The 230686-nt window shown below is 61.1% G+C and carries 209 protein-coding genes and 5 pseudogenes (2 of these 214 only partly in view); 114 read left to right on the top strand and 100 right to left on the bottom strand.

Features of this window, described 5'->3' with window-relative positions; genetic code table 11:
• From RWJ89_RS01805 to RWJ89_RS01855, 11 genes are all read right to left on the bottom strand, one after another.
• A protein-coding gene (locus RWJ89_RS01805) for an ABC transporter ATP-binding protein (protein WP_316030471.1) crosses the window boundary here: on the bottom strand, positions 1 to 562 show its start. It extends 1094 nt beyond the left edge of the window; the window shows 562 of its 1656 coding nt (coding positions 1–562); it begins with the start codon at positions 560 to 562; the stop codon falls past the left edge of the window.
• Positions 559 to 1425 (bottom strand): ABC transporter permease, encoded by an 867-nt coding sequence (locus tag RWJ89_RS01810; RefSeq protein ID WP_131662649.1) that lies wholly within the window; start codon positions 1423 to 1425, stop codon positions 559 to 561. Before RWJ89_RS01810 ends, RWJ89_RS01805 begins: the two co-directional genes overlap by 4 nt.
• Positions 1422 to 2372, bottom strand: a complete 951-nt coding sequence (locus RWJ89_RS01815; protein WP_131662650.1) for an ABC transporter permease — start codon at positions 2370 to 2372, stop codon at positions 1422 to 1424. The genes RWJ89_RS01810 and RWJ89_RS01815 overlap by 4 nt, the downstream gene beginning before the upstream one ends.
• A 90-nt stretch (positions 2373 to 2462) precedes the next feature.
• Complete coding sequence (locus RWJ89_RS01820; protein ID WP_131662651.1) at positions 2463 to 4073, bottom strand: ABC transporter substrate-binding protein; 1611 nt, start codon at positions 4071 to 4073, stop codon at positions 2463 to 2465.
• Positions 4074 to 4136: 63 nt separating this feature from the next.
• Positions 4137 to 4850, bottom strand: a complete 714-nt coding sequence (locus tag RWJ89_RS01825; RefSeq protein ID WP_131662652.1) for an HAD-IA family hydrolase — start codon at positions 4848 to 4850, stop codon at positions 4137 to 4139.
• Positions 4851 to 5072: 222 nt separating this feature from the next.
• Positions 5073 to 6449 carry an aspartate aminotransferase family protein gene (locus RWJ89_RS01830; RefSeq protein ID WP_131662653.1) on the bottom strand — a complete coding sequence of 459 codons (1377 nt, stop codon included), beginning with the start codon at positions 6447 to 6449 and terminating at the stop codon, positions 5073 to 5075.
• Between the two features lie 13 nt (positions 6450 to 6462).
• A complete protein-coding gene (locus tag RWJ89_RS01835; protein WP_316030472.1) occupies positions 6463 to 7299 on the bottom strand; it encodes a GNAT family N-acetyltransferase in 837 nt (278 codons plus the stop codon).
• A 155-nt stretch (positions 7300 to 7454) separates the two neighbouring features.
• Positions 7455 to 8735: a 3-oxo-tetronate kinase gene (gene otnK, locus RWJ89_RS01840; protein WP_316030473.1), complete on the bottom strand. Its 1281-nt coding sequence runs from the start codon at positions 8733 to 8735 to the stop codon at positions 7455 to 7457.
• 3 nt (positions 8736 to 8738) lie between these two features.
• On the bottom strand, positions 8739 to 9515 hold the full coding sequence (gene otnI / locus RWJ89_RS01845; protein WP_316030474.1) for a 2-oxo-tetronate isomerase: 777 nt from the start codon (positions 9513 to 9515) through the stop codon (positions 8739 to 8741).
• 14 nt (positions 9516 to 9529) lie between these two features.
• Positions 9530 to 10474 (bottom strand): L-threonate dehydrogenase, encoded by a 945-nt coding sequence (ltnD, locus tag RWJ89_RS01850; RefSeq protein ID WP_316030475.1) that lies wholly within the window; start codon positions 10472 to 10474, stop codon positions 9530 to 9532.
• Between the two features lie 69 nt (positions 10475 to 10543).
• Positions 10544 to 11860 (bottom strand): MFS transporter, encoded by a 1317-nt coding sequence (locus RWJ89_RS01855; RefSeq protein WP_316030476.1) that lies wholly within the window; start codon positions 11858 to 11860, stop codon positions 10544 to 10546.
• 240 nt (positions 11861 to 12100) lie between these two features.
• Between RWJ89_RS01855 and RWJ89_RS01860 the strand changes: the two genes are divergently transcribed.
• The 4 genes from RWJ89_RS01860 to RWJ89_RS01875 all read left to right on the top strand — a co-directional run bounded on the left by RWJ89_RS01860 (position 12101) and on the right by RWJ89_RS01875 (position 15917).
• Positions 12101 to 13099: a LacI family DNA-binding transcriptional regulator gene (locus tag RWJ89_RS01860; protein ID WP_316028253.1), complete on the top strand. Its 999-nt coding sequence runs from the start codon at positions 12101 to 12103 to the stop codon at positions 13097 to 13099.
• A 16-nt stretch (positions 13100 to 13115) separates the two neighbouring features.
• Positions 13116 to 13790: a 3-oxo-tetronate 4-phosphate decarboxylase gene (gene otnC, locus RWJ89_RS01865; protein ID WP_168281026.1), complete on the top strand. Its 675-nt coding sequence runs from the start codon at positions 13116 to 13118 to the stop codon at positions 13788 to 13790.
• A gap of 170 nt (positions 13791 to 13960) precedes the next feature.
• Positions 13961 to 14629 carry a haloacid dehalogenase type II gene (locus RWJ89_RS01870; RefSeq protein ID WP_316030477.1) on the top strand — a complete coding sequence of 223 codons (669 nt, stop codon included), beginning with the start codon at positions 13961 to 13963 and terminating at the stop codon, positions 14627 to 14629.
• A gap of 13 nt (positions 14630 to 14642) precedes the next feature.
• Complete coding sequence (locus RWJ89_RS01875; RefSeq protein WP_316030478.1) at positions 14643 to 15917, top strand: NAD(P)/FAD-dependent oxidoreductase; 1275 nt, start codon at positions 14643 to 14645, stop codon at positions 15915 to 15917.
• 76 nt (positions 15918 to 15993) lie between these two features.
• On the opposite strand, the gene RWJ89_RS01880 is transcribed toward RWJ89_RS01875, so the two are convergent.
• From RWJ89_RS01880 to argE, 13 genes and pseudogenes are all read right to left on the bottom strand, one after another.
• Positions 15994 to 16299: a DUF982 domain-containing protein gene (locus tag RWJ89_RS01880; protein ID WP_064655387.1), complete on the bottom strand. Its 306-nt coding sequence runs from the start codon at positions 16297 to 16299 to the stop codon at positions 15994 to 15996.
• A 69-nt stretch (positions 16300 to 16368) separates the two neighbouring features.
• Entirely contained in the window at positions 16369 to 16617 is a 249-nt protein-coding gene (locus tag RWJ89_RS01885) for a hypothetical protein (RefSeq protein ID WP_316030479.1), read from the bottom strand.
• Positions 16618 to 16626: 9 nt separating this feature from the next.
• Positions 16627 to 17574, bottom strand: a complete 948-nt coding sequence (locus RWJ89_RS01890) for a ThiF family adenylyltransferase (protein WP_316030480.1) — start codon at positions 17572 to 17574, stop codon at positions 16627 to 16629.
• Complete coding sequence (locus RWJ89_RS01895; RefSeq protein WP_131662665.1) at positions 17571 to 19016, bottom strand: aKG-HExxH-type peptide beta-hydroxylase; 1446 nt, start codon at positions 19014 to 19016, stop codon at positions 17571 to 17573. Before RWJ89_RS01895 ends, RWJ89_RS01890 begins: the two co-directional genes overlap by 4 nt.
• A 243-nt stretch (positions 19017 to 19259) precedes the next feature.
• Positions 19260 to 20978, bottom strand: a complete 1719-nt coding sequence (locus RWJ89_RS01900) for a S8 family serine peptidase (RefSeq protein ID WP_316030481.1) — start codon at positions 20976 to 20978, stop codon at positions 19260 to 19262.
• Between the two features lie 33 nt (positions 20979 to 21011).
• Entirely contained in the window at positions 21012 to 22046 is a 1035-nt protein-coding gene (locus tag RWJ89_RS01905; protein ID WP_316028257.1) for a phosphatase PAP2 family protein, read from the bottom strand.
• Positions 22047 to 22086: 40 nt separating this feature from the next.
• A complete protein-coding gene (locus RWJ89_RS01910; RefSeq protein WP_316028258.1) occupies positions 22087 to 24042 on the bottom strand; it encodes an SARP family transcriptional regulator in 1956 nt (651 codons plus the stop codon).
• A 228-nt stretch (positions 24043 to 24270) separates the two neighbouring features.
• Positions 24271 to 25728, bottom strand: coding sequence for an NAD-dependent succinate-semialdehyde dehydrogenase (locus RWJ89_RS01915; RefSeq protein ID WP_316030482.1), 1458 nt, complete (start codon positions 25726 to 25728; stop codon positions 24271 to 24273).
• 15 nt (positions 25729 to 25743) lie between these two features.
• Complete coding sequence (locus RWJ89_RS01920) at positions 25744 to 26787, bottom strand: tartrate dehydrogenase (RefSeq protein ID WP_316030483.1); 1044 nt, start codon at positions 26785 to 26787, stop codon at positions 25744 to 25746.
• A gap of 9 nt (positions 26788 to 26796) precedes the next feature.
• Positions 26797 to 28260, bottom strand: a complete 1464-nt coding sequence (locus RWJ89_RS01925) for an aldehyde dehydrogenase family protein (RefSeq protein ID WP_131662671.1) — start codon at positions 28258 to 28260, stop codon at positions 26797 to 26799.
• Between the two features lie 129 nt (positions 28261 to 28389).
• Positions 28390 to 28742: pseudogene (locus RWJ89_RS01930) on the bottom strand (cupin domain-containing protein).
• Between the two features lie 26 nt (positions 28743 to 28768).
• Positions 28769 to 29692: a 2-hydroxyacid dehydrogenase gene (locus RWJ89_RS01935; protein WP_077977046.1), complete on the bottom strand. Its 924-nt coding sequence runs from the start codon at positions 29690 to 29692 to the stop codon at positions 28769 to 28771.
• Positions 29693 to 29718: 26 nt separating this feature from the next.
• The gene (gene argE / locus RWJ89_RS01940; RefSeq protein ID WP_221946464.1) at positions 29719 to 30840 is read right to left on the bottom strand and encodes an acetylornithine deacetylase; all 1122 of its coding nucleotides are present in this window, start codon (positions 30838 to 30840) and stop codon (positions 29719 to 29721) included.
• A 346-nt stretch (positions 30841 to 31186) separates the two neighbouring features.
• Between argE and RWJ89_RS01945 the strand changes: the two genes are divergently transcribed.
• Positions 31187 to 32077 carry a GNAT family N-acetyltransferase gene (locus RWJ89_RS01945; RefSeq protein ID WP_206111759.1) on the top strand — a complete coding sequence of 297 codons (891 nt, stop codon included), beginning with the start codon at positions 31187 to 31189 and terminating at the stop codon, positions 32075 to 32077.
• A 31-nt stretch (positions 32078 to 32108) separates the two neighbouring features.
• Here RWJ89_RS01945 and RWJ89_RS01950 read toward each other — a convergent pair whose 3' ends face one another.
• Both RWJ89_RS01950 and RWJ89_RS01955 read right to left on the bottom strand, forming a co-directional pair.
• Positions 32109 to 32333 carry a hypothetical protein gene (locus tag RWJ89_RS01950; protein WP_316030484.1) on the bottom strand — a complete coding sequence of 75 codons (225 nt, stop codon included), beginning with the start codon at positions 32331 to 32333 and terminating at the stop codon, positions 32109 to 32111.
• A 290-nt stretch (positions 32334 to 32623) separates the two neighbouring features.
• On the bottom strand, positions 32624 to 32935 hold the full coding sequence (locus RWJ89_RS01955) for a hypothetical protein (RefSeq protein WP_131662673.1): 312 nt from the start codon (positions 32933 to 32935) through the stop codon (positions 32624 to 32626).
• 266 nt (positions 32936 to 33201) lie between these two features.
• On the opposite strand from RWJ89_RS01955, the gene RWJ89_RS01960 reads away from it, so the two are divergent.
• From RWJ89_RS01960 to RWJ89_RS01970, 3 genes are read left to right on the top strand one after another with little or no spacing between them, the layout of a single operon-like run.
• Positions 33202 to 34107 (top strand): LysR family transcriptional regulator, encoded by a 906-nt coding sequence (locus RWJ89_RS01960; protein WP_316030485.1) that lies wholly within the window; start codon positions 33202 to 33204, stop codon positions 34105 to 34107.
• Between the two features lie 53 nt (positions 34108 to 34160).
• Complete coding sequence (locus RWJ89_RS01965) at positions 34161 to 35291, top strand: HPP family protein (RefSeq protein ID WP_077976854.1); 1131 nt, start codon at positions 34161 to 34163, stop codon at positions 35289 to 35291.
• Between the two features lie 35 nt (positions 35292 to 35326).
• Positions 35327 to 35605 (top strand): DUF6522 family protein, encoded by a 279-nt coding sequence (locus RWJ89_RS01970; RefSeq protein ID WP_316030486.1) that lies wholly within the window; start codon positions 35327 to 35329, stop codon positions 35603 to 35605.
• A gap of 56 nt (positions 35606 to 35661) precedes the next feature.
• Here RWJ89_RS01970 and RWJ89_RS01975 read toward each other — a convergent pair whose 3' ends face one another.
• From RWJ89_RS01975 to groES, 3 genes are all read right to left on the bottom strand, one after another.
• A complete protein-coding gene (locus RWJ89_RS01975; RefSeq protein ID WP_131662676.1) occupies positions 35662 to 35898 on the bottom strand; it encodes a hypothetical protein in 237 nt (78 codons plus the stop codon).
• 53 nt (positions 35899 to 35951) lie between these two features.
• Positions 35952 to 37580, bottom strand: a complete 1629-nt coding sequence (groL, locus tag RWJ89_RS01980) for a chaperonin GroEL (protein ID WP_316030487.1) — start codon at positions 37578 to 37580, stop codon at positions 35952 to 35954.
• A gap of 153 nt (positions 37581 to 37733) precedes the next feature.
• Entirely contained in the window at positions 37734 to 38048 is a 315-nt protein-coding gene (gene groES / locus RWJ89_RS01985) for a co-chaperone GroES (protein WP_168264306.1), read from the bottom strand.
• A gap of 322 nt (positions 38049 to 38370) precedes the next feature.
• Between groES and RWJ89_RS01990 the strand changes: the two genes are divergently transcribed.
• From RWJ89_RS01990 to RWJ89_RS02005, 4 genes are all read left to right on the top strand, one after another.
• The gene (locus tag RWJ89_RS01990) at positions 38371 to 38661 is read left to right on the top strand and encodes a hypothetical protein (RefSeq protein WP_020047251.1); all 291 of its coding nucleotides are present in this window, start codon (positions 38371 to 38373) and stop codon (positions 38659 to 38661) included.
• Positions 38662 to 38770: 109 nt separating this feature from the next.
• Positions 38771 to 39127, top strand: coding sequence for a hypothetical protein (locus tag RWJ89_RS01995; protein WP_168339453.1), 357 nt, complete (start codon positions 38771 to 38773; stop codon positions 39125 to 39127).
• Between the two features lie 56 nt (positions 39128 to 39183).
• The gene (locus RWJ89_RS02000) at positions 39184 to 39510 is read left to right on the top strand and encodes a DUF2934 domain-containing protein (protein ID WP_025397142.1); all 327 of its coding nucleotides are present in this window, start codon (positions 39184 to 39186) and stop codon (positions 39508 to 39510) included.
• Between the two features lie 5 nt (positions 39511 to 39515).
• On the top strand, positions 39516 to 39935 hold the full coding sequence (locus RWJ89_RS02005; protein ID WP_077977048.1) for an HD domain-containing protein: 420 nt from the start codon (positions 39516 to 39518) through the stop codon (positions 39933 to 39935).
• Between the two features lie 150 nt (positions 39936 to 40085).
• Here the strand turns inward: RWJ89_RS02005 and RWJ89_RS02010 are convergent, their stop codons facing one another.
• The 11 genes from RWJ89_RS02010 to RWJ89_RS02060 form a co-directional block, all read right to left on the bottom strand.
• On the bottom strand, positions 40086 to 40355 hold the full coding sequence (locus RWJ89_RS02010) for a cyclase (RefSeq protein WP_077976859.1): 270 nt from the start codon (positions 40353 to 40355) through the stop codon (positions 40086 to 40088).
• Positions 40356 to 40399: 44 nt separating this feature from the next.
• On the bottom strand, positions 40400 to 40663 hold the full coding sequence (locus RWJ89_RS02015; RefSeq protein WP_168280997.1) for a hypothetical protein: 264 nt from the start codon (positions 40661 to 40663) through the stop codon (positions 40400 to 40402).
• Positions 40664 to 40894: 231 nt separating this feature from the next.
• The gene (locus RWJ89_RS02020; protein ID WP_316030488.1) at positions 40895 to 41539 is read right to left on the bottom strand and encodes an RES family NAD+ phosphorylase; all 645 of its coding nucleotides are present in this window, start codon (positions 41537 to 41539) and stop codon (positions 40895 to 40897) included.
• Positions 41536 to 42363: a hypothetical protein gene (locus RWJ89_RS02025; protein ID WP_316030489.1), complete on the bottom strand. Its 828-nt coding sequence runs from the start codon at positions 42361 to 42363 to the stop codon at positions 41536 to 41538. The genes RWJ89_RS02020 and RWJ89_RS02025 overlap by 4 nt, the downstream gene beginning before the upstream one ends.
• Before the next feature lie 91 nt (positions 42364 to 42454).
• Positions 42455 to 44305: a DUF2264 domain-containing protein gene (locus RWJ89_RS02030; RefSeq protein ID WP_316030490.1), complete on the bottom strand. Its 1851-nt coding sequence runs from the start codon at positions 44303 to 44305 to the stop codon at positions 42455 to 42457.
• Positions 44306 to 44383: 78 nt separating this feature from the next.
• Positions 44384 to 45658 (bottom strand): ABC transporter substrate-binding protein, encoded by a 1275-nt coding sequence (locus RWJ89_RS02035; RefSeq protein ID WP_316030491.1) that lies wholly within the window; start codon positions 45656 to 45658, stop codon positions 44384 to 44386.
• Positions 45659 to 45698: 40 nt separating this feature from the next.
• Entirely contained in the window at positions 45699 to 46424 is a 726-nt protein-coding gene (locus RWJ89_RS02040) for a YesL family protein (RefSeq protein ID WP_131641309.1), read from the bottom strand.
• Between the two features lie 20 nt (positions 46425 to 46444).
• Positions 46445 to 47554 (bottom strand): ABC transporter ATP-binding protein, encoded by a 1110-nt coding sequence (locus tag RWJ89_RS02045; protein WP_077976866.1) that lies wholly within the window; start codon positions 47552 to 47554, stop codon positions 46445 to 46447.
• A gap of 15 nt (positions 47555 to 47569) precedes the next feature.
• Entirely contained in the window at positions 47570 to 48742 is a 1173-nt protein-coding gene (locus RWJ89_RS02050; protein ID WP_131641308.1) for a glycoside hydrolase family 88 protein, read from the bottom strand.
• A 4-nt stretch (positions 48743 to 48746) separates the two neighbouring features.
• Complete coding sequence (locus RWJ89_RS02055) at positions 48747 to 49583, bottom strand: carbohydrate ABC transporter permease (RefSeq protein WP_077976868.1); 837 nt, start codon at positions 49581 to 49583, stop codon at positions 48747 to 48749.
• Positions 49580 to 50566: a carbohydrate ABC transporter permease gene (locus tag RWJ89_RS02060; RefSeq protein ID WP_221997937.1), complete on the bottom strand. Its 987-nt coding sequence runs from the start codon at positions 50564 to 50566 to the stop codon at positions 49580 to 49582. Before RWJ89_RS02060 ends, RWJ89_RS02055 begins: the two co-directional genes overlap by 4 nt.
• 131 nt (positions 50567 to 50697) lie before the next feature.
• On the opposite strand from RWJ89_RS02060, the gene RWJ89_RS02065 reads away from it, so the two are divergent.
• Together RWJ89_RS02065 and RWJ89_RS02070 are read left to right on the top strand one after the other, a co-directional pair.
• Positions 50698 to 52491 (top strand): heparinase II/III domain-containing protein, encoded by a 1794-nt coding sequence (locus RWJ89_RS02065; RefSeq protein WP_131641306.1) that lies wholly within the window; start codon positions 50698 to 50700, stop codon positions 52489 to 52491.
• Positions 52492 to 52615: 124 nt separating this feature from the next.
• The gene (locus tag RWJ89_RS02070; protein WP_027664707.1) at positions 52616 to 53443 is read left to right on the top strand and encodes a carbohydrate-binding protein; all 828 of its coding nucleotides are present in this window, start codon (positions 52616 to 52618) and stop codon (positions 53441 to 53443) included.
• Here RWJ89_RS02070 and RWJ89_RS02075 read toward each other — a convergent pair.
• The 4 genes from RWJ89_RS02075 to RWJ89_RS02090 all read right to left on the bottom strand — a co-directional run bounded on the left by RWJ89_RS02075 (position 53438) and on the right by RWJ89_RS02090 (position 57141).
• A complete protein-coding gene (locus RWJ89_RS02075; RefSeq protein ID WP_077976871.1) occupies positions 53438 to 54448 on the bottom strand; it encodes a GlxA family transcriptional regulator in 1011 nt (336 codons plus the stop codon). The two genes, RWJ89_RS02070 and RWJ89_RS02075, sit on opposite strands and share 6 nt — an antisense overlap.
• Positions 54445 to 55023 (bottom strand): isochorismatase family protein, encoded by a 579-nt coding sequence (locus RWJ89_RS02080; protein WP_316030492.1) that lies wholly within the window; start codon positions 55021 to 55023, stop codon positions 54445 to 54447. The genes RWJ89_RS02075 and RWJ89_RS02080 overlap by 4 nt, the downstream gene beginning before the upstream one ends.
• A 185-nt stretch (positions 55024 to 55208) precedes the next feature.
• A complete protein-coding gene (locus RWJ89_RS02085; protein WP_077976873.1) occupies positions 55209 to 55937 on the bottom strand; it encodes a FadR/GntR family transcriptional regulator in 729 nt (242 codons plus the stop codon).
• A 196-nt stretch (positions 55938 to 56133) separates the two neighbouring features.
• Positions 56134 to 57141, bottom strand: coding sequence for a LacI family DNA-binding transcriptional regulator (locus tag RWJ89_RS02090; RefSeq protein ID WP_316030493.1), 1008 nt, complete (start codon positions 57139 to 57141; stop codon positions 56134 to 56136).
• 205 nt (positions 57142 to 57346) lie between these two features.
• Here RWJ89_RS02090 and RWJ89_RS02095 point away from each other — a divergent pair, with 205 nt between their 5' ends.
• The 6 genes from RWJ89_RS02095 to RWJ89_RS02120 all read left to right on the top strand — a co-directional run bounded on the left by RWJ89_RS02095 (position 57347) and on the right by RWJ89_RS02120 (position 65165).
• Entirely contained in the window at positions 57347 to 58669 is a 1323-nt protein-coding gene (locus RWJ89_RS02095; RefSeq protein ID WP_316030494.1) for an alpha-L-fucosidase, read from the top strand.
• Between the two features lie 50 nt (positions 58670 to 58719).
• Positions 58720 to 59943, top strand: coding sequence for an ABC transporter substrate-binding protein (locus tag RWJ89_RS02100; RefSeq protein WP_131662692.1), 1224 nt, complete (start codon positions 58720 to 58722; stop codon positions 59941 to 59943).
• A gap of 82 nt (positions 59944 to 60025) precedes the next feature.
• A complete protein-coding gene (locus RWJ89_RS02105) occupies positions 60026 to 61000 on the top strand; it encodes a carbohydrate ABC transporter permease (protein ID WP_206105845.1) in 975 nt (324 codons plus the stop codon).
• A complete protein-coding gene (locus RWJ89_RS02110; RefSeq protein WP_221946451.1) occupies positions 60990 to 61874 on the top strand; it encodes a carbohydrate ABC transporter permease in 885 nt (294 codons plus the stop codon). Before RWJ89_RS02105 ends, RWJ89_RS02110 begins: the two co-directional genes overlap by 11 nt.
• Before the next feature lie 200 nt (positions 61875 to 62074).
• A complete protein-coding gene (locus RWJ89_RS02115; protein ID WP_131641299.1) occupies positions 62075 to 63004 on the top strand; it encodes a substrate-binding domain-containing protein in 930 nt (309 codons plus the stop codon).
• Positions 63005 to 63020: 16 nt separating this feature from the next.
• Positions 63021 to 65165, top strand: a complete 2145-nt coding sequence (locus tag RWJ89_RS02120; RefSeq protein ID WP_316030495.1) for a methyl-accepting chemotaxis protein — start codon at positions 63021 to 63023, stop codon at positions 65163 to 65165.
• A 75-nt stretch (positions 65166 to 65240) separates the two neighbouring features.
• On the opposite strand, the gene RWJ89_RS02125 is transcribed toward RWJ89_RS02120, so the two are convergent.
• Positions 65241 to 66503 (bottom strand): DUF3422 domain-containing protein, encoded by a 1263-nt coding sequence (locus tag RWJ89_RS02125; RefSeq protein ID WP_131662695.1) that lies wholly within the window; start codon positions 66501 to 66503, stop codon positions 65241 to 65243.
• Positions 66504 to 66862: 359 nt separating this feature from the next.
• Positions 66863 to 68149 carry an ABC transporter substrate-binding protein gene (locus RWJ89_RS02130; RefSeq protein WP_316028270.1) on the bottom strand — a complete coding sequence of 429 codons (1287 nt, stop codon included), beginning with the start codon at positions 68147 to 68149 and terminating at the stop codon, positions 66863 to 66865.
• 191 nt (positions 68150 to 68340) lie between these two features.
• On the opposite strand from RWJ89_RS02130, the gene RWJ89_RS02135 reads away from it, so the two are divergent.
• Genes RWJ89_RS02135 through RWJ89_RS02160 form a run of 6 tightly spaced genes read left to right on the top strand, consistent with a single transcriptional unit; the run spans position 68341 to position 76476 of the window.
• Positions 68341 to 70863 (top strand): hypothetical protein, encoded by a 2523-nt coding sequence (locus tag RWJ89_RS02135; protein WP_316030496.1) that lies wholly within the window; start codon positions 68341 to 68343, stop codon positions 70861 to 70863.
• A 17-nt stretch (positions 70864 to 70880) separates the two neighbouring features.
• Positions 70881 to 71975, top strand: a complete 1095-nt coding sequence (gene bglB / locus RWJ89_RS02140; RefSeq protein WP_168280961.1) for a beta-galactosidase BglB — start codon at positions 70881 to 70883, stop codon at positions 71973 to 71975.
• On the top strand, positions 71972 to 73336 hold the full coding sequence (gene pglB / locus RWJ89_RS02145) for a polygalacturonase PglB (RefSeq protein WP_168280959.1): 1365 nt from the start codon (positions 71972 to 71974) through the stop codon (positions 73334 to 73336). The genes bglB and pglB overlap by 4 nt, the downstream gene beginning before the upstream one ends.
• Positions 73324 to 74430, top strand: coding sequence for an ABC transporter ATP-binding protein (locus RWJ89_RS02150; protein ID WP_168280957.1), 1107 nt, complete (start codon positions 73324 to 73326; stop codon positions 74428 to 74430). The genes pglB and RWJ89_RS02150 overlap by 13 nt, the downstream gene beginning before the upstream one ends.
• A gap of 2 nt (positions 74431 to 74432) precedes the next feature.
• Positions 74433 to 75428: a carbohydrate ABC transporter permease gene (locus RWJ89_RS02155; protein ID WP_168280955.1), complete on the top strand. Its 996-nt coding sequence runs from the start codon at positions 74433 to 74435 to the stop codon at positions 75426 to 75428.
• 1 nt (position 75429) lies between these two features.
• Positions 75430 to 76476 carry a carbohydrate ABC transporter permease gene (locus tag RWJ89_RS02160; protein WP_316030497.1) on the top strand — a complete coding sequence of 349 codons (1047 nt, stop codon included), beginning with the start codon at positions 75430 to 75432 and terminating at the stop codon, positions 76474 to 76476.
• Between the two features lie 131 nt (positions 76477 to 76607).
• Here RWJ89_RS02160 and RWJ89_RS02165 read toward each other — a convergent pair whose 3' ends face one another.
• Positions 76608 to 77759: an ROK family transcriptional regulator gene (locus RWJ89_RS02165; RefSeq protein WP_131662846.1), complete on the bottom strand. Its 1152-nt coding sequence runs from the start codon at positions 77757 to 77759 to the stop codon at positions 76608 to 76610.
• Positions 77760 to 77922: 163 nt separating this feature from the next.
• Between RWJ89_RS02165 and RWJ89_RS02170 the strand changes: the two genes are divergently transcribed.
• Positions 77923 to 78945 (top strand): helix-turn-helix transcriptional regulator, encoded by a 1023-nt coding sequence (locus tag RWJ89_RS02170; protein ID WP_168280950.1) that lies wholly within the window; start codon positions 77923 to 77925, stop codon positions 78943 to 78945.
• Here RWJ89_RS02170 and RWJ89_RS02175 read toward each other — a convergent pair whose 3' ends face one another.
• The 3 genes from RWJ89_RS02175 to RWJ89_RS02185 all read right to left on the bottom strand — a co-directional run bounded on the left by RWJ89_RS02175 (position 78946) and on the right by RWJ89_RS02185 (position 81389).
• The gene (locus tag RWJ89_RS02175; protein WP_316030498.1) at positions 78946 to 79557 is read right to left on the bottom strand and encodes a hypothetical protein; all 612 of its coding nucleotides are present in this window, start codon (positions 79555 to 79557) and stop codon (positions 78946 to 78948) included.
• A gap of 26 nt (positions 79558 to 79583) precedes the next feature.
• A complete protein-coding gene (locus RWJ89_RS02180) occupies positions 79584 to 80681 on the bottom strand; it encodes a LacI family DNA-binding transcriptional regulator (RefSeq protein ID WP_206105846.1) in 1098 nt (365 codons plus the stop codon).
• Positions 80682 to 80756: 75 nt separating this feature from the next.
• Positions 80757 to 81389: a TetR/AcrR family transcriptional regulator gene (locus tag RWJ89_RS02185; protein ID WP_020047212.1), complete on the bottom strand. Its 633-nt coding sequence runs from the start codon at positions 81387 to 81389 to the stop codon at positions 80757 to 80759.
• 110 nt (positions 81390 to 81499) lie between these two features.
• Here RWJ89_RS02185 and RWJ89_RS02190 point away from each other — a divergent pair, with 110 nt between their 5' ends.
• The 6 genes and pseudogenes from RWJ89_RS02190 (at position 81500) to RWJ89_RS02215 (ending at position 89466) form a co-directional block, all read left to right on the top strand.
• A complete protein-coding gene (locus tag RWJ89_RS02190; protein WP_221946440.1) occupies positions 81500 to 82573 on the top strand; it encodes an efflux RND transporter periplasmic adaptor subunit in 1074 nt (357 codons plus the stop codon).
• Positions 82570 to 83655 (top strand): efflux RND transporter periplasmic adaptor subunit, encoded by a 1086-nt coding sequence (locus tag RWJ89_RS02195; protein WP_131662707.1) that lies wholly within the window; start codon positions 82570 to 82572, stop codon positions 83653 to 83655. The genes RWJ89_RS02190 and RWJ89_RS02195 overlap by 4 nt, the downstream gene beginning before the upstream one ends.
• Positions 83652 to 86726, top strand: a complete 3075-nt coding sequence (locus tag RWJ89_RS02200) for an efflux RND transporter permease subunit (RefSeq protein ID WP_131662708.1) — start codon at positions 83652 to 83654, stop codon at positions 86724 to 86726. Before RWJ89_RS02195 ends, RWJ89_RS02200 begins: the two co-directional genes overlap by 4 nt.
• Positions 86727 to 86987: 261 nt before the next feature.
• Positions 86988 to 88067, top strand: a complete 1080-nt coding sequence (locus RWJ89_RS02205) for an alpha/beta hydrolase (RefSeq protein ID WP_245503807.1) — start codon at positions 86988 to 86990, stop codon at positions 88065 to 88067.
• A gap of 7 nt (positions 88068 to 88074) precedes the next feature.
• Positions 88075 to 88215, top strand: a pseudogene (locus tag RWJ89_RS02210) (allantoin permease); the annotation flags it as partial.
• A 207-nt stretch (positions 88216 to 88422) separates the two neighbouring features.
• Positions 88423 to 89466, top strand: coding sequence for a magnesium and cobalt transport protein CorA (locus tag RWJ89_RS02215; RefSeq protein ID WP_131662709.1), 1044 nt, complete (start codon positions 88423 to 88425; stop codon positions 89464 to 89466).
• 99 nt (positions 89467 to 89565) lie between these two features.
• Here the strand turns inward: RWJ89_RS02215 and RWJ89_RS02220 are convergent, their stop codons facing one another.
• Together RWJ89_RS02220 and RWJ89_RS02225 are read right to left on the bottom strand one after the other, a co-directional pair.
• Positions 89566 to 90336, bottom strand: a complete 771-nt coding sequence (locus tag RWJ89_RS02220) for a phosphotransferase enzyme family protein (protein ID WP_131662710.1) — start codon at positions 90334 to 90336, stop codon at positions 89566 to 89568.
• Positions 90333 to 91238, bottom strand: a complete 906-nt coding sequence (locus RWJ89_RS02225) for an MBL fold metallo-hydrolase (protein WP_221999665.1) — start codon at positions 91236 to 91238, stop codon at positions 90333 to 90335. The genes RWJ89_RS02220 and RWJ89_RS02225 overlap by 4 nt, the downstream gene beginning before the upstream one ends.
• 326 nt (positions 91239 to 91564) lie before the next feature.
• Between RWJ89_RS02225 and RWJ89_RS02230 the strand changes: the two genes are divergently transcribed.
• Genes RWJ89_RS02230 through glgB form a run of 3 tightly spaced genes read left to right on the top strand, consistent with a single transcriptional unit; the run spans position 91565 to position 100278 of the window.
• Positions 91565 to 94789 carry an alpha-1,4-glucan--maltose-1-phosphate maltosyltransferase gene (locus tag RWJ89_RS02230; RefSeq protein ID WP_316030499.1) on the top strand — a complete coding sequence of 1075 codons (3225 nt, stop codon included), beginning with the start codon at positions 91565 to 91567 and terminating at the stop codon, positions 94787 to 94789.
• Positions 94790 to 98071, top strand: a complete 3282-nt coding sequence (treS, locus tag RWJ89_RS02235; RefSeq protein WP_316030500.1) for a maltose alpha-D-glucosyltransferase — start codon at positions 94790 to 94792, stop codon at positions 98069 to 98071.
• Entirely contained in the window at positions 98068 to 100278 is a 2211-nt protein-coding gene (gene glgB / locus RWJ89_RS02240) for a 1,4-alpha-glucan branching protein GlgB (protein ID WP_316030501.1), read from the top strand. Before treS ends, glgB begins: the two co-directional genes overlap by 4 nt.
• A gap of 19 nt (positions 100279 to 100297) precedes the next feature.
• On the opposite strand, the gene RWJ89_RS02245 is transcribed toward glgB, so the two are convergent.
• Entirely contained in the window at positions 100298 to 101926 is a 1629-nt protein-coding gene (locus tag RWJ89_RS02245; protein ID WP_316030502.1) for a thiamine pyrophosphate-dependent enzyme, read from the bottom strand.
• The gene (locus tag RWJ89_RS02250) at positions 101923 to 103098 is read right to left on the bottom strand and encodes an amino acid aminotransferase (protein WP_316030503.1); all 1176 of its coding nucleotides are present in this window, start codon (positions 103096 to 103098) and stop codon (positions 101923 to 101925) included. Before RWJ89_RS02250 ends, RWJ89_RS02245 begins: the two co-directional genes overlap by 4 nt.
• A 153-nt stretch (positions 103099 to 103251) precedes the next feature.
• Between RWJ89_RS02250 and RWJ89_RS02255 the strand changes: the two genes are divergently transcribed.
• On the top strand, positions 103252 to 103719 hold the full coding sequence (locus RWJ89_RS02255) for an Lrp/AsnC family transcriptional regulator (protein ID WP_168267218.1): 468 nt from the start codon (positions 103252 to 103254) through the stop codon (positions 103717 to 103719).
• A gap of 9 nt (positions 103720 to 103728) precedes the next feature.
• Here RWJ89_RS02255 and RWJ89_RS02260 read toward each other — a convergent pair whose 3' ends face one another.
• The 7 genes and pseudogenes from RWJ89_RS02260 to RWJ89_RS02290 all read right to left on the bottom strand — a co-directional run bounded on the left by RWJ89_RS02260 (position 103729) and on the right by RWJ89_RS02290 (position 108906).
• Positions 103729 to 104490 carry an ABC transporter ATP-binding protein gene (locus tag RWJ89_RS02260; RefSeq protein WP_221946431.1) on the bottom strand — a complete coding sequence of 254 codons (762 nt, stop codon included), beginning with the start codon at positions 104488 to 104490 and terminating at the stop codon, positions 103729 to 103731.
• A complete protein-coding gene (locus RWJ89_RS02265; protein WP_316030504.1) occupies positions 104487 to 105527 on the bottom strand; it encodes a FecCD family ABC transporter permease in 1041 nt (346 codons plus the stop codon). The genes RWJ89_RS02260 and RWJ89_RS02265 overlap by 4 nt, the downstream gene beginning before the upstream one ends.
• A complete protein-coding gene (locus RWJ89_RS02270; RefSeq protein WP_316030505.1) occupies positions 105524 to 106549 on the bottom strand; it encodes an ABC transporter substrate-binding protein in 1026 nt (341 codons plus the stop codon). Before RWJ89_RS02270 ends, RWJ89_RS02265 begins: the two co-directional genes overlap by 4 nt.
• Before the next feature lie 155 nt (positions 106550 to 106704).
• Positions 106705 to 107343, bottom strand: a complete 639-nt coding sequence (locus RWJ89_RS02275; protein WP_316030506.1) for an RES family NAD+ phosphorylase — start codon at positions 107341 to 107343, stop codon at positions 106705 to 106707.
• Positions 107343 to 107954 (bottom strand): annotated as a pseudogene (locus RWJ89_RS02280) (helix-turn-helix domain-containing protein). The gene RWJ89_RS02275 and the pseudogene RWJ89_RS02280 overlap by 1 nt, the downstream one beginning before the upstream one ends.
• Before the next feature lie 123 nt (positions 107955 to 108077).
• Positions 108078 to 108359 (bottom strand): hypothetical protein, encoded by a 282-nt coding sequence (locus RWJ89_RS02285; protein WP_221946427.1) that lies wholly within the window; start codon positions 108357 to 108359, stop codon positions 108078 to 108080.
• An 82-nt stretch (positions 108360 to 108441) separates the two neighbouring features.
• On the bottom strand, positions 108442 to 108906 hold the full coding sequence (locus RWJ89_RS02290; RefSeq protein ID WP_221946505.1) for a hypothetical protein: 465 nt from the start codon (positions 108904 to 108906) through the stop codon (positions 108442 to 108444).
• Positions 108907 to 109117: 211 nt separating this feature from the next.
• On the opposite strand from RWJ89_RS02290, the gene RWJ89_RS02295 reads away from it, so the two are divergent.
• Entirely contained in the window at positions 109118 to 115417 is a 6300-nt protein-coding gene (locus RWJ89_RS02295; RefSeq protein WP_316030507.1) for a HAMP domain-containing protein, read from the top strand.
• Positions 115418 to 115427: 10 nt separating this feature from the next.
• Positions 115428 to 117104, top strand: a complete 1677-nt coding sequence (locus tag RWJ89_RS02300; RefSeq protein ID WP_131662721.1) for a response regulator — start codon at positions 115428 to 115430, stop codon at positions 117102 to 117104.
• 43 nt (positions 117105 to 117147) lie between these two features.
• Here the strand turns inward: RWJ89_RS02300 and RWJ89_RS02305 are convergent, their stop codons facing one another.
• Positions 117148 to 117453 (bottom strand): type II toxin-antitoxin system RelE/ParE family toxin, encoded by a 306-nt coding sequence (locus RWJ89_RS02305; protein ID WP_168280922.1) that lies wholly within the window; start codon positions 117451 to 117453, stop codon positions 117148 to 117150.
• A complete protein-coding gene (locus RWJ89_RS02310; protein ID WP_131641277.1) occupies positions 117453 to 117734 on the bottom strand; it encodes a type II toxin-antitoxin system ParD family antitoxin in 282 nt (93 codons plus the stop codon). Before RWJ89_RS02310 ends, RWJ89_RS02305 begins: the two co-directional genes overlap by 1 nt.
• A 202-nt stretch (positions 117735 to 117936) precedes the next feature.
• On the opposite strand from RWJ89_RS02310, the gene treZ reads away from it, so the two are divergent.
• The 9 genes from treZ to RWJ89_RS02355 all read left to right on the top strand — a co-directional run bounded on the left by treZ (position 117937) and on the right by RWJ89_RS02355 (position 124085).
• Positions 117937 to 119706, top strand: coding sequence for a malto-oligosyltrehalose trehalohydrolase (gene treZ, locus RWJ89_RS02315; RefSeq protein WP_316030508.1), 1770 nt, complete (start codon positions 117937 to 117939; stop codon positions 119704 to 119706).
• Between the two features lie 29 nt (positions 119707 to 119735).
• On the top strand, positions 119736 to 121649 hold the full coding sequence (gene malQ / locus RWJ89_RS02320; RefSeq protein ID WP_131662724.1) for a 4-alpha-glucanotransferase: 1914 nt from the start codon (positions 119736 to 119738) through the stop codon (positions 121647 to 121649).
• Positions 121650 to 121801: 152 nt separating this feature from the next.
• Positions 121802 to 122017: a hypothetical protein gene (locus tag RWJ89_RS02325; protein ID WP_131662725.1), complete on the top strand. Its 216-nt coding sequence runs from the start codon at positions 121802 to 121804 to the stop codon at positions 122015 to 122017.
• A 10-nt stretch (positions 122018 to 122027) separates the two neighbouring features.
• Entirely contained in the window at positions 122028 to 122210 is a 183-nt protein-coding gene (locus RWJ89_RS02330; RefSeq protein ID WP_131662726.1) for a hypothetical protein, read from the top strand.
• Between the two features lie 9 nt (positions 122211 to 122219).
• The gene (locus RWJ89_RS02335; protein ID WP_077976910.1) at positions 122220 to 122408 is read left to right on the top strand and encodes a hypothetical protein; all 189 of its coding nucleotides are present in this window, start codon (positions 122220 to 122222) and stop codon (positions 122406 to 122408) included.
• An 82-nt stretch (positions 122409 to 122490) separates the two neighbouring features.
• Positions 122491 to 122652 (top strand): hypothetical protein, encoded by a 162-nt coding sequence (locus RWJ89_RS02340; RefSeq protein ID WP_165504396.1) that lies wholly within the window; start codon positions 122491 to 122493, stop codon positions 122650 to 122652.
• Positions 122653 to 123026: 374 nt separating this feature from the next.
• Positions 123027 to 123317 (top strand): hypothetical protein, encoded by a 291-nt coding sequence (locus RWJ89_RS02345; RefSeq protein ID WP_168280919.1) that lies wholly within the window; start codon positions 123027 to 123029, stop codon positions 123315 to 123317.
• A gap of 42 nt (positions 123318 to 123359) precedes the next feature.
• Positions 123360 to 123773: a hypothetical protein gene (locus RWJ89_RS02350; RefSeq protein ID WP_168281557.1), complete on the top strand. Its 414-nt coding sequence runs from the start codon at positions 123360 to 123362 to the stop codon at positions 123771 to 123773.
• Between the two features lie 63 nt (positions 123774 to 123836).
• The gene (locus RWJ89_RS02355) at positions 123837 to 124085 is read left to right on the top strand and encodes a hypothetical protein (protein ID WP_131662728.1); all 249 of its coding nucleotides are present in this window, start codon (positions 123837 to 123839) and stop codon (positions 124083 to 124085) included.
• An 84-nt stretch (positions 124086 to 124169) separates the two neighbouring features.
• Here RWJ89_RS02355 and RWJ89_RS02360 read toward each other — a convergent pair whose 3' ends face one another.
• Entirely contained in the window at positions 124170 to 124385 is a 216-nt protein-coding gene (locus RWJ89_RS02360) for a hypothetical protein (protein ID WP_206105847.1), read from the bottom strand.
• On the opposite strand from RWJ89_RS02360, the gene RWJ89_RS02365 reads away from it, so the two are divergent.
• Both RWJ89_RS02365 and RWJ89_RS02370 read left to right on the top strand, forming a co-directional pair.
• On the top strand, positions 124308 to 124493 hold the full coding sequence (locus tag RWJ89_RS02365) for a hypothetical protein (RefSeq protein WP_245503808.1): 186 nt from the start codon (positions 124308 to 124310) through the stop codon (positions 124491 to 124493). The two genes, RWJ89_RS02360 and RWJ89_RS02365, sit on opposite strands and share 78 nt — an antisense overlap.
• Before the next feature lie 134 nt (positions 124494 to 124627).
• Positions 124628 to 124888, top strand: coding sequence for a hypothetical protein (locus RWJ89_RS02370; protein ID WP_131662730.1), 261 nt, complete (start codon positions 124628 to 124630; stop codon positions 124886 to 124888).
• 149 nt (positions 124889 to 125037) lie between these two features.
• Here the strand turns inward: RWJ89_RS02370 and RWJ89_RS02375 are convergent, their stop codons facing one another.
• Together RWJ89_RS02375 and RWJ89_RS02380 are read right to left on the bottom strand one after the other, a co-directional pair.
• Positions 125038 to 126141: a helix-turn-helix transcriptional regulator gene (locus RWJ89_RS02375; RefSeq protein WP_316030509.1), complete on the bottom strand. Its 1104-nt coding sequence runs from the start codon at positions 126139 to 126141 to the stop codon at positions 125038 to 125040.
• A gap of 164 nt (positions 126142 to 126305) precedes the next feature.
• Positions 126306 to 127385 (bottom strand): LacI family DNA-binding transcriptional regulator, encoded by a 1080-nt coding sequence (locus tag RWJ89_RS02380; RefSeq protein WP_131662732.1) that lies wholly within the window; start codon positions 127383 to 127385, stop codon positions 126306 to 126308.
• 183 nt (positions 127386 to 127568) lie between these two features.
• On the opposite strand from RWJ89_RS02380, the gene RWJ89_RS02385 reads away from it, so the two are divergent.
• From RWJ89_RS02385 to RWJ89_RS02400, 4 genes are all read left to right on the top strand, one after another.
• Positions 127569 to 128396, top strand: a complete 828-nt coding sequence (locus RWJ89_RS02385; RefSeq protein WP_168280917.1) for an ABC transporter substrate-binding protein — start codon at positions 127569 to 127571, stop codon at positions 128394 to 128396.
• A gap of 101 nt (positions 128397 to 128497) precedes the next feature.
• On the top strand, positions 128498 to 130033 hold the full coding sequence (locus RWJ89_RS02390; RefSeq protein ID WP_222045792.1) for an amino acid ABC transporter permease/ATP-binding protein: 1536 nt from the start codon (positions 128498 to 128500) through the stop codon (positions 130031 to 130033).
• A 96-nt stretch (positions 130034 to 130129) separates the two neighbouring features.
• Positions 130130 to 131266: an NAD(P)/FAD-dependent oxidoreductase gene (locus RWJ89_RS02395; RefSeq protein ID WP_316030510.1), complete on the top strand. Its 1137-nt coding sequence runs from the start codon at positions 130130 to 130132 to the stop codon at positions 131264 to 131266.
• Positions 131267 to 131340: 74 nt separating this feature from the next.
• Positions 131341 to 131847 (top strand): hypothetical protein, encoded by a 507-nt coding sequence (locus RWJ89_RS02400; protein WP_316030511.1) that lies wholly within the window; start codon positions 131341 to 131343, stop codon positions 131845 to 131847.
• A 23-nt stretch (positions 131848 to 131870) separates the two neighbouring features.
• On the opposite strand, the gene RWJ89_RS02405 is transcribed toward RWJ89_RS02400, so the two are convergent.
• Positions 131871 to 132599 carry an endonuclease/exonuclease/phosphatase family protein gene (locus RWJ89_RS02405; RefSeq protein WP_077976918.1) on the bottom strand — a complete coding sequence of 243 codons (729 nt, stop codon included), beginning with the start codon at positions 132597 to 132599 and terminating at the stop codon, positions 131871 to 131873.
• Between the two features lie 170 nt (positions 132600 to 132769).
• Between RWJ89_RS02405 and RWJ89_RS02410 the strand changes: the two genes are divergently transcribed.
• Complete coding sequence (locus RWJ89_RS02410; protein WP_077976919.1) at positions 132770 to 133732, top strand: lysylphosphatidylglycerol synthase domain-containing protein; 963 nt, start codon at positions 132770 to 132772, stop codon at positions 133730 to 133732.
• Here RWJ89_RS02410 and RWJ89_RS02415 read toward each other — a convergent pair.
• Positions 133679 to 135184 (bottom strand): phospholipase D-like domain-containing protein, encoded by a 1506-nt coding sequence (locus RWJ89_RS02415; RefSeq protein ID WP_316030512.1) that lies wholly within the window; start codon positions 135182 to 135184, stop codon positions 133679 to 133681. The genes RWJ89_RS02410 and RWJ89_RS02415 overlap by 54 nt on opposite strands.
• Positions 135185 to 135295: 111 nt before the next feature.
• Here RWJ89_RS02415 and RWJ89_RS02420 point away from each other — a divergent pair, with 111 nt between their 5' ends.
• Entirely contained in the window at positions 135296 to 136546 is a 1251-nt protein-coding gene (locus RWJ89_RS02420) for a DUF763 domain-containing protein (protein ID WP_316030513.1), read from the top strand.
• 3 nt (positions 136547 to 136549) lie between these two features.
• On the opposite strand, the gene RWJ89_RS02425 is transcribed toward RWJ89_RS02420, so the two are convergent.
• Together RWJ89_RS02425 and RWJ89_RS02430 are read right to left on the bottom strand one after the other, a co-directional pair.
• Positions 136550 to 137464 (bottom strand): DMT family transporter, encoded by a 915-nt coding sequence (locus RWJ89_RS02425; protein ID WP_077977058.1) that lies wholly within the window; start codon positions 137462 to 137464, stop codon positions 136550 to 136552.
• A 262-nt stretch (positions 137465 to 137726) separates the two neighbouring features.
• Positions 137727 to 138443, bottom strand: a complete 717-nt coding sequence (locus tag RWJ89_RS02430) for an SDR family oxidoreductase (RefSeq protein ID WP_168280908.1) — start codon at positions 138441 to 138443, stop codon at positions 137727 to 137729.
• Positions 138444 to 138701: 258 nt separating this feature from the next.
• On the opposite strand from RWJ89_RS02430, the gene RWJ89_RS02435 reads away from it, so the two are divergent.
• Positions 138702 to 139514: an AraC family transcriptional regulator gene (locus tag RWJ89_RS02435; protein WP_410056100.1), complete on the top strand. Its 813-nt coding sequence runs from the start codon at positions 138702 to 138704 to the stop codon at positions 139512 to 139514.
• A 45-nt stretch (positions 139515 to 139559) separates the two neighbouring features.
• Here the strand turns inward: RWJ89_RS02435 and RWJ89_RS33215 are convergent.
• Positions 139560 to 139645: pseudogene (locus RWJ89_RS33215) on the bottom strand (type II toxin-antitoxin system VapC family toxin); the annotation flags it as partial.
• 120 nt (positions 139646 to 139765) lie between these two features.
• Positions 139766 to 140689 carry a LysR family transcriptional regulator gene (locus RWJ89_RS02440; protein ID WP_316030515.1) on the bottom strand — a complete coding sequence of 308 codons (924 nt, stop codon included), beginning with the start codon at positions 140687 to 140689 and terminating at the stop codon, positions 139766 to 139768.
• Positions 140690 to 140790: 101 nt separating this feature from the next.
• On the opposite strand from RWJ89_RS02440, the gene RWJ89_RS02445 reads away from it, so the two are divergent.
• From RWJ89_RS02445 to RWJ89_RS02500, 12 genes are all read left to right on the top strand, one after another.
• The gene (locus tag RWJ89_RS02445) at positions 140791 to 141816 is read left to right on the top strand and encodes a YeiH family protein (RefSeq protein ID WP_316030516.1); all 1026 of its coding nucleotides are present in this window, start codon (positions 140791 to 140793) and stop codon (positions 141814 to 141816) included.
• Between the two features lie 100 nt (positions 141817 to 141916).
• Positions 141917 to 143467: an acyl CoA:acetate/3-ketoacid CoA transferase gene (locus tag RWJ89_RS02450; RefSeq protein ID WP_316030517.1), complete on the top strand. Its 1551-nt coding sequence runs from the start codon at positions 141917 to 141919 to the stop codon at positions 143465 to 143467.
• On the top strand, positions 143464 to 144270 hold the full coding sequence (locus tag RWJ89_RS02455) for an SDR family NAD(P)-dependent oxidoreductase (protein WP_316030518.1): 807 nt from the start codon (positions 143464 to 143466) through the stop codon (positions 144268 to 144270). Before RWJ89_RS02450 ends, RWJ89_RS02455 begins: the two co-directional genes overlap by 4 nt.
• On the top strand, positions 144267 to 145115 hold the full coding sequence (locus RWJ89_RS02460; protein WP_316030519.1) for a MaoC family dehydratase: 849 nt from the start codon (positions 144267 to 144269) through the stop codon (positions 145113 to 145115). The genes RWJ89_RS02455 and RWJ89_RS02460 overlap by 4 nt, the downstream gene beginning before the upstream one ends.
• Complete coding sequence (gene hutC / locus RWJ89_RS02465; protein WP_170269059.1) at positions 145112 to 145879, top strand: histidine utilization repressor; 768 nt, start codon at positions 145112 to 145114, stop codon at positions 145877 to 145879. Before RWJ89_RS02460 ends, hutC begins: the two co-directional genes overlap by 4 nt.
• Positions 145876 to 147381, top strand: coding sequence for an HAL/PAL/TAL family ammonia-lyase (locus RWJ89_RS02470; protein WP_316030520.1), 1506 nt, complete (start codon positions 145876 to 145878; stop codon positions 147379 to 147381). The genes hutC and RWJ89_RS02470 overlap by 4 nt, the downstream gene beginning before the upstream one ends.
• Before the next feature lie 114 nt (positions 147382 to 147495).
• Positions 147496 to 148383, top strand: a complete 888-nt coding sequence (locus RWJ89_RS02475; protein WP_032990827.1) for a glycine betaine ABC transporter substrate-binding protein — start codon at positions 147496 to 147498, stop codon at positions 148381 to 148383.
• Between the two features lie 117 nt (positions 148384 to 148500).
• Complete coding sequence (locus RWJ89_RS02480; protein ID WP_316030521.1) at positions 148501 to 149505, top strand: ornithine cyclodeaminase family protein; 1005 nt, start codon at positions 148501 to 148503, stop codon at positions 149503 to 149505.
• A 6-nt stretch (positions 149506 to 149511) separates the two neighbouring features.
• A complete protein-coding gene (locus RWJ89_RS02485) occupies positions 149512 to 150330 on the top strand; it encodes a phosphate/phosphite/phosphonate ABC transporter substrate-binding protein (RefSeq protein ID WP_316030522.1) in 819 nt (272 codons plus the stop codon).
• Positions 150331 to 150367: 37 nt separating this feature from the next.
• Positions 150368 to 151000: an ABC transporter permease gene (locus RWJ89_RS02490; RefSeq protein WP_003550062.1), complete on the top strand. Its 633-nt coding sequence runs from the start codon at positions 150368 to 150370 to the stop codon at positions 150998 to 151000.
• Positions 150997 to 151632, top strand: a complete 636-nt coding sequence (locus RWJ89_RS02495) for an ABC transporter permease (protein ID WP_316030523.1) — start codon at positions 150997 to 150999, stop codon at positions 151630 to 151632. The genes RWJ89_RS02490 and RWJ89_RS02495 overlap by 4 nt, the downstream gene beginning before the upstream one ends.
• Positions 151633 to 151654: 22 nt before the next feature.
• A complete protein-coding gene (locus RWJ89_RS02500; RefSeq protein WP_316030524.1) occupies positions 151655 to 152596 on the top strand; it encodes an ABC transporter ATP-binding protein in 942 nt (313 codons plus the stop codon).
• Positions 152597 to 152693: 97 nt separating this feature from the next.
• Here the strand turns inward: RWJ89_RS02500 and RWJ89_RS02505 are convergent, their stop codons facing one another.
• Together RWJ89_RS02505 and RWJ89_RS02510 are read right to left on the bottom strand one after the other, a co-directional pair.
• A complete protein-coding gene (locus RWJ89_RS02505; RefSeq protein ID WP_316030525.1) occupies positions 152694 to 154268 on the bottom strand; it encodes a PQQ-dependent sugar dehydrogenase in 1575 nt (524 codons plus the stop codon).
• Positions 154268 to 154702 (bottom strand): DUF2231 domain-containing protein, encoded by a 435-nt coding sequence (locus RWJ89_RS02510; protein WP_316030526.1) that lies wholly within the window; start codon positions 154700 to 154702, stop codon positions 154268 to 154270. The genes RWJ89_RS02505 and RWJ89_RS02510 overlap by 1 nt, the downstream gene beginning before the upstream one ends.
• Before the next feature lie 381 nt (positions 154703 to 155083).
• Between RWJ89_RS02510 and RWJ89_RS02515 the strand changes: the two genes are divergently transcribed.
• The 9 genes from RWJ89_RS02515 to RWJ89_RS02555 all read left to right on the top strand — a co-directional run bounded on the left by RWJ89_RS02515 (position 155084) and on the right by RWJ89_RS02555 (position 166499).
• The gene (locus RWJ89_RS02515) at positions 155084 to 156112 is read left to right on the top strand and encodes a substrate-binding domain-containing protein (protein ID WP_316030527.1); all 1029 of its coding nucleotides are present in this window, start codon (positions 155084 to 155086) and stop codon (positions 156110 to 156112) included.
• 69 nt (positions 156113 to 156181) lie between these two features.
• On the top strand, positions 156182 to 157720 hold the full coding sequence (locus tag RWJ89_RS02520) for a sugar ABC transporter ATP-binding protein (protein WP_316030547.1): 1539 nt from the start codon (positions 156182 to 156184) through the stop codon (positions 157718 to 157720).
• Between the two features lie 28 nt (positions 157721 to 157748).
• Positions 157749 to 158741, top strand: coding sequence for an ABC transporter permease (locus RWJ89_RS02525; protein ID WP_222357728.1), 993 nt, complete (start codon positions 157749 to 157751; stop codon positions 158739 to 158741).
• A gap of 1 nt (position 158742) precedes the next feature.
• The gene (locus tag RWJ89_RS02530; RefSeq protein ID WP_020047143.1) at positions 158743 to 159747 is read left to right on the top strand and encodes a sugar-binding transcriptional regulator; all 1005 of its coding nucleotides are present in this window, start codon (positions 158743 to 158745) and stop codon (positions 159745 to 159747) included.
• Complete coding sequence (locus RWJ89_RS02535; protein ID WP_316030528.1) at positions 159744 to 160739, top strand: aldo/keto reductase; 996 nt, start codon at positions 159744 to 159746, stop codon at positions 160737 to 160739. The genes RWJ89_RS02530 and RWJ89_RS02535 overlap by 4 nt, the downstream gene beginning before the upstream one ends.
• A gap of 12 nt (positions 160740 to 160751) precedes the next feature.
• Positions 160752 to 162500 carry a glycerol-3-phosphate dehydrogenase/oxidase gene (locus RWJ89_RS02540; protein WP_316030529.1) on the top strand — a complete coding sequence of 583 codons (1749 nt, stop codon included), beginning with the start codon at positions 160752 to 160754 and terminating at the stop codon, positions 162498 to 162500.
• A complete protein-coding gene (locus RWJ89_RS02545) occupies positions 162473 to 163315 on the top strand; it encodes a class I fructose-bisphosphate aldolase (protein WP_032998965.1) in 843 nt (280 codons plus the stop codon). The genes RWJ89_RS02540 and RWJ89_RS02545 overlap by 28 nt, the downstream gene beginning before the upstream one ends.
• A gap of 32 nt (positions 163316 to 163347) precedes the next feature.
• Positions 163348 to 164877, top strand: a complete 1530-nt coding sequence (locus RWJ89_RS02550) for an FGGY-family carbohydrate kinase (RefSeq protein WP_316030530.1) — start codon at positions 163348 to 163350, stop codon at positions 164875 to 164877.
• A 2-nt stretch (positions 164878 to 164879) separates the two neighbouring features.
• On the top strand, positions 164880 to 166499 hold the full coding sequence (locus tag RWJ89_RS02555) for a GMC family oxidoreductase (RefSeq protein WP_410056102.1): 1620 nt from the start codon (positions 164880 to 164882) through the stop codon (positions 166497 to 166499).
• Between the two features lie 340 nt (positions 166500 to 166839).
• Here the strand turns inward: RWJ89_RS02555 and RWJ89_RS02560 are convergent, their stop codons facing one another.
• Both RWJ89_RS02560 and RWJ89_RS02565 read right to left on the bottom strand, forming a co-directional pair.
• Entirely contained in the window at positions 166840 to 167043 is a 204-nt protein-coding gene (locus RWJ89_RS02560) for a cold-shock protein (RefSeq protein ID WP_017956647.1), read from the bottom strand.
• Between the two features lie 112 nt (positions 167044 to 167155).
• On the bottom strand, positions 167156 to 167668 hold the full coding sequence (locus tag RWJ89_RS02565) for a hypothetical protein (protein ID WP_026264501.1): 513 nt from the start codon (positions 167666 to 167668) through the stop codon (positions 167156 to 167158).
• Positions 167669 to 168182: 514 nt separating this feature from the next.
• Here RWJ89_RS02565 and RWJ89_RS02570 point away from each other — a divergent pair.
• Positions 168183 to 168629 carry a GNAT family N-acetyltransferase gene (locus RWJ89_RS02570; RefSeq protein WP_168267303.1) on the top strand — a complete coding sequence of 149 codons (447 nt, stop codon included), beginning with the start codon at positions 168183 to 168185 and terminating at the stop codon, positions 168627 to 168629.
• A gap of 99 nt (positions 168630 to 168728) precedes the next feature.
• Here RWJ89_RS02570 and RWJ89_RS02575 read toward each other — a convergent pair whose 3' ends face one another.
• The 9 genes from RWJ89_RS02575 to RWJ89_RS02615 are packed head-to-tail and all read right to left on the bottom strand — an operon-like array spanning position 168729 to position 177429.
• Entirely contained in the window at positions 168729 to 169472 is a 744-nt protein-coding gene (locus tag RWJ89_RS02575; protein WP_316030532.1) for an ABC transporter ATP-binding protein, read from the bottom strand.
• Positions 169469 to 170323, bottom strand: a complete 855-nt coding sequence (locus RWJ89_RS02580; protein ID WP_316030533.1) for an ABC transporter ATP-binding protein — start codon at positions 170321 to 170323, stop codon at positions 169469 to 169471. Before RWJ89_RS02580 ends, RWJ89_RS02575 begins: the two co-directional genes overlap by 4 nt.
• Positions 170320 to 171255, bottom strand: a complete 936-nt coding sequence (locus RWJ89_RS02585; RefSeq protein ID WP_316030534.1) for an ABC transporter permease — start codon at positions 171253 to 171255, stop codon at positions 170320 to 170322. Before RWJ89_RS02585 ends, RWJ89_RS02580 begins: the two co-directional genes overlap by 4 nt.
• 4 nt (positions 171256 to 171259) lie before the next feature.
• Positions 171260 to 172357, bottom strand: coding sequence for an ABC transporter permease (locus RWJ89_RS02590; RefSeq protein WP_131662763.1), 1098 nt, complete (start codon positions 172355 to 172357; stop codon positions 171260 to 171262).
• 5 nt (positions 172358 to 172362) lie between these two features.
• A complete protein-coding gene (locus RWJ89_RS02595) occupies positions 172363 to 173949 on the bottom strand; it encodes an ABC transporter substrate-binding protein (protein WP_168267308.1) in 1587 nt (528 codons plus the stop codon).
• A gap of 42 nt (positions 173950 to 173991) precedes the next feature.
• Positions 173992 to 174942 (bottom strand): dihydrodipicolinate synthase family protein, encoded by a 951-nt coding sequence (locus RWJ89_RS02600; protein WP_222060711.1) that lies wholly within the window; start codon positions 174940 to 174942, stop codon positions 173992 to 173994.
• Positions 174939 to 175868: an SMP-30/gluconolactonase/LRE family protein gene (locus RWJ89_RS02605; RefSeq protein ID WP_316028301.1), complete on the bottom strand. Its 930-nt coding sequence runs from the start codon at positions 175866 to 175868 to the stop codon at positions 174939 to 174941. The genes RWJ89_RS02600 and RWJ89_RS02605 overlap by 4 nt, the downstream gene beginning before the upstream one ends.
• Positions 175865 to 176695, bottom strand: a complete 831-nt coding sequence (locus RWJ89_RS02610) for an NAD-dependent epimerase/dehydratase family protein (protein WP_131641243.1) — start codon at positions 176693 to 176695, stop codon at positions 175865 to 175867. Before RWJ89_RS02610 ends, RWJ89_RS02605 begins: the two co-directional genes overlap by 4 nt.
• A gap of 20 nt (positions 176696 to 176715) precedes the next feature.
• Positions 176716 to 177429 carry a FadR/GntR family transcriptional regulator gene (locus RWJ89_RS02615; protein ID WP_026160238.1) on the bottom strand — a complete coding sequence of 238 codons (714 nt, stop codon included), beginning with the start codon at positions 177427 to 177429 and terminating at the stop codon, positions 176716 to 176718.
• A 317-nt stretch (positions 177430 to 177746) separates the two neighbouring features.
• On the opposite strand from RWJ89_RS02615, the gene RWJ89_RS02620 reads away from it, so the two are divergent.
• The 6 genes from RWJ89_RS02620 (at position 177747) to RWJ89_RS02645 (ending at position 186077) form a co-directional block, all read left to right on the top strand.
• Positions 177747 to 179684, top strand: coding sequence for an ABC transporter substrate-binding protein (locus RWJ89_RS02620; RefSeq protein ID WP_316030535.1), 1938 nt, complete (start codon positions 177747 to 177749; stop codon positions 179682 to 179684).
• Between the two features lie 123 nt (positions 179685 to 179807).
• Positions 179808 to 180794 carry an ABC transporter permease gene (locus RWJ89_RS02625; RefSeq protein WP_003562632.1) on the top strand — a complete coding sequence of 329 codons (987 nt, stop codon included), beginning with the start codon at positions 179808 to 179810 and terminating at the stop codon, positions 180792 to 180794.
• 9 nt (positions 180795 to 180803) lie between these two features.
• Positions 180804 to 181925 carry an ABC transporter permease gene (locus RWJ89_RS02630; protein WP_168320429.1) on the top strand — a complete coding sequence of 374 codons (1122 nt, stop codon included), beginning with the start codon at positions 180804 to 180806 and terminating at the stop codon, positions 181923 to 181925.
• Between the two features lie 7 nt (positions 181926 to 181932).
• Positions 181933 to 183669 carry an ABC transporter ATP-binding protein gene (locus tag RWJ89_RS02635; RefSeq protein WP_222060703.1) on the top strand — a complete coding sequence of 579 codons (1737 nt, stop codon included), beginning with the start codon at positions 181933 to 181935 and terminating at the stop codon, positions 183667 to 183669.
• A complete protein-coding gene (locus RWJ89_RS02640) occupies positions 183666 to 184877 on the top strand; it encodes a mandelate racemase/muconate lactonizing enzyme family protein (protein WP_222060701.1) in 1212 nt (403 codons plus the stop codon). The genes RWJ89_RS02635 and RWJ89_RS02640 overlap by 4 nt, the downstream gene beginning before the upstream one ends.
• Positions 184878 to 184889: 12 nt before the next feature.
• Positions 184890 to 186077, top strand: a complete 1188-nt coding sequence (locus RWJ89_RS02645) for a galactarate dehydratase (RefSeq protein WP_168280856.1) — start codon at positions 184890 to 184892, stop codon at positions 186075 to 186077.
• Between the two features lie 180 nt (positions 186078 to 186257).
• Here the strand turns inward: RWJ89_RS02645 and RWJ89_RS02650 are convergent, their stop codons facing one another.
• From RWJ89_RS02650 to RWJ89_RS02680, 7 genes are all read right to left on the bottom strand, one after another.
• Positions 186258 to 186830, bottom strand: coding sequence for an NADPH-dependent FMN reductase (locus tag RWJ89_RS02650; RefSeq protein WP_131708119.1), 573 nt, complete (start codon positions 186828 to 186830; stop codon positions 186258 to 186260).
• An 84-nt stretch (positions 186831 to 186914) separates the two neighbouring features.
• A complete protein-coding gene (locus tag RWJ89_RS02655; RefSeq protein WP_168280854.1) occupies positions 186915 to 187580 on the bottom strand; it encodes a nitroreductase in 666 nt (221 codons plus the stop codon).
• 380 nt (positions 187581 to 187960) lie between these two features.
• Positions 187961 to 188314: an ArsR/SmtB family transcription factor gene (locus RWJ89_RS02660; protein ID WP_168280852.1), complete on the bottom strand. Its 354-nt coding sequence runs from the start codon at positions 188312 to 188314 to the stop codon at positions 187961 to 187963.
• A 194-nt stretch (positions 188315 to 188508) separates the two neighbouring features.
• Positions 188509 to 189201, bottom strand: a complete 693-nt coding sequence (locus RWJ89_RS02665) for a response regulator transcription factor (RefSeq protein WP_168280851.1) — start codon at positions 189199 to 189201, stop codon at positions 188509 to 188511.
• A 1-nt stretch (position 189202) separates the two neighbouring features.
• Positions 189203 to 189580 (bottom strand): response regulator, encoded by a 378-nt coding sequence (locus RWJ89_RS02670; protein ID WP_017991339.1) that lies wholly within the window; start codon positions 189578 to 189580, stop codon positions 189203 to 189205.
• A gap of 2 nt (positions 189581 to 189582) precedes the next feature.
• A complete protein-coding gene (locus tag RWJ89_RS02675; RefSeq protein WP_168280849.1) occupies positions 189583 to 190224 on the bottom strand; it encodes a response regulator transcription factor in 642 nt (213 codons plus the stop codon).
• A complete protein-coding gene (locus tag RWJ89_RS02680) occupies positions 190221 to 193856 on the bottom strand; it encodes a PAS domain-containing protein (protein WP_316030536.1) in 3636 nt (1211 codons plus the stop codon). The genes RWJ89_RS02675 and RWJ89_RS02680 overlap by 4 nt, the downstream gene beginning before the upstream one ends.
• Positions 193857 to 194208: 352 nt before the next feature.
• Here RWJ89_RS02680 and RWJ89_RS02685 point away from each other — a divergent pair, with 352 nt between their 5' ends.
• From RWJ89_RS02685 to RWJ89_RS02740, 12 genes are all read left to right on the top strand, one after another.
• Positions 194209 to 194961 (top strand): SDR family oxidoreductase, encoded by a 753-nt coding sequence (locus RWJ89_RS02685; protein ID WP_222060700.1) that lies wholly within the window; start codon positions 194209 to 194211, stop codon positions 194959 to 194961.
• Between the two features lie 88 nt (positions 194962 to 195049).
• The gene (locus RWJ89_RS02690) at positions 195050 to 195283 is read left to right on the top strand and encodes an AbrB/MazE/SpoVT family DNA-binding domain-containing protein (protein WP_020047114.1); all 234 of its coding nucleotides are present in this window, start codon (positions 195050 to 195052) and stop codon (positions 195281 to 195283) included.
• The gene (locus RWJ89_RS02695; RefSeq protein ID WP_168280837.1) at positions 195280 to 195684 is read left to right on the top strand and encodes a type II toxin-antitoxin system VapC family toxin; all 405 of its coding nucleotides are present in this window, start codon (positions 195280 to 195282) and stop codon (positions 195682 to 195684) included. The genes RWJ89_RS02690 and RWJ89_RS02695 overlap by 4 nt, the downstream gene beginning before the upstream one ends.
• Before the next feature lie 579 nt (positions 195685 to 196263).
• The gene (gene repA / locus RWJ89_RS02700) at positions 196264 to 197457 is read left to right on the top strand and encodes a plasmid partitioning protein RepA (RefSeq protein WP_017991335.1); all 1194 of its coding nucleotides are present in this window, start codon (positions 196264 to 196266) and stop codon (positions 197455 to 197457) included.
• A 4-nt stretch (positions 197458 to 197461) separates the two neighbouring features.
• Complete coding sequence (repB, locus tag RWJ89_RS02705) at positions 197462 to 198463, top strand: plasmid partitioning protein RepB (RefSeq protein WP_168337411.1); 1002 nt, start codon at positions 197462 to 197464, stop codon at positions 198461 to 198463.
• A 154-nt stretch (positions 198464 to 198617) separates the two neighbouring features.
• Positions 198618 to 199922 (top strand): plasmid replication protein RepC, encoded by a 1305-nt coding sequence (gene repC / locus RWJ89_RS02710; protein WP_316030537.1) that lies wholly within the window; start codon positions 198618 to 198620, stop codon positions 199920 to 199922.
• 113 nt (positions 199923 to 200035) lie between these two features.
• On the top strand, positions 200036 to 200920 hold the full coding sequence (locus RWJ89_RS02715; protein WP_316030538.1) for a dihydrodipicolinate synthase family protein: 885 nt from the start codon (positions 200036 to 200038) through the stop codon (positions 200918 to 200920).
• A 7-nt stretch (positions 200921 to 200927) separates the two neighbouring features.
• Complete coding sequence (locus RWJ89_RS02720) at positions 200928 to 201605, top strand: GntR family transcriptional regulator (protein WP_316030539.1); 678 nt, start codon at positions 200928 to 200930, stop codon at positions 201603 to 201605.
• Positions 201606 to 201660: 55 nt separating this feature from the next.
• A complete protein-coding gene (locus RWJ89_RS02725) occupies positions 201661 to 202989 on the top strand; it encodes an ABC transporter substrate-binding protein (RefSeq protein ID WP_316030540.1) in 1329 nt (442 codons plus the stop codon).
• Positions 202989 to 203927 carry a carbohydrate ABC transporter permease gene (locus RWJ89_RS02730; protein ID WP_131641232.1) on the top strand — a complete coding sequence of 313 codons (939 nt, stop codon included), beginning with the start codon at positions 202989 to 202991 and terminating at the stop codon, positions 203925 to 203927. The genes RWJ89_RS02725 and RWJ89_RS02730 overlap by 1 nt, the downstream gene beginning before the upstream one ends.
• Positions 203927 to 204742 (top strand): carbohydrate ABC transporter permease, encoded by an 816-nt coding sequence (locus RWJ89_RS02735; protein WP_131641231.1) that lies wholly within the window; start codon positions 203927 to 203929, stop codon positions 204740 to 204742. Before RWJ89_RS02730 ends, RWJ89_RS02735 begins: the two co-directional genes overlap by 1 nt.
• Positions 204743 to 204760: 18 nt before the next feature.
• Positions 204761 to 205735, top strand: coding sequence for a sugar kinase (locus tag RWJ89_RS02740; RefSeq protein WP_077976973.1), 975 nt, complete (start codon positions 204761 to 204763; stop codon positions 205733 to 205735).
• Between the two features lie 68 nt (positions 205736 to 205803).
• On the opposite strand, the pseudogene RWJ89_RS02745 reads toward RWJ89_RS02740, so the two are convergent.
• Positions 205804 to 206183 (bottom strand): annotated as a pseudogene (locus RWJ89_RS02745) (anion permease); the annotation flags it as partial.
• Between the two features lie 309 nt (positions 206184 to 206492).
• Between RWJ89_RS02745 and ugpB the strand changes: the two are divergent.
• From ugpB to RWJ89_RS02780, 7 genes are all read left to right on the top strand, one after another.
• Positions 206493 to 207815, top strand: a complete 1323-nt coding sequence (gene ugpB / locus RWJ89_RS02750) for a sn-glycerol-3-phosphate ABC transporter substrate-binding protein UgpB (protein WP_077976975.1) — start codon at positions 206493 to 206495, stop codon at positions 207813 to 207815.
• Between the two features lie 64 nt (positions 207816 to 207879).
• A complete protein-coding gene (gene ugpA, locus RWJ89_RS02755) occupies positions 207880 to 208764 on the top strand; it encodes a sn-glycerol-3-phosphate ABC transporter permease UgpA (protein ID WP_077976976.1) in 885 nt (294 codons plus the stop codon).
• A gap of 12 nt (positions 208765 to 208776) precedes the next feature.
• Positions 208777 to 209625: a sn-glycerol-3-phosphate ABC transporter permease UgpE gene (ugpE, locus tag RWJ89_RS02760; protein WP_025397277.1), complete on the top strand. Its 849-nt coding sequence runs from the start codon at positions 208777 to 208779 to the stop codon at positions 209623 to 209625.
• A gap of 1 nt (position 209626) precedes the next feature.
• Positions 209627 to 210673, top strand: coding sequence for a sn-glycerol-3-phosphate import ATP-binding protein UgpC (locus RWJ89_RS02765; RefSeq protein ID WP_077976977.1), 1047 nt, complete (start codon positions 209627 to 209629; stop codon positions 210671 to 210673).
• Positions 210674 to 210727: 54 nt separating this feature from the next.
• Entirely contained in the window at positions 210728 to 211477 is a 750-nt protein-coding gene (locus RWJ89_RS02770) for a glycerophosphoryl diester phosphodiesterase (protein ID WP_077976978.1), read from the top strand.
• Positions 211478 to 211486: 9 nt separating this feature from the next.
• Positions 211487 to 212272 carry a DeoR/GlpR family DNA-binding transcription regulator gene (locus tag RWJ89_RS02775; RefSeq protein ID WP_077976979.1) on the top strand — a complete coding sequence of 262 codons (786 nt, stop codon included), beginning with the start codon at positions 211487 to 211489 and terminating at the stop codon, positions 212270 to 212272.
• Complete coding sequence (locus tag RWJ89_RS02780) at positions 212269 to 213114, top strand: HAD-IIB family hydrolase (RefSeq protein WP_077976980.1); 846 nt, start codon at positions 212269 to 212271, stop codon at positions 213112 to 213114. Before RWJ89_RS02775 ends, RWJ89_RS02780 begins: the two co-directional genes overlap by 4 nt.
• Here the strand turns inward: RWJ89_RS02780 and RWJ89_RS02785 are convergent.
• The 3 genes from RWJ89_RS02785 to RWJ89_RS02795 all read right to left on the bottom strand — a co-directional run bounded on the left by RWJ89_RS02785 (position 213072) and on the right by RWJ89_RS02795 (position 216195).
• A complete protein-coding gene (locus RWJ89_RS02785; protein ID WP_003550150.1) occupies positions 213072 to 213917 on the bottom strand; it encodes a carbohydrate ABC transporter permease in 846 nt (281 codons plus the stop codon). The genes RWJ89_RS02780 and RWJ89_RS02785 overlap by 43 nt on opposite strands.
• Positions 213918 to 213920: 3 nt before the next feature.
• Positions 213921 to 214859, bottom strand: coding sequence for a carbohydrate ABC transporter permease (locus RWJ89_RS02790; RefSeq protein ID WP_077976982.1), 939 nt, complete (start codon positions 214857 to 214859; stop codon positions 213921 to 213923).
• An 88-nt stretch (positions 214860 to 214947) separates the two neighbouring features.
• Positions 214948 to 216195, bottom strand: a complete 1248-nt coding sequence (locus RWJ89_RS02795; RefSeq protein ID WP_077976983.1) for an ABC transporter substrate-binding protein — start codon at positions 216193 to 216195, stop codon at positions 214948 to 214950.
• 578 nt (positions 216196 to 216773) lie between these two features.
• Here RWJ89_RS02795 and RWJ89_RS02800 point away from each other — a divergent pair.
• On the top strand, positions 216774 to 217808 hold the full coding sequence (locus RWJ89_RS02800; RefSeq protein WP_025397284.1) for a LacI family DNA-binding transcriptional regulator: 1035 nt from the start codon (positions 216774 to 216776) through the stop codon (positions 217806 to 217808).
• Between the two features lie 15 nt (positions 217809 to 217823).
• Here RWJ89_RS02800 and RWJ89_RS02805 read toward each other — a convergent pair whose 3' ends face one another.
• On the bottom strand, positions 217824 to 218759 hold the full coding sequence (locus RWJ89_RS02805) for an alpha/beta hydrolase (protein WP_077976984.1): 936 nt from the start codon (positions 218757 to 218759) through the stop codon (positions 217824 to 217826).
• A complete protein-coding gene (locus RWJ89_RS02810; protein ID WP_168258573.1) occupies positions 218756 to 219904 on the bottom strand; it encodes a Gfo/Idh/MocA family protein in 1149 nt (382 codons plus the stop codon). The genes RWJ89_RS02805 and RWJ89_RS02810 overlap by 4 nt, the downstream gene beginning before the upstream one ends.
• A 278-nt stretch (positions 219905 to 220182) precedes the next feature.
• Here RWJ89_RS02810 and RWJ89_RS02815 point away from each other — a divergent pair, with 278 nt between their 5' ends.
• Positions 220183 to 221001 carry a sugar phosphate isomerase/epimerase family protein gene (locus tag RWJ89_RS02815; RefSeq protein WP_316030541.1) on the top strand — a complete coding sequence of 273 codons (819 nt, stop codon included), beginning with the start codon at positions 220183 to 220185 and terminating at the stop codon, positions 220999 to 221001.
• Between the two features lie 92 nt (positions 221002 to 221093).
• Here RWJ89_RS02815 and RWJ89_RS02820 read toward each other — a convergent pair whose 3' ends face one another.
• Positions 221094 to 221855, bottom strand: coding sequence for a DeoR/GlpR family DNA-binding transcription regulator (locus tag RWJ89_RS02820; RefSeq protein WP_132611972.1), 762 nt, complete (start codon positions 221853 to 221855; stop codon positions 221094 to 221096).
• A gap of 243 nt (positions 221856 to 222098) precedes the next feature.
• Here RWJ89_RS02820 and RWJ89_RS02825 point away from each other — a divergent pair, with 243 nt between their 5' ends.
• The 8 genes from RWJ89_RS02825 (at position 222099) to RWJ89_RS02860 (ending at position 229876) form a co-directional block, all read left to right on the top strand.
• Positions 222099 to 222899, top strand: coding sequence for a class I fructose-bisphosphate aldolase (locus tag RWJ89_RS02825; protein WP_003562561.1), 801 nt, complete (start codon positions 222099 to 222101; stop codon positions 222897 to 222899).
• Between the two features lie 3 nt (positions 222900 to 222902).
• Positions 222903 to 223844 carry a PfkB family carbohydrate kinase gene (locus RWJ89_RS02830; RefSeq protein WP_316030542.1) on the top strand — a complete coding sequence of 314 codons (942 nt, stop codon included), beginning with the start codon at positions 222903 to 222905 and terminating at the stop codon, positions 223842 to 223844.
• Positions 223845 to 224183: 339 nt separating this feature from the next.
• A complete protein-coding gene (locus tag RWJ89_RS02835; protein ID WP_131641218.1) occupies positions 224184 to 225329 on the top strand; it encodes an ABC transporter ATP-binding protein in 1146 nt (381 codons plus the stop codon).
• 133 nt (positions 225330 to 225462) lie between these two features.
• The gene (locus RWJ89_RS02840) at positions 225463 to 226539 is read left to right on the top strand and encodes a Gfo/Idh/MocA family protein (protein ID WP_131661103.1); all 1077 of its coding nucleotides are present in this window, start codon (positions 225463 to 225465) and stop codon (positions 226537 to 226539) included.
• Positions 226539 to 227384: a sugar phosphate isomerase/epimerase family protein gene (locus RWJ89_RS02845; RefSeq protein ID WP_131641216.1), complete on the top strand. Its 846-nt coding sequence runs from the start codon at positions 226539 to 226541 to the stop codon at positions 227382 to 227384. The genes RWJ89_RS02840 and RWJ89_RS02845 overlap by 1 nt, the downstream gene beginning before the upstream one ends.
• Positions 227381 to 228190 carry an alpha/beta fold hydrolase gene (locus RWJ89_RS02850; protein WP_025397293.1) on the top strand — a complete coding sequence of 270 codons (810 nt, stop codon included), beginning with the start codon at positions 227381 to 227383 and terminating at the stop codon, positions 228188 to 228190. Before RWJ89_RS02845 ends, RWJ89_RS02850 begins: the two co-directional genes overlap by 4 nt.
• Before the next feature lie 4 nt (positions 228191 to 228194).
• On the top strand, positions 228195 to 228896 hold the full coding sequence (locus tag RWJ89_RS02855; protein WP_025397294.1) for a ribulose-phosphate 3-epimerase: 702 nt from the start codon (positions 228195 to 228197) through the stop codon (positions 228894 to 228896).
• A 14-nt stretch (positions 228897 to 228910) separates the two neighbouring features.
• A complete protein-coding gene (locus RWJ89_RS02860) occupies positions 228911 to 229876 on the top strand; it encodes an ROK family protein (protein WP_316030548.1) in 966 nt (321 codons plus the stop codon).
• Positions 229877 to 229933: 57 nt separating this feature from the next.
• Here RWJ89_RS02860 and RWJ89_RS02865 read toward each other — a convergent pair whose 3' ends face one another.
• On the bottom strand, positions 229934 to 230686 hold the 3' portion of the coding sequence (locus RWJ89_RS02865) for a substrate-binding domain-containing protein (protein ID WP_077976995.1). Its footprint extends 261 nt past the window's final position; 753 of the gene's 1014 nt are visible here — the last part of the coding sequence; its start codon lies beyond the right edge, outside the window; its stop codon occupies positions 229934 to 229936.

Below are 230686 nucleotides of genomic sequence, written 5' to 3' on the forward strand. Positions count from 1 at the left end.
CGTCGAGCGCCGTCGTCGGCTCGTCGAAGATGACGAGGGTCGGGTCGCCGATCAGCGCCATGGCGGCCGCCAGACGCTGCAGCTGGCCGCCGGAAACCTGGTGCGGGTAGCGGCTGCCGATCGTCTCTGGTTCCGGCAAGGACAGCGCCCGGAAGAGCTCGACGGCCCGAGCGCGCGCATCGTCCGGCGACATCAGCTGATGAATACGCGTGACTTCGATCACCTGATCCATGATCGATGTGGCCGGGTTGAAGGCGGCAGCCGCCGATTGCGGCACATAGGCGACTTCGGTGCCGCGCACCTTGGCGCGCTGCTTCTCGCTGAGCGTGACCATGTCCTTGCCGCCGACCGAAACGCTGCCGCCCGAGATACGACAGCCCGCACGGGTATGGCCCATCAGGGTCAGGGCGATGGTTGTCTTGCCCGAGCCGCTCTCGCCGATCAGCGCGACGATCTCGCCCTCGGCAACATCGAGGCTGACACCTTTGATGATTTCGACACGACGGCCGGAATCGGTGGTGGCCTCGACCTTCAGGTCACGGATTTCGATGAAATTGCTCATGACACACTCCGGTCGCGGATTTTCTGCGGCAGGTTGTCGATCAGCAGGTTGACGCTGATCGTCAGGCTGGCGATGGCAAACGAGGGAAACATCACCGCCGGCGCACCGAATGGCAGGCCGCCGATGTTCTCACGCACGAGCGCACCCCAATCGGCATAGGGCGGCTGGACGCCAAGGCCGAGGAAGGAAAGCCCGGAAAGAAGGAGAACGATGAAGACGAAGCGGATGCCGAGATCGGCAAGCACCGGCCCGACAATGTTGGGCAGGATTTCCGAGCGGATAAGATAGAGGGTACTTTCCCCGCGGATGCGCGCGACCGTGATGAAATCCATCGCATTGATGTTGACGGCGAGCGCCCGGGCGAAACGGTAAGCGCCCGGGATGTAGATCACCGACAGCGTCATGATCAGCACCGGGACCGAGGAGCCGACGGCAGCGACGACCACCAGTCCGAACAGCTTGCTCGGGATGGAGTTGAGGGCGTCGAGGAAGCGGCTGAGGATCGTGTCCGGCCAGCCGCCGACGACCGCTGCGATCATGCCGAGCACCACGCCGCTGAAACAGGCGATCGTGACCGCCGCCAGCGAGATGCCGACCGTATAGCGCGCGCCCATCAGAATCCGCGAGAGCATGTCACGGCCGAGATAATCGGAGCCGAACCAGAGTTCACGGCTCATCGGACCGAAATAGTCGAGATCGATAATTTCGCCGACGGGGTAGGGAATAATCCATGGCGCAAAGATCGCGACGAGCGCCCATAAAAAGATGACGGTGAAGCCGATCGCGCCGACGATGTTGAAGCGATAGCCAAACCGGGTTCCGGACAGCCGGCCGGAGGTGGTTTCGGAACTGGTCATGGTCATCGGAGCCTCGGATTGGAAAGGATGGCGATGATATCCGCGATGGTGATCAGCAGCAGGTAGCCCAGGCAGAAGATCATCGCGCAGCTCTGGATTAGCGGCAGATCGCGGGTGGCGACGGCATCCAGCATCAGCTTGGCGATACCGGGATAGTTGAAAATGGTCTCGACGATGATGACGCCTCCGAGCAGATAGGACAGCGAAAGCGCAACGGCATTGACGATCGGACCCAGCGCATTGGGCAGCGCATGGCGAAAGACGATGCGCGGCCGGGAGGCGCCCTTGAGCAATGCCATTTCGACATAGGGTGTGTTGAGCGTCTCGATGACAGCCGCGCGCGTCATGCGGATCATCTGGGCCGAGACGACGAAGGTGAGGGTGATCACCGGCATGGCATAGACACGCAACAGGTCGGCCAGACTGTGGACTTCATTGGCGAAGGACAGCGCCGGCAGCCATTTCAGATAGACGGCGAAGATGAGCGCCGCGGAGGTCGCGACCATGAACTCCGGCACGGAGATGACGCCGATGGTGATCACGGTGACGGTCCGGTCGTAAAGGGTGCCACGCAGCATCGCCGCAGTGATCCCGAGCGTCAGCGCAATCGGTACGGAAAAAAGCGCGGTGACGCCGGCAAGTTTCAGCGTGTTGACGAAGCGGCCGGCGATGAGAGCGGCGATCGGCATGTCGTTGGCATAGGACGTGCCGAGGTCGCCCTGCAGCAGTCCGACTAACCAGCGCAGGAAACGAAAGAGGGCCGGCTCGTCGAGATGCATGGCCTTGCGCAGGCCTTCGACGGCTTCCGGCGTGGCGGCTTGGCCGAGCAGGATCGTCGCCGTATCTCCAGGCAACAGCGTTGTCGCGAAGAAGACGGCGAAGGAGACGATCACCAGGGTGATGACGGCGACGAACAATCTGCTCAGTACAAGGGATAAGACCTGGCGGTTCACGGGCGTCTTCCCTTTGCGTTCGAGTTAAGTTCCATCAATGCAGATGGAGGAACTGGGGCGCGGGCTGCAGCCCCAGTCTCCTTTGCTTAATCAGGCTTCAAGCCAGACATATTCCGCGAAAGCGTATCCCATCTGGCCGCCGAGCGGGTTGGCTTCCAGGCCCTTGAGCTTGGCCGTCGTGGCATCGACGTTCGAGATATAGGCCGGAATGATTGTACCAGCTTCCTGGGCGACCATGCCCTGCATCTCGTTATAGATCGTCTTGCGCTTGTCTTGATCGAGAGAGCCGCGCGCCTCGATCAGCATCTTGTCGAACTTCTCCGACTTGTAGTGGCTTTCGTTCCACGGAGCGTCCGAGGTGTAGAGCAGGGAGAAGAGGATATCGGGGGTCGGCCGCGGGTTGATGTTGCCGAAGTGGATCGGCGCCTTGAGCCAGTAATTGTCCCAATAACCATCAGATGGCACTCGCTGCACATCGAGCTTCATGCCGATTTCGGCGCCGGCCGCCTGGATGATCATGGCCATGTCGATCGACGAGCTCGCCGCATCGGAAGCGATGATCGGGATGGATTGGCCAAGCACGCCGGCCTTTTCGAAGTGGAACTTCGCCTTCTCGGGATCAAAGGCTCGCGCTTTCAGCTCTGCGTCACGATAGAAGTTCGCCGGTGAAACGGGTTGATCGTTGCCGACTTCACCGAGACCGCGCAGCGCCGATTTGACGATCTGTTCGCGGTTGACGAGATACTTCATGCCCTCGATGAAGTCCCGCTTGTTGCCGGGCTCCATATCCAGTCGCATGTTGAGATTTGTATAGTTGCCGGACGTCGTCTTCGACAAGGTGAAGCCGTCGCCCTGGGCCTCGACGAGGCGCATAGAGCGCGGATTGATCGTGGCTGCGAGGTGGATATCGCCCGCAAGCAGGGCGTTGACGCGGGCATTGTCGTCGCTGATCGCGAAATATTCGAAGGAATCGACGTTCGGGCCGGATTTCCAGTAGTTCTTGTTCTTGATCCCGACCGACCGAACACCCGGCTCGAAGACTTCCTTGACGAAAGCACCGGTGCCGTTGGCTTTGGTGAAATCGGTCGTGCCGTCGGCGACGATCATGAAATGATGCATCGACAGGATCGTCGGCAGGTCGGCATTCGGGCTGGCCAGCGTGATCTCGACGGTTTGTTTGTCGACCGCCTTGAAGCCGGTCATCTGGGCGGCGATCTTGGCGACCTTAGAGCCGACGGACGGATCGAGATGGCGCTTCAGCGAGAAAACCACGTCATCGGCGGTCAGCGGCTTGCCGTCATGGAAGGTAACGCCGTTCTTCAGCTTGACCGTCCAGGTTTTCGCATCCTTGGACTCAATCGCTTCGGCGAGCTCCATCTGCGGCGTGCCGCTCTTGTCCAGGAAGGTGAGGCGGTTATAGAACGAGCAGCACCGGACATAGTCGGTGGAGAGCGACGCCTTGGCGGGGTCGAGCGTATCGGCCGTCGAGGACGACCAGCCGGCCGCTTTGAGCGCGCCGCCGGAAACGGGCGTGGCGGCGAGCGCCTTGCCGGCGCGGCCAAGGACGAGTCCGCCGGCAGACAGGGCCACGCCGCCTGCAAGCATCATATGCAGCAACTCGCGACGGGTGGCGCCACGGCGGATGGCGCTTTCGATCCTGGCATCGTCGGAGCTGGTCCAATTGGTGATCTTGTCGTTCATCTCATTCCCCTTTTCTTGTGTGGCGGGCTGCCCGTTGCGGGCAGGCCCGATCTGCTTTCAAAGTCAGGCGCGCGCGGCGGCCACGGCATCGGCAAGGCCGGCCATGGAGGTGAAATGGTAATCGGGTTTGGTAAACTCGGCCGGTTCGATTGTGCCGCCGTAACCCTTCACGGCATGGCGCCTCTCGATCCAGCAATTGGTCAGCCCGAGTTTCCTGGAAATCCCGATATCGTGGTACTGGCTCTGGGCGACATGCAGGATGTCGTCCTTCGAATGTCCTTGCGAGGCGACGTGGTCGAATACCTTCTCGAAGAATGCGGGATCGGGTTTCTCGGTCCCCGTATCATCGGCGGTGAAGGCGGCATAAAAGGGGTTGCCGAGTTCCCTCTCGAAGAAATCGAACGCCCAGCGGCGGGCGTTGGTCATCGCCACGAGGCGGTAATCTTTCGTAAGACTTGCCAGTGCCGCGGCGCTATCTGCAAAAGCCTTCCAGCTCTTGGCCGAGTCCCGCAGCAGTTCGCCATATTTTTGCTCAGTCGGCAGGCCGAGCTTCGGCGCGATCGCCAGATAGACGCGCACGAGGTCGTCGGGAAAAAGATCGGCATCCTCGGAGTAGCGGGCTGCGCGGTAGAAGCCAAGCGCCTGCTCGCCGTCGATTTCGGTCCCGACCTCGGTTGCGATTTCGGCGAGGCAGGTCTTGAGGCCGCCTTCGAAGTCGATGAGCGTGCCGACGACGTCGAAGGTCATGTATTTGAATTCCGAAAGGCTCTTGCTCACGTGAATTCCCCAGTGTTCGGCTCCTGTGGGAGCGCGGCTTCTCGAAGAAGAAAATTCTGTTCCGCCGGCGGGGTCATTGTCCCGCTCTTGTATGGAAGGCCCGCATCTGCCGGGATCCAGGCCTTTCGTTGACTTCAGTTTGTCACCTGCACTGCGCCGGATTCGCCGAATAGGCGGCATGAGGCGGCACAAAATACCGAATCTGACGGTTTCGCGATATTCTCAGGCCAGCAGCGCCCGACGCACGTCCGGGTCCTCCAGCGTCTCGTCCAGCGTGATGCGGGTGCGCTCGACGATCGCGTCGATCTCAGTTTCGGTGCAGCAAAGCGGCGGAGCATAGCCAATTGCCCCATTGCCGAAGGCGCGGATGACGAGGCCGTTTTCCCATGCGCGATCGAAGATACGGCGGGCCGGTTCGGCGGATGCCGGCAACGGCGTTTTGTTCACCTTGTCGACCACCAGCTCGACGGCGGCGAGCATGCCGCGGCCCCGGACATCGCCGACGAGCGGATGATCCCTCAGCGACTCCAGGCCCTGCATCAGCCGCGCACCGGCCCTGACGCCGTTTTCGAGAAGGCCGTTTTCATAAAGCTTCAGGACTTCGAGTCCGACCGCGGCGCTGACCGGGTGGGCCGAATACGTATAGCCATGGCCGACGGCGGCAGCACCCGCGCCCTCGGCGATCGTTTGATAGACGTGATCGGCCATCAAGACGGCGCCCATGGGGACGTAGCCGGAGGTCAGGCCCTTGGCGGTCGTCATGAAATCGGGCACGACTTCATCCTCGGTGCATGCAAAAAGCGGGCCGGTGCGGCCAAAACCGGTGATCACTTCGTCCGCGACGAAAAGGATGTCGTGCGCGCGGCAGAATTCGCGCATGGCTTTCATCCAACCTTTCGGCGGCACCAGAACGCCGCCCGAGCCCTGGATCGGTTCGACGTAGAAAGCGGCGACACGTTCGGGCCCGATCGCCTCGACCTTGCTTTTCAGCGCCGCAAGCGAGGCTTCGATGATCGCCTGCGGATTGTCGCCCACCGGGTTGCGATAGGCATAGTGAGACGGAATCTTATGCTGCCAATCGAAGGGAACGCCGAAGCCGGCATGGAAGGCAGGTAGCGCCGTCAGGCCCGCGCCGACCGTCGAGGAACCGTGATAGCCTTGTTCAACCGAGATGAACTGATCGCGCTGAGGTTGCCCACGGGCATGCCAGTAGTAGCGGATGAAGCGGATCGTGCTGTCTATAGCATCGGAGCCGCCGAGCGTAAAATAGACGTGGTTGAGATCGCCCGGTGCGCGGTCGGCGAGTTCGCTGGCAAGTCGGATCGCGGGCTCGGAGCCGAGGCCGAAATAGGCCGTCGCATAGGGAAGCTCGCGCATCTGCCGGGCGGCCGCCTCGACGATGCTTTCGTGGCCGTAACCGGCATTGACGCACCAGAGGCCGGCGAAGCCGTCGATCAGCTGCTTGCCTGAGGCGTCGGTGACCGTCGCGCCCTTGGCCGAGGCCAGCACGCGCACGCCGAGCTTCTCATGGCCGCGATAGGAGGCGACCGGATGTATCAGGTGGGCGCGATCGAGTTCAATGAGGGAATTGCTATACATGGAGATCTCCGGATCAGCCGAGTGCCTGGCTGGCGAGGGCAAAGGTGGTGGCGGTCGGATCAGCGATGTCGTGGACCAACGGCTTTTTCATCGTGATTCCGCCGCCGACATGGGCGAGCCCATGGTCGGCGAGCCATGGGGAAAGCCCGGTCTCGGCGGTGGTGTCGACCCTGAGGAATCGCCCGGGCCGTCTGGCGATGAAATGTTCGATGAGTTTCCTGGCCTCGCCGACGTCGGCGGCCACCACCGGTCCGATCACTTCGCCGCGGCCGAAAGGACGCAGGCAAGCGAACCCGGATATGCGGCCGTCGCGGCGAATGACGGCGAATTCGCCGATCCCGGCGAGATAGGAGAGCAGCCCTTCGCGGTCGGCGCCGAAGGCAAGTCGGTCAAGCTCCGCGATGCCAGCGCGATCGGCATCGGTGGCGGCTTCCGTTTCCGCCGGCGCGGCAATTTCTCCCGCGAGGCCCTGGTGCTGCAGCACGGTTCCCGTCTCGTGGAAGCCAAGCTTCTGATAGAGCGGCAGACCTTCCGTCGTCGCCACCAGCCTCAACGGCCGGTCTCCCGCTGTCAGCAAAGCGGCGTCCATGAGTTTTCGGCCGAGACCCCTGCCACGCATCGTCTCGTCGACGATGACCATATTGATCGTCGCACAATCCCACTTGTACGGCGTGACGAGGACTGTGCCGACGACCCTGCCATCCTCGACCGCGACCATCCCGTCGCTCAAGGCGAGCGGCAGCTGCCAGTCTTCCGTCCGATGCGGCCAGCCCGCCTGTCTTGAGAGCGCGACGGCGGCTTCCAGATGATCCGGGCCGAACGGGACGATTTCGATCTGACTTGTTTGCATGGGGGCGTCCTTCATATCGTACCCGCCAGTCTGCCGGAGCACTGGCGGGCAGATCGTCTGAAGGCCATGGTTGAAGCAGTATCTTATGGCGCTGCTGTTATGGGCCGCCGCATCTTATGCTGGAGCCCACCGATATTCATCGAAACGAGGCCCTGTCAGCGCATCACCGCCAGCGCGGCCGTAAAGAAATCCTCACCTCCGAAGTTTCCGGATTTCAACGCCAGAAGCATATCGCCCTGGGCATTGCCGATGGTGCGCAGCACCGGCACACCGGGCGCAATCTCCGGGCCGATCAGAAATGCCGGAATGGCGAGCCTGTCGACTGCCGCGCCCGAGGTTTCGCCGCCGGCGATCACCAGGCGCCGCACGCCTCTTTCCACCAGTTCGGCGGCTATGATCGACGTTGCGGTCTCGATCGCGTGGCCGGAGGCCTCTCGTCCATAAAGCGATTGCAGCCGGGACACGGTTTCAGGCGCAGCGCTCGCGGCGATGATGACCGGGCCGGCGGAGATGCGGTCTCCGGCCCAGGAAATCGCCGCGGCGATTTCATCGGGATCGGCAAGCAGCCGCTCCGGGTCGAGCCGCAGGACGGGCATCGACCGTTCGGCGATGTCGAGTTGGTGTAGCGTCGCCTTGGAGCAACTGCCGGCAACGATCGCCGAAAGCCCGCCTACGGGGCGAATGGCGTCAGTCGTCGTCGCACCGCCGGAGGATATCCGACCGGAGCGGACGAGCGCGCGGGCAAGGCCGAGTCCGAGGCCGGACGCACCGGTGGACACCGGCGTTTCCAACGCGACCTCGCCGAGCGTTTCAAGGTCGCGTTCGAAAATTGCATCGGCAATAACTGCAGTGACGCCTGCCGTGCTGAGCGCGTCAAGTCTCGCCTTGACGGCGCCGGGTCCGGCCGTGATGGTGGTGAGATCGACCAATCCGACGGCATTGCTCGATTGGCGGGTGAGAACCCGCACGAGATTGGCGTCATGCATCGGATTGAGGGGGTGGTCCTTGAGCGGGCTTTCATTCAACGGCTGCCCGCCGACGAAGAGATGGCCAAGATAGACGGTGCGTCCCGTTTCCGGAAAGGCGGGCGTCACCAGCACGACACCGCCGCCCGCCGCCTCGATCAATGCGTCGGTGACCGGACCGATATTGCCGGCATCGGTGGAATCGAAGGTCGAGCAGATCTTGTAAAGCACATGGCCGGCGCCCCGCTGGCGCAGCCATCGCTCGGCGCTCGCCGCCGCCACCACGGCGTCCGAGGCCGGGACGGAGCGGATCTTCAGCGAAACGACCACGGCGTCGACATCCGGTAGTGCCAGCGACGGGTCGGGGATGCCGACGGTCTGCACCGTGCGCAGACCGTTCTTCGTCAGGGTGTTGGCGAGGTCGGAGGCACCCGTATAGTCGTCAGCGATTGATCCGAGCAAAATAGCCATCGTCTAGCTCCGCGCAAAAGGTTTGAACCAGCCAAGACCGTCCAGAGTGTGGCCGCGCGGGATGTATTCGCAGCCGACGAAACCGTCATAACCCAGGCGGTCGATTTCACCGAACAGATAGGGATAGTTCAACTCCTCCCCATCAGGCTCATTGCGTGACGGCACGCTGGCGATCTGGATATGGCCGGCGATCGGCAGCAGTCGTCGCAACGCCATAGTGACGTCGCCATGGATAATCTGCCGGTGATAGATGTCGAACTGCAGCTTCAGGTTCGGCAGGCCGCATTCGGCAATCAGCCGCTCGGCGACGGCGAAGTCGTTGAGGAAATATCCGGGCATGTTGCGCCCGTTGATCGGCTCGAGCAGCAGGTCGATGCCCTTTTCCGCAATCCGCCCGGCGGCGTAGGTGACGGAGCGCCGGTAACAGGAGGAGGCGTCTTCGTCATGAAGGTCGGCGATGCCTGCCATCAGGTGCAACCGTCTGACGCCCGTTGCCGCCGCATAGTCCAAGGCCCGCTCGACATCGGCCTTCAGCGCATCGAACCGCCCGGGAAGGGCAGCGATGCCGCGCTCGCCTGCTGCCCAGTCGCCCGGCGGCAGGTTGAACAAGGCCTGCTGCAGATTGTTGCGGGCAAGCCGTTCGGCGATTGCCTCGGGCGTGGCTTCGTAGGGAAAGAGGTATTCGACGGCCGCAAAGCCGGCCTCGGCTGCGGCGTCGAAGCGGTCGAGGAACGCCCATTCGTTGAACATCATCGTCAGGTTGGCGGCGAAAACCGGCATGTGTAGCGTTCCTTTTAAAGGCTATGCGGCTCTTTGGTGGAACCGGGCAATTCAGCGCCGGAAAGCTTGGCGTAGAGCCGCGCCAGCGAGGAATCGTCGTCACGGCCCATACCGGCTCCGGAGGCGGCCAGATACATCTGCAAGGCTGCTGCCGCGAGCGGCACCGGGTAACGCTCGGAGCGGGCCATGTCTTGGACGATACCGAGATCCTTGACGAAAATCTCGATGCTGCTGAGCGGAGTATAATCTCCGGCCAATACATGCGGCACACGGTTTTCGAACATCCACGAATTGCCGGCCGAAGCCGTGATCACCTCATAGACCTTGTCGAGGTCGAGGCACTGCTTGGCGGCAAAGGTTATCGCCTCGCAGGCGGCTGCGATGTGCACGCCGGCGAGAAGCTGGTTGATCATCTTGAAGGCAGCACCTTTTCCCGCCTCGTCGCCAAGCTCGTAGACCTTGGCGGCCATGGCGTCGAGACCCGGGCGCGCCGCGCCGAAGGCCTGTCTGGAGCCGGATGCCATGACCGTCAATTCGCCACGCGCCGCCTTGGCCGCGCCGCCTGAAATCGGCGCGTCGAGATAATGCAGGCCGAGAGCTTCCACCCGCTGTGCCAGATCGCGTGCGACGGCGGGATCCATGGTGGCCGACGAGACGAAGACGGCGCCGGGCTTCATCGCATGCGCAACGCCTTCAGGCCCGAACAATACGGCCTCGGTCTGCGCGCCGTTGACGACCACGGAGACGACAATGTCGGCGTCCTTTGCCGCAGCGGCAGGGGTCGCCGCGCCACGTCCGCCATCGGCGATGAAGCGGTCCACCGCCGCCGGCGTGATATCATTTCCAACGACATCGAAACCTGCGCGCTTCATCGACTGGGCCATTCCAAGCCCCATGGAACCAAGACCGATGACGGCTGCGACAACGGCCGAGCCCGAGTTTTCAGCAAGCGGTGGCATGAGGGAGTTCTCCAGTCTTGTGAGGAAAAGTCTGCGCCCCTCCGGGTGCCATCCCGGAGAGGCTGTTGTTCAGCGATTGACGCTTTTCGCCGGAACCGTCAACACCGCCAGCGAACCAATGACCAAGGCAGCCGCCAGCAGGTACATGCCGGCGCTGTTGGTGCCGGTGAAGTCTTTGAGATAGCCTACCAGAAACGGTCCGAGAAAGCCGGCGAGGTTACCGACCGAATTGATCCAGGCGATGCCGGCCGCAGCGCCCGTGCCGGCGAGAAAAGCCGTCGGAAGCGACCAGAACAGCGGCGCGCAACTGATGGCGCCGGCCGCGGCCAGCGAGAGGCAGACGATCGAGACCGTCGTGCTCGTCGCCATCGTCGCCGCGACGAAACCACCGGCGGCGATGAGGGCCGGGACGACGAGGTGCCAGCGGCGTTCGCGCAGCCTGTCGGCGGAACGTCCGAGCGCCAGCATCACGACGAATGTGCAGATATAGGGGATCGCGGAAATCAGGCCGATATTGAGGTTTCCGTTGACGCCTGAGGCCTTGACGATGGTCGGCATCCAGAAATTCAGTCCATATTGCCCGAGCACGAAGCAGAAATAGATCAGGCACATCAGCCAGACGCGGCGGTCGGTCAGCGTTGCGCCGATGCTGTGCGGGCTTGCTGTCTTGGCCCGGTTCTCCGCCTCGATATTGGCCGTCAGCACGCTTTTTTCCTCATCGTTCAGCCATTTCGCGCCCTGGATCGTATCATCAAGGTAGAAGAACGTCGCAACGCCGAAAAGAATAGCCGGAATGGCTTCGATCAGGAACATCCACTGCCAGCCGGAAAGTCCGTGCGTGCGGTGGAAACTGTCCATCAAGAGACCCGAAAGCGGATTGCCGAAAATGGCGGATATCGGGATCGCCGACATGAAGGTGGTGATGATCCTCGCGCGGCGATGGGCCGGATACCAGGCGGTCAGATAGAGAATGATGCCGGGAAAAAATCCGGCTTCGGCCACGCCCAGCAGGAAACGCAGCACATAGAAGACGGTTTCCGATGAGGTGAACATGAAGGCGGCGGAAATGATGCCCCAGGTGACCATGATGCGGGCGATCCACATCCGCGCGCCAACCTTGTTCATGATGATATTGCTCGGCACTTCAAACAGAAAATAACCGATGAAGAAAATGCCTGCGCCGATGCCATAGGCGGCTTCCGAAAGGCCGAGCTCGCTCGACATCTGCAGCTTGGCGAAACCGACATTGACGCGGTCGAGATAGGCGACCACGTAGCACAGCATCAAAAAGGGTACGATGCGCCAGAATACCTTGCCATAGGCGCGGTCTTCGAGCGTCTGGGCGGGATGTATGCCAACAACTGGCGCTTGCGTCTGCAGCGTCATGATTTTCTCCTCCGATTGTTGCCGCGGTCTCCTTGAGGCCCTCCCGCGACGCGCCAATCCGTTTTGGCAGCGCTGCCATTCTCATTAATCCATTTTGGCAGCGCTGCCAACAGCAAATTGGTAGCGCTGCCAAAAAAGCCTTGCTTCTTGGCGGTAGCGGTGAAAAATGGGGGGGCCGGACGGTGGTCATCGGGCGGGCAGGCCGGGCAACCGCCTCAACAGTCGGGTTCAAACGTAACGATGGAATTCAAACATCAACCGACGGTGACGCTTGCCGAGGTTGCGCAAGCGGCCGGTGTTGGCGAGAGCACGGTGTCGCGCGTGCTGCGCAACCACGGTTCGTTTTCCGGCAAGACGCGCGAGCGGGTAATGGCTGCCGTCGAACGGCTGGGCTATGTGCCGAACCGGATTGCGGGAACGCTAGCCTCCACCGGTTCGCGTCTTGTCGCCTTCGTCATTCCCTCTTTGTCCAACATCGTCTTTCCCGATGTGCTGCGCGGCGCCAGCGCCGTTCTGGAGGAAAACCGGTACCAGGCGGTCTTTTCCGTGACCGATTATGATCCGGGCAAGGAGGAAGCGCTCGCCGCCGCGATGCTCGCCTGGCGGCCGGCGGCGGTCATGCTGGCGGGATGCGAGCATACCGAGGGTACGGTGAAGATGCTGCGCGCCAGCGGGTGCCGGGTCGTCGAGCTGCTCGATCTCGACGGCGATGCTCTCGATATCGCGGTCGGCTTCTCGAACCGCGCGGCCGGGCGGGAGAGCGCTGCCTTCCTGCTCAAGCGGGGCTATCGCCGGATCGGCTATGTCGGTCACGACCTGAACCGCGATACCCGTGCCGGCAAGCGGTTTTCCAGCTTTTGCGAAACGCTCGATGCGCATGACACCCCGCTCGTCGCCCACGAAATTCTCGCCGGCGCCTCGTCCGTGGAAAACGGCAGATTGGGGCTGGAGCGGCTGCTTGCCCGGACGAGCGATCTCAATGCGGTTTATTTCTCCAACGACGATATGGCGCTGGGCGGCTATTTTCATTGTCTGGCCGAGGGAATCGCGATCCCCTCGAAGCTCGCCATTTTCGGCTATAACGGCCTCGATATCGGCCGGGCAACACCGCAGCCGTTGTCGACCATCCGAACGCCGCGAGTCGCGACCGGGGAGATCGCCGCGCAGCTGGTCGTCACTAATGCGCCGCCGCAGGCCGTCGATCTCGGCTTTGAACTGATCGAAGGGGAAACCGCCTAATATTGGAGGAACTGTCATGTCCGACGCGCGCCTGCGTGAGGAAATCTGCCGATACGGCCGCTCGCTGTTCGAGCGCGGGCTGACGCCCGGTTCGTCGGGCAACATATCGTTGCGGCTGGAGGATGGCGGTTGGCTGGTCACTCCGACCAACGCTTCGCTCGGCTTTCTCGACCCGGCACGGATCTCCAGGCTCGATGCCGAAGGCCGGCTCCTGTCCGGCGACAAGCCGACCAAGGAAATTCCGCTGCACACCGCCCTTTACGATACGCGCGGCAGCGCCCGCGCCATCGTCCATCTTCACTCCACCCACGCAGTGGCATTGACCATGCTGCCGGAGATCGATCCGCGCGCCGCCCTGCCGCCGATGACGCCATATTATCTGATGCGCGCCGGCGAAACCGCGCTGGTGCCCTATTATCGTCCCGGCGATCCGGCGGTGGCCGACGCCATCCGCGGGCTGGCGGGCAAGTATTCGTCGGTGCTTCTGGCCAATCACGGACCTGTTGTCGCCGGCGACAGCCTGGAGGCGGCGGTCTTTGCGACCGAGGAGTTGGAGGAAACGGCGAAGCTCTATCTACTGTTGCGCAACCTCAATCCCCGTTTCCTCAGCCCGGCGCAGGTGGCCGATCTCGTCGACACCTTCGGCCTCGACCTTCCGTCGCATCACGATCACGATCACGACGGCGATTGAAGGCGTCACTCCGCCGGCCGTTGACGGCGGGCAACCGCACAACCTTCTGCCAAACCCTGCTTTCGATACGATAGATTCTGCTTCCGATGGCGGCAATTCAGGCGAGCGACCGATGAAGTGGTGCCTATGATTGTGAAACGTCCCGGTTCCAATCGTTCAAGGATACGCAGATGACGACCTTCCGTCCGAAATACATCACCTTCGACTGCTACGGCACGCTGACCAACTTTCAGATGGCGGAGGCGGCGCGCGATCTCTACGGCGAAGAGCTCGACGAGCCACGCATGGCGGAGTTCATCAAGAATTTCGCCGCCTATCGGCTCGACGAGATCCTGGGCGACTGGAAACCCTATGCCGAGGTGGTGCACAATTCGCTCGAGCGGTCATGCAAGCGCAACGGCGTGACATTTCGCGATGAAGCCGCCCGGATGATCTATGAGCGGGTTCCGACCTGGGGGCCGCATTCGGATGTCCCGGCCGGTCTCGCCAAGGTCGCCAAGGAAATCCCTTTGGTCATCCTCTCCAACGCGATGAATTCGCAGATCATGTCGAACGTCGAAAAACTGGGCGCGCCCTTCCATGCGGTCTATACCGCCGAGCAGGCGCAGTCCTATAAGCCACGCTTCAAGGGCTTTGAATGTATGCTCGATATGCTGGGCTGCGGGCCGGAAGACGTGCTGCATTGCTCGTCCTCCTTCCGCTACGACTTGATGTCGGCCCACGATCTCGGCATCAAGAACAAGGTTTGGGTCAATCGCGGCCATGAGCCGGCCAACCCCTATTACGGCTATGTCGAAATTCCTGATATCTCGGGCCTGCCTGGCGTCGTCGGGCTCTGACGAGGACACGCGGATGCAGTTCGAATCCTACTGGCACGACACGGCCCAAGCCTTTGCCGGCGGCGCCCAAGGCTCCGTCGGAGGACATTACGACGTCGCCGTCATCGGCGCCGGCTTCACCGGGCTTGCCGCGGCGCGACAGCTTGCGAAAACGGGCGTCAAGGTCGTCGTGCTGGAGGCCGAACGGGTCGGCTGGGGAGCGTCAGGCCGCAATGGCGGCCACCTCAACAACGGGCTCGCCCACAGTTTCCTCTCCGCCAAATCAGCACTCGGCGTGGAGCGGGCCGTCGCCCTCTACAAGGCGTTTGACGATTCCATCGACACGATCGAGGCGATCATCGCCGAAGAGGGGATCGACTGCAATTTCCGCCGCGCCGGCAAGCTGAAGCTGGCCTCCAAGCCGCAGCATTTCGATGCCATTGCCCGCAATTTCGAGGCTGTTCACAAAGAGGTCGATCCGGACACCGCACTTCTGACCGCGAGTGATCTGAAAAGCGAGGTCGGCTCGCCTTTCCATGGCGCCATGCTCTCGAAGAAGAGTGCAATGATGCATATGGGCCGTTATGTCGCCGGGCTCGCCACAGCGGCCGCCCGTCATGGCGCCGTCATCTTTGAAAGCGCAGCGGTGACCGCCCACCGGCAGGGCAACGGCCGCCACAGCCTTACGACCGCACGCGGCACCGTTACCGCAGACCATGTGTTGGTCGCGACAGGCGCCTATACGCCGTCGCTCTTCAGCTATTTTCGTCGCCGGATCGTTTCCGTCGGCAGCTTCATCATCGCCACGCGCCCGCTGACCGACGCCGAAATCGCCGCTACGATGCCGGGCAACCGGACCTATGTCACATCGATGAACATCGGCAACTATTTCCGGCTGTCGCCGGACAAGCGGCTGATCTTCGGCGGCCGCGCACGCTTTTCCGCCACATCCAATCAGCGCTCCGACGCAAGGAGCGGCGACATTCTGCGCGCCAGCCTGGCTGAAATCTTCCCGCAGCTTGCCGGCGTCGAGATCGACTATTGCTGGGGCGGGCTCGTCGACATGACCAAGGACCGCTATCCGCGCGCCGGCTATGTCGACGGTGTCTGGTATGCCATGGGTTATTCCGGCCACGGCGCCCAGCTCTCCACCCATCTCGGCATGATCATGGCCGACGCCATCCTCGGCAAGGTCGACCGCAATCCGATCAAGGGGCTCGAATGGCCGGCCGTTCCCGGCCATTTCGGAAAGCCGTGGTTCCTGCCGCTCGTCGGGCTCTATTACAAGACCCTCGATCGCTTCCAGTAACGGCCCGGATCAGTCCGATTGCAGCCGAAGCCGCTCGATGGGGGCAGGATTGCGATGAGCACCTGCGCGGGGGCAACTATCTGGCCTCGCTGACTGGATAGATCCGGAGAATCCCAAGGCGATTATCAGTCGTGATCACTGCAATACCCGCTTCATATGCCGCGCGGACGATTGCCTCATGCAATTGCTCGGGTTCGCTCTCTCCGGTAAGGACCTCCAAACAGATTCTCACCGCTGTGAGGAATTCCTCACCATCGTCGGTGGGCCATTCCTTCAGCAACAGTTGGGCAGCCTCGTGAGCGGTACGGATCACCTTGCGATCTTTCCCTTCGGCAAAAACAAGAATTATCGTTGGGAACTTTCTCACCATATCGAATCTCATTGCCCCTGAACTCCGCGGGACGGCCAATGCCGAGTCATGGTTTGGACCGGGATTGGCCACACATGCTCGTCAACCATCTCCCGTGTCGTTTCGACAATCACGTCGCCTTTCCTCCGGTTGATGGGAAGCAAGATTGGCTTTCAGCTCACGGGCTGTCGCTTCAAGGAGTTGCTTGAATTCTTCGGAGGTCACGCCATCCGCTCGCATCACGATGGCGATCAGCGGATCACGAAGAGCTTCGGTTATCGTCAGCTCATCGTTCTTTCCGGCAGTTGCGCCAACGGAGCAACAATATTCCGAGGAAAATAGCGCGATCATGGACATACCTTACATTTGGGGTGTTTTAAGAGAGCACAGCTCGGCCTGATCGCCTTTGAGGTCCAATATCCATTGGCGTCCCCGGGCGACCGAGTGTCTCGAAAGGCAGTTTTGGGCGATCTGCGACACGGCAAGGCCGGCGACCAATGGGTTGTCGACGGTGGCCGGCGGGGTGCGAAAGCTATCGTCGGTTGCGACTTGGGTGGCGCAATGGCAGACGGAACATACGTCCTCATGCACCAAGACCAAAGGACCTGCCATGCAAGAGTTTGCCGAGCGGCCCACATGCAGATGCGGCGGCAGGCCGGCTTTCAATGCTCGGCAGGCCGACAGGAGATCTTGGGCTGGACGAGAATCGTCGCCGGCGAAAATGAAGAACGGGTTAGTAGCGTAGTCTGCGATTAACCGCAGCGCCGAGGCGCCTTCCGCAAATTCCGGCAACGCGAAGACATAGGCCGAGAAACCCGCGGCCAGATGTGTCGCCAGCCTGTCCGTCTTCGGCCAGCCGAGATTCGCCTCGCTTGCCCATGGCAGACGGTTCAAATCCTTCTCGTCGATACGATCCGCATCCACGAGAAGGAAATGGCGCGCGCCGAGGGCAGCAAGCTGGATGGCGATCTGCGAGCCCAAGTCGCCGCATCCGATGATGACGAAGTCGATATCGCCAAACCGTGCGACGTCGCATTGTTGATGGCAAAGAGGCGTCAGGATGGCGTCGTGGTGATCGATTGCGGCGGAGTCATATTCGTCCTCCGCCGGCATATCGGAAGCCTTCAACGAGACGACGAATGCAGACCGGGCAACATAGGGGCTCTGTTCCTCGACAGAATCGGCACTATTGCCGGTGAACAGAGCCCCCCGGCCGCCCCGCCCAAGGCTGTGGGTGACGAGGTTCGGGAAGTCGACGGACGCCGTGGCGGTCGCTGACAATCGTTTGGACCGATCATTGACCATCACATCGCCTCCATCTCGCTGGGCGCATATCCGCGGATGGTCTCGGCATAGCGACCGTAGTCCTTGCCCATCGCATGGTCGGCGGCCTTCGCGATCACGTGGAATTTGCCGTCGTACCAGAGGCTGACATTGTCGCCGCTGTCATCGATCTCTCGCCGGCCCATCCGAGGATCGACCGGCTCTTTGCCGCGCAGCAGCATCTGTCCGATATCCCAGGCTTGGCGATCGAGAACGCGCTGGCGCTCGGCAAAGTGCGCCTGGCGGTGCGCAATGGGCTCTTCGGCAAGCAACTGGCCCACGAGGAACAAAATCCGGCTACTCCAGGAAGGAATGGCGGCGATGTCTGGGAGGTCGAGGAGGACATCGCCGCCGAGACGTTCGATTCCTTTCCGAGCGATATCGATGAGCGGGACCTGCCGCGCGGCATAGGTAATTATGAATGCCGTCTTCCAGGCGCGGCGCTCAGGATCCGCCTCGTTGGATAGGCATGCCATGCCGAAGGCGCACTCCCAGGGAATGGTGTACACCACGTGCAGGATGCTCTCGAGCGTCTGTAGATCCTCCTTGTATGGGGAAACATATTGGAACTCGCCGGGCAGGGATGCAGCCGCCGAGGTCGTATAAAACCCCAGCTGGACATGCCCCGCTTGGTGAAGCAGTTGGGCCGCAGTCGCGGCATGATCGCCGTCGCGCAATCTTTCTCTGGAAAGGACGATGATCGCGCTGCCCGGCAATTCGTTCGAACTCGAGAACGAACACGACGGTTCGCGCCGCACGCCAATGTAAAGCGTGTGCAGGCCGGCGATCAGGCGCTGATAGCCGTACACGTCCAATTCGGCGATTAGCGCGAAGGCGCTCTCCAGATGGTCGGCGATGCGATCCAATTCCGCGTTGTCAATGATGGGGTAGTCGGAACCGTGATAGTTCGGCATGCATTGGCGGAGGAGGGCTTGCATGACGCGGCTCCGCGCTAGGCTTTCGATGCGGACGAGGCCGATGCCGCAAGAGAGCCGGCGCGCCGGCTGACGTTCGAGTTCAAGATCCGATGCGATCAGATCCGACTGCAGATAGCCGCTGACGATCTGCGCATCGGGGCCTCCCGCCTGCCATTCCAGACTCCGCGCGAGCCCACTCATCCAGGCTGCGAGCACGGACGAACGATAAGGGTCGGCACTGACCGGTTCGGCGATCGCTGGGGGAAGTTCCAGCAGGCGAGTGTATCCGCCATCTGCAAGGTCGGGAAAATATCGTGACAGCGCCTCGACCCCGGCCGAACAATCGGTAAGCTTCGAAGCAGCTGCGAGCGTGCACCCATATTGGAAGCGTCGCTTTAACAGGTTGCGAGTTGCGATGCGCTGCAGGGAGGCGGTGCTTGCCATCAGGGGATTGCCCCTGAGCAGGTAGCGCGCCTCATCTGCCAATTGTTGAATGCGAGACGCGGACATCGAGGCCTCCGTGGGTTTGTCTTCTGGTGGATCAAGGTTGCATGTCGGGCGAAGATGCCCCGGTTCGGGCCGGCTTCGTCGAGCATGGGAACGGTATGTGCCGTCCGTTGAGAGGCACTATTGCCCAAGGGCGTCATTCGCCCGCCAGTACCGCGTTAAAAATCCGTAAAAAGGAGGGTAACCAAAGAAAAAGCCCCCTCGATAAAGGGGGCTTGGAATCTCGGAATAGCATCCCCCGGGCGTTCAGATGGCCAGGGCTGCCTGCACCGCCGCCCGCGCATTTGGCAGTCCCGATCCAAAGAAATAGGCCATCTCGACGGCGTCCTCGCTTTCGGCGTTCATGCAATCCGCCGTCAATTTCCTCGTTCCGGGCGCGACAATGGCGTCCAGGCGGGATGCGGTCTTCAGAATTGATTTCACTTGAGGCCCCGAGAGGCGGTCGCCGGGATTGTGGCGGCTTTTGTAGGCCCGCTGTATAAGGGCACATAGCCCGCCCACCTGCGCCGACGCGCCTGATGTGCCCCCGAATGTGGTATAGTATCCGCCCCCGATGCCGAGATTGGTTCCGAACGGCACGATGGCCGACCACGGATCGGAGCCACGATCATAGCCGAAAATCCCCGATAGGTCCGTCGTCAGCAGCGAGAAGTGCGAATAGTAGTATTCCCGCGTTCGAAAGGCGCTGTAGTCGTGCTGCGCGGCAAATGGAGAAAGCCGGTCGAGGCGCAACTGATGCCTGTTGAACACCTCCCCGTCGTCGGAGGGGGAGACAACCGTCAATCCTTCGCCGTAATTGCTGTAGCCCGAACGGAAACCTTCGACGGTAACGGCTCCAACGGCTATGATGCCGTTGTCGTCGGCGGCAAGACTTGCCGGATAGATCAGCTGGCTCTCGCCGCTGTTTCCTGCGGCGCAGACAATCGGGATGTGCCGGCTGATGGCGAGGATGAGTTGTTTGAGGACGTGCCATGGGCGATCCGGATTGGAGCCTTTCTGCGCGGCCTTCGGCTCAAGTTCAGGCCCACCTTGATCAGCAACGGCAATGCGCGTGAACAGATTGGCGGCATCCTGGTTTTTCCATAATTCCAGGTCGGCCTTCAGCTCGTTCTTCGGATCAACGATGCTGCGTTTCGGGTCGGGCAGACCGCGTGGCAAGACGATCACGTCTGCTTTCTGAAGATAGGCATAAAGGAAGGCCGCAATGAACTGCCTGACATCGTCTTCGAAGGATGTTTTGATCGAGATGAGCTTTGAGAAAGGATCAACGCCGAAATAGGGGATGACATTGCGATTGCCGCTCGTACGCAGCTCGTCGCCATTCCCGTAGAAGGCTCCTTCCGGCGGAAGGCTTGGCGTGCCTTCTTCCGCAACAACGGCAGGTTCGCCGACGATCAGCCCTGCGCAGCAGGTACCATGCGACGCAAACAGCGATTCCGGATTGTAGAGCCGCCGGAGAACACCCTCCGACGCGGCGTATTCGGCAACCAGATCACCGAGATAGTCCCGGTCGTCGTTGGAAAGGCCGATATTGCCGAGCGGAGCGATGTCGAGCCCGGCAAAGAAGGCATGTCTTTCCTCGCGGTCAAAGGACGTGGTCGTATCGAGAATTTCGCGCACGCGCGCGCCGTAACGATGGGTCGTCAAATCGATTGACGCCTCCCGGTCAAGCCGGGTTGCCAGATTGGGATGATCCGGAGATACGCCGACATCGATCAGCGCGACCCGTGCGGGTCGCAGCGGGCCGGCGGAAGCGCCGGCGGAAGCGCCGGCGGAAGCGATGGTATCCCAGACCGTGCCGGTGATGAGGGGATCGGGAAGCGCGCGTGTGGCACTCGCATCGAGCGCTGGAGGCGCCGGCGGAGCCGATCCGTATTCCGCGTCGACTACGCCAAGAGCAGTCAGGTGCCAGAGATAGTAGTAGTTGATCGGCGCGGGCTCAGGCATTCTTATTTGATCCGTCATGGTTGTAACCCTGTTGAGAAGCAGCTGGAGAATTCAGACCCATTCGTCGTGTACGGCCTGGAACAGAGGACCGAACGCGTCGTGGAGGTAGGGAGCGAAGCGCCGGGCGAGATCTCGCCCTGCCTGCGTGTCGCTCGGATAGTGCAGGCCGGCCCATTCGCGATTTTCGGCGACGTTCTGGGCGATGCGGGCGAGCTCGTCGGTGGCCGGATGTTCCGGCAGGATCGTCGCAAACGCCAACGCGATCGAAAAGCACTGGAACGAATGATTGCTGGGATAGGATTCGTGGACCGGCACGGCCAGCAACGGCCGTAGCATGGGCTCAAATTGGTTTGGCCGCAGCCGGTTGAACTGGCTTTTGTAGATCAGTCCGACATATTCGCAGGCTGCCAGGATCGCCTGGAAAAGCCCTTCCGTCTGCTCGAAACCGCCGAGATCCTCGATATGCAATGCCCGGGTGAATTCCCCCACGGAGATCGTCGACTCGATTTGGATGTCGGGCAGGCGCCGCACGCGTTCGCGGTCGCGGCGTTGCATAGACAGCAGCACCGTCGTTTCGAGGCGGGTATAATCGGGGCCGGGCGGCGGAAGTATATCCAGCATTTCCCAGGTGAAGCGCCGCGCCGCGGTATAGGCGTTTCGTGACGGCTGCTGGTGCAGCCTGCGTAGCTCGAAGGAGGGGATAAGCTGCGATGCACCGAGGCTGGCGCCGTCCATCGTCGACTTGTTCTTATTCTTGTTCTTATTCTTATTTTTGTTCTTGTTTTTGTTCAGCGACGCCTTGTTAAGCACCGACTTGTTCGCCACGCTCTTGTTGAGGACCGAGGCTACGGCCATCGTCGCCATCATGGGCCCGGCCAGAAGCGATGCATCTTCACCCGTGCCGGGGAAAAGCGCGGGTTCGGAGGCTGCATCAGGTGCAGCCGGCGACGCACCGGCGAGAGGATCAGCACCGGCATCGTCCCTCGGTTCGCATGGAAGGACCGTATCCGGCTCAATCCTGAATTTATAACTGTTTAGAAATAAAACTAATTTTGATTGCGATTCGTGGGCAGTGTCCGCTTCCATTGCAGCCTCCTTGCGCGATGATGTGAAGAATGTCCGGGGTTCAGCGCAGCTTGGCGCCGGCCTTGAGCAGACCGTCGACCAAGATCTGGCCGCCACCTGTGTCGAGCAGCGGATAACCGCTGCCGCGGAAGGCGTTGATGGAGAAGCCGCCCTCGACCGCTTCAAGACGCTGCAGGTAGTGTCGCGCGCCGACGAGATCGTTGGAATGGGCATGACTGGAGGCAAGATAGCGCAGCAGACTGTTGAAGTTCGGCCGTGTCCGCAGGGCTTCTTCGCCTGCCGCTATGGCTGTGGCATGATCGCCTGCAAGCGCTGCGGCAATGCATTTGGTCGTATCGAAGTAATATTTATGCGGGCTGTAGACGCCGAGCTCTTGTACCCAACGCGCCATGGCCACAGCCTTGTCGGGCTGGCCTGCATAGCAATGCAGCATCGCGTAGAGGTCCCAACTGAGTGGCAGGGCCGGGTTCAGGCGGATCGATTTTTCGAACAGGTTGGCCGCATAGTCGTATTCGCCGAACAGGAACGAATGGACGTGGCCGACGAGCGCGAGCGACACGGAATTCTGCGGATCGAGTTCCAGCGCCTTGCGTGCATAGGCCTGGGCTTCCTCGATCAGATGCGCGTCCAGCGCGTTGAAACGCTGGCCGACCTGGAAAGTCCGAATGAATGACAGCCAGGCAAAAGTCGATGATCGCGGCTGATACTGGATCTGTTCTTCCAGCCGCCGTTCCGCGTTATCGAGGTCGTCGCGCGACAGCCGAAAGATCGCATTGACGGCGTCGATCAGGAGACCGTCTTGCGACAATCGGCTGTCGGTTGCCTGGATCTCCTGGAAATAGGCCAGCTGATCGACGGCCTGGCTGATCAGCGCAGCGGCGATACCGAACTCGCCCCGCTCGAACTGCGTGCGGTTGATAGCCTGGCTGCCCAGCCAATGAATGCGGTTGTTGATCAGGTGCTTCATCACCAGCTCGATCAGCACCATGTCACCATCAAACGTCAGGCGAAGCTGTAGGCATATGGGAAGGCTGATCTGCTGTTCGTTCTCTTCAATATGCGGCAAGGTGAAGGAGAGGTCGGTGACGCCAAAGCCCAGCCCATCGATGATGGCTTTTGCAATGAGGTTCTGGAACCGTGTCGCAGCAATTTGTCCGCCCTCTCCGGCACCCACTATGATGGGGGACATAAGAGCCATCATCCATTGCCAGTCACCGCCAACCCGCCGCCCATATGGGGCGCTGCTGGCGATGTCCACGGGTTTGCCTGTTCTCGATGTATCCGGGGCGCCCGTTAAAGGCAGCAGGGCGGATTGTTTGGCGATATCGCGGCTCGGCTGCTGTCGCGGCTCGAATACATCGTGGACTTGTCCTTCATCGAGGCGGCGATACCAGTTTTGCCGTTCCAGCGCCAACCAGTCCTCGAATTCGGGATCGCGGATGTCGATGCCTTCGAGCAATTCGTCGGTGACTTGATCCGGAGACCGCTCCGTCTGAACCACCAGGTCGGTATCGAGCACGAGTCGGTCCGTATCTAGCCAAACGGTATTCTTATCCGCAATCAAGAGATCACGTGCCGGCCCCAGACTCTTATGAATGTCCAAAAGCGCCTGGCGTAGGCTGGCTGCCGCCTGGTCGTCGGAGCGATCGCTCCATAACTTGTCCCTAAGCCAGATTCTCGAGCGCGAGCCCCGGGTGGACAATGCAAGCATCGCCAGAAGAGCCTGTGCCTTTTTGGATTTCGGAGTAACAGACCGCCCCCCGGCGTCCACAAGGGCAAAAGGCCCGAGCAGGAACATCCGAAACGGATCGTGCTCCTTGTTCATGCGATCCACCGGCCCCGCCCCCGTTGCCTCCGATACGCTCGTTTGGCGGCCGGAAAATCTAGCATCCGGGGACCAGTCTGCCACAACTGCGGCGTCTGGCAAGCAACCGGAAAGGGAAACCGGAATTGCGAGATGTAAATCCATGCTATGACGGTGATCGAGCTGAAGCATAACCGGCTGAAATCCCTCTGCGTAACTTCGCAAACCGGCCGTAGCATCCTGCCGTCAAAGCAGCGTCAAAGAAATGTTGTTTAAGCACCGTAATTTTGCAGGCATCCGCCAAAGGCTGCGGAGTACTCGAAACGACGTATGACGGAGTTGCTCCAAAAGGAGCATCGACCGTCGCTCCGATCGTCCAGCGCCGGGATGATGTCCCGGCGCTCTTTTATTTTCCTTTAGTCAGGCGAGCCCACCGATGTGGAAGCTCTTCATTTCGAGATATTCCTCGATGCCGCACTGCGCGCCCTCGCGGCCAAGACCGGATTGTTTGACGCCGCCGAAGGGAGCGACCTCGGTCGAGATCGCCCCAGTGTTCAGGCCGACCATCCCGAATTCGAGCGCTTCGGCGACACGCCAGGAGCGTTTCAGGCTTTCGGTGTAGAAATAGGCCGCAAGGCCGAAGGGCGTGGCGTTGGCGATGCGGATCGCCTCGTCCTCGTGGTCGAAACGGAAAAGCGGGGCAACGGGTCCGAAGGTCTCTTCGCTGGCAAGCTGCATTTCGGTCGTCGCATCGCCGAGCACCATCGGCACCGCATATTGATCGCCTTCAGGCACGGAACCCGCGGTGGCAAGGATCTTCGCTCCCTTTTCCACCGCATCGTCGACATGACGCTTGATTTTCTCGATCGCCGCCCTGTTGATCATCGGCCCAATATCCGTGCCTGCATCCGTCCCGGCCCCGACCTTCATGGCCGACACGCGCGCGGAAAGTTTGGCGGCGAAGGCCTCGTAGACGCCGGACTGGACGAGAAGCCGGTTGGCGCAGACGCAAGTCTGCCCGCCATTGCGGAATTTCGAGGCGATCGCGCCTTCCACGGCAAGATCGAGATCGGCGTCGTCGAAGACGATGAAGGGCGCGTTGCCGCCGAGTTCGAGGCTGAGCCGCTTGACGCTGTCGGCCGCGCCGCGCATCAGCAGCGAGCCGACGCGGGTCGAGCCGGTGAAAGAGATCTTGCGGACGGTCTGGTTTGCCATCAGTTCGTCGCCGATGCCGGCCGGCATGCCGGTGACGATATTGATCACCCCCTCGGGGATGCCGGCGCGCTCCGCCAAGACGCCGAGCGCCAGCGCCGAAAAGGGGGTCAGGTCCGATGGTTTGACGACGACGGTGCAGCCTGCGGCGAGCGCCGGCCCGACCTTGCGGGTGATCATCGCATTCGGAAAATTCCACGGCGTGATGATCGCCGACACGCCGACGGGCTCCTTCAGAACGACGATACGCCGGTCCGCCGTCGGCGAGGGAATGGTCGTTCCGCCGATGCGGCGCGCCTCCTCGGAAAACCATTTGATGAACGAGGCGCCGTAGCGGATTTCACCGCGCGCTTCCGTCAGCGGCTTGCCCTGTTCCCGGGTGAGGATCAGCGCCAAGTCCTCGATATTGTCGAGCATCAGATCGTGCCAGGCTTCCAGCAATGCGCCGCGCTCGGCATTGGTCTTTGCGCGCCATGGACTAAAGGCCTTTTCCGCCGCCACGATTGCCGCCCGCGTATCGGCTCCGTCCATGTCGGGCACAGTGCCCAGCACATGCTGCGTCGCCGGATCGATCACCTCGATCGTGCGCCCGGTTTCAGCCCCGCGCCATTCTCCGTCGATCAGTCCCTGCTGACGAAGCAGGCTGCTATCCCTTAATCCGTTCATTCTGTTCTCCATTGATCAGCCGAGTGCCGAAAGCACCGATGCCGTGATCGCGTCGGTCTTGTCCTTGCCGGGAATTGCGCCGATGCCGCGTGCCGTCGTCGCCTCGATTGATGCCATCACCCTTGCGGCGGCAGCCGTTTCTCCGAGATGCTCCAGCATCATTGCGCCCGACCAGATGGCGGCGATCGGATTGGCGATGCAGAGATCAGCGATATCGGGCGCCGAGCCGTGGACCGGTTCGAACATCGACGGCGCCGAGCGATCGGGATTGATATTGGCGGAGGCGGCAAAGCCAAGCCCGCCCTGGATGGCGGCGCCGAGATCGGTCAGGATATCGCCGAACAGGTTGGAGGCGACCACGACGTCGAGGCTATCAGGCGCCATGACCATGCGGGCGGCCATGGCGTCGATATGGTAGCTGGTCACTTCGACATCGGGATATTCCGCTGAAAGCCTCTGGGTGATCTCGTCCCAGAAGACCATCGAATATTTCTGCGCATTGGACTTCGTCACCGAGGCAAGCGTGCCGCGTCGCGCCCGTGCTTGCTCAAAGCCGAAACGCAGAATGCGCTCGACCCCCTTGCGGGTGAAAATCGAGGTCTCGACCGCCACCTCATTATCGGTGCCCTGGTGGACGCGGCCGCCGGCGCCAGAATATTCGCCCTCGGTATTTTCACGAATGCAGAGGATGTCGAAGCCATCGGACCGCAACGGCCCCTGCACACCCGGCAGCAGCCGGTGCGGACGGATATTGGCGTATTGCACGAAGGCCTTGCGGATCGGCAGCAGCAGCCCATGCAGCGACACGGAATCCGGCACTTTGCGAGGCCAGCCGACGGCGCCGAGCAGGATGGCATCGAAGGATCTGAGCGTTTCGATGCCATCGGCGGGCATCATGCTGCCGTTCTCCAGATAGTAGTCGCAGGACCAGGGATAGCTGGTTGCGTCAAGAGAAAATCCGTTCAGGCGAGCTGCCTTTTCGAGCACGGCCCAGGCTGCTGCCGTCACGTCACGGCCGATGCCGTCTCCGGGCAGAAGGGCGATCTTGTAGGTTTTCATCGCAGATCCTCACAGGCTGATGAGCACACTCTTGCTCTTGCGGTTGGCGAGATAGGCGTCGCGGCCGAGATCCTTGCCGATGCCGGACTGCTTGTAGCCGCCGGTCGGCAGGATATGGTCGCGCGAGCGGCCGTAGCGGTTGACCCAGACGGTGCCGGCCTGCAGGCGGCGCGTCACGCGGATGGCACGCGAGAGATCGCGGGTGAAGAGGCCGGCGGCGAGCCCATAGGCCGGATGGTCGGCGAGCCCCAACGCTTCCTCCTCGTCCTCGAAAGTCTGAATGGTCAGCACCGGTCCAAAAATTTCCTCAAGAACCGCCGGCGATGTTGCCGTCACGCCCGAAATCAGGGTCGGTGCGTAGAAATAACCTTCGCGGTCGAGGCGGCGGCCACCGGTGAGGCACTCGGCGCCACCGTCGATCGCGGCACGGATGATGCCGTCCATGCGGGCGATCTGTCGTTCGGAGATGACGGGCGAATAATCGGTCGCTTCATCCCAGGTGGGGCCGGGGCGGATGGCGGCCAGCTTCTCGATGAGTGCGGCTGCGAGCGCGTCCGCCACCTTCGCTTCGACGATCAGGCGGGATCCGCAAACGCAGGCCTGACCGGCGTTGGAGAGAATGCTGCCGGCGATTGCGCCGGCTGCAAGCTCGAGATCGGCATCGGCGAAAACCAGTTGCGGGCTCTTGCCGCCGAGTTCCAGCGTCATCGGCTTCACGCCGGTGCGGGCGATGTTGGTCATTATTGCCGCGCCGGCCGCAGTCGAACCGGTGAAGCTGACCTTGGAGATGCCCGGATGTCCGGTGATCGCATTTCCGGTGGTCGGGCCGTCGCCGAGCACGATGTTGACGAGACCTGCCGGCAGGCCGGCCCGCACCGAAAGTTCGGCGAGATAGAGCGTGGAAAACGGCGTCATTTCCGATGGCTTCAGCACCACCGCATTGCCTGCCGCCAGCGCCGGGCCGAGCTTCCAGCCGGCCATGGACAAGGGAAAATTCCAGGGTGTGATGGCGCCGACGACGCCATAGGGTTCCGTCATGATCATACCGAAGTTCGCATCGTCGGTCGGGACGAGGTCGCCGCCCTCCTTGTCGGCGAATTCGGCAAAGAAGCGGATCTGTTCGGCGGTGACGGCGATGTCGCCGGCGACGAGATGACCGACGGGCCGTGTCGAGGAAAGCGCCTCGAGCTTGGCGAGGGTCTCCGCCTCGGCTTCGATCAGGTCCGCCCAGCGCTGCAGCGCCACGGTGCGCTCGCGCGGCCGCATGCCGCCCCAATTGCTCGTCTTCAATGCGGTCCTGGCGGCTTCGACGGCCTGGTCGACAAGCGCCTCGTCGGCCAGCGGGCAGCCGGCATAGGCCTTGCCGTCGGATGGGCGATGCATGTCGATGACGGCCTCGGCCGGAACCAGCCGGCCACCGATGAAATGTCCGACGGGCAGGGAAATCGTGTTCGGATCGAAGCTGAGTGTCATCGCATGTCCTCGGGATGGGCTGAGACAAGCCTAACTGGAGAACGCGAGCAGCATGCGTCGACCGGTGATGCCGCAGCGGCGATAAATTGCGTTTTCGCCGCCGCCGCAGTCAAATCTACGGCGTCGGCTTCACGACACGGTGACGTAGATCTTGCGCACCGTCTCGATCGTCTTCCAGACGCCAACGAAGCCCGGCTTCATGACGAAGCTGTCGCCGGCCTTGTAGACCACCGGTTCGCCACCTTCCGGCGTGAGTTCGATCAGGCCGGAAGGATATGGCAGAACTCGAACGTCTCGCCCTTGATCGAGCGCGTCTCGCCGGGTGTCGCTTCCCACACGCCGCTATGAACCGTCTCGCCGCGGGCGACATCCTGCGCCCAGGTCTTGAAGGCAGGATTGCCCGAGATCAGTCGTTCGGGGAGGGGGCCGGATTCGCGCGGGGCGAAGGATGGGTTGGTGTCGATCGTCTTGAGGAGGGACATGATTTTTGCTTTCCTGGATTGTGAACTCAGTAGCCGCGGTTGCGATCGACCAGGCCGATCGGATCGACGCCCGCCTGGTGCCGTTTGATGTTGCCGATCACCGCCGCCGCGGCGGTTTCAGGCTGGGTGACGCTCGCAATGTGCGGCGTCAGCAGGATCTTCGGATGGTTCCAGAAGGCGTGGTCCGCAGGCAGCGGTTCCGGATCGGTGACGTCGACAACGGCGCCGGAGAGATGCCCGGCGTCGAGCGCGTCGACGAGCGCCTGATGATCGAGATGAGGGCCGCGGCCGACATGGACGAGTGCTGCGCCGGCCGGCAGTCCGGCGAAAAGCTTGGCATTCAGGAAGCCCCGCGTCTCGTCCGTCAGCGGCAGCAGGCAGACCAGAATGTCGGTGGTTGCAAGCAGAATGTCGAGGCCGTCCCGGCCGCTCAGGCATCGGATGCCGTCGATCTCGCGCGGGCTGCGGCTCCATCCCGAAAGCGGAAAGCCGAAGGGTTGCAACCGTTCGAGCACGGCGCTCCCCAGCATGCCGAGGCCGAGCACGCCGATGCGGCGTTCCGAGGCCTGCCTAGAAGCGATTGTCTGCCAGGTCCGGCGCCGCTGCTGGTCGAGATAGGCCGGCAGGTCGCGATGCAGCGCAAGGACGGCCAGCGTCACATATTCCTGCATCATCCTGACGATGCCGTCCTCGACCATGCGCACCACCTTCACCGACGCCGGCACCGCATCGATATGGAACTGGTCGATGCCGGCGCCGATCGAAAACAGGATTTCGAGATTGCGATAGCGCGCGAGATCCTCCGGTACGGTCCAGGTGATCAGGTAGCGCACAGCGTCCGGTTCGACCGACTGGGGATCCATGGAAAAAAGAATGTCGGGCAGTTCGCGCGCGAAGGCTTTGGCGAATATGGCGCCGCGCTTCGCATCCGAATTGAAGAGAAAGGTCATGGCGTCGGCTCCTTGATCCGATGTCATCAGGCGCAGCGGCGGCCAAGCGCCTCGACCATCGCCTGGCAGGCCAGCAGTTCGCCGGCGAGGATGAATTCGTCCGGCTTGTGGGCACGGCCGATGTCGCCCGGTCCGCAGATGATCGCATCGATGCCGGCGCGCTCGAAAAGGCCGGCCTCCGTTCCGTAGCTGACGGCGGCGAGCGGCTCGATGCCGGTCAGTTCGCCGAGCAGCGCCGCAAGCGGCGCATCGGCGGCCAGCGAAAGCGCCGGATAGGCGCTGAGCTCGCGCCACTCTATCTGGAAGCCTCGCCGCGATAGCGCTTCGGCCGCCGCTCGGAGTGGGGCAAGCAACGTGATCGGATCGACGCCGGAAATGGCCCGCGCTTCGAACTCGGCCTCGCAGGTGTCGGGAATGATGTTGACCGCCTGGCCGCCCTTCAGCGTGCCGACCTGAAGGGAGGAGTAGGGCGGTTCGAAGACAGGTTCGAATGGGCCGGAGGCGAGCCGTTCGGCTTCGGCGCGAGCGCAGGCCAGAACATCGGTGATAGCATGGATTGCGTTCAGTCCCTGGTCTGGACGCGAGGAATGGCCGGACCGGCCCTTGACCGTCAGCCGGGCGGCGGCCTTGCCCTTGTGAGCGCGGATTGCCCGCATGCCGCTCGGTTCGCCGATGATCGCGCCAAGCGGAGTTGCACAGAGCTCCGGCAGGCGGGCGATCATGTGCGGCACGCCGCGGCAGCCGGCCTCCTCGTCATAGGAAAAGGCAAGGTGGACGGGGCGGCGAAGCGGTGTTTCCGCCAGCGCGGGGACGGCCGCGAGAACCGCGGCCAGGAAGCCCTTCATATCCGTGGCGCCGCGACCGTAAAGGCGGTCCGCTTCGGCGCGCAGGCGGAACGGATCGCTGGTCCAGCCGCCTTCGGCGGCGGGGACCACGTCCATATGACCTGAGAGGATATAGCCCGGCGTCTCCTTCGGGCCGATCGTGGCAAAGAGGTTCGACCGGTCGCCCTCCGGACCGGGAAGCTCCGTGACGATAGCGCCGTGGCTTTGCAGATAGTGCCGGATCCATGCCACGATCTCGCCGTTCGGCGTGCCGACGACGGAGGGGAAGCCAACGAGCCTTTCGAGAATTTCAATGGCCTGCATCGGTGACCTCACAAGCATGCCCTGCTTGCCGAGACGGCGGCCATGCCGCCGATGGAAACGACAATTCGGCCCAGCGAGACGTTAGAGGTGTTTGCAAGTGGGCTGAGGGAGGTGACATTTCCGGGCTCTCACAGTGAACAGCGACTCCGGCCGCTGGATCTGTTGATGAGTCTAGAGGGAGGCGCAGGCGTTACTTGCCGAAAGCGCATCGGGATTTGGTCGATTGTTGTGTTTGCGCAGGCTTCACCAGTGAATTGTATCGAACGATCTGTTCTAGTCTGGGCGGAGAAGTTTCCGGGCGCAGACTTGGCCAAAAAATGCAGCAGGGGCGGGAGTGAGTGAACTGATGTCCGAATCCAGGTTCGTCGATAGTTTCGAGACGCATATCGCCGGGATCGACAGCGTTGCCCTCGACCAGTTGCATGCACTGTCGATGACCGTCGCCTGGCCGCATCGCGGTGAAGACTGGCAGTTCCTGCGGGAGTTCGGACAGGGCATCGTGGCGATCGATGAAATCGGCCGTATCCTGGGCTCTGCCATGTGGTTTCCCTATGACGCGCAATTTGCCACGGTCGGTATGGTCATCACCTCGCCGCGTCTTCAAGCCAATGGCGCCGGGCAATGGTTGATGGGACACGCGCTGAATCAGGTCGCCGGGCGGAACCTCGGACTGAATGCGACGCGCGCAGCGCGCCGTCTTTATCGGTCCCTGAATTTTGTTCGGGAGGCGCTCGTCTTTCAATGCCAAGGCGAAGCGATCTTGCCGCCGGATGTGGCGCCGCCATCCGGCGCCGTGATACGGGCCGTCGAGGCTGGTGATCTTGAAGCGATCGCCGAATTGGATTGCGTGGCTTTCGGCACGGATCGCAAACTGCTCCTGGCCCGGCTTCTGGCAAATTCCAAGGGCATCGTGTTGAGCCGCGCCGGCCGGATTGAGGCATTCTCGCTTTGCCGGCGGTTCGGGCGTGGCCATGTCATCGGTCCCGTTGTGGCGCGCAGTGACGCAGACGCGATCGCCGTCGCCCGCCCGCATGCAGCCGAGCACGCAGGAGCGTTCCTGCGCCTCGACACACGCGAGCAGGGCGGAGCCTTTTCCGATTTCCTCTCCCGCTGCGGTCTTCCTGTCTACGATATCGTGACGACCATGTCGCTCGGTGGCCCTTGGCTTCCGGTTGCCGGACGCGCGGTGGCGCCGGAGCCGAAGACCTACGCACTCGTGAGCCAGGCGCTCGGTTGACGCAAGCCTACCTGGGGATCGTTATCGGGTTTTAAGCGCCGGGACAGACCGGTATGTCGGTTAGAGCCTGCCGGCGTTCAACCTCGGGCCGGAACGAACGATATTGCCAGAGACCTTCCGGGCTTTCCCTTCGGTACACGGTCTCGAGCCAGAACACTGTGTCATCGATCGGCAAGACAGGATGCCACGCATACCACTCCGACCAGATTTTTCCTGCCGGGTCGCTCTCCATGATCGCCACTTGCCTCCTCATCATCGGCGTAACTCGAACATTCGTGCGGCACGGGAGCCGCTGCGATCCCGGCGTGTCTCGGAAAATGTTCTACGATGGAGAATAACAGCAAGTGAATATTCTTCAATGGAGATCATTTCCCGTTTTGCGCGAAGTCTTCCTCGTCCCCCGTCGGGAGATGTTTCAGGTTGTAAGATTAGGTTCTGTTGACGATGATTTCGTCGGTGAATGCAACGCCTCGATTGGGCTTCGACACCGGCGATGAGCTGCGGTGTTCAATCACCACCGATCTGTTGCGTGACGGTTTGGATGGCTTAGCTAATCGAACGCAGCCCGAGATAGGCCGCCAGACTGATGGCGGAGAGGGCAATCGTCAGCCTGGGTCTCGCATCGTCGAACATCGCCGCCAGCGAAAGGCCGAGCATCAGAATGACGGATTTGGCCCAAAGATCCTGATCAGAGACGGTGAAAGCGATTGCCGCCAGATAGACGGCGCTTGCGACGATCGTCACTGGGGCGGATTTCTCGGCGAGATCTCCGCCTGCGAAATACGGCAGGAGAAAACGGCGCATGCTCAAGCCTGAAGCGACGCTCAGAAGAAGACAGGTCAAGACAAGATGCAACATAGGGTCGTCGCCGATCGATCTGCAGATGGCCTTGCGGATGCAAACCTCATGCCAGCCCCAAACCCGCAAATCCCCATCCGACAGAGGCATGTCGCCGCTTGCATGGCTATTTCCTCGGCGTCGCGATCCTTTTTTCGGCAATCGCTTGCTTGTCCGGTCCCCGGCTTGCGTTTTTTCGTCCAATGCCGAAACCGGCTTGAGTTGGCATAATGATTTTTATATAGAGAATTATCTACCGTCTTAATTCCGGAAACGAGATCTTTTCATTGGACCTTTCATCGATCGAGATATTCCTCGCTGTCGCCAGCGACCGCAGCGTGACGAAGGCTGCCAAGGCCGTAGGGCGAGTTCCGTCGAATGTGACGACGCGTATCCAGCAATTGGAGGAGGACCTCGGCGTTTCCCTCTTCAGCCGTGACGGCAAGAAGATGACGTTGACGCGGGAGGGTGAGACGTTTCTCGGCTATGCCAACCGGCTTATGACGCTTGCGCTCGAAGCGCGCCAGGCCGTGCGGCCTCTCGCCCCATCGGGGACGTTGCGGGTCGGCACCATGGAGAGCACGGCGGCAAGCAGGCTGCCGGCGGCGCTAACGCAATTCAATCAGATGTGGCCTGATGTGTCGCTTCATCTGACGATGGGAGCGTCCCGCGATCTGACCCGCGACGTTCTCTCCGATGTCCTGGATTGTGCGCTGATTGCCCGCCCGCCGAAGACGATGCGGGAGGAAGACTCGAGCTTCGATGCCGAACTCAAGGCACTGGAAATAGAGCCGGTCTTCGTCGAGGACCTGTTGATCGTGTTGCCATCCGGGCATCCCTCCATCAAATCCGCCGCAGACCTGCGTGTCGGATCGCTCGCCGCTCTCGAGCCCGGCTGCACCTATCGCAGGATCGCCGAAAACTGGGCGCGCAAATCGAGCGCCCTGCCGACGAGCGAGCTCGGCTCCTACCACGCGATCCTGGCGAGCGTTGCGACCGGCAACACGGCGGGTGTCATGCCGCGATCCGTCCTTGATCTCATGCACTGGCCGACGCCTGTCCAGACCCATCAGCTAGGCCCTGTCGAGACGCTGCTCGTCTACCGCAAGAATGATCGTCCCAGCGCGTTCAACGCATTCCACGAAGTCCTCAGCGCGACAAAGGGCAGAGATGTCAGGCTGGCGACAAACTAGCTCTCACATTTCCCGTTCGCCCTCCACCTAATCCTCGCTTAATTGGTCTTGTCATGCAGTATCCCGTTTCCCCGAAGGTGGGACCGAGCCGCTTCCGCCGCTTCCGTTTGTTTTCACCTATTCTGGCCGGTGCGACCTTACGAGAGCGATTGATTGCATGTCTCGGCGCTTTGCTGGCCATTGGTTTCACCGGCGTCATCAGCGGCTATCTGTTTGGCCAGGGGCCACATCTTCCTCTGATCGTCGCGCCGATGGGAGCGTCCGCGGTGCTTCTTTTTGCGGTGCCGGCAAGCCCGCTGGCGCAGCCATGGTCGATCATCGGCGGCAATACCATTTCCGCTCTGATGGGAATCATTGCCGCCTATTTCATTCGCGATCCGATCATCGCGACCGGCGTCGGCGTTTCGCTTGCCATCGGCGCGATGTCCTTCACGCGCTGCCTTCATCCACCCGGCGGAGCCGCCGCACTGACCGCCGTGCTCGGCGGCCCTGTCGTTGCCGGCTGGGGGCTCCTCTTTCCCTTCGTGCCCGTCGCTTTGAACTCCTGCATTCTCGTCGGCCTTGGCCTGCTGTTCCACAAGGTGTCCAAGCGGAATTATCCGCATGTCGTTCCGAAAGCGGCAGAGAACACCCATCAGACGATCGACCTGCCATCCATGGTGCGGGTGGGTTTTCGCGAGGAGGATGTCGATGCGGCCCTCGAAGCGCTTGACGAAACCTTCGATATCGACCGGGCAGACCTTAGCCGGCTGTTGCAGCAGGTCGAGCTGCAAGCGGCCATCCGCTCAAACGGCAAGATCAACTGTGCCGATATCATGTCGCGCGACGTGATCGCCATTGGCGAAGCTTCGGAGCCGGATGCCGCACGGCATCTTCTCTTGAAGCATAATATCCGCACCTTGCCGGTGAAGGACCCAGAGGGCCGCCTCGTCGGCACCGTCGGCTTGCGGGAATTGTCCATGAGCACCGAGACAATCGCGCATGCGATCGCGAGACCGGCGGTAGCGAGGCCCTCGGACCCCGCTCTGTCGCTATTGCCGGTTCTGACGGACGGGCGCACGCATGCCGTCATCATTGTCGATGACGATTACCGGATCCTCGGCCTGATATCGCAGACGGATCTGCTGAGCGCAGTGGCGCAGCTACTGCCAAAGGAAGACAATGAGATCCCGGCGGTGGCCTGAGTGGTCGGCGTGGAACGTAGCTGGAGAAAAAGTCGGTGCTGATCGAGCGCGATGCAAATGGCGATTTCATCCTGGAATCATCGGAATTGGCGGAGCGGTTCGGGCTGTCGCTTGCCGATCTTCGCCGCCACATGCGCCATGGTTCCGTCGTCAGTTCCGTGGAAATCGGGACAGCTGAACACGAGGGGACGAAACGAGTGTCGCTTCGGCTCGGCAACAGGCTTTGGCAAGCCGTTTTGAACGATGAAAATGAAGTGCAGCAGGAGCAGATGACCGTTCTTCGGGGTAAATCCTCCGGACGGCGCACACGCTGACACCATCATTATGTGTGGTCCCGCGCGGTACTTATGACGCGCAGGCGCGGCATTCCCTACCGCTCGCTCGTTTCGAAGAGGCCGCGGGCCGCCTCGACCATCGACTGCAGGTGATTGGCGTCGCGCACACCCTGCCGGTAGAGTTCGATGACGATGCTCGCCATTCGTTCGGCTTCGTCGCTGTCCTTTGCCACCTGGTAATCGGATCTGATCTTGTCGAAGACCTGCTGGCAGATTTCGAGATCGCGGGAGTCCAGCGGTACCTGCGATCGAGTTTTGATCGTTTGAACCATCTCTATTCCCTCCGAAAGGGCCCGCCGGCCAAGCCGGCGGGCCGGTAGCGGTCTTAGAAGTCCATGCCGTGGCCGGCGGGCAATGGCGGCGGCGCGTCCTTCTTGGGTTTCTCGGCGATCATGGCCTCCGTCGTGACCAGAAGACCGGCGATGGAGGACGCATCCTGCAGCGCGGTGCGCACCACCTTGGCCGGATCGATAACGCCCTGGGCATAGAGGTCGCCATATTCGCCCGTCTGAGCGTTCCAGCCGTAGGAGAACTCGGTCTTCTCGCGCAGCTTGCCGACGATGATCGAGCCTTCCGCTCCGGCATTTTCGGCGATCTGGCGAGCCGGGGCCTCGACCGCGCGGCGGACGATCTCCACACCGACGCGCTGGTCCTGGTTGGCCGTGTTGAGATTGTCGAGCGCCTTGACGGCGCGCAGCAGCGCCACGCCGCCGCCAGGCAGGATGCCTTCCTCCACCGCCGCGCGGGTTGCATGAAGCGCGTCGTCGACGCGGTCCTTCTTCTCCTTCACTTCGACTTCCGTCGAGCCGCCGACGCGGATAACGGCAACGCCGCCGGCGAGCTTTGCAAGGCGTTCCTGCAGCTTCTCGCGGTCGTAGTCGGAGGTGGTTTCCTCGATCTGGGCGCGGATCTGGGCAATACGGCCTTCGATGTCGGACTTGGCGCCTGCCCCATCGACGATCGTCGTGTTTTCCTTCTCGATCGACACCTTCTTGGCTCGGCCGAGCATGTCGAGCGTGACGGATTCGAGCTTGATGCCGAGATCTTCGGAGATGACGGTGCCGGCGGTCAGGATGGCGATGTCTTCGAGCATGGCCTTGCGGCGGTCGCCGAAGCCAGGCGCCTTGACGGCAGCGATCTTCAGGCCGCCGCGCAGCTTGTTGACGACGAGCGTTGCGAGGGCTTCGCCTTCGACGTCTTCAGCGATGATCAGCAGCGGCTTGCTGGATTGGACGACTGCTTCGAGAACCGGCAGCATCGACTGCAGGTTCGACAGCTTCTTCTCGTGGATGAGGATATAGGGGTCTTCGAACTCGACCCGCATCTTGTCGGCATTGGTCACGAAATAGGGGCTGAGATAGCCGCGATCGAATTGCATGCCTTCGACGACTTCGAGTTCGGTTTCGGCGGTCTTGGCTTCTTCGACGGTAATGACGCCATCATTGCCGACCCTTTCCATGGCTTCCGCCAAAAAGCGGCCGATTTCGGGATCGCCGTTGGCGGAGATCGTGCCGACCTGGGCGATCTCGGAATTGTTGGAGATCTTGCGGGCATTGGCCTTCAGTTCCGCGACGATGGCGCCGACCGCAAGATCGATGCCGCGTTTCAGGTCCATCGGGTTCATGCCCGAAGTCACCGCCTTGGCGCCCTCCTTGACGATCGCCTGGGCCAGCACCGTTGCAGTCGTGGTGCCGTCGCCGGCGACGTCGCTGGTCTTCGAGGCGACTTCGCGGACCATCTGAGCGCCCATGTTTTCGAACTTGTCTTCGAGTTCGATTTCCTTGGCGACCGAAACGCCGTCCTTGGTGATGCGCGGCGCGCCGAAAGACCTTTCGATCACGACGTTGCGGCCTTTCGGGCCGAGGGTCGCCTTCACGGCGTTGGCCAAGATGTCGACGCCTCGCAGCATCTTCTCACGGGCTTCTGTGCTGAATTTGATTTCTTTAGCAGCCATGTCCTCACTCCTTCATCGGCAGCCAGAGCAGTTCCAGGAAAAGTGCGGCGCGGTTTTCCGCTTGGAATTGCGTCAGAAATAAAAGGTTGGAGCTGTTCTGCGTTTCCATGAAAAGCTGAAGCGCTCCAGCGTTGACGGATGTCCGTAGGGATCTCAGGCGGCCTGCTTCTTTTCGCCCTGGGTTTCGATAATGCCCATGACATCGCTTTCCTTCATGATCAGCAGATCTTCACCGTTGATCTTGATCTCGGTGCCGGACCACTTGCCGAACAGGATGCGATCGCCGATCTTGACGTCGAGAGCCTGGATCTGGCCGGCGTCGTTGCGTGCGCCGGGGCCGACGGCGATAACCTCGCCTTCCTGCGGCTTCTCCTTGGCGGTGTCGGGAATGATGATGCCGCCCTTGGTCTTTTCCTCTGAATCGACCCGGCGGACGAGAATACGGTCATGAAGCGGTCGAAACGACATGTCTTCCTCCATCGATGAACAATGATGACGTTGTTCCCGTGGCCGGACCGGATAACCAATCCGGGCGGGTGCAGGTTCGCGCGCGCCTTGCGCGAATGATCTGGTTCGAGGGTTCAGCAATTTCAAGAGGCGACGAAAGAAAAATTAGCACTCTCCGCCGAAGACTGCTAACGCCCAACAGGGAACAGACAATCGGCTCCTGCGTTCCAATAAAAGGGCGAACGGCATTGAGGCTTGAATCCGTATTTCGGCATTCCTAGTTCTTTGGTGGCCGAGGCTTGATGAGCTCGGTCACCGTCCCACGTCTTTAGGAGTGAGTGACATGGAAGAGAACACCAAACTAATCAAAGACCTCAGTATCGAGGAACGCGAGGAAATCCTCGTCGATATCGCTCGTACGCTGGAGGACACGGCGCGTGAGGCCTTTGTCGAAGGCAATACGCAATTTGCGGCAATCTCCAACAACATGGCTGAAGCGATCCGCGTCAACGCCGATGAGCTCGCCCGTGATGATCCGGAAAATGCCGAGCTCGTATTGCAGCAGGCAACGGCGATGATCTCGCAATTCGAAGCCGTGCACCCCTATCGGATGGTGAGCATGGCCGTCCATTGATCGCCGGATGCGTGGCTCCGCCTCGATCCCCCGCTCAAATCAATCGCCACCCACGCGGAACTCTCACTGCTTGCGAAGGTTATTGGATCACAACATCGAAAGGTGATCCATGATGACTTTCAGATCCAACGTGCCGCCAGAGAGCGGCACCGACGATGCGCGGTCCGCCGATACCGAACGGGCCGAAACCGATCGCAAAAGGGCATTGGAGACCGCCCGGCGCAATGTGAGTTCGGTATTAAGTCGCGATAGCGGCACCGAAACCCCAAGCCTGAAGCTTGCGAAAAAATATCTCAGTCTCGGCGGCCACCGCCGGTCGATGATCGATGACAATATCACCGATGTTCGCCACTGGGACAAGGATCCGCCGGAGGCCGAACGGTTCTGGAAGGAACGGGTGGAGACGCTTCCAAAGGATCAACGCAAGCAGGTGGAGGATTTTCTTCCAACCATCAACACGCCCTGAAAAGGGCGGCCGAGCCGCTCTTCGGGCGGCTCGTTCCAATGCGCTTGGAGGCGATCATGGCTATAGACAAGCACGAGCAAATCCGTCGCCGTGCCTACGAAATCTGGGAGGCCGAGGGCCGCCCGGATGGCGCTGACCAGCGCCATTGGCTTCAAGCCTGCGACGAACTTGCCGGCGAGGATGAGCATGAGACGCTGCAGAACTTGCTCGATGAAGACGACAGGGATGATGCGGCATTGCTTCAAGGGGCGGGCGAGAGCGGCGATTTCGATCGGCCAAGAACGTGGCCTGTTGAGGCCGCCAAGGCTCCCGTGCCTGACATAGAGATGACGACGGGCGAAAAGCCTTCCTGGCGGAAGATCAGGAAGACCGAAGGGCCGTGATCGCCATGCAGCATCTCGACCATGCCATCCAGATCGCTCTTACGGCCCACGAAGGCCAGGCGGACAAGACCGGCCGGCCGTTCTTCGAGCACTGCCAGCGAGTAGCGCTTCTCGTTTCCGGTGAGGAGACGCGAACGGTCGCCTACCTTCATGACGTCGTCGAGAAGGGCAGCGGCTGGACGCTCGACAGGCTGCGGGAAGAAGGGTTTCCGCCGGCGATCATCTCCGCGGTGAATGCTCTGACACGGCGGCCGGACGAGCCGGATGACGATTTCGTCAGACGTGCGGCATCAAACGCGCTGGCCTTGCCCGTCAAACGGGCCGATCTCGAAGATAATCTCCGACAGGCCGAACAAGCTGGCAAGAAAACGGAAAAATACCAGCGCGGCCTGGATCTCTTGCGCGACATCAGGAACGGACAATAGGACCGCGGACGAATTTGCGCAGTTCGCCTGCAACTGCCACCAAAGGTCGGCAATCGGCGCAAGGGCGCACTCCTCGGCTTCCATGTCACGTGCAGAGCGCGACCGCAACCTGGCCTCCGCTTGCAGCGGCGGAGGCCGTTTGGCGGCATTTCATGCTTTGTTGGCAAACCACACCGTCGGCGCGCCGAGCACGCCTCCCGTGCGCATCGCCGTCTTCAGCTCGTCCAGCTTGCTAAATGCCTGCGCCGCTTCAAGCGTGGCAAACTCGTGGGTGACGGTAATATCGTTCGGATTGTCGTTGGCGCGATAAACGGCTTGCGCCGTTACCCCGTTGACCTTCTGCACCGGCGAAAAGCCATCATATATCTTGCGCCAGGCGGCATAATCGGAGACCTCGTGCCTTACGAATAATGTCGTCATATCAACCTCCCGCGTTGCATTTCCAAGTCTCGTCGAGATGTGTGTTACGATTGAACGAGGAACGTCATGGTCTCGGGCAAGACGCCGTCACTCGCCATCGCATCGGCCGCCGCCTTGGTCTGCATGAAGGCCATCAACTTATCCATATCAGCAACGTCCATGACCAGGCCGACGCGGTTAGACGTTTGAGGGTCTGTAAACGTGCGAATGTTCGTGACGCCGACGGGTTCCAATACCTGCTTGCGGATCGGTGAGGCGAGCCAGTGTTCCGTGTCTTTGACGTCGTGGCAGATCATTATGGTAGGCATTGCGTCCTCCTCTCAAGATCTCGGAAACTGAAAGCTGAGTATGCTGCTGCGCTTTGCCGGATTTCATTACAGCAATGTTGCGAAGAGTGGGTTTTTCTTATTCATTAGTTGAGGGTGTAAATATAATTATCGAGTAATTCGAAAATATTATGCGGCGGCGGCGTTGGGCGCGCATTGGCTTTTCGAGAATAGCTTTGGTGACGGTTCCCAAGTCAGCGAGCGTCATTGGTGCTAAGATATGATCGTGATGCCCGCACGGCGCCCATAGTCCCGCAGTTCGAGAAGGAGATCGGCGTCCGCACCGGCGTCAATGGATTGAACGACGTCGAGCCGGTCCTCTGCCAGGCGATCCTCGAACAGGATGATGCATTGCTCGGGGTCGCACTGGCGGGACGTCCAGATCAACCCGTCGACGTCGGCGCGCGTCCGATGAATGGCTTCGGCCCACAGGACGGTCTCGCCATATGTCGTCTTCGGCGTTTCGATGAGATCCGTTCGATTGAGTTTCCAGGCTTTCAAATCGGGTGCGAAAAGGCTTGCCAACCGTAGATCACGCTTTGGCGCGATGACGCTCACCGTCCGCGCTTCGACGACGGCAAGCCGGACGGTCTTGAAAGCGGCGGCCGGTTCGATGTCGTGAAAGATCGACTCGAAGGCGGCCGCCTCTCTGCTCGTTGCCGCATAGAGCGTCGCGACACAATTGCCGTGCGCGTCGTTGAACGGTGCAAAGCGCGTCGGCTGTCCCTTGCAGGGATTGAATTGCCCTGCCCGGAACGAAGACAGATGGGTCCGATGAAGCGCCGTACCCGCCTTGATCGTCCGGATGTTGATCGTTGGAAAAGGAGATGGCGGGCATGGCAGAGGAGGGTGGCTCACCCAATGACCTCTTGCCGTTCACGGGCCGCGGCAGCAGCCACCGCGTCGATATCGTCAAGCGCATCCATGGGCGCCTTGTCGTCCAGCCAGCCGTTCGTTGAAACGAACCAGAATGCGCGCTGCCATGGAGACAGGTTTTCCGGAAGCGCCACAAGCGCCTTCTTGATCGCAGGATGCGGCCGTCCGTCCCGGAGCTGAAACGCCGGAAAATATTCGGTGCCGCGATGATGTACTGAGAAAATGTCGCCGGCTTTCTTCCAGCGCGCCGCAGTCGCGTAGAGGTTTCTCGCGCTTGAGCCGGCGCGGTTTCCGATCTCCGCGCTGGTGAGCTGTGGCACCTCAGCGATGAAGCGATCCCTGAGCTCCAGATTGTCCGCTGCGAGCACGCCACGCGCCTCGCCAAGCTCATCAGGCAGGATAACGTCCGCGAGCTTGTTGATCGCGTCTTCCAGCCGGCTTTCTTCCAGCGAGCCGCTGACGCGGACCATCGTCTGGAAGAAGGTCTTGACGGATCTGCGATGTCCTTCCGGGAGATCGGGTTTCAAGCGGATTACCACGGAATCCCCGACCGCAACATTTGCCATCGCCTTGGCGAGCTTCGCGAGTTCGGGGTCCGAGTTCTCAGGAAAAGCAGATCGATCGACGGCGAACTTCGTCAGGGTTTGCAGGAAGGCATCCGCGAACGCATCACGCAGAGCGTTTTCATCCGAGGTCCGTTCCGGAGCAACGCCTTTGCGCCGGCGGCCAGCCAATGGCACGGTTCGTCCGTCGTTGGCGGACGACCGATCAATCATGAGAAATTCGGAAAAGAGAGCTTCGGTCATTTCGGCCAGGTGAGATTGGTGATAAGCATCTCAATATCACTTAGGTCATGCAAAGTCGATTGCAATGGGGAGTATCAGGATGACCATACAGCTACGTCCCGAGGGCGAATGCCGGCACCCGTAGGCCGTTCTCGCGGAAGAGCCGCTCCAACTCGTCGAGGCGAGGACAGGCGGGCGGGTTATCGAGCGCTTTTGCCCAATTCCCGCGACGGGGCAGGGCCATTGCCGCAGTTGCGAGCACGGTGGTTCCGGGGCCGATTTCGCCGCGCAGCTGCGGCAGCAGGGTCTTGGCGTGGATGAGATTTGTGTTTGGTATCGGGCTCATCGCATGGCCGGCCCTTCGATTTGGCGATAGATCGACGATCGCGCTGATATCAGTCTGTCCGTACCAGACGGACCGACCATCGCTTACATCGGAGCGATCGGCATTGAAATCCGCGCGTTCGATCGCAAAGCCGCCCTCGATGGTGCCAAGGGTGCGCGGCGTGGTGATGCGGTGGATGCGAATGTGCCACGGGTTTTCGGGAAGCAGCCAGGATTCGATGGTGACATCGCTCCAGGGGCGCCAGCGCGAATAGAGCAGGTCGCCAGCGATCAACGCCTCTTCGAGAGATTCCCGCATCCGGAAATGGACGCCGTCATCGGAGAGGCCGAGCATGCCGTCGAAGCTCGCGGCGGAGAAATTCCGGTCGTCGGCTTCGATGTTGAAGGCGTAGCGCGTGGAGTAGACGAATTTCGAATATTTCTCGTTTGCGCCGAGCATCTTGTCGTGCTGCTGCCCTGAGGAGAGTACGACCACGTTTCCCGGCGTGTGCATGGCGACCATTCCCGCCGGCTTCAACGCAACCGGCTCCGGAAATTCCGGCTGCGGTGCCTCCTCGGCCGCCCAGAACGGATGATCCCCCGGAAGGGCGAGCGGCAGGAAGAATTTCAGCGCCCAATAGGGCGAGCCGGGAGAGTTGTAGCTCTCGCTCATGAAGAGGTTCGGATAGCCGTAGCCGACCGAAAGAACGCCGTCGCGATCGGCAATCGGCATCGCCGACCACCAGCGGATATGGCGCATGTAATAGCCCTTGATCTCCGCCCAGGGCAGGGCTTCGACGCCGGCAAAGGCAAGCGCGCCCCAAAAGCCACCCGCCGCGAAGCGGTAGGTCTGGCTGCGGCCGAAGGCAAGGGCTGCTCCATCGGGGCCGAACCAGTGGCGGATATCCCTGGCGAAGATCTCGGCGCGATCGCGGAAGCGGTCCTTGCGCGCCTCGTCGCCCTTGGCCAGCACCGCATAGATCAGGCCGTAGAAATGCATGGCGAAGGGAATGTAATGATCGACCCGCCGCACCGGCCCGTCGCGATACCAGCCGTCGCCGAGGTCGAAGGCTTCCAGTTCATCGAGATAGGCGAAGGTTTTCCGGTGATCGAACGCCACGCTCACGCGTTCCAGCCCGAGGTCGATCAGCACGCGGAAGAATTTCCAGTTGTTGTCGATGAATTCCAGCTCGCGCGCTCTGAGAAGATAGGCGGCGACCGTCTTCTTCTCGCTGTCGTCAAGCGGTTCCCAGATGTGCTCGGGCACCAGCGCCAGGGCGAAGCCGACGGCGGCGAGTTCGACCAGCCGCTGATTGCGGTCGGCAAGATCGCCCCAATATTCGGGATGAGCGGGATTGGTGCCGTTTGCCAGCCCGCAGCGATAGAGATCCCAATGCGGAAACGCGCCGCCGCCGGCAACGAGCGGAACGATCCCCCAGAGCGGCCGCGCAAATCCCTCCAGATCCGCCGCCGCGCGATCGAAGATCGCGCCGGCCGCACCGAGGCGCACCCGGGCGCCGCCTTCGGAAAAATAAGGCAGCAGCGGCTCGAAGAGATCGGTGACGGCCTTGGCGAGGTCGTCGCGCGTCTTCAGGGGATTCCCGAAAAGCGGATTGGCCCGGGCGGGATCATATATCATTGTCAGGCTCGAAATTCATGAAAAGCTGGATCGGCCGCGGGCAGATATTGCCCGCGGCCCGTCGACATTTCTGGACACTTACTTGATGGCCTTCACGCCTTCGGTCATTTCCTTCAGCCCGTCATCGACGGAGGTGCTGTCGGTCATGATCGCGTCATGCGCGCGATTGAGCACGACCTCGATCTTGGCGGCGTTGGGGTTGACCGCCATCTCCAGGTAGGTTTTCGACGGCTTCAGCGCCTCCTTGCTGGCCGCATCCTCAGGAAAACCGGGTGTTGCCGCGATCTTGGCGCTGACATCATCCGTCTTGAGCGCAGGGAAAGTGCCCGTCGACGCGATGACTGCTGCGCCCTCAGGACCGGTGACGAACTTGATGAAATCGAGAGCGGCATCCTTGTGAACGGAGTTGGCGTTGACCGCCAGGCCCGAGATCTGCGCAGCGGTCGTGCCGATTGCCACACCGTCGGGATGCGGGAACTTCACGATGCCCCAGTTCTTGCTCTTCGATTCACCCGATTTCACCTTGGTGATCTGGGTGCCGACGAACCAGGTTCCCATCGGCAACATGCCGATCGTGCCATTAAAGAAGAGCGCCGAATAATGCGTGTTCGACGTCTTCAGGAAAGCATAGGAGGGAATCGCGCCATCCTTCTGCAGGGTCAGCGCCCGCTCGTACCAGGGCTTCAGGAAGCCGTAGTCGCCGTCGACCAGCGTGTGTTTTCCATCGAGGATGCCGGGCAGCTGAACGGTCGACCGCCAGGTGTGCAGAAGCGCGCCGTAGGTCTTGTTGGTGCCCATGCCGCCCGAAAGCTTCTCGGCGGTCTCGTCGAACTGCGCCCAGGTCATGTCATTGGTGGGGTAGGCGACGCCTGCCTTGTCGAATATATCCTTGTTGTAATAGACAACCCAGAAGTCGGAGCGGAACGGCAGGGAGTAGATCTTGCCGTCGATGGTCAGCTCCTCGATCAGGCCGCCATAGGGAGCCGGGTCGATCTTCTGATCCTTCACGAAGCCGCTGAGATCGGCGATGTTGCCGGCGCGTATCAGATTAGCGTAGCCCGGCACATCCTTGACGGTGACGATGTCGATGTCCTTGGAGCCGCCGGTCAGCTGGGTCGAGATCATCTGCTGGTAGTCCTGCGAGCCGAGATCCATCGGCTCGAACTTCACGTTTGGGTGCTTGGCCTGATAGGCCTCGATCAGCGGCTTGTAATAGGCGGTCTTGTCCCAGTCCCACAAAGCCCATTTGAGCGTCACGGCGTCCTGGGCAAGCGCTGCCCCGGCCGTCATCGCCGCCAAGGTGAACCCCGCCACGGCAAGTTTCACCGTCCCCCCGAATTTATCCAAATACATTCCCGTTCTCCTTCCCTGGATCATCTCTGGATCAGTTGTTTTATAAAGCGTCTCGTGCATGCGGTTCGCGGTGCGGCTGCGTTGCGTTTGGCAGGTCTAGAACCATCACCGCCGCCCGATGGACGCCGAATGCGACGGCGAACATTCCGAGTGAAAAATTGACGGTTGCCGGCATGAACACCGAAACCGGATAGAAGAGGATATGCGCCAGCCAGAGACTGGCGGCGAAGGCGAGCGCGGCAAGCGCCGGGAGCGGACGGATGACCGAGGCGAGCGCGGCGAGGCGCAGCAATCTCAGAGCCGGCAGATCGCGCATCACCATCAGAATGACGAGATGGCAGGCGAGGACCGCGACGAAGGCGGTGGCGACGAGCGCGATCGTCAGTGGTGCGCTCAGCAACAGATTGTCCCGCGCGCCGGCGCCATAGGTTGCGATCGCGTAGAGGCAGACGGCGAGAGCGCCCGCCAGCGCCAGGCCCCAGGCGGTGGCGCGCCAGAAATAGCGCAGAAAGGCTTCCGTGAAGTCCCGCAGCAGATAGGTATTGCGGTCTTCCACGAGGGCCACCGAGACCCGGGCCATGGCGGCGAGCGCTGCCGGCAGCGTCACGACGAAGAGGCCGGCCAGGATGAAGAGGATGTTCAGCTTAACCATCTCCCACCATTCGCGAACGAGGATCTCGGCGAACAGGGCAAGGCCGTTCTTCTTCGGCGCATCCTTCGGAATGCCCGGCCCCTCCCTCGTCCACATGTCCCGCAACCACTGCATAGCCGTCTCCCGCAGGCGCCTCAGTATAGAATCGAGCGTTCCGTTTCCTTGTCGAACAGCTGCGCATTGGTCATATCGGCGACCAGCGTCGCTTCCTCGCCGATATCGGGCCGGTAGCGCGGCGAGACACGAGCGATCAGATTGCGCCCGCCTGCCACCATGTTCAGATGCACTTCCGATCCCATCGGTTCGGCAAGTTCCACGACCGCCTTGAGGGGCGCCAGGTTCTCCGGTGCGATGTCGGCCGGCGGCAGCTCGTGAAAATTCTCCGGACGGATGCCGAGCACCAATTCGCGGCCCTCGTAGGGGGCGATCCTGCCCTTGTCGAAATGGGCGGGCAGCGGCAGCTCCCGGCCGTCGAAGACGGCGATGTAGCCGTCGCCCCGGCGCAGAATGGTCGAGGGCAGCATGTTCATCTGCGGCGCGCCGATGAAGCCGGCAACGAACATGTTGACGGGGCGGTCATAGAGGTTCTGCGGCGTATCGACCTGCTGGATATGCCCGTCTTTCATCACGACGATCCGGTCCGCCATGGTCATCGCTTCCACCTGGTCGTGGGTGACGTAGATGAAGGTGGCGTTGAGGCGCTTGTGCAGCTTGGTGATTTCGGAGCGCATCGTACCGCGCAGCTTGGCGTCGAGGTTGGAAAGCGGCTCGTCGAGAAGGAAGACCGCCGGATTGCGCACCATGGCGCGGCCAAGCGCGACGCGCTGGCGCTGGCCGCCCGAAAGCGCCTTCGGCTTGCGGTTCAGGAGATGAGAGATGTCGAGGATCTTGGCGGCGTCCTGCACCTGGGCATCGATGAAGTCGCGCGACACCTTCCTGAGCTGCAAGCCGAAAGCCATGTTCTTGTAGACGGTCATATGCGGATAGAGCGCATAATTCTGGAAGACCATGGCGATATCCCGATCCTTGGAGGGAACGTCGTTCATGACGTCGCCGCCGATCCTGAGCTCTCCGCCCGATATTTCCTCGAGGCCGGCGATCATCCGCAGCGTCGTCGATTTGCCGCAGCCCGAGGGGCCGACCAGAATGATGAATTCCTTGTCTGCGATCTCGAGGTCGATGTCATGGACGACGGTGAGCGCACCGTAGCTCTTGTTCAGCTCTTTAAGCGAAATGCTGGCCATCGGGTTCTCCTGAATTCACCAATAGGAAGACCATCTGCGCGAAAGGCGCGTCAAAGCTTCCATGTAATAATAATCTCCCCAGGAGACGCATTCATCGACACCCTCGCCGCGGCAGGTGTTGAACGGCGATTTCTTGGAATAGGTGGCGTGCAGCACCAGGCCATTCGAGACGCTGGGATCCTTGACCGCATAGTGATCCGCAAGGCTCTTCATCATGCGCCGCGCCAGCGTGCGATAGCGTGCTGCCGGTTCCGGCTCGACGAGATCGGCCATCTCCAGAAGGCCGCAGGCGGTGATCGATGCCGACGAACTGTCGCGCGGCTCGCCGTCGCCGTCTGAAAAGACGAGATCCCAATAGGGCACCATGTCGGCCGGCAGCCGGTTGAGATAGAAGGCGAGCAGCCGGTCGAAGGTTTGGCCATATTCCTCGAGCCGCTCATAACGATAGGACAGCGCCATGCCAGCGATTGCCCAGGCCTGTCCGCGCGCCCAGGCGCTGTCGTCTTTGTAACCCTGCTTGGTGGCGCCGCGCACCGGCGCTCCGGTGACCGGGTCCATATAGAAGGTGTGATAGGTGGAATCATCAGGCCGAACCGAGTTGGCGAGTGTGGTGCGGGCGTGAATGAGCGCGATCTCGCGATATTTCGGGTCGCCGGTCTCGCGGCTTGCCCAGTAGAGAAGCGGCAGGTTCAGCAGGCAGTCGATGATGTAGCGGTATTCCTCCGCCACCCCCTTGCGGCCCCAGGCCTGGATGAACTGGCCGATGGGCTGGAAGCGCTCGATCAGCTGGTCGGCGGCCAGGATGGCGGCCTTGCGGCCATCCTCGTCTCCGACGAGCTTCCAGGCGGCGATGCAGGAGGGCGAATAGAGAAAGCCCATGTCGTGATGATCCGTCTCGATGCGGTTCACGATCCGATGCAGGAACGACTGGACCTGGATCTGCGCAGCATCCCGGAAAACCGCGTCGCCGCTATGCTCGAAAGCGAGCCATAGCTCACCGGGCCAGAAACCTGCGGTCCATTGGTCGTTCGCCACCGCGGGATAGAAATTTCCGACGCTCGAATGGTTCTGCGAGGCATGGGTGAACTTGGGCAGGTTGCGCCTGATCTGCTCGACGGCAAGATCGAGCGCAGCTTTGACCTCCGGATCGGTGATCGGCTGCGGGGCGACGGACGAGACGGCGTTCATGGATTTAACCCTTCAGTCCCGTCGAGGCGATGCCCTCGACGAAGAAACGCTGGAGAGAGAGGAAGACGACGAGAACCGGAATGAGGGCGACGACGGAAGCCGCCATGATGAGCCCGTATTCGGCCGAATATTGCGAGATGAACATGCGCAGGCCGATCTGGACGGTCTTCAGCTCGGTCTTGGTCAGGTAGATCATCGGCCCGAGAAAATCGTTCCAGGTGGTGACGAAGGTGAAGATCGTCAGCGTCGAGAGCGCGGGCTTCGACAGGGGCAGCATAATGCGCGCCCAGATCTGATATTCGTTCATGCCGTCGATGCGGGCCGCCTCGCAGAGCTCGGTCGGGATCGACATGTAGAACTGCCGCATCAGGAAGACGCCGAAGGCGGTGAAGGCCTGCAGGCAGATCAGCGCCAGATGCGTGTTGTTGAGGCCGAATTCACGCATCAGCAGGAATTGCGGCACCATATAGACCTGCCAGGGCATGGCGATGGTGGCGATGTAGCCGAGGAACAGGGTGTTCTTGTAGGGGAAATTTAGTTTCGCGAAGGCGTAGGCCGCAAAGCTGGAGGTCAAAAGCTGCAGCAGCGTGACGATGATCGTCAGCTTCGACGTGTTGTAAATGAACAGCGCAAGCGGGATCTTCGTCCAGATATCCACATAGTTCTGCCATTGCGGCTCAGACGGTATCCACTCGATTGGGAAAGCGAATACGTCGCGGCTGAGCTTCAGGGATGCCGAAAGCATCCAGGCAAAGGGCATCAGCATGACGAGCGTGACGGCGATGACGATGGCGTAGATCGCGATCGATCTGACGGTCACCTTGCGTCCTGCGATCCTCATGCCTCGTCCTCCCTCTGGCGCCGGAACTGGAAGACGGTGACGGCGAGCACGAGGAAGAACAGCACGAGCGAAACCATGCTGGAATAGCCGAGATCCCAGGAGATGAAGGCCTCGTTGTAGATGTGGTAGACGAGGACGAGCGTCGAGGTGCCAGGCCCGCCCTGGGTGATCATGTAGATCTGGTCGAACACCTTAAAGGACTGGATCGTCAGCATCACGGTGACGAAGAAGGTCGTCGGCCCGAGCTGCGGCACGGTGACATGGATGAACTTCTGCCAGGCATTGGCCCCATCGAGATCGGCGGCCTCATAGAGCTCCGAATTGATGCCCTGCAGGCCGGCCAGATAGATGACCATGTAATAGCCCATGTTCTTCCAGATGCCGAAGAGGATCACCGTCACCATCGCCCAGTGGCGATCGGCCGCCCATCCCGGCATATTCTTCGGGTCGAGGCCGAGTGTGTAGAGGATCATGTTCACCGGTCCCATCTCGGGATTGAAGATCATGTTCCAGACGACCGCGACGGCCACCAGCGAAGCGACATAGGGAAAGAACATTGCCGTGCGGAAGAAGTCGCGCCCGGCGATCTTCTGGTTGAGGAGAACGGCGAGGCCGAGCGCGCAGATGAGCGTCGCCGGCACGGAGGCGACCGTGTAGATGACCGTGTTCCAGAACGCCGCGATGAAGGCGTTGTCCTCGAAGAGCCGCCAGAAATTGTCCAGCCCGGCGAATGTGATCGCATTCGAGCCGTCCCAATGCATGAAGGCGAGCGCGAAGGCGAACAGGATCGGGCCGAGCGTGAAGACGGCAAAGCCGATGAAATTCGGGGCAATGAAGGAATAGGCGACGAGCGCGCTGCGCATCCTGCGCTGGCGCTTGGACAAGACCGCGACTTTTCGGCTTGAGATTGCCGGAGCGCCATCCGTCGCGATGACCGAATTCGATATGGACACCGATGCCTCCTCTTCCTCCCGCAACCACATAGCACATATCCGGTATTGGTCAAACAAGTTCTGAATAGGTCATACGAATTTCATGGAAAGCGTAGAACACATATGATAGGTGAGCATGAAGACCAAGCGCTCATCGATGCTTTTCCAATGCGGGGAGGGACATGTTCAGCGAGATTTCAGAGCTGCCGGATGTGCTGGGCGATTTCACGCCTGGGGCGGTCTGCTCCGATCGCGCCAGATGGAGCGCTGTGCCGCAGGCGGTACGGGAGCTGGTCATTGGCGAGGCCGAAGAGACGCTTGCGCGCACCTTTCCGCTGATCACGGCGTCGGATTACCGGGAGTTCACCGCGACAGGCAATCGCGCGCACTTCGAGGAGCTATATTTCACGCGGCGCCGGATGCTCAACAATCTGGTGCTCGGCGAACTCATCGAAGGCGGAGGGCGATTCCTGCCGAAGATCGTCGATGGCATCTTCCTGATCGCGGAGGAGAGCGGCTGGCAGCTTCCGGCGCATAACGCCTATGAACGAAGCGGTGCGCGGCTGCCGCTTCCCGACAATTCGCAGCCGGTCGTCGATCTCTTCGCGGCCGAAACGGCGGCGCTGCTTGCCACCATCGTCGCATTGCTGGGCGACGAGCTCGACGACATCAGCCCCGAGATTACGGCACGCGTCGAGCGCGAGATCGAGATCCGCATCCTCTCGCCCTATCTCGCCCGGCATTTCTGGTGGATGGGCCGCGGCGAAGAGCGGATGAACAACTGGACGACATGGATAAGCCAGAACATCCTATTGACGGCCTTCTCCCTGAAAACAGATCAACCCACGCGTCACGCCGTCGTCAAAAAGGCGCTCGGCAGCCTCGACGCCTTCCTGACAAACTATGCCGAAGACGGCGCCTGCGAGGAGGGCGTGCTCTATTACCGCCACGCCGCGCTCTGCCTGCATGGTGCTTTGACCATTCTGGATAGGGTGGCGCCGGGCCTGTTCGGCCGATTTTGGCAACAGCCGAAGATCCGCAACATGGCTGAATATATCGCTCACATGCATGTGGCCGGCCGCTATTATTTCAATTTCGCGGATTCTTCCGCGGTGGTCGAACCCTGCAGTGTGCGGGAATATCTGTTCGGACAGGCGGTCGGCTCTGAGATGCTGGCTAAGTTCGCAGCGGCCGACAGGGCCGCTTCCGGCAATCCGCACCTGCCGGGGGAATGGAACCTCTGGTATCGCGTGCAGGAACTGCTGGTCGGCCCGACGCTTCCCGCTGCCGCCGGGCCGCATCCCGCATCCCGACGCGATATCTTCTATCCCGGCATCGGCCTGTTCATCGGCCGCGACGAGCAGTTTTCGCTTGCCGTCAAGGGCGGCAACAATGGCGAGGGCCACAATCACAACGATGTGGGGAGCGTGACGCTCTACAAGAACGGACATCCGTTCCTGATCGATGTCGGCGTCGAGACCTATGCCGCAAAGACCTTTTCGGCGCGGCGCTACGAGATATGGACGATGCAGTCGGCGTTCCACAACCTGCCGACATTCGCAGGCGTCATGCAGTCCGCCGGCGAAGCTTTTGGCGCGCGCGATGTCGAGGTCGGGTTCGACGAAGGGAGCGCGCGCATATCGCTCGATATTTCAGACGCCTATCCCCCCGAAGCGCAGTTGCACAGCTATCGGCGCGTCGTTTCCCTGCTGCGCGGCCGCCATGTCGAGATCGTCGACACCTATGACGGGGGCAAGCCGGCGGTCCTGTCGCTGATGACATGCCTGGCGCCGACCGTCAGCCCGGACCGGATCGATCTGGCAGATCTCGGCAGCATTTTCGTCGACGGCGCCGGCGAGATCGAAATCGACGAGATCGTCGTGGAGGACGCCCGGCTGAGATCGGCCTGGCCCGAAAAAATCTATCGGCTGCGCGTGAGCTTTGCCGGCAGGCTGCTGAGATTGCGAATCGTCTAGAACAGGATGATTTCAGGCCGGGTCGGCCTAAAATCTGAATCCTGTTCTAAATTAAATAGTTAGAGCATGATGTCGTCCGAAAACCGCTCACACTTTTCGGCATCATGCTCCGGGGAGGGCGAGCATGGAATTGACACTGAAGATCGTGGATGCCGATGGGGCGGTGCTGGCGCGTTCCACAGGCCGGGACGAGACGTTCCTGGTCTATCGCCAGAGCTATTGCGAAGGCGATCGCGTGGTCGTGGAGGTCTCCGAGCCCGGACATGTCTTCCTCTCCCTTGATGGCGCGATCCAACCCGGCCTGGTCTATATGAAGGAATGCGCCTATTCACTCGCCGTACCCTTCGGCGATAAGCGCAAGCCCTATTCGCCGAATGCCTTCAGGGGCGATATCCACCGGCTTTCAGCGCGAAGCATACGCCCTGACGAGATTGTCCATCGGCGCAATCTCGCCCTCAACCCCTGGGACGATCACGCCAATCGAGCTCTGTTTCCGCATGCGCGCGCCAATGTCGAGACCCGCGGCGAAGCGGTCTTCGCCGCGCGCAACGCGATCGACGGCGAAAAGGCCAATGACGATCACGGCTTCTGGCCCTATACGAGCTGGGGAATCAATCGCGATCCGCAAGCAGCACTGACGGTGGAATTCGGCAGGCCGGTCAGGATCGACGAGATCGTTTTCTATCTTCGGGCTGACTTCCCGCATGATTCCTGGTGGGAGGAGGCTAGCGTCACCTTCTCGAACGGCAGGACCTCCTGCTTTCCGCTGGTGAAATCGGGCGCCGCCCAGGCCTTTCCGATAGAGCCCTGCATCATCGAATGGGTGGAACTGCACGGCCTGATCAAGGCCGGGGACGCCTCGCCCTATCCGGCGCTGACCCAGATCGAGATCTGGGGAACGGAAGTGCCGGAGACCGGGCTCAGCCGGTCCGCCCTTCCTATCGCGCTATGAGCCTGTAGACAGCCTTGCCCGTGCCGCGCTCGGCGGGCCGTCGTTCAGACGGTTCCAGGCGCGGCGGAGCTGCCGCGCCGAGCCGAAGCCGGCGCGCATCGCGACGGCCTCCATGTCCAGCCTTGAACCGGCGAGCATCTCGCGGGCAAGGGCCACGCGCATAAGGTTGACGAAATCCGTCACGCTCATGCCCGTCTGCTCGTTGAACAGCCGTGAAAGGTTGCGCGGGCTGGCGCCGCTGAGGCGGGCGAGCGACGCCACCGACCAGTCCTCAGACGGGTTGGCGGCGACGGCATCCTGTGCACGGTGAATGACCGGGTGGATATGGTTGCGACCTTCGAGCCACGGCGAAAGCTGCGGATCCGAGCCGCCGCGCCTGAGATAGACGACAAGATATCGCGCCACCGCAAGCGCGCAGGCATGTCCCGCCGCTTCGGCAACGATATGCAGCATAAGGTCTATGCCGGCGGTGATGCCGGCGCTCGTGAGGCGGTCTCCATCCTCGACATAGAGCCGGTTATCCCGGACGCGCGCGGTGGGCGCGAGCCTCGCCAGGTCCTCTATGCAGGCATGATGGGTGGTGCAATCGCGGCCGTCGAGCATGCCTGCCTCGGCAGCGAGCAATGCGCCCGAGCAGATCGAGATCAGACGAATTCCCGGAAGAATGGCGCGCTTCAGCCATGCGACGATGGCGGCCTGGTCGGCGCGCTCCTGTTCGTCCCACGGGCGGTTGGTTTCCATCGGGGCGTCGGCGCTGCCGGCAACGACGACGAGCGCGTTATCGGGCAAGCGCTCGGGTAACGCGGCGACGCCCGTAACGGCAAGACCGATTGAACTGCCGACCGTCGCCGATGGGCCGATATAGGTGACGGTAAAACGCACCGTGCGCTGTTCGAGGTTCGCCTTGCGCAGCACTTCGATCGGGCCGGCGACGTCGAGCAGCAGCACGCGCGGCGGCACGACGACGAATACCGGAATATCGAAGGGCTGCGCGGCGTCGGTCATGCGGCGAGAGACTTTCCGCTCCCCGCCAAAGCCTGTTCGACGGTTGTGATGCGAGCGAAGCGGCCCGACAGGACCAGCTCGGTTCGATCCCGGATTTCCTTGGCGCTCCAGGTGCGTCCTGCGGCGTCGGTCATCGGGAAGGTCAGGGTCGCCTCGCCGACATAGTCGACTTGATAGCCGAGATCCGAGGCATGGCGGGTCGTGGTTTCGCAGCACTGTTCGGTGCGGATGCCGGAGACGAGGATACGACGAACGCCGTTCTCGGTCAGCCACACGTCGAGACCCGAACCGACCAGAGCGCTATGGCGCCTCTTCCTAAACGTCGCCTTGGGAGCGATCCTGAGCGGGGCGAGTGTGCTGACGAACCCGGATGCTTCCGAAAACGGCCCGTTTTCATTGACATGGAAGATCTGGATGATGGGTATTCCATCGGCTTCCGCGCCGTCGATCAGAGCCTGCTGACGATCGATATAGGCGGAAGCGAGGGTTTCATCCCAGTAATCCCGGTGTCTGAAGGACTCCTGGGCGTCGATAACGAAAAGGACAGTATCATGGCCGGACATTTTTTGCTCCATGCAGGTTGATCATGAAGTCATATTCGGCGATTTGAAGACAGGGGAAAATGCGCGCGTCGGACAAATAGCGGACAATTCGCGCCAATATCCACACTCGGGGGCGACCTTGCCCCAAGAGCCTCGGGCCACATCCAGCACCTGCCGGTCGGGCGTACATAAACGGCCACGCAATTCCGGATCAGGTCTCAGCTTGTAAAGCTGCGCAGATCTCTTAGCAGGTTGCGGTACCTGGCTTGGCTGCCGACCAGATGGTCGCGCATCGCGTTGCGGGCGGCCCGATCATCTCTGTCAGAGATGGCGACGACAATTGCCTCGTGCTCCTTGTGGATCAGCTTTCGATAGGCGGTCTGTTCGGCGGTCCTCGTTTCCGGAACGAGCCTCGACTGCGGGATGATCGCCGAGCCCTGCGATTCCAGGAACTGCCTGAACAGCGGATTGTTCGTGGCTTCGGCGATTGCGGCATGGAGCTCGAGATCAGCCTCGCGAATGGATTGATCGCTCTCAATACATTGGAGGATTTTCCGGTGGCATTCGAAAATCGCCTCCTCCTGTGCGGGCGAGCGGCGCAAGGCCGCAAGACCGGCGGCCTCGATTTCGACAGGTGTTCTGATCTCGAGGACCTCAAGATCGGAGGCGACGCGGGCCTTGTCGACTTTCCGCGCGGAGAGCGAGGGATCGGCGCCGAGTACGAAAATCCCGGCCCCTTGGCGCACCTCGACAAGCCCGTCGGAGCGAAGTGCTGCCACTGCCTCGCGCACGACGGTGCGGCTGACGCTGTGGGTTTCGGTCAGTTCGTGCTCGCTCGGAAGCTTGTCGCCAGCAGAATACTGGCCGCTCAATATGGCTTGCCGGAGACTTTCGCCAACCTGTGAGACCAGCGAGCCGGAGCCTTTGCTGCGATCCTTCATCTGCATAGCCACGCCTGACCCCCGCATCGGCTCTTGATCCGAATGCCGCTCAAACGCGCGGCACTGCGAATTCACGATTCATCACACATGTATGACAAATTTGCCCACCTTTCAATGGACAAGGGCCAACCAGCGGAATCCGGCACCGCGCTGGCGTCTTTCGACGCGGCTTTGGCATAGGTGTGCGGATCTGGAGAAGCACTCACAACCGCTTGGTCGACTCCCCGCGCACGAACTTCGGCGTCAGGATAAAATCCTGCGGGGGTGCTGCGGCAGCCTCCGGGCTTGCTATTCTTGCCAGGAGGCGCTGGGCCGCCAATTCCCCGAGCTTCTGCGCATCCTGCACCACCATGGTGATGCGAGGGGTGATGACATTGCTCCAGGGCACGTCGTCGACCATCGCCAGCGACACGTCGTCAGGGCAGCGGAAGCCCATCTCCTGCATCACCTGCAGTGCTGCGAGGCCGGTCATGTTGTTGGCTCCGATGATGGCGGTCGGCCGGTCGCGACGGGTCAAGAGGCGCATCGCCTGCGCATGACCGCCGGTCCTGGTGTAGCCGCCTTCGACTACCAGCGAAGGGTCGATGTCCACGCCGGCGCCGGCCATTGTGTTGATGAAGCCCTTCAGGCGCTCGTCGGCGGTGTGCAGGCCACTCGGTCCGGAGATGAAGCCGATGCGCCTGTGACCGAGCTGCAGCAGATGTTCCGTCAGGATGGTGGTGGTCAGCGGGTTGTCGGAGCCGACAAAATCGCGTTCGGCGCCTTCCAGCTTCTGGTCGAACATCACGATCGGGGTTTTGAAGTCGCGCAGGAACGTGGCGTACTCCTCGCCGCGCCCGTTTGCCGCCAGCGCAATGCCGGCGATCTTCTGCGCCTCTAGCCGCTCCAGCAGCGCCCGTTCGAGATCAGCCCTGCCGGAGGAGTCGGCGATCAGGACGAAATAGCCGTGATCGAGCGCCTGGTGCTCGATCTCTCGACGGATGTCGCCGAAGAACATGTTGCCGAGATTGGCCGAAACGAAACCGATCAGCGAGCTGCGTCCGCGCGCCAGCGTCTGGGCCACCGGGTCGATGCGGTAACCGGTCGATTTTATCGCCTGCTGGATGCGGTCGAGCGTCTCGGCGCCGACCCGCTTCGGGCTGTTGAGCGCAAGCGAGACGGTCGAGATGGAAACTCCCGCAAGGCGCGCTACGTCTCGTATCGTGGTCATGTCTGTCGAACCGGTTCTAATGCCTTGTTATGTCCGATTTTATTGGTTGGCGCAACATTCATGCTTCAAATCAGTTGTTTCATCGGGTTTCTTAGTGATTTTGTGGTCGCGAATTTCGACTTGACAGACATTGGATCAGGCGAGATGATCATTTACCGAACCGGTTCGATATGATGTTGAACCGGCAAACAGGGAGGAGAAACCTGTGACGAGTTCGGAACGCCAGCCGGAAAATCCGGCATCGGGAGGGGCGGAGAAACGCGCCTGGTTCAGCCAGGATCGCCTGGGCATGTTCATCCATTGGGGCCTCTATGCTTTAGGAGCCCGGCACGAGTGGTTGAAGAACCGGGAAGAGCTGACCGACGACCACTACCAGCGTTATTTCGACAATTTCGATCCCGATCTCTACGACCCCAAGGAATGGGCGCGGCGAGCCCGTCTTGCCGGCATGAAATATGTCGTGGTGACGACCAAGCATCATGAGGGCTTCTGCCTGTGGGACAGCAAGGTGACGGACTACAAGGCGCCGAACACGCCCTGCGGCAAAGATCTGCTCACGCCGCTGGTCGAGGCGTTCCGCGCCGAAGGGCTGAAGATTGGCTTCTACTATTCGCTGCTTGACTGGCACCATCCCGATTTCCCGATCGACGTTCACCATCCACTGCGCAACCATCCCGACGCCAAGGCGCTGAATGCCGGCCGTAACATCGCCAACTACGCTGCCTATATGCGCGAACAGGTGCGCGAACTTCTGACCGGCTTCGGCAGCATCGACATCATCTGGTTCGATTTCAGCTATCCCGGGCGCGACTATCATGGCCTGCCCGGCAAGGGGCGCGCCGATTGGGAGAGCGAGCGGCTGGTCGATCTGGTGCGCGAGCTGCAGCCCGGCATCATCGTCAACAACCGCCTCGATCTGCCGTCCGGTACCCTGCCCGACGTAACGACACCGGAGCAGTATACGCCGCGTGTGGCCCCCGCCATCGCCAGCCAAGGGGTGCTCTGGGAAGCCTGCCATACCTTCAGCGGCTCCTGGGGGTATCATCGCGACGAAGATACCTGGAAAAGCCCGGAACAGATCATCCAGTTGCTCATCGATTCCGTCGCACTCGGCGGCAACCTCCTGATGAATGTCGGCCCGACCGGCCGCGGCACGCTCGATGCGCGCGCCATCGGGGCGCTCGAGGTCTATCAGAACTGGATGGCCGTCAATGGGCGTTCCATCTACGGGGCAGGGCCATCCCGCTATCCGGCGCCGGCCGGCTGCCGCTACACCCAGCGCGGCAACCGCCTCTATCTGCATGTCTGCAACTGGCCCTACCGCCACATCCATATCGAAGGTCTTGCCGACAGGATTGTTTATGCGCAATTCCTGCATGACGCCAGCGAAGTGCGCTGGCTCAGCCAGACGAAGGAAGTGGATTCCAACATCGGCGTGATGGTGCCGGAAGGCATGATCACGCTCGAACTGCCGGTCCGGCACCCGGACGTTACCGTGCCGGTGATCGAGATCATCCTCAAGGCGTGAGCTCGATCGCACTCGCGTGTCCTTTGCGTTCATGGAGGGAGGAGAAACCCATGAAGGTTCTGAAGAAAACGCTTTTGCTTGCCGCTATCGGCAGCAGTCTTTTTGCCACAGCCGCATCGGCCGAGCAGGTCAACTTGACCTGGCAGATGTGGACCGGCTCCGAAACCGACACCAAGAGTTGGCAGCACCTGGCGGAGATGGTGAGTGCCAAGTATCCCGATATCAAGGTGACGCTGACGACGACGGGCTGGGTCGACTACTGGACGCGGCTGCCGGTGCTGGCGGCATCGGGACAGCTCGCCGACATCGTGTCCATGCAGTCGCTGCGCATGCCGAACTTCTATTCGCTGCTCGAGCCCCTGAATGACCGGATCGAGGCCGATAAGTTCGACGTCGCCGCCTTCACACCCTCGATCATCGGCGGCATGTCCGTCGACAAGCAGCTTTACGGCCTGCCTTATGACGTCGGGCCGTGGGTCATCTATTATAACCAGGACGCGCTCGAAGCCGCCGGCATTCCGTTGCCGAAGCCAGGCTGGACGCTTGCTGAGTTTACCGATGCCGCCAAAAAACTGACGAAAGACGGCAAGTACGGCTTCGGCATCACCCCGACGAACTATTCAGTCCTGGCCGCGGCCTGGGGCGATAAATACGTCAACGACGCCGGCGAGCTTGACTTGACCAGTGCGAGCGCAGTTGCTGCCGCCGACAGGCTGATCGGCTTTGCCGCCAAGGATAAGATCGCGCCGCTGGTTCCATCAGGTGGCGCGAATCCCGGTGATGTCGTCCAGGGCCGGTTCAATTCGGGCAATGTCGCCATGTATATCGACGGCCCCTGGTCGATCATCGGCATGAAGGGCCAGGCGAAGTTCAAGATCGGCCTCACCACCCTGCCGCGCGATGAGGGCGAACTTTCGGCCGTGACCGCAGGCTCCGGTTTCGGCATTTCCACGACGAGCAAGAACAAGGACGCGGCCTGGAAGGCGATCCAGGTGCTGACCAGCACGGAAGCCTTGTCCTATCTCGCCGAGCAGGGTCGTGCCTTGCCGGCGCGCACGGCGTCGCAATCGGCCTGGTACAAGGTGGCGGCCAAGGACATCACCAATGGCGGCGAGGCCATCGACTATTCCCTGGCGCACTCCGTGCCTTACGTGATCACCAACAACTGGGCAGCGGTGGAAAACCTCTTCAACCAGTACTTCCCGCCGGCTTTCGCCGGCAGCGTCGAGGCCAAGCAGACGATGGAGTCCATCCAGAGCCTTGCGCAGCAATAGAGCCAGCGCGTCCGGCAGGACGCGCCGTCGCCTTGAAATCTGCGCATGATCCTTTCGGAAAATCGATTCCGATCTTCGGGTCATGCGCCAGCTCTCGCTGCGGCAGGACCTGTCGTGCATGGAGGAAGACATGTCGCAAAGCGCTGTTGCCGAAGTTCCCTTGCAGCCCGGTCAGCCACGGCGCTTCCTGAAGCCGGAGACGCAGACAGCCATGCTGTTCCTGCTGCCGAGCTTCCTCGGCTTCATGGTCTTCATGGCCTTGCCGATTTTGGCGTCGCTGGCGCTCAGCTTTACCAACTGGCAGCTGATCTCGACGCCATCCTTCGTCGGCTTTCAGAATTACATCAGGCTCTTCACTGTCGATCCGGCCTTCTACATCGTTTTGAGCAACACGCTGTTCTTCGCCGTCGAGTATCTGGCGCTGAATATTATCGTCTCGCTGACGCTGGCGGTCTGGATATCGAGCCTGAAGCGCGGCAAGGCGATCTTCCGGGTAATCTTCTTCCTGCCGACCTTTACACCGACCATCGCGGCGTCGGTGGTGTGGTTGCTGATCTTCACGCCGGACGGCCTGGCCGACACCATTATCCGCGCGCTCGGCCTCGGCCTGCCGAATTTCCTGCTGAGCTCGAGCTGGGCCATGCAGGCGGTCGTGCTTGTCACCCTGTGGGCGAATGTCGGCTATAATGTCGTGATGTTCAACGCCGCCCTCGACCTGGTGCCGAAGCACTATCTCGAGGCGGCGACGATCGACGGCGCCAATGCCTGGCAGCGCTTCTGGCGCATCCGCCTGCCGCTCATCTCGCCGACCATCTTCTTTGGCACCGTCATGACGGCGATCACCTCGCTGCAGGTCTTCGACGAGATATTTGCGATGACGCGCGGCGGCCCGGGCTCGGCGACGGCCACGCTCGGTTTTGCCATCTACCAGAAGGGCTTCACCAACTTCCAGATGGGTTATGCCTCCGCATTGGCCTGGGTGATGTTCGTCATGATCATGGCGCTCACCATCCTGCAATTCCACATGCAGCGCAAATGGGTGCATTATGACGATTGACCCGAACTCACGGCATCCTCATTCGGTGTCCCAGCATCGTCACCGCATATTGCGGCGCGTCGGCACCTTCGTCAGCTACACGGCACTTTCGCTGATCGCGCTGCTTTTCCTCTTCCCCTTCTTCTGGATGGTGTCGAATGCGGTGCGCTCCAATGCCGAGGTGATGGCCGTGCCGGTACGCATCTTCCCTGAGGAGTATCATTGGGGAACATTCGTCGAAGCCCTGGTTTCCCTGCCGTTCGGAACCTTCCTGTTGAATTCCTTCGTGGTCGCCTGCGGCGTTACGGCGATTGTGATTGCGGTATCCTGCCTGTCCGCCTACGCCTTCGCCCGGCTGAGGTTTCCCGGCCGGGAGGGGCTGCTGCTTACCTATCTCAGCACGCTGATGATCCCGCAGGTGATGCTGGTCATTCCGCTCTTCCTCATCGTCAGCAAGTTCGGCTGGATCAACACCTATCACGGCATGATCCTGCCGGTCGCCTTCAGCTCTTTCGGCACCTTTCTGTTGCGGCAGTTCATTCTCGGCATTCCCAAGGATCTCGACGAGGCGGCGATGATGGATGGGGCTTCCCGCCTGCGCATTCTGGTCACGGTCATCGTTCCGCTTGCAATGCCGGCCATCGGCCTGCTGGCGCTGTTCACTTTCATCGCGCAGTGGAAGAGCTTCCTCTGGCCGCTGATCGCCACCAGCGGCGTCGAAATGGCCACGCTGCCGCTCGGGCTCACCCTGTTTCAGACACAGCAGGGCACCGCGTGGAACTACATCATGGCCGGTGCGACGATCTCCATGGTGCCCGGCGTCATCCTGGCCATCGTGCTGCAGAGGGTGATCTACAAGGGCATTACCGTCAGCTCCGGCTTTGGTGGGCGCTAATCTTCATAAGAACAAAGATTTAAGCGCATCGCATCAAGTTTGCTGTGATGCGCTTCAAGTCCGGTCGATCTCCACCGAAGAAGGCGCTCCTGCCGCCGCAAGATCATACCCTCGCGCTTAACTTTTGCTTCCGGAGGAAAAGTAAAATTTAACCAAAATTTGAAATAACCCTTTCACATCCGAATTGCGCAGGGGAATTCATGAAAACGGCTACGCTTGCATCCATCGCCTTGGCGATATCGATCTCTGCTGCCCATGCCCAGACGATCGGGGTTTCGATGTCCGATCTCGACAAGTTCAGGACGGCACTTCTGAACGGCGTCGTCTCGCATGGACAGACGATATCAGGCCTCAAGCTCGTCACCGAGAGCGCCAAGGGCGACAACGAACTTCAGAAGAAGCAGGTCCAGCAGTTCGTTGCCGACAAGGTCGACGCGATCATCGTTGCCGTCTCCGATGGCGATCTCGGGCCGCAAATGACCAAGATGGCGGCAGATGCCGGTATTCCGCTGGTTTACATCAACAACGTTCCTTCCAACCTACTGGACCTGCCGGATAATCAGGTGGTGGTCGCCTCCAACGAGAAGGATTCTGGAACACTGGAGACCAAGCAGGTCTGCGCGCTCCTCAAAGGCAAAGGCCGCGTCGTCGTGCTGATGGGCGAACCCTTCCACGCGGCCGCCCGCGCCCGCACCCAGGACATTTCCGACGTCATCGCCACCCCAGAATGCAAAGGCCTTCAGATCGTCGAGCGACAGGCCGCCTATTGGTCGAGCGATTATGCCGACCAGCAGATGCAGGAATGGCTGTCGGCCGGCGTCAAGTTCGACGCGGTCATCGCCAATAATGACGAGATGGCGCTCGGCGCGATCCGCGCCATGAAGAAGGCCGGCATGCCGATGAAAGATGTGGTCGTCGCCGGCGTCGACGCGACCGACGACGCGCTCGCCGCGATGGTGGCCGGCGATCTCGACGTGACCATTCTCCAGAGCGCCGTCGGACAGGGGGCTGCCGCTGTCGACGCCGCCGTCAAGTTGATCCGCAAAGAGAAGGTGCCGCGCGAAAACAACGTTCCCTTCGAACTCGTCACACCTGAGAACATTGCCACCTATCTGCCGAAGAGCCAGTGAGCATAAGAGGACTATGATGTTGCATTTCTGGAATAAATTCGGCATTCGCGCACAGATCACCTCCGGCTTTGTGCCGCTGATCCTGTTGATGAGCCTGCTCACGGTCAGCGCCATCTCGGGTATGAACGGGCTCGCCTCGATCTTCTCGTCCTATCGCGCCACGGCCGGTCAGAGTCTCGCCATCTCGGACTACAGCGACCAGCTGAACGAGATTCAGATGTCGGCGGAAGCCTTCCGCTCCACCCCGACGCAGGCTGTCGTCGACCGCTTCCGCGCCGGCGTGAAAGCGTTTGACGCCGACGATCCGCGTTTTGCCGGCAACAGGGACCTGCAGTCCGGCCTTGCGGCAATCCGCCAGGACATTGCCACCTATGGCAAGGCTTTCGAAGAGATCGTCGCCCTGCAGGCCAGGCGTGATGCCTTGATCTCCAAGGTCACCGAATTCGGCCCCTGGACCAGCATCGCGCTCAACGACGTCGTGCGCAGCGCCTGGCGCCAGAACGATGTGGCCCTGCTGCAGATGACGGCGGCGACACTGGAGGCGTTGAACCGCAGCCTCTATTTCTCCGAACGCTTCGTGCATTCCGATGATTTTGCGGCCTATGACACGGCGCAGGCGGCACTCGCCGAAGCGGTCACGCTCAACGAAGCCGCTGCGAAAGCCGCAAAGAACGAGCTGCAGAAGAAGCGCCTGATGGGCGCCGGCCAGCTCATGCAGAATTACACCGCTCGTCTCGGCGACATGAAGGAGGTGCTGCAGGCCTCGGGCAATATCCGCCAGACGCAGCTCAGCGTGCTTGCACCGAAAATCTCACGCGGCTTCACGGATCTGCAGGCGACGGTAACCGGCGCGCAGAAGACCCTTGATGGTTCGGTGGATGCAACGGTTGCCTCCGCGACCAGCACGACGCTCGTCATCAGCGGCCTGCTAATCGTCATCGGCCTCGTACTTTCCTACTTCGTCGGCCGGCTGATTTCCTCGGCGGTGCGCAAGATGGCCCAGTCCATGGAGCAGCTTGCCCGTGGTGAGGAAGGGATAGCGATAACCGGCGTCGAGCACCGCCACGAACTGGGGGCCATGGCGCGTTCGCTGAAGGTTTTCCAGGAAACGGGGCGCGCCAAGTTGATCGCCGAAGCCAACGCCGAACGCGCGCGCCTGGCGGCCGAAGAAGAGCGGCTCCGTCAAGAAGCCGAGCGGCTTAGCGATGCGCAGGTGATGGAGCACGCGTTCCGCCAGATCTCAGTCGGGCTGGACGCACTCTCGAAGGGCGATCTCACCGTTCGCGTCGGCGAAGTCGACCATCGCTATGTCAGGATCCGGGATCATTTCAACAATTCTGTCGCGAGCCTCGAAGAGGCGGTCGACTCCGTCATTCGCGCGGTCTCCACCATCCGCTCCGGCCTTGCGGAAATCTCTACCGCCTCCAACGATCTCGCCCGCCGCACCGAGCAGCAGGCAGCCTCGCTGGAGGAGACCGTCGCGGCGCTGGGTGACGTCACCCGCGGCGTCAACGGAACGGCGGAGGGCGCAAGCCGTGCCCAGGGTGTCGTGGCAACCGCCCGCACCAATGCCGAAAAGGGCGGAGAGATCGTTGCCCGCGCCATCGACGCGATGACGGAAATTCAAAATTCGTCGTCCAAGATCGGCAACATCATCAGCGTCATCGACGAGATCGCCTTCCAGACCAACCTGCTGGCGCTGAATGCCGGTGTGGAAGCGGCGCGCGCCGGCGAGGCAGGCAAGGGCTTTGCCGTCGTCGCCCAGGAAGTCCGCGAGCTCGCCCAGCGCTCCGCCAACGCGGCAAGGGAGATCAAGCAGTTGATCTCCACCTCCTCGGCGCAGGTCAAGACCGGTGTCCAGCTGGTGGGCGAATCCGGCCTTTCGCTCGAACAGATCGTCGAGCAGGTCACCGCCATGAATGCGACCGTGGCCGAGATCGCCGTTGCCGCCCGCGAGCAGGCGACGAGCCTGCGCGAGGTCTCGGCTGCCGGCGACCAGATGGACAAGGTGACACAGCAGAACGCCGCAATGGTCGAAGAGACCACGGCGGCCGCCCAGAGCCTGACACATGAAACCGAAAGCCTTGCCGAATTGCTGCGGCGATTCAGGACGGGCAGCGGCCGGGCATCGGAACATCGCCACTACGCTATGGCATCCTGACGCCCTGTCGATGCAGCCAGGAAAACGCCGCCGCCTCGAAAGGGCGGCGGTGAGCGATCATCGGCCAGCGTCGCCTTAATGGCTCTCTGATGCCGGACCGTGAGAGTGGCCGGCAATGCTCTTGCGAACGTGACGAACTGCCGCCCAAACGGCGAAGAGTACGAGCGGGATGGCGCCGAGAACGGCGAGCTTCGACACGTGCGGATCAACGCCCAGTTCGGAGATACTTTCCAGGCAGATCTTTGCCAGCCCGACGGTGTAGTAGGTTATGGCGATGACGGAGAAGCCTTCGACCGCCTGCTGGATATGCACCTGGATGCGCGCCCGCTCTTCCATTGATGTCAACAGCGACGCGTTCTGATCTTCGAGCTGAACCTGCACGGTCGTCCTGAGCAGGTCGCCGGCCAGGCTCACGCGTTCGGCCAGTTCGTCGAGGCGGCGTTCGGCGGCTTCGACCGAGCGGACGGCTGGTTGAAAGCGCCGGTCGATGAAGGTGCCGATCCTCTGGCGCTGCTCGACGCGCACCTCGCGAAGCTCCGACGTTCTGCTTGCGACGATCTCGGCATAGGCTTTCGTCGCGCCGAAGCGGTGGCGGGCGAGAGCGGAGAAATTGAGCACATCCGACGAGAGCTTGGTGACCTCGGAAAGCAGGGCCTTGTCGACCTTGACCGCACTCTGCATATGCGCGATCAGCAGGTCGAGGCGCCGGTCGAAGACGGAGAGCTTCGATACCGTCTCGCGCGCCATCGGCAACGCCAGCAACGCCATCATCCGGTATGTCTCGATCTCCAGGAAACGCCTGACCATGCGGCCGGTGCGATAGGCATTGAGGTTGCGGTTGAAGAACAGGAATTCGACGAAACCGCTGTCGGTCAGCCGGAAGTTCGAATGCACTTCCGCATCGCCGCCGCCGACTTGCGACGCGACATAGTCGAGCTTCGGTTTTTCCGAGCGCTGCCCGTCCTTCTCGTCCCGCACCAGCACCCGGACGGCTGCGATGACCTTGCCGTCGATCTGCCGGCAGCACGCCTGAAAGGCTTCCGGCGGGTTGCTGCCGGGTTCGGCCGATGCTGGAACGACGAAAGTCAGGGTCAGGAACTCGGTATGCGCCTCCCACTTCAGCCGGCCGTCGCCAATGCGGCCGATGCCGTGGTTGCCTTCGCGGGTCGTGGAGACGTCCTCCAATCCCGGCACAGAATTTGGTATCTGAGGAGGGGCATTCTCGCCGACGATGGCGACGTGCCACACATCCGTATCACCATCGAAGTAAAGCGACGGCCGCGCGTGGAGCTCGTTGTGAAGTTCCCTTCGCAGCGGATGCTCGGAGCCCATCGGCATGGAAATACACCTCTATATGGGTAGACAGTCGCTGGGTCGCCTGATGTAACCGGGTTGCCGGCATGTGTGAGTTGACCATGGCGCCTGCGAGCCGGCGAAGGCTGACAACGCCTATAGCCTCTCCCGAACCGCATGTCACCATGCCTTCGCCAGTCGCCGCCGTTCCCAGCATCGTGCCGCGGAACTGGCGACGCTACCTTTCTTTGCGGCAGTTGTAGCGTGCTTCAGATCGTCGACCATTGGAAACCGATCAAAGTGTCGGAGAGGACGCCAGGAGGAGCAAAAAAACGATCAGCCACGGCCCGTTGCGAGGCCGTGGCTGACGCAGCGCGCAATCTGTGGGAGACAGGCGCGGCCGGTTACTTGTTGGCGGCGAGCGCCTGGTTGACCTTGTCGACGTCGGCATTCATTGCCTTGAAGGTCTCGTCGAGGGAAAGCTCGCCGACGATCAGCTGGCTCATCCTCTGGACGATGAGCTGATAGATGGCGGAGGAGCCCTTGAGGCGTTCCAGGTCGCGGGCTGCCTTCGGTGCGCTGTTGCGGCTTGCGAGGAAGACGGCCATGGCCTCCTTGGCATTCTTGCTCTCGAGCTTGTATTGCGGGTCCTTGATGTCGGCACCGGTCAGGATGACGTAGTTTTCGGCGATTTCACGCTGGACCTTTTCAGAGCCGAGGAACTCGATGAAGGCGGCGACGGCCTCCGGATGCTTGGTGCGCTTGAAGCCGACGATCGCGGTGCCGCCGGGCATCGCATAGCAACCGGCATCGCCGCAGGGCGCGCTGATCGCCGTCCAGTCGAAGGCATCGCCGATCTTCTTCTGGAATGGATTGACCATCCAGTTGCCGGCGACATACGTCACGACATTGCCGTTGACGAATTCGTCGCCCATGTTCTTGTACTGGGTTCCGCCGGCCGCACCCCACATTTCCTTGGGGAAAGAGCCGTCCTTCGTCCAGTTGTAGAGATCGGTGATGTAGCGCTTGGCGGCATCGTCGGGGAAGAAGAACTTGCCGTCCTTGACGTAATTCGAGCCGTAGGAGAAGGCCGCGCCGGAGAAGCGATGGCCCGAACGGTCCATCGTGAAGGGGATCTGGGCGCCGGTCGCCTTGGCGACGCGCGCCGAGGCTTCGACGATATCCTTCAGCGTGGCTGTCGGCTTCGGAAGCGGTTCATTCGCCTGTTCGAACAGCGTCTTGTTGACGAAGGGCAGGTTGAAGGTCTGCGACGCGACATAGCCGTTGATCGAGTTCGGATCGTTGACGCCCGGGAAGCGAAGCGTGTTCAGGCTCTCGCCATGCAGCTTGGCGAAGCCATCCGGGTCTTTCATCAAGGGTCGCATGTCGAGATAGTAGGGCGCCAGCTGCCAGTCGGTGATCTTGGCGATGTCAGGACCTTCGCCGATGGCAAGCTGTACCGGCAGCTGCTTGGCGACTGCGTCATAACCCGACGAGACGAAATTCACCTTGATGTCGGGATGCGCCGTCTCGAATTCCTTGCTGAGCGCTTCCATCCGCTCGACATAAGCCTGGTCGTCGTCGGTGAAGAGAAAGGTGATTGTCTGGGTTTGCGCCATGGCCGTGCCGGCCCATGCGAAAGAAGCGGTTGCCAACGCCAGTGCGACGGCCCCTGATAGATAGGTTTTCATTTTCATCCTCCCATGAAAACATTTTCATCAATCGCGGCATCAGCCGTCGATAAATGAATTTCATATACTTGACATTCGTTCCGTCAAGCTATTTTCTGCGGCAATAGCGATGTTTTTGAGCATTTTGCAAAAATAGCGTGCACAAAGAAACTAATGAAAATATTTTCATTCGATTGCGGAGGAGGCGGTCTGTGAAAACGGAATACATCAAGCAGCCCGACGATGTGGCGCCAGCATATAGCGTGGCCGAAGGGGAGACGATCACGGCATGGGCCGTTTCCGGCCTCATCGCCAGCTATTTTCCCGGCGAGCCCGCGCCGGCCGAAGACCGCGTGAACTATCGTTTCATCAACGGCTTCGTCGATGTCGGCGACCTGCCCTGCCGCAAGGCCTTCTGGTCGACCATGGTGGGACGGCCGCTACTGCCCGACACGTCCTGGCCGACCGAAAGCCTCAATCTTCCCGGCTCGAACCGCCGCGTCGAGTTCACCGGCTTCTGGCACGTGCCGACGCATCTGAGGCGATGGCTGAAGGGCACGTTCAGGACGGCGTCCGCGCGAACTCTCAATCTCAGGCTGAAGACCTGCGGTGGCGTTCGCATATGGGCCAACGGACAGGAGGCGGTGCGCTTCGAACCCTTCAAACGCAACGTCGAGAGCACAACCGACATAAGCCTGCCGCTTAAAGCCGGCGACAACCAGATTCTCGTCCATACCGAAGACCTGGCCGAGCGCGACACGACGTGGTTCTTCGAACTCGAGATGCTGGACGGCGAGCCGCTCTGCGTGCTGCTTCCCGTATCGCTGGACCAGCACGAGGTCCGCGAGCTGGAAGCCCTTGCGCGCGGCGTCCGCCCGGCCCGCGACGTCTTCGTCAATCAGCCGCTGGAGATCATATTCGGTACCGCGCCCGAACGCGATCTGCCGGTGGAGCTCAAGGTCGTCGGCCATGGTCACGAACGGCCCGTTCTCGCGCACTCCCGATTGACGCTCAAGGCCCATCAGAGCAGCCTCACGGCCGACGATGTCTGCGGCATAGCGGACGGTTATCACGGCGTCCACATGACGATCGGCTCCGGCACGGGCTCGGTTACGCGCGTCATCGATGCTGCCTTCATGAGCAGCATTTCTCCCTTGACATCAGAGACATCGCTCACCGCCCGCAAACGGCAGGCACTGGAATACAGCGCCCGCTTCGGCGCCAACCGCGTCGGGCGCCTCATCGCAATAATGGAAACCGGTCACCACGACCAGGAAAGCTTCGACCGCATCATCGACGCCACGCTCGCCTCCATCGATGCGCGGGAGGATTGCTCTGATTTCATCATGGTGCCGCTCTTGTGGCTGCTCGGCGCCTATGCCGATCGGATGCCCGATGCCGTAGTCGCTCGTATCCGGCATTCTGTCCGCTCCTACCGTTACTGGGTCGACGAGCCGGGCAACGACGCGATGTGGTTCTGGAGCGAGAACCATGTACTCTGCTTTCACACGAGCCAGCTGCTGGCCGGACTTCTCCTGCCCGACGAGGTGTTTTCGGCTTCGGGCCGGACGGGGCGGCAGCAGGCGGAACTTGGCCGCGAGCGGCTCGGCCGCTGGTTCGACAGCGTCGAAGCCCATGGGTTGGCGGAGTGGAACTCGGCCGCCTACTACCCGATCGATTTTATCGGCCTGCTGGCGCTGGAGCGCTGGGCCGAGACGGCGATGTCAGCGCGCGCCCGCGCCCAGATCGATCTCATCTTCCGCATGATCGCTCTTCATACGCTCGCAGGCGTTCCGGCCGGATCGCAGGGCCGCGCTTACGACAAGGAGTTGCGCGCCGGCCCGCTGACCGAGCTTGCGCCCTTCGCCCAGGTCGCTTTCGGAACCGGCTGGCTGAACAACGGTGTTGCGGCACTGACGATGTTCTGCGCCGGCGGCTACGAGCCGCCCGCCGATCTGGCCGAGCTTGCGGCGCTGTCGCGAGGAAGAAGCGTCGAGGCGCGCTACAACCAGGGCCTCGAGAGCGGAAAACTCGTGCTGTTCAAGAACGAGGCGGCGCAGCTTTCGACAGTCGTCGATCACAAGACCGGCCAGAAGGGGCATCAGCAGCATGTCATCGACATCAGGCTGGCCGGCCATCCGATGGCGAGGCTGTGGGTGAGCCATCCTGGCGAGGACGATCCGTGGGGCAATCAACGGCCGTCCTATTGGGCCGGCAACGGCATCCTGCCGCGCGTCGCCCAGCATCGCGACGTCGCTCTGCTGATCGAGGACACCAGCGATGCACGCAATGCATGGACCCACGCCTATATTGGCCGTGACGGCCTGGACGATCTCATCATCGAAGACAAGTGGCTTATTGCGCGATCGGGCCGGGGATTTTCCGCCCTCTGGGCGTCGAACGGCCTGGAGCTGATCACCGACGGCCCGACCGCCGGCCGCGAGGCGCGCTCCTACGGGCCGCTTTGCGGCTGGGCTGGTATCGTCGGATGCGGCAACGACGATGCCTTCAAGACGTTCATCGAACGGCTGTGCCGGACGACGATTTCCTTCGAGCCCGAGCTCCGGCGACTCTCCCTGACGCCGCCGGGCGGCCCGGCGATCGACCTGTCCTATGCCGACGGTCTTACGATCGGCGGCGAGGCGAGGCCCTTCACGCATGATCAGCCGCAGCCGATCCTCACCTACGACAGTGCAGCCTCCTGCGCCGGCACTGACGGGCCGTTCTACTCCTAAAAACATAGGTCTCCAGCATGAACACAACATCTGTCGATAATGCCGCCCTCCTGACGACGATCGATCGCGTGGCAACGGCTTTCAGCCGGCTCAGAGGCATCAAGGAAGGTCTCGTGACGGGAAATTCCGCCTCCGGAATCCAGTTCGACGAATGGGACTGGGAAGTCGGCGTCGGCCTTTACGGCTTCCTGCGCCGCGCCATTTCCACCAATGATCAGAAAGCGCTGCAGGAACTCGTCGCTTGGTATGCCGGCCAGATCGAACGCGGCCTGCCGCCGCGCCAGATCAACAGCACGGCGCCGATGCTGCCGCTTGCAATCCTCGTCCAGCATGTCGACCGTCCCGATTTTCGCGCTCTCGTCGAGGACTGGGCCGAATGGCTCGTCAAGGAACTGCCGAAGACCGAAGACGGCGGCTTTCAGCACGTCGTCAAGGAGCGCCTCAACGATGGCGAATTGTGGGACGATACGCTGTTCATGGCCTGCCTGTTTCTCGCCCGCGCCGGTGTGCTCTGCGAGCGCAGCGAGTGGATCGACGAGGCCGTCTATCAATTCGTGATCCACACCCGCTATCTCTCCGATCCGGTCAGCGGGCTCTGGTATCACGGCTGGACCTTCAACGGGCGGCACAATTTCGCCAATGCCTTCTGGGCGCGCGGCAATGCCTGGATCACCGTCGCCATCCCCGAGCTCTTCGACCTCGTTCCGACGCTCGGCGAGAAGGACCGGCGTTTTCTGTCGAACGTGCTCGTCAGCCAGGTGCGCTCCTTGAAAGCATACCAGCGGCCGGACGGCATGTTCACGACGCTTCTGGACGATCCGTCGTCGCCGCTGGAAACCTCGGCTACGGCAGGCATTGCCTATGGCATATTGCGCGCCATCGATGCCGGCATTCTCGACAAGGACGACAGGACCTATGCGCAGCGCGCGCTTGCTGCGGTGCTGGCGCAGATCGACGAGGAAGGCGTCGTCCACGGCGTCTCGGACGGCACACCGATGGGCCATGACCTCGATTTCTACAGGCGCATCCCCAACGTGCCGACGCCTTATGGCCAGGCGCTGACGATGCTGCTCCTGACGGAAGTCTTTCTCGAGAACGGCCGTCGCCAATGAGTATCCGCTCCCTCGTCGCAATCGAGGCGCTCGACGGCGACAATACCGACCGCCTGCAGTCGGCCATCGACGGCCTGTCGGTTTCGGGCGGCGGACGCGTGGAGCTCATGGCCGGCACCCATGTCTGCCGCGGGCTCCAGCTCAGATCCGGCGTCGACCTTCATCTGGCCGTCGGCGCGATCCTGCGTCCCGTTCCGGATTATGCCGCCTATGCGCATACGAGTGTTTCGGTGATCGCCGAAAAATCGGACCGCGGGATGATCGTCGCCAAGGATGCGCGGCGGATCAGCCTGACGGGGGCGGGTCGCATCGAAGCCGGTTGCGACAGCTTCATCGTGGGGGACGACGAGACGGTGGGAACTTTCATCCCGGCCGAATTTCGTCCCCGCGTCGTCGTCTTCGAGGACTGCGACGAGGTCGAGATCAGCTCCGTCCATATCAGCCGCTCGCCGATGTGGACGCTGCACTTCGTCAACTGCACCGATGTCGCCGTCAGGAACGTGACCATCGATAACGACCGCCGTCTTCCCAACACCGACGGCATCGTGCTGGATGCCTGCCGCGGCGCCGTCATCGAGGACTGCCGGATATCGACGGCCGACGACGGCATATGCCTGAAGACGAGCATCGGTCCTGATCGCGTCGCCATCGGGCGATGCGAGAACATTCTCGTCCGCCGCTGCGCTGTCCAGAGCCTCAGCTGCGCGCTGAAGATCGGCACGGAAACGCATGGCGACGTCACCAATGTCGTGTTCGAGGATTGCAGCGTCTCATCCTCCAACAGGGCGCTGGGCGTCTTTTCGCGCGACGGCGGCCGGATATCGAACGTAAGGTTTTCGAGAATTGCGGTAGAGTGCCGCGAGACCCCCGATGGCTTCTGGGGCTCGGGGGAGGCGCTGACCGTCAATGTCGTCGACCGAGTTACGGAACGCACGGCAGGCGCCATCGAAAATCTCATCGTCGAGGACATCACCGGGCGGATGGAGGGGGCGATCACAGTCATTTCGACCTCGCCGGCCGGCATCCGGAACGCATCGCTGGCGCGCATCGCCATCGATCAGCAGCCTGGGCAGCTCGGCACGGCACGGTCCTACGACCTGCGTCCAACGAACGCCGACCTTTCCCCGAAAGCCGATGGCGGCGGCCGCGCCAATGCCTGGACCCGCGGGTCGGACGGCCGGGTGATCGGTCTTGAGCACTATCCTGGAGGAATGCCGGCCGTCTACGTGGCTGATGTCGCCGGGATCTTGATGAACGAGGTGCGGATCACGAGGCCGACACCGCTGCCGCAAGGCTGGAACACAAAAGACGCCGTCTTCGAAACGGCGGCACCTGATGGGAGTGGGACATGGCAGAACTGAAACTTTCCAACGTCAACAAGTCGTATGGCTCGGTCAAAGTCCTGCATGACGTCGAACTCGATATCAAGGACGGCGAGTTCGTCGTCTTCGTCGGTCCGTCGGGATGCGGCAAGTCGACCCTGCTGCGCGTCATCGCCGGCCTCGAAGAGGTGACGTCAGGCGCAATCGCGATCGGGGCGCGCGACGTCAGCGCACTCTCGCCGGCCGAGCGCAAGATCGCAATGGTCTTCCAATCCTACGCGCTCTATCCGCATATGAGCGTTCGCAAGAACCTCGCTTTCGGCCTGGAGAACCTGAAGTTCAAGCGTGCCGAGATCGAGGCGCGGATTGCCGAAGCCGCCAGGATGCTGGCGATCGAACCCTATCTGGACCGGCGTCCGAAGCAGCTTTCGGGCGGCCAGCGCCAGCGCGTGGCGATCGGCCGGGCCATCGTGCGCGAACCTGACATTTTCCTCTTCGACGAGCCGCTGTCCAATCTCGACGCAGCGCTACGCGTCCAGACCCGGGCCGAGATCACCAAGCTCCACCGCGACATCAAGACGACGATGATCTATGTCACGCATGACCAGGTCGAGGCGATGACGATGGCCGACAAGATCGTCGTGCTGCGCGCCGGGCGGGTCGAGCAGGTCGGAGCACCGCTGGACCTGTTCGACAGCCCGCGCAATCTCTTCGTCGCGGGCTTCCTCGGCTCGCCGCGCATGAACATCATCAAGGGCAAGGTATCAGGCGTCAGCGAAAGCGGCGTCGTCATCGATGTCGGCAACGGTGGCAGTATCGTCAGCGATGTCGATCTCGCCGGCATTGCGGTCGGCCAGGCCGTTCTCGCCGGCATCCGGCCCGCGCATTTTTCACGCTCCAGCGAGCAAGGCCTGCCGTTCATCGTCCAGTATCACGAGGGCCTCGGGACCGAGACCTATGTTTACGGCAACCTTGCCGGGCAGGACGAGCAGATCATCATTCATGAGGCCGGCCATTTCGCGCCGGCGCCTGGTGACCCAATCCTGATCGACGCCGCTCCGGGGCGGGTTCATCTGTTCGATCCCGAAAACGGTCTGGCTTTTGCCCGGCGGCCCGGACAGGGGAGGCGCTGAACATGGCGGCCCTCAAGGCAGGTGCATTGCTGTCCCAGACGGGGGAAACGGCGATGAGAGTAGTCGAAGCCCCGATAAATGTGATCGAGCGCATCTTCGGCCGCAAGCGTATGCCATGGCTGTTCCTGGCGCCGAACCTCATTCTGTTCGCCATCTTCACGTTTCTTCCCATAGCGATCGCGGTCGGTTATGCCTTCACCGGCGGGACCAACCTTTTCGTCTCGGAACGCCCCTTCATCGGCCTGGACAATTTCCGCACGCTGCTTTCTTGCGGCAATTATCTGCAGCCGGGAACCTGCCAGGAATCGCTGTTCTGGACAGCTGTGTGGAACACGCTCTGGTTCGTGGCCTTCAATGTCGTCGCTACATTGCTGGTGGCGCTGATCACGGCGCTGATCCTCAATCGGGCGATCGTCGCGCGCGGCTTCTTCCGCGCGATGTTCTTCTATCCCGTCCTTCTGTCTCCCGTCGTCATCGGCCTCATCTGGAAGTGGTTCCTGGATCGCAACGGGCTGCTGAACGCCTTCTTCCAGATGGTCGGTATTCCTCCTGAGATTTTTCTTCTCGATGTCGGCTGGTCGCGCTTCTTCGTCGTCGTGGTGTCGGTCTGGTTTCACATGGGCTTTTACACGCTCATCCTCCTCGCCGGCCTCCAGGCGATCCCGAAGGAGCTCTACGAGGCTGCCTCGATCGACGCCGCGTCGCCGCGCCGCACGCTGTTCAGGATCACGCTTCCGCTCCTTGCTCCGAACCTGCTTGTCGTATTCATCCTTCTGATGATCAAGTCCGTGCAGATCTTTGACGAGGCTTGGGTTCTGACCAACGGCGGCGGTCCGGGCACGGCCAACAGCTTCATCGTCCAATATATCTACCAGATGGCATTCAGCAGCGATCTCCGCCTCTTCGGACTTGCCTCCGCCGCATCGGTTCTGATGGGGTTGGTGCTTCTGGTTCTCACCCTCATACAGTTGCGCCTCGGCAAGCGAATGGAGTCCTGAGATGAATCCGATCAGCTTTCTCTCTCGCACGCGCCGGGCCGGGCGCATCGACATCACCGATATATTGTCATGGGTCTGGCTGACCGGCGGCACGTTCGCCGTGCTCGTCCCCGTCGTCTGGGCGGGTCTCTCCTCGCTGAAGCCGGCAGCCGAAATTACCCGCTTTCCGCCGGCGCTGCTTCCGCGTGCTGCGGTGGAACGGACGGTCCCCGGCTTCGACAAACCGCTCAGCCTCTGGCAGGTGACCATCGACGGTAAGCCACGCGAGATGGCCATGGTGCGGCGTATCGGCCTGAAGGCCCAGATGGTCGATCCCGCAAATCCCGGACAGCCGATCAGCGTCGACGTCAAGGGGATCACGCCGGTGCAGCATTTGACCGTCGCCACCGAGAATTACAGCGATCCGCTGACGCGCTTCAACTTCCTGACCTTCCTCAAGAACTCGGTGTTTGTCACCGTCGTTGCGACGCTTCTGACGCTCATCGTCAACGCCATGGCGGCCTTTGCGCTATCGAAATACAAATTTCGTGGCGACACGACCGTTTTCGTCATCATCATCTCGACCCTGATGATCCCGCTCGCCGTCGTCATGGTCCCGGCCTATCTCGTCATCGTCGGGGTCGGGCTTGCCGACAATCTCTGGGGCGTCATCCTGCCGACGATCGCCTCTCCGACCGCCGTCTTCTTGCTGCGGCAATATATGCTGACCATACCCGATGAACTGATAGAGGCGGCGCGCGTCGATGCGGCGAGCGAATTCTGCATCTTCTGGCGCATCATCCTGCCGCTGACGGCGCCGGCGCTCGCGGTGCTGGCGATCTTTTCCGTGCTCTGGCGATGGAACGACTTCCTCTGGCCGCTCATCGTCCTCAACAGCCGCGAGAATTTCACCCTGCAGGTCGGCCTGAACGCATTCCAGGGAGAGTTCTCGGTGCAATGGCACTATATCCTGGCGATGACGTTCCTCAGCCTGCTGCCCGTCACTGTCGTCTTCCTGTTTCTGCAGAAGTATATTACCACGGGCATCGCCGGAACAGGCATGAAGTAAGTGAGCCTGCATGGAGAGAGACCTCCTCGTAATCATCGAATAACCCAAACCACGCCGACCTCCGGCTGAGGCGCGTCGTATAGAACTCGGTTCATGCGGCGCGCTTCGGCGGTCGATACCTCCTGCGGATATCACAAAACGGTTTCGATTAGCGGGATCAAGGCCGCGCCGATTGCACCGGGGGCATCGATGATCTGTGCCACGGCAAGGCTTGGGACGTCACGTAATACGCCATGCCGAGGCAGATTATTGAATTCAGTCCGCTCGATAAGCATTCTCGCGAGTGAATGCGGAAGCTCGCCGCCAAGGACGATCAAGGCCGGGTCGAATACTGCGCAGATCGCATTGATGGCTTTGTTGTGGGCCGGCGCGACGCGGTCGACCCACTCCGCAACGCCATCCCAATCCACCAGGTTTTCGTTCTTCAGGTCCCTGAGGGTCAAGTTCGAGCGTCCCTTGGCATGAAGGTGTTGAAGCAAGAGGCTGAGTGCAGGGCGATCTTCGTATTCCTCACGCCCGAAGAGAACGGAATATTCGCCGGCATTTCCGAAACTGCCGCGAAACGGCATGCCTCCGGAAACGAGGCCGCCCCCGTATCCGTGAAGGTGGGCGATATAGGCGAAATCAGCGACGTCGCGGCCGACACCGAAAATTGCTTCCGCCAAGGCGGCGGTCCTGGCGACATTGTCTGCCCAGACCGGTAGGCCGAGCTGCTCTCCGAGCAAAGGCGCCAAATCGATCAATGACCAATGAGCGAGCGGCAGAGGACAGTTGAAGGCCGTGTCCAGCATATGGTGGCCAGAGACTGCCAGACCGATGCCGAGGACATCGCGCCGCTCGGCTCCTCGCCGGGCAAGGAGCTCTTCGACCGCCGCTTCGATCCGCTCCATCTCCGCGGCGAGCGACGATCCCTCCTGCGGAATTTCCATGTGGTCCAAAGGTTCTCCGAAACCCATGAGGCAGAGGCCGATCGAACCGACGTTCACGGCGATGCCGAGCGTCAGACACCAGTCTCTGCAAAGAGTAAGGCCAGGGCTGGGGGGCCCGGGGCGCCGGGTTTCCGATGTGGAAAAGACAATCATCCCTCGCTCATGAAGCCGCGCGACGATCCTGTGCAACGATTGCTGGGTGAGATCGAGCGGCTCGGTTAGGTCGGAGCGCTCAATGCCTGGAGACTTCCAGATCAGCCGCAGCAGGTCGCGTTCGTTGCGGGAAGCGACGCGCACAGCTTGCGTGTCTCGCAAAAAATGCGCGGCGATGTGGTCTAGCGGATCATACTTCATTTTGGGTTCGGTTTGATTTACACTGTGAGTGTGAACCAGATTGGGAGGGCGTTTTGCTTCTGTCAAACAAGGAATTCGAGCCCCGGTTTGCCGGCCCTGCTTACTCCATTGAGATTGGCCAAGCCAGCCGGGATCACAATTCACGACGGCAGAGGGGATATCGTTGAGATCCGAGAGCACGGCGCGCGCTCCTGAGCGTGAGACATACGGGTTTGCGCCGACGCATGAAGGCAGGGACTTCGAGTCGATGGTGCAAGCCTATTCGGCAGGCTACGGAGCCTTTAGCGCCAAGCCGCTGAGCAAAGATCGGGCTTTTGCTTGGGCAGCGGACCTGAGAACAAGCGGGCCATTTACGGCGCTTCATTCGGTTTATCAGAGTTCCTGGACGATTCGAACGCTCGAGGAGACGCCGCAACACCTCGCGTTTTACATCCCGCACACCGGATCCTTTCGACTGTCCATTGGAAAAAGAGTGGTTGAAAGTGAGGCGGGTCATCTTCTCATGGCCAACAACCATCAGGTAGGCGATCGTTTCGTCCAAGGCGGCCCGCACCGCTCGGATGCGCTGTTCCTGGACTGGAAAATTGTGAGACGAATGCTGGTTTCACTGGTGGAAACGCCAATCCTCGATTCGCTTGACCTAGAACCCGTTCTGGATCTCACAACACCATCGGGCCAGCTTATCGGTAGCCTGGCGCAGACGATCGTGCAGGGCATGCTCAATGACGGTCCGCTTCTGTCTTCACCGCTTGCCATGGCAGGAATGAGCGAAACGCTTGCCAATCTCGTGATCCGATTTGGCTCTCACCGTTTTTCCGGCTATCTGGAAAAAAACAAAGTGTCGTTGGTCGCGCCTTGGCATGTCCGACGTGCTATCGACTATATGCACGCCAATATCGCAGAGCCCCTCACCATGACGATGATTGCGGATGACGTCGGTGTTTCACTTCGTGCGCTGCAAACGGGCTTCAAGGCCTTCAGGGGAACCTCACCGGGCAGTTACTTGCGCACGATCAGGCTGCAGGCAGCCCGCGACCAGTTGCGGGATCCGATGAATCAGCGATCCGTCCGGGAAATCTGCGCCATATGGGGTTTTTCTCATGCGGGGAGATTCTCCATCATCTATCGCAGAGCCTTCGGAGAAAGCCCGCGGGATACGCGCCTGCGGGCCGAGCGCTCGCGCTAGCTAACTACGGAAGGCGCGCCTAATAATTTCTTCAACAGCAGTCGATACCGGCGCACAGGATGGGATCAGGCCGCGCTGCATTTGCCAGACATCGGTGAGCAATGTCCGATCGTGGAGCGCGCCGCCCGCCTTGTCTTTCGACCGGTCTCGTTTGAGAAGACAAATCATCGACCGTCGACTCTCGTTGAACTCCGCCGAGATAGCCTCTAGTTCCCGTTCTGATAGGCCCAGGTATATTCCGCAGCCGTCAGAGGCGCATATTTCGAAGGGTTTTCTCAAGAAAGCCTCTACCGCCGATGCTTGGCTTGAATAAACGGGATCGTCTTTCACAAACTCGCGGAACGCTTTAAGGTCGCCGCGCAGGATTCTCGGAGTTAGATCGAAGCCTCGAACTGCGAACAAAAGACCCCAGCTAAAGTATCCAAGCCTGAGTGTGGTCGCCTCGCAAGCGCGACGTTCTTTACTATCGTGCTGGTTGCAATCTCGAAGCTTCACTGCACTAAAGATCTTGGGAATTTGCAAGGTTTCTTTAGCGTCGGACGCAACGGCTATCGAAGCATCGATCATGATACACAATGAGATCGATAGGGCTGCAGCAAGGATTTTGGTCATCGTGCTCTCCGAAGGTACCGCATCGATCAGGCTCGATGCGTTGCATTCCCGCGCGGCGGCGCGACGCTACCCCTCAAGACGAGATGGCATCCAAGTTCCAGGCGATGGGCCGGCCGCTGCGGATCGTTGGCGATCAGCCGCTGTTCGATGAGCGCCAAGGCGGCGGCGCCTAGCCTGTCTGTGGGAACGCTGATCGTCGACAGCGGCGGGCGGCTGAACTCGCCGGGAACGATGTCGTCGAACCCCAGCACTGATATCGCTTCCGGCACGCGGATGTCCCGATCGGCCAATGCCTTCAGGCATCCGAGCGCCAGATTGTCGGCGGCGCAAAAGACGGCGGTCGCGCCTTTCATCGTGGCATCGCGGTCGAGCAGCGCGTTGATCGCAGCCTCGCCGTGCTTGGGCTCATACCCCTCGGCCTCGACGATCATATCGTCCGGCACCGGAAGCTGGGCGGCGAAATAGGCATCGGAAAAGCCGTCATATCGGCGCTGGATCGTCGTGCGTCCCTTCCAGGTCAGGTGCAGGATACGGCGATGCCCGAGCGCCAGCAGGTGCTCGATGCCGAGCCGCGCTCCGAAGCGGTTTTCGGGGGTGACCGTATCGACCAGCATGGCGGGGTCTTCGCCGTTGACGATGACGACAGGCATATCAGGGGAGGCGAGGCTTCGGATCAGTTCCGGCTGATCGTCGTTCAGGACCACGATGCCGTCGGCGCGTTCCGAGAGCGCGATCTGTCTGACTTGAGCGCCGTCGATACGCCGGCCGGTGCTGACGAAGGGTACGATTCTGATGCCGCGGCGTTCGCACTCCCTACGGAGACCGTTGAGGATCGTCCAGCTCACCAGGTTGAGGTCGCTCTCGGGCGCGGCATCGTCGGGAATGGCGAGAAGCAGGACGCGCAAGGTCGCGATCGTTGCCTTCTTCCTCCGGCGGTCGAGGTAGCCTAAGCGTTTGGCCGAATCCAGAACCCTTTCGCGTACCTCGATCGTCAGCGGTGCGGTTCCGTTGAGCGCGTGCGAGGCCGTGCTCAGCGACACGTCCGCATCGCGCGCGACATCCTTGAGATTGACTTTGCGTTCCACTTTTTCCGTCACGAATTGAGGTCGTGCCTTCGAAGGCATGGCTAACTCGATGTTTTCACATAAAAACTTGAGAAAAGCTACGTGCCTGGTGCGGTATTTTTTGTCATTTGGCGATCAGTGAGGTTTGGCAAGCAGGCCATTGAGCAGCAGGTCGAAATAAGTCCGCAGGAAGGCCTCCTTGTTGGGTGTGGGCACGCGGCGATCGTCGAATATCAGCCGCAGAACTGTCGTCGTCAGGATGGGCGCGACCACGATGTCGGAGAATTCCACCGGAACTTCGCGAAACTCCCCCGACGCCACACCCTCCAGAATGAGAGAGTCGACCTTGGTGATGATTGGCTCAATGAACTGGTCGTGGTGGCGGTCGATCAGGTCGGGGAACCGGTGTCCTTCTGCGATGACCAGCCGTGTCAGTTCGCGGGTCGTACGATCCTCGGCGATTTGTTCGTAGAGCAGGCCGAGAATGGAAATCAGCCGGTCAGTGGCGCTGCCGCTGAGCCCGTCCGTGATCGTCAGCAACTCGTGAAACGGCACGGAGAAATGATTGATCATGGCTTCGAATAGCTTTTCCTTGGTCTCGAAGTAGACATACACCGTACCCTTGGTGACGCCGACCCTGTCGGCGATGTCTTCGACGCGCGTGCCGGTGAAACCGCTTCTCACGAATTCCTCGAAGGCGGCATCCAGGATCTGGATGGGCCGCAGCGCTTTCTGTTCCGCGCGTGTGATCTTCTTCTGAGCTGCCATTTGCCTCGCCTCCCTTGTTGCGCTCGCCCTGATCCCCGCGGCACAAAGTTTCATTGACTAATCCGTCAGTCAATTATATAGGAGCTGCCGTTGAGAGCAAGAGGTCAACTATGAGAACCATTCTGGTCGCCACAGCGATCGTATGCGCCATCGGTCTCGGATCATGCAGCGATGCAAGCGGGCCGACCGAGCCCACCCCGCGGCAGATCTCCGTCGTCGTTGCCAAGCCCGAGCCGCTGGTTCAGGGCGGCGCGGTCACCGGCGAAGTCCGCGCCCGTGTCCAGACCGATCTGTCCTTCCGCGTCAGCGGCAAGATCATCGAGCGGCTGGTCGACGTCGGGCAGTCGGTAAAGGCAGGGCAGCTCCTGGCGCGCATCGATCCGGAAGAACAGAAGGCCGACTTGGATGTGGCGGCCGCCAATCTTCAGTCGGCTGAGGCCCAGCAGACCCAGGCGCAGCTTGCATACGACCGCCAGCAGAGCCTGTTTCGAACGCAGGTGACGACGCGTGCCGCACTCGACCAGGCGCAGGAGGCGCTTCTGACCGCGCAGGCATCGACGAAGTCGGCGCAGGCGCTGTTGGAAACCGCTCAGGATACCTTGTCTTACACAGAGCTGAAGGCGGACGCCGACGGGATGATCACCGCCCGCAATGCCGAGGTCGGGCAGGTGGCGCAAGCCGCCCAAGTCGTCTTCACTCTTGCCCATGACGGTGACCGCGATGCCGTCTTCGAAGTGGTCGAAAGTGCGTTCCTGCGCCCGATCGACGGCGACGGAATCGTGACCCTTCTGTCGAACCCGACGCAGAAGATCACGGCGAAGATCCGCGAAATTTCGCCGACGATCGATTCCTCCACCGGAACCATCAGGGTCAAGGTGGCGATATCGAGCGATGCTCCCATTCCCCTGGGCGCTCCCGTCGTCGGAAGATTCAATTACGTCTCGCAGGACGTCATTCAGCTTCCCTGGTCAGCCATGACGTCCAAGGGCGGCAAGCCGGCCGTCTGGATCGTCGATCCCGCATCGTCGGCGGTTTCGGCAAAGGCAGTAGATGTCGCCGGCTACGAGACCGGCAGCTTCATCGTGAAGTCAGGCGTGTCGGAAGGAGATGTCGTGGTGACCGACGGGACCAAATTCCTCAGGCCGAGTGAAATAGTGTCTTATGGCAAGGAAGCTTCCAAGTGAGTATTCATCTCAACATAGTCGCACTGATGGTGGGCACGGCCCTGATCTCCTCCTGCGCGCCGCAGGAGGAGGAGAAGGTGGAGGCGCCCCGTCCCGTGCTGTCGATGACAGTCAAGCAGACGCCCGCTACGAGCCTGGGCCTGACCGGTACGATCGAACCGACGATCGAGACCGAACTCGGCTTTCGGATTCTCGGACGGATGATCGCCCGCAACGTCAATGTCGGCGATCTCGTCAAGAAGCATGACGTCGTTGCCGCCATCGATCCGCTGGCGCTCGAGCTTGCCGTACGCAACGCTCAGTCGGACGTCGAAAACAGCGACGCCCAACTCAGAAACGCGGTGACCACCGAGCAGCGCCAGCGCGCTCTGTTGGCGTCGCGCTCCGGCACCGAAGCCTCGCTCGAAGAGGCCGAGCAGGCAAGGCGAACCGCCGCAGCCGCCGTCGCCAAGGCGCAGGCCAATCTCGACAAGGCCAAGGAGCAACTCGGTTATGCGCAGCTTCGGGCGGAATTCGACGGTGTTGTGACGGCGACCTCGGCCGAGGTTGGCCAAGTGGTGTCGGCCGGCCAGACGGTCGTCACCATCGCCCGGCCGGACAAGCGCGACGCCGTTGTCGACGTGCCGCAGGCCGCCGCCCAGAAACTGAAGACCGGCGCGCCCTTCGAGGTGACGCTGCAGCTCGATCCGACCATCCGCACGTCCGGGATTGTGCGTGAAATAGCACCGGAGGCGGAGACCTCTACCCGCACGAGCAGGACCAAGATCGCGCTCACCAATCCGCCCGAAGCCTTCAGGCTCGGCTCGGTCATCAGAGCCTCGGCAACCATCGCCGCGGATCCAGAGATCGTGCTGCCTTCCTCGGCAATCATTGCTGGCAGCGACGGCCCGAGCGTCTGGATCGTCGATGCGCCTGCCAGGAAAGTATCGATTCGCCGCGTGAAGATCGACGGTGACGTCGAAGACGGCGGCACCGTCCGCGTCACCGAGGGGCTCGCCCCCGGAGAAAGGGTGGTCGTGGCAGGCGTGCATAAACTTGAAGATGGCCAGACCATCAGGATCGACCAGGAGATCAGCCAGTGAAGTCCTTCAACCTTTCCGACTGGGCGCTCGAACACCGTTCGCTCGTCTGGTACTTCATGATCGTCTTCATTCTCGCAGGCGCCTTCTCCTACGTGAAGCTCGGCCGCGAAGAAGACCCGAACTTCACGATCAAGACGATGGTAATTACCGCCCAGTGGCCCGGCGCCTCCGCCGAGGAAGTGACGCGGCAGGTGACCGACAGGATCGAGAAGAAGCTCCAGGAACTGGAATCGCTGGACTATACCAAGAGCGAGACCGTTGCCGGCCAGACGACCGTCTTCGTCGAGCTGCTGCCGACGACCAAGGCAAAGGATGTCGCTCCCACCTGGCTGCGCATCCGCAACATGATCGCCGACATCAAGGGCGATTTCCCGACCGGAGTCGTCGGTCCCTTCTTCAACGATCGCTTCGGCGACGTGTTCGGAAACATCTACGCCTTCACCAGCGACGGCCTTACCCAGCGCCAACTTCGCGATCTCGTGGAAAATGCCCGCTCCGAAGTCCTGACCGTGCCCAACGTCGGCAAGGTCGATGTGGTCGGCGCCCAGGACGAGGCGATCTATCTCGAATTCTCCACGCGCCAGATCGCCGCCCTCGGGATCGACCAGCAGTCGGTCATCCAGACCTTGCAGGCGCAGAATGCTGTCACGCAGTCCGGCTTCGTTGACGCCGGGCCGGAACGCATCGCATTGCGGGTCAGTGGGCAATTCACCTCCGAGGACAGTCTGCGATCGATCAATCTTCGGATAAACAACCGCTTCTTTCCGCTGAGCGACGTGGCCACGATCAAACGCGGCTACGTGGATCCGCCCTCGTCGCTGTTCCGCTTCAACGGTCAGCCGGCGATCGGGCTTGCGATCGGCATGAAGCAGGGCGCCAATCTTCTGGAGTTCGGCGAGGGGCTCGACGCGCAGATGAAACGTGTCGTCGCTGACCTTCCGATCGGCGTGGACGTCCACCGGGTTTCCGATCAGCCGGCCGTTGTCGACGAAGCGGTGTCCGGATTTACCCGCGCGCTCTTCGAAGCGATCGTCATCGTGCTGATCATCAGCTTCATCAGCCTCGGTCTTCGCGCCGGCATGGTGGTGGCGATCTCCATACCTCTCGTGCTCGCCATCACCTTCGTGGTGATGGAGTATTCCGGCATTTCGCTTCAGCGCATCTCGCTCGGCGCGCTCATCATCGCGCTCGGCCTGCTTGTCGACGACGCCATGATCGCCGTCGAGATGATGGTGGCCCGCCTGGAGGCGGGCGACGATCTCAGGAAGGCCGCCACCCACGTTTATACGTCGACCGCCTTTCCGATGCTGACGGGAACGCTCGTCACCGTAGCGGGCTTCATTCCGGTTGGTCTCAACAACAGCGCTGCCGGTGAATTCACCTTCACGCTTTTCGTGGTCATCGCGGTTTCGCTGATCGTCTCCTGGGTGGTGGCGGTGCTGTTCACGCCGCTTCTCGGCGTCACGATCCTGCCGAAGACGATGAAATCGCATCACGAGAAGAAGGGCCGCTTCGCCTCGGTCTTCTCCCGGCTCCTGGGTCTGGCGATGCGCTGGCGCTGGGTCACCATCATTCTGACGGTCGGCGTCTTCGCACTTTCGATTGGCGGCATGGGACTGGTGCAGCAGCAGTTCTTCCCGAACTCGGACAGGACCGAGCTCGTCATCGACTGGAACCTGCCTCACAACAGCTCGATTGCCGAGACCGACAGACAGATGGCCAGGTTCGAAAAGGAGATGCTTGCCGACAACAAGGATATCGACCACTGGACGACCTATGTCGGCCAGGGCGCACCGCGCTTCATCCTGTCCTTCGACGTGCAGACGCCGGACGTATCGTTCGGACAGACGATCATCGTCACCAAAGGGCTCGAGGTGCGCGATAAGGTCCGGGCGGAGCTGCAGGACTATCTGACGAAAACCTTTCCCGGCACCGACGCCTTCGTCAAGCTTCTCGACATCGGTCCGCCGGTCGGCAAGCCGGTCCAGTACCGGATCAGCGGCCCCGATATTCAAAAGGTCCGCGACATCTCCCAGCAGTTCGCAGGTGTGGTCGGTTCGCATCCGCTTCTGGCGAACATGGTCCTGGACTGGAACGAGCCCTCCCGCGTGGTGAAGGTCGATGTCCTGCAGGACAAGGCGCGACAGCTCGGGGTCTCCTCCGAGGATATCGCGACCGCGCTTAACGGCATCGTCGAAGGCTCTACGGCGACGCAGGTTCGCGACGACATATACCTGATCAATGTCATCGGCCGCGCTAGGGCTTCCGAGCGCGACTCCATCCAGACGCTGCAGAACCTGCAGCTCTCCACCTCCAATGGCAAGGTCGTGCCGCTCTCCGCCGTGGCGAATTTCCGCTACGAGCTCGAGCAGCCGACGATCTGGCGTCGCGACCGCCAGCCCACCATTACGCTCCAGGCCGCCGTTATTGGTTCGACACAGCCGGCGACGATCGTCGACCAGCTGAAGCCGAAGGTGGAAGAGTTCCAGAAGGGCCTTCCGGTGGGATACAAGGTGGAAGTGGGAGGCGCGGTCGAATCCAGCGCCGAGGCCCAGGGACCGATCGTCGCCGTGGCGCCTCTGATGTTGTTTACGATGGCGACGATTCTGATGATCCAGCTGCAGAGCTTCAGCCGCCTCTTCCTGGTATTCGCGGTTGCGCCGACGGCCCTGATCGGCGTGGTCGCAGCACTTTTGCTGAGCAATGCTCCTATGGGCTTCGTCGCGATCCTCGGCGTGCTGGCTCTGATCGGCATCCTGATCCGCAACTCCGTCATCCTGGTCGTCCAGATCGAGCACCTACGCAGCGAAGGAATGGGGCCCTGGCAGGCGGTCATCGAGGCCACTGAGCACCGCATGCGGCCGATCATGCTGACGGCCGCGGCGGCCACGCTGGCGCTGATCCCGATCTCGCGCGAGATCTTCTGGGGGCCGATGGCCTACGCCATGATGGGCGGCATCGTCGTCGGAACCGCACTCACCCTGCTGTTCCTGCCTGCGCTCTACGTCGCGTGGTTCAGGATTCCGAGGGACGAAGGCGTTCGGGCCGAAGCCGCGGCGGCAGAGGTGTGACGCAGTCTTCGACGGCCATCGCCCACGGCCGCCGCGGCGGCCGCTGCAACACGGGCCGCGATAAAATGGGTGGGGTGGCGCAGGCGATGCCATCCCACGCGGGAACGAGAACGACGAGATCGGCTGAAGCATGCGCCCGAGAGCCTTGATCCCAGGGGAAATTTATCGATGACGGAACGGTATTCTCCGAAGCCCTCGAAGGCAGATCACCGAGAGCTCCTGAAGACCGGGCCGGCCATCATCGTCGCGATCGGCTTGGCGATGCTTGCAGGCTGTGCGACGAGACCATTGCCGGACGTATTGAAGCCGGTTCATCTGACGACTCATGCCGAAAAGGCCCCGGTCAGCGTGAACGTGCTCGTAGCGACCAACAGAACTCCCGACAGCATACGGGGCGGGTTCGGCAGCGCGTGGGCCGATAATCTCACCTATGAGCAGTATGGGTTTTCGGTCCCTCCCGACCGAAAGGACACCGCGATCACATATCCGACCGCGACCCCGGATCCCGAACGGCAATTTGCCGTCATCAGGCGCAAGCAGCTTGCAAAGGACGCCTTCGTAGAGGAGGCGCTCCGCTCCACGCAGTCCGACGGCACCGTCGGCATCTTCGTGCATGGCTACAACTACAGTTATCAGGAGGCGCTGTTTCGCACCGCGCAGATTGCCGCGGATGCCAATATTCCGGGCTCTCCGATTCTGTTTTCCTGGCCTTCGGCCGCCGCCGTCGCCGGCTATGTCGCCGACCGCGATGCCGCCCTCTCCTCGCGTAGCGACCTCGACTCGCTTGTTACGTCGCTCTCGGCTTCAGGAAAGGTGAAACGCATCATCCTTTTCGGACATAGCATGGGCGGATTCCTGGTCATGGAAACGGTGCGCCAGCTCGAACTGCAGCATCGCGACGACGTCGTCGGCAAACTGGCGGTGATCCTGGCCGCCCCTGACATCGACGTCGATGTTTTCCGGTCCCAGCTGAAGGATATCGGGCGGATGCCGATCCCGATATCCCTTCTCGTTTCGAAAGATGACCGGGCGCTCGTCGCTTCGAGCTTCATAGCGCGAGAGCGGGCGCGCGTCGGACGCCTCGATATCGACGATCCCGTCATCAGGGAGGCTGCCTTGAAGGAAAGGCTTCGGGTCATCGACATCACGTCGATCCAGGCATCCGACGGGCTGGGACACGACCGCTACGCATCGCTCGCCAAGTTCGGAGCGCAGCTTGCCTCCTTCGAAAGCGGCAGGCGGTCGACCGCCGGCGACGTTGGCGCCTATGTCTTCGACGCCGCCGGCGCCGCGGTCGCAAGTCCGTTTCGTCTGGCCGGGCGTGTCGTCGGCTCGCAATGATGAGATTTCCTCGATCCTGCCGACCTTCACCACCATCCTGACGGATTGGTGGGGCACCTACGGCCGGTTCTTCGGCGTCGCCATCGGCGGAGCGATCTATTTCGTGTTGAGAATGGGCGCGCGGCGCAAGCCGGCCTTTGCGTCGTGACCAAATGAAAGGCGCGCGGCAATCGCCGGGCGCCTTTCATGACGCTGCCCGGCGCCTGGCCAGATGAAGGCGGCTGGTCAAACCCGGCACCGACGCAGTGATGCATGTTTTACGAAATAGCATTATGATCGGCTGAGCGCCTGACCGGCGAAGGGATTGGCCCCGCGGATATATGATCCCGTGCGGCCATGGAGAGGATAGCTGGATTTGGAACGGCTGAAGGATCTGAACGGTATTTCCGCGCTGGCAGACGGGGGCTCCACATCGCCTCCGTATGAACGGCCCGGCGTCGTGGCCGCCGCCGTTTATCAGCAGGGGCAACGCATTCGCGACATCAGGATAGAAGAGGCCGGCGAATGGCGAAGCCGGGAGAACGCTGTCGTCTGGATCGGCCTGCACGAGCCGGATGAAGTGCTGCTGCATCAGGTCCAGGCCGAGTTCAATCTCCATGCCCTGGCGATCGAGGATGCGGCGCAGCCCCACCAGCGCCCGAAACTGGAAATTTACGGCGACGCGATGTTCATCGTCGCCCGGACCGCCCATATGAAGGATGACGAAATCGTCTTCGGCGAAACGCATCTGTTCGTTGGTCGCGGTTATGTCGTCTCCGTTCGCCACGGCGACTCGTCCTCCTATCTGGCGGTGCGGCAGCGATGCGAGGCCACGCCGTCAGCACTTGCCCATGGCGAGAACTATATTCTCTATTCCATCCTCGATTTCATCGTCGACAACTACATGCCGGTCATCGAGGTCGTGCAGGAGGAGGTCGAGAAGCTCGAGGATCTGGTGCTTCGCGAACAGCTGGAAAAGTCCGACATCGAGCGGCTTTACCTGTTACGGCGCAAGCTGCTGCGGCTGCGCAACGCCGTGGTGCCGCTCGTCGACGTCTGCCGGCGATACGAGCACATCGATCTTCCCGGCATGGATCCGACCCTCCAATCGCTGTTTCGCGACGTGACCGACCACGTCCGCCGGGTTCAGGAAGATATCGATGCATTGCGCGAGGTCCTCGCCTTCGCCTTCGAGGCCAGCGTGATGATCGGCCAGACGGAGCAGACGGCGATTGCACGCAAGCTCGCCGCCTGGGCGGCAATCCTCGCCGTTCCCACCGCGATCGCCGGCATCTACGGAATGAACTTCAACGAGATGCCGGAATTGAAATTCCGGTATGGCTATTTCTTCGTGCTCGGTGTCATCGCGTTCTTGTGCCTGTTCCTCTTCACTTTCTTCCGTCGGAGGAAGTGGCTCTAAATATGGGACGAGTCACTGACGTCTGGCGGTTCCTCTTCGGCTCCTAAACATGAGGGGCACAGACATGCAAAGCGGGACATTCAGCTTGCCGAAGGCGCGTCAGCACAGGGCTTTGAGCAGCCGATCCCCATGGCTTCGAACATAGTCCATATCGCTCAAATACAGTCGGGCATCTCCGGCAACCACGTCCTCCATGAACGTCTCATCTCCGGCGGCCGCACTTGCCAGCATGAAATCGACGAGCGCCTGCAGCCGCTGGCAGATCATCTCAGGGAGCTGGAGCCGGTCTTCCATCGTCGCGCCATATGCCGTGCAGAAGATTTCCGCCCGGCGCAACTGACCGTCGAGGCCGAAGGTCACGTGCGGATTAGTGGGATCGGAAAGCGGCGCCCAGCGGTAAACCGAGTAGGCCAGATCCCACAGGCGCGGCGCGGGATGGGCGGTGTCGAAATCGATGATCCCGACAGCTTCATGGTCTGCCGTCGCGACATTGTAGGGCGCATAGTCGCCGTGGCATATGATCTCGCGCGGCTCCTGTGGCGGCAGCATCCATGTCTGGATCTGGCGATCCGATTCGAGAAACCCTTGAGATGCCGAGTGAAAATCGCGCAGAAGCTTGGCTGCGGAAAGCAGCGTGCGTTCCGACCCGACAAATTGGTCGCTCAGGTCTTCGCAGACGCGCCCGGTGACATAAGTGATGACTTCCTGGTTTCCGCCAATTTCAATCGGATCCGGCGCTCCCGGAAAGCCTCTGCTCCTGAGATGGCGCAAAAAACGGTGCACCGTCGGCGTCCATGCGCCGGAAGGCCGTACGACGGTATCACCGTCCTGCCAGATCTGCCCGTTTCGTCCGCCCTCCAACAGTTTCACGTTCCGGCCTCCAGACGTTCCTTATGCGAATTCAGTTTTTCGATATGGGCCTGAACCGTGGCGCCAAGGTTTGTCTCATGGCAGTTCCGGTAGAACGCCACGACGTCGGAAGGCATTCCGTCGGGGATGGGGAGGAAGTCTTCAAGCCGCAGGCCGCTTGAACTGCCGAGTTGCGGATCGGCCAGCTGGCTCTCGCTCAAACTGCCGACACGATCGGCCAGGGCTCGGAAATAGGCGAGGTTGCCATCCACCGCCGAAGGAGAGTAGGTCCGGCCGTGCGCAGGGATGACCAGTCTTGCATTGAGGTCACGTATCCGCTCAAGCGAGGAGCGGATCAGGCGCAGGTCGCCTGCATTTTTGCTCCAGACTTCGGGGATGGGGTATTCCACCGCGTCGACGGCCAGGCAGATGCGAAGTTCGGGAATCCACACGGAGATATGGTCGGGTGTGTGACCTGGCGTATGAATGAGTTCCAGCGTCAGATCGCCGCCGTTGAGGGTCATCGAGCCGGAGAAGGTGATATCGGGACCGATGAGGTTGACGTTTTGAAACCTCGACTCCTGGCTCGCCTTGTCCCTCAGGACTTCCCGTGCGGAAGGGTCGCGTAAACGGTCGAGCGCGGCTGCATGCGCGATAATCGGAGCGCGCCCGGCAATGGCGGCATTTCCCCAGAAATGATCCCAATCCATGTGCGAATTGATGACGATCAGCGGACGGGAGTTCGTCTGTTCCTCGAGCAGGTCCAGTGCCGCCATGCAGAGTTCGGGCGTTCCAAGCGTGTCGATCAGGACGTTGAACCTCTGGGTCCGGACAAACACGGCATCAACTTCGTCCCCCGCCCTGACGATCACGATTCGATCATCGAGTTCGGGGTATGAACACAATTCCACCGATGGATTCACGTCTGGTCGCCTTTATTGCAATCGCAGTGATTTCATTCGGATACATCAAGGCCCGTTCGGGCGCCTGATCTTTCAGAACGGGGCGGCGACGGGCCTCCGTCGCCGAATGGGTCATCATCCCAGAAAGCGCAAGACCGTTCAATTATATCGCGAACCTTCAAGGTCCGTCTGCGCAGTTCAAGGCTTCTGACGCGCGTATCGAGCGCGTTCCATCGGTCCCGCGCCGGCGCGGCTGGCGATGTCTGGCGCAACCTGAATTGAAACTTTCGGTGGAACAACGTCCGGCAACAGAAGTTTGCCTTCAAACCAAACTCGAGCGGCGGCCGATGTCATTCTCTCCAAACCAGGGTGTGTTGAGCACCCCACCCCGGATCTATTATGTCAATCCACTCCTTCTTCAGGGCATCGACGCGTGGCGCGAGGTTTTCGACCATGCTGCGGATACCGGTTTCGATCGTGTGCTGACGGCACCTCTCTTCGATCGGGGCGGGGAGCGCAGTATCTTTGCCTTCCAAGATATGAATCGTCTCGATCCTCAATTGTCGCTCGGAAGCGCAGTCGAGGATGGGGTGGCACGCCTGGCGGAGGCCGCCCGCAAGAGCGGCGTCGCTCTGATGATGGATCTGATGCTCGACGGCAAGGCCCGGGATACCAAGGCAGGCTTTCGCCCTGTCGACCCGAGACGCTCACCATTGGATCCGGTGGAACCGATGACTGCGATGGAGGCGGAGTCTCAATCCCGGCTGTTGGAAGAATGGACTGAACGGCTGCAACAATTGGCCGGTCTCGGCCTCTCCGGCTACCGCGCGCTCGGGATTGATCGCATTGCGCCGGCGGTTTTCAAATCGCTGATTTCGGCGGTGCGTGAGAAGGCGGACGCGCAATTCCTCGCCTGGACGCCGGGCACTGATTTTGGGGCGAGGAGCGCGGTCCAGAATACAGGCTTCGACGGATGTTTTTCATCTATGGCCTGGTGGGATTTTGACGAGAGATGGTTCATCGAAGAACACCGGGTCCAGAAGCCGCTCGGCTGGCAGATCGCTTTTCCGGAGCCGCCATTCGGCAGGCGGATCGCGCACGGAACCCAGAGCCGCGAAATCCTCGAACGACGCGCCATCAGGGCGCTGCGCCTTGCCGCCTCGCTCGGCGGCGGACTGATGGTTCCGATGGGTTTCGAATATGGGGCCGCCGCGCCGCTCGATCCGACCCATGGGAACGGGACGGGCTTGCGGGCTCTGCGGCATGACCTTGCTTTCGACATCTCCTCCGAAATTCGCCTTGCGAACACCGAAATCTGCAAAGTCAGTTATGCGCCAGCCTCATCGCTGCGGCTCATCCGCAACGCCAACGGACCGGTCTCGGCGCTGCTGCAATCGGCGGCGGAAGACCTGCGCAGCGCCCAGGATGTGCGCTTCATCCTGCTCAACAGGGACCTTCGGAAAAGTGCGCCCGCTCCAGTGACTGCACTGCGCGAAGCGGCTTCCGGTTTTCTTCCGGTCGCAGCCGATGGTACGGCTCTGCGGTTGCGGGCAGGGGAGACCCTGGTGGTCGAATGCAAGGCGCCGGCGCCGATCACATCCCAGCCGATCCTCGACGTCGAGCAGGCGACGGCATCGCCGCGGCTCGCCATCGAAAACATCATGCCGCGGGTCGATGACGGGCGTTTTCCCGTCAAGCGGGTGGTCGGCGACATCCTCACCGTCGAGGCGGATATATTCGCCGATGGCCACGACCCGATCGCCGCGGTCCTGCTCTGGCGGCCGCTCGATGCGGCGGACTGGAACGAGACGGAGATGCAACTGGTCGAAAACGACCGCTGGCGCGCCGAATTCCTGCTGAAACGCACCGGACGTTATGAATTCGCCGTCGAGGCATGGAAGAACCCGTTTGCGATCTTTCGCTACGAACTGACGAAGAAGAACGATGCCAGGCTGGATCTGAAGCTCGAACTCCAGGAGGGGTTGAACCTGGTTCGCTCGGCTGCGACGCATGCAGTTGCCGCGCTCGGCGCCGAATTGAAGGCCCTCGTCAGCAGTCTCGAAAGCGCCTCAGATGCCGAGCGCACGGCGATCCTGCTCGATGCCCAAACATCAGAATTGATGAACAAGGCGGACAGGCGGCCGTTTCGGCTTCGCTCGACGGCAAGCGCCGTTGATGCCGAACGCAAGGAGGCTGCCTTTGCCAGCTGGTACCAGATCTTTCCGCGCTCGCAGAGCGGCGATCCGGATCGGCACGGCACCTTCGACGACGTCATCCCGAGATTGCCCGCCATCCGTGACATGGGCTTCGACGTGCTCTATTTCCCGCCCATTCATCCGATCGGTTCGACCAACCGGAAAGGCCGCAACAACAGCCTGAAAGCAGGGCCAGATGACCCCGGGAGCCCCTATGCCATCGGCTCCGAGGAGGGCGGCCATGATGCCATCCACCCCGAGCTCGGCGAGTTCGAGGATTTCCGCCGGCTGGTGGAGGAGGCAAGCCGGCACGGTCTGGAGATCGCTCTCGACCTGGCGATCCAGGCGTCGCCGGATCACCCCTGGCTGAAGGAGCATCCCGGCTGGTTCGACTGGCGTCCCGACGGCACGATCAAATACGCCGAAAACCCGCCGAAGAAATACGAGGACATCGTCAACGTCGATTTTTATACAAAAGATGCGCTGCCTTCACTATGGGTCGAGCTCAGGGATATCGTCCAGCTTTGGGTGGACCAGGGCGTCAAGCTGTTTCGCGTCGACAATCCGCACACCAAGCCCTTTCCGTTTTGGGAGTGGCTGATCGGCGATATCAGGGCTCGCCATCCCGATGTCGTCTTCCTCTCGGAAGCCTTCACCAAGCCGAAGGTCATGTACCGGCTGGCAAAGATCGGCTTCTCCCAGTCCTATACCTACTTCACCTGGCGCAATGCCAAGTGGGAGCTCGAGCAATATATGCGGGAGCTGACGGAGACGGCGCCGAAGGAATTCTTCCGCCCGCATTTCTTCGTCAACACCCATGATATCAATCCGGATTTCCTGCAGAACGCGCCGCGCCCGGCCTTCCTGATCCGCGCAGCACTTGCCGCTACCCTTTCGGGATTGTGGGGCGTCTATAACGGTTTCGAACTTTGCGAGGGGCGCCCCGATGCCAAGCGCAAGGAATATGCCGACAGCGAGAAATACGAAATCCGCGCCTGGGACTACGACCGGCCGGGCAATATCATCGCCGAAATCCGAACGCTCAATCGCATCCGGAACGAAAACACCGCGCTGCATTCGCATCTCGGGCTGACGCTGCTGAATGCGCGAAATGACAATATCCTGTTCTTCGAGAAGGCGAGCCGTGCCCGCGACAATGTCCTGCTCATCGCCATCAGCCTCGATCCCCACAATTTCCAGCAGAGCGACGTCGAGCTGCCACTCTGGCACTGGTCGCTCGGGGACGGCGGCACGCTGGATGCTGAAGATCTGATCGGCCGGCATCGTTTCAAGTGGACCGGCAAATGGCAGAGCATCAGTCTCAATCCTGAGGTCCTGCCCTATGCGATCTGGCGTATTTACTCAAGGGAGGCATGAATGGACTCGATGAATGCAGATAGCGTGCCGCAGCCGCTCTGGTACAAGGATGCGATCATCTACCAGCTGCACATCAAGTCGTTCTACGACGCCAATGGCGACGGGGTCGGCGACTTCGCCGGCCTGCACCAGAAGCTCGATCACATCGCAGCCCTCGGCGTCAATGCCATCTGGCTTTTACCTTTCTTTCCCTCTCCGCGCCGAGACGATGGCTACGACATCGCCGACTATGGCAGTGTCAGCTCTGATTACGGAACGGTGGAGGACTTCCGGGCTTTCGTCGACGCCGCCCACCAGCGCAATATCCGCGTCATCATCGAACTCGTCATCAATCACACCTCCGATCAGCATCCCTGGTTCCAGCGCGCGCGCCAGGCGCCGGCGGGATCGCCAGAGCGCGACTTCTACGTCTGGTCCGATACCGATCAGAAATTTCCGGAAACGCGGATCATTTTCATCGATACGGAAAAATCCAACTGGACATGGGACGCGGTCGCCGGCGCCTATTACTGGCACCGCTTCTATTCCCATCAGCCCGACCTCAATTTCGATAGCCCCCTTGTCATGGAGGAATTGCTGAGGGTGATGCGCTTCTGGCTGGAAACCGGCATCGACGGTTTTCGTCTCGACGCGATCCCCTACCTCGTCGAGCGCGAGGGGACGATCAACGAAAACCTGCCGGAAACCCACGCGATCCTCAAACGCATACGTGCCGCGCTCGATGCCACCCATCCCGGCGTGATGCTGCTTGCCGAGGCCAATCAATGGCCGGAGGACACACGCGAATATTTCGGAGAGGGTGACGAATGCCACATGGCCTTCCACTTCCCGCTGATGCCGCGCATGTATATGGCCATCGCCAAGGAGGACCGGTTTCCGATCACCGATATCCTGCGCCAGACGCCGGAAATTCCCGATAACTGCCAATGGGCGATCTTCCTTCGCAACCACGACGAGCTGACGCTCGAAATGGTGACCGACGCCGAGCGGGATTATCTCTGGGAGACCTATGCGTCCGACAAACGTGCCCGCATCAATCTCGGTATAAGGCGGCGCTTAGCGCCGTTGATGGAGCGCGACCGCCGGCGGATCGAGCTGATGAACGCGCTTCTTCTCTCGATGCCGGGAACGCCGGTGATCTATTATGGCGACGAGATCGGCATGGGCGACAATATCTATCTCGGCGACCGGGACGGGGTGAGGACGCCGATGCAATGGTCTCCGGACCGCAATGGCGGCTTCTCCAGGACCGACCCGGCGCGCCTCGTCCTGCCGCCGATTGCCGACCCGCTCTACGGTTTCGAGGCCGTCAACGTCGAGGCGCAGAGCACGGATGCCCACTCGCTGCTCAACTGGACGCGCAAGATGCTGGCGCTGCGCGGCAGGCATCCGGCTTTCGGGCGTGGCTCGCTGCGGTTCCTCTCGCCGGAGAACCGCAAGATCCTCGCTTATCTCCGGGAATATGACGGCGAGACGCTGATGTGTGTCGCAAACCTCTCGCGGCTGCCCCAGGCCGTCGAACTCGACCTGTCGAGTTTCGAGGGCCGCGTGCCGATCGAATTGACCGGCATGTCGCCCTTCCCACCGATCGGCCAGCTGACCTATCTGCTGACATTGCCGCCTTACGGCTTCTTCTGGTTCCAGCTGGCGGCCGATGCCGATCCGCCGGCATGGCGCACGGCACCCCCCGAACAGCTTCCCGATCTGGTGACGATGGTCATCCGCCGCGGCCTGCTCGATCTTGTCGATGAACCGGCGCATGCGCGCGTCCTCAGCACCGAAATCCTGCCTGCCTACCTCGCGAAGCGGCGGTGGTTCGGAGCAAAGGATCAGGCGCTTCAGGCAGCATGCCTGATCTCCGCAACGCCCATCCCCTTTGCCGACGGTATCGTTCTCGGCGAATTGGAAGCCGTGCTGCCGAACCACAGCGAATCCTACCAGCTGCCGCTGGCAGTCGCCTGGGACGATGCGCAGCCATCCGCGCTGACCCAGCAACTGGCGCTCGCACGGCTTCGCCAGGGCCGGCGCGTCGGCTTCCTGACAGACGGATTTGCTGTGGAAGCGATGGCGCGCGGCATCCTGCGCGGGCTTGCCGACCGCTCGCGCATCACCGGCCGTACCGGCACTCTCGAATTTCTCGGCACGGAGCGGCTCGACCGCCTCGCCGTTACCGACGATCTCGCGGTCCATTGGCTTTCGGCCGAGCAGTCCAATAGCTCGCTGATCGTCGGCGACGTCGCGATGATCAAACTGATCAGGCACATCTTTCCGGGAATTCATCCGGAGGTCGAGATGACGCGCTATCTCACCCGCGCCGGCTATGAACACACCGCACCCTTGCTCGGCGAGGTCGCGCATACCGATTCCGGCGGACGCCGTTCGACCTTGATCATCGTCCAGGGCGCGATCCGCAATCAGGGCGACGCCTGGAACTGGATGTTGAACAATCTGCGCCGTGGGGCAGACGAACTCGTGCTGAACGACCCGGCCGTCCAACCGGGCGATGACGTCTTTCGGCCGTTGATCAGCTTCGTCGCGATGGTCGGCCTCAGGCTCGGCGAGCTGCATGTCGTGCTCGCCGGGGATGCCGGGGACGAGGCCTTCAGCCCCGTTGTTGCCGGCGACAGCGAGGTCGAAGCGATAAAGAAGGCCGTTGCCGGCGAGGTCGCCTATGCCCTATCGAAGCTCGACGAACGCGCGGAGAATGCCGATCCCGCCATCGACCTGCTTGCGGCACCGCTTCTCGAGCGCCGCTCCGAACTCGTCGAACTCGCCGCGACGCTGGCGGAAAGCGCCCGTAATATGCTGATGACGCGCACGCATGGCGATTTTCATCTTGGCCAGATCCTCGTCAGCGAAGGCGATGCCGTCATCATCGACTTCGAGGGCGAGCCCGCGAAAAACCTGACCGAGCGCCGGGCCAAGACAAACCCGCTGCGCGATGTGGCCGGGCTTTTGAGATCGCTGAGCTATCTCGTGGCCACCGCCCAGCTCGATAACGACGCGGTCATCGAGCACGAGAACGAAGTCCGGCGCGAGGCGATCGCACGCTTCGGGCGCCATGCCGAGGAGGCCTTTCTCGATGCCTATTCGCAGGCGGTCTCCGTATCGAAGGAGCTTGACATGCCACCCGATCAAAGACGGAGGGTTCTCGATGCCTTTCTTCTCGAAAAGGCCGCCTATGAGATCGCTTATGAGGCCCGCAACAGGCCGAAATGGCTTCCGATCCCGCTATCCGGCTTTGCCGAGATCGTATCGAGTCTGGCGGGGGTCAAGGCATGAATGTTGAGCGCTCGGAACTCCTGGCGGGCATCGGACAGGATGCGCTATGGGCCTTGATCGAGGGGCGCCATGGCGATCCCTTTTCGATCCTCGGCCCCCACGAAAGCGGCGGCATGACGATCGTGCGGGTATATCTGCCTGGCGCGGAAGCGGTCGATCTCATCGAGGCGGCGAGCGGTCGGGTGGTGGCGCCGTTCAGCATCGCCCACCCGTCCGGCCTGTTTGCAGCGGCCGCCGCATCGAGGACAGGATACCGGCTGCGGATCACATGGCCGGATGCAGTGCAGATCACCGAGGATCCCTACAGTTTCGGCCTGCTGCTCGGAGAGCTCGACCTCCATCTGATATCGGAGGGCACCCACTATAGTCTGAGCCGGACGCTCGGCGCGGTGGCGATGTCGATCGAGGGTGTATCGGGCGTTCGTTTCGCCGTGTGGGCTCCGAATGCGCGCCGCGTCTCGGTCGTCGGCGACTTCAACGCCTGGGATGGGCGACGAAACCCGATGCGGCTGAGACAGTCGGCGGGCGTCTGGGAGCTGTTTATCCCCCGGCTGGCACCCGGCGAAAGATACAAGTTTGAGATCGTCGATGCTGAGGGGACCTGCCTGCCGCAGAAGGCCGATCCGGTGGCAAGGGCGAGTGAGGCCGCTCCGTCCACCGCCTCCATCGTCGCATCGTCGACGCCGTTTCGATGGACCGATGACGGCTGGATGAAGGGCCGGTCCCGGCAAGACAGGCTGGAAGGTGCGTTCTCGGTCTATGAGGTGCACGTCGGCTCCTGGCTTCGCGATCAAAAGGACGGCAACAGGTCGCTCGACTGGGTCGAACTCAGCCAGCGGCTGGTTCCCTATGTCAGCGACATGGGATTCACCCATATCGAGCTGCTTCCGATCATGGAGCATCCGTTCGGCGGCTCCTGGGGCTATCAGCCGCTCGGCCTGTTCGCTCCGACTGGCCGATATGGCACGCCTGAGGATTTCGCCTATTTCGTCGACCGGTGCCATGGCGCCGGGCTCGGCGTCATTCTCGACTGGGTGCCGGCCCATTTTCCCACCGACGTCTGGGGGCTTGCCCGCTTCGACGGCAGCGCGCTTTACGAGCACGAAGATCCGCGCGAAGGCTTTCACCGCGACTGGAACACGCTGATCTACAATCTCGGCCGCAACGAGGTGAAAGGGTTCCTGATCGCCAGCGCGCTGGAATGGCTGGAGCGCTACCATATCGACGGTTTGCGGGTCGACGCCGTTGCCTCGATGCTCTACCGCGACTACAGCCGCAATGAGGGCGAATGGATTCCCAACCAATATGGCGGTCGCGAGAATCTGGAAGCCGTCGAATTCTTCAAGCATCTGAACAGCATCATTCACGAGCGCTGCCCGCACGCGATGACGATCGCCGAAGAATCCACTGCCTGGCCAGGCGTAACAAAGCCACCGGAGCAAGGGGGGCTGGGCTTCGACATCAAATGGAACATGGGCTGGATGCATGACAGCCTGAGCTACATCAAGAAGGATCCGGTGTACCGGAGCTATCACCACGGCACGATGACCTTCGGCATGATCTATGCCTATTCCGAACGCTTCATTCTGCCAATTTCACATGACGAGGTCGTCTACGGAAAGGGCTCGCTGCTGACGAAGATGCCGGGCGACGAATGGGAGAAATTCGCCAATCTGCGCAGCTATCTCGCCTTCATGTGGGGCCATCCCGGCAAGAAGCTCTTGTTCATGGGGAGCGAAGTCGCCCAGCCTAGCGAATGGAACCATGACGGGTCGGTGACCTGGGATGTGCTGGACCGGCCTCAGCATGTGGGGATCCAGCGGCTGGTGAAGGATCTGAACGGCCTTTACGGGGACGAGCCGGCATTGCAGTTCGGCGACTTTCATCCCGAGGGTTTCGAATGGGCGGCAGCCGACGACGCCGTCAATTCCGCCCTCGGAATGCTCCGTTATGGGCCCGATCGCGCTTCGTCGGTGCTGGTCATGTCGAATTTCACGCCGGTGCCGCGTTACGGTTACAGGATCGGTGTGCCCAGCGACGGTGTGTGGATCGAGCGGATGACGACGGATGCGCGGGAATATGGCGGCTCGGGCCTGGTCAACGGCGCGGTGTCGACTGAACCCGTGCCCGCCCACGGCAGGTCCGTCTCCCTGTCGCTGACGCTGCCGCCGCTGTCGACGATCTTTCTGCAAGGGCCGTCGCCATGAGGCTTTAGCCCTTGCCTTTTCATTCGGTGTGCGGAGCCGGATGAATGAAAGGCCAAGGGCTCGCCTCGGATCCCTTCTCGATGGGAACCTCGATGAGAACAGGTTCGTCGAGAGATAGGGCTTCCTCGATCGCATCTTTCAATTCGCCAGGGCTCGTCACCTTGAATGCTCGAATGCCGAAGCTCTCGCCAAGCGCGACAAAGTCCGGATTGGTGAGCTCCGAGCCAAGATAACGGCCTTTATACGCCTGCTTCTGGTCACGCAGTACGTTGCCGTAGGCCGAATTGTTGAAGACGATGGCGATGACATTGATCTTATGCTGGACGGCGGTAGCAAGTTCCTGAACCCCGAACATGAAGCCACCATCGCCGGAAACTGAAATAACGGCCTTGTCGGGATTGGCGACTTTCACGCCCAAGGCCGTGTTGAAGCCGAAACCCAGATTGTCCTGATAACCGCATGTGACGTACTGACGAGGGGCATAGACCGGGAATGCAAATCGGGCGGTAAAGCCCATCTGGCAGATTTCCTCGACGAAGAAGCCGTCCCTTGGCAGGGCTTGGCGAATGGCATCGAGATAGGCGAGTTGCGGCTGCACTGCCGAGAAGCGAGACCTTGCCTTTTCGTTGAGTTCGGCAAATTCGCGCGTGCGATCCTTGCGGCTGGAACCTGCCAGCGCATCGAGCAGAGCCTGCGTTCCCTCCTTGGCATCCGAGACGATGCCGACATCGGGCTTGAGACGGACCATCTCGGTTGGATCGATATCGATGCGGATCACCTTGAGATCCTTGGGAAGCCACTTCCATCGCATGAACTGCAATTCCAGCCGGCTGCCGATCCCGATCAGAACATCAGTATTCTTCCAATATTCGTAGGCGGCGACGAAATTCAGGTAGTTGGGGTGATCGTCGGCGACGATGCCCTTGCCGGAGCGATGGGACGTGACGGGCGACTGCAGCAATTCCGCAAGAGCAGCGATTTCCGCTCCAGCATCCACTGCGCCGCCACCAACCATGATCATCGGGTTGCCGGCACCTGATATCAGTGCCGCCGCGGCAGCGACCTGATCAGGGTTGACGGCCGGATGAGGTGCTCTCGTGCCGACCGGCAGATCGGTTTCCGGGCCGAATTGCCCGAACACGTCCCATGGCGCTTCGACCGCTCCTGGACCCTGGCGGCCGGAGAGCATTTTGGCGACGACCCCGGCCGTGACAGGACCGGTTTCGGACTGGTGATTGATCCGCTCCGCCGTTTTCGTAATTCCGCGCATCGTCGCGAGCTGATCCGGCAGTTCGTGCAACTGTCCTCTGCCTTGACCGATCAGGTGGGACATGATGTTGCCGGTGATGCACAGCACCGGGGTATTGGCGCCGTAAGCGGTGCAGAGAGCTGCGCCGGAATTGAGGACGCCTGGGCCCGGAACGACGGTATAGGCGCCGATCTGGCCGGTGGACTTGGCATAGCCATAGGCCATGTAACCGGCGCCCTGCTCGTGCCTGGTGTGAATGAACCGAATTTTGTCACCGGCACCGTAGAGGGCATCGTTAAAATCATACATGTGGGCACCCGGGATGCCGAATACGGTGTCGATCCCATGGGCGACGAGTGAACGAGTCATCGCCTGACCGGTCGTTTCTTTCCCGCTCATTTCAGGCAGCCTTCGGCCCGGAGCGCCGCGACGATGACGCCGGCATCGGCCGGCTGCATGCCTGCAAGGTTCAGACGTCCGGAGTCGGCCATGTAGATGCCGTGTTTGGCGCGCAGGGCCGCGGCCGTTTCCCTAGACATGGAAAGATTGGAGAACAGGCCGCGTTGACGGCTGATGAAGGCGAGATCCGGCGCGGCGGCGGCGAGCGCCGCACGATTGCTGTTGACACGCTCGCACATCTCCTCGAGCTCAGCGCGCCACATGGCTGACATCTCTTCGCTTTCGAGAATGGTCCTGACGACCGCGGCTCCATGATCGGGCGGCATGGACCAGTTCACTCGAGCAAGTGCCGCCATGTTACTTTCGGCCTTACTGAGGGCATCCCCATTGCGGGCCATGACATAGAGCGCGCCGACACGCTCGCGATAAAGACCGAAATTCTTGTCGCAGGAATAGGCGATCAGCGCCTCATCGACCGCCTCGAGGATCAAGCGCGTTGGCGCGGCGTCCTGTTCGAGGTCGTCGCCGAGGCCTTGATAGGCGAGATCGATGAACGGTACCAGCCGATGCGCAACAAGAATCTCGGTAATCTGTCGCCACTGTTCCATGGTGAAATCGATGCCGGTCGGGTTGTGGCAGCAACCGTGAAGCAGCACGACGTCGCCTTCCCGAGCGGAAGACAAGGCGGCGACCACGCTTTCGAATTTCACCTGCTGCGACATCAGGTCAACGAAAGCGTACTCCTTTACCGGCAAGCGCGCTGAGCTGAGGATCGGCGCATGATTTGGCCAGCTTGGCGTCCCGAGCAGAACCTTTGCTGACGGATTTGCCGCTTGGATGAGCTCAGCGCCGAGACGCAGGGCGCCGCTTCCACCGGGTGTCTGAATGCCGACAAGGCGTTGAGCAAACTTCTGCGATTTTCCGAAGATGATGGGCTGCAGGAGGCGCACGAATTGCAGGTCACCTTCCGGGCCAAGATATTTCTTGCTGTCCTGGGTCTCCAGGAGAAGCTGCTCCGCTGCCTTTACAGCACGCATGACCGGCGTGCGTCCCATGGAGTCACGATAAACCCCAACCCCCAGGTCGATTTTCCCGGGGCGATCGTCGGCCTGGAAGGCCTTGATGAGTGCAAGCAGGCTGTCGGCTGGCCGACTGTTCAGTTCGCCAAACACAAGTCCACCTCGTTTCCGTAATTCTGGCTCGCAGACTAGCTGAACTTTCGCGACGAATTTCTGCGATTATCTCCCTGTAACGGCGCATCTATGCAGACAATCAGCGCGATATGGTTATAATGTGCAGAAATTCACCGTCCGAGGAGGGTGGCCATGCTTGACCCGTTCGATATCAAATTGCTCGCCGCTCTCCAGCAAAACAGCGAGCTCACGCAGAGCGAACTCTCTCAGAAGGTCAATCTCTCCGCGACCCAGTGCGCACGCCGTTTGGAAAGGCTGCGTAACGAGCAATATATCCAGAGTGTCGTCGCCATCCTCAATCCCGTGAAGCTGGGTTTCACTGTCGTCGCTCATACGCTCGTCAGCCTCAGAGCGCATACGGAAGGTGGAAACGAGCAGCTTCATCGTTTCATCGAGACCGCGCCGGAGATCCTGGAATGCTATTCGCAGACCGGTGACGCCGACTTTCTGATGAAGGTCATGACGCGCGACCTCGAACATCTCAGCCAATTTCTCGAAAGAATGATCCGGGTCACTGACAATCTGGCATCGGTGAAGTCAAGCATCGTCCTCAAGACACTGAAAAAGACGACCGCTTTGCCATTGCAGATCGTGAAGTGAGAGCTGCTCTCACCTGAGATAATGGATATGCGGACGCGAGTGATAGGGTGAGGCTTCGATGCGAGCTTCGACGGAGAAGACGTCGCGCAGAAGATCTTCGCTCAACACGTCCTGCGGCGGGCCGGAGGCGACGATCCTGCCCTGCTGCAGGATGATCAGCTCATCGCAGAACATAGCGGCATGGTTGAGATCGTGCAGGGCGACGATGCTGGTGATCGGCAGGCCGGAGACGAGCCGCATCAGGCCGATCTGGTGCTGGATATCGAGATGGTTTGTCGGCTCGTCTAGGATCAGTTCCTGAGGCGACTGGGCAAGCGCCCTGGCGATATGGGTGCGCTGCTTTTCACCGCCCGACAGGCTTTGCCAGCGATCGTCGCGTTTCTCCGCCATGCCGGCGCGCGCCAGCGCCTCTTCGACCGCCTCTTCGTCGGCCCGCGTCCAGCCCGAGAACATCGACCGGTGCGGAAACCTTCCGAGCTTGACGACGTCGACCACCTTCAGATTGGCATTCGTCGTGGCGTGCTGCTCGACGAAGGCGACCCGCCGGGCAATCGAGCGGCGGCTGATCGTGCTGATATCGCTGCGGTCGAGCGTGACGCGGCCGGAATGCGGCCGCTTCAGGCCGGCCAGAAGACGCAGCAGCGAGGTCTTGCCCGAGCCGTTCGGCCCGAGCAGGCCGAGCATCCTGCCCGGCGGCGCTTCCAGCGAAACGCCGTCGAGAATGGTTTTCCTGCCAATCTTCCAGGTGAGGTTGTCGGCCTTGATGCTCATGACACGCGCTGGAACCGGTAGAGGATAATTGAGAAGAAGGGAACGCCGACCAAGGCGGTGACGACGCCGATCGGCAGGATCTGGCCGGGAATGAGGGCACGTGCGGCGATGTCGGCGAATACCATGAAGATCGCCCCTGCGATGGCGCAGGCCGGCAGGAGACGAATGTGGAGCGGCCCGACGATGAAGCGGGCGACATGCGGCACGACGAGGCCGACGAAGCCGATCGAGCCCACCATGCTGACGATCGTCGCCGTCATCATCGCGGTCAGCGCGAAAAGTGCCATGCGGGCGCGCCCGACATTGACGCCGAGCGAGGATGCCGCTTCGTCGCCGAAAGCGAAGGCGTCGAGCACGCGGGCGTAGAACAGACAGGCGGCGAGGCCGAACCCGACGACGACCGAGACCAGCGCGAATTCCGGCCAGCGCACGCCGCCGAAACTGCCGAGCAGCCAGAACATGACGTCGCGGGCCTGCTGCGCATTGGCCGAGGTGGTGACGATATAGGAGGTCGTGGCGTTGAAAAGCTGTGAAGCGGCGACACCGGCAAGGATGGTGCGATCCGCTCCGCCGCGCGTGCCGTTCGACAGGAGGGCGACGAAAAAGAAGGCTGCGAAGGCGCCGGCAAACGCGCCGGCGGAAAGCGAGACCGCGCCCGAGCCGATCCCTAGGATGACAATCGCGACGGCGCCGGTAGAGGCGCCGGCGGAGATGCCGAGCACATAGGGTTCGGCAAGCGGGTTGCGCAGCAACGACTGCATGATGGCGCCCGACAGCGCCAGACCCGCGCCGCAGAAGGCGGCCACGACCGCCCGGCTGAGCCGATAATCCCAGATGACGGTCTCATGGATGCGGTTCAGTTCGACCGCGGTCCATCCCAGCCGGTTGGTGACGGCCGAAAACGTGGTTGCAAGCGGGATCGGCAGGTCGCCGATCCCGACGCTGACGCCGATGGCGATAGCGATGAGGCAGAAAGAGGCGAGGAGCAGTGCGAGGACGGCTCCCAGCTGCCGGAAGATACGGCCCGCTTCCGTCACTTCAACAGACCGAGAGCCTTCAGCTGGCCGGCCACCTGCTCAGCGCCGTAGACCGTGCGGACGGTCGGGTTCATGGCCTGGCCGTCCATGATCACGATCGCCTTGTTCTTGACGGCAGGGATCTGGCTGACGGCCGGATCGGTGTTCAGGAAATCGATCTTGGCCTCCGGCTTGTCGAGCTCCCAGCGGTTACGGTCGAGACTGGCGACGACGATGACGTCGGGATTGGAGGCGATGATGCCTTCCCAGCCGAGCGTCGGCCATTCCGCTTCCGCTGATATCGCATTGTGTCCGCCGAGCAGGTCGGCGATAAAGCCGGACGCGCTGTTCTTGCCGCCGAGATAGGCGTCGGCCGACGGGCTGGGGCTGGAGAACCAGAAGACGTAGGAAAGGTTCTTGCCGTCCTTCGAAACGCTGGAGCGAAGCTTGGCTTCGCGCGCCTTGAAGTCGGCGATCAGCGCCTGACCGCGATCAGCGACGTCGAAGATCTGCGAGAGTTCTTCGATCTCCTTGTAGAGAAGATCCATGTTCCACAGCTCGGCGCGGCTGCCGTACTGGTCCTGGACGTCCTTGGTGCTGAGGCAGGTGCTGGGCGAGAGATAGGTCGCGACGCCCACCTTGTCGAAATCCTCGCGCTTGGCGACCTTGCTGTTCGGCCCGACCAGGCTCGGCAGAGCCACCGCCACGAAATCGGGATTTTCGGCGAGGATCGATTCGAAGGTCGGCATCTCGACGGTCAGAAGCTTGACCTTGGCATTGGCTTCTGCAAGCTGCGGCAGGACCTTGCTCGGCCAGAAGGCCGTGCCGGCCATCTTGTCCTCGAGGCCGAGCAGCAGCAGGATTTCAGCGCTGTTTTGGCCGAGGCCGATCGCCCGTTCGGGCGCCTTCCGGAAAGTCACCTGAGCGCCGCAGTTTTCCAAGATCAGCGGGTAGGTCGTCGAACCGGCCAAAGACGGATTTGCGGCAAGGCCGATGATGGCGGAGAGGCCGCAGGCGGCCAGAAGCGATTTGAGGCTGGTCACGAAGAAATTCCCGGTGCGTGAGTATATCCGGCCGCCGTATAGCCTCAGAAACGGGCAGAAAACAAGACCAGACAAATCAACTTATCGCAAAATTGGCAGTGCATTGTTGCGGGGCAGCGTGCCATCGCTCATTGAACTGTAGCCGCGTTCGCCGTCTAAACAGGGCCGACCGGTGACAGCGACTTGCCGTAGACTTCGAGGATCGCGGCGATCTCCTTGAGGACGCCGGAGAGTGGAAGCGTGCCCTTTCTGTTGAACGCCATGTCGTCACGTTCGAAAAGGGCAAGGCAGATCTCGCTGGAATCGTGGCGCGACTGGTAGGCGAGACCGTCCGGCCGGTCGGCATGGTCCCAAAGCGCGTCGGTCCAAAGGCCGCATGGTTCGTAAGGGCCGGTGGAAATGGCATTATCGGTGCCGAGCGCCTGCAGGCCGGTTCCGTGCATGCGCACGATCCTCAGCGGTCTGATACAGCTGAGTTCACTAATGGCGCGGGTGGTGATTTCGGTCATCGACACCATCAACCGCTGGGGATTGCGCAGGATCGTTTCCGCAACCGCTCCCCTGCGGCTCATCCCGACATAGAGAATTCCGAAACGTCCGCTGGCGCTGTCGAAATGATTGGTGGCGGCAATCCCGGGGCCGGGTCCAAAGAAGATGGGATCGAGACGCGTCCGATGGACCCTATGGAGAACCTGCCCGGCCGAAATGAGGTCGATCGGCAATGGCGAATGGGCGAGCCAAGGGGTCGGGGGCGGTGCACCTCCCGACGGCCCTCTGCCTGCATTTGCCGGCATCAGGCAAAGCCGTCGGAGGTTTCAATCCAGATCAGACGCCGGACTGCTTCACGATCACCGTCGCGGAGCGCCTGCAGGGCTGTCCGACCACCGAGAACCGTATCGGCAGCGAGCAGAAAATCCAATGCGATCCAGGGACCGGCGGCGGCAAAACCACGCACGACGTCGGAAATCCCCCCGATCACCTCACCTTGATCCAGCTGGCAGAGCGGATAGCGCCAGTCGCTGCCCTCGCGTACGGCAAGCAGCGTGCCAGCCCGCCGCCTCTTGTCGACGGCTTGTCTGCTGATGCCGAGGATCCGTCAGGCGTCTTCGGCTGACATCGTCCCGCCGGCCCGTTCGACGAGATTTTGCCGATGCTCGACGTTGCGAGCCAGTGCTGGAACCAGCGGATCGAGATCGTTTATCGCCGAGCCCACCATATCCGAGCGGCTGAGAAGCTGCGCCAACGATCCGGCGTCGGTCGGGGCTGAAAGCGCATCGGCCAGGTCCTTTGCCGGCACATTCGCCGAAATGCGCTCCAGCGCCGATGTCGCACGTCGAAGAAACGCGGTCCTGATGGAATTCGGCTCTTCCTGCACTGTGACGGGACCGGATGCGTGGCGGGCCATTGAGCGGCTCCTCGGTTGACAAGGTATTTGTATAGTTATGATGGTATGAAGTCAGCCAAGGGCAGGTGCCCGAAGCGAACTCGCCCCGATGTCGACAGCATCAGGGTAAGCCTTCGAATATGTTCAGCTCAGCCTTCCCACGAGCTTGGCATAGTCTGAAAATGTCAACCGTTCGCCTTTCCTGCCTGCCTCCTCGGCGAGCTGCAGCACACGAATGGGGAACAGGATCGCGGCGCGGTTGGCATCCGACAGTTCGTGGTCGTCATCCTCTTCGACTGCCTTCTTGGCTTTCGAGAGCGCGGCATTGAGTTCCTCGCTGGTAAGCAGTTCCTTCTCGACGATCGCATCGCATATCGACGCCATCGCCATGATCAGGCCCTTGAGCTGGAGGTTGGCCGTATTCATGAGAACTCCGAGAAAAAACGAGGGGATCTGCGACGATGGCGCTCCGGCGCATCGCCGATAGCGCCGCAGACACATTGCTACGTCAGTCCGATTGAACTGGCCGGATCGTGTCGACGGCGACGGCACCGTCGACGATCCCGCGCGTGACATCGCGCCTGTTCCGATCGATCTCGATGACGGTGTAGAGCTTGTCGTCCCGAAAGGCGCTGGCATTGACCGTCGTCACATCCTCGGCGGGAGCTGCATCCACTTCCATGAAGTCGAGCTCGCCCGCCGCTGCGACGATCCTGGCGTCACCCGGCGTTCTGGCGGCGACGACGACGGTACCATGTCCGGGGGAATTGTCCCATCGCGGATCGTCGGGTTCGGCGATCGGCTCCAGCCGATAGATGTTGAGCATCTCGCCGCCGGCGTCGGGCGAAGCTTGCGCAGCCGCGTCCTCGATTTGCGCCTGGCTCTCGACCGACTTTCCGAAAGTGGTCCGGCTGGTCGCGTTGTTGATCTCTTCCTTGCCTGTCCTTGAGACGTTCGACATGTCGCTCTCCATTGTCAGGACGGAAACGACAGCCGGCAGCAAAGTGTTCCCCGCGCACGAAAAACCGCAAATTCCGCCGAGACGGTTTCCGGCGAGCATTTCCGATATCTGCAACTATCAGGCTCATTTTGGGCGGTGAATCATGTTAGGGTGGACGCGGGATGGCCCATACCATTTTCTGAGTTGAGCGCTAAATTACCGATCGTCGAAGAGGGGGATTTTCGTGAGCAACCAAACCAGCGAATTCGCGCGCGACAGCGTTGCGGTAGACAGCCTCAATGGGCACGACCCAAAAACAATGGCGTTCGACGACGCCAGCGCGCTTCTGGAAGTCCTTGTCGCGGTCCGGCGCGGCGACTTTTCCGTACGGATGCGGTCCGACCTGACGGGTCTCACCGGCAAGGTCGCCGATGCCCTCAACGACATCATCGCCGCCAATCAGCGCATGGCCCAGCAGCTCGAGCATGTCGGGCAGGTGGTCGGCCGGGACGGGCGAACGAGCACACGCGTACGCTTCGGCCTGTCGGACGGCTCCTGGTCCGAAATGGAAGGATCGATCAACGGTCTGATCGACGATCTCCTATGGCCGACGACCGCCGTCACGCGCACAATCACAGCGGTCGCCAAGGGAGATCTCTTGCAGACCGTGCCGCTGGATGTCGACGGGCGGCCGCTCAAAGGCGAGTTCCTGCGCTCGGCCGATATCGTCAATACGATGATCAAGCAGCTGAGCGTCTTCACATCGGAAGTGACACGCGTCGCCCGCGAGGTTGGCACGGACGGAAAACTCGGCGGACAGGCGCAGGTTCCGGAAGTGACGGGCGTCTGGAAGGACCTCACCGAAAGCGTGAACTCGATGGCATCGAACCTGACGGCGCAGGTGCGCAACATCGCCGACGTCACGATTGCCGTTGCGAACGGCGACCTTTCCAAGAAGATCACCGTCGATGTACGCGGCGAAATCCTGCAGCTCAAGGAGGCGATCAACACCATGGTCGACCAGCTGAGGTCCTTCGCCTCGGAAGTGACTCGTGTTGCCCGCGAGGTCGGCACCGAAGGCAAACTCGGCGGACAGGCGCTGGTGCCTGGCGTTGCCGGCACCTGGAAGGACCTGACCGACAGCGTCAACGCCATGTGCGGCAACCTGACGGCGCAGGTCCGCAACATTGCCCAGGTGACCACGGCCGTGGCGCGCGGCGACCTGTCGCGCAAGATCACCGTCGACGTCTCGGGCGAAATCCTCGAGCTGAAGGAGACCATCAACACGATGGTCGACCAACTGAACGGCTTTGCCGGCGAGGTGACGCGCGTGGCGCGTGAAGTCGGCACCGAAGGTCGGCTCGGTGGCCAGGCGCAGGTGCCAGGCGTCGCCGGCACCTGGAAGGACCTCACTGATAACGTCAATTCCATGGCCTCGAACCTGACCGCGCAGGTGCGCAACATTGCCGAGGTCTCGACTGCGATCGCCAATGGCGACCTGTCGAAGAAGATCACGGTGACAGTGTCGGGTGAAATCCTCGAGCTGAAGGAGACGATCAACACGATGGTCGATCAGCTGAACGCCTTCGCTTCAGAAGTGACGCGCGTGGCCCGCGAAGTGGGCACCGAAGGACGGCTCGGCGGCCAGGCCAATGTGCGCGGCGTCGCCGGCACCTGGAAGGATCTGACCGAAAACGTCAATTCGATGGCCGGCAACCTGACGGCGCAGGTCCGCAATATCGCGGACGTCTCGACCGCCATTGCCAATGGCGACCTGTCGAAGAAGATCACCGTCGACGTGAAGGGCGAAATCCTCGAACTGAAAGAAACCATCAACACGATGGTGGACCAGTTGAACGCGTTTGCTTCGGAAGTGACCCGTGTTGCCCGCGAAGTCGGAACGGAGGGCCGGCTCGGCGGCCAAGCTAATGTGCGCGGCGTTGCCGGCACCTGGAAGGACCTGACCGACAGCGTCAACTCCATGGCCTCCAACCTGACCGGGCAGGTGCGCAACATCGCCGAAGTCGCGACCGCCGTCGCCCAAGGAGACCTTTCCAAGAAGATCACCGTCACCGTGTCGGGGGAAATCCTCGAACTGAAAGAGACCATCAACACGATGGTCGATCAGTTGAACGGCTTTGCCGGCGAGGTGACGCGCGTGGCGCGCGAGGTCGGCACCGAAGGGCGGCTCGGCGGCCAGGCGAACGTGCTCGGCGTCGCTGGCACCTGGAAGGACCTGACCGACAGCGTCAATTCCATGGCGGGCAACCTGACGGCGCAGGTGCGCAACATCGCCGAAGTTTCGACCGCGATCGCCAATGGCGACCTGTCGAAGAAAATCACGGTTTCGGTCTCGGGGGAAATCCTTGAGCTCAAGGAAACGCTGAACACCATGGTCGATCAGCTGAACCGCTTCGCTTCCGAAGTCACGCGCGTCGCGCGCGAAGTCGGCACCGAGGGCAAGCTCGGCGGCCAGGCGCAGGTGCCGGGTGTTGCAGGCACCTGGAAGGACCTCACTGAAAACGTCAACTCCATGGCCTCCAACCTCACCGGTCAGGTCAGAAACATCGCCGAAGTCACCACGGCCGTGGCGCGCGGCGACCTGTCGCGCAAGATCACCGTCGACGTGAAGGGGGAAATCCTCGAACTGAAGAACACCATCAATACGATGGTGGACCAGCTCAACGCCTTTGCCGGTGAAGTGACGCGCGTCGCCCGCGAAGTCGGCACCGAAGGCAAGCTCGGCGGCCAGGCGCAGGTGCCTGGTGTCGCCGGCACCTGGAAGGACTTGACCGACAGCGTCAACTCCATGGCCGGCAACCTGACGGCGCAGGTGCGCAACATCGCCGAGGTGGCCACCGCGATCGCCAACGGTGACCTGTCGCGCAAGATCACGGTCGACGTGCGCGGGGAAATCCTGCTCTTGAAGGATACGCTGAATACCATGGTCGATCAGCTTCGCTCCTTTGCCGGCGAAGTGACGCGTGTCGCCCGCGAAGTCGGGACCGATGGCAGGCTCGGCGGCCAGGCCGTCGTTCCCGGTGTCGCCGGCACCTGGAAGGACCTTACAGATAACGTCAACCTGCTCGCCGCCAATCTGACGACCCAGGTTCGAAACATCGCCGAAGTCACGACGGCCGTGGCGCGCGGCGACCTGTCGCGCAAGATCACCGTCGACGTGAAGGGGGAAATCCTCGAACTGAAGAACACCATCAACACGATGGTGGACCAGCTCAACGCCTTTGCCGGCGAAGTGACGCGCGTCGCCCGCGAAGTCGGCACCGAAGGCAAGCTCGGCGGCCAGGCGCAGGTGCCTGGTGTTGCCGGCACATGGAAGGACCTGACCGACACCGTCAACGTCATGGCCGCCAACCTGACCGAACAGGTCCGCGGCATCGTCAAGGTGGTGACGGCGGTGGCGAACGGCGACCTCAAGCAGAATCTCACCGTCGCATCGAAGGGTGAGGTGGCCGCCCTTGCCGAAACCATCAACAACATGACCAACACGCTCGCGACCTTTGCCGACCAGGTGACCACGGTTGCGCGTGAGGTGGGCGTGGAAGGCCGCCTCGGCGGTCAGGCGAATGTTCCAGGCACCGCGGGAACCTGGAAGGATTTGACTGGCAACGTCAACCTGCTTGCGGCCAACCTGACGACGCAGGTGCGCGCCATCGCCGAGGTGGCGACCGCCGTCACCAAGGGCGACCTGACGCGCTCGATCAAGGTCGACGCGCGCGGTGAAGTGGCCGAGCTCAAGGACAACATCAACACGATGATCGACAACCTCAGGCTCACCACCGAGCGCAACACCGAGCAGGACTGGCTGAAGACCAACCTTGCGCGCTTCACCAACATGCTGCAGGGGCAGCGCGATCTGACGCTGGTCGGCAAGATGCTGCTGTCGGAGCTGGCGCCGCTGGTTGGCGCCCATCAAGGGGTCATCTACCAGGTGGATGCCGACGAGCGGCAGCCGGTCCTGTCGCTGCTGTCCGTCTACGCGAAAGGCGGCGAGGCGGCGCACCCGGCCCGGCTCGAATTCGGCCAGGGACTTGTCGGCCAGTGCGCCAGCGACGCCCGCCGCATCCTGGTGACCGACCTTCCCGACAACGTCGTTCCGATAAGCTCCGGCGTGTTCACGACCCTGCCGAGAAGCGCCATCGTGCTGCCGGTGCATTTCGAGGGGCAGGTGAAGGCGGTGATCGAGCTTGCCTCCGTAGGCGAATTCACCGAATTGCAGCTGTCCTTCCTCGACCAGTTGACGACATCGATTGGCATCGTCCTCAACTCGATCGAAGCGACCATGCAGACCGAAGGCCTGCTCAAACAGTCCCAGCAGCTCGCCGCCGAGCTTCAGACGCAGCAGCGCGAGTTGCAGCAGACCAACGAGCAGCTCGGGCAGAAGGCGCAGCAGCTGGAGGAGCGCAACGTCGAAGTCGAGGCGAAGAACCAGGAGATCGAGCAGGCCCGGCGCGCGCTGGAAGAAAAGGCAACCGAGCTGGCGCTGACATCGAAGTACAAATCCGAATTCCTCGCCAACATGTCGCACGAGCTGCGCACGCCTTTGAATTCAATCCTCATTCTCGGCCAGCAGCTGGGGGAAAACCCGGATGGCAACCTCTCGGGCAAACAGGTCGAGTTTGCAAAGACCATCCATGGCGCGGGCACCGATCTGCTGAACCTGATCAGCGACATCCTCGACCTGTCGAAGATCGAGTCCGGAACGGTCTCGGTCGATGCCGAGGAGATCTCCGTCAGCAGCCTGCTCGAAGTCATGGCCCGGCCGTTCCGGCATGAAGCCGAAAATCGCAACCTGTCGTTTGCGGTCGAGGTTGGCGCCGATATCACCAAGAGCATCATCACGGATTCGAAGCGCCTGCAGCAGATCCTCAAGAACCTGCTGTCGAACGCCTTCAAATTCACCGCACAGGGCGGTGTGACGCTTCGCGTCGCATCGGCAACGAGCGGCTGGTCGTCCGACCATCCCTCGCTCAAACACGCGCCTTCGGTCATCGCCTTCGAAGTCGTCGATACCGGCATCGGCATACCACCTGAAAAGCAGCGCATCATTTTCGAGGCGTTCCAGCAGGCGGATGCCTCGACAAGCCGCAAATATGGCGGCACCGGCCTTGGCCTGGCGATCAGCCGCGAACTGGCAAACCTGCTCGGTGGCGAGATCCAGTTGCGCAGCACCCCTGGTGTCGGCAGCACCTTCGTTCTCTACCTGCCGCTCACCTATGTCGGCGCCGGCGCGGTTGCGCCGAAAGCCGTTCCGCCGGCAAATGTCGTGGAATTCGCCGAGGCGGCAGCAAACCGCCGCGCCGAAAAGCCGGCTGAACATGTCGAAGACGATCGCCATCAGATAGCGGCCGGCGACTCGGTGCTGCTCGTCGTCGAGGACGATGCGCATTACGCCCGCGTCCTGGTGGATCTTGCCCGCGACAATGGATTCAAGGTTCTGGTGGCGATGCGCGGCAGCGATGCGCTCGCACTCGCGCAGGACTACAGGCCGGCGGCGATCTCGCTCGACATCTTTCTGCCCGACATGCTCGGCTGGACGGTGCTGAGCCAGCTCAAGCAGAATCCGCAGACGCGGCATATTCCGGTCCAGATCATCAGCCTCGACGAGGATCGTCAGCACGGGCTGACCCGCGGCGCCTTCGCCTTCATGAGCAAGCCGACGACGCCGGAAGGCCTCGGCAAGGCACTGTCGCGATTGAAGGCCTATGCACAACCGCGCCGCAAGCATCTGCTGCTCGTGGAAGACAACGAAGCCGAGCGTCTGAGTGTCACCGCCCTTCTCGGACATGACGACATCGACATCACCAGCGTCGGCTCCGGATCCGATGCTCTCGCCGCCCTTCGGCAGAATTCCACCGACTGCGTGGTGCTCGACCTTTCCCTTCCCGACATGTCCGGCTTCGACGTGCTGGAGCAGATACGCGACGACGCCGAGATCGGCGAGGTGCCGGTGGTCGTGTTCACCGGCCGGGAGCTTTCCGCCGAGGAAGACGCGGCGCTGCACAGCATGGCGCGCAGCGTCGTGGTGAAGGGGGTGGAGTCGCCCGAACGTCTCCTGGATGAGACGGCCCTGTTCCTGCACCGGGTGGTCGCCGACCTGCCGGCCGCAAAGCAGGCGACGCTGCAAGAACTGCACAGCTCGGACGAGGATCTGGTCGGCGAGACCGTGCTGCTCGTCGACGACGACGCCCGCAACATCTTCGCGCTGAGCAGCGTTCTCGAACGCCGGGGAATGAGAGTCCTGACCGCGACGACCGGCAGTGAAGCCATCGACGTCATCAACAACGAACCCTCTGTGGCGATCGTGCTGATGGACATCATGATGCCTGGAATGGACGGCTACGAGACGATGCAGGTCATCCGTTCGGAGCCCCGGTTCCGGCGGTTGCCGATCGTGGCGCTAACGGCGAAGGCAATGAAGGGCGACCGCGAGAAATGCCTGGAAGCGGGCGCGTCCGACTATCTGGCGAAGCCGGTCAATACCGAACAGCTTCTGTCGGCTCTTCGCATGTGGCTGCATCGCTGAGGATCTGGCCATGAACCCCGTCAACATCCTCCTCGTCGACGACCAGCCGGCAAAGCTCCTGAGTTACGAGGTCATTCTCGAAGAGCTCGAGGAAAACCTCATCAAGGCGCAATCCGCTCGCGAAGCTTTCGAACATCTGTTGCGCACCGAAATCGCGGTGATCCTCGTCGATGTCTGCATGCCCGAACAGGACGGGTTCGAACTCGTCAGCATGATCCGGCAGCATCCGCGCTATCAGAACACGCCGATCATCTTTGTCTCCGCCGTCATGCTGGCGGAACCCGACCGGCTGCGCGGCTATGCGGTGGGCGCGGTGGACTACGTTTCCGTCCCGATCGTCCCCGAGGTGCTGAGAGCCAAGGTGCGGGTCTTTGCCGATCTTTACAGGAAGACGAGGGAACTCGAACGCCTGAACGCCGAGCTGGAGGCCCGCGTTCACCAGCGCACCGCTGAGCTCGAGGCCTCGGCAGCGCAGTTGCGCGAGCTCAATGAGGAACTCGAGCACCGGATCGATCAACGGACGCGGGAGCGCGAAGAGGCGCTTGCGCAGCTGTTCGAGGCGCAGAAGCTCGACACGATCGGCCATCTGACGGGTGGCGTGGCCCACGACTTCAATAACCTCTTGATGGCAGTTCTCGGCAGCCTCAACCTTCTGAAGAAGCGGCTTCCTGCCGATGAACGCAGTGAACGCCTGGTGACGAATGCGATACAGGCGGCCGAGCGCGGCACCGCGCTGACCCAGCGCCTGCTTGCCTTCGCACGACGCCAGGAACTCAAGCCGCAGGCGGTCGACTTCTTCAGACTGTTCGAAAACGTCGAGGATCTTCTCGCCAAGGCGGTAGGGCCGCGCATCGAAATCCGCAAAAGCATACCGGCGGATCTGGCGCCCCTCCTGGTCGACAGCAACCAGCTGGAACTGGCGCTGCTCAACCTGTTCGTCAATGCGCGGGATGCGCTCGAAAGTGGCGGAGCCGTGACGGTTGCCGCGGCGGCAGCCGAAGACGCCCGCCCGGCCGGGCTCGCGGGCGGAAATTACATCAGGATATCGGTGTCGGACGATGGCGAGGGGATGGACGAGGCAACGGTCTCGCGTGCCGCCGAACCGTTTTTCACCACCAAGGGGGTCGGCAAGGGCACCGGTCTCGGCCTGTCGATGGTGCATGGCCTGGCGGCGCAATCCGGCGGCTCGATCCAGATATCGAGCGTCCGGGGCAAGGGCACGACCGTTTCCCTGTGGCTGCCCGTTGCCGAAACCTTCGTCAAGGTGCAGCCTCCCGTCGAGCCTCCGGCGACGGAGCCTTTGAAACCGGCGTCGCGGCCGCTTGCTATTCTCGTTGTCGATGACGACGCCCTTGTCAGGACCGGAACCGTGGCGATGCTGGAGGATCTCGGGCACCTGCCGCAAGAGGCGTCGTCCGCTTCCCAGGCTTTGGAATTCTTTGCCGACGGGCAGGGTTGCGATCTCGTCATCACCGATCATGCCATGCCGGGCATGACGGGCGCCGAGCTTGCGCGTCACCTCCGCTCCTCCTTTCCAGGCCTGCCCATCATCCTGGCCTCGGGCTATGCCGAGTTTTCCGAAGACCATGGTCTCGGCCGGATGCTGCGGATGAAGAAGCCATTCACGCAGGAACAGCTTCAGACAGCGATGGATCAGGCGCTCTCGGGCAAAGTCGCGGCGGCTTGATCGAAGTGGGGGTGTGCCGGGCGTATTGCGTTCTGGGCCGGCTCTAACTCTCGTCGCTTTCAAACCGCTGCCCGGCATAGAGGATGCGGAGAACAACAACCTCGGTGGGCTCAACCACGAACGCCACGCTTGCACGGCGCTCGAAACCGACATTGCGTAACCCGGGTCGGACATGATCGCGGACGCTGCCGCGCTCAGGGTGCGCTTCGAATCCACTTACAAAGGTCTTGATGCGGGCCACGTAATCGCGGGCGACGATAGAAGATGCGGATGTCTTGCGGACGAAATTGTAGATACCCGCCAAATCCAATTCCGCCTCATCAGTGAGGCGGATACTATAGCGCTTCATCAATCTTCTTCCCGATCGATTTCCTCCATGCGCGCTTCGAGGCGCTTCCAGACCTCATCGAGGGGCTTGGCCTTAGTGGGATCGGCCTTGTAGGCATCATAGGTGGCCGCAACTTCTGTTTGCAGCCAATGCTCGACGGCATTCTCGCGTTCCTGCAAAGCCCGAAGTCCTTCGCGTATGACTTCGCTCTCCGAGGCGTAATCACCGTTAGACACCCGCTGTTTAACGCGCTTCGCCATTTCCACGGGCAACGTGATGCTCATTTGTTGCGTCGAACGCATCGATTACACTCCTATTTGTTGCAGGTTTATAGCACGTGATAGGATAAAATCCTACTCCGGATAGGATGGAATCATACTCTTCGGGTATGTGCCGGCGGGGCACCTCGCGACGGTGGCCGCTCTTGCGCTCTCCGTGCCTGCGAAACTTTTTGCCCTGACAAAAGTTACCTAGATCCTATCCCCATTTCATCGAAGGCTTCCTTTGACCAAAATGACGTTCGGCCCCGCATTCACCGAAGAGGGCATTCTGTTTCGCCTCTGGGCTCCCCTGCATGAAAGCGTGTCGCTGAATCTCGAAGGCGCTGATCCGCGGCCGATGCAGGCGGCCGAAGGCGGCTGGCATCATTATACGGTCGCCGACGCTCGTCCCGGCACGCGTTACCGCTTCGTCCTGCCGGACGGTCTTGAAATTCCCGATCCCGCCTCGCGGTTTCAGCCGCAGGATGTGCACGGGCCGAGCGAAGCAGTCGACCTTTCCCTCTATCGCTGGAAGAGAAGCGATTGGACCGGACGGCCTTGGGAAGAGATGGTGATCTACGAGATGCATATCGGCTGCTTCACGCCGGATGGTACTTTCAAGGCCGCGATCGAGCGGCTCGACCATCTGCAGGCGCTGGGCGTTACGGCGCTGCAGATCATGCCGCTGAGTGAATTTCCCGGCCGTTACAGCTGGGGTTATGATGGCGTGCTTCCCTATGCTCCAGACAGCAGCTATGGCCGGCCGGAAGATTTCATGGCGCTGGTGGACGCTGCGCACCAGCGCGGGATCTCGGTGTTCCTGGACGTGGTCTACAATCACTTCGGCCCTGACGGGAACTATATCCCCTCCTATGCGCCGCTCTTTACCGATCATCACAAGACGCCCTGGGGCAACGGCATCAACTACGACGGCGACGGATCGGAGATGATCCGCGAATTCATCATCGAGAACGCCATCTACTGGATCACCGAGTTCAGGCTCGACGGTTTCCGCTTCGATGCCGTCCACGCCATCAAGGACGACAGCGCCGAGCACCTGCTTCACGCGCTTGCCCGCCGCGTCAGGGCGGCGGCCGGCGACCGGCATGTTCATCTGATCGTCGAAAACGAGGAGAACGACAGCGACCTGTTGCAGCGTGACGAAAACGGGGAAGTGAAGCTGTTCACCGCCCAGTGGAACGACGACGTACATCATGTGCTGCATATCACCGCCACCGGCGAAAGCTTCGGCTATTATGCCGATTACACCGGCGACGCCGGCAAGCTCGGCCGAGCGCTGGCGGAAGGCTTCGTATTTCAAGGGGAACACATGCCCTACCGCGGCGCAAGCCGCGGCAGGCCGAGCGGCCACCTCCCGCCCACCGCTTTCATCTCCTTCATCCAGAACCATGACCAGATCGGCAACAGGGCGCTGGGGGACCGAGTTCTGGCTTCGAGCCCTGCCGATGTCGTCAAGGCCGTCGTCGCCATCTACCTGCTGGCGCCCGAGATCCCGATGCTGTTCATGGGCGAGGAATGGGGCGCCAAAGAGCCTTTCCCCTTCTTCTGCGATTTCGACGAGGACTTGAACGAGAAGGTCAGGAGAGGCCGTCGTGAAGAGCTCTCCCGTCTGCCGGGCTTCGACGCCGACGATCTTCTCGACCCGACGGCGCCATCGACCTTCGCCGCCGCCAAGCTCGACTGGTCAAAACGCAGCTCTTCCGAGGTCCTTGATTATTACAGGACGCTTCTCGACCTTCGACACCTAAGGATCGTGCCTTTGCTAAAAGGCGCTGGCGCCGGAAACGCGGTCTATTGCTCGGCGGGAACTGCGCTCGCGGTGGATTGGACCCTGGCGCAAAACCGGCGTCTTCATCTGCACGCCAACCTCGGCGCCGAGGCGGCGCCGCTCGTCTCGGAGCAAGACGATGGCGAGACGATCTTCCGTCTGGGCGGCAGCGATGGTGGCAATCTCGCGCCCTGGACGGTGATCTGGAGCATCGGCGAGGCTTGATGGCGCGCTGACAGGAAGGCGATCGAACGATGAAATCTGCTGAGATCGACAAGCTCGCCCGCCGGCACGGCATCAGCCTGACCAGGCCCAGTCCCGACAATCGGGAGGTGGCGATATCAGGCGAGACCAAACGCAAGATCCTCCAGGCACTGAAGATCGACTTGGCGGAAGCGGCTGATCACGAGATCGGCGCGCCGCCGAGGGAGCCTAAGCCGGCGGCTAAGAAAATCGCCAGGTCATTTCTGCCGCATTTCCTTTCCGGCACGCGCGTCTGGGGCATAAGCCTGCAGCTTTACGAGCTTCGTTCCGCACGCAACTGGGGCATAGGAGACTTCGAGGATCTGTCTGATATGGCCGATCTCGCGGGATCGCTGGGTGCCGATTTCATCGGCCTCACCCCGCTTCACGCGCCGTTTCTCGCCGATCCGGACCGTTGCAGCCCTTATGAACCCTCGAGCCGCCAGCATCTCAACCCGCTCTATATCGCGGTCGACCGGCTGCCGGGTTTTGCCTGCAGTCCCGAACTCGAACGGCAATTGGCAAGCCTTCGCCAAACCGATCTCGTCGACTACGCCGGCGTCGCACAGATCAAGCTGAAGGCCCTGCGCGATCTCTGGCCGGCCTGGCGACGGCGCAGCGTGATCGACGGCGCCTATGATCCGGCCGATTTCAACGCCTTCGTCGCGCAAGGCGGAAACAGCCTGCGGCTGCACGCGCTTTTCGAATGCCTCTCGTTTTCCATGGTCGAGCGCGGGGGCGGCGCTGGCTGGCAACATTGGCCGTCCGATTTCCAGCGCTTCGACAACGCCGCCGTCGCCGAATTCGAGCGCGGACACGCGGGCGATGTCTGCTTCCACATGTGGCTGCAGTGGCTCGCCCACCGGCAGCTGACGCAGGCGGCGGACCGGGCGCGGAAGGCCGGCCTGCGGATCGGGCTCTATCTCGATCTTGCCGTCGGGGAGGCGGTCGACGGATCGGCGACATGGAGCGAGCCGGATACCTATGTCTCGAAGGCCACCATCGGCAGCCCACCCGATCCCTTCGCCACAGATGGGCAGGACTGGCACCTTGCCGGGTACCTGCCATCCGCGATCGCGGCGGGAGAAATGTCGCCTTTCCGTCGCATGGTGAGCGCTGCCATGCGGTATGCGGGCGCCATCCGCATCGACCACGCCGCAGCACTTCGCCGCCTCTTCCTGGTGCCATTGGGCAGCAGGCCGGACGGCGGCGCCTATGTCCGCTATCCTGAGGAGGCGCTTCTGCAGATCCTCGCCGAAGTGTCCGCAGAGCATCGATGCATCGTCATCGGAGAAGATCTGGGGCTGATCCCCAAAGGATTGCAGGATGATCTCGCGGCGGCCCGCATTCTCTCGTATCGCATCCTTTCCTATGAACAGGTCGAGGAGGGTTTTAAGCAGGCTGACGCCTATCCCGTCCTAGCTTTGGCCTGCATTTCGACGCACGACCACCAGACCCTTGCCGGTTGGTGGCGCGGCGCAGACATTCGGGCCCGGTGCGACCACGGCATCGTGCCGCCCGATCTCACCGAAAAACATCTCGAAGACCGCGAGCGCGAGCGGGGGAACCTGAAAGCGGCGCTCAAGGCCGCCGGCCTCGACCTGCCCGCCGGGCTTACCGCGCGGGCAAGTCGCGAGACGCTGCGGGAACTGACCGTCAGCGCCTATCGCTTCATTGCCAAGACTCCGTCGCTTCTCGTCGCAGTGCGCCTTGCCGATCTCACCGACGAGAAGAAGCCGACCAATATTCCAGGCACGAGCGACAGCTATCCGAACTGGAGGCCGAAACTGTCGGTGTTGCTCGAGAATATGACGTCGAGTCCGCTACTCAAGCGCGTAACGGCGGCGATGCGAGAAGAAAGGCCGCAAAATGGAGCGGGGAGGGAACGAATAGAAGGTGGGCGGATTCTGAATAGGCAAGGATAAGGATTGTTTCACTCACAAGGACGAACTGCGCCGACGTCTGGACAAATCGTAGGAACGCCCGCCCTTTCCGCTTCCGTGTCGCGGATTTGTCTTTCAGGCGGAACCTCCGCGGGTTTGGATTGTTTGACCTGATAACCGAAGGGAGAAAGACCATGGCACATGCCGACCGGAAACATATTGGCGCCGGCGCGAAAGGAAAGCGCGATGGCAGCGGCGCGATGACGGACCTCAACGAGGAGCAAGTCCCCGAAAATGCGGTCCTTTCGAACCGTGACAAGACGCAGCACTCCAAGGAGCGCGGCCTCGACAGCAAGACGGTCCAGACTGAGCAATATTCAGATCACAGCGCCAATCGAGATCCTGAATGAGGAGAAGGTGATGAGCAGCAGGTTACCCCCCGTTCCAGCCGAGAATGCCAGCAATAAGGGTGCAGGCAAGCCGGCAAAGACCAACGCAGAGGATGCCGTGATGGCAAGCGGAGGCGAGAATCCCGACAAGAAGGGCCAGCAAGGAAACACCAAGATCAATACGACCCATCAGGGTTACCAGCAAGACCGGTAGGAGGCACCGATGTCTACATCGAAGAAGAGCCCGTCGACCATCCGTCAGGGTGGCCCCGGCGCGTCGCATGAGAACGCCAAGGCTCCGCTCGAAATACCGAAGCCGCCGGCGGAGCCGGACAGGCGCACGCAAAGCAAGGTCTCCGGCGGTGGCGGTGAGCATGATCGCCACCACAGCCATGACCCGCAGCGAAAGTGAGGGGCAGACGTGGCGGAGGAACCTGATCAGCCGAGGGCGTGGTCCCTCCGCATAACATGACCAACATGATGGAAAACAGACCATGACGACCGCATTCATTATTGTTGCATTGGCTCTCATCGTCATCTTCGCCGGCCCGACATTGCTGTTTATCTGTGTCGGCTATGCCGACTATGTGCTTGAGCGGCGCAAACATCTGATTGCGCTGAAGCACGCTGTGAAGCGTCGCAGCGATGAGCTTTAGCGGCTGCGGCTGACGCCGCTGTCGACTCGGTCCTGGCGCCGGCACCGCCGGGACGTTTATGCTGCGTGCGGATTGTTCTTCCTGCAGAGTCCTCGTTCAAATCCTATGCTTTCATCAGTGCATTTCCACTGATTTAACACCGCTGACAAGTCCCAGCGCCTCGGCGACCTTACGGATCGTCGATTGCGCTGCCAGTCAGCCCGCGACAGCGGCTCTCATTGGTGACCAAGCTACGCGATGACGCGGTTGGCCCGGTTTAATCGGAGTCTCGCCTGTTTCATGTCTCCGGCAAACTCTGGAACAATGTCCCCCAACTCTGGTTACCTTGGCGAAGACGAGCAACACTCGAGGGACAGAAAGCAGTGAAGGTTCCGATGCAGCCAAGGATAGGATTTGCGCTGGTTTTCGCGGTTGTGCTGACAAGCTGTACGACCAGTGCAGGCGGTTATTCGTCGTCAGGCCTCGCTCCGATTCCCGGCAGCATCACTTATGGTGGCCAGCCCCGCACCAAGTTGACGAAGTCGCCCGCAGGTTCGTCCTTCCCGCACACCTTCACCGATCAATGGGGACGCGAGGTTGAGGAAATCTACGTCATCCGACCTGACCGGAGCTTGTTTATCGCGCAGCGCCAGTACCGCCCGGTTTTCTCGCTCGACGACGACTAAACGAGCAGTTTCCACTTGAGAGATTTAGGAAGGAGAATGATCATGCCGCCCCGCAAGAGCACAGAAACGAAAACACTCGACACCACGGGAGCCAAAATTGGCGAGCCCGTGCCAAAAGCCATCATTGATACAAGTACCGCCTCCGTCGGCGTTCCACGGCAGGCAGCGTCTGATCTGCACGAAGACCTGAGCGCGTTGCGAAAACAAATCGACGCGCTCCAGCAGCGGGTAGCCACTGCCGCCCGATCGGCCAAGTGGAATGCCGACGACGCAATGCGCCAGACGCAGGCGGCGGTGAAGCGTCATCCAGTCTCGACATTGGTCGTGGTGGCGGCTGTATGCGGCGCGTTTGCTCTTCTCGCCGGACGTCGTGCAGAGCCGCCGCGGCGCTATCGCTATCGGTCGGCACTGGACGAATTGCGCGATCTCTATGACTCGGTCCGGGACCGGCTCTAACAAGATTTCAGGATTGCGAGAATCATCAATATGCCCGACGCTCCATCATCAGCGAGGGATTACATGTTCGATATTATCGTGAGAAGTGCACTTGATATCGTTGGGCAGGCGGAGCGTCTGATCGAGGCGATGCGGCGGATGCTGCAGAGTGAAGAGTTTGACGAGGTAGAAGTGTACGAGCTCGACTATGAGATAGAGCGACTCGGAGACGTTGTTTTCAACGTGGACGAGGCCGTCCGCTCGCTGGTCCGCTCCGTCGAATATTCGCTAAAAGGTGCCCACGTGCACGCAATCTGCAGAACGTTGCACTGACGGCTAATCGCCAGCCTTCCGACCGACGGCTACGAGACCCGCGGCCTGGATTTGAATATCTCGATTCTGCGTGTCACGCCGATGTCACGCGACCGTCGCAGCAATATGTGCTTGATAGGCGCCGTTGGGCTCAGCCATCGGTCGGGCCGAAATTTCTATTGTTGCTGAGGCATCGCGATGACCTTGAAAACCACCGGGCTGAAAATTGGCCCCGACGAATTCATTTTTCCGGTTCACACCCGAACGATCGCACAGATCAGGTACGATATTCTCAACCAGGTCATGACCGTGGTCTATCACGACGGTCGTTCGCGTACCACTAGTGGCATACAGGGCCCCGCAATGCTAAGGATTCTTGCCCAGCGTCCAGTGGAGCGCTCTCCGTTTCTATTGCAGACCGTCATCTGACGCGGGAAAGACATCATCGCCCCCTTTCGGTTGGATACGAACCGGCTTCCGCGGGTTAAATCACCATAGTCGTGCATCCATTTCCCGCGGCCTGCGTTCATCCTCCAACTGCCAGACACATGGAGGGAACGCCGATGACCTTTCCACCACCGAAGACCGAATTCCCCGCGCAGCGCTTCGAAGAGGCGACCGCTGCCGCACGCGACGCTTTGGAAAGGGTGATCGCAGCTGCCAATGAAGCGGGATGGGGCATCGAAGAAATCACCGCGGCACTGCTTAAGGCCGCGCAGTTTCTGAGCGATGCCAACAAGAGAGATCCCGATCCGGCCGACGATCCCTCAATCAGCGATGCGCCTGCAAGGGAGCAGATTGGTCATGGGGAACTCTATGATTAGAGCGCGTAGCGCTGGTTTTCCGACGCAATGAGACAAGGGTTGCCGGAATTCATGCTCGAGTGTTGCGCGTCTTTGCTCTCGGAACTCGTTCGCAATATGCAAAGGCTCGCTAGCCATGCGGGCGGTAGGGGCGAGTTGCAAGACGTTCATCAACGCATGAGCAGCGCGACCAAACCAACCCGGGAGTTTACCCCGAGCTTGGAATAGATGTTTCTGAGGTGGGTTCTGACCGTTTCGTAGCTGATGTGATCGGCTATGGCCACCTCTTTTGGAGAATGGCCCGAGGCAATGCTTGATGCGATCCGAATCTCCGTCGCAGTCAGTTTGTAGGCCTCCATTAGGAAGCCTCGCCGCTCATTGAGTGGTGTGGCCACCATCGGCTCAACAATGACGGCCACGGTCGGCCCCTCCAAGAACTCAGTGAATGAATCGGACTGGAGCCGGAGGAGTGTGATGCGATAACTAGCCTTGTCCTTCCCCTTTGCAATCGCCGTATGCGGCCTTGTTTGCACACCCTTTCTGGAGGTCAGGAAATCGAGAACGGCAGTCGACCTCTCGCATTGAAGTTCGAGCTTGCCGCTTGGGGCGACTTGCATAGGAAAGCCAGCCGCCATTAAGGCTTCCGCGCTCTTATTCCATTGGCGTGCTCGCCCTTGCTCCGAAACGTAGATCAGTCCGACGCCGATGCTATCAAACAGGGTTTGCGTTGTCTGTCTTTCCGGAGCGAGTAGATCGCGCTTCCGGATGAAGTCGAAAGCCCTTTTCAAATGGGGAGCGAGTATCGTGTAACGCCCGGCTGCTTCTTTGTTGAAATCGGGGTCCACTGACGACGTGCAGGTCGATAGGACGAAGGTGCGGGTTTCCTCCCGAATGATGGAGACACCGATGCTCGTCTCGCATTGGGCCTGCCCCTTCAGCCAATCATTGTAGAATTCGGATTTGAGCAAGTCCTCGCGTGGAAAGATCTCGTCTCCGCAGACACCCTGACCGACGGGCACAAAGCTCAACCTCGGAATCCAAGGGTTCACTGCGGCAAAGTGGCTGCTGAACTGGTCGACCTCGGTCCTCGAGAACCCCGATACGTAAGGAACATGGGCCACAGGCGAGGCCAGATCGTGGTAATGGAGGGCAGCCTTGCCATTCGGCGAAGTTTGCGCAACGCGATCCAGAAAATCCTGCCAGTTGCACTCACCGAATAGACTTCCATAGATCAAATCTATCAGCTCAGATGAAGCGTCATTTGACTGGAGCATGATCTTTCTGAAAATCCCACAGCGAGTATTTTCGGTATTAAATAACGTTGGTCAGGCAAAGACAACAGCAACCCCATGTAATATCAAATCGGCGACCATGGACATCAGTTGCCGATCGCAATGCGGTATTACTCGCTGCTTCAAGCGATGCGGGTATGGCCAACTCAATAGGTCTCACGGCCGATCGCCGCGACAGAGCCGCGCAGGACGAGGCTCGTGCTGACGCGCAGGCGTTCGACGGCAAGAGGGGTGCGTTCGATACGGGCGATGAGCCGCTCGCCGGCGAGCTTGCCCATCTCGTAGACGCGCTGGTCGACGATGGTGATCGGCGGAACGGTGACGCTGGTCCAATCGGCGTCGAGAAACGAAATCATCGACATGTCGTGGGGGATCGACAGGCCGAGCGATTGCAGCGATTTGAAGATCCGCAAGCCCACGAGGCTGTCTGAAGCCAGCAGTGCCGTCGGCGGAGCACTGTCGGAGAGCAGGCGTTTGATCACGCCGTCCGTCTGTTGCTGGTCCGTAGCGCCGAGCCTGACATAATGAAGAGGGTTCGGCAAACCCGCCTTTGTCAGAACGCTGACAAAACCTTCGACGCGTTCGCGCACGGCGGAATTCGAGATTCGCCCGATATCGGTGAACCCGCCGCCCTCGGCATCCATGGCAGAGACGTAGGCGAGGCGGCGATGTCCTTGCTCGATCAGGTGCCGGGTCGCGGTGATGGCCGCATCCCGATCGTCGCCGGTCACGGCGTCGACATCGAGTTCCGGGATGGCCCGGTCGAACAGGACCAGCGGCACGCCCGCGCGGCGGACGTGCTGGAGATGATCGATGCTGTCGCAACGGGCCGGCGTGACAATCAGGCCATCGACGCGTTTGCCGATCAGGAGGTCGACGGCCGATTTTTCCGCATCGAGCTCTTCGCCCGAATTCGCGATGATGACGTTGAATCCCGCAAGGCGGGCCGCATCGCTGATGCCGCGCACCGCCAGGCTGAAGAAAGCGTTCTCGATATCGCCGACCACGACCCCGATGATGCCGGACCTTCCGGTGCTCATGCTCCGGGCGAGTTCGTTCGGGCGATATTCGAGGGCGGCGGCCGCCGCCATGACCTGATCCGTGATCTTGGCGCTGACCACGCCGTAGCCGCCGAGAACGCGGGCGGCCGTCGCCTTCGAGACCTTTGCGGCCTTCGCGACGTCGGCGACCGTGACTGCACGTTTCGGATGGGCGGAATCTTCCATGAGTCGAGGACTACAAGAGTTGTTGACGAACGGTCAATTGACAGATATCAAATATGTTATGAGACCGGTCTCTTTGTCTCAGAGACCGGTATCTTGTCCACAAATCTCTATCGCGATGCGTGGCAGAGATTGGGCGACCTTACAATGCCGACAAGAGCATTCCTTTCAGAGCGGAGAACGACGATGAAGCCTTTTCTATCATTTCCGGCCATCATGGCCCCGTTGCGGGCCGGCCTTGTCACATGCCTTCTTGCAATGGGGGCAGGCTCTGTGGCCGCAGCCGACAACCCCTATAACCTGATCGAGCCCGGAACTATCAGCGTCGGCACGATGGGCGATTCCAAGCCCTATACGTTTGCAACGGCGGACGGCCAGTTCACCGGTTTCGATATCGAGCTGTTTCTCAACGTCGTTTCCCGCCTCGGCTTTCAAAAAGACAAGGTGACGTTCACGGGCCAGGAATTTTCAGCACTCCTGCCGTCGGTGGCAAACGAAAGGTTCGACGTTGCCGTTGCAGCGATCGGAACCACCGAAGCCCGCAAGAAGACGGTCGACTTTTCCGATGGCTATATTGCCGGTTATCTCTCCGTCCTGACGCCGGATGCCGGTATCAAGGATGCCGATGGCCTCAAGGGCAAGCGTCTCGGCGTCGTGCAGGGGACCTTGCAGGAGGTCTATGCAGCCAAGAATTTCGGGGGAACTGATCTGGTGAAATTCCCCGACAACAATTCCGCCGTGGCCGCGCTCAACAACGGAACGGTCGATGCACATTTTCTCGACTACGAGGCCGCCAAGCAATATGGCGAGCGCTATCCCGCGCTGAAGGTTGCCGTGAATATACCGTCCTTTGATGCGCCTGCTGGCTTCGTCATCCGAAAAGGAAATGATGCCTTCCGCACGGCGCTGAACGGCGCGCTTCACGACGCTATGCAGGATGGCACCTGGAAGACCCTTTACGAAAAGTGGTTCCCCGGCTCACCGATGCCGGAACAGTATCTTCCCAAGAAGTGACGCCGTAAGCCGCCTGCTCATGGCGGGCGGCTTACCAAGGCATTGCTGCTCGGCAGCCGGACGGCGGTGTCTGCGCCGGGCAAGAATTCGTGGGGATCTGAATGAACTGGCTTGAAAATCTGCGCCGCAGCTTCCTCGACTGGGACGCCATGGCGGAAGTTCTGCCGAGCATGATCAGCGTCGGCCTGAAGAATACACTGATCCTGGCAGCTGCCTCGACCGTGCTCGGCGTCGTCATCGGCATGGCTCTCGCGGTGATGGGCATCTCGCAGTCCCGCTGGCTGCGGCTGCCGGCGCGCATTTACACCGATATCTTCCGTGGGCTGCCGGCGATCGTCACGATCCTGATCATCGGCCAGGGTTTTGCCCGGATCGGGCGCGAGATCTTCGGTCCGTCGCCATTTCCGCTCGGCATCCTGGCGCTCAGCCTGATCGCCGGAGCCTATATCGGCGAAATCTTCCGGTCGGGCATTCAGAGCGTCGAGCGCGGCCAGATGGAGGCCTGCCGGGCCCTCAGTATGAGCCATGGGCAGGGCATGCGCCTGATCGTCATCCCACAAGGCATCAGGCGGGTTCTGCCGGCGCTGGTCAATCAATTCATCGGAAACGTCAAGGATTCCAGCCTTGTCTACTTCCTGGGATTGCTCGCTTCCGAGCGGGAGATCTTCCGGGTCGGCCAGGATCAGGCCGTCGTCACCGGCAATCTGTCACCGCTGCTGTTGGCGGGCGTCTTCTATCTCGTCATCACCGTGCCGCTGACCCACTTCGTCAATTATATCGATGCGAGACTGCGGCTCGGAAAACAAGGCCGCGGCTCGGGTGCTGCGAGCGGATTGGTCGAGGTGAGCGAGTTGCGGGCCGCTGCCGGCCCCCATCCCACAGGCACGGCCGAGGAGAGTACGCCGCGCTTTAAAGGCGGCGTCCTGAACATCCGCGACCTCACCATGGCCTATGGCGATCTCGACGTGCTGAAGGGTGTCGATCTCGATATCGCGGCCGGTACTGTCACCTGCATCATCGGCCCTTCCGGCTCAGGCAAATCGACGCTGCTGCGCTGCATGAACAGGCTTGTCGAGCCCAAGGGCGGCGACATCCTGCTCGATGGCGAGAGCATCCTGGCGATGAAGCCGGAGAGGCTGCGCCGGCGTGTGGGCATGGTGTTCCAGCACTTCAACCTGTTTCCCGACCACACGGCACTCGAGAACGTCATGCTTTCGCTGACCAAGATCAAGAAGATGCCGAGGCAGGAGGCGCGGCGCATCGCAGAGGCGCGTCTGGCCGATGTCGGTCTCGCAGAGCGTCGGGATCATCGGCCGGCAGGTCTGTCTGGTGGGCAGCAGCAGCGCGTCGCCATCGCCCGCGCGCTGGCCATGGATCCGGAGGTCATGCTGTTTGACGAAGTGACGAGTGCGCTCGATCCCGAACTGGTGAAGGGCGTGCTCGACCTGATGGCCGCCCTCGGCCGCCAGGGCATGACGATGGCCGTGGTGACACATGAGATGGGATTTGCGCGCAGGGTGGCCGATCAGGTTGTCTTCATGGATGAGGGCCGCATCGTCGAGGCCGGCTGCCCGCAGCAGATCTTCGACAATCCCCGAAGCGAGCGGCTGAAGCGCTTCCTTGCTGAAGTTCTCTGAAGCGCCTGAGGCAACGCATGGTGCCCCCGGTCGTCCTCACGCCGGGCGTGCCGGATTTCATTCGATCTAGCAAGAGCAGAAAACAAGGTTATCGACATGAATGCTTCCATCAAACCTTCGAAGGTCATCGTCATCGGCGGCGGGATCTTTGGCGTCTCGACCGCTGTCCATCTGGCACGGCTCGGGGTCCGCACCGTGCTCATCAATGATGGCCCGCTCGCCAATGGCGCCTCCGGCCGTTCGCTCGCCTGGCTCAACTCGGCGCGCAAACGCTCCGATGCCTATCACCGACTGCGGTTGGCAGGCCTAGATCGCTATCGCACCCTAGCCGCCCGGTATCCCGATATCCCATGGCTGCGCTTCGACGGCGGCCTGACCTGGGATGCGGACGATGCCGGCAACGAGATTGCCGAGATCTTCGACTATGAGCGCGACCTCGGCTATCACGCGCAATGGCTCGCCCCTGAAAGAATTGCCGCGGCGACGCCGGGTGTCGATGCAAGCGCCGTGACGCCGCAAGGCGCGATCTTCAATCCCGGGGAGGGCTGGGTCGATCTTCCGTCCTTGATCGTCACGCTCGTGGAAGAATTCCGCAGGCTGGGCGGCGAGATCGTCACGGACGCGGGTCGCGCGACGGTCGATGTCGAAAGCGCGCGTGCCCGTGGCGTGATCACGGCAGACGGCATGCGCCGCGATGCGGATGCCGTGCTGCTTGCCGCTGGCGGCGAGGTTCCGGCAATCGTCGCCGAGGCCGGCCAGCATATCGGCGATGCAACGCCTGTCGCCCTTCTCGTCCGGACCAAGCCGATCCGCCATCCGCTGAAGGCCGTGCTCAACACTCCTCGCGTCGCCATCCGGCCAACGCCCAACGGTGGCTTCGCGCTCGATGCCGCCTGGTCCGAGGAAGAGGTGAGCGTGAAGCCCGACGGCAGCTATGATGTCAGGCAATCGACGCTGGAAGGATTGCTGCGCGAGGCTTCAAAAGTTCTCGAAGGCAATCCGGTGCTGGAGGTCGAAGATTATGGGGTCGGCCCGAAGCCCATCCCAGGCGACGGCGAGCCCGTCTTCGGCGAACTGCCATCGATCTCGGGTTATTTCGTCGCCTTCAGCCATAGCGGCGCCACCCTCGGCCTGATTGCCGGCGAACTGCTGGCGGACGAGATCGTCACCGGACGCCGCCATCCGCTGTTGGCGGACTTTCGGCCGGAGCGTTTCAGCGCGTCGCGAAGATGAAGGCAGCAGCAGAGGCCGATGCATCCTTCTGAGCCCTCGAGCGTTCTATCGCCAGGAACAACTGGAGACACATCATGTTCAAGGACGAACTTGGGGACACCGGCACAAACAAGGATATGCGCGACGGCGTGGAAACCGCGCCGGCCTCCTTCGAAGAAGCGAGCATCAACCCTGATCTTATTAGACGTGAGGGTTTCGCCAGTGAGGCCGAATATCGGGCATATATTGCGACGCTCGGTGGTCATGCTTCCGTTGGAGACACCGTCGAGGAGCCTCCCCCGATCTACGAAGGTCATGTCCTGGAAGGCCGTCTGCAAGAACTGAGAGAAGAACTCGAAAACCTCCGCGCTCGCCTTCATTTGATCCAACATCAGGCTGCGACCGTCGTTACGGAGAACGTCCGATGGGCCGATGCCAGCGCCCATGCGCAGCTCGGCAATCAGCCTTGGCTCAAGCTGGCAGGCGCAATGGCGGCGGCCTTCGTCGTCACGAGGGGCATCATGCGTTTGCCTTTGGGAGCCGTGGCGACGACGGCGCTACCGTTGGTGGCGGCGGCAATGAACCGGAAGCTCGCCCGATGAAAGTCGTCGGCTTCGATGACTGTTCAGGCGAAGCCGATTTCCGCGAGCAGAGGCAGGTGGTCCGAGGCGATCCTTGTGAGGCGGTTTTCCAGGACCGCCGCCTGTTTGACGATGAGATCGTCAGTGACGAAGATGTGGTCGAGGCGCATCAGCGGGTAGCGCGACGGAAAGGTCGCTCTCGGCGCGGCGCCGCCTGCGACCTGGGCATCTTTCAATGACCGTGCGGCAAGTCGGTAAGTCGCCGATGACGGGATTGCATTGAAATCGCCGCAGAGGATGGTCGGAAGAGGCTCATCCGCCGTCCCGTGCAGCCAGCCGGGATTCAGCAACGTCGTCATCTGCCGGATGCGCTCGCGGCCACGAAGGCCGAGATGGGTGTTGACGACCAGCAGTTTTCTGTCGCCGACCATTATTTCGACGGAAATGGCACCGCGCTGTTCCCCGATGGATGGCAATGGTCCGGCCTTGACCGCGCCTGTCGGCAGCGAGGTGATGATGGCATCGCCATACTGCTCCTCGGCAATCGACAGCGCCGGATGGAAATGAGCCTGCATCTTCAAAAGCGAGGCGATCGCATGGGCCTGGTCGACGCCGCCGGTCCTGCGCCTGAGAACGTCGACCTCCTGAAGAGCGACGATATCAGCCTCAGCCTCGGCGATGACAGAAGCGATGCGGCCGGGATCGAGCTTCCGGTCGCCGCCGATACAACTGTGCACATTATAGGTCAGGAGTTTGATTGATTTATCCGGCATAGACCCGCTGAAAGCTCGTTCCCCCAGGACATAGAACTTGTCCTTCGGGGGAACACAGAACTCGTTTGATCGTTCCGGATAATCTAGCCTGGAGCGCCGTGCATCTTCGGACGCACAAATGACGCTTCAGCTCTTTCAATCCTCGTATCGCGCTTCGGAATGGATAATCGATGAGCTGGAAAAGCATAATCTGGAATGGACTGCTGGTTGCCGCCCTGTGTCTTGCGGTCTTCCTTCTCTATCGCATCTTTCAACGGTACAGCCTGGATGAGATCGTCCAATCGGTTCGCAGTATTCCATTCTCGACCTTCTGCACAGCACTTCTGTTTACGGCGGCATCTTATCTCTGCCTCAGTTGCTTCGACCTCCTGGCGATCCGCTCGCTCGGCAAATCCTTGCCCTACAGGAACATCCTGCTCGCCTCTTTCGTCAGCCTTTCGCTCGGCCACAATATCGGGTTTGCCGGGTTAAGCAGCGGCGCCTTCCGCTATCGGTACTATTCGCGCTGGGGGCTGACGGCGGAAGACGTGGCGAAAGTCATCCTGTTTTGCGGTGTCACCGTGGGGCTCGGGCTCATCACGCTCGGCGGCCTTGCCATGATCATCAATCCTGGCGATGCCGGGCGCCTGTTGCGCATCGACCCTGCAAGCGTCCGTATTTTCGGTTCCCTGGCACTGGTCGTGCCGGTCGTCTATACCGGCCTGGCGTTTTTCATTCGCGGCACCTTAAGGCTGTGGCGCTGGTCGTTTCAGCTGCCGCGGTTTTCGATCTCGGTTGCGCAGGTCGGAATTGGGACGATCAACTTCATGTTCGTCTCCGCCTGTCTGCACCAGATGCTTTCCACCTTCGGCGATGTGGCCTTCTTCAGGTCGGTAACGGCTTACGTGCTTGCCAATTCGGCAATCCTTGCAACGCATGTTCCGGGCGGTCTCGGCGTGCTCGAGGCCACCGTTTCTTATGTCGTGCCGAAGGAGGCCTCGATCGGCGCGCTGATTGCATTCCGCTGCGCCTATTTCTTCATTCCGCTGGCGCTCGGCACGACGCTTCTCGTTATCAGCGAGGTGATCTTTCGGCGGAAATCACGCGGGGCGGATGAGGAGGCGGACCAGCGCGCCGAGGCCCAGTCGGTCTAGGGGTGCGAAAGGCCGAGCCGGATCGAAGAGGCCGGTGCCCGGAATCGGTGAGATGCTGCCCGACAGCTTGACGGCGAATTCCCGCAACCCCCGCGGCCCGTTGTTGAGCGTGTCGATCGCCTCGATCACCGAGCCGCTTCGCATGAAGGCTGCGGCAAACCTTTCCGGGGTGGTTCCGAGATATTCCGCCAGAAGCCGGTTGCGCAGATCAGCGATCGCGCGGCGGTGCTCGCCGTTACCGGCCTCGAACAGCATGTCGCATTCGCAATCCAGCCCTTCCGAGCGATTGTTGAGATTGGAGGAGCCGATGCGGATCAGCTCATCATCGGCAATCATCAGCTTGGAGTGGATGAGCACCTCCGCCTCTTTGTCCTTTTTCGGCACTGGCCCGGGCACGACGGGATAGTAGACGCGCAGGCGGGCTGCGCGATCGGCGCGTTTGAGGCGGCGGATGACGCGGTCGCGATTGCCGCCCATGACGATCTTTTCGATCAACCCGTGAGAGCTCCGCGTGCAGATGATGATGACTTCGGGCCCGTCCTCCTCCTGCAGCCGCGCGGCGATGGCGTCGGCGACGCGGAAGGAGGCGAGATATTGTGCCTCGATGTAGAGCTGCCGTCGCGCCCGGGCGATGACGTCCAATGTCATGGCGATGCCGTCGCTGATACCGGTGCGAAAAGCGGTTGACGGCTCCGTCAGCGCCAAGGTGACTGGGATCTCCTGCATGGAAACGGCGAGATTGGCGGGCCAGGTGAAGGGAACGCTTTCGGTCAACGGCAGGTGGCTTTCGCCTGTGGCGTCTTCCCAGCGCCGCCTGGCGACGTCGCCGATCATCCGGGCGGCATCGCCAGTGAGCATCGCCTGAACGTCATGCAGAGGATCGTAGGGCTCGCCACCGGGGTCGCGCCGCCACCTGTCCATGACGCGATGACGCCTCGTGTCCCATCGCCGCGACGTCAAATCGATGCCGCCGATGAAGGCGACAGCATCATCAATGCAGACGAGCTTCTGATGATGGCAGCCGCGCACGGTGCCTGGAAAGTCGAAGCGCAGATCAATCCTGGCATTTTTTGGAAAATCCTTCTTACGAAGCAACTGGATTGATTTGTCCGAATAGATCGGCCCGAGCGCCCAAATGAGAATGCGTATTTCGAGGTCGGGATTCGTCGCCACTGCGGAATGCAGCAGGTCAGCCAAGGTTTCGTCGGATTTTTCGGGTGCGATCCGAATGTCGGGATGGAAATCCCACCCTATGATCCACACAGTGCGTCGCGCCTGCCGCAACGCACGCGCCACTTCCGAGAAATAGCGGTTACCATTGATCAGGAAGGCGGCCCTTTCCGCATGTCCTTGCAGGAGCCATGCCATGCTTTCCTGTTTTTCGCCGCCCGGATGTTGCGCTTTTGTTCGGGTCAGGTAGGATTGATCGGACATGGTTTCAAATGCGGTCATGTTTGCCTCAGCCTCTCGACTGAGACCAAACGCGTGGAATTTAACCGGGTTCCCGATTGCAGACGCGGCTGCCGCAATGGGCGGCCCGACACACAGGATTGACACAGCAAAATGTCACAACGAGCAGGCAGCGCCGATCTTCCTCTTCACGGGGGACGCGTGCCGCATTGGCTCGGCGACCGAATGACGCGGCTCGGGACGCTGATCACCGAGGCGATCGTCCATCATTATGGCCGCGACGAATTCCTGCGCAGGCTCGCCCATCCATTCTGGTTCCAGTCCTTCGGCGCGGTCATGGGCATGGATTGGCATTCCTCCGGTATCACCACCAGCGTTCTCGGCGCGTTGAAGCGCGGGCTGAAGCCGCGGGCCGGCGAACTCGGCCTGCATATCTGCGGCGGCCGCGGCGCGCATTCGCGCAAGACCCCGCAGGAGCTCGTCTCGATCGGCGAGCGTGTCGGTCTCGACGGCGAGGGGCTCGCGACCACGAGCCGTCTCATCGCCAAGGTCGACAGCGCCGCCCTTCAGGATGGGTTCGATCTTTATCTGCACGGGTTCATTGTCGCCGATGACGGCCATTGGGTGGTCGTGCAGCAAGGCATGAACGGCGACAGGCGGCAGGCCCGGCGCTATCACTGGCTGTCCGAAGGGCTGGAGAGCTTCGTGGATTCGCCGCATGCGGCCATCGAGGGACGGAACCAGGGCGAGATCGTCAACCTCGCCGACCGGCGCGCCGAACGCTCGCGGCGTGGTCAGCTTGATCTGCTCGCGACCCTCGGGCCCGACCGGATCATCCGCGAAGCCGCTGCCTTGCTGCGTGCCGAAGAGCCGGCGCCCGAACCTGCCGAACAGCCGATGCTGCCGCACCTGATCATGCCTGCCCATCATGATGTCCGCGAGAGCGACGTCAACATGCGGCGCCTGCATGGAAATCTGGCTGCCGCGGCCGACCGCGGGCCGGCGGATTTCGAAGAGCTGCTGCTCGTTCCAGGCGTCGGCGCCCGCACAGTGAAGGCGTTGGCCATGGTGGCGGAAGTCGTTCACGGCGCCCCCTGCCGCTTTTCCGACCCGGCGCGCTTCTCGATCGCCCATGGCGGCAAGGATCGCCATCCTTTTCCGGTCCCGCTCAAGGTCTATGACGAGACGATCGCCGTGATGAAATCAGCGGTGCAGAAGGGCAGGCTGGGACGCGAGGAGGAGTTGCAGGCGCTCAAGCGTCTGGACGATCAGTCCAGGCAGATGGAACGCTATGTGACAGGTCCCGACCTCAAGGAAATCATCGCCGGAGAATTCCGCCAGTCTGCCGATTTCGGCGGCCGGAGCGTCTTCGGTTGGGAGGAGCCGGAAACCCATGGGAATTAGCTTTCAATGGCCGTCGGGCGGGACGGCAGCTGGAACCGTCTCTTTCAGATTCTTCCGGTGGAAGATGAAGAGCCCTGCAACGACGATGATTACGGCGCCGATGATGATCTGTGCATCGGGAATATCGTCGAAGAAGAGGTAGCCGAGGACGATCGCCCAGAGCAGCAGCGTATATTGCAGCGGCGCGAGCAGCGATGCCGGTGCGAGCTTCAGCGAGCGCGTGATGAGCAGATGTGCGCAGGTGGCGACGATGCCGAGCAGCAGCATGCCGGACCAATCGATGAGCGTTGCCGGCTGCCAATGACCGATGCTCAAGACGATGCCGGTGATGAGCGCGGCGATCGTCTGCCATGTTACCAGCGTCGTGTCGCTGGTCGAGCGCAGATAGCGGCTCATCACCAGCGACAGTGCAAAGGCGAAGCTGCCCGCAAGGCCAAAGAGCGATGGAAGCGACAGCATCGCCGTGGACGGACGCAGCGCGATGACGACGCCGGCAAAGCCGATCAGAACGGCAAGCCAGCGGCGCCAGCCGATCTTCTCCCCGAGAAAGAAATGCGAAAGCGCCGCGATATAGATCGGTCCGGCCATATAGAAGGTCATGACGTCTGCGAGCGGCAGATAGGCGACGGCGGCATAGAACAGGGCGACATCGCAGGTCGCCATGAAAACACGGATGAACTGCAGGCCTTTCTGCTCGACGCGGAACAAGGCCATCGGCCCTTGCCGGAGGATCATTGGTCCAAGCACGATGAAAGCGCCGACCGAGCGGATCACCAGCACCTGGCCGACGGCAAAGCTGGCGACCAGCCATTTGCCCATTGCATCGTTCAGCGCAAAGAGCAGATCGCCAATCAGCATCAGCACGACGCCTGTTATGATCAGGTTTCCGGCATCGGCTACGCCAGTCTTGGTCGTCATCTTTGGCATCCTCGCAAAACGGCCGCGCATGCGCGGCCGAGTGCGGCTTCTGCCTTAACACTGCCGATGTCAATGGTCAGTTTGAAGCGCCTGTACCCGAATTTGTCATAGGGGTATGGCGAGCGACCGTCTTCGTTCACCTTGACCGACAGCTTACCTGTCTGATCGGGGCGCCGTGCCGTACAGTCGTGGAGCCAGCGATTAAATTGGCCGTCTTTAGGAAAAGGGCGCACCGCCGCCCGCCCTAAACATTAAGTCAGGCTCACCAAGGTAGCGTGCCCTTGTCATTGATGAAGGCACCCGTCTGGCCGTCGTTCGCGACTGCAAGCTGGACAATGATCTCAGCCGCCTGCTCGACCGTCCGATAGCCTGTATTGCCGTTAAAATCGGTCTTCGTGTATCCGGGATCCGCGCTGTTGACCCTGATGCCGAACGACGCGAGGGCCTTGGAAAACGATACGGTCACTGCGTTGAGGGCCGTCTTCGAGCTGTTGTAGCCCAGGCTGTTCACACCATAGAATTCGCTCTTCGGGTCTGTCAGGGCGCCAAGCGAACCGAGCTCGCTGCTGACGTTGACGACATTGGCGGAACCCGCTGCTTTGAGCAGAGGCAGGAAAGCTTGCGTAATTCGAATCGGCCCGAACACGTTGATCTCGTAGACCTGACGGATGTCGTCTACGGTCTGATCCGCCGGGTCGATGAATGCTCCGGGTATGCCCGCATTGTTGACCAGTGCGTCGAGCTTGCCGTCTTCCTGTCTGACACGATCCGCGGCTGCCTTCACACTTGCGTCGTCCTCGACGGCAATTTCAAGGAAGCGCACATCGTGACCCTGAGCTCGCAAAGCTTCCGCCGCACTCTCACCGCGCCCCGCATCGCGGGCACCAAGCCAAACACGATAACCCATTCCCCCGAGCCGTCGAGCGGTTTCAAAGCCGATGCTCTTGTTGGCGCCGGTGATCAATGCATTCTTCAACATGGTGGTTCTCCATTCTGGTTGCCCGTCCAATATGAGCAGGCGCCTTTCCGGCCGCGTGCCAAATTCTATTGAACTCTTGCCTAATCCTGCTGAAAGACTTGCGCGCGTTGGAGGAGGGTGCAATTTAACAGCATGGACAATGTGGGCGAAGAACTAAGGTCCCTGATCGAGAGGCACTCGCGTGGCGGTCGTACGACGACCGCCATTCCACGCGTCGGTTTGCTAAGAGCAGAACGCACGACTGAGCCGACGGCAGGCATGACGGAGCTTGTCATATGCTTGGTGTTACAAGGCGCCAAGGCAACCACTTGCGGCGAGAACGTATTGCACTATGGAGCGGGCAGCTACTTCGTGGCCTCGGTCGAGGTTCCTGTCTTTGGCAGAATATCCGAAGCGAGCCTCCAGAAGCCGTTTCTCGGCGTCGGGTTCAGCTTTGACGCCCGTAACATCGCCGACCTTCTGATTGAGATGCCTGATGTTCACGATCCGGAATTCTTGTGTGGCCTCGGCGTGAGTCCGACCGATCCTCAGCTCGAGGAAGCGTTTCTACGGATGATGCGACTTCTCGATAGGCCAAACGAAATTTCCGTCATGGCACCAATGATTGAGCGGGAAATCCTGTTCCGCCTATTGCGGGGACCGCAGGGAGCGAAGCTGCGGCAGATCGCACAGATCGACGGCCGCCAGTCTCAGGTCAGGCGGGCGCTCGCCTGGATTCGCGAAAACTTCACGGAATCTTTCAAGGTCGAAGATCTGGCGCGGATGACGGGAATGAGTGCTTCGGTGTTCCACCGCCATTTCAAGGCGGCAACGACCATGACGCCCATCCAGTATCAGAAGCGGTTCCGTCTCCACGAGGCACGCCGCCTGTTGCTCGAGACTCCGGGCGACGCCGCCCGTGTCGCTTTCGCCGTCGGCTATGAAAGCGCGTCCCAATTCAGCCGGGAATACGGGCGGCTGTTCGGACTTCCGCCCGCCCGCGACGCAAGCCGGCTTCGCGCGAAACCTGTTGCGCCGGTGACGTCGGACGCATCAGACGATGCGGTGACAAGTTTCGGACGCGCAATCTAGCGAGCCTCGTGATAGCATTGTTTCAGGATTTGGCTGGCATGTCATCCATAAGCCCGCTCGCTGATCAAGGAGCACCGATGGCAGCAAGTGGGCATCCATGAAGCCATGCCCATGTTGAAAATGTCATGACGTCGTGCGTGGCGACCACCATAATGCCATGAAGCAGGCCAAGCCGTTCCCGCGGGCGTGGGAGAGTACCGCTGACGCGCCTTTGAGCAGCAACGACAAAGACCGTCGGCGGCTTGGATCAGCTAGAGCGCCCAATCATCCCAATTCTGGACTTCGGCAGCTTTGTCCTCGCGGCAAATGGTTTCCAGCGCCAGCGAGGCACGACTGGAGTGTCTTTGTTTATGCCGCAGGATCGCAAATTGGCGGGACGGCAGAGGGAAGCGCGCCTTTACCAGCAGACCTTGCGTCAAGAGCGGTGCTGCCACGGCTCCCGAAACGACTGTGGCGCAGAGGCCCTCTCTTGCTGCCGATATGACTGCCTCGTTCGACGGCAGTTGCAGCGCGACAGCCAGGTCTGCGGGGTCTATGCCGAGATTGGAAATAGCCGCCTCGAAAGCCGATCGGGTTCCGGACCCCTTTTCCCGCATGACCCATTTTGTGCCCGAAACCAGATCTGCCGGTGCAATTGGTTTGCCACGCGCCCAGGGATGGCGCGGACCGACGACGACAAGGAGTTCGTCCTCGGCAAGCGGCTGAACGTGCAGCGCCGGCTCATCAACGCTGCCTTCGACGAAGCCGACTTCGGCCAATCCATCGAGAACCGCTTTTGCCGCCGTGGTGGTGTTGCCAATCATCAGCTTCAGGTCAATGCCCGGATAGCGGATCTTGAAACGCATCAGCATCGCCGGTAGCCAATAGCTTGCGATCGTCTGGCTTGCAAAAACGACCAGTTCACCCTTTTGCAAGCCGCCGAGATCGGACAGGACGAGCGCTGCGGCTTTTGCGCGTGCCAGCGTCGCTCTAGCCTCCCCCAGAAACACCCGTCCTTCATATGTCAGCTCTATGCGGCGTCCGACGCGATGGAAAAGCTCGACACCATAGGAGGTCTCGAGATTGCGGATAGCCGAACTGACGGCCGAGGGCGTGAGCCCGATCGAAAAGGCGGCCTTGGTCAGATGCTCGCGTTCGGCAACCGCTACGAAAATGGAAAGTTGTTCAAACGTCATTGGTTCAATCGTTCGATTTTATCGAATGAAACGTACTAAACTATTCAATGGAAGTCGACAATTGAGTGTGGGAGATTACAATCCTCCGCAAGGTCTAGCCGATGATCGTTTCCACCTCACGTTCCCTGTCGCTTCCCGCCGTCTTGCCGGGACTCGTCCTGTGTGTGGCAGTCACGCTCTCTGCTTATTTCGTTGAACAGCTGCAGATGATGATTTTCGGCTCGCATTGGATCGAGAGCCTCGTGCTCGCCATTCTGATCGGCATTGCCGTGCGCTCCTCGGTCTGCCTGCCGCAGACCTTTATTCCCGGCATCCAATTCGCCGCCAAGACGCTGCTGGAGATTGCGGTCGTATTGCTCGGCGCCTCGCTCAGCACGGCCGCCATCAGGCAGGCCGGACTGCCGCTTGTCGGCGGAATTGCCGTTCTGGTTGCTCTGTCTTTGGTCGGCAGCTTTGTTATCGGGCGACTCTTCGGGCTGTCGGCCAGCCTGGCGACGTTGGTTGCTTGCGGCAACTCGATCTGCGGCAATTCCGCGATTGCCGCCGCAGCGCCGGTGATCGGCGCCAAACCCGACGATATCGCCGCCTCGATAGCCTTTACCGCAGTGCTCGGTATCGGTGCCGTGCTGACGCTGCCGCTTCTTCACCTGCTCTTTGGTCTCAGCGCCGTACAATATGGCGTTTTCGCGGGACTGACAGCCTATGCCGTCCCGCAGGTCCTGGCAGCCACGGCTTCTGCCGGAGCCGTCAGCACCCAGGTGGGCACGCTCGTCAAACTGATCCGCGTGATGATGCTCGGACCCGTCATCCTTGTGCTCGGCGCAGTTCATGGCCGCCGTCCTGGCGGTTCGCCAGTCAATCTCCGTCATGTTCTCCCATGGTTCATCCTCGGTTTTGCAGCCTTGGCGACGCTTCGTTCCCTCGACGCGATCCCCGCGCCGCTGCTGCCCGGGATGGCGGCTCTCTCCGCCGCCTTCACCGTCACCGCCATGGCCGCGTTGGGCCTCTCCGTTGATGTCAGATCCGTCGCCCATACCGGCGGGCGTGTCCTCGCAGCGGCGACGCTGTCGCTGTTGGCGCTGGGGGCTTTCGGGCTTTGCCTGATCGGGCTGCTGAATATCGTCTGATCGAGGCGATATGCCCAAAATACTTGCAAAGATTCCGGTTGCCTTCCAAACGATCAGCAGCTAGCCTGTATATACAGGTCAGGCGGAAGCATAGATCGTCATGCGGGTCATCTCTTCACAACAGGCTGCGGATCTTCTCGAAGATGGGATGACTGTCGCTGCTTCCGGTTTCGGAGGATGCTGCCATCCCGAGGCCATCACGGCCGCCGTCGAGGAGCGTTTCCTCGCCTCTGGAAAGCCCCGCAACCTGACGCTTCTGTTTGCCGCCAGTACGGGCGATCGTCAGACCCGCGGCATGGGGCACTTCGGTTATGAGGGCCTGGTCGCCTGCGTGATTGCCGGGGGATGGCGCGGAACGCCGCGCCTTGGAAAACTTGCGATCGAGGAAAAGATCGAAGCGCATTGCTGGCCGCAGGGCGTCATCGCGCAGCTCTATCGGGCGATTGCCGCTGGTCAACCTGGGGTGGTCACCCATATCGGCCTCGGCTCTTTCATTGATCCGCTTCATGGCGGCGGTCGCATGAATGCGACGACGCCGCGTCCGCTTGTCGAGCGTGTATCGTTGCGCGGCAAGGAATGGCTGCTTTATCCGTCGATGCCGCTCGACTGCGTGCTCTTGCGCGGAACGACGGCCGACGAAGACGGGAACATCACCTTCGAGGACGAGGCCTTCCCGCTCGACGTGCTCGCCATGGCGCAGGCGGGCCGAAACTCCGGTGGTATCGTCGTCGTGCAGGTCAAGCGGATTGCCGAGCGCGGCTCGCTGCAGCCGAACGACGTTCGTGTCCCGGCGGCGCTCGTCGATTATGTCGTCGTCTGCGATGATCCGGCCCAGCACGGCATCAGTTTCGCCGAGACCGACAATATCGCCTATACCGGACGCGTTCGGATGGCGGCGAGCCGCTTGCTGCCGGCGCCGCTGTCGGTCGATAAGATTATTCAGCGACGCGCCTTCCTGGAACTGGCGCCGCTGAACCGCCCGACGATCAACCTCGGCATCGGCATTGCCGCCGGGATCGGCCGTATCGCCAGCGAAGAGGGGTTCGACGATTATACGGTGACGATCGAATCCGGCGTCATCGGCGGCGTGCCGGCCGAAGAGCTGTCCTTTGGCGCTGCCGTCAATCCGACCGCCATCGTCCCGCAGGCCTCACAGTTTGACTTTTACGACGGCGGCGGCCTCGATATCGCCTTCCTTGGCATGGCCGAGGTGGATCGGCATGGGGCGGTCAATGTCAGCCGCTTCAACAATTCCATCGTCGGGGTCGGCGGGTTCACCAATATCTCGCAGACGGCCAAGCATGTTGTCTATCTCGGCGCATTTTCGGCTGGTGGCGCTGAAATTGCGGTTGCCGACGGCAGGCTCGAGATCATCCAGGACGGCCGCCTTTGCAAGATCGTCGAGGCTGTCGACCAGATCAGTTCGAGCCCGGCCTTTGCACCGGAGGGACAGTCACAGCTCGTCGTCACCGAGCGGGCCGTTTTTCGGGTGGTTGGCGGATGCCTGACGCTGATGGAGTTTGCCCCCGGTATCGACCTTGCCGCTCATGTTCTCGACCGCCTGCCGACGGGCATCGCGGTGTCGGACCAGCTGAAGCAGATGGATGCGCGCCTGTTTTCGACCCATGCCATGAAGGACTTTGCCCCATGAAAATCGATGGAGCCGCCATCATCGTCACGGGCTCGGCAACGGGTGTCGGGGCTGCATGCGTGAAGCAATTCGCCGAGGGCGGCGCCCGGGTGGTCGTCAACTACAGCCGCAGCAAAAAAGAGGCCGATGAGACCGGCGATATCTGCCGCAGTCTGGGCGCGGAGGTCGAGATCGTCCAGGCCGACGTTGCCGATGACGCGGCTTGCCGTAGGGTGGTCGCGGTTGCCGTCAATCGATGGGGGCGGCTCGACGCCCTGGTGAACAATGCCGCAATGACGGTCAAATCCGATCCTTTCGATCTGGAGACATTGTCGGCCGAAGACTTTCAGAGCGTTTTCGGCGTCAACGTCATCGGCGCTTATCAGATGTGCCGGGCGGCGGTACCAGCGATGCGGGACAGCGGCGGCGGCGCGATCGTCAATGTCTCATCCAACGTTGCCTTTACCGGTGGCGGCAGCTCGCTTGCTTATACGGCCTCCAAGGGCGCGCTGAATGCGCTGACTTTGGCCTTGGCGCGCACCTGCGGTCCCGATATCCGCGTCAATGCGGTTTGTCCCGGCATCATCGATACGCGCTGGATGCGCGACACGCTCGGGCCGGATGCCTATGGAGCCATTGCCAAGCGATTTTCGGAAACCGCGCCGCTCGGCCGGGTCGCGACACCGGAAGATGTTGCCGGCGCCATTGTCTGGCTTGTTCAGGGTGCCGACTTCGTCACCGGCGAATTGCTTTCCGTTGACGGCGGTATCCGCCTGTCTGGTGGCGTTCGCAAACCCGCGACTTCAGGGGGAGCCGCATCGTGACGCTGTCGGCCCAATCCATCCTCGACTTTCCGGTGCCGCAGGCGACACATGTGGTTACCGCAAGGGATGCCATCCTTTACGCCCTGTCGGTTGGCTACGGCACCGACGCACCCGGCGCGGCATTGAAGTACGTCTATGAACGCGATCTCGTGGCCGCGCCGACCCTTGCCAATATCGTGGCACATCCGGGGCCATGGATGCAGCAGACGGGCGTCGACTGGGCCCGTCTGGTGCATTCTGAACATCGCTTGACGATCCACCGGCCGGTCCCGCTCGATGTGCCGCTCATCTCTCGCTCGCGCGTCCTGTCGGTGGTCGACCGCGGCGTGGAAAAAGGAATGTTCGTCAGCTTCGAGCGGCTGATTGCAACCGCAGACAGTGATGAGCCGATCGCGACCATCGTCCAGACTAATGCGTGCCGCGGCGACGGTGGATGCGGCTCGGCAGGATCTTCGCCCGAACCGTTGTCGAAAGTCCCGGACAGAGGGCCGGACCTTGAATTCAATGTCGACATCCCTGACAACGCCGCTCTGCTTTATCGCCTGAACGGCGATCTCAATCCGCTGCATGTCGATCCGCAGGCAGCCGGCAAAAGCGGCTTTGACCGGCCGATCCTGCATGGGCTGTGCAGCTTCGGTTATGCGGGCTACGCCATTGTCGCTGCCATCGATCCAAGCATGGCCAGCGGTTTGAGCGCGATCGCGGCGCGTTTCAGCGCGCCGATCTTTCCCGGCGAAACGATCACCGTGCAGATATGGCGCAACGATGCCGAGATTCGCTTCCGAGGCCTCGTTGCTTCTCGGGGCGCGACCATCCTCGACAATGGCATGGCGAGGTTGTCATGACGAAAGCGCTCAAGCCGGCCGCCGGCGAGGCGCGCCATTATATCAGGATCAAGGAGCAGATCCTGGCCGAGATCGCCGAGGGCAAGCTGCAGCCGGGAGACCGGGTATCCTCTGAAAGCGAATTGGTGGCGGCATTCGGCGTCAGCCGCATGACGGCGAACCGGGCGCTGCGGGAGTTGATGTTCGAGGGTGTTCTCAAGCGATCGGCCGGGATCGGAACGTTCGTTTCGCCAAAGCACCTCGATGTCGATCTGCTTCAAATCCGCAACATAGCCGACGAAATACTGGAACGGGGTCACAAGCATAAGGCGGCGGTCGTTAAGGCCGGCTTGATGAAGGCGGATGCCAACGTCGCCGATGCGCTTGAACTCATCCTCGGCGCTGAAGTGATGCATTCGCTGATCGTGCACATGGAAAACGACCAACCGATTCAGGTCGAGGAGCGCTACGTCAATCCCCTGGTCGCGCCCGACTATCTCTCGACCGACTTCCGCAGCATGACGCCGCATGAATATCTGACGAAGGTGGCTCCAATAACGGCGTTCGAACATATCGTCCAGGCCGTCAAACCGGATACGACGATACGCAAATATCTGGGCCTCAGGAATGATCATCCTTGCCTGCGCGTCTTTCGAAGAACCTGGTCAGGTGAGGCCGTCGTGACCTGTGCGCTGTTATACTATCCCGGCGCGCAATATCGGCTGGAAGCACGGTCCACCAAGGGTCCCTCCAGGCCCGTCGCCATTCTCGGAGAAAAACAGTGAGCGCCACCAATTCTCCATCGATCATCTTCAGCGCGGCGCCGCCGACGATCGAGGACATCGCAGCAATTGCCCGTCGGCACGCAAGGATCGAGGTATCCGCCGAGGTCGATGCCCGGATTGTGGCCGCGCGCGCCGTCGTCGACCGCTATACGGAAAGCGATCTGCCGGTCTACGGTCTGACGACGGGACTTGGGGCGGGGGTCGACACCCGACTTGCAACGGAAGATCTGATAGCGTTCCAGATGCGCGTGCCGCAAGCCCGCGCGGTCGGCGTCGGAGAACCGCTTGCCCGGGAATCCGTGCGGGCGATGATGGCCGTCAGGGCCGCCGGCATGGCGGCGGGCGGCTCCGGCGTTTCGCTGAAAGTCTTCCAGGGTCTGATCGCCGCCATCAATGCCGGTGTTCACCCTGTCGTCCCCTCATTGGGCTCGATCGGTGCGGCGGATTTGGCTCCGCTTGCGCATATGAGCCGGGGCCTTCTGGGCTTCGGTGAGATCGAGCTTGGCGGCGAAGTGCTGCCGGCCGCCATCGCCCTTGACAGGGCCGGCCTGAAGCCTCTCGAATTCGCGCCGAAGGACGGCCATGCGCTTGTTGTTGCCAACAGCCTCTCCATCGGCCTCGCCTGCTTGACGCTTGTGGATATCGAGCAGCTCTTCGATTGGTCCCTGAAGGCGATTGCCGTCAATTTCGAAGCGTTCCGGGCCAATGTCAGTGCCTTCGACGACCGCGCTCTGGCTGCAAGGCCGGCCTTTGGGCAGCGCCGCGTCGCCGCTCAGCTGATGGAGCTTCTTTCGGGCAGCTCCTTGCTTGCCGCCGATGCAGCAAGGCGTCTGCAGGATCCGTTGAGCTACCGCTGCACACCGCAGGTCTGGGGCGCGTTGAGACATGCGATCGATGAGGCAAGGCAGGCGACCGACATAGAGCTCGTCAGTTCCAGCGACAATCCTGTCGTGATCGCATCCGAGGGCGTCATTCTTTCACACGGCAATTTTGACATGACCGCTTTTGTGCTCGCCTGGGAAAGGCTGGGGCAGGCGATGGCGCATTGTGCGGCAGGCATCGCCTATCGGATCATGAAGATCATGTCGCCTGGCATGTCCGACCTGCCACGTTTCCTGACCCCGATGGGCCAGAGCCGTACCGGTTTTGCGACCGTGCAAAAGACCGTCTCGGCCATGGAAGCCGAAATCCGCCATCTGGCCATGCCGGTTTCGCTTTCGCCCATTCCTGTCGCCGATGGCGTCGAAGACCAGGCATCGATGGCTCCGAGCGTTTTGGCAAAGGCGCAGGCGATCGTCGAGCGCCTGCGCTATCTCACCGCCATCGAACTGATCGCGTCGGTACAGGCCGTCGAACTCAGAGGTGTCTCGGGCGAATTGGGCAAGGGATCGGCACAAGCCTATGCCTTTGTCCGCACCCACGTCCCGGCGCTTGAAGAGGATCGGGCGCAAGGGCCGGATTTTGCAACGATTGCCGCATTGATCGGGCTCGGCCCGCAATAAGCCGGTTCGCCACTGCCCCGGCAAGAAGGGCAGGGCGCCGACCGGTCATGCCGACGGTTATTCCGGGGAATGCCGTCGGTTCGTTCATTGAAAAGTCAACAAGAGGGAATGACTATGAAAAATTGGACAAAAGGCATCTTTGCAGCCGGCATCATGGCAGCCGCCATGTTCCAGCCTGCATCCGCAGAGACCATCAAGGTCGGCAGCAAGAACTTCACCGAGCAGTTCATCCTCGCCGAAATGTACGCCGCCGTTCTGGAAAATGCCGGCATCACCGTCGAGCGCAAGATCAATCTGGGCGGCACGCTGATTGCTCACCAGGCATTGGTGGCCGGCGAGATCGATCTCTATCCGGAATATACCGGCACGGCGCTCGCTTCTGTCGTCAAGGGTGAGATGTCGACCGACGCCGAGAAGGTCTACACGCAGGTCAAGGACTTCTACGCCAAGCAGTTCAACCTCACCTGGCTGAAGCCGAGCGGCATCAACAATGGCTACGTCATCGTGGTCCGGCAGGAAACGGCGCAGGCCAACAATCTGAAAAGCCTGTCGGATCTCGCCAAGGTTTCCAAGACCCTGGTCTTCGGCGGCGGCGCTGAATTTCCGGACCGCGCCGATGGCCTGCCCGGCCTGAAGCGTGTCTATGACGCCGAGTTCAAGGAGTTCAAGCAGTTTGCCAAGCTTGGCCTTCGTTATGATGCACTGGAACAAAAGGACATTGACGTCGCCAATGGTGCCGCGACCGACTGGCAGATCGGCTCGAAGAACCTCGTGCCGCTGGCAGACGACAAGGGTCTGTTTCCGCCCTACTACGTGGCCCCCGTCGTCCGCCAGGACGTGCTGAAGGCCAATCCGAAAGTTGCCGAATTGCTGGAAGCGGTCGGCACCCATCTCGATAACGAGAAAATGCGCGTCCTCAATGCCAAGGTCGAGACCGATCACGAGGAAGCCAAGGACGTGGCGGTCGAATTCCTCAAGGAAAACGGCCTGCTGCCGAAATGATTGTCACGCCCGCGGCCGGGTATCGATCCGGCCGCGACCTGGCGTGGCGATCCTCTTAGGTGTTTGTTCGAAAATCCGTCCGTTCAGCAGCCGGACAGGAATGTGGAGAAGCGGGAAATGCAGGAAATCTGGATCGATTATCTCAACGCCCTCGATGCCAAGGCGCTGGCGCTGACGAATGACGAGATTCTCGATGCGGTGTCGAAAGCGCTGGATGCGCAGGGCAGGGGCGAAACCGTCATCGAGCCGCGTGTTCATCTTGTGCCGGAGAGCTCCGACAAGGGCCATTTCAACGTGCTTCGCGGCTATGTCAAAGCGCTGAACTATGCCGGCGTCAAGGTCGTCGGCGACTTCGTCGACAACTACAAAGTCGATCTGCCCTCGGAGCTTGCGGTTCTCAACCTGTTCGACCCGAACACGGGCGTGCCGAAGGCCATCATCGACGCAACTGCTATCACCGATATGCGCACCGGCGCCGTGACCGCCCTTGGCGCAAAACATCTCGCCCGCAAGAACAGCAAGATTCTCGGCCATATCGGTGCCCGCGGAACCTCTTACTGGAACGTTCGCCTTCTCGATCATCTCTTCGACTTCGATGAAATCCGCGTGCATTCGCGCCGCCCGGAAAGTCGCGATGCCTTCGCAAAGCGTCTTGAGGCGGATCTCGGCAAGAAGATCGTCGTCACCGACAATTGGGAGGATTGCCTCAAGGGCGCCGATATCATGGTCGAGGCCAGCCGCCTGCCGGAACCGGCGCCGCTGTTCAAGACGGAATGGGTGAAGAAGGGGGCCTTCGTCGTACCCTATGGCACGATGAGCGCGCTTGAATTCGATCTCACCGATATCATGGACAAGGTCGTCGTCGACGATTGGGGACAATGCGGCCCCGGCAAGCCGTTCGGAGCGCTTCGCCGTCACGTCGACGAGGGCAAGGTGACGGCCGAGAACTTGCATGCCGAAATCGGCCAGATCGTCTGCGGCATGAAACCCGGCCGCGAGAGCGACGAGGAGACGATCCTGTTCTGGCATCGCGGCCTCAGCACGACCGACGTGGCGCTCGGCGCCGCCATGGTGGCGAAGGCCAGGGAGATGAATATCGGTCAGCGCCTGCGGTTCGCCTAAATAGCCATGGTCATGTTCAAGCCAATCGCCTGTTCGAGAATGTATAATCTCAGCCCGCGCATTCGCCGCCTGTGGGACGCGCTGTTTGCGTTGGTCAGCCTACGTTCCGGCGTCGAGCTGGAGATCATCGGCCATCCAGCACCAGCACCCTTGTCGGAATTATGGGCGAGGCCGGACATGGGAGCGGTCTTCATCTGCGGCTATCCGTTTTCGCGCATGCCCGAGGCAACGAGACCGACTGCCCTTGCTGCAGCCGTCTCCAGCGAAGCATGGTCTGTGGACCAACCACTCTATGCCAGCCACATCCTCGTCGCCTCCACCGGGCCGGTGAGCGCGGTGGAGGATCTCGCTACGGCACGTTGGGGCTGGACCGCCCGCGATTCCCAATCCGGCTACCATGCTGCGCGCTCCTACCTTGCCGGCCGATTTGCAGGCACGATGAAGCAGAGCACGACGGTTGGACCGCTGCTCAACCCCTCAGGCATCGTCGCAGCCCTCAAGGATGGCAGGATCGATGCGGGCGCGATCGACGCCTATGCGTTCCAATTGTTGTCGCTGCACGAACGCGACGCGATCGATGGTCTTCGTATTCTGGCGACGACTGATCCGCTTCCCGCGCCGCTGTTGGTTGCCGCGCAAACATTGCCAACGGACATCGCCTCAGCGTTACAGCGGAGCCTCGTGACGTTGCATGAAACGCCTGAGGGAGCGGCGGCTTTGGAACGGCTCGGCCTCAGGCGATTTTCGGCGGTCGCTCCGTCGGCCTACGATGTCCTGCCGCAGAGAGCCGACGAGGCCGATCGCAGATTGGGGATCTCATGGTAGACAGGCGGACGAGCGCCCGGGCGCGGAGGTCTCGACGATGAAATGGGTCCCTAAACACCTCGACCGGCTATTCGAAGCGCTGTTGGAGCACCTGTATCTGGTTTTTTCCTCGGTCGGCATTGCCCTGGTGATCTCGCTGATCGTCGGGATATGGGCGGCAAGGCGGCCGCGGAGCTTCGCGGTTATCATCATCTTCACCGGTATCCTGTTCGCCGTGCCGAGCTTGGCGCTGTTTGCTCTTCTCATCCCGATCATGGGGATCGGAGCGGCACCCGCTATAACAGGTCTTGCCGCGTACTCGCTGATGATCCTGATCCGCAATATCGGCATGGGCTTTCAGGCAATTCCGCGTGACATACTCGAAGCTGCCGATGGCATGGGCTACGGCACGGCGCGCCGGATCTGGGAAGTCGAGCTGCCGCTGGCGATGCCCTATATCGTCGGCGGTATCCGCATTGCCATGGTGACGGTCATCGGCATCGCGACCGTTGCCGCCTATATCAATGCCGGCGGGCTGGGCGTCATTATTTTCGAAGGCATCGACCAGCGGTTCCCCGAAAAGATCATCGCCGGCGGGCTGCTGACGTCATTTCTGGCGCTCTTTGCCGACTACTGTTTTGCATCCTTCGAAAAGCTGCTGCGCCGGCGCAGTGGAGGTAAAGCAGCATGATCGTTATCGATGCATTCAGCTGGATCTTCAACAACTCCGGCACCTTCTTCAATGCTTTCAATCGCCATCTGCTGATGTGCGTCCTATCGCTCGGCATCGCCTTCGTCATCGCCGTGCCACTCGGATTTGCCGTCGCACGGGCACCTCGCGCCGCCTTTACCGTGGTCAATATTGCCGGCGCCTTGCGCTCCATACCGAGCCTTGCGATCCTGTCGGCGGCGATGCCGTTCCTCGGCATCGGATTGTTGCCGTCGGTGGTCGCCCTCATCGTCCTTGCCGTGCCGCCGCTGCTGTTGAGCACGATCATCGGCATCCGCGAGATCGACGCCGCGGTGATCGATGCGGCAGATGGAATGGGCATGAGCGCCGGGCAGATGCTGTGGGAGATCGAACTTCCTCTGGCCGTTCCGTCGATTCTGTCGGGCGTCAGGACGAGTGCCATCCAGGTGATCGGCGGGGCGGCGCTGGCCTCCTTCATCGGCGGCGGCGGGCTTGGCGATTTCATCAATGCCGGCATTGCGATCATGAACATGCCGCGTCTTCTCGTCGGAGCGGTTCCGATCGCCCTGCTCGCGATCTTTGCGGAATTGGCGTTCGGCGCCCTGGAGCGCGTCTTCACTCAACGGCGCTAAGCGGCCGAAAGCGGATATCAGGATGATTCATCTCGACCATGTTACGAAGAATTACGACGGAAGCGGCTCGCATGCGGTCGACAATCTCGATCTCCTGATCGAGACCGGTATGACGGTTGCCCTGATCGGTCCGTCGGGCTGCGGCAAGACCACGACCATGCGGATGATCAATCAGTTGGAGACGCCCACGGCGGGGCGTGTGCTGGTCGATGGCAGAGATATCGCCCGGGTCGATCAGAAAGAGCTGCGCCGCAGCATCGGTTATGTCATTCAGCAAGTCGGTCTGTTTCCGCATATGTCGATCGCGCGCAATGTCGCGACCGTGCCGCGGCTTCTTGGTTGGGAAAAGGCGCGCAGCGATCGCCGGGTCGACGAGCTGCTGGATCTCGTGGGTCTTGATCCGGCCATCATGCGGCAGCGCCTGCCACACGAATTGTCGGGCGGGCAGCGTCAGCGCGTCGGTTTCGCGCGTGCGCTCGCCGCCGACCCAGCAATCATGCTGATGGACGAACCGTTCGGCGCCATCGATCCGATCACCCGCGTTCGGCTTCAGGACGAATTCCGCGATATTCTGAGGAAGGTGAAGAAGACCGTCGTCATCGTCACCCATGACCTCGATGAGGCGATCAAGATGGGCGATCGCATCGCCATCATGCGGGATGGCCGCCTCCTTCAATATGATACCCCGCAGGAAATCCTCGCGCGTCCCGTCAATGAATTCGTCGAGAGTTTCCTCGGCCCCGACCGAGCCATAAAAAGGCTGAGCTTGATTACCGTATCGATGATCATGACCGCGCCGGAACCATCGAACGGCGATGCCGAGATCGCCGCTGATGCCACAGTTCACGACGCCCTGGCGCTCATCCTCTCCGGCGAAATGCCGGGCCTGCACGTCAGAGCCGCCGACGGGACGCGTGCGGGATATTTGTCTCGTGACACCTTATTGCGCGCCAATCGGCTGTAGAGCAATTCTACCAAAGTGCACAGCGGTCCTGCGCCCGGAATTGTGGTCGGAATGGCCGCAGGCTCCCTGCGGAGCTTCGGATTCGGCACCTCCGAATTTAGGGACCGGATGCGGGGGCAATCTGCATCTGCGCAGGCCGGCGCTCATCCTGTTGTTGGCCGGTAGGTGGTTCCAGGCCGGTCGGGCGGTTATCGGGCGAGGCCTGCGGCGGCTGGGATTGAGCGGCCGACCCCGTCATCTCCGCTCCGATGTTTGGATTTACCTCGGGAGACTGATCTCTCGCCGCATTTGTCGCAGCTTGCAATTTTACCTGGTCTGTGCCGATTGGCTGCGGCGTGATTTTGCCGTCGGACGACGATACGCGCCAGACGGTATTGCCGGCGTCATCGGCGACGAGCAGCGCTCCCGTCCCGTCGATTTCGACGCCGACCGGCCGCCCCTTCGCCTGGTCGCCCTGGATAAAGCCCGTGACGACGTCCTGCGCCTTGCCGGATGGTTTGCCGTTTTCGAATGGCACGTATACGACTTTGTAGCCGTTGAAGCTGTCCCGATTCCAACTGCCGTGCTCACCGATGAAGGCGCCGTTGGCGTAAGCGGCCGGCAGCGCTGAATTCATCGAGAAGGTCAGTCCGAGCGCGGCGACATGGCTCGACAATGCATAATCCGGTGGGGTCGCCCTTTCGACCATATCCGGACGCGGCGGATGCACGCGCGCATCGACATGCTTGCCATAATAGCTCCATGGCCAGCCATAGAAGCCACCTTCCATGACCGAGGTCATGTAATCGGGAACGAGGTTCGGTCCGAGTTCGTCGCGCTCGTTGACGACCGTCCAGAGAGTCCCTGTCTCAGGGTTGAAGGTGAGGCCGTTCGGATTGCGCAGACCTGAGGCGAAGACGCGCGCCGCGCCGGTGTGCCGGTCGACCTGCCAGATCGCCGCACGGCCCTTTTCCGCCTCAAGCCCGTTCTCGGCGATGTTGGAATTCGAGCCGACCGAGACGTAAAGCATCTGCCCATCGGGGCTCAGCGCCAGATCCTTGGTCCAATGATGATTGATCGGACCACCGGGCAGGGGCGTCAGGGTTTTCGGTTGGGCGGTGATTTCATTCTGCCCAAGTTCATAGGGGTAGGCGAGAATGGCGGACGTCGAGGCGACATAAAGCGTGTTGTCGACCCAGGCGACACCGAACGGCGAATCGAGTTTCTTGAGGAGATCGTGCCTCTCATCCACCGTGCCGTCGCGGTTCGCATCACGCAGCAGTGTGATGACGTTGCTTTCCTTCTGCTCGCCGCCGCCGCCACGAGCGATCGACATGATCCAGCCCCGGATCAAATCCTTCGGCCGTGACGTCGGTTCGCCTGATGGGCCGCGCGACTGAATCACCAGTACGTCGCCGTTCGGCAAGGTGTGGACTGTCCTCGGATTGGCGAGGTCCTTGGCATAAGCAGTGACCGTCAAACCGTTCGGAACGGCCGGCGTCTCACCATCCTTCCAGCCAATGACCTCCGCTACCTTCAGATCAGGCAGCAGGGAGGCGGTTGGTTCCGGAAGGACGGGATTCGGTCCGATCTGCTGAGAGATATCAAAATCTCCGCTTTGGGCGTAAGCGGCAAGACCGACGCCGAGAGATATCGACAGAACCGAAGCGCCGAGAATCGGGGACTTCATCATCATATCCTCCAGGCCAGTCTGGCATATTTTCGAGCGGAAACTGCTGCGGCCACCAGGCACAAGACAAAGGTGAGGGCCGAAAGCATCAGTCCATATGGGACTACGGCCGTCCATCCATCGCCGGCATGGATAAGGTTGTTGGCAAAGGCGAGGCTCAGTATGATCAGATAGAGGAGGGCGGATAGGAGCGGCGGCCGCAAAGGGCGGGTGCGGGGACGCATCAGATCCATCAATCCGGCCAGAATCGCAAGTGAGCCCAACATAAGCCCGGCGAACAGCAACCATGCAGAGAAATTCTGCCACATCAGATTGCCGGTCTGCCAGAAAGCGATATCGGTCGCTAGCGCGAGCGTGAAGCAGACGAAGGGAAACGGGACAAAGAGCGACTGCATCGGATAGGCGGCCGAGTCTCGATTGCTGGCGGATATAGCCATGGCATGCTCCGTGGGACTGAGAGCTTGAGGATTCCTATCCAACCCGCGGCGAGAGCAGATGGTTCCGCTGCCGCTCCTTCGAAAGAGCAACCTTCGTCACTCAAATAACTGCTCACCTGCTCTGTCCCCTGTTAGCGGTAATAATCCAAGCACGAGAATCAAACACTACGCCTTCCAAACGCCTAAGGCGCTATCGACATTCCGCCACACAGTCTTTCGTGAAATATATTTCACGGCATGAATTATATTGACAGCACTCTGACGTTGCGATTATCTGCCCATACCGGACTTCGAGGAGGAACTCCGGTCTTCAATGGATCATCGGCAGCCGCTGAGGCGCCGCCGGATATTTGGGAGGGGCTTCGGCCTCGAGGAGGAAACTTGCGCAAATTTCTAAGCACGACCGCATTGGCGGTCCTCGCATCGACGCTTTTCGCCGGCGTGGCCAGCGCGGACGCGGAAAATCCGTTCCGCTGCAAGCCCGGTGAAAAATACGTCATGAACGTCATGGTATCGGGCGTCGAATACTGGTTCCCGGTCTATGAAATGTTCAAGCAGGCCGGTCAGCAGCTCGGTTGCGAGACCGCCTATACCGGCACGCCGGAATATGACGTCAACAAGCAGATCGCCACTTTCGACCAGGCGTTGGCCCAGAACCCGGCCGGTATTCTCGTTCACCCGATGAACTCCGACCCGTTCATCGAACCGATCAACCGGGCGATCGACCAGGGCACGGCGGTGGTGACCTTCGCGGCTGATGCGCCGCTCTCCAAGCGAATCTCGTTCGTCACGTCGGACAATACCCGCGAAGGCACCTATGCGGCCGACGCGATTGCCGAAAAGATGGGTGGCAAGGGTGAATATGCCGTTCTGGAAAATCCGGGCCAGGACAACCACGACAAGCGTATCGCCGCCTTCATCGCCCGTATGGAGGAAAAATATCCTGACATGAAGCTGGTCGGCCGCGCTGCGTCCAACCAGGACCCGAACAAGGCCTATCAGGGCTTGATGAGCCTGGTGCAGGCACATCCGAACATCGGCGCCGTCTTCATGCCGGAAGCGAACTCGGCCATCGGCGCTTCTCAGGCCAACAAGGAAAGCGGCGGCAAGATCCTCGTGATGTGCGCCGACGTCAACGCCAACATCCTCGACATGATCAAGGCGGGCGAAGTGTTCGGCTCGATCAATCCGAACCAGGGCATGCAGGGTTACATGGGCTTCATGCTCCTGTGGTTTGCCAAGCATCCGGAACTCATCGACCCGATGAACGACGCCAAGCGCGTCGGCTTCAACCCGATGAGCATTCCGTTCGTCGACAACGGCCTGTCGATTGTCACGGCTGCCAATGCCGACGACTTCTACTGGGACAAGTATCTGAAGCGGCGGGGCACCAAAGGCATCGAGGAGTAGACCTTTGTGTCGGCTGTCCGGCGGCAGGAAACTCCGGACAGCCACCGCGAGCGTGACGAGGAGACGATGATGGCGTTGGTGCCGGTTCTGGAAATCCGCAGTGTCAGCAAGCACTTCGGGGCGGTGAAGGCGTTGACGGAGGTGAGCTTCAGCCTGGAGAAGGGCGAGGTTCATGCGCTTTGCGGCGAAAACGGCGCGGGCAAGTCGACGCTGATGAACATCATTGCTGGCGTGCTGCAGCCGACCGAGGGGGACGTTCTCGTCGATGGAGCGCCGGTAAAGGTAACATCGCCGGCCGTGGCGCAATCGCTCGGGCTTGGCCTCGTGCATCAGGAAATCGCGCTTTGCCCCGATGCGACGGTGGCCGAGAACATGTTCATGGCCGCGACCAACCGCCGCCGCTCGCCTTTCATGAATTATGGCCGGCTGGAGCGGGATGCGCAGGTCGTGATGAACCGTCTGGCGTCGATCGACGTGCGCCGCAAAGTCGGCGACTTGTCGATTTCCAGCCAGCAGCTTGTCGAGATCGCCAAGGCGCTGACGCTCGATTGCCGGGTGCTGATCTTCGACGAACCGACGGCGGCATTGACGGAATCGGAGACGCAGATCCTGTTCGCAATCATCCGCGACCTCAAGGCGCAGGGAATTTCGATCATCTATATCAGCCACCGCATGGCCGAAATCTTCAGCCTGTGCGACCGTGTCACCGTGTTTCGCGATGGCCGTTATGTCTCGACCGAGAAAGTGGCGGACGTGACGCCGGATGATGTGGTGCGCCGCATGGTCGGGCGCGAGATCACCCAGCTCTATCCGGAAAAGCAGGCGCAGGCGGAGCGGAGCGACGAGCTCATTCTGAGCGTCCGCGATCTCAGCGACGGCAGTCGTTTCACGGATGTGAACTTCGACCTGCGCAAGGGTGAAATTCTCGGCGTCGGCGGGCTGATCGGCTCGGGCCGCACCGAGATAGCCGAAGGTATTTGCGGATTGCGGCCGGTGATTGAAGGGGATGTGCAGTTGCATGGACAGCGGCTGCGGGCGCGGTCTTATGCGCAGGCCGCGCGTGCGGGCGTCGTCTACCTGTCGGAAGACCGGAAAGGCTCCGGCATTTTCCTCGATCTTTCCATCGCCCAGAACATTGCCGTTCTCGATTTGAAATCGCTGACCGGACCGCTGGGACTGTTGAATTCCAAGGCCGAGGCGGATCGTGCCCACAAGTTGGTCCGGCGGCTCGGCGTGCGGATGGGTGGCATCGACATGCCGGTGTCGTCACTGTCGGGGGGAAACCAGCAGAAGGTGGCGATTGCCAAGCAGTTGGCGGTCAATCCGAAGGTCATCCTGATGGACGAGCCGACCCGCGGCATCGATGTCGGCGCCAAATCGGAAATCCACCGGCTGCTGCGCGATCTCGCGCGCTCCGGTATCGGCATCGTCGTCATCTCGTCGGAACTGCCGGAGCTTCTCGGTCTGTGCGACCGGGTGCTGGTCATTCACGAGGGCACCGTGGCAGGCGAGGTCGAGGGCGAGGCGATGACGGAGGAAGCGATCATGCGGCTCGCCTCGGGTATCGGCGGCCACAACAATTCAAAGGCATCAGAGCATGCCGCGTAGGGAAAAAGCAGGGGCAGGAGACAGGGTAATGGCGGACGCTACATTGGCAACGGCACATCAGGCACGCGCGCCCGGCTGGAAACGGCTAGGGACGATGCGCGAGGCGGGACTGATCGCAATCATCCTGGCGCTCTGCATCGTCATGAGCTTTGCCTCGCCGCATTTTCTGACGCTCGGCAACTTCCGGGCGATGCTGATGTCGTTTTCGGTGGAAGGGATCGTCGTCGTCGGCATGACCATCCTGTTGATCGTCGGCGGCATCGACCTGTCGGTCGGCTCGGTCGTCTGCTTCTCGATGGTGCTGTCGGGCTCGCTGTTCCTGATGGGGCTCGATCCGTGGAGCGCATCCCTGATCGGCATTGTTGCCAGCGGCCTGATCGGCTGCGTCATGGGCTTCTTCGTCACAATCGTCGGGCTCAACCACTTCATCACCTCGCTTGCGGCCATGGTCATCGTGCGCGGTATCTGCCTGATCATCACCAAGGGCACGCCGCTGTCGCTGTTCACGCTTCCGCCCTCGTTCAAGGCGGTCGGGCAGGGCACATTCTATGGCGTCCCCTATGTGATCCTGATTTTTGTAGCGGTCGTCGTGCTGTTCGATTTCCTGCTGCGCCGGGCAACCGCCTTCCGCAAGGTGTTCTACACCGGCAGCAACGAGAAGGCGGCGCTCTATTCCGGTATCAAGACCAACCAGGTGAAGTTCTGGGTGACGGTGCTCTGCGCTACGCTATCAGGTGTTGCCGGAGTGATCTACATGTCCCGCTTCGGTGCCGCGACCCCGACCTTTGGCGTCGGCATGGAACTCAACATCATCGCAGCCGCGGTGATCGGCGGTGCGTCGCTGAATGGTGGCTCCGGCACGATCCTAGGAGCAATTCTTGGTATTGCCCTGCTGTCGGTCGTCACAAGCTCATTGATCTTGCTCGACGTGTCTGTCTATTGGCAAGACATGATCAAAGGCTGCATTCTGCTTGCCGCCGTCTCGATCGACCATTTCCTGCACAAGCGGAAGGCTGCCTGATATGCCGATAGCCAAGCTCAAACCCGCAAATGCGCCGCGCGAGGAAATCGTCATCGCCCGGCAGATGCACCAGGCTCTGGTCCTGCATTTCCTCGAGGGACTGACACAGGCGCAGATTGCCGATCAGCTCGGCATCTCGCACGCCACCGTCAACCGCCTGATCAAGCGCGGCCGCCAGCTCGGCCTAGTCGAGATCAAGATCAAGTCGCCGGTCGAGCCGCTGGTCGACATGGAAGAACGGCTCCAAGCGCTTGGCGGCATCGGCCGCGCCGTGGTGGTGCCGACAGTGTCCGACAACCCGCAGACGGCGCTTCAAGCCGTCGGCGAAGCAGCAGCAAGGTTGCTGCTGGAAGAGATCACCGATGGCGATACGATCTGCATCACCGGCGGCAAAGGGGTGAGCGCCGTCGTTGCCGGTCTGCAGCCGCCGCGTCGGTTCAATGTCGAGGTCATTCCAGTAACCGGCTGCGTCCAGGGTAAACACTATACCGACGTCAACCATGTCTCGACCTTGATGGCCGACCGGCTTGGGGGGCGTTCCTACCAAATCCATGCGCCCCTCTTTGCCGACGATGCCGAGCAGCGGGCGATGCTGATCAACATGCGTTCCGTCGCAGACGTTTTCAAACGGGCGCGTGAGGCGAAGGTGGCGGTGGTCGGCATCGGCTCGATCCTCTCGGACGATTCGAGCTATTACGACCTGCATCCGTCCTCGAGCACCGACCGCGCCGCGATCGAGCGGTCCGGTGCCTCCTGCGAGTTGCTGGCGCATCTGCTCGATGATCATGGCCAGATCTGCGACTACAGCCTCAACCGTTCGCTGGTGTCGCTGACGCTGCCGGAATTCGCCTCGATCCCCACCAAGATCGGTGTGGCGAGCGGGCCGAACAAGGCAGGCCCGATCCTCAGCGTTCTGCGCGGCAATCATCTGGATACGCTGGTGACCGATGAGGCGACGGGTGCGCGGGTGCTGGCATTGGCGAATGGGGAGAGAAAATGGGCATGAGCGGACAGCAATTGACACGTGAGATCGGCAAATCGGGCGTTTCCGCCTCGGCGGTGGGATTGGGCACCTGGGCGATCGGCGGCTGGATGTGGGGCGGGAGCGACGAGGCCGAATCCATCGCGGCGATCCAGGCATCGCTCGATGCCGGCGTGACGCTGATCGACACGGCGCCGGCCTATGGGCTTGGACGTTCCGAGGAGATTGTCGGCAAGGCGCTGAGCGGGCGCCGCGACAAGGCTGTCATCGCTACCAAATGCGGCCTTGTCTGGCATACGCAGAAGGGTCGTCATTTTTTCGACCAGGACGGCAAGCCGGTGCACCGTTATCTCGGCCGCGACGCGATCCTGCATGAGGTCGAGGAAAGCCTGAGGCGGCTTGGAACCGACTATATCGACCTCTACATCACCCATTGGCAAGATCCGACGACCCCTATCGAGGAAACGATGCGGGCGCTGGAAGACCTGCGCACATCGGGCAAGATCCGGGCGATCGGCGCAAGCAATGTCAGTCCCGACGACCTCAATGCCTATATCGCTGTCGGTGGTCTCGACGCGATTCAGGAGCGGTTCAGCATGATCGACCGGGAGATCGAGGCGGAGCTTCTGCCGCTGACCAAGGCCAACAGCATTGCGACGCTGAGCTACTCGTCGCTGGCGCTGGGGTTGCTGTCCGGCACCATCGGTCCGGACCGGGTGTTCTCAGGTGACGACCAGCGCAAGGGCAATCCGCGCTTTTCGGTCGACAACCGCCAGAAGGCAACAGCGCTGGCCGACGCCATCCGGCCGGTCGCCGAAAAACACGACGCCAGCATCGCCCAGATCGTGATTGCCTGGACGTTGGCGCAGCCGGGCGTCACCTTTGCACTTTGCGGGGCGCGCAATCCGGCACAAGCGCTCGACAATGCGCGGGCGGGGACGATCCGGCTAGATGCGGCCGAGCTTGCTGCCATCGATACGGCCATAGCGGCGAAACTGACTGACATGGACAGGTAGCGGATCGCCATCATGAATCGGCAAGAGATATTGGACGGGCTCCGCCAGAGCCCAAAGGTGGACGTCTGTGTTATCGGCGGCGGCATCAACGGCATCAGCGTCTTTCGGGAGTTGGCGCTGCAGGGGCTGAATGTGCTGCTCGTCGAGAAACACGACTATTGCTCCGGGGCCAGTTCGGCGCTGTCGCGCATGGTGCATGGCGGGCTGCGCTATCTTGAAAACGGCGAATTCAAGCTGGTGCAGGAATCGCTGGTCGAGCGGGACCGTCTGCTGCGCAATGCGCCGCACTACGTCGCTCCGCTGCCGACGACGGTGCCGGTGTTCGATATCTTTTCCGGCCTCGGCAATGGCATCGTCCGCTTTCTGGGCCTCAGCCGCCGCCCGAGCCGGCGTGGCGCCGTCGCCATCAAGGCGGGCCTGTGCATCTATGATTTCCTGACCCGCAAACGGGCGCTGATGCCGCGCCACCAGTTTCGTGGCCGGCGCAGAACGCTTGCCAAGTGGCCGGCGCTCAATCCCGACATCAAGAGTTCCGCCACCTATTTCGACGCCTGGGTCAGCCACCCGGAGCGGCTGGGAATCGAGCTTCTGCAGGATGGTCTTTCAGCAAAGTTTGGGGCGATGGCGCTGAACTATACGGAACTGCGGCGGACAGAGGATGGTCAGTACCGCGTAGAAGACCAGATCGACGGCGAGTCCATTGCCGTCGAACCGGCGCTGATCATCAACGCCACCGGCGGCTGGATCGACATCGCCAATCAGACGCTGTTTTCGCCAGAAGCGCGGCCTGCACCGCTGATTGGCGGCACCAAGGGCTCGCATCTGATCGTCGACAATGCGGACCTACGCGACGCGCTCGCCGGTCACATGATCTACTATGAGAACGAGGACGGGCGGATCTGCATCCTCTTTCCCTATCTCGGCAAGGTTCTCGTCGGTTCGACCGACATCCGCGTCGACGATCCGGAATCGGTGCGCTGCGAGGCCGACGAGCGGGATTATATCCTGCAATCGCTCGCCTTCGTGCTGCCTGATATCGCCATCCGGGCGGAACAGATCGTTTTCCAGTTTTCCGGCGTGCGGCCGCTGCCGGCCAGCACCGACAGTTTTACCGGGCGCATCCCGCGCGATCATTTCTGCACGGTCGTAGAGCCGAAGGATGGTGGCCCGCCGGTTCTGTGCATGATCGGCGGCAAGTGGACGACATTTCGGTCCTTCGGGGAACTGGCGGCCGACATGGCTTTGGAACGACTAGGCCGGCAGCGCCGCGTTGCGACAACCGATCGGCCGATCGGCGGCGGGCAGGCATTTCCGGCCAACGCGCCTGTCTGGCTTGCGCAGGCGGCGGCCAGCAAAGGCCTTCCCGGTGGGCGCATGGCCGAGCTGTTTGCCCGGTACGGCACGGATGCCGAGGCGGTTGCCGGCTTCATCGTGGCAGGCCCCGATACAGTGTTGCCGCACGCCGGCTACTCGGTGCGCGAATTGCAGTTTCTGATCCGCGAGGAAGCGGTGGAACATCTCGACGACCTGCTTTTGCGGCGCACGACGCTGGCCGTTTCAGGCGAGCTTTCGCTCGAGATGATGGATGCCGTACTCGACCTGCTGGCGCAGGAAAAGCACTGGACGCTCACGCATCGCGCCCGTGAGCGCGACCGTTTTCTCACCCTTCTCACCGAACGCCACGGCGTCGACGAAGACATGCTTTCGGCAAGGAACGAACCAAGGAGCACAGAATGCGACACAACAGCAAAGTCCGGATGAACCGGCTGTTCGGCGGCGGCCGTTGCCTTGACGTGGCGATCGATCACGGGGTCTGCAACGAACCGTCCTTCCTCAACGGGCTGGAGGATATTCAGGCCGTCGTCAAGGCCCTGGTGTCAGCCGGGCCGGACGCGATCCAGATGAATTACGGCCAGGCGGACCTGCTGCAGGACGTGGCCGGCAAGGACAAGCCGGCGCTGGTTATGCGCATCGACATGGGCAATCCCTATAATCGGATCCGCCACCGCGACATGTGGGCGGTGTTGCAGAACGAGGCCGAGCCGTTGATCGGCGCGATCGAAATGGATGCCGCCTGCGTCGTCGTCAACCTGTTCATGCTGCCGGACGAGCCGGACCTGTTCCGCCAATGTGTGCAGAACATTTCCCGCGTGCGGGCCGATTGCGACAAGTATGGCCTGCCGCTGATGATCGAGCCGCTGGTGATGCAGCCGGTCACCGAAAAGGGCGGTTACATGGTCGATGGCGATGCAGACAAGATCGTTACCTTGACGCGGCTCGCCCGCGAGATGGGGGCGGATATCGTCAAGGCGGATCCGACCACCAATGCCGAGGATTTCCACAAAGTGGTGGAAGCAGCCCGCTGCCCGGTTCTGGTGCGCGGCGGCGGCAAGGAAGATCTTCGTGCCGTCTTTGACAAATCGGCGGCCTTGATGCGGCAGGGCGCTGTGGGCATGGTCTATGGGCGCAACATCTATCAGCACGCCAATCCGAGTGCCGTGGTGCGCGGTCTGATGGCGATCGTGCACGAGGATGCGAGCGGCGAACAGGCCTTTGCACTCTATCAGCAGGGCTGAGCAACGATTTCGAATCTTGGGAGGGGTTCTGCATGGGAAACTATCTTTTGGGGCTCGACGCCGGAAACACCGTCATCAAGGCGGTGATTTTCGACCGGGCGGGCAACGAGATCGCGGCTGCGTCCGAAGAGGGACACAGCCGCATGCCGAGCCCGGGGCATGTCGAGCGGGGTCTGGACGAACTCTGGGCGAATGCCCGGCAGGTCATCCGCGCCTGCATCGAAAAGGCAAAGATCCAGCCGGAGGAAATCGCCGCGATCGGTTGCGCCGGGCATGGCAACGGCCTCTATGCGCTTGATCGCGACGGCGCTCCGCTCATCGGCATCCAGTCGCTCGACACGCGAGCGGCTGGGCTGGTCGATGAATGGCGAGAAGCCGGCGTTGGTGACCGGACCTATCCGATTGCCCGCCAGCGCCCGTGGCCATCCCAGACACCGACATTGCTAGCCTGGCTGAAGCGTCACCGGCCGGAACTGTTCAACCGCATCGGTACCGTGTTCCTCTCCAAGGATTTCGTCGTCAACCGCCTGACCGGCCGCCGCGTCAGCGAAGTATCCGACATGTCGGGAGCCGGTCTGCTCGATCTCGCCGCGCGCCGCTACGACAAGGCACTGATGGAGGCCTATGGACTAGACGATTGCATGGACCTCTTGCCGCCGCTCATCGAAAGCGCCGACATTGCCGGTACGGTAACGGAAGAGGTGGCGACGCAAACCGGGCTCGCCGCCGGTACGCCTGTGGTCGGCGGGCTGTTCGACGTCGTCGCCTCGGCGCTCGGCTCGGGCGTTTCGCGCACCGGCAGCGCCTCGATCATTGCCGGCACCTGGAGCATCAACCAGGTTGTTATCGACAGTCCCGACCTCGACGGGCCGGTCTTCATGTCCTCGACCTTCGATCGCAGCCGGTACATGGCGATGGAGAACAGCGCCACCTCGGCTGCCAATCTCGAATGGCTGGTGCGGGAGTTCTTCGAAGGCGAGCATGAGGGAGGCGTGTCGCCCTTCGATGCCTGCTGCGCGCTGGCCGGCGCGATCGAGCCTGCGGCAGACGACCCGCTCTACCATCCATATCTCTATGGCGCCCAGCAGGACGGTCACGCGCGCGCCGGCTTCTACGGCATTGCCGGCTGGCACACCAAGGGGCATCTCGTTCGCGCGCTTCTCGAAGGTGTCGCCTTCGGTCATCGCCAGCACATCGAGACGATCAGAAAGGCCGGGGCGGTGTTCAACGAAGCGGTGCTCTCCGGCGGCGGCTCGCGCAGCCTGATCTGGCCGCAGATCTTTGCCGATGTGCTCGGCGTACCCGTCACCGTCGCCCGCTCGCGCGAAACCGGTGCCCTGGGGGCGGCGATTGCGGCTGGAACCGGCGTCGGCGTCTTCGCGGATTTCGGCGCTGGTGCTGCGGCCATGGTCCGGACCGAGCGGCATTATCGCCCGGATGTCTCGCTTGAAGCGCATTATGCGCGGCGCTACGCTCTCTATCAGGATATCGCCGAAGCGATGGCGCCGCTCTGGCGGCGTCTGACGGCTGTCCCGCCGGCGGCAGCGGGGGCGGCGGCGTGAATATGCGTGTGGATGATGCAGCCATTGATGCGGGAAGCTACGACTTCATCATCGTCGGGGCGGGATCGGCGGGATGCGTTCTGGCCAACCGGCTGTCGGCCGATCCGAAAACCCGCGTCCTGCTGCTCGAAGCGGGCGGCAGCGACCGGTATCATTGGGTACATGTGCCGATCGGCTATCTCTACTGCATGGGCAATCCGCGCACCGATTGGATGATGAGGACGGCCGCGGAAGCCGGACTGAACGGCCGGTCACTGCCCTACCCGCGTGGAAAAGTGCTGGGCGGCTGTTCGTCGATCAACGGCATGATCTACATGCGCGGCCAGGCGGCCGATTACGACGGCTGGCGGCAGGCGGGCAATTCCGGCTGGGGCTGGGACGACGTGCTGCCCTATTTCCTGAAATCCGAGGACAACTATCGTGGCCAATCGCGGATGCACGGGGCAGGCGGCGAATGGCGGGTGGAAAAGCAGCGGCTATCCTGGCCGATCCTCGATGCCTTTCGCGATGCCGCCGAAGAACTCGGTATCCCGAAGACCGACGATTTCAACGATGGCGACAATGAAGGCTCGGGCTATTTCGAGGTCAACCAGCGCGGCGGCCTGCGCTGGAACACGACCAAGGCCTTTCTGCGCCCGGCGATGAAGCGGCCCAATCTGCGTGTGCTGACCGGCGCCGAAACCGAGCGGCTGGAATTCGACGGCAGAATGGTGACTGGCGTACGGTTCCGGCTGAACGGGCAGAACCATCTGGCTCGCGCCGGTCGCGAGGTCATCCTGTCTGCCGGTGCGATCAATTCACCGAAAATCCTGGAGCTTTCCGGGGTCGGTCGACCGGATGTGTTGTCCGCTGCCGGACTGGACGTCGTCCATGAACTTCCGGGTGTCGGCGAAAACCTGCAGGACCATCTGCAAATCCGTACGGTCTTCCGCATCGAGGGCGCAAAGACGCTGAACCAGCTCTATCACAACCTGTTCACCCGGGCGGGCATGGGGCTTGAATATATGCTGCGCCGGTCGGGGCCGCTGTCGATGGCGCCGAGTCAGCTCGGTATCTTTGCCAAGAGCGATCCGGCCGTTGCGACCGCCGATCTCGAATATCACGTGCAGCCCTTGAGCACCGACCGGCTCGGCGAGCCGCTGCACAAATATCCCGCCGTCACCGTCTCCGTCTGCAATTTGCGGCCGGAGAGCCGGGGGACCGTGCATGTTGTCGGCCCGGACTTGTCCGTGGCGCCGGAAATCCGCCCGAATTATCTTTCGACCGTCGGCGACCGGATGGTTGCGACGAAATCGATCCGGCACGCCCGCCGGCTCATGGAGGCCGGTGCGATCGCCAAGTACCGACCGCAGGAGATGCTGCCGGGCACGGAATACCGGACTGACGAGGAGCTGATCCGTCGCGTCGGCGATATCGCCACAACGATCTTCCATCCGGTCGGTACCTGCAAGATGGGCAGCGACATGATGGCGGTTGTCGATCCGCAATTGCGGGTGCATGGGCTGGAGAAACTGCGGGTGGTCGATGCCTCGATCATGCCGACGATCGTGTCGGGCAACACCAACTCGCCGGTGATCATGATTGCCGAGAAGGCCGCGAAGAGCATTCTGTCAGGGGCGTGATGTGATCAGCTCATCGCATCGTCTAAAACGAATGCTTGGAACATCTTTTGTCAGAGAGAAAATGCTCTGATTGCAGCCACTGCGCTGGCATGAGAGTCCTCACGCGTCATATTCGGGATTTCCAAGGCGCGGACATCAAACGGCACGCCAAGGCTCAATCGTCAGCCTTTCGGCTTAAAGCATGTGGCGGTGCAGCGGCTTTGCGACAACGACATGCGTAACACAAACACTTATAGCGCGAAGATCACGACGCGCTTTAGAGTACGAAGGCATTCGCGCCCGCGACTCGTGACGATGAGCCCAACCCGCTCAACGCAGGCCGGGCCATCTTCGATTTCGATCAGAGCGTCGAGACGTTCTCAGCCTTCGATTTTCCGGTCTTGCGATCCTGTCCAATTTCGAAGCTGACCTTGTCGCCTTCGCGGAGCGACCCGCCGCTCTGCAGCGCAGACACGTGAACAAAAACGTCCTGGCCGCCACCCTCAGGGGTAATGAAGCCGAAGCCCTTGTCGTCATTGAAGAATTTAACGGTACCTGTCGGCATGAGATAACTATTTCCTTATATCGTTCGACGATTTGCGAAGGCGAAACTATAGCTTCGGAGCTTCTCTATCAACCCTTTAGCACGCCAACGGCTGTTTGAACGCAAAAAGATATCAGCTCCGGCGAAGCTCAATGCGGCTCGTCACAACCGATCGACCTGTCGCAGGGTCGTTATCGATGGTTGTGAGACGCATGCCCGACGCCCCGGTTTTTTCGATCGTCATCTGCGCACGGCGATCGCCATTGACCTCTTTCGCCCATTTGATCGCGAGGCTTATGGCATTACCGGCGCGTTTTCCGCCAAGGCCCGCGGTGCCGGTGCCCGCGCCGACGTAGGAGCCAGTGTAGGTGTCACCGCTGGCCTTGAGGTTAGCGCTGATGACACGGGAAAAAACGACGAGACTGGTGCAGCGCCCATTGAGCGCAAGGGAACTTGCATTCGCGTCCGACTTGAAACGGCAAGTGACTTTCATGGTGGGTGCATTTGTCCGCACTTTCACCGTACCCTTACCGCTCCAATTTCCCGCCAGTGTTTTGAGGAAGGCAGACTCGTCGGCTTTGGCGGCGCCGGCCATGAGCATTGACGCCGTCGCAGCGGCGATGGCGCAGGCAAGGACCTTGATCATCTGAGTAACTTTCGGGCCGCTTAACATCCACATCACGACGCTCGGCTCTTCGAGGAGGAGGGTGTCATATAACCACTCGGCGGTGAATTGGTTCCGTATGGGACATATTCGCCCGCCGCGGAGCACGCGTTTTCAACAGGATCAAACTACCAATGCTGCCCATGCACGCTGAAAGGGATTGCCGCATCCTCGATCTGCTCAGCATTCACCGGACGGTTCTGAACCAGTGCGTTAATTGCGTCGCCCTCGGGTTTGCCGAAAAGAAAAGATGCTGCCTGCGGCCGAAGAGATCATTCGTCCAGTCCCACTTGGGATCTTGCGGCTTCACGTGAGGTGGAAATAGAGCATTCAATGCTGGCTCAGCCAGCGGACTGACCCGGACCTGCCTGGCGCAGCCGCGATCTTTACCATTTTAGGGACAAGCTCGGCGAAAAACCTGCGGATGCAGCCAACACGCCATTGCGAAACCAATAGCCTTCGGCGAATGTCACCTCACGTGGCGTGAGGCGAGTTTATGTCATTTCGGATCGAGCGTCTGCTTGAAAAACACATTAGCGGCGCGGCCGCCGTATTGGTAAATGCCTATGCCCTGCCTCCGTGGAATGAGAGCTGGTCGCTTGAGGCGGCTGCAGAAAATGTGACCTATGTGCTTGAAACTCCCAGGTCAATTGCACTTGCGGCAGTTGACGGAGACAAGGTGCTCGGCATTGCGCTCGGGATACGACAGCGGCGCCATACCGGCCCCGTCATTTATGTGGACGAGCTTTCAGTGCAGCCCGACGCACAGGGTAAGGGAATAGGGACCGCTCTACTTTCTGCAATGTTCGAAACAGCCACGGCTGAAGGATGTAGCAGCGTGTGGCTGATCTCAAAGCGAGGAGGGGCGCTCTCGGAGTTCTATCAGCGTTGCGAATTTGCTATGATAAGCGACCTCGGCCTGTACTCCAGATCAAGCGGATAACGTTAGATTGGGAATCTCGATCCGCCAGCGAAAATCCTGAGTATGCACGGGTGAACGGCCTGCGACGACGCCAAGAAGCAGCCGCGTATCGATCGAGAATTACGCCCTTCCGTACATCCGGCTCGCGCGCAGCAGGCGTTGCGAGTAGGGGTGTTCGACCGCACCGCTTCGGAGCGCGCCGACATCGACCTGTTCGACGATCTCGCCCGCTTCCATGATGGCGACGCGGCTGCACATGTGCGAGACGACGGCGAGGTCGTGGCTGACGAGCAGATAGGTCAGCCCGCGGTTGGTGCGCAAATCCTGGAGGAGATTGAGGATTTCGGCCTGAACCGACACGTCGAGCGCCGATGTCGGTTCGTCGAGAAGCAGAACGTCCGGATCCAGCATCAGCGCGCGGGCGATCGCCACGCGCTGGCGCTGGCCGCCGGAGAGCTGGTGCGGAAATCTGTAGCTCAACGCCGGATCGAGGCCGACCGATCTCAGGACGGCGTTGACGTCGACGGAATTCGTATCCAGGCCCTGGTTGCGCAGCGGTTCTTTCAGCTGCGAGCGGATGGTCTTGCGTGGGTGGAGGGATCCATAGGGGTCCTGGAACACCATCTGCACTTGGCGGAAGAACGGCCGGCTGCGCCGTCGGTCCAGAGTCTCGCCTTGGAGCTCGATCCGGCCGTCATAATTGGCGTTGAGGCCGGAAAGCGCCCTCAGGACAGTGGACTTCCCGCAGCCGGACTCGCCGACCAGACCGAAGGCCGTCCCCTTCTCGATGGAAAGGCTTAGATCTCTGACGACAGGCCGCTGGCTATGTCCGAAACGGATGGTGAGATTGTCGATTTTGATCACCGCGGCGGCTCCAATGCGGGTTCTTCGAGCCAGGCGGGATCCCGCTTCAGGATCGGCAGCCGGGCGGGTGGATCCTCGATCGTCGGCAGTGATGCCAGCAATCCTTGCGTATAAGGATGTCGGGCCTTGTCGAGGTCGCGCGCTTCGAGCACTTCCACGACCCGCCCCGCATACATGATGAGGACGCGATCGCAGAAATTCCTGATGAGATTGAGATCGTGGCTGATGAAGATCAGCCCGAGATTACGCCGCAGGACGAGCTCGTCGAGCAGGGCCAGGATCTCGAGCCTCACCGTCACGTCGAGCGCTGACGTCGGCTCGTCTGCGATCAGCACTTCGGGTTCGGCAATCAGCATCATGGCGATCATCGCCCGCTGACCCATGCCGCCCGAGATTTCGTGCGGATATAGGCGGGCCACGCGCTCGGGATCACGGATCTGGACGGCTTCGAGCATATCGAGCGCTTGGCTATAGGTCTTGCTCTTGCTCACCCTCGGATGATGGAAGCGGTAGGTCTCGGCAATCTGTTCGCCGATCCGCATGACGGGATTGAGCGAATATTTCGGATCCTGCAGGATCAGGCCGATCCGCCGCCCCCTGATCGTCATCATCGTTTTTTCGTTCGCCTTGAGCAGATCGACGTCGCGAAAGCGCATCCGCTCGGCATTGACGACCGCGGTCGGTGGCAGCAGCTTCATGATCGCGCGGCCAACGGTCGACTTTCCCGATCCGGATTCACCGACGATCCCGAGCTTTTCCTGTCCAAGCGAAAAGCTCACGCCGCGCACGGCCCGCACCTGTCCGCCGCCGAAGGCGATTTCGAGGTTCTGAATGTCGATCAGGTCAGTCATTCCGAACCTCGGGGATCGAGAACATCGCGAAGCGCATCGCCGACGAGGTTGAAGGCGAGGCTGACGAGCGCAATGGCAATGCCGGGTGCTGCGATGACCCAGGGGCTGTCGAGCATGAATTCACGTCCGCTGGCGGCCATCGAACCCCATTCCGGCCACGGCGGCTGCGCGCCGAGGCCGAGGAAGCCGAGACCGGCGGCAGTGATGATGATGCCGGCCATATTGAGGGTGACGCGGACGATCACCGAGGGAATGCACATCGGCAGGATGTGACGAGTGATGATCGCGATTGATGTCGCGCCCTGCAGGCGTACGGCGGCGATGTAATCCGCCTTGCGGAGGCTGAGCGTCTCGGCGCGCGCAAGGCGCGCGATCGGCGGCCAGGCCGTCAGCGAAATCGCAATGATCGCATTTGTGATGCCGGGACCGAGCGCTGCGGCAAAACCCAGAGCCAGCACGAGGCCGGGGAAGGAGAGAAAAATATCGGTGACGCGCATCAGGATTTCATCGACGATGCCGCCGAAATAACCCGAGACGGTACCGATCAGCAGGCCGAGCGGGGCGACAATGACCGTGACGAGCATGATGATGTAAAGCGTCGTGCGGGCGCCATAGATCACCCGTGAAAAGACGTCGCGGCCGAAATTGTCGGTGCCGAGCCAATGGCTCGCCGATGGCGCGGCAAGCCGCCCGGCCATGTCCTGAACGATCGGATCGTAGCTCGTCAGCAGGGGTGCGGCCAGGGCCACGACGATCAGCAGCAGGATGATGGCTAATCCGGCGAGGCCAAGCGGGTGCAGGCTGAATTTCCGCCAGCCCTGGTGAATTTGCTGCGCCGATGACTGGAACCAGCCTCGAGGCTCCGGTGCGAACAGCCAGTTGCGAAGGCCGCCGGTGTTGACGCTGTCTGTGTGCTCAGAGGAGATCGTCATGGCGTCACCGTGTCCTCGGATCAAGAATGCGATAAAGGAAGTCCGACAGGATATTGATCGTCAGGAAGACGGCGCCGATCGTCAGCACCGAACCCATCACGACGTTCATGTCGTTCATCTGCAGCCCCCGGGTCAGGTACTGGCCGAGCCCTGGCCACCCGAAGACGGTCTCGATCAGCACCGCGCCTTCAAGCAGCCCGCCGAAGGTCAGCGCCATGATCGTCAGGAGCTGTACGCGGATATTCTTGAACGCATGGCGCCAGACCACCTTGCGGGTGCCGAGCCCCTTGGCCCGGGCGGTGATGATGTATTCCTGGCTCAGTTGCTCCAGCATGAAGCTCCGCGACATGCGGCTGATATAGGCGACGGAATAGTAGCCGAGGATGGCCGCCGGCAGGATGATGTGGCCAAGGGCGTTGTAAAACACGTCCCACTGGCCCTGAATCGCTGCGTCTATCAGGAGAAAGCCCGTCATCGGCGTGACGAGGCCTTCATAGAAGACATCGATCCGGCCCGAGGCGCCGACGAGCTTCAGCTTCGCATAAAAGACGAAGAGCGCCATCAGCCCGGTCCAGAAGATCGGGATGGAGTGGCCGGCAAGGGCGACGATCCGCGCGATGTGGTCGATAACGGTTCCGCGCCTGACCGCAGCGGTGATCCCTAAGGGAATGCCGACGATCGCCCCGATGATCATGGCGATGATCGCAAGTTCGATCGTTGCGGGAAAGATCGTCAGGAGATCGGTGAGGATCGGCTGGCCCGTCGTCGCCGACATGCCGAGATCGCCTGTGGCGATCTTGCCGACGTAGGACAGGAACTGCATCCAGATCGGCTGCCCAAGACCCAGCTCGTTATAGACGCGATCGTAAACCTCCTTGCTGACTTCCGCCCCGGTGATTGATAGCACCGGGTCGGCGGGCAGCAGGCGGCCCATCGAGAAGGTCAGGAAGAGCAGGCCGAGCAGCGTCGTCACGACGGCTACGACTCGTCCCGCCAGGCGCCGCAGCAGGCTCAGTGCCGGGTGCGGGGCCGCCTCGGCGAACCCACCCGCCGGGGAGTGCCGGCTGCTCTCCCCCTTCGATGTCATATCGGCGCTCGCCACGCGTTCTACTCCTTGGTCACGTCATGCCAGCGCGTCGACCAGGTCGTATGCCCGTGATAGCCCTTCACGTTGGCGCGCATGACATAGGGGTCGGTTCGCTGGAAGAAGATGACCAACGGCGAAGCCATGCCGGCATAGATGCCATCCATCTTCTTGAAGATGTCGGTGCGCTTTTCCGTGTCGCGCTCCTTCATCGATTGGTCGATGAGCGTGTTGAGCTCGTCCACCTTCATGCCCGTGCGCCAGAGGTAATAGCTGCCGAGGCGTGCCTCGTCGCTATTGTCGGGGTTGAAGGCATATTGCGTGGCGACCGCGAAGGGATCGGGCAGGCGGGCGCCGGAGTTGCCGAGCAGCACTTCGAATTTGCGTTCGCGGAAGGCGGGCGTGAACTCGCCGGGCACGAGATCGAGATCGAGGCCGGCGGCGCGGGCACTCGCCTGCAGCGCTTCGGCGAAGGGCAGGGTCGGGGCTCCCGACGGATTGAGAACCTTCTTCAGGCCATTGGGATATCCGGCCTCCGCCAGCAGCTGCTTGGCCTTGGCGGGATCGTAATCGTAGCGGACCGCCGCCTCGCCGGGAGCGCCGATCATGCCGCGCGGGATCATCGACTGCCAGGGAAAGCCCGTATGGCGCATGATGTTGCCGGAGATCGCTTTCCAGTCGAAGGCATGCTGGAAGGCCTCGCGAACCTTTGGCTTCTGCAGATCCGGGTCTTTCTGATTGAGGGCGATATAGTAAAAGCCGAGACCCGGGACATTCTCGATGACCATGTCCTTCTTGGTGGCGAGCGCATCGAGGTCGCCGCTAGCGACATACTGGCCGACATCGACGTCGCCGGCTTCGAGCTGAAGCCGGAGATTGCCGGATTCCGGAATATGACGAGCGACGACGCGCGCCATGGCCGGCTTGCCGCCCCAGTATTTCGGCTGCGCATTGAAGATCGCGACATCGTTCGGCCGCCACTGCGCCAGGCTGAACGGGCCACTGCCGGCGGAATTGGCGGAAAGCCAGGCGCCGCCGAAATCGCCGTTCGCCTCATGCGACAGCACCGTCTTCTTGTCGACGATGCCGATCGACGAGCCCGCCAGCGAATAGAGCACCAGATCGGTATTGACTGCCTGCGGCAACTCGATCTCGAGCGTGTGTTCGTCTTTCGCGCGAACGAGCTTTTCGACGTTTTCAGGCGTGAAGCCCCAGAGCGCGATGTCGGTGGAGCCGACCTGGCCCATCTTGATGACGCGCTGGATCGACCAGGCCGCATCCTCGGCGGTCACCTTGTTGCCGCTCTGGAAGACCGCATCGTCGCGTAATGTCAACGTGATGATCTTGCCATCCGCCGAGACGCTCCATTGCGTCGCGAGCATAGGCTTCAGCGTTTTTAGATCGTCTGGCGACAGCTGCACGAGGTTGTCGTAGAGGTTCGAGATCAGTTCGGAAACCGTGCGGGCATTGTTCTGCGCTGGATCGAGCGTCCTTATACCGGTGAGATTGGTGCCGATCACCAGCATGTTGGGCGGCGACGCCGCGAAGCTGGGCTGCGCCGTCGTCAGGGCGCCGGCAATTGCGATCGTTGTCAGTACTTGTCTCAGCATCTCAAGACCTCCCAATCCTGTTGTTCGTGGATAATGTCGAAATCAGCCGGCCGCCTTTACGGCCGGCTGGTCTGAATGAGTTTGAATGTCGCCTTCGGCCTCCCAGCCTTGAAGCAGCCGATGAAGCTCCTCGCGGTCATGCTGGTCGAGCTGCGGCAATCCCGGCACACGCACGGGACCGACATCGAGACCGGAATAGGTGACGGCTTCTTTGACGACGGTCACGTTCGCGCCATTGCGGAATTTGGTTCGCATCCGCTCGAATGGCTCGAGCTTGTTGACGATCGCTCTGGCGGCGGCAAAATCGCCTTTTTCAAGCGCAGCGTGGACCCCAAGCGAGAGCTTCGGCGCGACGTTGACGAGGCCGGAGGTGAAGCCGCGGGCGCCGGCCGCGGTAAATGTCGGCGCCCAGCTTTCCGCCAGGCCGCAGACGAACAGCGCGCCGCCGGGGCTCGCCGCCGGGATCGCTCTCGACAGCAACATCAGATCGGTCGTGGCGAATTTGATGCCGGCAATATTGCCGTGATTTGCGAGGCGGACGATATCGGCGACGGCGAAACCATCCGCCCTGACATAGGCGATGAGCGGCAGGGACGAAGCATCCGCAAGATTGCAGAAATAGTCGATCTGGGCCGCAGGTGCCGCGAAAGGATCGACGGGCTGATGTGACATGACGGCGGATGCGCCGATCGTGGCTGCATCTTTCGCCATGCCGATCGCCTCGCGCAGCGACCGGCCGATCGCCGCCGTTACCGGCGCCTTGCCGTTGACGCCTGAAACCGCCGCCTCATGGACGATCCTGATTTCCTGCGGCGTCAGAGCATAGAATTCCCCGGTATTGCCGGCAGCGACGATGTTGTGAATACCCGCTGCCGCCACCCGCTCATAGACCTTCGCCGTGATCCGGGGTTCGACTTCACCCTTGCCGTCATAGGCGGTGACGGGAACACCCGATACGCCTGTAAGCGCCTTGCGCATGGTTGCGATGCTCATCTTTCTTCCCCGTTATCTTTCCATCTGTTCGCCGTCATTCCGACGGGACGATCCCCGAAGCGGAAGGGCGGCAGGCCCACTGCGTCCACGTCGAAGGCGATCACCGTCCCCGCCTCGAAACGTCCAGTGCGGTCTGTCGACAGGCTCGTGACGAAGAGGGTGCGCAGATCCGGCCCTCCGAAACACGGCATCGTCGGTGCGGGGACCGGCAGAATGTAGATTTCGACGATGTCGCCTTCGGGCGATATTCGGTTGAGGCGACCGGCGGACACGCCGGCGCTCCAGTAGAACCCGTCACGATCGGTTGTCGCTCCGTCCGGCCGACCCTCGTCTTCCGTGAAGCTGCGAAGCCGGCGCCCATCGCCGAGGTCGCCCGTATCAGGATCGAAGTCGAATGCCTGCAGGAAGCATTGCCGGCTGTCGGAGTGATACATCCGCCGGCCGTCCGGCGACCAGGCAAGGCCGTTGGAACTCGTCAGTCCGGTTGCAACGGTCCGCGTGCGGCCATCGGCGCCCACGCAGTAAAGTGCGGCCTCATCGGTCTGCGGCTTGGCTTCGCTGAACGAGCCGATCCAGAAGTGCCCGTCGGGGCCGACCTTTCCGTCATTGAGGCGGCAGTTGACGTGGCGCCCGACTGGATCCGACACAAGCTCGAAATCTCCCGAGACAGGATCGAAGAGATGGACGCCCATCTGAAGCGCCACGACGATCCTGTGATCGCGGCAAAGCCCGAGCGCGCCGATTGCGGCCGGCATGTCGAAGCGGTCGATCTTTCCTGAATGCGAAAGCCGGACGAGTGCCGGCGCCAGAATATCGACGAACCACAGAGTGCCGGTCTCCTCGTCCCATACCGGCGATTCACCGACCGTCAGCGGTTGCTGGATAACGGAACGGACGTCCGGGCGGATGACCCGAGGCGCCGTCATTCAACCGTCTCCGGGCTCTTGGCCAAGCCATCGGCGTCGCGCATACGGATGGTGCCGTCGTGATTGATCTCACAGAACCCGCCACCCTGGAACGCCAGCGCGACCGGCCCCTCGGATCCCTCTTCGATCAGGGCGTGGTCACGCGGCCGGTCCTGCGGCTGGTAGCCCAATCGTGTCGCCAGATCGTTCTCCCACCACATCTCCTCGGTGTCGGAAACGCCGTAGACCACTGTTGCTGCGATCAACGGGTGCGAAAGGCCGATCCTGACCAATTGCGCCAGGTCTCGCGCGCTGATCCAGATCGCAATGGATCGCTCGCTGTTGGGATAGGTGCCCGCATTGCCGATGCGGATGGAAAGAGAGCGAATGCCCGATGTGTCGTAATAAAGCCCCGCCACAAGCTCGCCCCAGCATTTGGAAAGTCCATATGGGCTGTCGGGGCGCATCGGGTCGAGCGGCGACACGAGCTGGCCGCGCGGGTAAAAGCCGGTGGCATGATTGCTCGATGCATAGACGACCCGCTGAACCTTGTTGATCCGCGCCGCTTCGTAGAGATTGTATGTTCCAAGCACGTTCGCGTGCAGAATGGCGTTCATGTCCGTGCCGCTTGCGATACCCGCCAGATGGACGACGCCATCGATATCCTTCAGCGCAGCCGTCGCCTCGTCGAGCTTTGTAAGGTCGGCCTTTACGAAATTCTCGTTTTCGCCAAGCCCGTCAGGTTCCTGGAGATCGATCAAGCTGAGGTGCTCGACATGCGACCGAAGAAGCGGACGCAGCAGCGTCCCTACACGTCCGGCAGCACCCGTCATAGCGACCCGTTTCATCGTCTCTCCTCCCATATCGCTCAAACGCCCTGGAACATGCGGGCGCGCGCATTCAGTATGTGTCTTTTCATCGCATCGTGCGCTTCGGTTTCCCGGTGCGCGAAGATCGCCTCGACGATCACCGCATGCTCATCCTGGACGCTGCGGATCTGTTCCGGCGTCCGCTTCAAGCTCAAGCTTCGCGTAACGGAATGCCCGATGGCGAAATGCGGCTTGAACCACTCGCGCAGGGTGATGTGGAACTGGTTACCAGTCGCCATGGCAATTGCATCGTGCAGAGCCTGGTCCTCCTCGGCGCCAAGCTCCCCGTTGCGCAGGCATTGCTCGATCGAAAGAAGCGCTGCCGTTATCCGCTCCTTGTCGACCGGTTGCCAGTTTCGCGCTGCAAGCTCCGCCGCCTCGGCTTCGAGACCGGCGCGGAATTCGAAGAAGCGCTGGACATCGGCCAAGGAGCCGACCGGCACCATTTTCAGCATCGACGAATCCGGCCTTTGCCTGACATAGGAACCGGAACCCTTGCGCGAAACGACCAGGCCATCGGCTCTCAAGCGTTCGAGCGCTTCGCGCACGACGGGTCTCGATGCGCCGAAATCAGCGGCGAGCTTCGTCTCCGGCGGCAGCCGTTCGTTCACCGGAAAGTTGCCGTCGGCGATCATCCCTACGATCTTCTCGTAGATGATGTCGCTGAAGCGCGTTGCGCCCCTGTTCGAAACGGCATCGACCGCGAATGTCATCATGGTCCTTTTCTCTCAACGCCACGTGCGCCGGGTCGGCGGCCGCACCCTGGCTGTCGCCGACCATAGGTTCAGAGCGGCGTACAGCATTTGACAGACCCAACGTTTTTCGTCCTGTTGACCGTATTTCAGCGGCACAACGTCGCATTTCAATGCAGCATGGCTACAAAATTTGTAATTATCTGTCAACTCTTGTAATCATTTGAGAACGTGTCTATGGTTTCGGTCGTAGCGCCGAGGAGGGCGTCAGCGTCGGGTCGGGAGCCCGCCGCATCAGCCGGTGCAAAGGCTGCGCCGGCACAAAAGGGAGGAATTCGATGGCCAAAGAAATACTGTCGCGTGGCGTCACCCGCCGCGCCGTGCTTGGCGGCATGGCTGGTGTCGCGGCGCTGTCTATCGCCGGTCGCGTCTCTGCCGCAGGCGGCGAAGCGCCGGCCCTTGCGCAGCTCGCCAAGGATGGAAAGCTGCCGCCGCTCGCCGAGCGCCTGCCGAAAAAGCCGATGGTCGTGACGCCGTTCGAGAAGGTCGGCACCTATGGCGGTTCGCTGCGCCGCGGCCTTCGCGGTTCATCCGACCATAACGGCATCCTGCGTATGGTCGGCAACCAGAGCCTTGTGCGCTGGAACCTCGATTTTACCGCCGTGCAGCCGAACCTTGCCCAGCGCTGGGAGGTCAGCGACGACGCAACACAATTCACCTTCCATCTGATCGAAGGCGTGCGCTGGTCCGACGGTCATCCCTTTACGGCCGATGACGTCGTCTTCGCGATTGAAGACTGTGTCAAGAACACCGAGCTCTACAGCTCGACACCGGCGCAGCTTGCTGTCGCCGGCAAGCCGGTCACGGTCGAGAAGATTGACGATTATACAGTGAAGTTCACCTTTGCTGCGGCCAACGCGCTTTACCTGGAAAACCTCGCCACACCGCTTGGCCAGCATCCGACGCTGTTCCCGAAACATTACTGCAGCCAGTTCCTGCCGAAATATAATCCCAATATCGAGGCCGATGCGAAGAAGGCCGGCGTCACCAGTTGGACAGAGCTGTTCCGCAGCCGTTGCGGCGACATCGAGATCCCGTCGCGATGGGGCAATGTCGACAAGCCGACGCTCGATCCATGGGTGGTCAAGGAGCCCTATGCCGGGGGTGCCACGCGCGTCGTCATGACCCGCAATCCTTATTTCTGGCAGGTCGATACCGAGGGCAATCAGCTCCCCTACATCGATGAAATCAACTTCGGCATCTCGCAGGACGTCGAATCGCTGATGCTGAACGTCATCTCTGGAAAGATCGACATCCAGGAACGTCACATCAGCGTTCTCGCCAACAAGCCGACGCTGTCCAAGAACATGGAAAAGGGCGATTATCGGCTGCTGACACTCGTGCCTTCGGCCGCGCAACAGTGCCAGATCTACTTCAACATCACCCACAAAGATCCTGCCATGCGTAAGATGTTTGCCGACAAGGCGTTCCGGCAAGCGCTCTCGATCGGCATCAACCGCCAGGAGCTCATCGACATCGTCTATTTCGGACAGAGCGAGCCCTACCAGGCCGGGCCGCGTCCGACCCATCCCTGGTATAACGAGACATATGCGCGCCAATTCACCGAGTTTGACGCCGACAAGGCAGGCGCAATGCTCGATGAGGCCGGCTATAAGAAAGGCGGCGACGGTTTTCGCCTCCGGCCGGACGGCCAGAAGGTGTTCTTCTCGATCGACGTCATTCCGACGCTTTATCCCGACCTCGTCGATGCCCTGGAACTGGTCAAGGCGCATTGGGCTCAGATCGGTATCGACATGAAGGTCAACACGATCGAGCGGGCGCTCTATTACACCCGCGGCGACGACAACGCCCATGATGCGGCGGTGTGGCCGGGTCCTGGCGGTCTCGATCCGATGCTCGATCCGCGCGATTTCTTCGCCTTCCATCCGCAGGGTTCGCGTTACGCCATCCCGTGGACGCTTTGGTACACCTCCAACGGTGCCCGCGGCGAAGAACCGCCGGAAAGCCAGAAGAAGCGCATGAAGCTCTTCGACGAAGCGCGTTCGACGGCCGATCTCGACAAGCGCGGCGCGATCATGAAGCAGATCTTCGACATCGCGGCCGAGGAGTTCGAGACCGTCGGCCTTTGCCTTGCCGTCGGCGGCTTCGGCATCATCCGCAACAATCTGCGCAATGTCCCCGAGAAGGAGCCGGATAGCTGGTCCTGGCCTAATCCAGGGCCTGCGCTGCCGCAGCAATTCACCTTCACGAGCTGATTCTCGTCTTAAGCGCCGTACCATCAGGTACGGCGCTTTCTTTCAGTTCGCCCTCCGAGATGCCTTGCTGGTCCTGACGGCCGACAAGGCCGGGAAGGCGGCGTTCAATGCAAGAGGCGCCTCATGCTGGTCTTTATCGCCAAACGCTTCCTATGGATGATTCCATCGCTGTTTGCCGTCAGCTTCCTGGCTTTCGTGCTGATCCAGCTGCCGCCGGGCGATTATGTCACGACCTATATTGCGACGCTGGCAGCATCAAACGAGATCGTCGATCAGAACACGGCGGCGCAATTGCGCGAGCGCTTCGGCCTCGGCGACCCGATGCTCGTCCAATATTTCAAATGGATATGGGGCATTCTCACGCGCGGCGATTTCGGCATCTCCTTCGAATGGCAGCAGCCGGTCTCGGACCTGATCTGGGAGCGCATGGCGCTGACGCTGGTTCTGGCCCTGTCGACATTGATCGCTACCTGGGCAATCGCGCTGCCGATCGGAGTCTATTCCGCCGTGCGCAAATATTCGATCGGCGACTATTTCTTCACCGCCTTCACCTTCTTCGGCCTGGCCGTTCCGTCCTTTCTGCTGGCGCTGGTGCTGATGTATGTCGCGGCGGTCGAATTCGGACAGGATGTCGGCGGGCTCTTTTCGCCGGAATATGAGAACGCGTCCTGGAGCTTCGCCAAGATGGTCGACCTCTTCTCGCATCTCTGGCTTCCCGTCATCATCCTTGCCGTCTCTTCGACGGCGAGCCTCATCCGCGTCATGCGCGCCAACATGCTCGATGAACTGCCGAAACCTTACGTGACCACGGCACGGGCAAAAGGGCTCTCTGAATTCCGGCTGCTGATGAAATATCCTCTGATGATCGCGCTCAATCCGTTCATCTCGACGATTGCCTGGTTGCTGCCCAACCTCATTTCCGGCTCGGTCGTCGTTGCCATCGTTCTCAATCTGCCGACGGCGGCACCTTTGCTGCTGCAGGCGCTGATGGCCCAGGACATGTATCTCGCCGGCGCCTTCGTCCTGCTGATCTGCGCGCTGACGCTGATAGGCTCTTTGATCAGCGACATACTGCTTGCGCTGGTCGATCCCCGCATCCGGTTGGAATAGGAGCCTCACATGGCCGACATCACCGTTACGAACATTCCGCCGGATCGCGCCGCCGTTGCATCCCAGTGGCAGCTCATCTGGTGGGCTTTCCGCCGGCACCGGCTGGCCATGGTGGCGCTCGTCGTCACCGTGCTGATGTATATCGTCGCCCTTATTCCCGGCTTCTTCGCCATCAACGATCCGTACCTGCAAAATGCGCGAGCGACCTTTCACCCGCCGCAGAAATTGCATCTGATCGATACCGAGAACGGGTTCTCCTTCGGCCCGCATTATTATCCGATGAAGCTGACCCGCGATCCGGAAACGCTGGCCGCCATCTTCAAGGAAGACACGACGAAACGTGTCGATGTCCAGTTCTTCGGGCGCGGCTATGAATATTCGGTGTTCGGCCTGTTCAGGACCAACATCCATCTGATCGCCTCGCCCGACAAGACGACGCCGCTGCTTCTGTTCGGCGCCGACAGGCTTGGGCGCGACGTCTTCAGCCGAACGGTGCAGGGCTCGCAGATTTCGTTGTCGATCGGCCTCGTCGGTGTCTTCTTCTCGCTGATGCTCGGCATCGTGCTCGGCGGCATCTCGGGGTATTACGGCGGCCGCATCGATTTCTTCCTGCAGCGAGTGATCGATTTTGTGCTGTCGCTGCCGACGATCCCGATCTGGCTGGCGATGGCCGCGGCCCTGCCGCAGGACTGGCCTGCGACGCTGCAATATATGATGATCACGATCATCCTCTCGCTGACCGGCTGGGCGCAGCTCGCCCGCGTCGTTCGCGGCCGCTTCCTGTCCTTACGCACCGAGGAATTCGTCGCCGCCGCGAGGCTCGACGGCGTTCGCGAAAGGCGCATCATTTTTCGCCACATGCTGCCGAGTTTCGCCAGCCATATCATCGCGTCGATCACGCTTGCGGTGCCGGCGATGATCCTTGCCGAAACCTCTCTCTCTTTCCTGGGGCTCGGTCTGCAGCCGCCGACCATCTCCTGGGGCGTGCTTCTGCGCGAGGCCCAGAACATTCGCTCGATCGCCACCGCGCCATGGCTCTTCATGCCGGGCTGCGCCGTCGTGGTCGCCGTGATGGCGCTCAACCTTCTCGGCGACGGCCTGCGCGATGCGGCCGACCCCTACAACAAATGAGGCCGGCATGACCGATATCCTTCCTATTGCCGGCAGGCCGCTATTGCAGGTGAAAAATCTGACGGTCGAGTTCCCTCTGCGCACCGGCGACTTTCGCGCCGTTAGCGATCTGTCTTTCTCGATCGAGCCGGGCAAGACCCTCTGTGTCGTCGGCGAAAGCGGATCCGGCAAGTCGGTGACGGCGCGTTCGATCCTGCAGATCGTCGATGCACCCGGCCGCATATCCGGCGGATCGATCACACTGAACGATCAGAACGGCGGGTCGATCGATCTGACCAGCCTCAATCCGCGCGGGCGTCAGATCCGAGCGATCCGCGGCCGCGACATCGCCATGATCTTCCAGGAGCCGATGTCGTCGCTCTCACCGATCCACACGGTCGGCAACCAGATCGTCGAGGCGCTTCGCCTTCACACCCGGATGAGTAAGGCAGAGGCGCGCGCGGAAGCCATATCGCTGCTCAGCCAGGTCGAGATTCCCTCGCCGGAAAAAGCGCTGGACCGATATGCCTTTCAATATTCCGGCGGGATGCGCCAGCGCGCGATGATTGCCATGGCGCTCGCCTGCAAACCGCAGCTGCTGATCGCCGACGAGCCGACCACGGCCCTCGACGTGACGACGCAGGCCGAAATTCTCGACCTGATCGCCCGGCTGCAGAAGGCCAAGGGCATGGCCGTTCTCTTCATCACGCATGACATGGGTGTTGTGGCGCAGATCGCCGACGATGTGCTGGTCATGCACAACGGCGTCGCCAAGGAATATGCGCCGGTCGAGCAGATCTTTCATGCGCCGAAAGACGACTATACCCGCATGCTGATCGGCTCGGTGCTGAAGCTGGAAGCGAAGGCCGAAATCCGGCTGGCGCGCCCGCCGCTCGACACGACGGCGCCACCGATCCTCGAACTTCGCAATGTATCAATGGATTTCGGCGAGGTGAAAGCGCTGGACGATGTTTCCATTTCGCTTCTGCCGGGCGAGACTCTCGGCATCGTCGGCGAGAGCGGATCCGGCAAGACGACGATGGGCCGCTCGATCATGCGGCTGATCGATCCGACTGCAGGCGAAATCCTCTATCGCCGCGCCGACGGCGACATCATCGATCTGGCAACGGCAAAAGGTCAGACGCTTGCCGCAGCAAGGCGGGAATTGCGGATGGTTTTCCAGGATCCTTTCGGCTCCCTCAACCCACGCATGACCGTCTCCCAGATCATTGGCGAGCCGTTGCTCGTCAATGGCGTCGCAAAGGGGCGGGCGCTGGAGGAGCGCGTTTGCCATCTGATGGAGCAGGTTGGCCTCGACCCGAGGGCGCGCGAGCGCTACCCGCACGCATTCTCCGGCGGTCAGCGTCAGCGCATCGGCATTGCTCGCGCCATCACCCTCAATCCGCGCGTCATCGTTGCCGACGAGGCAACCTCGGCGCTCGACGTCTCGGTGCGCTCGCAGGTGCTCGATCTGTTGATGCGCCTGCAGGACGAACTCGGTCTCGCCTATATCTTCATCAGTCATGATATCGGCGTTATCCGCTACATGTGTGACCGTGTCGGCGTCATGTACAAAGGCCAGCTCGTCGAAATCGGTGACGCCGAGAAGGTCTGCCGCACACCCGAGCATGCCTATACGCAGGCGCTCATATCAGCGATCCCGCGCCCCGATCCGCGTGATCGCGATCAATCGCGGCGTTTCCGATACGTCGCGCCAGATAATCTGAAGCCAGGCATTCTGAAGAATGGAACTTTTCAGAGATGAAAATCACCGGGATCCGCACTTTTCTCATGCATGTCGGTCAGCCCGATCCCGCGAACTGGGCTTCCGACCAACGGTCCAGTAGTGGCGCCTCGAAACAGTTCGGCGGCACCAGGAACTGGCTCTTTCTGAAGATCGATACCGATGAGGGCATCACCGGCATCGGTGAATGCTCCGGCTGGCCGCGCGTTGTCGAGACGGCGATCCATGATCTCGCCCCACTCCTCATTGGCGAAGATCCGGCCCATACCGAGCGGCTGTGGCAGAAGATGCATATCGCCATGATGGGCCATGGCATGCTCGGGACGGTCGGCGGCGGTGCGATGACCGGGATCGACATGGCGCTATGGGACATCAAGGGCAAGGCGCTCGGCGTGCCTGTCTGGATGCTGCTCGGCGGCAAGGTGCGCGACCGGATCCCGATCTATTCGCATGCGAATACACCCGAGCGCGCGCTTGCCCTCAAGGAGCGCGGCATAAAGGCGATCAAGTGCGGCGGCGTCGCCGATCCGGTCCGCAAGGTTGCTGCGCTGCGTGAGGCCGTCGGCGACGACATGGACATCGCCATCGATCTGCATGGGCCGCCGTGGCTGACGCCTGCGGATGCCTGCCGGCTGGTGCGGGCGCTCGAACCCTATGAATTGATGTGGGTGGAAGATCCGATCGCGCCGGAGAATGTCGACGGCTACCGGCGCATCCGCGACGCAGCGCATGTGCCGCTTGCCGCCGGCGAGCGCTTTGCGACCATCTTCGGCGAGCGGGAGCTCATCGAGAAGGAACTGGTCGACGTGATCCAGCCGGATACCGGGAGGGCCGGCGGCATTACTCAGATGAAGAAGATCGCAGCCATGGCCGAAGCGCATCATATTCAGATGGCGCCGCATTCGGGCTCGCTCGGGCCGGTGGCGGAATATGCGGCCCTGCAACTGCTTGCGGCGATCCCCAACGCCCTCATCCTCGAACGCCTCGACGACGACTGGGACGGCCGCCGCCAGACGATCGTGCCGCACCCGCAACAGGTCGACGGTTTGATCGCCATTCCCGATGGCCCGGGACTTGGCTGCGATATCGACGAGGCCTTCGTGGCGCGATTCCCCAGCGACGGCAATGTCTCGGTGCCGCAAAGCGCCGGCGCCTACAATCCCGGAACCGACAATGAGCATGTCTACGTCCAGACGCGCCAGTCGCGCCGCACCTATTTCAATCGCTAGAAGGACAGAAAGATGAAGATCGACCGCATGCGGGTTTTCATGACCCGCGACAAGGACCGCCCCCGCGTGATCGTCGCGCTCGACACCGATGACGGGCTGATGGGCTGGGGCGAATGCTACAATCACGGCCCCGATAAGGCGCTGCCGCCCCTCTTGGATTATCTGTACGAATTTCTCTCCGGCCAGGATCCGACACGCGTCGACTATCTCGTCAATCTGCTGATCCAGCAAAGCCGGTTTCCGCCGGGAGCGCTTGGTCTTGCCGCGATCTCCGCGCTCGATCACTGCCTGTGGGACCTTGCTGCCAAGGCGGCGAATGTCCCGGTCTACAAGCTGCTGGGTGGCGAAGTGCGCGACCGCATCAAGGTCTATGCCGGTGTCTACACCGCACCGGATGCGCCGGCGGCCCGCGACGAGTTCGATCGTCTCAAGGAGGGGTGGGGTTTTACCGCCTTCAAGCTCAGCCCCTGGCGCATCGACATGCACTCTAACCGCTGGGGTAATGTCGTCAAAGCCTCGGCGGATTATTTCCGCTCGCTTCGCGAAACAGTCAATGACGAATACGAAATTGCCTTCGATGCCCATGCGAAGATTTTCGAGCCGATCGCGGCTCGCCAGCTCGGCAATGCGCTGGCGCCTTATGATCCGCTGTTTTTCGAGGAGCCGCTGCGTCCCGAAAATATCGAGGCCTGGGGCGACCTGAAACAGGGCCTCAACTGCACGCTTGCGACCGGCGAGTCGCTCTACAACAGAAACGAGTTCCTGCGGCTGCTGCAGGTCAAGGGCGCCGATCTCATCCAGCCCGACATCTGCGTCGTCGGCGGCATCAGCGAAATGCGCCGCATCGCCACTCTCGCCGAAGCCTTCTTCGTCGGCGTGGCGCCGCACAACCCGATGGGTCCGCTTGCGACGGCGGTCAACGTTCATTTTTCGGCGGCGGCACAGAATTTCCGCATCCTCGAATACCGGCTGCCGAAGGGACAGGCCTACGTTTATGGCGGCCTCGATATCGAGAAGCGGGAGGGGGAAACCCGTTACGTCGTCGATCCCTATCTGCCGAAGGACGGCTATCTGGAGCTGCGTCCCGACCGGCCGGGCTGGGGCGTCGAAATGGACGAGAAGGCGATGGAAGAGGAAGGTTACATCCATTGGCAGCGGCGCGTGCCGAAGCGGCCCGACGGCTCCTACGCCTTCGCCTGAAGGCATCGCCCGCTTAAAACAGGAGCTGGCCGCTCGGATGGCGCGGCCAGCTCCCGCAGGGCGACGCTTCTAGAGCATGATGCCGAAAAGTGTGAGCGGTTTTCGGGCGACATCATGCTCTAACTACTTAATTTAGAACAGGATTCAGATTTTAGGCCGCCGGCCTAAAATCATTCTGTTCTAGGCATCTTTCGGCAGCACTGAGCGAACCCTTGCGATGAAGATATGGAAGTCCTGCATGAAGGTGCGAAGGAAATCGGCGGTTTTGTCGTTCGTGACCTCGCCGTCATCGGTGATCAGCCCCGGTGTGAACTGAATGTAAGCTTCCGGGGCATTCATCTGGGGAGAGTTGCAGAAACTGAGCACACTGCGCAAATTCTGCTGGGCGACTGCTGTGCCTATCGCGCCCGGCGACGTGCCGATCACCGCTGACGGCTTGCGTGTGAACGAGTTGGTGCCGTAGGGGCGGCTCGCCCAGTCGATTGCATTTTTCAGCCCGCCGGGTATGGATCGATTGTATTCCGGCGTGACGAACAGCACGGCGTCGACGGCCGCTATTGCCGCCTTGAATGCCTTGCCAGCCGGAGGGTAGTCGGCGTCATAGTCGTAGCTGTAGAGCGGCAGGTCCTTGAAGGATATCTCCGACATTTCAAGTTCCGGCGGCGCGAGCCGAACCAACGCTTTCGCGAGCTTGCGGTTGATCGAGCCCTTTGCGAGGCTGCCGATGAGATAGCCTACTTTATGCGTGGTCATGGCGGTCTCCAATATCTCGCATGATAAAGGATCTATCATACGCAAAAATCAAAGAAGGGTCTCTTGTCCTTCGATCGCAGGCAACTAATCGCCGACGAACGTGACCGTCTCGTCGAGCGGGGCGCGGCCTGTGCGGGTGTAACTGACCGTGGGATCCTCGTACCCGATCGACATGCCGCAGAAGAGGATGAGCTCGTCCGGGGGTGACAGGACTTCTGCGACCGTCTCGCGAACCTGCGACCACGCCATCTGCGGGCAACTGTGCAGACCTTCGGCGCGGAGCAGCAGCATGACGGTCTGCAGATACATGCCGACATCGGCCCATTGGGCTAGGCCCAAGTCACGGTCGATGTAGCAGAACAGGGCGGCGGGCGCGCCGAAACAGTTCCAGTTGGCGATCGCCGCCCGCTGGCGCGCCTCCCAGTCCTCGCGCGCAATGCCGAGCGCGCTGTAGCGCTCCTTGCCGAAGGCGGATCGGCGCTCCCCGTAGGGGGACTTCAGCACGGCCGGGTACATCTCGTACTGCCGCTTGTCCCACGCGTCGCCGTGGGCCACGCGCTCGACGGCGGACGTCTTGAGCTCAGCCAGCGGTGCGCCGGTCATCACATAGGTGTTCCACGGCTGGATGTTCGATCCTGACGGCGACCAAGCTGCGGCGGACAGCACTCGCTCAAGCACCTCCCTCTTCACAGGCTCGCCTTTGAATCCGCGCACCGCCCGTCGGCTTGTGACTGCCTCATATACGTCCATGATCGCCTCCATGCCGCCGGTCGTTCGGTACGTCCATAGTCATGGTCGTCTCCTCCTGACTATTCCCGTTCCTGATGTGGTTCATTATCTCCATTCGCAATGGAGGCGTAATCACACCGTCGTCTAGGAGGCGTATATCAAACGTACATCAGGGATCGAGGCATTCGAGGGGCATGTGGGCGAAGCATCGCTGGACCCCCGTGATTGCATCCAGGCCTTGGAATTTCGCCCATTGATCGGCAGTCATCTTCCTCGACACCGTGGTCTTCGCCTTTGCATTGCTCTTCGTTGCCGCGGCGCCGATCCTGAGGTGACTACAAAATCATCCTCAGCGGAATTGGGCGCCAATCATAAGCCGCAAGAGCAACGCTTCGCCTTTGTCAGGCGCCCACGGCTCGCGCACGTGCTATTTCGGTGTGAGGGTACCATCCGAAGATGTCGGCGAGCGTGTCGAGCATCGCTCTGGCCGCGTCGGATTGAAGTGAATAGTAGATCGTCTGGGCAGCCCGTCGCGTTTGCACGAGGTCCTGTTCTCGAAGAATTGCCAAATGCTGGGAAGTCGAGGATTGGCTCAATCCCACCTCGTCAGCCAGGACGGACACGGACATTTCTCCTTCGGCCAACAGATGCAGAATGTGAAGCCGTTTGGCATTCCCCATGGCCGACAGGAAATTTGCTTCGTTGTCGAAGGCGTTGGTTTCAGGGGGAGGCGCAGCTGACGATTGATTGTTCAAGGCGAGATCTCCTTTGGGGAACCAAAGCCGGGCACCAGGTCATATCCCCGAGCTTTAATTTAGAGATAACGCATGGGTGCGGGGCCGAAACCCATTTTCGGCGCCGTACCGTCTTTTCCGGCGCGAATCGGATACGGCGCGCATCAAATGGACAGCGGCGGCAGATCCTCTTCGAGGCCGGCATCCTTCGCCTACTAGCGCGGGCCGACCTGGCGCATTTGTGCGGGCAGTGTTTCCCAGGCCCGGATCAGTTCGCCGATGGAGGCCGCCTCCATCTTGTGCATGACATTGCTGCGATGCAGCTTGACCGTCACTTCGCTGATGCCGAGGTCGAAGGCGATCTGCTTGTTGAGGCGGCCGCGCGCCACTTCATGCAGGACCTCGCGCTCGCGCTGCGTCAGTGTCTCCAGGCGTTTGATATTGCGCTTGGTGATCGCCGCTTCGGCTCGTCGCTCGGCATCCATCGCAATGCCGGCAGTCACGGCGTCGAGCAACGTCTGGTCTCGCACCGGCTTGGTGAGAAAATCCACGGCGCCGGCCTTCATCGCCTGGACGGTCATCGGGATGTCGCCATGCCCGGTCAGGAAGATGATCGGCTTGGAAATGCCGTTTTCGGCCAGATGGCTCTGCAGGTGAAGGCCGCTTGCGCCTGGCATGCGCACGTCGAGGATCAGGCAGCCGGGGCAGTCCAATATATCGGCGTCAAGCAATTCTCGGGTCGAAGCAAAACTGGTCGACTGGAAACCCGCCGACAGGATCAGCTCCGACAGCGCTTCGCGAACCGATGCGTCGTCATCGACGATAATGACAAGCGGCTGGTTCTCTTCATAACTGTACTGCAATGATAGCGGCGCCGATCTCCGCAGCAACGGCTGGTCAACTCTCATGTCACCCTCCATCTGTCGATTTACGCAAAGCGTTGGCAATGGCCGCCAGCAGGGCCTGGGCATCGAAGGGCTTGCGGAAAAATCCGCTCGCGCCTTGAGCGCGTCCCTGATCCGCTATTTCGTGGCGGCCCGTGATCATGAATACCGGCAGCTCCGGACGCGACTTCCTCACGAGGTCACGAAGTTCGAAGCCGTCGATGCCAGGCATTCCGATATCGGTGATGAGCAGGTCGAGGTCCGACAGCCCGTTGACGAGCAGCGAGCCCGCCGATGAGAAGCTGCGGGCCACATAGCCCGCCGATTCCAAAAGGTCGCCCATCGATTCAAGCAATCTTGGATCGTCATCGACAATTGCCACGACATGTCTTGTCTTGTTCATGTTCAATTCCCTCCCACTCTGCGCGAGTGGGTTATCGGTATTTCCAATCTCTCCGCGATCCGCACCAGATCGGCGAGTGATGCCGCGGCCATTTTCTGCATCACGTTTCTTCTGTGGATCTGCAGCGTGACTTCGCTGATCCCCAGTTCGGCTGCGGCCTGCTTGTTGAGAAGGCCGCTGACGACGAGCGGCAGCACCTCGCGCTCGCGCGGCGTCAGGTCGAGATATTGTTGTCTGAGCATGTCGATCTCGGCGCGCTCGGCTCTCTTTTCCCGATCCTGAGCAATCGCCGCGTGGATTGCCGCCATCAGATCCGCATCGCTGAACGGCTTGGTCAGGAAGTCCACCGCGCCATGCTTGATCGCACGCACGGAGGAGGGAATGTCGCCGTGTCCCGTAATGAAGACGATCGGCGGATGATCCCTGTCGGCGATCTGTCTCTGCAGATCGAGACCGTTGATGTCAGGCAGCTCGATATCCAGTACGAGGCAGGCGGGCACATCCGGCTTGTCCGCTCTCACGTAGTCGCAGGCCGATTCGAAGGCGATGGCGTGCATGCCGTGCGAGTCCAGCAGCTCGACGAGCGCTTCCCGGATACGTTCATCGTCGTCGACGATGAAGACGATATGGTCGTCGGCCGTCATGGCGCCGCCTTCGTTTCAATAGGCAATGTGAAGATCAACGTCGCTCCGCACGGATTGTTCTTCTCGGCCCACAATCGTCCGCCGTGCAGTTCGACGATCGAGCGGCAGATGGCCAGCCCCATGCCCATGCCGTTTTCCTTCGTCGTGAAGAACGGCTCGAACATCTTTTCGGGAAATTCGATGCCCTGGCCGCGATCGCTGATCTCGGTCTGGAGGATATTCCCGATCTGGCGCACGCGGATTTCAATGACCCTGTCGCCTGTCGTGGCGTCCATTGCCTCGATGCCGTTGCGGATGAGATTGATGAGAACCTGCTGGATCTGGACGCGGTCGATTGCGATGAGCGGAAGGGTGGCGTCGACCTCCACCTCCATCCGAACGTGACGACGCCAGGCCTCGTCGGCCATGAGGTTGCGCGCTTCGTTGACGATACCGGAGAGCGTCGATGGGGTCCTCCTGTCTACGGATTGCTTGAACAGAGCGCGAATGCGGCTGACGACATCCGCCGCCGAGTTGGCATCCCGGATGATGCGCTCGACCGTCCTCTGTGCCCGCTCCATATTCGGCGGCTCGGCCATGAGCCAGCGCTGGCAAGCGTGTGAGTTGGCCACGACGGCCGCGAGCGGCTGGTTCACCTCGTGCGCAATGGAGGCTGAAAGTTCGGCCAGGCTCGCCACTTGGCTCGCCCGTGCAAGACCCTCTCGCGCTCGACGCAGATCTTCCTCCGTGTGAACCTCACCGTCGATATCAAGGCAGATGACATTCCACTGGACGATGACGCCTTCGGCATTGCGCATCGGTGCCGCACGCGTCTCGACCCAGCGATATTCACCATCATGGCGCCGCAGACGGTGCCTACGCGCATAGGGCTCGCCAGTGGACAATGAATGGGCATAGTTTTCCTTGACACCTGCCAAATCGTCGGGATGAACACCGGCATCGAGTGTGCCGTCCAGCCGGGTTTTGTCCGTTCCATCCAGCTCTTCGAGATTATAACCGAGGAAATCGCGCAGTTGCTGGCTGCGATAGATCGGTTCTCCATCAGGTGCTGCGCAATCGATCATTGCCGGCAGCGTTTCAACGAGCTGCCAAAGCGAACGCTCTCTCTCCCGCAGTGCCTCCTCGACGCGCAGTTGATCGTCGATGTCATGCGACAGACCATACCATTGGACGATCCGGCCGCTCTGATCCCGCAGCGGCTCCGCGCTGCCTTTCACCCAGCGGTAGACGCCATCGGCACGCCGCAGGCGATACTGGCTGGAGAAGCGCTCCCCGGTGGCGAAGGAATGGTTGAGCGCTTGCTCGAGGCCGGCGGCATCGTCGGGATGGACGGCGGCCTCGATGAGCGCCGCCAGCCGGCTGACGCCCGGCTTTTCCATATCGGCGATATCGAAACCGAGAAAATCGATCAGGCGTTGGTTGAAGAAGGTCGGAGAGCCTTCCGGATTGAGCCGCCAGAGCAGGCTCGGAACCATGTCCACGAGTTGGGAAAGCTCCCGCTCCCGGTCGCGCAGCGCTTCCTGCGCGCGCATCTCATCGTCGATGTCGACGGAGATGACATACCATTGCATGATCGCGCCGCTTTGATCGCGTAGCGGCTCGGCTCGGCCATCGACCCAGCGATAGGCTCCGTCGAAACGGCGCATGCGATATTTTATCGAGAAGGGATCGCCGCTGGCGAGGGAATGATGAACCGTCTCGAGCAACCTTGATGCGTCATCGGGATGGACGAGGGTGTGAATGACCGACGAGAGGCGGCTCATGCCTGGCTTGTCCATATGGCCAACATCGAGACCGAAAAAGTCGATCAGGCGCTTGTTGAAGAAGACCGGCTCGCCTTCCGGCGTCAGGCGCCTGATCTGCACCGGGACCATGTCCACGAGCTGCGAGAGCTCGCGCTCTCGGTCGCGCAACGCCTGCAGCGCACGCACCTCCTCGTCGATGTCGAGGGAGACGCCGTACCATTGCACGACCGTTCCGTGGTCGTCACGCCGAGGCTCCACTCTGCATTCCGCCCAGCGATAGACGCCGTCCTTTTCAAGCCAGCGGAACCGCATGGTGGTGCCGCCGCCGGTTTCGAAACAGGTGTGCAGCGTGCGCTGCACTTCGGACGCATCCTCGGGATGGACCAGCTGCTGCAGGAGTTCATCGATACGCGCTTCGGCCTGCGCGTCAAAATTGGCGATGACGGCGTGGAAATGATCCTGGTAGCGTTTGTTGAAGTAGATCGATCCGCCTGTTGGTTCCACGCTCCATATGCGGACCGGCACGGCATCGATCATCTGTTGAAGCTGCCGTTCGCTCCGGCGCACGGTCTCTTCGGCATGCACCTGATCGTCGATATCGTGACAAAGCCCGTACCACTGGACGATGTTGCCGGCCTGATCGCGCATCGGCTCGGCGCGGCTCGACATCCAGCGATAGAGACCGTCGGCGCGCCGCAGCCGATACCGCATGACGAAGCTCTCCCCGGTTGCAAGGCAATGGCGAAGGGCGTCCCTGAACCCGGCTGCGTCATCGGGATGAACGATGGCCTGCAGGACCGCCTCCAGCCGGCTGATGCCTGGCCTGTCCGAGTCCGCCACGTCGAGACCGAGGAAATCGACCATCCGCCTGTTGAAAAAGGTCGGCTCGCCGTCGGGCGTCAGACGCCAGACATGACTCGGCACCATGTCCACGAGCTGAGAGAGTTCCCGCTCCCGGTCGCGCAACGTCTCCACGCTTTGGCGCAATGTCAGCACCGCCAGCTGGTGCTGCCGGGATATGGCGGCAACGATAAGCGCCGAAAATGCCGAAATGGCCAAAAACAGCTGCAGCATGATCTGCTTGTGTTTTTGGGACTCGGCGTCGCCGACAAATTGGCTGGCGCCGGTTACCGTAAATACCGCCGTGATTAGAGCGAGCAGGGCGAGCGATACGGCTGCACCCTTGAACTCGAAACGGACCGCCGCCCAAAGAAGAGGCGGCATGATGATATAGGCGAAGGGAAGATAGCCGCTGAGCGAAAGAGCCGCGACACCGAGAAAGATCAGCCCCAGGACGCAGGCTTCCACCCATTGCGCGGTCGAGAACTGCGTCTTGCCGCGCCAGCTGTGAAAGAGCACCAGCGCCAGCGGCGCTACGATCAGAACCCCGGTTGCGTCTCCGATCCACCATAGCGGCCAGGCCGTCGCGAAGGATTGCGATTGGATCGCGAACCAGGCGAGCGTCGCACTTCCCACGGTCGCGCTCACGATCGGTGCAATTCCGGCAGCCAGGACGACGAATGTGAGAACCTCCTGCAGGGTCTCCATCCGAACCGGATGCTTCAGGGCCCGGTTCACCAGCCATGCTGCGACCATTGCTCCAAGAGCGTTGCCGACATAGATCAGGAAGGCCGCCGGCACGGGGCTGTAGAACCACAGGAAATTGCTGAACATTTCTGCCAGGCAGCCAGCCACGATCCACCATGGCCAGCTGCGCCTGGAGGCGGGGATGAGCGTAGCCACGAAAAGCCCGCCCGGAGGCCAGATGGAAATACCTGTTCCCGGCACGATTGCCAGCGACTGTGCGAAGCCGCAGGCGAGTACATAGGCGAGGAAGAAAAGCCCCAGATGCAGGAACTGGGGACGGTGCGACCAGACGCTCAGCATCAACTGCCCCTGCCGGACAGAGAGAACCGGGGGATCGTCGGCATTTCCTGAAGCGGTCGTTCTCGATTTCGGGGCGGGAGCGCTCATCTTCAAACCGTAATCCCGCGACACCACAACCGCAACTCATGGAAACCCATGCATTGCGCGGGAATGTAGCCGGAATTTTCGGGGGCGAACGCGCAATCCGAAGGCTCTTCCCTCCTTCCGATGGCACAGACTATACCTTGGGCTGCCTCCGCTATGCCACAGGTCTAAGGCGCCGGACCTCAAGCACGATGGAAGGCGCGCGGCTTTCCGGCCATTGTCGAGCCGCGCGAGGCATTGCAAACGAGATGCAACAGAGGATGCCGACATGAAAATCATGGTGGTGGGAGCAAGCGGTCTCATCGGAACCCGGCTCAGCGAGAAGCTGCGCCGCTCGGGCCATGACGTCACGGCCGCATCATTGTCGCTGGGCGTCGATACGGTGACCGGCAAGGGTCTCGAAGCGGCAATGGCGGGAACCGAAATCGTCGTTGACGTAACCAATGCCGCATCGTTCGGTGACAGTTCGGCGTTCGATTTCTTCAAGGCGTCGACGAAGAACTTGCTCGCAGCTGCGGGGCAAGCCGGCATCCGGCACTATCTCGCACTCTCCGTCGTTGGCACGCCGCGCCTCGTGGAGAGCGACTATTTTCGCGCGAAAATGGTGCAGGAAAATCTGATCGGCGCTTCAGGTCGACCTCATACGATCCTCCGTTCCACGCAATTTTACGAGTTCATAAACGGATTGATCGACATCGGCGCTGAAGGCAATGTCTTTCGATTGCCATCGGCCTTCATGAGGCCGGTCGCAGCCGGGGACGTCGCCGCATTCCTGGCGGAGTTGGCCGCCGGCGCTCCCTCGGGCGATGTCGTCGAAATCGGCGGCCCGGAGCAGTTCGGCATCGATGAAATCGCCCGGATCTATCTCGCCGCGAACGAAGACGAACGCCAGGTGATAACCGATCAATCCACGTCGTATTTCGGCGTCGAACTGACCATCGACGCACTGATTCCCGGCGCCGGTGCGCGCATGGCGAGCCAGACGCTTTCCGACTGGCTCTACCAGTCGATGGCCGCTTAGCAACCGGCTTCTGCAGCAAGCATTGGGCTTGAAATTTTACAATGCAGGTAATACTCTTCAATAGGAAAGTATTACAAAGGCGCCCAATATGGCCACGACAGTTACCGCAAAAGGGCAGGTGACCATTCCAAAGCGGGTCCGGGATTTGCTTGGCATCGTTCCTGGCAGCCAGGTCGATTTTCATCGCGCTGCCGACGGCAGTGTGGTTCTGATGCGCGCCGACAGGAAGCGGCCGGCTAGTCGCTTCGAGAAGCTGCGCGGCCATGCCGGCAAGGGCCTCGATACCGACGCCATCATGGCTTTGACGCGTGGCGAAACGTGACGCTCGTCGACACCAATGTTCTTCTGGACCTGGTGACCGATGACCCGAAATGGTCGAGTTGGTCCATAGCCCAACTCGAGACGGCGAGCGTCGAAGGTTCCCTGCTGATCAATGATGTCATCTATGCCGAACTTGCGGTTCGATACGACAGGATCGAAGCTCTCGAGACTTTTCTGGAAGAGGCCGGCCTCGAGATGAGACCAATGCCGAAGGCCGCCCTGTTTCTTGCGGGCAAGGTCTTCACGGAGTATCGCAAGGCAGGCGGGTCACGCACTGGCGTGCTTCCCGATTTCTTCATCGGCGCTCACGCAGCCGTAGAACAACTGCCGCTTTTGACTCGTGATGTCGGCCGCTATCGCACCTATTTTCCGTCATTAAAATTGATAGCGCCTGTTTCCTAAGCTCATTGATGCTCATTGATACGGCGTGTGTCGAAGCATTCAAGAAACCTTCATGAAGCTCAGGGTTGAGATGGCCGTGCCCAGCTCCAAACTCCGTCGGCGGTAGTCGAACGCGAGGGGAGGGGCGCATGAGCAACGCGCATATCGATCGGACGGGACAAATCGGCCTTCGGCTTCGTTCTAGTCGTTCGACGTGACCGACGCAGCGGCAAGACGGAAGGCATGAGCATATTCGAACCCGACATGGTTCCGACGGGCTTCTGGTGATCAACGGCAACAACTACCTGAAGGACGATGGGAAATAGGCAGACAGCGTCCAACCTATTGATGAATTTGGATTTCTACGGCGAATTCATTGACCTCTCGGTCGGCTTGAAAGCCACCCGGCCTATCAGTCATTTCGAGCCAATGGCATTGCTCATGCCGCCTGAAATCTGCCTAGCGTCGCCAGCCGTCTCGGCGGGCTGCAACGGGCGGTTTGGTTAAGCATTTGTAAATTGGTAACGAATCGAGGCATATAGTAACTGCGCAACTGAAGCGCTTTCGTTCAAAATTGCGCAGTTACTTGGGAAAAAGATCATGCAGCCGAGCCTTGCTCTTCAGGACGATCAAGAGCATCTCCCGTCGCTTCTGGCAACAGATGCGAAGGAGTTATCCTATCAACTTCAGCAGCATCAGGCAAAAATCTTTCCCCCGCTCTCGCAAAAGACCATCAGAACATTTTCGCCGGCGGAAGCTGCGGCCTTCATCGGTATCGGCGAAGGTTATCTCCGCCAGGTGGCCGCCGACGGCCATGGGCCTGATCCGCTCGCAAACGGACGGCGGCTTTACAGTGCAACCGATATGGACCGGATTCGCCGGGTCCTCGACGAGCGAAACGGAACGCCGAAATATGTGCCGGCCCGCAGGCCGGGGGAAAAGCTCCAGATCGTCTCCGTCATGAATTTCAAGGGCGGCTCGGGCAAGACCACCACCGCGGCCCATCTGGCGCAGTTCATGGCGCTCAGGGGCTACCGCGTGCTCGCCGTCGACCTTGATCCGCAAGCCTCCTTGTCCGCCTTGTTCGGCCATCAGCCGGAGTTCGACGTCGGAGAGGGCGAAACGATCTACGGTGCGATCCGATATGAGGAGCCGCGCCCCATCGCCGACATCGTGCGCGCCACCTACACGCCCAATCTGCATCTCATTCCGGGCAATCTCGAGCTGATGGAATTCGAGCACGAGACGCCGAAGGCGATGGCGTCGGGTACGGCGGAGACGATGTTCTTTGCCCGCATCGGCGAGGTCCTGACGGAGATCGAAAGCCTTTACGACGTCGTGGTCATCGACTGCCCGCCGCAACTGGGGTTCCTGACGATGTCGGCGCTCTGCGCGGCAACCTCGGTTTTGATCACGGTCCACCCGCAGATGCTGGATGTGATGTCGATGTCGCAGTTTCTGACGATGACGAGTGAGCTGATGTCGGTCGTGGAAAAGGCCGGCGGGCGTACCAGCTATGACTGGATGCGCTATCTCGTGACGCGGTTCGAGCCGAACGACGGACCGCAAAGCCAGATGACCGGCTTCATGCGGGCGATCTTCGGCAATCGAATGCTCCACAACGCCATGGTGAAGTCTACGGCGGTCGCCGACGCCGGCGTCACCAAGCAGACCCTTTACGAGGTCGAGCGGTCGCAGTTTACACGCGGAACCTACGATCGGGCTCTGGAGTCCCTCAACCTCGTGAATGGCGAGATCGAGGCGCATATTCGCTCGACCTGGGGGAGGAAATAGATAGATGGCGCGCAAGAACCTCATCGAAATCTCCGCTCCGAACCCGGAAAGAATGGACGCAGTCGCACCGCGCGACAATCGCCCGATCGCCGGATTCGTGCCGCAGGAGCGCAGTGCCACGCCGGTCGGCGGCATTACCAAGACGCTCGGCAACATTACCGAGAAAATGGAGCGGGCGAGTGAGCTGGAACGGCAGCTTGCCACCGGCCAGACTATCGTCGAACTCGATCCCGGCCTGATCGACGCTTCCTTCGTCAGCGATCGATTGGCGATCGATGCGGCCGAACTCGCGCAACTTGTCGAGCAGATCCGCGAGCATGGGCAGCAGGTTCCGATCCTTGTCCGCCCGCATCCCGAAACCAGGGGACGCTATCAGGTCGCCTACGGCCATCGGCGCTTGGCTGCCACCCGAGAAATCGGCATCCGGGTGCGTGCGGTCGTCCGCGATCTCAGTGACGGTCAGCTGGTCGTCAGCCAGGGACAGGAAAACAGCGCTCGAACCAATCTCTCCTACATCGAGCGCGCGCTCTTCGCATCGCGGCTCGAGGAACGCAGCTTTGGCCGCGATGTCATCATGGCGGCTCTCGGCGTGGACAAGGCGGCGCTGTCGAGAATGCTGATCGTCATCCGGCAGGTCCCCCTTGATCTCGTCAACGCTATAGGTGCAGCGCCTGATATCGGCCGCCGGCGATGGCTGGAACTGGGTGAGCGGCTTGAGAAAGCCGACGTCGAAAAGATCATCGCCGAGTTGTCCGCGGACGACGCGCGCAAAATTTCGAGCGACGAGCGGTTTCAGCGGGCACTCGTTCTGGCAACGAAGAAGACGGCTGCGCCGAAGCCGGCGGTGGCCAAAACCCCGGTTAGTGGCGTGCCTGTCATGATCAAGAAGACAGCATCCGGTGCGACCTTCGTCTTCGACGGCAAGACCGCGCCCGGTTTCGATCAATTCGTCCAGGAAAGGCTGAAGGGCCTGTTCCAGGAGTTCAACAAGGACAGAGGAGCGTAGCGCGCAAAAGAAAAAGGCCCCCAACGACGCCGTCGTGGAAGCCCTTCTCAGATCTTAAGCACATCGAGAATCGCATTTCCACGAATCACAGTCAAGCGTCTTAGGCACCAAATTGGTGGATGGTTTTCTTTTGCCTGAACGAAGGTGAAGGCAAATGGAGAGTGGATATGTGACGACGCCCTTTGGGCGGCGGCCGATGTCGCTTGGCATGCTGGCAAGCCAGCAACTGGCCGAGACCATCGAGCCGGGGATAAAACGCAGCAAATGGAAGCTGTTCAGGGCGATCTGCGAAGCGCGGCCGGCGCTTGGCGTCACCGATCGGGCGTTGACGGTGCTCGACGCGCTTTTGACCTTCTACCCTGATGACGAGATCTCCGAGGAAAAGGGACTGATCGTCTTCCCGTCGAATGCGCAGCTTTCGTTGCGCGCTCGTGGCATGACCCCAGCCACCCTCAGGCGGCATCTTGCCGTCCTGGTCGAGGCCGGCCTGATCCTGCGCAAGGACAGCCCGAATGGAAAGCGCTATGCCCGCCGCGACAGGGCAGGGGCCATCGGTGAGGCCTTCGGCTTCAGCGTCGCACCGCTTCTGGCCCGTGCTGTCGAAATCGAAAGCCTGGCCGCTGAGGCGGTTGCCGACCGGGAGCTGTTACGGGTGACCAGGGAACGCCTGACGGTGTGCCGGCGCGATATCTCCAAGCTGATAGCGGCGGCGCTCGAAGAAGGGGTTTCCGGTGATTGGGAAGGCATTTCGACGATGTTTCGAGCGCTTCTTGCCCGAATTCCGCGCGTGGCGACCGCAGAAGACCTGACACCGCTGCTCGACGAGATGGGACTGCTGCGCGCCGAGATCATCAACCTGCTGGAAAGACGGATTAAAACGAAAAAAATAGACGCCAATGAGTCTCAAATTGAGCATCACAGACAGAATTCAAATCCCCAATCCACTTATGAACTTGAACCAAGCTTCGAAACGAAGCAGGACGAAAAGGCAGCGGCCGATAACGACCCGAACGCCGGGTCGTCGGACGAACGAAGATTGAAACCGCAAAAGCCTTCCGGCGGGATGAGCAACAGGACGGGGCGCGCGGCCGATCCCAGCGCCGGACCAGGCCTGAAGTCCTTCCCGCTCGGCCTCGTCCTCCAAGCCTGCCCGAGTATTCTCGATTACGGGCCTGGCGGAAGCATCTGCAATTGGCGAGACTTGATGTCGGCCGCCGTCGTCGTGCGGTCGATGCTCGGCGTCAGCCCCTCGGCCTATGAGGAAGCCTGCTCGGGCATGGGGCCGGAAAACGCCGCAACCGTGATCGCTTGCATCCTGGAAAGGGGAGGGCACATTAACTCGCCCGGCGGTTATCTCAGAGATCTGACCCGAAGGACCGAGAGGGGCGAATTTGCGATCGGCCCGATGCTGATGGCGCTCGTGCGGGCGAACGGGCCGACAGTGAGGCATGCCAGTTGATCGTGAGAAAGCGACTGCCTCGATATTCGTGCAGCGAGGCAGTGCGCAATCACCTCTTTACATCTAACATGTTAGTTTGCTACACCTGATCCATTCTTTGGGAGGAAGCGTATTTGACACAAAAATTCGGGCTCTCGGTCGCTCTTGCCACACCATTCGACAGCAATGGCGATATCGCGATCGAGGCGATGATCGAGCAGGCACGCCGAAGCCTCGCTGCGGGGTGCTCGAGTGTGACGCTGTTCGGGACGACGGGTGAAGGTTCTTCCATCGGCACGCAGGAACGTGAGCGTGTTTTCGCTACCTTGCTCGATAGTGGGATAGCCGCAAAGCAGATCATCGTCGGTGTACTGGTCGACGCGGCGGAGGATGCGGCGATGCAGGCAGGCCATGCGCTTTCCAAGGGAGCCCGCAATATCCTTCTTGCTCCTCCTTCCTACTTCAAGAACGTCAGTGACGATGGCGTCTTCCAGTGGTTCTCGGCTGTCTTCGCCATCCTGGGCGACAAGGCGCGAGATATTATCGTCTACAACATTCCCTCGGTCACCATGGTTCCGCTGAGCGTATCGCTGATCGGCCGACTGCGGACCGCCTTTCCCAATATCGTCACGGGCGTCAAGGATTCCTCCGGCGACTGGCCTTTTACCGAAACGCTATTGAAGGCGCATGGCGATCTCGTCATCCTGGTGGGTGACGAGCGTCACCTGGCGAAGGGCGTGCGGCTTGGCGGCCAGGGTGCGATCTCCGGCATGGCGAATTTCGTACCTCGCGAAGTCAAGCTGATGGCGGAGGAAGGCAAGGATGATTCTCGCGTCGAGGATTTCGTGGCCGAACTGCTGAAATTTCCGGTGACCGCCGCCGTGAAAGCGATGGTCGCTCACCTGACGTCGGATGAAATCTGGCTTGCGGTTCGACCACCACTCGTCTCAATATCCGGCGAAGGGCAGGCGCAACTCGCTCTTGCGTTCGACACTCTTTTCCGCTCGAAAGCGGCATAGGTCGGAGATGTTTCTGGGAGAGGCGATGGACGGAACGGACGAGCAGCCGACACTGCGGGAAAAGGCGTATGAGAGCTTCACACGCCACCTTCTTGCGCGTGACGTGCGCCCCGGCCAGTTCGTTTCGCAGCGCCGCCTCGTTGAGCTGACAGGGCTGACGCTTGGCGCCATCCGCGAACTCATCCCGAGGCTCGAAGCCGAAGGCCTGATCAAGACGGTGCCCCAGCGGGGTTTGCAGATTGCGCATATCGACCTTAACCTCATTCGCGAGGCGTTCCAGCTGCGCGTCTTCCTGGAGAAGGAAGCGGTCGCGCTTTTTACCCGCTCTGCGTCTGACGAGACGATCGCCGGGCTTTTGAAGCAGCATCGGGATATTGCGGACGCCATTCGAAATGGCGATGGATCGCACGAACTGGAAGTACACGCACAAGCTGTCGATTGGGGCATGCACGATGCTTTTATCGATGCTTTGGGAAATACCATCATCTCGAACGCCTACCGGGTGAACTCGATCAAGATGCGCCTGATCAGTCAGGACCGTTTTCGCATCGATGGTCACGTCGGACCTGTCATGGGTGAGCACCTGAAGGTGCTCGAGGCGATCGAAGGACGATCGGCGGAGGACGCCGTCAACAGCCTTGTCGCACATATCAATCATGCAAGAGATCGTGCGCTCAGGATATAATCGGAAATAAACAGCCGGGGATGAGGAGATCGCCGGCAAAAGGAGGAGGAATCACATGTCATCGTTTTTGAACCCGACGAGACGCGGCTTTCTGGCAGCTACGGCCGCTTTTGGCGCCAGCAGCATGCTCGGCGTGCGGTTGGCATCGGCTGCCGTTGATTGGAAGCGCTTTGCCGGTACGACGCTGGAAGTCAACCTGGTCAAGAGCCCGCGCAGCGAAATACTTCTGAAGTACTTGTCCGAATTCGAGGAGCTCTCCGGCATCAAGGTCAATGCCGAAGCGACGCCCGAACAACAGCAGCGTCAGAAGACGACCATCGAGCTGAGCTCCGGCAGGCCGAGCTTCGATGTCGTGCACATGAGCTACCACGTCCAGAAGCGGCAGTTCGAAAAGGGCGGCTGGCTTGCCGATATCGGCGGTTTTCTCAAGGACCCCTCTCTGACCGACCCGTCTCTGGTTGAAAGCGACTTCGCCGAAGCCGGCCTGACTTTTGCCAGAGATCCGGACGGCGTTCTGCGTTCGCTTCCATTCTCGGTCGATTACTGGATCATCTACTGGAACAAGACGCTGTTCGAGAAGAAGGGGCTCGCCTACCCGACGACGTTCGAAGAACTCGCCAGTGCTGCGGAGGCGCTCACCGATCCTTCGAGCAACACCTACGGCTTCGTCGCCCGCGGCCTGAAGAACGCCAATACGCCGGTCTGGACGTCGCTGCTGCTTGGCTATGGTTCGAGCCCGCTCGGTCCGGATGGCAAGCTGCGCACGACATCGCAAGAAGCGATCGATGCAGCCAAGCTCTATCAAAGACTGATGACCAAGACCGCCCCTCCCGGCGTTTCTGGCTTCAACTGGGCCGAGGCGCAGTCGGCCTTCCTGCAGGGCAAGATCGGCATGTGGCTGGACGGCGTCGGTTTTGCGCCGCCGATCGAGAATCCGGAAAAGTCACGCGTCGTCGGCCAGGTCGGTTACGGCATCATGCCGAAAGGTCCGAAGGCACAAGCCGCAGGCACTTTTGGCGACGGTCTTGGCGTCGTCGCGGCAAGCCAGAAGAAAGAAGCCGGGTACCTCTTCTGCCAATGGGCGATTTCGCATGAAATGGGCGCACGTCTGCTGCAGGCCGGCGCCGGCGTTCCTTTCCGCCAGTCCGTCCTCGAGGATGCGAAGGTCCGCGAAGGCGTCAAGATGCCGGGCGCCTGGCTGGATGCCGTCGTCGGTTCCGGCAAGATCTCGCAGCTCGCGCTGCCGGTCATCATTCCGGTCACCGAGTTCCGCGACGTCTATGGTGTCGGTCTCACCAACATGATCGGCGGCGCCGATCCCGAAACCGAGCTGAAGGCAGCGACGGCACAGTTCGAACCCGTCCTGGCGAAAAGCGAGGGATAATGGCCTCGACAAGCATCGAAACGGCCGCAGTGGCCAAGACGTCGAAAGGAAGGAGCAAACCGGATCGGTTTGCTCCTAACTACTGGCCTTTCGTTATCCCGGCGCTGATCGTCATTGCGGCCGTCATTGTTTTTCCATGGGTGTTTACCCTTTGGATGAGCGTCAACAGCTGGACGCTTGGCCAGTCCCAGGTCTTTGCGGGATTGGACAACTATGCGCGGCTGGTCGTGGACGCGCGCTTCTGGGATTCGCTGTGGCATACGGTGCTCTATACGACGCTTTCCGTGGTCGTCCCCCTTTTTCTAGGGACGCTCGCAGCGCTCATCTTCGACGCTCAATTTCCGTTGCGCGGTCTTATCCGCGGCATATTCGTGATGCCGATGATGGCCACGCCCGTGGCCATCGCACTCGTTTGGACGATGATGTACCATCCGCAGCTCGGCGTCCTCAACTATCTCCTCTCCTTCATCGGCATCGGCCCGCAGGAGTGGATCTATAATCAGAGCAGCGTCATCCCGTCGCTGGTACTGGTCGAGACCTGGCAGTGGACGCCGCTTATCATGCTGATCGTGCTGGGCGGTCTGGCGGCGGTTCCGCGTGAGCCCTATGAAAGTGCTGAAATCGACGGAGCCAATGTCTGGCAGAAATTCCGCTATCTGACGCTGCCGATGATCGCGCCGTTCCTGATGATTGCCGTGATCATCCGCAGTATCGATGCGGTGAAAAGTTTCGACATCATCTATGCCATGACCCAAGGCGGTCCCGGCACGGCGTCGGAGACGATCAACATCTATCTCTACAACACTGCTTTCGCCTACTACGATATCGGCTATGGCTCAGCGATGGCGGTTGTCTTCTTCATCCTCATCGTCCTGCTCTCCTTCGTCCTTATGATGCTCCGGCAGCGCGTGAACTGGTCCGACGGGGAGGCACGCTGATGAAGCGCAAGACGCTCGATCGCATCGGACTGCTGTTTGTTGCCCTGGTGATGATCTCGCCGGTCGTCCTGTTCTTCCTCTGGATGATCTCCCTGTCGCTGAAATATGAGATCGACAACGGCGCCTATCCGCCGGTCTTCATCCCGGAGCGCTTAGCCTGGTCGAATTATCTGAAGGTCTTCGAAGAGAACAACTTCTTCCTCTATCTCTGGAATTCGGTGCTGGTGACGGGGGCTGCCACGCTTCTGGCGCTGCTGATCGGCGTGCCCGCCGGATATGGCATCGCGCGGCTGAAGGCGGAGAAGTCCGCGATGGTCATCATGATCGCGCGCATGACGCCGGGCCTTTCCTTCCTGATACCGCTCTTCCTGCTATTCCAGTGGCTGAACCTGCTCGGCACGCTCCTGCCGCAGATCATCATCCATCTCGTCGTCACCGTACCGATCGTCGTGTGGATCATGATCGGTTATTTCGAGACGACGCCGATGGAGCTGGAGGAGGCTGCAAGCATCGACGGCGCAACACCGTGGCAGGTTTTCCGCTTGGTCGCCTTGCCGATCGCCAGGCCGGGCATCGTCGTCGCCTTCATCCTGTCAGTCATCTTCTCGTGGAACAACTTCGTCTTCGGCATCGTGCTCGCCAGCCGCGAGACGCGCACGCTTCCTGTCGCGGTCTATAACATGCTGTCTTTCGAACAGGTCAGTTGGGGTCCGCTCGCCGCAGCCGCATTGATCGTCACCTTGCCCGTGCTGATCTTGACGGTGTTTGCGCAACGGCAGATCGTGGCGGGTCTGACGGCCGGAGCCGTCAAGTAAGCGGGTGAGACAACGAACTTGACGACTTCTTCTGCCTTCGAAGCGCCTCCCGGCCCGGCGCGCCGCGTTCTTTGTGTCGGCGCGGCGGTGATGGATACCCTGTTTCGGGTCCGCTCTCTGCCCGCCGGCCAGGGCAAAATTCTGCCCTACGACATGCTGCAGATCGCCGAGGGCATGGCGTCGAGCGCCGCCTTTGCGGTCGCCCGGCTGGGCGGCAATGCCAGCCTCTGGGGCGCAGTCGGCAACGATGCCACCGGCGAACGCATCATTGCCGACCTCGGCAACAGCGGCATAGACACGAGCGGCATGCTGCGCGTGGACGGCGCCCGCTCGGCCGTCTCGACCATTCTCGTCGATGATCAGGGCGAGCGCCTGATTGTGCCTTTCTACGATGCGGGCCTGCACGAGACAGTCAAGCCGGTCACAATAGAGGACGTTTCTTCTTTCGATGCGGTGCTGGTCGACGTCCGGTGGCCGAAGCTTGCATTGCGGACGCTGTCTGCGGCGCGAGAGGCGGGCAAACCGGCCATTCTCGATGGCGATGTCGCAGCCGATGGCGTGATCGAGATGCTTGCACCGGCGGCCAGCCACATCGTATTCTCGCAGCCGGCCGCCGAGCGCCTTGCGGGTGCAGCCGAGCTGGTGAAGGTCGTCGGCCTTCTGAAACGAAAGTTCGAGCAAGCTTTCGTCAGCGTCACGGCGGGCGAAAATGGCTCTTTCTGGTTCGAGGACCGAACCGGCGAAATCGCCCATCTTGCCGCTCCGAAGGTGAGGGCGGTCGATACGCTCGCAGCCGGCGATATCTTTCATGGCGCTTTCGCGCTGGCTGTCGCCGAAGGCTTGCCGATCGAAGAGACGATGCGCTGGGCATCCATGGCGGCGGCGCTCAAATGCCAGGTATTCGGCGGTCGTACCGGCGCGCCCAGCAGAGTCGAGGTCTGCGATGGCCTGCGGGATTGGGACGTGCCGATGACCAAGATGAGGGATCGTTGATGGAAGCGGTCCGAAAGCCAATGGTCTAAGGCTGAAAATGATCGCAGCGACGGGGAGTGTCACCCGACAACAACAATGTTGCCCGCCAAGCCCCAGCGGTGATGGTATGTGGGTCGAAAACGGGATATCTGGCCAGGTTACGCCAAGCAATGTCAGAGCTCCGCCTGTTTCGGCGCAAAAGCCCTGCATTGGGTTGAGACGCGTAATCTTCGATCCCGTCGCGTGGGCAATCCGCCATGGGATCGAAAAGCGCACCGAGTGCAGTTGCACTTTGGCATGAAAGGACGACCAAGGGCGGTACATGGAAATCACCCGCCAATTATCCTTGCGAATATAGGACATTGTCTTTCTAGCGTCATTGCCCATGGCCGAGGGAATGGAGAGAGGCGGACAGAAACTGGAGGGCTTCGCCGCACCGACGACGGTCTTTGTGTGTTGGGCGAATAAATCGAAGAAGCGCTCTTCCCGCGGCATCAGTTTTCGGAACCAGGTGAGCATCTGCGCTCCATCGAGTGTCGCAAAACTGCCACAAAGCACGCCGCTGCCCGTGAAAGGCTGTTTCCCAAAGCAGGGCCAGCGCGCAAATCGATCGGCCACTCAAACTCATACTTCCAGCCAGCGGCCCCTTATGACCGTCGGGCTTGGTGTCATCAAATGTTCATATGAACATTTCATATTTGCAAAGTGAAACTCGCCTGTTACGATCGGCTCACGTTCGTAGCGGGAGGCTATGAACCGACAACAAGTGGGAGTGAGGATGAACAAGATCGCTTTTTTCCTGTCCGCAGGACTGACCAGCCTTTCGTTATCTGTCCCGGCCTTGGCCGCCACGAAGATCCAGTGGTGGCACGCAATGGGCGGCGAGAATGGCGCGAAGCTTGAACAGATCGCCAAGGGGTTCAACGCGTCTCAGTCCGATTATGAGATCGTGCCGGTCTACAAGGGCACCTATGACGAGACGCTGACCGGCGCGATCGCGGCGTTTCGTGCCAACCAGCAGCCGGCAATCGTCCAGGTCTATGAAGTCGGCACCGGCACCATGATGGCAGCACAGGGTGCGGTCTATCCCGTCTACCAGTTGATGAAGGACGAGGGGGAGGCCTGGGACCAGAGCAAATTCATTGCCCCGGTCGTCGGCTACTACTCGGACACCAGCGGCAACGTCTTGTCCTTGCCGTTCAATTCCTCGACGCCGATCATGTATTACAACAAGGATGTCTTCCAAAAAGCGGGGCTCGATCCGGAAACACCGCCGAAAACATGGGCGGACGTCGAGGCCTTCTCGCGGACGATCATGAAGTCCGGCGCTGCCAAATGCGGCTTTACCAGCGCCTGGATTTCCTGGATCCAGACCGAAAACCTCAATGCCTTGCACGACAAGCCATACTCCACCAAGGCCAACGGTTTTGGCGGCCTGGACGCGGAATTCACCTTCAACAACGATCTGACGATCCGCCATTGGGGCAATCTGAAGAAGTGGCAGGACGAGGGGCTCTTCAAATTCGGCGGACCTGGCGGCGGCGATAACGCTCCTCCGATGTTCTATTCGCAGGAATGTGCGATGTACATGAATTCCTCGGCCGGCCGGGCCGGTGTCATCAACAACGCGAAGGCTTTCAAGGTCGGGTTTGCGCCGCTTCCCTACTATGACGACGTCATTCCGCAGCCGCTCAATTCGATTATCGGCGGCGCCACGCTCTGGACGCTGAAAGGCCGCCCGGAAGAGGAGTACAAGGGGGTCGCGAAATTCTTCACCTACCTGCAGAAGCCGGAAGTCCAAGCCGATTGGCATCAGTTCTCGGGCTACCTGCCGATAACCGAGGCTGCGTACAAGCTGGGCCAGGACCAGGGCTATTACGAGAAGAATCCGGGAGCAGATATCGGCATCAAGCAACTGACGCGGGTGACACCCACCGACAATTCGAAGGGTATCCGGTTCGGCAACTACGTTCAGGTGCGTGGTATCATCGACGATGAGTTTGCAGCCTTGCTGGGCGGTAAGAAGACGGCGAAGGAAGCGGTTGATTCCGTGGTCGCACGAGGCAACGAACAGCTTCGCGACTTTCAGTCCGCCAACTAATGGGCTCCGCGACGGGGGCTGGTGAGAGCCGGCCCCCGTTTCCCATCCGTCAGTGTGAGGCTCCATGCAAACCAAACGGACCGTATTTCCCAACAAGCTTTTGCCTTACCTGCTCATCGCACCCCAAATTTTCGTGACCGTGGTATTTTTCCTCTGGCCCGCGGCGACTGCATTCTGGCAATCTTTCCTGCGCCAGGATGCCTTCGGCTTCAAAACGAATTTCGTCTGGTTCGAAAACTATCGCCGGCTCTTTGCCGATCCGATCTACATCAATGCCTTCGGCCACACGCTCGTCTTCGCTATTCTCGTGACGGTCCTGTCGACGGCGATCGCGTTGCTCCTGGCTGCAGCGGCGATGCGCGTGTTGCGCAACTCTCGAATTTATTCGACCTTGCTCATCTGGCCCTATGCCGTCGCTCCCGCGATCGCTGGCATTCTTTGGTGGTTCATGTTCAATCCGTCGATCGGTATCGTCGCCTATATGTTGCGTACGATGGGGATCAACTGGAACCACCTAATCAATCCCGACCACGCCATGGTCCTGATCGTGATCGCGGCGACGTGGAAGCAGATATCATATAACTTCTTGTTCTTCTTGGCTGCGCTGCAATCCGTCCCGCGCTCGCTTCAGGAAGCCGGGGCCATCGACGGAGCCGGTCCAGTGAAGCGTTTTTGGACGATCGTGTTCCCGCTGATCTCGCCGACGACCTTCTATCTGATTGTCATCAACATCGTTTACGCGATGTTCGATACGTTCGGCATCATTCATGCGACCACCCAGGGCGGACCGGCGCGGGCAACCGAGATCCTTGTCTACAAGGTTTATTTCGATGGCTTCATCGGACTGAATTTGGGCTCGTCGGCGGCGCAGTCGGTCATTCTCATGGTGATCGTCATCGCTCTGACCGCGGTGCAATTCCGTTTCATCGAACGCCGCGTGCAATATTGAGGAAGCCCGAGGATGGTTGAAAATCGCCCTTTCCTGAATTTCCTGGCGCACCTTGTCCTCATCATTGGCGTCACGATCGTCGTATTTCCGGTCTATGTGGCTTTCATCGCATCGAGCCACGGCCCAAATGACTTCCTGTCTGGCGTCGTGCCGCTGACACCGGGAAGCCATATCATCGAGAACTATTCGACGATGCTGTCGTCGGGAATGACAAGCTCCGGGGCGCCGCCGATCGGGCCGATGCTGATCAACTCGCTGATCATGGCTGTTGGCGTCGCCGTCGGAAAGATCGCTATTTCGATCCTTTCGGCCTTTGCCATCGTCTATTTCCGGTTTCCGTTCCGGACCCTGGCGTTCTGGATGATCTTCATCACGCTGATGCTGCCGGTGGAGGTGCGCATCGTGCCGACCTATAAAGTCGTCGCCGACCTTGGAATGCTGAACAATTATGGCGGCCTCATCATTCCGCTAATCGCATCGGCAACGGCAACCTTCCTGTTTCGCCAGTTCTTTCTGACTGTCCCCGACGAACTCATGGAGGCTGCCCGTGTCGATGGGGCAGGGCCGATGAAGTTCTTCCGCGATATCCTGCTGCCGCTGTCGATCACCAACATCGCCGCGTTGTTCATCATCCTGTTTGTGCTCGGCTGGAACCAGTATCTGTGGCCGCTCATCATAACGACCGACCAGAGCTTCTATACCGTTGTGATGGGAATCCAGCGCATGGCAGCGGTTGCCGATGCCGAGCCGCGCTGGAACCTTGTGATGGCAGCCGTCATTCTGGCTGCCCTACCACCCGTCCTCGTCATCGTCGCCATGCAACGCCTTTTCGTCAAAGGCCTGGTCGAAACGGAGAAGTGAAATGGCAACGATCAACATCATTGACGTCAAGAAGAATTATGGTGCCGTTCCGGCGGTCAAGGGTATCAACCTGTCTGTTGCAGACGGCGAACTCATCGTCCTCGTCGGCCCCTCCGGCTGTGGCAAATCAACCCTGCTTCGCATGATTGCCGGGTTGGAAACCATCAGCGAGGGTCATGTCGAGATTGCCGGCCGCAATGTCAACAAGGCAGAACCGGCCGACCGCGATATCGCCATGGTCTTTCAAAATTACGCGCTTTATCCGCATATGACCGTACGCGGAAATCTCGAATATGGTTTGAAAAATCGCGGCACCGAACGGGCGGAAATCAACCGCCGCGTGGCGGAGGCGGCCGAGATCCTCGAAATCGGGCCGATGTTGGATCGTAAACCTCGCGAACTCTCCGGCGGGCAGCGCCAGCGTGTTGCGATGGGGCGCGCCATCGTTCGTGAGCCGGCCGCCTTCCTTTTCGATGAGCCTTTGTCCAATCTCGATGCCAAATTGCGGGTGCAGATGCGCGTTGAAATACGCCGGCTGCAACGGCGCCTGAAGACCACCAGCATTTACGTCACCCATGACCAGCTTGAAGCGATGACGCTGGCAGACCGGCTGGTCGTGATGAACGGAGGACTTGTCGAACAGGTCGGCACGCCCGTGGCGGTCTACGATCGCCCGGCGAGCCTGTTTGTTGCCAGTTTCATCGGCTCGCCGCCTATGAATCTCGTGCCGATCGACGTCCTCAGGGCAGCCGACAGCGCAAGTGCCCTGGCATTGCCCGCCGGCACCGACATGGTCGGCCTTCGTCCGGACGCGTTGCTCGTCACCAAGCCGGCAGAGCCTTCCGTTCGTCTCAATGCGACGGTCGAATTGCTCGAGCCAATCGGGGGAGAAAGCCATCTGCATGTGCGATTGCGCGGAAGCCAGCAGACGGTCGTCCTGACCGTGCCGGGTCGTCCGGATTTTGCCGAGAATACAAATATCGACGTCTTTGCACGTGTCGGGGCGATGCACCCTTTCAACAGCGATACCGGAAAACGCACAGATTGACTCCGGTTTTTAATTCTTCATCCCACCCCAGATGACGACGAAAGAGATGAGACGATGACGACTGTAGAGCCGCGAACCGGCCCGAGACGCAGCGAGGTTCAGGCGCATCGAGGCGCCTCTGCCATTGCGCCCGAGAATACCATTGCCGCTTTCCGGGCGGCTGCAGAACAAGGCGCGGAATGGGTCGAACTCGATGTTGCACTTCTTGCCGATGGTACCCCGGTTGTCATCCACGACGTCTCCATCGATCGCTGTTCGTCGTCGAAGGGAAATCTTGCCGACCTCACCGCGTCGGATCTCGACGCCATCGACGCCGGCTCGTGGTTCAGCCCGAAATTCAAAGGCGAACCACTGCCGACGCTGGCTCGCGTTGTTTCCGCGCTGGGCGAACTCGGCCTCAACGCCAATGTCGAGATCAAACAGCATGCCCATCACAAGTCACTCGACCAGCTGGTCAAAGTCGTTGATCAACATCTGAAGGCGCGGGCGGCGCAAACCAAGATCATGATCTCGAGCTTTGATGCCGCTGCGCTGAAGGGAATGCACGAGCTTGATCCAAGCTACGAACTCGCCATGCTGTGGAGCAAGTTGCCTGCGGATTGGACCGATATCCTTCGGTCGATTCCCGCAAAGACCATCCATCTTGACTACAAGGCTCTGAGTATCGGGTTTATCGAAGAGGCCGTGCGTCGCGGCATCTCGGTGCGGGCGTGGACCTGCAATGATCCCAGACGGCTCGCATCGTTCTGGGATGTGGGTTTGACCGGCGTGATAACAGACGACCCCAGTGTCTACCTCACCTAAGGAGCGGCGATGGGGCAGCGGATCATATCGAGCCGGCAACGTGAGATCCTCGCGCTGATCGAGACCGAAGGTGTTCAGTACATCGAGGAGCTGGCACGCCGGTACGATCTGACGACGCAGACGATCCGTCGCGATATCAATGCATTATGCGATCTCGGGCACGCACGCCGCTTCCACGGCGGCGTTGATCTGCCGGTCGAAGGCAGCAACATCTCGCTCAATGCGCGCGCCCAGCTCAATCGGCGCGCCAAGCGGCTAATCGCCAAGCGCGTCGCCGCCGACATCGGGACAGACGCGACAGTGTTTCTCGGGATCGGCAGCACGGTTCGCTTCGTTGCCGAGGCGCTGCGTGATCACCAGGGGCTGACGGTGATCACCAACAACATCCACGTCGCCTTGAGCCTTTGCGACGCGCCGAGCGTCGAGGTCCATTTGACGGGCGGTCTTTTGCGTCACGATGACCGCGACGTGGTCGGCACGGATGTGATCAGGTTCGTCGAAAAATTCTATGCGACTTACGCAATTGTCGGCGCAGGCGCTTTGAGCCCGCTTAACGGACTGATGGACTTCAGCTACAGCGAAGCCCAAATCACCAATGCCCTGCTGGAGAATTCACAAACGCAGATCCTGGCCGCGGACGTCAGCAAGTGGACGCGCAACGCGGCCGTGCGTGTTGCGCCATTCAGCAAACTCACCCGTTTCTACACCGATCGGCTACCTGGCGACGCGGCCGCCACCAATGCTCTGGCCGAGAGCAGCTTGGACGTGGTCACATGCAGCGAGGATATGACATGAGCTATGTAGACCTGGCGCCATCAGCTCGTGAATTGCGGGATGTGCGCTATCTGTTCACCGACATCGACGATACGCTGACTACCGAAGGCAAGTTACTGCCGCGAACCTACGAAGCTCTCTGGGATCTCAGCCGGGCGGGCATTGCCGTCGTGCCGGTCACGGGCGGCTCCGCCGGTTGGTGCGAACATATCGTTCGTGCCTGGCCGGTGGCCGCGGTCATCGGCGAAAGTGGCGCATATTGCGTCACCCGTCGGGGCGGCGAAGTCGTCTTCGACTATTGGGAGGACGCCACCCTGCAGGCTGAGCGCCAACGCCGGCACCTGCAGGCGATCAAGGGAGTGATATCGCAAAAGAGCAGGGCGTTCAGAATTGCCCACGACCAGGTCTTCCGGCTGGCGGATGTCGCAATCGACATTCAAGGGCATGATCCCCAGGACGTCGACGATCTGGCATCCAGCATAAGAGCCATGGACGGAACGGTCGCGATCAGCTCCATCCACATCAACACGTGGCTCGGCGAATACAACAAGCGTTCGATGAGCGAGCGTGTTTTAACCGAGATGTTTGGTGTCGATCCCGATGAAACGGCCGCTGTGACCGCCTTCGTCGGCGACTCTCGAAACGATGCGCCGATGTTCGGCTTTATTCGCAACTCCTTCGGGGTCAACAATATCATCCCGGTTCTTTCACAATTGCAATACGCGCCGAAATGGGTCTCCTCGCAGCCCGCCGGCCTTGGCTTTGCCGACATTGCCCAAACGATCTTGGACGCGGCTGGCGCAGGTTCTGAGACGTCTCGTCAGCTTTTGACCGAGCCGGCGGTCATGCCTGCCAGGAAGTAGCGTTGGGCAACCAGGTAAAGGACCAGAAGGGGAAGCGAACCAAGCACGCTCATCGCCATCATCTCGTTCCATTCGAAGGCGTGCTGGCCCATCAGAAGCTGGATGCCGATCGGAACCGTCCGAAGGTCCATCGATTTCGTCAGCGTCAGCGCAAAGAGGAATTCGTTCCAGGCCAGCAGGAAGGTGTAGACCGCGGTGGCGACGATCCCGGGGATGGAAACGGGAACGATGACGCGCCAAAGCGCCGTCCAGCTTGAGCCGCCGTCGACAAGGACGGCCTCGTCCAGCTCTTTCGGCAGGGTGTTGAGATAGCCTGTCATCAGCAAGACGGCGTAAGGCAGAGTGAAGACCATGTAGGTGAGGATCAGCGCCAGATAGGTATCGAAGATCCTGAAGGCGACCACCATTCCGAAATAGGGGATGAGAAGGGTGATCGGCGGAACGGTCTGGGTGCTGATGATGAAGATGTTCAAGGTGTTCTTGAACCGGAACTGATAGCGGCTGAAGCCGTAGGCGGTTACGATCGCGACAACCAGGGTCAGGGCGGTGACGACGCCGGCGACGAAGTAACTGTTGATGAAGAACCGCACTTTCACTGGATCGTTGAAGATCGTCAGATAGGCGGCCACCGTAAAATCATCGGGCAACAGCCGCGGCGGAAGGGCGAAGATTTCCGTATTCGATTTCAGCGAACTGAAAAACATCCACACGATCGGAAAGGCCGAAAAGACGAGGCCGATCGCCAGGCCGAGATAGGTCAGGATGGTCGGCAATACCGAGCTCTTGAAGGAACGCTTTGCCATGGATCACCTGCGCTGCTGGTGTTTAATGTAGAAGTAGGTGACGCTCATCGAGATGATGAGGATGATCATTGCGCTCGCCGAAGCCAGCGAGAATTCGTACTGGGAAAAGGCGAGCTTGTAGGTGAAGGTGGAGAGCACTTCCGTCGAATAGATCGGGCCGCCGCCCGTCGTCATCCATACGAGTGGAAAAACCTGCATCGTCCAGATGAAATCCAGGAGCGCGATGCTGATGATGATCGGCATCAGCTGCGGAATGGTGATGTACCAGAACTTTTGGAGTTCGTTCGCACCATCGATGCCGGCTGCCTCGTAAAGCTCCTTCGAAATACCCTGGAGGCCGGCGAGCAGGCTGACCATGTAGAGCGGATAGCCTGCCCAGATGTTTGCGAAGGTCAAAGCGTGGATGGCGGTGCGCGTCGAGGAGAACCACTCGACCTTGAAGTTGATGATATGGAGCGCCATCAGCACGCTGTTGACGACGCCGTTCGGGTCGAGCAGCAGGCGCCAGATGATGGCGATGATGACGGCCGTGAACAGCCAGGGCAGGATGAAGAGCACGCGCAGGATGCTGCGAATGAGCGGATCGACGCGGTTGGTGTTCAACAGCAGCGCGAAGGCCAGGCCGATGATGAAGTGGAAGATGACGCTCATGATCGTGAAATAAAGCGTCTGCACGACCGACTGCCAGAAGACCGGATTCTCAAAGATGGTCATATAATTCTGGAGGCCCGCGAAGGCAGCGTCCTTTTTCATGATGGCGCCGTCCATCAGTGAATACTTGAGGACCATCACCATAGGAAACAGCATCAGCAGGACAAGCAGCAGGGTCGCCGGCGAAACGTAGAAATACGGCACCAGCTTCCTCAGGGTGCTGTAACGAAGCCATCCTTTTCTTCGCGCTTTGGCTTGCGCAGCGACCAGAGCCGTAGCCGAATGGTTCATGAGCTGTGACTTTCTATTCTGCCGAAATTTGACGACTTGCACCGGCAGCGCCTGGTTGCGCTGCCGGTGATCCGTGAAAGCGACGTGCTTAGAACTTCGCCAGCCAAGCCTTCTCGGTATTGGCAGCTGCCTCCTTGGCTGACTGCCCGCCGTCGAACATCTTCTGAACTTCGACGTTCATGTCGCGCATCAGCTCTTCGGCAACCGGAAGGCCGACGAATTCGTTCGCAGGATAACCGCTCTGGAAGATTTTGAAGGCTTCCGAGAAGATCGGGTCCGAGGCCACGAAGTCCGGCTTTGCATGGACGTTGCCGGGGAAGGCGTTGGCAATCGAGACGAGACGGCCGTTGACGTCAGGGCTCATCAGATATTCGACGAGCTTCCAGGCTTCTTCCTTGTGCTGGCTGCCCTCGCTTATGCCGATACCCCAGGATGCGTAGGGCATGCCGCGCTTGCCGGTGTAGCCGTCAATGGCCGGCAAGGCGGAGATGCCGAAATTGAGCTTCGGATTGCGCTCGCGGATGAGGTTCACATGGGCGAGGGAGTCGACCATCATGCCGACGCGGCCGTTGACGAATTCCTCGACCTTGTCCTGTTCCTTCTTGGCAAAAATGCCAGGAGAAATAACGCCTTCCTTGTTGAGCGAAGCGATATAGTCGAGAGTGCCGACGACGGCTTCATTTTCGAGGTCAGGCTTGCCGTCCTTCAGCATCGAGGCGCCGGAGGCCCAGACCCAGGACATGACGTCGTTCTGGATTCCGCTCGGAGACTGCAGCGATAGCGGCAGGACCCAGCCGTACTGGTTCTTCGAGGCGTCGGTCATTTTCTTCGCGGCTTCGGCAAATTCCGTGCGCGTGGCCGGCAGCTTGTCGACGCCGGCGGCCTTGGCGATATCCAGGTTCACGAAGACCGGGTAGACGAAGGATGCCAGCGGGAACATCACGCTCTTGCCATCGATCTTAACGATATCGGTGATCTGGCTCTTGTCGTATTTCGCCTGCTCCATCAGCTCGTCCATGGAGGCGATCGCGCCCTGCTTGGAGAGCCCGTTTACCCAGGCACCATCCAGGCCCACCACGTCGCTCAGCGTTCCGGAGGCTGCGCCGACGACGATCTGGTCACGCGTTGTGGCATAGGGACCGCTGACCAGCGTCACCTTGATGCCGGGGTTTTTGGCTTCGAAATCGTTCATGATGCCGCGCAGAGCGCCCGACGGCATTTCGGGTTCCCACCATTGAATGAACTCGATGGTGGTGTCGGCAAACGCCGATGTGGCGCAGAGCGCCCATACCGCCACGGCAGCCCGCATCGTCACGCCGAATTTTCTGATATTCATCTGTGCCTCCCAAAGATTTGTCAGTTAATCGATCCTCCTCAAGACCGTAGGCAAAGTAGGTTCCCTGAAGCCTCCATCTGTCAATGAAGAACTGCGATCAGGAAAAGATGGGAGGCCGGCATTGACAGTGCGCGTTACGTTAAATCATTGATAAGAAATCATAAAATTGATTGACATCATCAGTGTTTTTCTGCAGCATTTGTATTGCTTGTGACGCATTTTTTCTTTACTTTCGTAAACAAATGAAAGTTTACCCAACAAAGTGAAAAGCGTGGCACCCGGCTTCTTCACTGCAAATTTTCGAATTTTGGGTGCTGAAACAAACGCCTTTTGCAACCCCGCGGCGCAGACCGCACAAGTCGCAAATGAAGGGAATATTTCGATTTTCGAAAGGGAGGGCGGAACCTGCGCAAAAAATGACGGATCACGCCGGTCTATGCGTTGATTTTCGACGATCCGGAAAGCGAAGATCACCCTGTACAAATTGCCCTATGCGTGGTTTGGCGCGTCAGCGGAATTGCCGTTGACGCGAAATCATTTCGATCCGGAGCGTCGTGGCATCGCCAACAAGGAATTGAATGGCCAAGAAAAGTTATAAATCGATGGACGATTTCGCGAGCGCCTCCGGCGTATCGCGTCCGACCTTGTCGAAATATTTCGATGATCCCTCGCAGATCAAGGAGGTGACCCGCAAGCGTATCGAGGCGGCTCTCAAGAAGTCGCATTTCGAGCCGAACCTTTTCGCGCGGCATCTCAATCGCAAGCGGACCAGGAATATCGGCATTCTGGTCCCGACCATGTCGGATCCCTTTTATGTGCAGGTCGTGTCGCTGATCGAGCTGGAGTTGCGGGAAAAGGGATTCTGGCCTGTCCAGATTTCGTCGCACACGCGGCCGGAGCTGGAGGCGGAGGCCGTTCGGACTTTGCTCTCGCTGAAGGTGGCGGGTGCGATCGTGGCGCCGCTCGGAGCCGGTTCTCGCCGTTCCGCGCTGGAAAGGCTGAGGGATGCCATCCCCGTCGTCTGCTTCGACAATCCTGCCGACGCCGACCTTCCTTATGTCGGCAACGACAACGCGCAAAGCATGGCAGCGATTGTGCAATATCTCTGCCGGTCCGGTGAGCCGCCGATCTTCCTGGAAATTCCGCATATGACCGAAAATGCCGGCGAGCGGCAGGCGGGCTACCGCGCGACCATGGCGAGGGAAGGGCATTCCCCGCTCGTCATCGATTGCGACGTGCCGCCTTCCTGGGAATTCGAGCGTCTCGGATACGAGCAGATGCAGAGAATTCTTGCCAATGGCGGTCTTCCGGGCAAAACGCTGCTATGCGCCAACGACCGCTTTGCTTTCGGCGCGATGGCAGCCGCATTCGCGTCGGGACTGAAAATCGGCCGGAACGACGCTTGCGACGTGCGCATCGCCGGGCACGACGACCACCCGCTAAGCCGATATACCTGTCCGTCGCTGACGACGATGGCCCAGAACGCGCCCGAGATCGCCGCGAAATCCGTGGAGCTTTTGCTGGCGCATATCGAAAGTGAGGATGATGGAACGACCCCTGTGACGAACAAGGTAATCCTCGAGGCAACGCTGGTTATGCGCGAGTCGGCTTGATGCCGTGTTTTCGCGTCAACGGGCAAGCGCTGGGTCCATGGCGCGCCATCCCGTTGCGATGGCTTCCAGAGCCTCTTGCCCCTCCGGAATGGCCCGCCTCTTCGAGACGAAGCCATGGATCTGTCCGGGCCAGGTCCGGGTCGTTGCCTTCGCCTCGGTGCTGAGCCGCTCGGCATAAGCGGCCCCTTCGTCGAACAGCACGTCATGTCCGGCAAGGATCAGAAGGGCCGGCGCCACGCCCGCCAGCGACGCTACGCTCAACGGCGAGGCTCGCCAGTCCGACCGGCTTGCGGCGTCCGGCAGGTAGTGGTCTCGGAACCATTTCATCGCGGCTGCCGTCAGGCCGAAACCCTCTTCGTAACGTGAGTAGCTGTCGGTCGTCTGCAACTGGTCGGTCACCGGATAGATCAGCACCTGTCCAATGACAGGCGGCACCTGTCTGTCCCGCGCCAGCAGGGCGACGACGGCGGCCAGATTGCCGCCCGCGCTATCGCCGGCGACGACAACCCGCAAGGGATCGATGCCGAGCGCATCGGCCTGCTCCGTCATCCAGACGAGTGCGGCGGCGCAGTCGTCGATGGCAGCAGGAAAGGGATGCTCCGGGGCGAGGCGATAGTCGGGCGAAACCACGACGGCGCCTGCCATATTGGCGAGCGTCCGGCAGATATCCTCATGAGTTTCCGGCGCGCCGATCACAAAACCGCCGCCATGGAGATAAAGCAAGGCCGGCGCGCCCTGGCGCGGCGCAGCGCGGCCGCGCCATATCTTCAACCTGATTGCGCCTGCATGCCTTTCCAGGGTCTCGACCACGTGTTCGAGCGGCCGTTGAATGTCTGCGAAACTATCCAGATATTGCTGCCGCGCCAGCGCCGGCGTGCAGTTTTCGACCGGGGTCTGCGGATCGCCAGGCCATGCAAGCGCGCGTTTGGCGGATTCGTCCAATTGTGTCATTTGAGCAAACTCCTCGCTTCGTCTTCCCGCAATTCTCTCGGCTGCGCGACAGTACCCGAAATGGTCTGCGCGATACCGGTTTCGCCGGCACGCAGGATCGCTTCCATGACTTCGAGCACGTGCAGCGCCAGATCGCCCGAAGCGCGCGGCTTACGGCCTTCGACGATTGCGCGTGCGAGATCGGCGAGGCCAAGCATGCGATAGTTGGCGCGATCCGGCGCTGCGATCGGCCAGTTGACGGCACCGAAGAGTTCGCCTGATGTATCCGTTTCCTGCCAGGGCGCGCCGCGGCTGGAGAGCGCGACGGAGCCGCCGAAATTGTCGGGGTCGGGCAGGCGCAGCGAGCCTTCGGTTCCGTGGAGTTCGATGGGATGGTTGGAATGGCGGAATACGTCCCACGAGGTGCCGAAGGTGACGGTAGCACCGCACTCGAATTCCAGTAGCGACAGCACGCTGGTCGGCGTGCCGACCGTGAACGTTGTGCCCTGCTTCGGTCCCTCCGCCGTGATGAGCCGCTCTTCCTGCCCGCTTGTGGCGACGGCCTGCACACGGCGGATTGGCCCCATCAGATTGACCATCGTCGTAAGATAGTAGGGGCCCATATCCATCAGCGGGCCTGCGCCGGCCTGGTAATAAAAGCTGGGATCCGGATGCCAGTGCTCCATGCCGCGCCCCATCATGAAGGCTGTCCCGGTCACCGGCTTGCCGATGGCGCCGGCTTCCATCTGCCGCCGGGCATGGCGTCCGGCCGCGCCGAGGAACGTGTCTGGCGCCGAGCCAAGCATGAGGCCCTTCGCCGCGGCCGCATCCACCAAGCTGCGTCCTTCGGCGGCCGTGATGCCGAGCGGCTTCTCCGTGAAGACATGCTTGCCCGCCGACAGAGCCCGCATCGAAACGTCAAAATGCGCAGCCGGGATCGTCAGATTGAGGACGAGGTCGATGCTGTTGTCGTCAATGAGGCTATCGACGTCAGTCGCGCGCAGATTGAACTCCGCCGCGCGGCGCTTGACGGCCTCTGCGTTGAGATCTGCACAGGCGATGATTTCGACGCCGCAAAACAGCGGCGCGTTGCGCATGTAGGCGAGCGAAATATTGCCGCATCCCACAACGCCGATCCTGAGTTTCATACCATTGGTCTGTGCCATCTAAGAACCTGATTTTGCCGTTGCGGCGCGGAGAGTGGAGGATGTCAGTGTTTTAGGCGCAAGCAATAAATTATATTGACGCACGATAACATTTGACCGTACGTAATGACAAGACGCTGGGAGGCGTCGCAATCTCCGATGAGGAGCCTGCCGTCCCAGTTTCGGCCGCCTCTCCCGCGGAAGGGGCTTTCGGCAAGGCCGGCGAAGCTTCCGAGGATTGCGTGCGCGCTGCCGGCTTCGGTATCGGCTGTCGTCAACGGATGGGTCAGGACCAAGATATGAATAATGCTGAGCTGCAGATCGGCTGCCAGACATTCACCTGGGAGATGCTGGGGACAGATTGGGGCGGCGGGCCGGACGATCTGGTGCGCGCCATTGCCGATGGCGGATATGCCGGTATCGAAATCACCGACACGATGATCGGTCACTACGCGCTCAAGCCTGCCGACTTTGCCCGCGCCCTGACGGATGCCGGCTTGGCGCTGGTTTCCTTTGCCTTCGGCTCCGCCAGTGGCTTCACGGTGGCGGAAAAGATCGCCTCCGATCTCGACGCGGCGCGGCGATGGATCGATTTCGCGGCGAGTTTTCCCGGTGCGTTGGTATCGATGGGATCGGCGACGGTTGTCTCGGATGGTCCACGCTATGAGAAATTCGCCATTGCGGCCGAGTGCTACAATCGTGCGACCGAGATCGGACAGTCGGCTGGCGTCACTGTAGCTGTCCATCCTTCCTCGCACCACAACACGCTGCTTTTTACGCGGAAGGACTATGATCAGCTGTTTGCTCTGTTGGATCCACAAGTGGGTTGGGTGCCGGATACCGGCCATATCCTGCGTGGCGGCCAGCAGATCGGCGATACGCTGGCGGCCCACCGGGACCGGACCCGCTACGTGCATCTGAAGGATGTCGACGCCGGCGGGATCTGGGCGATGTTGGGCGAAGGCGTCTGCGACGTGCCTGCCGTGATTTCGGCCGTTCGGGATGCGCCGAACTTTATCGGCTGGATCGTGGTGGAAGAAGAGTCGGACCATGCCGCAACCGATCCTGCAGCCGCCGTTCGCGCGAACCGCGAGACGCTTCGACGTCTCGGGTTTTAGCCCATCTCGTATTCCGTGGCGTCGGCCAAAGTTATCCGTCGACACCAAAGCCTCTCCTGTCTCTCTTGTAAATGGGAGAGGTGCACTGCAGGTCACGCGTAGCGAACCTCCACGCCCAGCTTGTCGAGCCTGTGGCGAATGCTGTGCGGCATGTTGCTGTCGGTGATGATAAGGTCGACGCGCGACAGCGAGAAGGCTTTGGAGGAAGCGCCGATGTCAAATTTGCTCGAATCCGCCACGAGGACGACACGCCGGGCCATGCGAACCAGGTTGCGCTTGGTCCGCGCCACGTCCTCAGAAACATCGACGACGTCAAACGCCTGATCGATCGCGTGGGCGCCGACAAAGGCCTGGTGGGCGACGAGGCCGCCGACCGCCCTGTCGGAATCTTGTACGATCGTGCTCACGGTGCTGGGAAATACGCGGCCGCCGATCATGTGTACGTCCAGCCCTGGCCGGTACATCAGATGCTGGGCGATGTTCATCGCCGTTGTCGCAACCACGACGTTGTTGACCGCTGGCATCTGCATGGCCACTTGTAGCAGCGTCGAACCGCTGTCGAAGACGATCGACTGGTTATCGATGATCTGTCGCGCAGCCATCTGGGCGATGCGTCGCTTCGCATCGAAATTGCGCTGCATGCGTTCCTCGAAGGCCGCTGCCGGCGAGTCGGACGGCAGGGCGATTGCCCCGCCATGGGTTTTGATCAGCTGTTTCTTGGCGTCCATGATTTCGAGGTCGGAGCGGATCGTCACTTCCGAGACTTCGAAGAATTCCGCCAGCTGACGGGTGCGTGCCTGACCGACCCGTTGAAGTTCCAGCATGATCTGCTGCCGCCTCTGTTCTGCAAGCATGTGTGATCCCGACCGCTGTTATTTGCAACAATGCGACTTTTGAAAAACGAAAGTGCGTCATCTCATCCCACGTCTATTTCTGCAGAAATAGCCGTTCGATGGCAGAAATGCACGTCTAAAATTCAGCATTCATGTAAAAACGAAAGAAATCGAAATATTGAATGTTTGTTTGTTTTCGAGTTAGGGTTTCGCCAGCATCGGCGCCAGCAATCGCAAAGGCTCCATCACAAAGGAAGCATCACCATGGGTCTCGGAACCAAAATCCGCCTCGCACGCCTGTTCTCGAACCCATCGGGTCATCTGTTCGGAGGCGCCGTCGATCATTTTGTCGGTTATGGCAATGTGCGTGAGGGAGGGCTTGCCGACCTGCCGGGTGCGCTGAGACGCGTCATGGCGGGAGGCCCCGACTATATCAGCATCCAGCCTGGCGCGGCGCGCCACCTCTGGTCGGAATATGCCGGAAAGGCAGCGCTGGTCATTCAGGGCGGTTGCTTCACCGCCGACGACCGTATTCGCCAGCTCATTGCGACCCCGGAGGACGCGGTGCGTTATGGTGCGGACGCTCTGGCTGTCGCCATTCCCGTGCGCGGCGCCACCGAAGGAGAGTATATCCGCTGGCTCACCGATACGGTCAACGCCGCTGCCCGCTTCGAGATGCCGGTCGTTGCCCACGTTTATCCCCGCGATTTCTCCGACGGCGGCAAGATCGTGTTCACCCCGGATGAAATCGCTTACGCCGTGCGCATCGGCTTCGAGGCCGGCGTCGACGTGATCAAGGTCGGCTACACCGGCGATTTCGAGTCCTTCCGCGAGACCGTTGCGACTTGCCCGATTCCGGTCGTGATCGCTGGCGGCCCGAAGACCGATACGCTGCTTGGGGCGCTCGTCCAGACCTCGGAGGCACTGCGCGCTGGGGCCAAAGGCGCGGTCGTCGGTCGCAACCTCTGGGGTCACGGCGATACGACCATGGCCGCACGCGCCTTCAAATTCGTCATTCATAAGGGGATGACGCCGGAGGATGCGCTGGCGGCGGCCGGTGCCTGAGACGTGTCGCGCCCTTTCCAGGTTCTGGGCTTCGGCGCCCTGGCAATCGATGACATCATTTATGTCGATCGGGGGCTGACGGCCGGCAAAGGGAAGGTGACGAAACGTGCCACGGACCATGGCGGCAACGTGGCGACGGCCCTTGTTGCCGTCGCCCGGCTCGGCGGGCGTGCCGGCTTCATCGGCTGGCTCGGCGATGAGACAACGGCCGACGTGGCGGGCAGCGAGCTCGAACGGGACGGCGTCGACATATCGCTGGCTCCCCGCCACGCGGATGCCGCGCCGATCCGCTCGGTGATCACGGTCGGTCCCGACGGCGACCGGTTCATCGCTTATGACGATGAAGTGCTGCACGGCACGTCGGATGCGCTGCCGGACGATGTTCTGATGCAGGCCCCGGTCCTGCTGATCGACGGTTATGCCACGCACTCGGAAAGTGTCGTGGCGCGCGCACGCGCCTTGGGCCTGGCCGTGATTGCCGATATCGAATGGACGATCGGTGCCGCGACCGACCGGATCCTGGCTTTCGCTGACCATCTGGTGCTGCCGCTCGCCTTTGCGCAGGAGTACACCGGCGAGGGTGATCCCGCGATGATCCTGGACAAGCTCTGGTCCGCGGATCGGTCCGCGGTTGTCCTCACCGATGGCGAACGAGGGGCTTATCTCCGCCAGAAAGGTGATGCCATCCGATGGCATGTGCCGGCCTATCAGGTTCAGGCGGTCGACACGACCGGCGCCGGTGATTGTTTTCACGGTGCCTACGCTCTCGCCGTCGCTAGGGGTAAGAGCCCGCTTGATTGCGCTGCCTATGCCACGGCGGCGGCCGCCATCTCGGTGACCGCACGGGGAGGGCGCAGAGGCCTGCCAGATCACCAGACGTGCATGGCATGGATGGCGGCGGAGAATGCGCCCGCGCCGCTCCCGGTTTCCGGATGTCAAGAATGAGCGCGGGCGGCGATGGGTGCTGGCTCCGGTCGACCGCCCCAACAGAGCCTCACGGGTCACGTGTTATTGAATCGCACTGAGCGATCTCTCAACGGCTGCAACTTCAACCATAAAAGTTACGCGCGGCAAAAAATATAATTCCGCATTTAATTTTTAATTTCTCTCAAATTATTTATATTTTTCAAATAGATATTGGAAACGGTTGGTGATCTGCGGCGAACTATCCTCGATTCTTTGGTTGACTTTGAAGCTCAGGCCTGAGCTTTCTTGTCGAAAGGATCGGAGACGGCGCGAGCGCCGTCTGAAGATATGATCCGAACTGGTACGGGAGGACGAGACGTGGCTGTGGTTGTACTCGACAAGATCTGCAAGACCTATGGAAACAGCTACCATGCGATCAAGGATCTGAGCCTGACGATCCATGATGGCGAGTTTCTGATTCTGGTCGGGCCGTCCGGATGCGGAAAATCGACCGCTCTGCGGATGATTGCCGGGCTCGAGGAAATCAGCAGCGGAACATTGAGCATTGGCGGTCAGGACGTCGTGGATCTCGCGCCCAAGGACCGGGACATTGCCATGGTCTTTCAGAGCTATGCGCTTTATCCGCACATGACCGTCTTCGACAACATCGCCTTTTCGATGAAGCTGGCCGGAAAGAACAAGGCCGAACGCACCAAGCGCGTGCACGAGATCGCCAAGATCCTGCAGCTGGAGTCCCTGCTGGGCAACAAGCCCGCACAGCTTTCCGGCGGCCAGCGCCAGCGTGTTGCGATGGGCCGCGCCATGGTCCGCGAGCCTGCGGCATTCCTCATGGACGAACCGCTCTCGAACCTCGATGCGAAGCTGCGTGTTCAGATGCGGGCAGAGATCGCAAGCCTGCAGAGACAGCTGGGCGTGACGACGATCTACGTGACCCATGACCAGACCGAAGCGCTGACCATGGGCGATCGAGTCGCGGTGCTGAAGGGCGGTGTCCTTCAGCAGGTGGATACGCCCAAGGCTCTGTATCACCGCCCGGTCAATGCGTTTGTGGCGGGCTTTATCGGTTCGCCATCGATGAACCTTTTCGAAGGGCGTCTGGCGAGCGGACGGATCCATCTGCCGGGCTTCTCCATTCCTTTGTCCGGCAGCGCCTTCGAGCGTGCTCCCGGTCTATCGGCTTTCGAGGGAAAGGACGTGATCTTTGGGGTCAGGCCGGAGGACCTCTACGACAGCCGGTTGCCGTCTGGAGCCTCCCATCCGACGATCCCGGTTGTCGTGAAATCGATCGAGGAGCTCGGCTCCGAGTTGATCGTGCATTTGAAGATCGACGCGGTCCGGATCGACTCGGGCGACCCCGATGCCGTCGAAGACCTGAGCGGGGCCGCCAACGCCGTCGCGCGGTTCGAAGCGGTCAGCGCGGTCGAGGCGGGCCAATCGATCGATCTGGCCATCGACCCGGCGAAACTTCACTTTTTCAATCCTCAAACACATATGGCGCTGTGACGTGACGAGGGAGAGCCGACACGCCGGTGGCGGTCCGGCCAGAAGACGTCGGCGACGTTCGATGTCTTGAAAGCATTCCATCCGACGCCGAAACCAGCATTCATCTTCAATATCCGATCCAAAGGGCTTATCGATGCCAGCAAAACAGGAACGACGTCTCCGCATCGGCGTATTGGGAGCGGGCCAGATTGCCCAGGCCGCGCACTTCGAGAGCTGCACGAAGGCAGCCAATGCCGACCTCTATGCGATTTGCGACGTCGCCGAGGATCTCCGCGAACGCATGGCTATCACCCACGGGGCGGAAAAGACCTATGGCGATTACGATCAGATGCTGGCCGATCCCGACCTCGATGCCGTGGTCATTGCGACCGCCGATGCCTTTCACGTCCCGGCTTCCCTTCGCGCCCTTCAGGCGGGCAAACATGTGCTGTGCGAAAAACCGGTCGGCGTCACCATCGAGGAATGCCTTGAGCTGAAGGCCGCAGTCGACAAGTCGGGAAAGGTGTTTCAGGTCGGGCACATGAAGCGTTTCGACGCGGGGCTCCAAGCTGCCAAATCCTTCATCCGCGATGAAATGGGCGAGATGGTCGCTCTCAAAGCATGGTATTGCGACAGCACGCACCGCTATCCGATGACCGATGCGGTCCAGCCTCTGATCGTCACCAGCGCCAATGCGAAGAAACCCTCCACCAATCCGAAGGCCGACCTGCGGCGCTACTATATGCTTGCGCACGGTTGCCATCTGATCGACACGGCACGTTATTTCGCCGGCGACATCGTTTCCGTCAACGCTCGTCTGTCAGAGCGAGCCGGTATCTGGTGCTGGTTCGTGGACGTGGAATTTGCCTCCGGCACGCTCGGCCATCTCGATCTCACCGTCCAGGTGCGCATGGACTGGCACGAAGGCTTTCAGATCTACGGCAAGAACGGCAGCATTTTGGGCAAGACCTATAACCCATGGTACTACAAGACCAGCGAGGTGGACATTTTCCGGGAAGCGGACGGCGCCACCCATCGCGTCCTCGGTGCCGACGGCCATTTCTATCGCCGTCAGGTCGAAGGCTTCGCCCGCACCATTCTGGATGGTGCCATGATGGAAGGCGCCGACATCGATGATGGTCTGGCATCCGTCCGGGCCATGGTCGCGGTTGCGCGCTCCGTCGAAAGCGGCAAGGCGGTTGCGCTGTCCGACGTCACGGGTGGCGTGTGATGAAGCTCGGCATCTTCGCAAAGACCTTCGAGGGAACGGAACCCTTGACCGTTCTGAATGCGGTCGCCGCAGCCGGGTTCACCTGCGCACAATATAATATGGCCTGCTCAGGCCTTGCGCCGATGCCGGAGATCATCACGGAAGCCCAGGCCGGCTCGGTCGCCGAAGCGGCGCGCGAAAGCGGCGTCGAGATCGTTGCCGTTTCGGGCACCTTCAACATGATCCATCCGGATCCCGCCGTTCGCGAGGCCGGCCTTCGCAGACTGGCAACGCTGGCCGAACGCTGCGCCGGCATGTCGACGGCTCTGATCACGCTTTGCACCGGCACACGCGACCCCATCGACCAGTGGAAGGCGCATGCCGACAACGACACGCCGGAGGCCTGGCGGGATCTCCTCGACGCCATGGGGGCGGCCATCGAGATCGCCGAGCGTTACGATGTCGATCTCGGCATCGAGCCCGAGCTTGCCAATGTCGTCAACTCGGCTGAGAAAGCTTACCGGCTGATCGCGGCACTGAAGAGCCCCCGCATCAAGATCGTACTCGATCCGGCCAATCTCTTCGAGGTCGCGACACTCGATGAGCAGCGGAGCATTGTGTCTTCCGCCATCGACCTTCTGGCCGATCGGATCGTCATGGCGCATGCGAAAGATCGCAACCCGGACGGTAGTTTCGCGACCGCCGGCAAGGGCGTGCTCGACTACGCGCATTATCTCGGCCGTCTCAAGGCGATCGGCTTCGAGGGCAGTCTCGTCACGCATGGCCTTTCGGCTTCGGAGGCGGCCGGTGCGGCGAGTTTCCTGAAGAGCAGTCTCGGCGGCGAAGCTGCGGGGGCAGGAACATGAGACGCGCGCAACCGTTCGAAACCAGCGACGGCACCATTCTCAATGTCGATATGGCGGGCGAGGGCGCGTCCGTCATATTCCAGCACGGCCTATGCGGCGACGCGACGCAGACCGATGAGGTCTTTCCGCTCGAAGCGGGTTTTCGCCGGGTTACCATCGAAGCGCGCGGCCACGGCCATTCCCAAGCCGGCAATCCGGAGCGCCTGTCGATCGCGACCTTCTGCGATGATATCGCCGCCTATGTCGAAAAAAACCTTACGCCGCCGATCGTGATCGGCGGCATCTCGATGGGTGCGGCGATCGCCTTGCGTCTCGCGGTCAAGCGCCCCGATCTTGTCAAGGCTCTGATCATCGCAAGGCCGGCCTGGCTGACGGCATCCGCGCCGGAGAATATGGCATCCAACGCCGAAGTCGGGCATCTTTTGAAAACTCTCCCGCCGGATGAGGCAAAGACCGCATTCCTCGCCGGGCCGGTTGGCGTGCGGCTCGCCGCCGAGGCACCGGACAATCTGGCCTCGCTTGCCGGCTTTTTCTCCCGCACGCCTTTGGATGTGACCGCCGAACTGCTCACCCGGATTTCCAATGATGGTCCCGATGTGACCGACGAGGAGGTCGGCAATCTCACTGTGCCGACGCTCATCATCGGCCATGATCGGGACAGCATTCATCCTCTCAGCCATGCGCGTGCTCTGGCCGAGCGGATTGCCGGCGCGCGTTTGGTGCACATCACATCGAAGACCGAGAGCCGTCCGCAATACGTCGCCGACTTCCGGCTTGCCATGGGCAATTTTCTGAAGGAGCTCTGAAACAATGACGACCCCCTCCAAGTCCTGGATCGCCGATCTTCCGAAGGATCGTCTGATTGCCGAATTCTCCGTCTGGTCCGCCGATCTCGTGCATCTGGCAGATGATCTCGCGCGTGTCGATCCTCACGTCGACGTCCTCCACATCGATGTCGCCGATGGCCATTTCGCCCCGGCAATGTTGTTTTTCCCTGATCTTGTTGCCGGTGTGCGCAAAGTGTCCGCGCGCCCAATCCATGTTCACCTGATGGTCGCCGACAGCATCCTCCTGTCGCAGATCGAGCAGTTCGCCGATGCGGGCAGCGATCTGATCAGTCTTCATGTTGAAAACGAAAGTGTCGCCGCCGAGGCTCTCGATCTTCTCGATCGCCGCGGCGTGGCCGCCGGCATGGTGCTGAAGGTCGATACCCCTGTCGAACGCGTCGAGAAATACGCTTCCCGGCTGCGCTTTGTGACGCTGCTCGGTACCGCGATCGGCGTGAAGGGCCAGGGCCTCGACGAGAAGGCCGGAGCGCGGCTTCAGCAGGCAAAGCAGATCATCGCCGGCTGCGGTGCGGCTCATCGGATCGTGCTGGCCGCCGACGGCGGTATTCGCGAACACACCGTGCCTCTTCTGCGCCAGTCGGGTGCGGAAACGGTGGTCCTCGGTTCCCTGGCTTTCAATGCGCCGTCGCTCGACGAGCGGATGGCATGGGTGCGCGCACTCTAACTCATGGTCTTCACATGCAGCAGATTGCCATTGGAATCGACCTCGGCGGGACGCAGGTGCGCGCTGCCCTCGTCGACGAGCAGGGCAGGATTCTGGAGCGTGCAGCGGAATCAACGGATGCGCTGGCAGGCCCCGCCCGCGTGCTCGACCAGATTTGCGGATTGACCGATGGACTGCTTGCAGCATCGAACCCTGCTTCTGTGGTGGGCGTCGGCGTATCCGCTCCGGGCCCGCTCGATACGGTCGCTGGTATCGCCTCGCATATCCCGACCCTCTCCGGCTTTGTCGATTTTCCGCTGAAGGCGGAATTACAGAAGCGGTTTCCGTTTCCGGTCGACCTCGAGAACGATGCTATTGCCGCTGCCATCGGCGAGTGGCAGTTCGGAGCCGGCAGAGGGCTCGATAATCTTGTCTATGTCACGGTGAGCACCGGCATTGGCGGTGGCGTTGTGTCGGACGGTCGCGTCGTGCGCGGCCGGAAGGGCATGGCAGCCCATGTCGGGCACATGTCGGTCGTGCCGAACGGAGAGCTTTGCCCCTGCGGCAACAGAGGTTGTTTCGAGGCCTACGGATCCGGAACGGCTTTTGCGCGCCGCGCCCAGATGAAGGCGATGGAGACCAGTGGGACGACGATCGGCAGCGATGGCGGCGCCATCGACAGCCGCAGCGTTTTCGCAGCCGCAAGAGATGGCGATCGGCTCGCAAATCAACTGATTGACGAGGAAGCGGAAATTCTCGGTCGCGGCTTCACCAGCCTGATCCATATATTCAGTCCCGATATCATCGTGATGGGAGGCGGGCTTTCCCACGAGTTCGACCGGCTGCAACCGGGCATTCAAGGCTACATCACGCAATGGGCAATGCCGGCATTCAAGGATGTCAGGGTAATGCTGGCGGCGTTGGATCAGAACTCGGGCCTCGTCGGCGCCGCGGCTCTGGCGTTTCTGAGCGGCAAGGTTCCTGCGATCGATCAGCTTTAAAAAAGCAGGCCGATCCTGCGTGCGTCGGCAAACGCACTATCGAGAGGTTGCTCTCCGTCAGGGCGGCGGGGCGGTACTTTCCCTCAGGATCAGTTCGACTGGCCACAATTCGTGGATCTCATCCACGGCACGTCCAGCGATAAGCTGTAGCGTTAGCTCAGCGCAGCGCGTGCCCGCGGCACGCATGGACGATCGTGTTGTCGAGAGCGACGGCACCATGCTTTCGGCCGTTAGATATGGGAAGACGTCGTCATGGGCGATGACGGAAACATTCTGTCCCACCGTCATCCCAAGCGAACGGACAGCACGGTAAACACCAAGCGCTGTCATCGTGGAACCGGCAACGATGGCAGTCGGCGCGTTCGCCCTCTCGAGAAAAGAGCGGGCATGTCGAAAGCCGCTCTCGTCGGAGAATTTATCGCAGACCATTAGGTTGGGATCGGCGACGAGCCCACGTTCCTGATGCGCGACCCGAAAACCCTGCTCGCGATGGATCGAATACGTCTTGCCCCGCAGACCATTGATCATGGCAATGCGCCGATGCCCGAGATCGAGCAGATGTTCGGTGGACCGACGCACGGCATTTTCATTGTCGATATCGAGCCACGCGTGAACGTGCTCGGATTCCGATCGGCCGTGAACCAGGAAAGGCAGGCCTAAGCTGTTCAGCACTCCGATCCGCGGATCCCTCGGGCGAGGCGAATGAATGATCACCGCATCCACCCGGCGGCTTTCGACCAGGCGTCGGTAGGCCTGCATCTCGTCCTCATCATTGTGTGCGGTAATAGGCGTGATGAGAATATCGGTATC

The organism is Rhizobium sp. 10PS4, from assembly GCF_032464805.1.
Classification (GTDB): Bacteria; Pseudomonadota; Alphaproteobacteria; order Rhizobiales; family Rhizobiaceae; genus Rhizobium; species Rhizobium laguerreae.

Excerpts from the sequence above, each read along its gene's own strand:
- RWJ89_RS01810 (WP_131662649.1), bottom strand. The coding sequence starts at position 1,425 with ATGACCATGACCAGTTCCGAAACCACCTCCGGCCGGCTGTCCGGAACC.
- RWJ89_RS01820 (WP_131662651.1), bottom strand. The coding sequence starts at position 4,073 with ATGAACGACAAGATCACCAATTGGACCAGCTCCGACGATGCCAGGATC.
- RWJ89_RS01830 (WP_131662653.1), bottom strand. The coding sequence starts at position 6,449 with ATGTATAGCAATTCCCTCATTGAACTCGATCGCGCCCACCTGATACAT.
- RWJ89_RS01835 (WP_316030472.1), bottom strand. The coding sequence starts at position 7,299 with ATGCAAACAAGTCAGATCGAAATCGTCCCGTTCGGCCCGGATCATCTG.
- otnK (WP_316030473.1), bottom strand. The coding sequence starts at position 8,735 with ATGGCTATTTTGCTCGGATCAATCGCTGACGACTATACGGGTGCCTCC.
- otnI (WP_316030474.1), bottom strand. The coding sequence starts at position 9,515 with ATGCCGGTTTTCGCCGCCAACCTGACGATGATGTTCAACGAATGGGCG.
- ltnD (WP_316030475.1), bottom strand. The coding sequence starts at position 10,474 with ATGCCACCGCTTGCTGAAAACTCGGGCTCGGCCGTTGTCGCAGCCGTC.
- RWJ89_RS01855 (WP_316030476.1), bottom strand. The coding sequence starts at position 11,860 with ATGACGCTGCAGACGCAAGCGCCAGTTGTTGGCATACATCCCGCCCAG.
- RWJ89_RS01860 (WP_316028253.1), top strand. The coding sequence starts at position 12,101 with ATGGAATTCAAACATCAACCGACGGTGACGCTTGCCGAGGTTGCGCAA.
- otnC (WP_168281026.1), top strand. The coding sequence starts at position 13,116 with ATGTCCGACGCGCGCCTGCGTGAGGAAATCTGCCGATACGGCCGCTCG.
- RWJ89_RS01870 (WP_316030477.1), top strand. The coding sequence starts at position 13,961 with ATGACGACCTTCCGTCCGAAATACATCACCTTCGACTGCTACGGCACG.
- RWJ89_RS01875 (WP_316030478.1), top strand. The coding sequence starts at position 14,643 with ATGCAGTTCGAATCCTACTGGCACGACACGGCCCAAGCCTTTGCCGGC.
- RWJ89_RS01880 (WP_064655387.1), bottom strand. The coding sequence starts at position 16,299 with ATGAGATTCGATATGGTGAGAAAGTTCCCAACGATAATTCTTGTTTTT.
- RWJ89_RS01885 (WP_316030479.1), bottom strand. The coding sequence starts at position 16,617 with ATGATCGCGCTATTTTCCTCGGAATATTGTTGCTCCGTTGGCGCAACT.
- RWJ89_RS01895 (WP_131662665.1), bottom strand. The coding sequence starts at position 19,016 with ATGTCCGCGTCTCGCATTCAACAATTGGCAGATGAGGCGCGCTACCTG.
- RWJ89_RS01900 (WP_316030481.1), bottom strand. The coding sequence starts at position 20,978 with ATGACGGATCAAATAAGAATGCCTGAGCCCGCGCCGATCAACTACTAC.
- RWJ89_RS01905 (WP_316028257.1), bottom strand. The coding sequence starts at position 22,046 with ATGGAAGCGGACACTGCCCACGAATCGCAATCAAAATTAGTTTTATTT.
- RWJ89_RS01910 (WP_316028258.1), bottom strand. The coding sequence starts at position 24,042 with ATGCTTCAGCTCGATCACCGTCATAGCATGGATTTACATCTCGCAATT.
- RWJ89_RS01915 (WP_316030482.1), bottom strand. The coding sequence starts at position 25,728 with ATGAACGGATTAAGGGATAGCAGCCTGCTTCGTCAGCAGGGACTGATC.
- RWJ89_RS01920 (WP_316030483.1), bottom strand. The coding sequence starts at position 26,787 with ATGAAAACCTACAAGATCGCCCTTCTGCCCGGAGACGGCATCGGCCGT.
- RWJ89_RS01925 (WP_131662671.1), bottom strand. The coding sequence starts at position 28,260 with ATGACACTCAGCTTCGATCCGAACACGATTTCCCTGCCCGTCGGACAT.
- RWJ89_RS01935 (WP_077977046.1), bottom strand. The coding sequence starts at position 29,692 with ATGACCTTTCTCTTCAATTCGGATGCGAAGCGCGGCGCCATATTCGCC.
- argE (WP_221946464.1), bottom strand. The coding sequence starts at position 30,840 with ATGCAGGCCATTGAAATTCTCGAAAGGCTCGTTGGCTTCCCCTCCGTC.
- RWJ89_RS01945 (WP_206111759.1), top strand. The coding sequence starts at position 31,187 with ATGTCCGAATCCAGGTTCGTCGATAGTTTCGAGACGCATATCGCCGGG.
- RWJ89_RS01950 (WP_316030484.1), bottom strand. The coding sequence starts at position 32,333 with ATGATGAGGAGGCAAGTGGCGATCATGGAGAGCGACCCGGCAGGAAAA.
- RWJ89_RS01955 (WP_131662673.1), bottom strand. The coding sequence starts at position 32,935 with ATGTTGCATCTTGTCTTGACCTGTCTTCTTCTGAGCGTCGCTTCAGGC.
- RWJ89_RS01965 (WP_077976854.1), top strand. The coding sequence starts at position 34,161 with ATGCAGTATCCCGTTTCCCCGAAGGTGGGACCGAGCCGCTTCCGCCGC.
- RWJ89_RS01975 (WP_131662676.1), bottom strand. The coding sequence starts at position 35,898 with ATGGTTCAAACGATCAAAACTCGATCGCAGGTACCGCTGGACTCCCGC.
- groL (WP_316030487.1), bottom strand. The coding sequence starts at position 37,580 with ATGGCTGCTAAAGAAATCAAATTCAGCACAGAAGCCCGTGAGAAGATG.
- groES (WP_168264306.1), bottom strand. The coding sequence starts at position 38,048 with ATGTCGTTTCGACCGCTTCATGACCGTATTCTCGTCCGCCGGGTCGAT.
- RWJ89_RS01990 (WP_020047251.1), top strand. The coding sequence starts at position 38,371 with ATGGAAGAGAACACCAAACTAATCAAAGACCTCAGTATCGAGGAACGC.
- RWJ89_RS01995 (WP_168339453.1), top strand. The coding sequence starts at position 38,771 with ATGATGACTTTCAGATCCAACGTGCCGCCAGAGAGCGGCACCGACGAT.
- RWJ89_RS02000 (WP_025397142.1), top strand. The coding sequence starts at position 39,184 with ATGGCTATAGACAAGCACGAGCAAATCCGTCGCCGTGCCTACGAAATC.
- RWJ89_RS02005 (WP_077977048.1), top strand. The coding sequence starts at position 39,516 with ATGCAGCATCTCGACCATGCCATCCAGATCGCTCTTACGGCCCACGAA.
- RWJ89_RS02010 (WP_077976859.1), bottom strand. The coding sequence starts at position 40,355 with ATGACGACATTATTCGTAAGGCACGAGGTCTCCGATTATGCCGCCTGG.
- RWJ89_RS02015 (WP_168280997.1), bottom strand. The coding sequence starts at position 40,663 with ATGCCTACCATAATGATCTGCCACGACGTCAAAGACACGGAACACTGG.
- RWJ89_RS02025 (WP_316030489.1), bottom strand. The coding sequence starts at position 42,363 with ATGACCGAAGCTCTCTTTTCCGAATTTCTCATGATTGATCGGTCGTCC.
- RWJ89_RS02030 (WP_316030490.1), bottom strand. The coding sequence starts at position 44,305 with ATGATATATGATCCCGCCCGGGCCAATCCGCTTTTCGGGAATCCCCTG.
- RWJ89_RS02035 (WP_316030491.1), bottom strand. The coding sequence starts at position 45,658 with ATGTATTTGGATAAATTCGGGGGGACGGTGAAACTTGCCGTGGCGGGG.
- RWJ89_RS02040 (WP_131641309.1), bottom strand. The coding sequence starts at position 46,424 with ATGCAGTGGTTGCGGGACATGTGGACGAGGGAGGGGCCGGGCATTCCG.
- RWJ89_RS02045 (WP_077976866.1), bottom strand. The coding sequence starts at position 47,554 with ATGGCCAGCATTTCGCTTAAAGAGCTGAACAAGAGCTACGGTGCGCTC.
- RWJ89_RS02050 (WP_131641308.1), bottom strand. The coding sequence starts at position 48,742 with ATGAACGCCGTCTCGTCCGTCGCCCCGCAGCCGATCACCGATCCGGAG.
- RWJ89_RS02055 (WP_077976868.1), bottom strand. The coding sequence starts at position 49,583 with ATGAGGATCGCAGGACGCAAGGTGACCGTCAGATCGATCGCGATCTAC.
- RWJ89_RS02060 (WP_221997937.1), bottom strand. The coding sequence starts at position 50,566 with ATGTGGTTGCGGGAGGAAGAGGAGGCATCGGTGTCCATATCGAATTCG.
- RWJ89_RS02065 (WP_131641306.1), top strand. The coding sequence starts at position 50,698 with ATGTTCAGCGAGATTTCAGAGCTGCCGGATGTGCTGGGCGATTTCACG.
- RWJ89_RS02070 (WP_027664707.1), top strand. The coding sequence starts at position 52,616 with ATGGAATTGACACTGAAGATCGTGGATGCCGATGGGGCGGTGCTGGCG.
- RWJ89_RS02075 (WP_077976871.1), bottom strand. The coding sequence starts at position 54,448 with ATGACCGACGCCGCGCAGCCCTTCGATATTCCGGTATTCGTCGTCGTG.
- RWJ89_RS02080 (WP_316030492.1), bottom strand. The coding sequence starts at position 55,023 with ATGGAGCAAAAAATGTCCGGCCATGATACTGTCCTTTTCGTTATCGAC.
- RWJ89_RS02085 (WP_077976873.1), bottom strand. The coding sequence starts at position 55,937 with ATGCAGATGAAGGATCGCAGCAAAGGCTCCGGCTCGCTGGTCTCACAG.
- RWJ89_RS02090 (WP_316030493.1), bottom strand. The coding sequence starts at position 57,141 with ATGACCACGATACGAGACGTAGCGCGCCTTGCGGGAGTTTCCATCTCG.
- RWJ89_RS02100 (WP_131662692.1), top strand. The coding sequence starts at position 58,720 with ATGAAGGTTCTGAAGAAAACGCTTTTGCTTGCCGCTATCGGCAGCAGT.
- RWJ89_RS02105 (WP_206105845.1), top strand. The coding sequence starts at position 60,026 with ATGCGCCAGCTCTCGCTGCGGCAGGACCTGTCGTGCATGGAGGAAGAC.
- RWJ89_RS02110 (WP_221946451.1), top strand. The coding sequence starts at position 60,990 with ATGACGATTGACCCGAACTCACGGCATCCTCATTCGGTGTCCCAGCAT.
- RWJ89_RS02115 (WP_131641299.1), top strand. The coding sequence starts at position 62,075 with ATGAAAACGGCTACGCTTGCATCCATCGCCTTGGCGATATCGATCTCT.
- RWJ89_RS02120 (WP_316030495.1), top strand. The coding sequence starts at position 63,021 with ATGTTGCATTTCTGGAATAAATTCGGCATTCGCGCACAGATCACCTCC.
- RWJ89_RS02125 (WP_131662695.1), bottom strand. The coding sequence starts at position 66,503 with ATGCCGATGGGCTCCGAGCATCCGCTGCGAAGGGAACTTCACAACGAG.
- RWJ89_RS02130 (WP_316028270.1), bottom strand. The coding sequence starts at position 68,149 with ATGAAAACCTATCTATCAGGGGCCGTCGCACTGGCGTTGGCAACCGCT.
- bglB (WP_168280961.1), top strand. The coding sequence starts at position 70,881 with ATGAACACAACATCTGTCGATAATGCCGCCCTCCTGACGACGATCGAT.
- pglB (WP_168280959.1), top strand. The coding sequence starts at position 71,972 with ATGAGTATCCGCTCCCTCGTCGCAATCGAGGCGCTCGACGGCGACAAT.
- RWJ89_RS02150 (WP_168280957.1), top strand. The coding sequence starts at position 73,324 with ATGGCAGAACTGAAACTTTCCAACGTCAACAAGTCGTATGGCTCGGTC.
- RWJ89_RS02155 (WP_168280955.1), top strand. The coding sequence starts at position 74,433 with ATGGCGGCCCTCAAGGCAGGTGCATTGCTGTCCCAGACGGGGGAAACG.
- RWJ89_RS02160 (WP_316030497.1), top strand. The coding sequence starts at position 75,430 with ATGAATCCGATCAGCTTTCTCTCTCGCACGCGCCGGGCCGGGCGCATC.
- RWJ89_RS02165 (WP_131662846.1), bottom strand. The coding sequence starts at position 77,759 with ATGAAGTATGATCCGCTAGACCACATCGCCGCGCATTTTTTGCGAGAC.
- RWJ89_RS02175 (WP_316030498.1), bottom strand. The coding sequence starts at position 79,557 with ATGACCAAAATCCTTGCTGCAGCCCTATCGATCTCATTGTGTATCATG.
- RWJ89_RS02180 (WP_206105846.1), bottom strand. The coding sequence starts at position 80,681 with ATGCCTTCGAAGGCACGACCTCAATTCGTGACGGAAAAAGTGGAACGC.
- RWJ89_RS02185 (WP_020047212.1), bottom strand. The coding sequence starts at position 81,389 with ATGGCAGCTCAGAAGAAGATCACACGCGCGGAACAGAAAGCGCTGCGG.
- RWJ89_RS02190 (WP_221946440.1), top strand. The coding sequence starts at position 81,500 with ATGAGAACCATTCTGGTCGCCACAGCGATCGTATGCGCCATCGGTCTC.
- RWJ89_RS02205 (WP_245503807.1), top strand. The coding sequence starts at position 86,988 with ATGCTTGCAGGCTGTGCGACGAGACCATTGCCGGACGTATTGAAGCCG.
- RWJ89_RS02230 (WP_316030499.1), top strand. The coding sequence starts at position 91,565 with ATGTCATTCTCTCCAAACCAGGGTGTGTTGAGCACCCCACCCCGGATC.
- treS (WP_316030500.1), top strand. The coding sequence starts at position 94,790 with ATGGACTCGATGAATGCAGATAGCGTGCCGCAGCCGCTCTGGTACAAG.
- glgB (WP_316030501.1), top strand. The coding sequence starts at position 98,068 with ATGAATGTTGAGCGCTCGGAACTCCTGGCGGGCATCGGACAGGATGCG.
- RWJ89_RS02245 (WP_316030502.1), bottom strand. The coding sequence starts at position 101,926 with ATGAGCGGGAAAGAAACGACCGGTCAGGCGATGACTCGTTCACTCGTC.
- RWJ89_RS02255 (WP_168267218.1), top strand. The coding sequence starts at position 103,252 with ATGCTTGACCCGTTCGATATCAAATTGCTCGCCGCTCTCCAGCAAAAC.
- RWJ89_RS02260 (WP_221946431.1), bottom strand. The coding sequence starts at position 104,490 with ATGAGCATCAAGGCCGACAACCTCACCTGGAAGATTGGCAGGAAAACC.
- RWJ89_RS02275 (WP_316030506.1), bottom strand. The coding sequence starts at position 107,343 with ATGCCGGCAAATGCAGGCAGAGGGCCGTCGGGAGGTGCACCGCCCCCG.
- RWJ89_RS02285 (WP_221946427.1), bottom strand. The coding sequence starts at position 108,359 with ATGAATACGGCCAACCTCCAGCTCAAGGGCCTGATCATGGCGATGGCG.
- RWJ89_RS02290 (WP_221946505.1), bottom strand. The coding sequence starts at position 108,906 with ATGGAGAGCGACATGTCGAACGTCTCAAGGACAGGCAAGGAAGAGATC.
- RWJ89_RS02300 (WP_131662721.1), top strand. The coding sequence starts at position 115,428 with ATGAACCCCGTCAACATCCTCCTCGTCGACGACCAGCCGGCAAAGCTC.
- RWJ89_RS02305 (WP_168280922.1), bottom strand. The coding sequence starts at position 117,453 with ATGAAGCGCTATAGTATCCGCCTCACTGATGAGGCGGAATTGGATTTG.
- RWJ89_RS02310 (WP_131641277.1), bottom strand. The coding sequence starts at position 117,734 with ATGCGTTCGACGCAACAAATGAGCATCACGTTGCCCGTGGAAATGGCG.
- malQ (WP_131662724.1), top strand. The coding sequence starts at position 119,736 with ATGAAATCTGCTGAGATCGACAAGCTCGCCCGCCGGCACGGCATCAGC.
- RWJ89_RS02325 (WP_131662725.1), top strand. The coding sequence starts at position 121,802 with ATGGCACATGCCGACCGGAAACATATTGGCGCCGGCGCGAAAGGAAAG.
- RWJ89_RS02330 (WP_131662726.1), top strand. The coding sequence starts at position 122,028 with ATGAGCAGCAGGTTACCCCCCGTTCCAGCCGAGAATGCCAGCAATAAG.
- RWJ89_RS02335 (WP_077976910.1), top strand. The coding sequence starts at position 122,220 with ATGTCTACATCGAAGAAGAGCCCGTCGACCATCCGTCAGGGTGGCCCC.
- RWJ89_RS02340 (WP_165504396.1), top strand. The coding sequence starts at position 122,491 with ATGACGACCGCATTCATTATTGTTGCATTGGCTCTCATCGTCATCTTC.
- RWJ89_RS02345 (WP_168280919.1), top strand. The coding sequence starts at position 123,027 with ATGCAGCCAAGGATAGGATTTGCGCTGGTTTTCGCGGTTGTGCTGACA.
- RWJ89_RS02350 (WP_168281557.1), top strand. The coding sequence starts at position 123,360 with ATGCCGCCCCGCAAGAGCACAGAAACGAAAACACTCGACACCACGGGA.
- RWJ89_RS02355 (WP_131662728.1), top strand. The coding sequence starts at position 123,837 with ATGTTCGATATTATCGTGAGAAGTGCACTTGATATCGTTGGGCAGGCG.
- RWJ89_RS02370 (WP_131662730.1), top strand. The coding sequence starts at position 124,628 with ATGACCTTTCCACCACCGAAGACCGAATTCCCCGCGCAGCGCTTCGAA.
- RWJ89_RS02375 (WP_316030509.1), bottom strand. The coding sequence starts at position 126,141 with ATGCTCCAGTCAAATGACGCTTCATCTGAGCTGATAGATTTGATCTAT.
- RWJ89_RS02380 (WP_131662732.1), bottom strand. The coding sequence starts at position 127,385 with ATGGAAGATTCCGCCCATCCGAAACGTGCAGTCACGGTCGCCGACGTC.
- RWJ89_RS02385 (WP_168280917.1), top strand. The coding sequence starts at position 127,569 with ATGAAGCCTTTTCTATCATTTCCGGCCATCATGGCCCCGTTGCGGGCC.
- RWJ89_RS02390 (WP_222045792.1), top strand. The coding sequence starts at position 128,498 with ATGAACTGGCTTGAAAATCTGCGCCGCAGCTTCCTCGACTGGGACGCC.
- RWJ89_RS02395 (WP_316030510.1), top strand. The coding sequence starts at position 130,130 with ATGAATGCTTCCATCAAACCTTCGAAGGTCATCGTCATCGGCGGCGGG.
- RWJ89_RS02400 (WP_316030511.1), top strand. The coding sequence starts at position 131,341 with ATGTTCAAGGACGAACTTGGGGACACCGGCACAAACAAGGATATGCGC.
- RWJ89_RS02405 (WP_077976918.1), bottom strand. The coding sequence starts at position 132,599 with ATGCCGGATAAATCAATCAAACTCCTGACCTATAATGTGCACAGTTGT.
- RWJ89_RS02410 (WP_077976919.1), top strand. The coding sequence starts at position 132,770 with ATGAGCTGGAAAAGCATAATCTGGAATGGACTGCTGGTTGCCGCCCTG.
- RWJ89_RS02415 (WP_316030512.1), bottom strand. The coding sequence starts at position 135,184 with ATGACCGCATTTGAAACCATGTCCGATCAATCCTACCTGACCCGAACA.
- RWJ89_RS02420 (WP_316030513.1), top strand. The coding sequence starts at position 135,296 with ATGTCACAACGAGCAGGCAGCGCCGATCTTCCTCTTCACGGGGGACGC.
- RWJ89_RS02425 (WP_077977058.1), bottom strand. The coding sequence starts at position 137,464 with ATGACGACCAAGACTGGCGTAGCCGATGCCGGAAACCTGATCATAACA.
- RWJ89_RS02430 (WP_168280908.1), bottom strand. The coding sequence starts at position 138,443 with ATGTTGAAGAATGCATTGATCACCGGCGCCAACAAGAGCATCGGCTTT.
- RWJ89_RS02435 (WP_410056100.1), top strand. The coding sequence starts at position 138,702 with ATGACGGAGCTTGTCATATGCTTGGTGTTACAAGGCGCCAAGGCAACC.
- RWJ89_RS02440 (WP_316030515.1), bottom strand. The coding sequence starts at position 140,689 with ATGACGTTTGAACAACTTTCCATTTTCGTAGCGGTTGCCGAACGCGAG.
- RWJ89_RS02445 (WP_316030516.1), top strand. The coding sequence starts at position 140,791 with ATGATCGTTTCCACCTCACGTTCCCTGTCGCTTCCCGCCGTCTTGCCG.
- RWJ89_RS02450 (WP_316030517.1), top strand. The coding sequence starts at position 141,917 with ATGCGGGTCATCTCTTCACAACAGGCTGCGGATCTTCTCGAAGATGGG.
- RWJ89_RS02455 (WP_316030518.1), top strand. The coding sequence starts at position 143,464 with ATGAAAATCGATGGAGCCGCCATCATCGTCACGGGCTCGGCAACGGGT.
- hutC (WP_170269059.1), top strand. The coding sequence starts at position 145,112 with ATGACGAAAGCGCTCAAGCCGGCCGCCGGCGAGGCGCGCCATTATATC.
- RWJ89_RS02475 (WP_032990827.1), top strand. The coding sequence starts at position 147,496 with ATGAAAAATTGGACAAAAGGCATCTTTGCAGCCGGCATCATGGCAGCC.
- RWJ89_RS02480 (WP_316030521.1), top strand. The coding sequence starts at position 148,501 with ATGCAGGAAATCTGGATCGATTATCTCAACGCCCTCGATGCCAAGGCG.
- RWJ89_RS02485 (WP_316030522.1), top strand. The coding sequence starts at position 149,512 with ATGGTCATGTTCAAGCCAATCGCCTGTTCGAGAATGTATAATCTCAGC.
- RWJ89_RS02490 (WP_003550062.1), top strand. The coding sequence starts at position 150,368 with ATGAAATGGGTCCCTAAACACCTCGACCGGCTATTCGAAGCGCTGTTG.
- RWJ89_RS02495 (WP_316030523.1), top strand. The coding sequence starts at position 150,997 with ATGATCGTTATCGATGCATTCAGCTGGATCTTCAACAACTCCGGCACC.
- RWJ89_RS02500 (WP_316030524.1), top strand. The coding sequence starts at position 151,655 with ATGATTCATCTCGACCATGTTACGAAGAATTACGACGGAAGCGGCTCG.
- RWJ89_RS02505 (WP_316030525.1), bottom strand. The coding sequence starts at position 154,268 with ATGATGAAGTCCCCGATTCTCGGCGCTTCGGTTCTGTCGATATCTCTC.
- RWJ89_RS02510 (WP_316030526.1), bottom strand. The coding sequence starts at position 154,702 with ATGGCTATATCCGCCAGCAATCGAGACTCGGCCGCCTATCCGATGCAG.
- RWJ89_RS02520 (WP_316030547.1), top strand. The coding sequence starts at position 156,182 with ATGGCGTTGGTGCCGGTTCTGGAAATCCGCAGTGTCAGCAAGCACTTC.
- RWJ89_RS02525 (WP_222357728.1), top strand. The coding sequence starts at position 157,749 with ATGGCGGACGCTACATTGGCAACGGCACATCAGGCACGCGCGCCCGGC.
- RWJ89_RS02530 (WP_020047143.1), top strand. The coding sequence starts at position 158,743 with ATGCCGATAGCCAAGCTCAAACCCGCAAATGCGCCGCGCGAGGAAATC.
- RWJ89_RS02535 (WP_316030528.1), top strand. The coding sequence starts at position 159,744 with ATGAGCGGACAGCAATTGACACGTGAGATCGGCAAATCGGGCGTTTCC.
- RWJ89_RS02540 (WP_316030529.1), top strand. The coding sequence starts at position 160,752 with ATGAATCGGCAAGAGATATTGGACGGGCTCCGCCAGAGCCCAAAGGTG.
- RWJ89_RS02545 (WP_032998965.1), top strand. The coding sequence starts at position 162,473 with ATGCGACACAACAGCAAAGTCCGGATGAACCGGCTGTTCGGCGGCGGC.
- RWJ89_RS02550 (WP_316030530.1), top strand. The coding sequence starts at position 163,348 with ATGGGAAACTATCTTTTGGGGCTCGACGCCGGAAACACCGTCATCAAG.
- RWJ89_RS02555 (WP_410056102.1), top strand. The coding sequence starts at position 164,880 with ATGCGTGTGGATGATGCAGCCATTGATGCGGGAAGCTACGACTTCATC.
- RWJ89_RS02560 (WP_017956647.1), bottom strand. The coding sequence starts at position 167,043 with ATGCCGACAGGTACCGTTAAATTCTTCAATGACGACAAGGGCTTCGGC.
- RWJ89_RS02565 (WP_026264501.1), bottom strand. The coding sequence starts at position 167,668 with ATGATCAAGGTCCTTGCCTGCGCCATCGCCGCTGCGACGGCGTCAATG.
- RWJ89_RS02570 (WP_168267303.1), top strand. The coding sequence starts at position 168,183 with ATGTCATTTCGGATCGAGCGTCTGCTTGAAAAACACATTAGCGGCGCG.
- RWJ89_RS02580 (WP_316030533.1), bottom strand. The coding sequence starts at position 170,323 with ATGACTGACCTGATCGACATTCAGAACCTCGAAATCGCCTTCGGCGGC.
- RWJ89_RS02585 (WP_316030534.1), bottom strand. The coding sequence starts at position 171,255 with ATGACGATCTCCTCTGAGCACACAGACAGCGTCAACACCGGCGGCCTT.
- RWJ89_RS02595 (WP_168267308.1), bottom strand. The coding sequence starts at position 173,949 with ATGCTGAGACAAGTACTGACAACGATCGCAATTGCCGGCGCCCTGACG.
- RWJ89_RS02600 (WP_222060711.1), bottom strand. The coding sequence starts at position 174,942 with ATGAGCATCGCAACCATGCGCAAGGCGCTTACAGGCGTATCGGGTGTT.
- RWJ89_RS02605 (WP_316028301.1), bottom strand. The coding sequence starts at position 175,868 with ATGACGGCGCCTCGGGTCATCCGCCCGGACGTCCGTTCCGTTATCCAG.
- RWJ89_RS02610 (WP_131641243.1), bottom strand. The coding sequence starts at position 176,695 with ATGAAACGGGTCGCTATGACGGGTGCTGCCGGACGTGTAGGGACGCTG.
- RWJ89_RS02615 (WP_026160238.1), bottom strand. The coding sequence starts at position 177,429 with ATGACATTCGCGGTCGATGCCGTTTCGAACAGGGGCGCAACGCGCTTC.
- RWJ89_RS02620 (WP_316030535.1), top strand. The coding sequence starts at position 177,747 with ATGGCCAAAGAAATACTGTCGCGTGGCGTCACCCGCCGCGCCGTGCTT.
- RWJ89_RS02625 (WP_003562632.1), top strand. The coding sequence starts at position 179,808 with ATGCTGGTCTTTATCGCCAAACGCTTCCTATGGATGATTCCATCGCTG.
- RWJ89_RS02630 (WP_168320429.1), top strand. The coding sequence starts at position 180,804 with ATGGCCGACATCACCGTTACGAACATTCCGCCGGATCGCGCCGCCGTT.
- RWJ89_RS02635 (WP_222060703.1), top strand. The coding sequence starts at position 181,933 with ATGACCGATATCCTTCCTATTGCCGGCAGGCCGCTATTGCAGGTGAAA.
- RWJ89_RS02640 (WP_222060701.1), top strand. The coding sequence starts at position 183,666 with ATGAAAATCACCGGGATCCGCACTTTTCTCATGCATGTCGGTCAGCCC.
- RWJ89_RS02645 (WP_168280856.1), top strand. The coding sequence starts at position 184,890 with ATGAAGATCGACCGCATGCGGGTTTTCATGACCCGCGACAAGGACCGC.
- RWJ89_RS02650 (WP_131708119.1), bottom strand. The coding sequence starts at position 186,830 with ATGACCACGCATAAAGTAGGCTATCTCATCGGCAGCCTCGCAAAGGGC.
- RWJ89_RS02655 (WP_168280854.1), bottom strand. The coding sequence starts at position 187,580 with ATGGACGTATATGAGGCAGTCACAAGCCGACGGGCGGTGCGCGGATTC.
- RWJ89_RS02665 (WP_168280851.1), bottom strand. The coding sequence starts at position 189,201 with ATGAGAGTTGACCAGCCGTTGCTGCGGAGATCGGCGCCGCTATCATTG.
- RWJ89_RS02670 (WP_017991339.1), bottom strand. The coding sequence starts at position 189,580 with ATGAACAAGACAAGACATGTCGTGGCAATTGTCGATGACGATCCAAGA.
- RWJ89_RS02675 (WP_168280849.1), bottom strand. The coding sequence starts at position 190,224 with ATGACGGCCGACGACCATATCGTCTTCATCGTCGACGACGATGAACGT.
- RWJ89_RS02680 (WP_316030536.1), bottom strand. The coding sequence starts at position 193,856 with ATGCTGAGCGTCTGGTCGCACCGTCCCCAGTTCCTGCATCTGGGGCTT.
- RWJ89_RS02685 (WP_222060700.1), top strand. The coding sequence starts at position 194,209 with ATGAAAATCATGGTGGTGGGAGCAAGCGGTCTCATCGGAACCCGGCTC.
- RWJ89_RS02690 (WP_020047114.1), top strand. The coding sequence starts at position 195,050 with ATGGCCACGACAGTTACCGCAAAAGGGCAGGTGACCATTCCAAAGCGG.
- repA (WP_017991335.1), top strand. The coding sequence starts at position 196,264 with ATGCAGCCGAGCCTTGCTCTTCAGGACGATCAAGAGCATCTCCCGTCG.
- repB (WP_168337411.1), top strand. The coding sequence starts at position 197,462 with ATGGCGCGCAAGAACCTCATCGAAATCTCCGCTCCGAACCCGGAAAGA.
- repC (WP_316030537.1), top strand. The coding sequence starts at position 198,618 with ATGGAGAGTGGATATGTGACGACGCCCTTTGGGCGGCGGCCGATGTCG.
- RWJ89_RS02720 (WP_316030539.1), top strand. The coding sequence starts at position 200,928 with ATGTTTCTGGGAGAGGCGATGGACGGAACGGACGAGCAGCCGACACTG.
- RWJ89_RS02725 (WP_316030540.1), top strand. The coding sequence starts at position 201,661 with ATGTCATCGTTTTTGAACCCGACGAGACGCGGCTTTCTGGCAGCTACG.
- RWJ89_RS02730 (WP_131641232.1), top strand. The coding sequence starts at position 202,989 with ATGGCCTCGACAAGCATCGAAACGGCCGCAGTGGCCAAGACGTCGAAA.
- RWJ89_RS02735 (WP_131641231.1), top strand. The coding sequence starts at position 203,927 with ATGAAGCGCAAGACGCTCGATCGCATCGGACTGCTGTTTGTTGCCCTG.
- ugpB (WP_077976975.1), top strand. The coding sequence starts at position 206,493 with ATGAACAAGATCGCTTTTTTCCTGTCCGCAGGACTGACCAGCCTTTCG.
- ugpA (WP_077976976.1), top strand. The coding sequence starts at position 207,880 with ATGCAAACCAAACGGACCGTATTTCCCAACAAGCTTTTGCCTTACCTG.
- ugpE (WP_025397277.1), top strand. The coding sequence starts at position 208,777 with ATGGTTGAAAATCGCCCTTTCCTGAATTTCCTGGCGCACCTTGTCCTC.
- RWJ89_RS02765 (WP_077976977.1), top strand. The coding sequence starts at position 209,627 with ATGGCAACGATCAACATCATTGACGTCAAGAAGAATTATGGTGCCGTT.
- RWJ89_RS02770 (WP_077976978.1), top strand. The coding sequence starts at position 210,728 with ATGACGACTGTAGAGCCGCGAACCGGCCCGAGACGCAGCGAGGTTCAG.
- RWJ89_RS02775 (WP_077976979.1), top strand. The coding sequence starts at position 211,487 with ATGGGGCAGCGGATCATATCGAGCCGGCAACGTGAGATCCTCGCGCTG.
- RWJ89_RS02780 (WP_077976980.1), top strand. The coding sequence starts at position 212,269 with ATGAGCTATGTAGACCTGGCGCCATCAGCTCGTGAATTGCGGGATGTG.
- RWJ89_RS02785 (WP_003550150.1), bottom strand. The coding sequence starts at position 213,917 with ATGGCAAAGCGTTCCTTCAAGAGCTCGGTATTGCCGACCATCCTGACC.
- RWJ89_RS02790 (WP_077976982.1), bottom strand. The coding sequence starts at position 214,859 with ATGAACCATTCGGCTACGGCTCTGGTCGCTGCGCAAGCCAAAGCGCGA.
- RWJ89_RS02795 (WP_077976983.1), bottom strand. The coding sequence starts at position 216,195 with ATGAATATCAGAAAATTCGGCGTGACGATGCGGGCTGCCGTGGCGGTA.
- RWJ89_RS02800 (WP_025397284.1), top strand. The coding sequence starts at position 216,774 with ATGGCCAAGAAAAGTTATAAATCGATGGACGATTTCGCGAGCGCCTCC.
- RWJ89_RS02805 (WP_077976984.1), bottom strand. The coding sequence starts at position 218,759 with ATGACACAATTGGACGAATCCGCCAAACGCGCGCTTGCATGGCCTGGC.
- RWJ89_RS02810 (WP_168258573.1), bottom strand. The coding sequence starts at position 219,904 with ATGGCACAGACCAATGGTATGAAACTCAGGATCGGCGTTGTGGGATGC.
- RWJ89_RS02815 (WP_316030541.1), top strand. The coding sequence starts at position 220,183 with ATGAATAATGCTGAGCTGCAGATCGGCTGCCAGACATTCACCTGGGAG.
- RWJ89_RS02820 (WP_132611972.1), bottom strand. The coding sequence starts at position 221,855 with ATGCTTGCAGAACAGAGGCGGCAGCAGATCATGCTGGAACTTCAACGG.
- RWJ89_RS02825 (WP_003562561.1), top strand. The coding sequence starts at position 222,099 with ATGGGTCTCGGAACCAAAATCCGCCTCGCACGCCTGTTCTCGAACCCA.
- RWJ89_RS02840 (WP_131661103.1), top strand. The coding sequence starts at position 225,463 with ATGCCAGCAAAACAGGAACGACGTCTCCGCATCGGCGTATTGGGAGCG.
- RWJ89_RS02845 (WP_131641216.1), top strand. The coding sequence starts at position 226,539 with ATGAAGCTCGGCATCTTCGCAAAGACCTTCGAGGGAACGGAACCCTTG.
- RWJ89_RS02850 (WP_025397293.1), top strand. The coding sequence starts at position 227,381 with ATGAGACGCGCGCAACCGTTCGAAACCAGCGACGGCACCATTCTCAAT.
- RWJ89_RS02855 (WP_025397294.1), top strand. The coding sequence starts at position 228,195 with ATGACGACCCCCTCCAAGTCCTGGATCGCCGATCTTCCGAAGGATCGT.
- RWJ89_RS02860 (WP_316030548.1), top strand. The coding sequence starts at position 228,911 with ATGCAGCAGATTGCCATTGGAATCGACCTCGGCGGGACGCAGGTGCGC.